The 230,686-nt window shown below is 38.6% G+C and carries 215 protein-coding genes (1 of these 215 cut by a window edge); 119 read left to right on the forward strand and 96 right to left on the reverse strand.

Annotated elements, in window-relative coordinates:
- Nucleotides 1–518: integrase core domain-containing protein (locus BLR27_RS00005; protein WP_143007671.1), on the forward strand; the 518-nt coding region annotated here is incomplete at its 5' end.
- A 751-nt stretch (nucleotides 519–1,269) separates the two neighbouring features.
- Here the strand turns inward: BLR27_RS00005 and BLR27_RS00015 are convergent.
- Entirely contained in the window at nucleotides 1,270–1,467 is a 198-nt protein-coding gene (locus BLR27_RS00015) for a hypothetical protein (RefSeq protein WP_090697216.1), read from the reverse strand.
- Nucleotides 1,468–1,874: 407 nt separating this feature from the next.
- Here BLR27_RS00015 and BLR27_RS00020 point away from each other — a divergent pair, with 407 nt between their 5' ends.
- Nucleotides 1,875–2,441, forward strand: a complete 567-nt coding sequence (locus BLR27_RS00020) for a Crp/Fnr family transcriptional regulator (RefSeq protein WP_090697221.1) — start codon at nucleotides 1,875–1,877, stop codon at nucleotides 2,439–2,441.
- Nucleotides 2,442–2,506: 65 nt separating this feature from the next.
- Nucleotides 2,507–3,394 carry an alpha/beta fold hydrolase gene (locus tag BLR27_RS00025; protein WP_090697224.1) on the forward strand — a complete coding sequence of 296 codons (888 nt, stop codon included), beginning with the start codon at nucleotides 2,507–2,509 and terminating at the stop codon, nucleotides 3,392–3,394.
- An 89-nt stretch (nucleotides 3,395–3,483) separates the two neighbouring features.
- Here the strand turns inward: BLR27_RS00025 and BLR27_RS00030 are convergent, their stop codons facing one another.
- The 3 genes from BLR27_RS00030 to BLR27_RS00040 all read right to left on the reverse strand — a co-directional run bounded on the left by BLR27_RS00030 (nucleotide 3,484) and on the right by BLR27_RS00040 (nucleotide 5,981).
- Nucleotides 3,484–3,735, reverse strand: a complete 252-nt coding sequence (locus BLR27_RS00030; RefSeq protein WP_090697228.1) for an FUSC family protein — start codon at nucleotides 3,733–3,735, stop codon at nucleotides 3,484–3,486.
- Nucleotides 3,736–3,840: 105 nt separating this feature from the next.
- A complete protein-coding gene (locus BLR27_RS00035; protein WP_090697231.1) occupies nucleotides 3,841–4,413 on the reverse strand; it encodes a dihydrofolate reductase family protein in 573 nt (190 codons plus the stop codon).
- Nucleotides 4,414–4,685: 272 nt separating this feature from the next.
- Entirely contained in the window at nucleotides 4,686–5,981 is a 1,296-nt protein-coding gene (locus BLR27_RS00040) for an MFS transporter (protein WP_317040395.1), read from the reverse strand.
- Nucleotides 5,982–6,505: 524 nt separating this feature from the next.
- On the opposite strand from BLR27_RS00040, the gene BLR27_RS00045 reads away from it, so the two are divergent.
- Nucleotides 6,506–8,335 carry a DNA topoisomerase gene (locus tag BLR27_RS00045; RefSeq protein ID WP_090697240.1) on the forward strand — a complete coding sequence of 610 codons (1,830 nt, stop codon included), beginning with the start codon at nucleotides 6,506–6,508 and terminating at the stop codon, nucleotides 8,333–8,335.
- A gap of 376 nt (nucleotides 8,336–8,711) precedes the next feature.
- Here the strand turns inward: BLR27_RS00045 and BLR27_RS00050 are convergent, their stop codons facing one another.
- Nucleotides 8,712–11,063 (reverse strand): DUF4838 domain-containing protein, encoded by a 2,352-nt coding sequence (locus BLR27_RS00050; RefSeq protein WP_090697244.1) that lies wholly within the window; start codon nucleotides 11,061–11,063, stop codon nucleotides 8,712–8,714.
- Between the two features lie 121 nt (nucleotides 11,064–11,184).
- On the reverse strand, nucleotides 11,185–11,442 hold the full coding sequence (locus BLR27_RS00055; RefSeq protein ID WP_221406282.1) for a hypothetical protein: 258 nt from the start codon (nucleotides 11,440–11,442) through the stop codon (nucleotides 11,185–11,187).
- A 324-nt stretch (nucleotides 11,443–11,766) separates the two neighbouring features.
- Here BLR27_RS00055 and BLR27_RS00060 point away from each other — a divergent pair, with 324 nt between their 5' ends.
- Nucleotides 11,767–12,249, forward strand: a complete 483-nt coding sequence (locus tag BLR27_RS00060) for a GyrI-like domain-containing protein (RefSeq protein ID WP_090697248.1) — start codon at nucleotides 11,767–11,769, stop codon at nucleotides 12,247–12,249.
- Between the two features lie 232 nt (nucleotides 12,250–12,481).
- Here the strand turns inward: BLR27_RS00060 and BLR27_RS00065 are convergent, their stop codons facing one another.
- A complete protein-coding gene (locus tag BLR27_RS00065) occupies nucleotides 12,482–13,018 on the reverse strand; it encodes a hypothetical protein (RefSeq protein ID WP_143007672.1) in 537 nt (178 codons plus the stop codon).
- A 254-nt stretch (nucleotides 13,019–13,272) separates the two neighbouring features.
- On the opposite strand from BLR27_RS00065, the gene BLR27_RS00070 reads away from it, so the two are divergent.
- Together BLR27_RS00070 and BLR27_RS00075 are read left to right on the forward strand one after the other, a co-directional pair.
- On the forward strand, nucleotides 13,273–13,464 hold the full coding sequence (locus tag BLR27_RS00070) for a DUF5808 domain-containing protein (RefSeq protein ID WP_090697255.1): 192 nt from the start codon (nucleotides 13,273–13,275) through the stop codon (nucleotides 13,462–13,464).
- A gap of 24 nt (nucleotides 13,465–13,488) precedes the next feature.
- The gene (locus BLR27_RS00075) at nucleotides 13,489–14,736 is read left to right on the forward strand and encodes a sialidase family protein (protein WP_090697260.1); all 1,248 of its coding nucleotides are present in this window, start codon (nucleotides 13,489–13,491) and stop codon (nucleotides 14,734–14,736) included.
- 14 nt (nucleotides 14,737–14,750) lie between these two features.
- On the opposite strand, the gene BLR27_RS18445 is transcribed toward BLR27_RS00075, so the two are convergent.
- Together BLR27_RS18445 and BLR27_RS00080 are read right to left on the reverse strand one after the other, a co-directional pair.
- A complete protein-coding gene (locus BLR27_RS18445; RefSeq protein WP_176767564.1) occupies nucleotides 14,751–14,924 on the reverse strand; it encodes a hypothetical protein in 174 nt (57 codons plus the stop codon).
- Between the two features lie 21 nt (nucleotides 14,925–14,945).
- A complete protein-coding gene (locus BLR27_RS00080; RefSeq protein ID WP_090697264.1) occupies nucleotides 14,946–16,277 on the reverse strand; it encodes an erythromycin esterase family protein in 1,332 nt (443 codons plus the stop codon).
- Nucleotides 16,278–16,582: 305 nt separating this feature from the next.
- Here BLR27_RS00080 and BLR27_RS00085 point away from each other — a divergent pair, with 305 nt between their 5' ends.
- Complete coding sequence (locus BLR27_RS00085) at nucleotides 16,583–17,233, forward strand: dienelactone hydrolase family protein (protein ID WP_176767565.1); 651 nt, start codon at nucleotides 16,583–16,585, stop codon at nucleotides 17,231–17,233.
- A 24-nt stretch (nucleotides 17,234–17,257) separates the two neighbouring features.
- Nucleotides 17,258–17,893: a phosphoribosyltransferase gene (locus BLR27_RS00090; protein WP_221406283.1), complete on the forward strand. Its 636-nt coding sequence runs from the start codon at nucleotides 17,258–17,260 to the stop codon at nucleotides 17,891–17,893.
- A 53-nt stretch (nucleotides 17,894–17,946) separates the two neighbouring features.
- Here the strand turns inward: BLR27_RS00090 and BLR27_RS00095 are convergent, their stop codons facing one another.
- The 5 genes from BLR27_RS00095 to BLR27_RS00115 form a co-directional block, all read right to left on the reverse strand.
- A complete protein-coding gene (locus BLR27_RS00095) occupies nucleotides 17,947–18,864 on the reverse strand; it encodes a hydroxypyruvate isomerase family protein (protein ID WP_090697272.1) in 918 nt (305 codons plus the stop codon).
- Nucleotides 18,865–18,899: 35 nt separating this feature from the next.
- A complete protein-coding gene (locus tag BLR27_RS00100) occupies nucleotides 18,900–20,225 on the reverse strand; it encodes a Gfo/Idh/MocA family oxidoreductase (RefSeq protein WP_090697276.1) in 1,326 nt (441 codons plus the stop codon).
- 17 nt (nucleotides 20,226–20,242) lie between these two features.
- The gene (locus BLR27_RS00105; protein ID WP_090697281.1) at nucleotides 20,243–21,229 is read right to left on the reverse strand and encodes a formylglycine-generating enzyme family protein; all 987 of its coding nucleotides are present in this window, start codon (nucleotides 21,227–21,229) and stop codon (nucleotides 20,243–20,245) included.
- A gap of 204 nt (nucleotides 21,230–21,433) precedes the next feature.
- The gene (locus BLR27_RS00110; protein WP_090697285.1) at nucleotides 21,434–22,645 is read right to left on the reverse strand and encodes a PQQ-dependent sugar dehydrogenase; all 1,212 of its coding nucleotides are present in this window, start codon (nucleotides 22,643–22,645) and stop codon (nucleotides 21,434–21,436) included.
- A gap of 67 nt (nucleotides 22,646–22,712) precedes the next feature.
- Nucleotides 22,713–23,759, reverse strand: a complete 1,047-nt coding sequence (locus BLR27_RS00115) for an NAD(P)-dependent alcohol dehydrogenase (protein ID WP_090697289.1) — start codon at nucleotides 23,757–23,759, stop codon at nucleotides 22,713–22,715.
- 239 nt (nucleotides 23,760–23,998) lie between these two features.
- Here BLR27_RS00115 and BLR27_RS00120 point away from each other — a divergent pair, with 239 nt between their 5' ends.
- Nucleotides 23,999–24,952 carry an amidohydrolase family protein gene (locus BLR27_RS00120; RefSeq protein ID WP_090697293.1) on the forward strand — a complete coding sequence of 318 codons (954 nt, stop codon included), beginning with the start codon at nucleotides 23,999–24,001 and terminating at the stop codon, nucleotides 24,950–24,952.
- A gap of 3 nt (nucleotides 24,953–24,955) precedes the next feature.
- Here the strand turns inward: BLR27_RS00120 and BLR27_RS00125 are convergent, their stop codons facing one another.
- From BLR27_RS00125 to BLR27_RS00140, 4 genes are all read right to left on the reverse strand, one after another.
- On the reverse strand, nucleotides 24,956–25,681 hold the full coding sequence (locus BLR27_RS00125) for an SGNH/GDSL hydrolase family protein (protein ID WP_090697297.1): 726 nt from the start codon (nucleotides 25,679–25,681) through the stop codon (nucleotides 24,956–24,958).
- Nucleotides 25,682–25,797: 116 nt separating this feature from the next.
- Nucleotides 25,798–26,940: a hypothetical protein gene (locus BLR27_RS00130; RefSeq protein WP_090697301.1), complete on the reverse strand. Its 1,143-nt coding sequence runs from the start codon at nucleotides 26,938–26,940 to the stop codon at nucleotides 25,798–25,800.
- A gap of 11 nt (nucleotides 26,941–26,951) precedes the next feature.
- Nucleotides 26,952–29,981 (reverse strand): heparinase II/III domain-containing protein, encoded by a 3,030-nt coding sequence (locus BLR27_RS00135; RefSeq protein WP_090697306.1) that lies wholly within the window; start codon nucleotides 29,979–29,981, stop codon nucleotides 26,952–26,954.
- Nucleotides 29,982–30,019: 38 nt separating this feature from the next.
- Nucleotides 30,020–31,987, reverse strand: coding sequence for a hypothetical protein (locus BLR27_RS00140; protein WP_090697311.1), 1,968 nt, complete (start codon nucleotides 31,985–31,987; stop codon nucleotides 30,020–30,022).
- A gap of 228 nt (nucleotides 31,988–32,215) precedes the next feature.
- On the opposite strand from BLR27_RS00140, the gene BLR27_RS00145 reads away from it, so the two are divergent.
- The 3 genes from BLR27_RS00145 (at nucleotide 32,216) to BLR27_RS00155 (ending at nucleotide 38,222) form a co-directional block, all read left to right on the forward strand.
- The gene (locus BLR27_RS00145) at nucleotides 32,216–33,238 is read left to right on the forward strand and encodes a putative metal-binding motif-containing protein (protein ID WP_090697315.1); all 1,023 of its coding nucleotides are present in this window, start codon (nucleotides 32,216–32,218) and stop codon (nucleotides 33,236–33,238) included.
- Nucleotides 33,239–33,399: 161 nt separating this feature from the next.
- Nucleotides 33,400–34,521, forward strand: coding sequence for a lactonase family protein (locus BLR27_RS00150; protein ID WP_090697318.1), 1,122 nt, complete (start codon nucleotides 33,400–33,402; stop codon nucleotides 34,519–34,521).
- A 152-nt stretch (nucleotides 34,522–34,673) separates the two neighbouring features.
- A complete protein-coding gene (locus BLR27_RS00155; protein ID WP_090697323.1) occupies nucleotides 34,674–38,222 on the forward strand; it encodes a PKD domain-containing protein in 3,549 nt (1,182 codons plus the stop codon).
- Nucleotides 38,223–38,500: 278 nt separating this feature from the next.
- Here the strand turns inward: BLR27_RS00155 and BLR27_RS00160 are convergent, their stop codons facing one another.
- The 3 genes from BLR27_RS00160 to BLR27_RS00170 all read right to left on the reverse strand — a co-directional run bounded on the left by BLR27_RS00160 (nucleotide 38,501) and on the right by BLR27_RS00170 (nucleotide 41,015).
- Entirely contained in the window at nucleotides 38,501–38,908 is a 408-nt protein-coding gene (locus BLR27_RS00160) for a c-type cytochrome (RefSeq protein ID WP_090697327.1), read from the reverse strand.
- 237 nt (nucleotides 38,909–39,145) lie between these two features.
- Nucleotides 39,146–40,363 (reverse strand): hypothetical protein, encoded by a 1,218-nt coding sequence (locus tag BLR27_RS00165; RefSeq protein ID WP_090697331.1) that lies wholly within the window; start codon nucleotides 40,361–40,363, stop codon nucleotides 39,146–39,148.
- A gap of 31 nt (nucleotides 40,364–40,394) precedes the next feature.
- Nucleotides 40,395–41,015 (reverse strand): Crp/Fnr family transcriptional regulator, encoded by a 621-nt coding sequence (locus tag BLR27_RS00170; RefSeq protein ID WP_090697334.1) that lies wholly within the window; start codon nucleotides 41,013–41,015, stop codon nucleotides 40,395–40,397.
- A 174-nt stretch (nucleotides 41,016–41,189) separates the two neighbouring features.
- On the opposite strand from BLR27_RS00170, the gene BLR27_RS00175 reads away from it, so the two are divergent.
- The 8 genes from BLR27_RS00175 to BLR27_RS00210 all read left to right on the forward strand — a co-directional run bounded on the left by BLR27_RS00175 (nucleotide 41,190) and on the right by BLR27_RS00210 (nucleotide 48,502).
- The gene (locus tag BLR27_RS00175; protein ID WP_090698286.1) at nucleotides 41,190–41,678 is read left to right on the forward strand and encodes a c-type cytochrome; all 489 of its coding nucleotides are present in this window, start codon (nucleotides 41,190–41,192) and stop codon (nucleotides 41,676–41,678) included.
- Nucleotides 41,679–41,808: 130 nt separating this feature from the next.
- Nucleotides 41,809–43,812: a Sec-dependent nitrous-oxide reductase gene (gene nosZ, locus BLR27_RS00180; protein ID WP_090697338.1), complete on the forward strand. Its 2,004-nt coding sequence runs from the start codon at nucleotides 41,809–41,811 to the stop codon at nucleotides 43,810–43,812.
- 73 nt (nucleotides 43,813–43,885) lie between these two features.
- Complete coding sequence (locus tag BLR27_RS00185) at nucleotides 43,886–44,908, forward strand: nitrous oxide reductase accessory protein NosL (protein WP_090697342.1); 1,023 nt, start codon at nucleotides 43,886–43,888, stop codon at nucleotides 44,906–44,908.
- Nucleotides 44,905–46,134 carry a nitrous oxide reductase family maturation protein NosD gene (locus BLR27_RS00190; protein WP_090697347.1) on the forward strand — a complete coding sequence of 410 codons (1,230 nt, stop codon included), beginning with the start codon at nucleotides 44,905–44,907 and terminating at the stop codon, nucleotides 46,132–46,134. The genes BLR27_RS00185 and BLR27_RS00190 overlap by 4 nt, the downstream gene beginning before the upstream one ends.
- A 52-nt stretch (nucleotides 46,135–46,186) precedes the next feature.
- The gene (locus tag BLR27_RS00195) at nucleotides 46,187–46,897 is read left to right on the forward strand and encodes an ABC transporter ATP-binding protein (RefSeq protein ID WP_090697351.1); all 711 of its coding nucleotides are present in this window, start codon (nucleotides 46,187–46,189) and stop codon (nucleotides 46,895–46,897) included.
- The gene (locus BLR27_RS00200) at nucleotides 46,890–47,657 is read left to right on the forward strand and encodes an ABC transporter permease subunit (protein ID WP_090697355.1); all 768 of its coding nucleotides are present in this window, start codon (nucleotides 46,890–46,892) and stop codon (nucleotides 47,655–47,657) included. The genes BLR27_RS00195 and BLR27_RS00200 overlap by 8 nt, the downstream gene beginning before the upstream one ends.
- A gap of 1 nt (nucleotide 47,658) precedes the next feature.
- Nucleotides 47,659–48,096 (forward strand): hemerythrin domain-containing protein, encoded by a 438-nt coding sequence (locus BLR27_RS00205; protein ID WP_090697359.1) that lies wholly within the window; start codon nucleotides 47,659–47,661, stop codon nucleotides 48,094–48,096.
- A gap of 4 nt (nucleotides 48,097–48,100) precedes the next feature.
- Nucleotides 48,101–48,502 carry a group III truncated hemoglobin gene (locus BLR27_RS00210; protein ID WP_090697362.1) on the forward strand — a complete coding sequence of 134 codons (402 nt, stop codon included), beginning with the start codon at nucleotides 48,101–48,103 and terminating at the stop codon, nucleotides 48,500–48,502.
- A gap of 115 nt (nucleotides 48,503–48,617) precedes the next feature.
- Here the strand turns inward: BLR27_RS00210 and BLR27_RS00215 are convergent, their stop codons facing one another.
- From BLR27_RS00215 to BLR27_RS00230, 4 genes are all read right to left on the reverse strand, one after another.
- Entirely contained in the window at nucleotides 48,618–49,181 is a 564-nt protein-coding gene (locus tag BLR27_RS00215; RefSeq protein WP_090697365.1) for a fasciclin domain-containing protein, read from the reverse strand.
- 201 nt (nucleotides 49,182–49,382) lie between these two features.
- Nucleotides 49,383–51,170 (reverse strand): hypothetical protein, encoded by a 1,788-nt coding sequence (locus BLR27_RS00220; protein WP_090697369.1) that lies wholly within the window; start codon nucleotides 51,168–51,170, stop codon nucleotides 49,383–49,385.
- A gap of 100 nt (nucleotides 51,171–51,270) precedes the next feature.
- Entirely contained in the window at nucleotides 51,271–52,530 is a 1,260-nt protein-coding gene (locus BLR27_RS00225; RefSeq protein WP_090697373.1) for a prephenate dehydrogenase, read from the reverse strand.
- 35 nt (nucleotides 52,531–52,565) lie between these two features.
- Nucleotides 52,566–53,330: a DeoR/GlpR family DNA-binding transcription regulator gene (locus BLR27_RS00230; RefSeq protein ID WP_090697377.1), complete on the reverse strand. Its 765-nt coding sequence runs from the start codon at nucleotides 53,328–53,330 to the stop codon at nucleotides 52,566–52,568.
- 154 nt (nucleotides 53,331–53,484) lie between these two features.
- Between BLR27_RS00230 and BLR27_RS00235 the strand changes: the two genes are divergently transcribed.
- From BLR27_RS00235 to BLR27_RS00245, 3 genes are read left to right on the forward strand one after another with little or no spacing between them, the layout of a single operon-like run.
- Complete coding sequence (locus BLR27_RS00235) at nucleotides 53,485–55,083, forward strand: glycerol-3-phosphate dehydrogenase/oxidase (RefSeq protein WP_090697382.1); 1,599 nt, start codon at nucleotides 53,485–53,487, stop codon at nucleotides 55,081–55,083.
- Nucleotides 55,084–55,092: 9 nt separating this feature from the next.
- A complete protein-coding gene (glpK, locus tag BLR27_RS00240) occupies nucleotides 55,093–56,580 on the forward strand; it encodes a glycerol kinase GlpK (protein ID WP_090697386.1) in 1,488 nt (495 codons plus the stop codon).
- Nucleotides 56,581–56,599: 19 nt separating this feature from the next.
- Entirely contained in the window at nucleotides 56,600–57,331 is a 732-nt protein-coding gene (locus BLR27_RS00245) for an MIP/aquaporin family protein (RefSeq protein ID WP_090697390.1), read from the forward strand.
- A 255-nt stretch (nucleotides 57,332–57,586) separates the two neighbouring features.
- Here BLR27_RS00245 and BLR27_RS00250 read toward each other — a convergent pair whose 3' ends face one another.
- Entirely contained in the window at nucleotides 57,587–59,023 is a 1,437-nt protein-coding gene (locus tag BLR27_RS00250; protein WP_090697393.1) for a SusD/RagB family nutrient-binding outer membrane lipoprotein, read from the reverse strand.
- A 49-nt stretch (nucleotides 59,024–59,072) separates the two neighbouring features.
- Nucleotides 59,073–62,366 (reverse strand): SusC/RagA family TonB-linked outer membrane protein, encoded by a 3,294-nt coding sequence (locus tag BLR27_RS00255; RefSeq protein WP_245704374.1) that lies wholly within the window; start codon nucleotides 62,364–62,366, stop codon nucleotides 59,073–59,075.
- Nucleotides 62,367–62,725: 359 nt separating this feature from the next.
- Here BLR27_RS00255 and BLR27_RS00260 point away from each other — a divergent pair, with 359 nt between their 5' ends.
- From BLR27_RS00260 to BLR27_RS00280, 5 genes are all read left to right on the forward strand, one after another.
- Entirely contained in the window at nucleotides 62,726–63,913 is a 1,188-nt protein-coding gene (locus BLR27_RS00260; protein WP_090697397.1) for a PAS domain-containing sensor histidine kinase, read from the forward strand.
- Between the two features lie 6 nt (nucleotides 63,914–63,919).
- Nucleotides 63,920–64,978 (forward strand): response regulator, encoded by a 1,059-nt coding sequence (locus BLR27_RS00265; RefSeq protein WP_090697400.1) that lies wholly within the window; start codon nucleotides 63,920–63,922, stop codon nucleotides 64,976–64,978.
- Between the two features lie 59 nt (nucleotides 64,979–65,037).
- Complete coding sequence (locus BLR27_RS00270; RefSeq protein ID WP_245704375.1) at nucleotides 65,038–66,075, forward strand: 2-hydroxyacid dehydrogenase; 1,038 nt, start codon at nucleotides 65,038–65,040, stop codon at nucleotides 66,073–66,075.
- 22 nt (nucleotides 66,076–66,097) lie between these two features.
- Nucleotides 66,098–67,462 (forward strand): oxygen-independent coproporphyrinogen III oxidase, encoded by a 1,365-nt coding sequence (hemN, locus tag BLR27_RS00275; protein ID WP_090697407.1) that lies wholly within the window; start codon nucleotides 66,098–66,100, stop codon nucleotides 67,460–67,462.
- A gap of 221 nt (nucleotides 67,463–67,683) precedes the next feature.
- Entirely contained in the window at nucleotides 67,684–67,971 is a 288-nt protein-coding gene (locus tag BLR27_RS00280) for a GIY-YIG nuclease family protein (protein ID WP_090697411.1), read from the forward strand.
- A gap of 67 nt (nucleotides 67,972–68,038) precedes the next feature.
- Here BLR27_RS00280 and BLR27_RS00285 read toward each other — a convergent pair whose 3' ends face one another.
- The 3 genes from BLR27_RS00285 to ccoG are packed head-to-tail and all read right to left on the reverse strand — an operon-like array spanning nucleotide 68,039 to nucleotide 70,651.
- Nucleotides 68,039–68,791, reverse strand: a complete 753-nt coding sequence (locus BLR27_RS00285) for a sulfite exporter TauE/SafE family protein (RefSeq protein ID WP_090697416.1) — start codon at nucleotides 68,789–68,791, stop codon at nucleotides 68,039–68,041.
- A 43-nt stretch (nucleotides 68,792–68,834) separates the two neighbouring features.
- Entirely contained in the window at nucleotides 68,835–69,263 is a 429-nt protein-coding gene (locus tag BLR27_RS00290; protein ID WP_090697420.1) for a FixH family protein, read from the reverse strand.
- Complete coding sequence (gene ccoG / locus BLR27_RS00295; protein WP_090697424.1) at nucleotides 69,263–70,651, reverse strand: cytochrome c oxidase accessory protein CcoG; 1,389 nt, start codon at nucleotides 70,649–70,651, stop codon at nucleotides 69,263–69,265. The genes BLR27_RS00290 and ccoG overlap by 1 nt, the downstream gene beginning before the upstream one ends.
- A 271-nt stretch (nucleotides 70,652–70,922) precedes the next feature.
- On the opposite strand from ccoG, the gene BLR27_RS00300 reads away from it, so the two are divergent.
- From BLR27_RS00300 to BLR27_RS00320, 5 genes are all read left to right on the forward strand, one after another.
- A complete protein-coding gene (locus tag BLR27_RS00300; RefSeq protein ID WP_090697425.1) occupies nucleotides 70,923–71,924 on the forward strand; it encodes a PEP/pyruvate-binding domain-containing protein in 1,002 nt (333 codons plus the stop codon).
- Between the two features lie 3 nt (nucleotides 71,925–71,927).
- Nucleotides 71,928–72,656 (forward strand): LOG family protein, encoded by a 729-nt coding sequence (locus BLR27_RS00305; RefSeq protein ID WP_090697428.1) that lies wholly within the window; start codon nucleotides 71,928–71,930, stop codon nucleotides 72,654–72,656.
- A gap of 76 nt (nucleotides 72,657–72,732) precedes the next feature.
- A complete protein-coding gene (locus tag BLR27_RS00310) occupies nucleotides 72,733–73,365 on the forward strand; it encodes a YceI family protein (RefSeq protein ID WP_090697431.1) in 633 nt (210 codons plus the stop codon).
- Nucleotides 73,366–73,415: 50 nt separating this feature from the next.
- Nucleotides 73,416–75,071 carry a L,D-transpeptidase family protein gene (locus tag BLR27_RS00315; protein ID WP_090697436.1) on the forward strand — a complete coding sequence of 552 codons (1,656 nt, stop codon included), beginning with the start codon at nucleotides 73,416–73,418 and terminating at the stop codon, nucleotides 75,069–75,071.
- Nucleotides 75,072–75,145: 74 nt separating this feature from the next.
- Nucleotides 75,146–75,925: a hypothetical protein gene (locus tag BLR27_RS00320; RefSeq protein ID WP_090697440.1), complete on the forward strand. Its 780-nt coding sequence runs from the start codon at nucleotides 75,146–75,148 to the stop codon at nucleotides 75,923–75,925.
- Between the two features lie 63 nt (nucleotides 75,926–75,988).
- Here the strand turns inward: BLR27_RS00320 and BLR27_RS00325 are convergent, their stop codons facing one another.
- The 5 genes from BLR27_RS00325 to BLR27_RS00345 all read right to left on the reverse strand — a co-directional run bounded on the left by BLR27_RS00325 (nucleotide 75,989) and on the right by BLR27_RS00345 (nucleotide 84,441).
- Nucleotides 75,989–76,870: a cbb3-type cytochrome c oxidase N-terminal domain-containing protein gene (locus BLR27_RS00325; protein ID WP_090697445.1), complete on the reverse strand. Its 882-nt coding sequence runs from the start codon at nucleotides 76,868–76,870 to the stop codon at nucleotides 75,989–75,991.
- Nucleotides 76,871–77,075: 205 nt separating this feature from the next.
- Nucleotides 77,076–79,211, reverse strand: a complete 2,136-nt coding sequence (gene ccoN / locus BLR27_RS00330) for a cytochrome-c oxidase, cbb3-type subunit I (RefSeq protein WP_090697449.1) — start codon at nucleotides 79,209–79,211, stop codon at nucleotides 77,076–77,078.
- An 86-nt stretch (nucleotides 79,212–79,297) separates the two neighbouring features.
- Nucleotides 79,298–79,459, reverse strand: coding sequence for a cbb3-type cytochrome oxidase assembly protein CcoS (ccoS, locus tag BLR27_RS00335; RefSeq protein WP_090697453.1), 162 nt, complete (start codon nucleotides 79,457–79,459; stop codon nucleotides 79,298–79,300).
- Entirely contained in the window at nucleotides 79,456–81,855 is a 2,400-nt protein-coding gene (locus BLR27_RS00340; RefSeq protein WP_090697457.1) for a heavy metal translocating P-type ATPase, read from the reverse strand. Before BLR27_RS00340 ends, ccoS begins: the two co-directional genes overlap by 4 nt.
- Nucleotides 81,856–81,942: 87 nt before the next feature.
- The gene (locus tag BLR27_RS00345) at nucleotides 81,943–84,441 is read right to left on the reverse strand and encodes a cation-translocating P-type ATPase (RefSeq protein WP_090697461.1); all 2,499 of its coding nucleotides are present in this window, start codon (nucleotides 84,439–84,441) and stop codon (nucleotides 81,943–81,945) included.
- Between the two features lie 241 nt (nucleotides 84,442–84,682).
- On the opposite strand from BLR27_RS00345, the gene BLR27_RS00350 reads away from it, so the two are divergent.
- Together BLR27_RS00350 and BLR27_RS00355 are read left to right on the forward strand one after the other, a co-directional pair.
- Nucleotides 84,683–85,516: a universal stress protein gene (locus BLR27_RS00350; protein WP_090697464.1), complete on the forward strand. Its 834-nt coding sequence runs from the start codon at nucleotides 84,683–84,685 to the stop codon at nucleotides 85,514–85,516.
- A 138-nt stretch (nucleotides 85,517–85,654) separates the two neighbouring features.
- Nucleotides 85,655–87,754, forward strand: coding sequence for an outer membrane protein assembly factor BamB family protein (locus BLR27_RS00355; protein ID WP_090697467.1), 2,100 nt, complete (start codon nucleotides 85,655–85,657; stop codon nucleotides 87,752–87,754).
- A gap of 73 nt (nucleotides 87,755–87,827) precedes the next feature.
- Here BLR27_RS00355 and BLR27_RS00360 read toward each other — a convergent pair whose 3' ends face one another.
- Nucleotides 87,828–88,559, reverse strand: a complete 732-nt coding sequence (locus BLR27_RS00360) for a YoaK family protein (protein WP_090697471.1) — start codon at nucleotides 88,557–88,559, stop codon at nucleotides 87,828–87,830.
- Nucleotides 88,560–89,014: 455 nt separating this feature from the next.
- On the opposite strand from BLR27_RS00360, the gene BLR27_RS00365 reads away from it, so the two are divergent.
- The 13 genes from BLR27_RS00365 (at nucleotide 89,015) to BLR27_RS00430 (ending at nucleotide 102,650) form a co-directional block, all read left to right on the forward strand.
- On the forward strand, nucleotides 89,015–89,407 hold the full coding sequence (locus tag BLR27_RS00365) for a GreA/GreB family elongation factor (protein ID WP_090697474.1): 393 nt from the start codon (nucleotides 89,015–89,017) through the stop codon (nucleotides 89,405–89,407).
- Nucleotides 89,408–89,531: 124 nt separating this feature from the next.
- Nucleotides 89,532–90,824, forward strand: a complete 1,293-nt coding sequence (locus tag BLR27_RS00370) for an MgtC/SapB family protein (RefSeq protein ID WP_090697478.1) — start codon at nucleotides 89,532–89,534, stop codon at nucleotides 90,822–90,824.
- A gap of 412 nt (nucleotides 90,825–91,236) precedes the next feature.
- Nucleotides 91,237–91,812 carry a YbhB/YbcL family Raf kinase inhibitor-like protein gene (locus tag BLR27_RS00375; RefSeq protein WP_090697481.1) on the forward strand — a complete coding sequence of 192 codons (576 nt, stop codon included), beginning with the start codon at nucleotides 91,237–91,239 and terminating at the stop codon, nucleotides 91,810–91,812.
- A gap of 31 nt (nucleotides 91,813–91,843) precedes the next feature.
- On the forward strand, nucleotides 91,844–92,758 hold the full coding sequence (ygiD, locus tag BLR27_RS00380) for a 4,5-DOPA-extradiol-dioxygenase (protein WP_317040399.1): 915 nt from the start codon (nucleotides 91,844–91,846) through the stop codon (nucleotides 92,756–92,758).
- Between the two features lie 405 nt (nucleotides 92,759–93,163).
- On the forward strand, nucleotides 93,164–94,420 hold the full coding sequence (gene fucP, locus BLR27_RS00385; RefSeq protein WP_090697485.1) for an L-fucose:H+ symporter permease: 1,257 nt from the start codon (nucleotides 93,164–93,166) through the stop codon (nucleotides 94,418–94,420).
- Nucleotides 94,413–94,742: an L-rhamnose mutarotase gene (locus BLR27_RS00390; protein WP_090697489.1), complete on the forward strand. Its 330-nt coding sequence runs from the start codon at nucleotides 94,413–94,415 to the stop codon at nucleotides 94,740–94,742. The genes fucP and BLR27_RS00390 overlap by 8 nt, the downstream gene beginning before the upstream one ends.
- Nucleotides 94,743–94,748: 6 nt before the next feature.
- The gene (locus tag BLR27_RS00395; protein ID WP_090697493.1) at nucleotides 94,749–96,425 is read left to right on the forward strand and encodes a UxaA family hydrolase; all 1,677 of its coding nucleotides are present in this window, start codon (nucleotides 94,749–94,751) and stop codon (nucleotides 96,423–96,425) included.
- 24 nt (nucleotides 96,426–96,449) lie between these two features.
- The gene (locus BLR27_RS00400; RefSeq protein WP_090697497.1) at nucleotides 96,450–97,214 is read left to right on the forward strand and encodes an SDR family NAD(P)-dependent oxidoreductase; all 765 of its coding nucleotides are present in this window, start codon (nucleotides 96,450–96,452) and stop codon (nucleotides 97,212–97,214) included.
- Between the two features lie 74 nt (nucleotides 97,215–97,288).
- Nucleotides 97,289–98,146: a fumarylacetoacetate hydrolase family protein gene (locus tag BLR27_RS00405; RefSeq protein WP_090697501.1), complete on the forward strand. Its 858-nt coding sequence runs from the start codon at nucleotides 97,289–97,291 to the stop codon at nucleotides 98,144–98,146.
- Nucleotides 98,133–98,975 carry an amidohydrolase family protein gene (locus BLR27_RS00410; RefSeq protein WP_090697505.1) on the forward strand — a complete coding sequence of 281 codons (843 nt, stop codon included), beginning with the start codon at nucleotides 98,133–98,135 and terminating at the stop codon, nucleotides 98,973–98,975. The genes BLR27_RS00405 and BLR27_RS00410 overlap by 14 nt, the downstream gene beginning before the upstream one ends.
- A gap of 64 nt (nucleotides 98,976–99,039) precedes the next feature.
- Complete coding sequence (locus BLR27_RS00415) at nucleotides 99,040–99,822, forward strand: L-fucose dehydrogenase (protein ID WP_090697509.1); 783 nt, start codon at nucleotides 99,040–99,042, stop codon at nucleotides 99,820–99,822.
- Between the two features lie 372 nt (nucleotides 99,823–100,194).
- Entirely contained in the window at nucleotides 100,195–100,899 is a 705-nt protein-coding gene (locus BLR27_RS00425; protein ID WP_090697518.1) for an SGNH/GDSL hydrolase family protein, read from the forward strand.
- 839 nt (nucleotides 100,900–101,738) lie between these two features.
- Nucleotides 101,739–102,650 (forward strand): exonuclease domain-containing protein, encoded by a 912-nt coding sequence (locus BLR27_RS00430; RefSeq protein WP_090697523.1) that lies wholly within the window; start codon nucleotides 101,739–101,741, stop codon nucleotides 102,648–102,650.
- 466 nt (nucleotides 102,651–103,116) lie between these two features.
- Here BLR27_RS00430 and BLR27_RS00435 read toward each other — a convergent pair whose 3' ends face one another.
- Nucleotides 103,117–104,154: an FAD:protein FMN transferase gene (locus BLR27_RS00435; protein ID WP_090697527.1), complete on the reverse strand. Its 1,038-nt coding sequence runs from the start codon at nucleotides 104,152–104,154 to the stop codon at nucleotides 103,117–103,119.
- Between the two features lies 1 nt (nucleotide 104,155).
- On the reverse strand, nucleotides 104,156–105,505 hold the full coding sequence (locus BLR27_RS00440) for a putative oxidoreductase C-terminal domain-containing protein (RefSeq protein WP_090697531.1): 1,350 nt from the start codon (nucleotides 105,503–105,505) through the stop codon (nucleotides 104,156–104,158).
- A 333-nt stretch (nucleotides 105,506–105,838) separates the two neighbouring features.
- On the opposite strand from BLR27_RS00440, the gene BLR27_RS00445 reads away from it, so the two are divergent.
- Complete coding sequence (locus BLR27_RS00445) at nucleotides 105,839–106,981, forward strand: glycoside hydrolase family 18 protein (RefSeq protein ID WP_090697535.1); 1,143 nt, start codon at nucleotides 105,839–105,841, stop codon at nucleotides 106,979–106,981.
- 505 nt (nucleotides 106,982–107,486) lie between these two features.
- On the opposite strand, the gene BLR27_RS00450 is transcribed toward BLR27_RS00445, so the two are convergent.
- Nucleotides 107,487–108,419 (reverse strand): serine hydrolase, encoded by a 933-nt coding sequence (locus tag BLR27_RS00450; protein ID WP_090697539.1) that lies wholly within the window; start codon nucleotides 108,417–108,419, stop codon nucleotides 107,487–107,489.
- 85 nt (nucleotides 108,420–108,504) lie between these two features.
- On the opposite strand from BLR27_RS00450, the gene BLR27_RS00455 reads away from it, so the two are divergent.
- Nucleotides 108,505–109,989, forward strand: coding sequence for a M14 family zinc carboxypeptidase (locus tag BLR27_RS00455; protein WP_090697543.1), 1,485 nt, complete (start codon nucleotides 108,505–108,507; stop codon nucleotides 109,987–109,989).
- An 81-nt stretch (nucleotides 109,990–110,070) separates the two neighbouring features.
- Here BLR27_RS00455 and BLR27_RS00460 read toward each other — a convergent pair whose 3' ends face one another.
- The 3 genes from BLR27_RS00460 to BLR27_RS00470 form a co-directional block, all read right to left on the reverse strand.
- Nucleotides 110,071–111,060, reverse strand: coding sequence for a glycosyl hydrolase family 18 protein (locus tag BLR27_RS00460; RefSeq protein ID WP_090697547.1), 990 nt, complete (start codon nucleotides 111,058–111,060; stop codon nucleotides 110,071–110,073).
- A 105-nt stretch (nucleotides 111,061–111,165) separates the two neighbouring features.
- On the reverse strand, nucleotides 111,166–112,167 hold the full coding sequence (locus BLR27_RS00465; RefSeq protein WP_090697551.1) for an N-acetylmuramoyl-L-alanine amidase family protein: 1,002 nt from the start codon (nucleotides 112,165–112,167) through the stop codon (nucleotides 111,166–111,168).
- Nucleotides 112,168–112,199: 32 nt separating this feature from the next.
- Nucleotides 112,200–113,495, reverse strand: coding sequence for a D-alanyl-D-alanine carboxypeptidase (locus BLR27_RS00470; RefSeq protein WP_245704378.1), 1,296 nt, complete (start codon nucleotides 113,493–113,495; stop codon nucleotides 112,200–112,202).
- A gap of 259 nt (nucleotides 113,496–113,754) precedes the next feature.
- Here BLR27_RS00470 and BLR27_RS00475 point away from each other — a divergent pair, with 259 nt between their 5' ends.
- Together BLR27_RS00475 and BLR27_RS00480 are read left to right on the forward strand one after the other, a co-directional pair.
- The gene (locus BLR27_RS00475; RefSeq protein ID WP_090697559.1) at nucleotides 113,755–114,885 is read left to right on the forward strand and encodes a DmpA family aminopeptidase; all 1,131 of its coding nucleotides are present in this window, start codon (nucleotides 113,755–113,757) and stop codon (nucleotides 114,883–114,885) included.
- Between the two features lies 1 nt (nucleotide 114,886).
- Nucleotides 114,887–115,714 (forward strand): aminotransferase class IV, encoded by an 828-nt coding sequence (locus tag BLR27_RS00480; protein ID WP_090697564.1) that lies wholly within the window; start codon nucleotides 114,887–114,889, stop codon nucleotides 115,712–115,714.
- Nucleotides 115,715–115,791: 77 nt separating this feature from the next.
- On the opposite strand, the gene BLR27_RS00485 is transcribed toward BLR27_RS00480, so the two are convergent.
- The gene (locus tag BLR27_RS00485; protein ID WP_090697568.1) at nucleotides 115,792–116,241 is read right to left on the reverse strand and encodes a YhcH/YjgK/YiaL family protein; all 450 of its coding nucleotides are present in this window, start codon (nucleotides 116,239–116,241) and stop codon (nucleotides 115,792–115,794) included.
- A 69-nt stretch (nucleotides 116,242–116,310) separates the two neighbouring features.
- Nucleotides 116,311–117,336 carry a sugar kinase gene (locus BLR27_RS00490; protein ID WP_090697572.1) on the reverse strand — a complete coding sequence of 342 codons (1,026 nt, stop codon included), beginning with the start codon at nucleotides 117,334–117,336 and terminating at the stop codon, nucleotides 116,311–116,313.
- 225 nt (nucleotides 117,337–117,561) lie between these two features.
- Between BLR27_RS00490 and BLR27_RS00495 the strand changes: the two genes are divergently transcribed.
- The 3 genes from BLR27_RS00495 (at nucleotide 117,562) to BLR27_RS00505 (ending at nucleotide 122,336) form a co-directional block, all read left to right on the forward strand.
- Entirely contained in the window at nucleotides 117,562–118,224 is a 663-nt protein-coding gene (locus tag BLR27_RS00495) for a bifunctional 4-hydroxy-2-oxoglutarate aldolase/2-dehydro-3-deoxy-phosphogluconate aldolase (protein WP_090697575.1), read from the forward strand.
- Between the two features lie 242 nt (nucleotides 118,225–118,466).
- A complete protein-coding gene (locus BLR27_RS00500; protein ID WP_143007673.1) occupies nucleotides 118,467–121,193 on the forward strand; it encodes a PKD domain-containing protein in 2,727 nt (908 codons plus the stop codon).
- 126 nt (nucleotides 121,194–121,319) lie between these two features.
- Nucleotides 121,320–122,336, forward strand: a complete 1,017-nt coding sequence (locus BLR27_RS00505) for a PorP/SprF family type IX secretion system membrane protein (RefSeq protein ID WP_090697582.1) — start codon at nucleotides 121,320–121,322, stop codon at nucleotides 122,334–122,336.
- A gap of 266 nt (nucleotides 122,337–122,602) precedes the next feature.
- On the opposite strand, the gene rpoN is transcribed toward BLR27_RS00505, so the two are convergent.
- A complete protein-coding gene (gene rpoN / locus BLR27_RS00510; RefSeq protein WP_090697587.1) occupies nucleotides 122,603–124,072 on the reverse strand; it encodes an RNA polymerase factor sigma-54 in 1,470 nt (489 codons plus the stop codon).
- Between the two features lie 147 nt (nucleotides 124,073–124,219).
- Between rpoN and mscL the strand changes: the two genes are divergently transcribed.
- Nucleotides 124,220–124,633 carry a large-conductance mechanosensitive channel protein MscL gene (mscL, locus tag BLR27_RS00515; RefSeq protein ID WP_090697592.1) on the forward strand — a complete coding sequence of 138 codons (414 nt, stop codon included), beginning with the start codon at nucleotides 124,220–124,222 and terminating at the stop codon, nucleotides 124,631–124,633.
- Here mscL and BLR27_RS00520 read toward each other — a convergent pair whose 3' ends face one another.
- Entirely contained in the window at nucleotides 124,634–125,506 is an 873-nt protein-coding gene (locus BLR27_RS00520) for a ChaN family lipoprotein (RefSeq protein WP_090697596.1), read from the reverse strand.
- Between the two features lie 127 nt (nucleotides 125,507–125,633).
- On the opposite strand from BLR27_RS00520, the gene rpmH reads away from it, so the two are divergent.
- The 4 genes from rpmH to tsaB all read left to right on the forward strand — a co-directional run bounded on the left by rpmH (nucleotide 125,634) and on the right by tsaB (nucleotide 127,227).
- Nucleotides 125,634–125,792, forward strand: coding sequence for a 50S ribosomal protein L34 (gene rpmH / locus BLR27_RS00525; RefSeq protein ID WP_079701901.1), 159 nt, complete (start codon nucleotides 125,634–125,636; stop codon nucleotides 125,790–125,792).
- Between the two features lie 78 nt (nucleotides 125,793–125,870).
- Nucleotides 125,871–126,263: a ribonuclease P protein component gene (locus BLR27_RS00530; RefSeq protein ID WP_090697600.1), complete on the forward strand. Its 393-nt coding sequence runs from the start codon at nucleotides 125,871–125,873 to the stop codon at nucleotides 126,261–126,263.
- Nucleotides 126,257–126,493 carry a membrane protein insertion efficiency factor YidD gene (gene yidD / locus BLR27_RS00535; RefSeq protein ID WP_090697603.1) on the forward strand — a complete coding sequence of 79 codons (237 nt, stop codon included), beginning with the start codon at nucleotides 126,257–126,259 and terminating at the stop codon, nucleotides 126,491–126,493. Before BLR27_RS00530 ends, yidD begins: the two co-directional genes overlap by 7 nt.
- Nucleotides 126,494–126,531: 38 nt before the next feature.
- Nucleotides 126,532–127,227: a tRNA (adenosine(37)-N6)-threonylcarbamoyltransferase complex dimerization subunit type 1 TsaB gene (tsaB, locus tag BLR27_RS00540; protein WP_090697608.1), complete on the forward strand. Its 696-nt coding sequence runs from the start codon at nucleotides 126,532–126,534 to the stop codon at nucleotides 127,225–127,227.
- Here tsaB and BLR27_RS00545 read toward each other — a convergent pair.
- Together BLR27_RS00545 and BLR27_RS00550 are read right to left on the reverse strand one after the other, a co-directional pair.
- Nucleotides 127,224–128,663 (reverse strand): DUF5723 family protein, encoded by a 1,440-nt coding sequence (locus tag BLR27_RS00545; RefSeq protein WP_090697612.1) that lies wholly within the window; start codon nucleotides 128,661–128,663, stop codon nucleotides 127,224–127,226. The genes tsaB and BLR27_RS00545 overlap by 4 nt on opposite strands.
- A 7-nt stretch (nucleotides 128,664–128,670) precedes the next feature.
- Nucleotides 128,671–130,287, reverse strand: a complete 1,617-nt coding sequence (locus BLR27_RS00550; protein ID WP_090697616.1) for a hypothetical protein — start codon at nucleotides 130,285–130,287, stop codon at nucleotides 128,671–128,673.
- 89 nt (nucleotides 130,288–130,376) lie between these two features.
- On the opposite strand from BLR27_RS00550, the gene BLR27_RS00555 reads away from it, so the two are divergent.
- From BLR27_RS00555 to BLR27_RS00565, 3 genes are all read left to right on the forward strand, one after another.
- On the forward strand, nucleotides 130,377–130,763 hold the full coding sequence (locus BLR27_RS00555) for a DUF423 domain-containing protein (protein WP_090697620.1): 387 nt from the start codon (nucleotides 130,377–130,379) through the stop codon (nucleotides 130,761–130,763).
- Nucleotides 130,763–133,246 (forward strand): replication restart helicase PriA, encoded by a 2,484-nt coding sequence (priA, locus tag BLR27_RS00560; RefSeq protein ID WP_090697624.1) that lies wholly within the window; start codon nucleotides 130,763–130,765, stop codon nucleotides 133,244–133,246. Before BLR27_RS00555 ends, priA begins: the two co-directional genes overlap by 1 nt.
- Nucleotides 133,247–133,317: 71 nt before the next feature.
- Complete coding sequence (locus BLR27_RS00565) at nucleotides 133,318–133,974, forward strand: protein-L-isoaspartate(D-aspartate) O-methyltransferase (protein WP_090697628.1); 657 nt, start codon at nucleotides 133,318–133,320, stop codon at nucleotides 133,972–133,974.
- A gap of 97 nt (nucleotides 133,975–134,071) precedes the next feature.
- Here BLR27_RS00565 and smpB read toward each other — a convergent pair whose 3' ends face one another.
- Entirely contained in the window at nucleotides 134,072–134,521 is a 450-nt protein-coding gene (gene smpB / locus BLR27_RS00570; protein ID WP_090698302.1) for an SsrA-binding protein SmpB, read from the reverse strand.
- Nucleotides 134,522–134,649: 128 nt separating this feature from the next.
- Here smpB and BLR27_RS00575 point away from each other — a divergent pair, with 128 nt between their 5' ends.
- Together BLR27_RS00575 and BLR27_RS00580 are read left to right on the forward strand one after the other, a co-directional pair.
- Nucleotides 134,650–136,929: a TonB-dependent receptor gene (locus BLR27_RS00575; RefSeq protein WP_090697633.1), complete on the forward strand. Its 2,280-nt coding sequence runs from the start codon at nucleotides 134,650–134,652 to the stop codon at nucleotides 136,927–136,929.
- A 16-nt stretch (nucleotides 136,930–136,945) separates the two neighbouring features.
- Nucleotides 136,946–137,392 carry a thioredoxin family protein gene (locus BLR27_RS00580; protein WP_176767566.1) on the forward strand — a complete coding sequence of 149 codons (447 nt, stop codon included), beginning with the start codon at nucleotides 136,946–136,948 and terminating at the stop codon, nucleotides 137,390–137,392.
- 2 nt (nucleotides 137,393–137,394) lie between these two features.
- Here the strand turns inward: BLR27_RS00580 and BLR27_RS00585 are convergent, their stop codons facing one another.
- Nucleotides 137,395–139,269 (reverse strand): Nramp family divalent metal transporter, encoded by a 1,875-nt coding sequence (locus tag BLR27_RS00585; protein ID WP_090697641.1) that lies wholly within the window; start codon nucleotides 139,267–139,269, stop codon nucleotides 137,395–137,397.
- Nucleotides 139,266–139,931: a metal-dependent transcriptional regulator gene (locus BLR27_RS00590; protein WP_090697645.1), complete on the reverse strand. Its 666-nt coding sequence runs from the start codon at nucleotides 139,929–139,931 to the stop codon at nucleotides 139,266–139,268. The genes BLR27_RS00585 and BLR27_RS00590 overlap by 4 nt, the downstream gene beginning before the upstream one ends.
- A 130-nt stretch (nucleotides 139,932–140,061) precedes the next feature.
- Between BLR27_RS00590 and BLR27_RS00595 the strand changes: the two genes are divergently transcribed.
- Entirely contained in the window at nucleotides 140,062–140,532 is a 471-nt protein-coding gene (locus tag BLR27_RS00595; protein ID WP_090698305.1) for an Lrp/AsnC family transcriptional regulator, read from the forward strand.
- A gap of 63 nt (nucleotides 140,533–140,595) precedes the next feature.
- On the opposite strand, the gene ung is transcribed toward BLR27_RS00595, so the two are convergent.
- Nucleotides 140,596–141,273: a uracil-DNA glycosylase gene (gene ung / locus BLR27_RS00600; RefSeq protein WP_090697648.1), complete on the reverse strand. Its 678-nt coding sequence runs from the start codon at nucleotides 141,271–141,273 to the stop codon at nucleotides 140,596–140,598.
- A gap of 74 nt (nucleotides 141,274–141,347) precedes the next feature.
- On the opposite strand from ung, the gene BLR27_RS00605 reads away from it, so the two are divergent.
- Nucleotides 141,348–141,896, forward strand: a complete 549-nt coding sequence (locus BLR27_RS00605) for a hypothetical protein (RefSeq protein ID WP_090697651.1) — start codon at nucleotides 141,348–141,350, stop codon at nucleotides 141,894–141,896.
- A 4-nt stretch (nucleotides 141,897–141,900) separates the two neighbouring features.
- Here BLR27_RS00605 and BLR27_RS00610 read toward each other — a convergent pair whose 3' ends face one another.
- The 6 genes from BLR27_RS00610 to BLR27_RS00635 form a co-directional block, all read right to left on the reverse strand.
- Complete coding sequence (locus BLR27_RS00610; protein ID WP_090697655.1) at nucleotides 141,901–142,116, reverse strand: hypothetical protein; 216 nt, start codon at nucleotides 142,114–142,116, stop codon at nucleotides 141,901–141,903.
- An 82-nt stretch (nucleotides 142,117–142,198) separates the two neighbouring features.
- Nucleotides 142,199–143,920 (reverse strand): lysine--tRNA ligase, encoded by a 1,722-nt coding sequence (gene lysS, locus BLR27_RS00615; RefSeq protein WP_090697658.1) that lies wholly within the window; start codon nucleotides 143,918–143,920, stop codon nucleotides 142,199–142,201.
- A 140-nt stretch (nucleotides 143,921–144,060) separates the two neighbouring features.
- On the reverse strand, nucleotides 144,061–145,974 hold the full coding sequence (locus BLR27_RS00620; RefSeq protein WP_090697661.1) for an AMP-dependent synthetase/ligase: 1,914 nt from the start codon (nucleotides 145,972–145,974) through the stop codon (nucleotides 144,061–144,063).
- A 132-nt stretch (nucleotides 145,975–146,106) separates the two neighbouring features.
- Nucleotides 146,107–146,433, reverse strand: coding sequence for a HesB/IscA family protein (locus BLR27_RS00625; protein ID WP_090697665.1), 327 nt, complete (start codon nucleotides 146,431–146,433; stop codon nucleotides 146,107–146,109).
- Nucleotides 146,434–146,481: 48 nt separating this feature from the next.
- On the reverse strand, nucleotides 146,482–146,895 hold the full coding sequence (gene iscU / locus BLR27_RS00630; protein ID WP_090697668.1) for a Fe-S cluster assembly scaffold IscU: 414 nt from the start codon (nucleotides 146,893–146,895) through the stop codon (nucleotides 146,482–146,484).
- A 144-nt stretch (nucleotides 146,896–147,039) separates the two neighbouring features.
- Nucleotides 147,040–148,251: an IscS subfamily cysteine desulfurase gene (locus tag BLR27_RS00635; protein ID WP_090697674.1), complete on the reverse strand. Its 1,212-nt coding sequence runs from the start codon at nucleotides 148,249–148,251 to the stop codon at nucleotides 147,040–147,042.
- A 124-nt stretch (nucleotides 148,252–148,375) separates the two neighbouring features.
- On the opposite strand from BLR27_RS00635, the gene mce reads away from it, so the two are divergent.
- From mce to BLR27_RS00665, 6 genes are all read left to right on the forward strand, one after another.
- Nucleotides 148,376–148,795, forward strand: a complete 420-nt coding sequence (mce, locus tag BLR27_RS00640; protein WP_090697678.1) for a methylmalonyl-CoA epimerase — start codon at nucleotides 148,376–148,378, stop codon at nucleotides 148,793–148,795.
- 129 nt (nucleotides 148,796–148,924) lie between these two features.
- The gene (locus BLR27_RS00645) at nucleotides 148,925–149,173 is read left to right on the forward strand and encodes a type B 50S ribosomal protein L31 (protein WP_090697682.1); all 249 of its coding nucleotides are present in this window, start codon (nucleotides 148,925–148,927) and stop codon (nucleotides 149,171–149,173) included.
- A 65-nt stretch (nucleotides 149,174–149,238) separates the two neighbouring features.
- Nucleotides 149,239–150,423: a GlmU family protein gene (locus BLR27_RS00650; RefSeq protein WP_090697689.1), complete on the forward strand. Its 1,185-nt coding sequence runs from the start codon at nucleotides 149,239–149,241 to the stop codon at nucleotides 150,421–150,423.
- 22 nt (nucleotides 150,424–150,445) lie between these two features.
- The gene (gene tpiA / locus BLR27_RS00655; RefSeq protein WP_090698309.1) at nucleotides 150,446–151,210 is read left to right on the forward strand and encodes a triose-phosphate isomerase; all 765 of its coding nucleotides are present in this window, start codon (nucleotides 150,446–150,448) and stop codon (nucleotides 151,208–151,210) included.
- Nucleotides 151,211–151,212: 2 nt separating this feature from the next.
- Nucleotides 151,213–152,055, forward strand: coding sequence for a 50S ribosomal protein L11 methyltransferase (prmA, locus tag BLR27_RS00660; RefSeq protein ID WP_090697692.1), 843 nt, complete (start codon nucleotides 151,213–151,215; stop codon nucleotides 152,053–152,055).
- 416 nt (nucleotides 152,056–152,471) lie between these two features.
- Nucleotides 152,472–152,807, forward strand: coding sequence for a helix-turn-helix domain-containing protein (locus BLR27_RS00665; RefSeq protein WP_090697696.1), 336 nt, complete (start codon nucleotides 152,472–152,474; stop codon nucleotides 152,805–152,807).
- Between the two features lie 36 nt (nucleotides 152,808–152,843).
- On the opposite strand, the gene BLR27_RS00670 is transcribed toward BLR27_RS00665, so the two are convergent.
- The 3 genes from BLR27_RS00670 to scpB all read right to left on the reverse strand — a co-directional run bounded on the left by BLR27_RS00670 (nucleotide 152,844) and on the right by scpB (nucleotide 154,911).
- Nucleotides 152,844–153,962 (reverse strand): N-acetyltransferase, encoded by a 1,119-nt coding sequence (locus BLR27_RS00670; protein ID WP_090697700.1) that lies wholly within the window; start codon nucleotides 153,960–153,962, stop codon nucleotides 152,844–152,846.
- A 74-nt stretch (nucleotides 153,963–154,036) separates the two neighbouring features.
- Nucleotides 154,037–154,237 (reverse strand): hypothetical protein, encoded by a 201-nt coding sequence (locus BLR27_RS00675; protein WP_090697706.1) that lies wholly within the window; start codon nucleotides 154,235–154,237, stop codon nucleotides 154,037–154,039.
- A 107-nt stretch (nucleotides 154,238–154,344) separates the two neighbouring features.
- A complete protein-coding gene (gene scpB, locus BLR27_RS00680; protein ID WP_090697710.1) occupies nucleotides 154,345–154,911 on the reverse strand; it encodes an SMC-Scp complex subunit ScpB in 567 nt (188 codons plus the stop codon).
- A gap of 150 nt (nucleotides 154,912–155,061) precedes the next feature.
- Here scpB and BLR27_RS00685 point away from each other — a divergent pair, with 150 nt between their 5' ends.
- Both BLR27_RS00685 and BLR27_RS00690 read left to right on the forward strand, forming a co-directional pair.
- Nucleotides 155,062–155,748 (forward strand): ferritin-like domain-containing protein, encoded by a 687-nt coding sequence (locus BLR27_RS00685; RefSeq protein WP_090697715.1) that lies wholly within the window; start codon nucleotides 155,062–155,064, stop codon nucleotides 155,746–155,748.
- Between the two features lie 11 nt (nucleotides 155,749–155,759).
- Nucleotides 155,760–156,596: a ferritin-like domain-containing protein gene (locus BLR27_RS00690; protein ID WP_090697718.1), complete on the forward strand. Its 837-nt coding sequence runs from the start codon at nucleotides 155,760–155,762 to the stop codon at nucleotides 156,594–156,596.
- A gap of 82 nt (nucleotides 156,597–156,678) precedes the next feature.
- On the opposite strand, the gene BLR27_RS00695 is transcribed toward BLR27_RS00690, so the two are convergent.
- From BLR27_RS00695 to mqnC, 3 genes are all read right to left on the reverse strand, one after another.
- Nucleotides 156,679–158,262 (reverse strand): tetratricopeptide repeat-containing sensor histidine kinase, encoded by a 1,584-nt coding sequence (locus BLR27_RS00695; protein WP_176767567.1) that lies wholly within the window; start codon nucleotides 158,260–158,262, stop codon nucleotides 156,679–156,681.
- A gap of 557 nt (nucleotides 158,263–158,819) precedes the next feature.
- Nucleotides 158,820–159,602: a LytR/AlgR family response regulator transcription factor gene (locus BLR27_RS00700; RefSeq protein WP_090697727.1), complete on the reverse strand. Its 783-nt coding sequence runs from the start codon at nucleotides 159,600–159,602 to the stop codon at nucleotides 158,820–158,822.
- Between the two features lie 88 nt (nucleotides 159,603–159,690).
- On the reverse strand, nucleotides 159,691–160,815 hold the full coding sequence (mqnC, locus tag BLR27_RS00705; RefSeq protein ID WP_090697731.1) for a cyclic dehypoxanthinyl futalosine synthase: 1,125 nt from the start codon (nucleotides 160,813–160,815) through the stop codon (nucleotides 159,691–159,693).
- A gap of 495 nt (nucleotides 160,816–161,310) precedes the next feature.
- Between mqnC and BLR27_RS00710 the strand changes: the two genes are divergently transcribed.
- The 9 genes from BLR27_RS00710 to BLR27_RS00750 all read left to right on the forward strand — a co-directional run bounded on the left by BLR27_RS00710 (nucleotide 161,311) and on the right by BLR27_RS00750 (nucleotide 170,634).
- Nucleotides 161,311–161,562: a hypothetical protein gene (locus BLR27_RS00710; RefSeq protein WP_090697734.1), complete on the forward strand. Its 252-nt coding sequence runs from the start codon at nucleotides 161,311–161,313 to the stop codon at nucleotides 161,560–161,562.
- 345 nt (nucleotides 161,563–161,907) lie between these two features.
- Nucleotides 161,908–162,114, forward strand: coding sequence for a GDCCVxC domain-containing (seleno)protein (locus tag BLR27_RS18855; protein WP_090697738.1), 207 nt, complete (start codon nucleotides 161,908–161,910; stop codon nucleotides 162,112–162,114).
- Nucleotides 162,115–162,381: 267 nt separating this feature from the next.
- Entirely contained in the window at nucleotides 162,382–163,617 is a 1,236-nt protein-coding gene (locus tag BLR27_RS00720; protein WP_090697742.1) for a M16 family metallopeptidase, read from the forward strand.
- A 1-nt stretch (nucleotide 163,618) separates the two neighbouring features.
- The gene (locus tag BLR27_RS00725) at nucleotides 163,619–164,893 is read left to right on the forward strand and encodes a M16 family metallopeptidase (RefSeq protein WP_090697746.1); all 1,275 of its coding nucleotides are present in this window, start codon (nucleotides 163,619–163,621) and stop codon (nucleotides 164,891–164,893) included.
- A gap of 139 nt (nucleotides 164,894–165,032) precedes the next feature.
- Nucleotides 165,033–166,502 carry an IMP dehydrogenase gene (guaB, locus tag BLR27_RS00730; protein ID WP_090697750.1) on the forward strand — a complete coding sequence of 490 codons (1,470 nt, stop codon included), beginning with the start codon at nucleotides 165,033–165,035 and terminating at the stop codon, nucleotides 166,500–166,502.
- A gap of 158 nt (nucleotides 166,503–166,660) precedes the next feature.
- Entirely contained in the window at nucleotides 166,661–167,245 is a 585-nt protein-coding gene (locus BLR27_RS00735) for an LOG family protein (protein WP_090697754.1), read from the forward strand.
- Between the two features lie 203 nt (nucleotides 167,246–167,448).
- A complete protein-coding gene (locus BLR27_RS00740; protein WP_090697759.1) occupies nucleotides 167,449–168,309 on the forward strand; it encodes a sigma-70 family RNA polymerase sigma factor in 861 nt (286 codons plus the stop codon).
- 77 nt (nucleotides 168,310–168,386) lie between these two features.
- Nucleotides 168,387–169,832: a glyceraldehyde-3-phosphate dehydrogenase gene (locus BLR27_RS00745; RefSeq protein ID WP_090697763.1), complete on the forward strand. Its 1,446-nt coding sequence runs from the start codon at nucleotides 168,387–168,389 to the stop codon at nucleotides 169,830–169,832.
- A gap of 13 nt (nucleotides 169,833–169,845) precedes the next feature.
- The gene (locus BLR27_RS00750; RefSeq protein WP_090697766.1) at nucleotides 169,846–170,634 is read left to right on the forward strand and encodes a PhzF family phenazine biosynthesis protein; all 789 of its coding nucleotides are present in this window, start codon (nucleotides 169,846–169,848) and stop codon (nucleotides 170,632–170,634) included.
- Nucleotides 170,635–170,705: 71 nt separating this feature from the next.
- Here BLR27_RS00750 and BLR27_RS00755 read toward each other — a convergent pair whose 3' ends face one another.
- Nucleotides 170,706–171,413 carry an LOG family protein gene (locus BLR27_RS00755; protein ID WP_090697770.1) on the reverse strand — a complete coding sequence of 236 codons (708 nt, stop codon included), beginning with the start codon at nucleotides 171,411–171,413 and terminating at the stop codon, nucleotides 170,706–170,708.
- A 16-nt stretch (nucleotides 171,414–171,429) separates the two neighbouring features.
- Nucleotides 171,430–172,938, reverse strand: a complete 1,509-nt coding sequence (locus BLR27_RS00760; protein ID WP_090697774.1) for a sodium:solute symporter — start codon at nucleotides 172,936–172,938, stop codon at nucleotides 171,430–171,432.
- Between the two features lie 157 nt (nucleotides 172,939–173,095).
- Here BLR27_RS00760 and recR point away from each other — a divergent pair, with 157 nt between their 5' ends.
- The 4 genes from recR (at nucleotide 173,096) to BLR27_RS00780 (ending at nucleotide 175,816) form a co-directional block, all read left to right on the forward strand.
- Nucleotides 173,096–173,713 (forward strand): recombination mediator RecR, encoded by a 618-nt coding sequence (gene recR, locus BLR27_RS00765; RefSeq protein WP_090697778.1) that lies wholly within the window; start codon nucleotides 173,096–173,098, stop codon nucleotides 173,711–173,713.
- A 51-nt stretch (nucleotides 173,714–173,764) separates the two neighbouring features.
- Complete coding sequence (locus BLR27_RS00770; RefSeq protein ID WP_090697782.1) at nucleotides 173,765–174,580, forward strand: SDR family oxidoreductase; 816 nt, start codon at nucleotides 173,765–173,767, stop codon at nucleotides 174,578–174,580.
- A 17-nt stretch (nucleotides 174,581–174,597) separates the two neighbouring features.
- Entirely contained in the window at nucleotides 174,598–175,419 is an 822-nt protein-coding gene (locus tag BLR27_RS00775) for an alpha/beta hydrolase (RefSeq protein ID WP_245704380.1), read from the forward strand.
- A gap of 97 nt (nucleotides 175,420–175,516) precedes the next feature.
- Nucleotides 175,517–175,816: a DUF3817 domain-containing protein gene (locus BLR27_RS00780; protein WP_090697791.1), complete on the forward strand. Its 300-nt coding sequence runs from the start codon at nucleotides 175,517–175,519 to the stop codon at nucleotides 175,814–175,816.
- A 47-nt stretch (nucleotides 175,817–175,863) separates the two neighbouring features.
- Here BLR27_RS00780 and BLR27_RS00785 read toward each other — a convergent pair whose 3' ends face one another.
- Entirely contained in the window at nucleotides 175,864–177,108 is a 1,245-nt protein-coding gene (locus BLR27_RS00785; protein WP_176767568.1) for a carboxypeptidase-like regulatory domain-containing protein, read from the reverse strand.
- A gap of 588 nt (nucleotides 177,109–177,696) precedes the next feature.
- On the opposite strand from BLR27_RS00785, the gene BLR27_RS00790 reads away from it, so the two are divergent.
- Together BLR27_RS00790 and BLR27_RS00795 are read left to right on the forward strand one after the other, a co-directional pair.
- The gene (locus BLR27_RS00790; protein ID WP_090697797.1) at nucleotides 177,697–178,740 is read left to right on the forward strand and encodes a COX15/CtaA family protein; all 1,044 of its coding nucleotides are present in this window, start codon (nucleotides 177,697–177,699) and stop codon (nucleotides 178,738–178,740) included.
- Between the two features lie 316 nt (nucleotides 178,741–179,056).
- Nucleotides 179,057–179,473 carry a c-type cytochrome gene (locus BLR27_RS00795; RefSeq protein WP_090697800.1) on the forward strand — a complete coding sequence of 139 codons (417 nt, stop codon included), beginning with the start codon at nucleotides 179,057–179,059 and terminating at the stop codon, nucleotides 179,471–179,473.
- Nucleotides 179,474–179,767: 294 nt separating this feature from the next.
- Here the strand turns inward: BLR27_RS00795 and BLR27_RS00800 are convergent, their stop codons facing one another.
- Complete coding sequence (locus tag BLR27_RS00800; protein WP_090697804.1) at nucleotides 179,768–180,655, reverse strand: YitT family protein; 888 nt, start codon at nucleotides 180,653–180,655, stop codon at nucleotides 179,768–179,770.
- A gap of 277 nt (nucleotides 180,656–180,932) precedes the next feature.
- On the opposite strand from BLR27_RS00800, the gene trpD reads away from it, so the two are divergent.
- From trpD to trpA, 4 genes are read left to right on the forward strand one after another with little or no spacing between them, the layout of a single operon-like run.
- A complete protein-coding gene (gene trpD, locus BLR27_RS00805) occupies nucleotides 180,933–181,919 on the forward strand; it encodes an anthranilate phosphoribosyltransferase (protein WP_090697807.1) in 987 nt (328 codons plus the stop codon).
- Nucleotides 181,916–182,560 (forward strand): phosphoribosylanthranilate isomerase, encoded by a 645-nt coding sequence (locus tag BLR27_RS00810; protein ID WP_090697811.1) that lies wholly within the window; start codon nucleotides 181,916–181,918, stop codon nucleotides 182,558–182,560. Before trpD ends, BLR27_RS00810 begins: the two co-directional genes overlap by 4 nt.
- A gap of 30 nt (nucleotides 182,561–182,590) precedes the next feature.
- Nucleotides 182,591–183,799 carry a tryptophan synthase subunit beta gene (gene trpB / locus BLR27_RS00815; protein ID WP_090697815.1) on the forward strand — a complete coding sequence of 403 codons (1,209 nt, stop codon included), beginning with the start codon at nucleotides 182,591–182,593 and terminating at the stop codon, nucleotides 183,797–183,799.
- 44 nt (nucleotides 183,800–183,843) lie between these two features.
- A complete protein-coding gene (trpA, locus tag BLR27_RS00820; protein WP_090697819.1) occupies nucleotides 183,844–184,614 on the forward strand; it encodes a tryptophan synthase subunit alpha in 771 nt (256 codons plus the stop codon).
- A gap of 2 nt (nucleotides 184,615–184,616) precedes the next feature.
- Here trpA and nhaA read toward each other — a convergent pair whose 3' ends face one another.
- From nhaA to BLR27_RS00850, 6 genes are all read right to left on the reverse strand, one after another.
- Nucleotides 184,617–185,810 (reverse strand): Na+/H+ antiporter NhaA, encoded by a 1,194-nt coding sequence (gene nhaA / locus BLR27_RS00825; protein WP_090697822.1) that lies wholly within the window; start codon nucleotides 185,808–185,810, stop codon nucleotides 184,617–184,619.
- Between the two features lie 118 nt (nucleotides 185,811–185,928).
- Entirely contained in the window at nucleotides 185,929–186,549 is a 621-nt protein-coding gene (locus tag BLR27_RS00830) for an L-threonylcarbamoyladenylate synthase (protein WP_090697826.1), read from the reverse strand.
- A 105-nt stretch (nucleotides 186,550–186,654) separates the two neighbouring features.
- The gene (gene asnS, locus BLR27_RS00835) at nucleotides 186,655–188,103 is read right to left on the reverse strand and encodes an asparagine--tRNA ligase (RefSeq protein WP_090697829.1); all 1,449 of its coding nucleotides are present in this window, start codon (nucleotides 188,101–188,103) and stop codon (nucleotides 186,655–186,657) included.
- Between the two features lie 76 nt (nucleotides 188,104–188,179).
- The gene (locus BLR27_RS00840) at nucleotides 188,180–188,605 is read right to left on the reverse strand and encodes a c-type cytochrome (protein WP_090697832.1); all 426 of its coding nucleotides are present in this window, start codon (nucleotides 188,603–188,605) and stop codon (nucleotides 188,180–188,182) included.
- Entirely contained in the window at nucleotides 188,595–189,245 is a 651-nt protein-coding gene (locus BLR27_RS00845; protein WP_090697837.1) for an SCO family protein, read from the reverse strand. Before BLR27_RS00845 ends, BLR27_RS00840 begins: the two co-directional genes overlap by 11 nt.
- A gap of 106 nt (nucleotides 189,246–189,351) precedes the next feature.
- Nucleotides 189,352–191,088 (reverse strand): phospho-sugar mutase, encoded by a 1,737-nt coding sequence (locus BLR27_RS00850; protein WP_090697841.1) that lies wholly within the window; start codon nucleotides 191,086–191,088, stop codon nucleotides 189,352–189,354.
- Nucleotides 191,089–191,254: 166 nt separating this feature from the next.
- Between BLR27_RS00850 and BLR27_RS00855 the strand changes: the two genes are divergently transcribed.
- The 3 genes from BLR27_RS00855 to BLR27_RS00865 all read left to right on the forward strand — a co-directional run bounded on the left by BLR27_RS00855 (nucleotide 191,255) and on the right by BLR27_RS00865 (nucleotide 195,007).
- On the forward strand, nucleotides 191,255–192,568 hold the full coding sequence (locus BLR27_RS00855) for an aspartate kinase (RefSeq protein ID WP_090697844.1): 1,314 nt from the start codon (nucleotides 191,255–191,257) through the stop codon (nucleotides 192,566–192,568).
- Nucleotides 192,569–192,603: 35 nt separating this feature from the next.
- A complete protein-coding gene (lysA, locus tag BLR27_RS00860) occupies nucleotides 192,604–193,752 on the forward strand; it encodes a diaminopimelate decarboxylase (protein ID WP_090697848.1) in 1,149 nt (382 codons plus the stop codon).
- A gap of 115 nt (nucleotides 193,753–193,867) precedes the next feature.
- On the forward strand, nucleotides 193,868–195,007 hold the full coding sequence (locus BLR27_RS00865; protein ID WP_176767569.1) for a sialidase family protein: 1,140 nt from the start codon (nucleotides 193,868–193,870) through the stop codon (nucleotides 195,005–195,007).
- Between the two features lie 4 nt (nucleotides 195,008–195,011).
- Here the strand turns inward: BLR27_RS00865 and BLR27_RS00870 are convergent, their stop codons facing one another.
- Entirely contained in the window at nucleotides 195,012–195,230 is a 219-nt protein-coding gene (locus BLR27_RS00870; RefSeq protein WP_090697855.1) for a hypothetical protein, read from the reverse strand.
- 67 nt (nucleotides 195,231–195,297) lie between these two features.
- The gene (locus BLR27_RS00875) at nucleotides 195,298–196,518 is read right to left on the reverse strand and encodes an acyl-CoA dehydrogenase family protein (RefSeq protein WP_090697859.1); all 1,221 of its coding nucleotides are present in this window, start codon (nucleotides 196,516–196,518) and stop codon (nucleotides 195,298–195,300) included.
- A 190-nt stretch (nucleotides 196,519–196,708) separates the two neighbouring features.
- Here BLR27_RS00875 and BLR27_RS00880 point away from each other — a divergent pair, with 190 nt between their 5' ends.
- Nucleotides 196,709–197,056, forward strand: coding sequence for a hypothetical protein (locus tag BLR27_RS00880; RefSeq protein WP_090697863.1), 348 nt, complete (start codon nucleotides 196,709–196,711; stop codon nucleotides 197,054–197,056).
- A gap of 110 nt (nucleotides 197,057–197,166) precedes the next feature.
- Here BLR27_RS00880 and BLR27_RS00885 read toward each other — a convergent pair whose 3' ends face one another.
- On the reverse strand, nucleotides 197,167–197,586 hold the full coding sequence (locus tag BLR27_RS00885; protein ID WP_090697867.1) for a hypothetical protein: 420 nt from the start codon (nucleotides 197,584–197,586) through the stop codon (nucleotides 197,167–197,169).
- Between the two features lie 185 nt (nucleotides 197,587–197,771).
- Between BLR27_RS00885 and BLR27_RS00890 the strand changes: the two genes are divergently transcribed.
- A complete protein-coding gene (locus BLR27_RS00890; RefSeq protein WP_090697871.1) occupies nucleotides 197,772–197,957 on the forward strand; it encodes a DUF551 domain-containing protein in 186 nt (61 codons plus the stop codon).
- Between the two features lie 293 nt (nucleotides 197,958–198,250).
- Here the strand turns inward: BLR27_RS00890 and BLR27_RS00895 are convergent, their stop codons facing one another.
- The 3 genes from BLR27_RS00895 to BLR27_RS00905 all read right to left on the reverse strand — a co-directional run bounded on the left by BLR27_RS00895 (nucleotide 198,251) and on the right by BLR27_RS00905 (nucleotide 201,419).
- On the reverse strand, nucleotides 198,251–198,460 hold the full coding sequence (locus BLR27_RS00895; protein WP_090697876.1) for a hypothetical protein: 210 nt from the start codon (nucleotides 198,458–198,460) through the stop codon (nucleotides 198,251–198,253).
- Between the two features lie 528 nt (nucleotides 198,461–198,988).
- A complete protein-coding gene (locus BLR27_RS00900; RefSeq protein ID WP_090698324.1) occupies nucleotides 198,989–200,440 on the reverse strand; it encodes a M48 family metalloprotease in 1,452 nt (483 codons plus the stop codon).
- 223 nt (nucleotides 200,441–200,663) lie between these two features.
- Nucleotides 200,664–201,419: a 3-keto-disaccharide hydrolase gene (locus BLR27_RS00905; RefSeq protein ID WP_090697880.1), complete on the reverse strand. Its 756-nt coding sequence runs from the start codon at nucleotides 201,417–201,419 to the stop codon at nucleotides 200,664–200,666.
- Nucleotides 201,420–201,555: 136 nt separating this feature from the next.
- Here BLR27_RS00905 and folB point away from each other — a divergent pair, with 136 nt between their 5' ends.
- Both folB and BLR27_RS00915 read left to right on the forward strand, forming a co-directional pair.
- On the forward strand, nucleotides 201,556–201,921 hold the full coding sequence (gene folB / locus BLR27_RS00910) for a dihydroneopterin aldolase (protein WP_090697884.1): 366 nt from the start codon (nucleotides 201,556–201,558) through the stop codon (nucleotides 201,919–201,921).
- A 1-nt stretch (nucleotide 201,922) separates the two neighbouring features.
- Nucleotides 201,923–203,320: an FAD-binding oxidoreductase gene (locus BLR27_RS00915; RefSeq protein WP_090697889.1), complete on the forward strand. Its 1,398-nt coding sequence runs from the start codon at nucleotides 201,923–201,925 to the stop codon at nucleotides 203,318–203,320.
- A 27-nt stretch (nucleotides 203,321–203,347) separates the two neighbouring features.
- On the opposite strand, the gene BLR27_RS00920 is transcribed toward BLR27_RS00915, so the two are convergent.
- Complete coding sequence (locus tag BLR27_RS00920; protein WP_090697893.1) at nucleotides 203,348–203,761, reverse strand: acyl-CoA thioesterase; 414 nt, start codon at nucleotides 203,759–203,761, stop codon at nucleotides 203,348–203,350.
- Between the two features lie 135 nt (nucleotides 203,762–203,896).
- On the opposite strand from BLR27_RS00920, the gene BLR27_RS00925 reads away from it, so the two are divergent.
- A complete protein-coding gene (locus BLR27_RS00925; RefSeq protein WP_090697897.1) occupies nucleotides 203,897–204,346 on the forward strand; it encodes an Hsp20/alpha crystallin family protein in 450 nt (149 codons plus the stop codon).
- A gap of 100 nt (nucleotides 204,347–204,446) precedes the next feature.
- Nucleotides 204,447–205,757, forward strand: a complete 1,311-nt coding sequence (locus tag BLR27_RS00930) for a nicotinamide mononucleotide adenylyltransferase (protein ID WP_090697901.1) — start codon at nucleotides 204,447–204,449, stop codon at nucleotides 205,755–205,757.
- A gap of 81 nt (nucleotides 205,758–205,838) precedes the next feature.
- Here the strand turns inward: BLR27_RS00930 and BLR27_RS00935 are convergent, their stop codons facing one another.
- Complete coding sequence (locus BLR27_RS00935; RefSeq protein WP_090697904.1) at nucleotides 205,839–206,330, reverse strand: YajQ family cyclic di-GMP-binding protein; 492 nt, start codon at nucleotides 206,328–206,330, stop codon at nucleotides 205,839–205,841.
- 80 nt (nucleotides 206,331–206,410) lie between these two features.
- On the opposite strand from BLR27_RS00935, the gene BLR27_RS00940 reads away from it, so the two are divergent.
- The 3 genes from BLR27_RS00940 (at nucleotide 206,411) to BLR27_RS00950 (ending at nucleotide 210,050) form a co-directional block, all read left to right on the forward strand.
- Nucleotides 206,411–206,995: a hypothetical protein gene (locus BLR27_RS00940; protein WP_090697908.1), complete on the forward strand. Its 585-nt coding sequence runs from the start codon at nucleotides 206,411–206,413 to the stop codon at nucleotides 206,993–206,995.
- Between the two features lie 114 nt (nucleotides 206,996–207,109).
- On the forward strand, nucleotides 207,110–209,164 hold the full coding sequence (gene ppk1, locus BLR27_RS00945) for a polyphosphate kinase 1 (RefSeq protein WP_090697914.1): 2,055 nt from the start codon (nucleotides 207,110–207,112) through the stop codon (nucleotides 209,162–209,164).
- A gap of 4 nt (nucleotides 209,165–209,168) precedes the next feature.
- Complete coding sequence (locus BLR27_RS00950) at nucleotides 209,169–210,050, forward strand: Ppx/GppA phosphatase family protein (RefSeq protein WP_090697918.1); 882 nt, start codon at nucleotides 209,169–209,171, stop codon at nucleotides 210,048–210,050.
- Between the two features lie 12 nt (nucleotides 210,051–210,062).
- Here BLR27_RS00950 and BLR27_RS00955 read toward each other — a convergent pair whose 3' ends face one another.
- Both BLR27_RS00955 and BLR27_RS00960 read right to left on the reverse strand, forming a co-directional pair.
- Nucleotides 210,063–210,692, reverse strand: a complete 630-nt coding sequence (locus tag BLR27_RS00955; protein WP_090697923.1) for a phosphatase PAP2-related protein — start codon at nucleotides 210,690–210,692, stop codon at nucleotides 210,063–210,065.
- A 148-nt stretch (nucleotides 210,693–210,840) separates the two neighbouring features.
- Entirely contained in the window at nucleotides 210,841–212,121 is a 1,281-nt protein-coding gene (locus BLR27_RS00960; protein WP_090697926.1) for a murein hydrolase activator EnvC family protein, read from the reverse strand.
- A gap of 144 nt (nucleotides 212,122–212,265) precedes the next feature.
- Between BLR27_RS00960 and BLR27_RS00965 the strand changes: the two genes are divergently transcribed.
- The 4 genes from BLR27_RS00965 (at nucleotide 212,266) to BLR27_RS00980 (ending at nucleotide 215,608) form a co-directional block, all read left to right on the forward strand.
- Complete coding sequence (locus BLR27_RS00965) at nucleotides 212,266–213,456, forward strand: MFS transporter (protein ID WP_090698335.1); 1,191 nt, start codon at nucleotides 212,266–212,268, stop codon at nucleotides 213,454–213,456.
- On the forward strand, nucleotides 213,446–213,655 hold the full coding sequence (locus BLR27_RS00970) for a DUF3820 family protein (protein WP_090697930.1): 210 nt from the start codon (nucleotides 213,446–213,448) through the stop codon (nucleotides 213,653–213,655). The genes BLR27_RS00965 and BLR27_RS00970 overlap by 11 nt, the downstream gene beginning before the upstream one ends.
- Before the next feature lie 93 nt (nucleotides 213,656–213,748).
- Nucleotides 213,749–215,149 (forward strand): exonuclease domain-containing protein, encoded by a 1,401-nt coding sequence (locus BLR27_RS00975; RefSeq protein WP_090697933.1) that lies wholly within the window; start codon nucleotides 213,749–213,751, stop codon nucleotides 215,147–215,149.
- A 150-nt stretch (nucleotides 215,150–215,299) separates the two neighbouring features.
- On the forward strand, nucleotides 215,300–215,608 hold the full coding sequence (locus BLR27_RS00980) for a hypothetical protein (protein ID WP_090698343.1): 309 nt from the start codon (nucleotides 215,300–215,302) through the stop codon (nucleotides 215,606–215,608).
- 74 nt (nucleotides 215,609–215,682) lie between these two features.
- Here the strand turns inward: BLR27_RS00980 and ppnP are convergent, their stop codons facing one another.
- Nucleotides 215,683–215,964, reverse strand: coding sequence for a pyrimidine/purine nucleoside phosphorylase (gene ppnP / locus BLR27_RS00985; RefSeq protein ID WP_090697937.1), 282 nt, complete (start codon nucleotides 215,962–215,964; stop codon nucleotides 215,683–215,685).
- 309 nt (nucleotides 215,965–216,273) lie between these two features.
- Between ppnP and BLR27_RS00990 the strand changes: the two genes are divergently transcribed.
- Nucleotides 216,274–217,302, forward strand: a complete 1,029-nt coding sequence (locus BLR27_RS00990) for a glycosyltransferase family protein (protein WP_090697940.1) — start codon at nucleotides 216,274–216,276, stop codon at nucleotides 217,300–217,302.
- Between the two features lie 45 nt (nucleotides 217,303–217,347).
- Here the strand turns inward: BLR27_RS00990 and BLR27_RS00995 are convergent, their stop codons facing one another.
- From BLR27_RS00995 to trpS, 8 genes are all read right to left on the reverse strand, one after another.
- Nucleotides 217,348–217,716 (reverse strand): VOC family protein, encoded by a 369-nt coding sequence (locus BLR27_RS00995; protein ID WP_090697944.1) that lies wholly within the window; start codon nucleotides 217,714–217,716, stop codon nucleotides 217,348–217,350.
- A 59-nt stretch (nucleotides 217,717–217,775) separates the two neighbouring features.
- Nucleotides 217,776–218,648, reverse strand: coding sequence for a cysteine synthase CysM (cysM, locus tag BLR27_RS01000; protein ID WP_090697948.1), 873 nt, complete (start codon nucleotides 218,646–218,648; stop codon nucleotides 217,776–217,778).
- 2 nt (nucleotides 218,649–218,650) lie between these two features.
- Complete coding sequence (gene epsC / locus BLR27_RS01005; protein WP_090697952.1) at nucleotides 218,651–219,466, reverse strand: serine O-acetyltransferase EpsC; 816 nt, start codon at nucleotides 219,464–219,466, stop codon at nucleotides 218,651–218,653.
- A gap of 144 nt (nucleotides 219,467–219,610) precedes the next feature.
- Nucleotides 219,611–220,180 carry a pentapeptide repeat-containing protein gene (locus BLR27_RS01010; RefSeq protein WP_090697955.1) on the reverse strand — a complete coding sequence of 190 codons (570 nt, stop codon included), beginning with the start codon at nucleotides 220,178–220,180 and terminating at the stop codon, nucleotides 219,611–219,613.
- A 32-nt stretch (nucleotides 220,181–220,212) separates the two neighbouring features.
- A complete protein-coding gene (locus BLR27_RS01015) occupies nucleotides 220,213–221,304 on the reverse strand; it encodes a serine hydrolase domain-containing protein (protein WP_090697960.1) in 1,092 nt (363 codons plus the stop codon).
- 76 nt (nucleotides 221,305–221,380) lie between these two features.
- Complete coding sequence (kdsB, locus tag BLR27_RS01020; protein ID WP_090697964.1) at nucleotides 221,381–222,121, reverse strand: 3-deoxy-manno-octulosonate cytidylyltransferase; 741 nt, start codon at nucleotides 222,119–222,121, stop codon at nucleotides 221,381–221,383.
- 25 nt (nucleotides 222,122–222,146) lie between these two features.
- On the reverse strand, nucleotides 222,147–222,761 hold the full coding sequence (locus BLR27_RS01025) for a deoxynucleoside kinase (RefSeq protein ID WP_090697967.1): 615 nt from the start codon (nucleotides 222,759–222,761) through the stop codon (nucleotides 222,147–222,149).
- Between the two features lie 76 nt (nucleotides 222,762–222,837).
- Complete coding sequence (gene trpS, locus BLR27_RS01030; RefSeq protein WP_090697972.1) at nucleotides 222,838–223,833, reverse strand: tryptophan--tRNA ligase; 996 nt, start codon at nucleotides 223,831–223,833, stop codon at nucleotides 222,838–222,840.
- A gap of 100 nt (nucleotides 223,834–223,933) precedes the next feature.
- Between trpS and BLR27_RS01035 the strand changes: the two genes are divergently transcribed.
- From BLR27_RS01035 to BLR27_RS18380, 6 genes are all read left to right on the forward strand, one after another.
- Complete coding sequence (locus BLR27_RS01035; protein WP_090697975.1) at nucleotides 223,934–224,677, forward strand: lysophospholipid acyltransferase family protein; 744 nt, start codon at nucleotides 223,934–223,936, stop codon at nucleotides 224,675–224,677.
- A 47-nt stretch (nucleotides 224,678–224,724) separates the two neighbouring features.
- Entirely contained in the window at nucleotides 224,725–225,018 is a 294-nt protein-coding gene (gene gatC, locus BLR27_RS01040) for an Asp-tRNA(Asn)/Glu-tRNA(Gln) amidotransferase subunit GatC (RefSeq protein WP_090697978.1), read from the forward strand.
- A 53-nt stretch (nucleotides 225,019–225,071) separates the two neighbouring features.
- The gene (locus tag BLR27_RS01045) at nucleotides 225,072–225,833 is read left to right on the forward strand and encodes an ABC transporter ATP-binding protein (protein WP_090697983.1); all 762 of its coding nucleotides are present in this window, start codon (nucleotides 225,072–225,074) and stop codon (nucleotides 225,831–225,833) included.
- Nucleotides 225,834–226,046: 213 nt separating this feature from the next.
- The gene (locus tag BLR27_RS01050) at nucleotides 226,047–226,595 is read left to right on the forward strand and encodes a cob(I)yrinic acid a,c-diamide adenosyltransferase (protein WP_090697986.1); all 549 of its coding nucleotides are present in this window, start codon (nucleotides 226,047–226,049) and stop codon (nucleotides 226,593–226,595) included.
- 83 nt (nucleotides 226,596–226,678) lie between these two features.
- Entirely contained in the window at nucleotides 226,679–226,900 is a 222-nt protein-coding gene (locus BLR27_RS01055; protein WP_002996718.1) for a DUF2795 domain-containing protein, read from the forward strand.
- 145 nt (nucleotides 226,901–227,045) lie between these two features.
- Nucleotides 227,046–227,201 carry a lmo0937 family membrane protein gene (locus tag BLR27_RS18380; RefSeq protein ID WP_143007674.1) on the forward strand — a complete coding sequence of 52 codons (156 nt, stop codon included), beginning with the start codon at nucleotides 227,046–227,048 and terminating at the stop codon, nucleotides 227,199–227,201.
- Between the two features lie 41 nt (nucleotides 227,202–227,242).
- Here BLR27_RS18380 and BLR27_RS01060 read toward each other — a convergent pair whose 3' ends face one another.
- Together BLR27_RS01060 and queA are read right to left on the reverse strand one after the other, a co-directional pair.
- Nucleotides 227,243–227,914 (reverse strand): 2-C-methyl-D-erythritol 4-phosphate cytidylyltransferase, encoded by a 672-nt coding sequence (locus BLR27_RS01060; protein ID WP_090697990.1) that lies wholly within the window; start codon nucleotides 227,912–227,914, stop codon nucleotides 227,243–227,245.
- Nucleotides 227,915–227,986: 72 nt separating this feature from the next.
- Nucleotides 227,987–229,036: a tRNA preQ1(34) S-adenosylmethionine ribosyltransferase-isomerase QueA gene (gene queA, locus BLR27_RS01065; RefSeq protein ID WP_090697993.1), complete on the reverse strand. Its 1,050-nt coding sequence runs from the start codon at nucleotides 229,034–229,036 to the stop codon at nucleotides 227,987–227,989.
- Nucleotides 229,037–229,191: 155 nt separating this feature from the next.
- On the opposite strand from queA, the gene BLR27_RS01070 reads away from it, so the two are divergent.
- Nucleotides 229,192–230,439, forward strand: a complete 1,248-nt coding sequence (locus BLR27_RS01070) for an ABC transporter permease (RefSeq protein WP_090697996.1) — start codon at nucleotides 229,192–229,194, stop codon at nucleotides 230,437–230,439.
- Nucleotides 230,440–230,584: 145 nt separating this feature from the next.
- Here the strand turns inward: BLR27_RS01070 and BLR27_RS01075 are convergent, their stop codons facing one another.
- Nucleotides 230,585–230,686, reverse strand: the 3' portion of a protein-coding gene (locus BLR27_RS01075) for a bifunctional heptose 7-phosphate kinase/heptose 1-phosphate adenyltransferase (protein ID WP_090698000.1). It continues 873 nt past the right edge of the window; 102 of the gene's 975 nt are visible here — the last part of the coding sequence; its start codon lies off the right edge, out of view; its stop codon occupies nucleotides 230,585–230,587.

Below are 230,686 nucleotides of genomic sequence, written 5' to 3' on the forward strand. Positions count from 1 at the left end.
GTTTAATTACAGATGCCTATTCACATAAAATAGTGGGATATCATTTAGCCCAGACCCTGGAAAGTGTGGAAACTATAAAAGCTTTACATATGGCAATGAATCAACTGCCAAATCAATTACAGGCAACACTTATCCATCATTCAGATAGAGGTGTGCAATACTGCAGTGAAAACTACATAAAACAATTACAGAACAGAGGTATTAAAATCAGCATGACTGAAAATGGAGATCCATTGGAAAATGCTATTGCTGAACGGATCAACGGCATACTCAAGTCTGAATATCTCAAACATTATCAGACTAAAACAATTCAAGAGGCTACCGAGCTACTTGACTTAGCAGTAAAACTATACAATCAAGATAGACCGCACTTCAGTATTGGATTACTTACACCAGAAAAAGTTCATTCAGAAGAACTTCTTGTGGAAAAATTATGGAAAAACTATTATAACAAAAATGCTAAAATTGTAAACCCAATTCAGGACAACAAAAAACCTGTAAACATATTTCAGGATTAAATCAAAACCTGTAAACTTTTTTTAGGACGATACAGATCAATTAAAACTGAAATCATCCCGCTCCTGCCGCGGGAGAGGGCACTTACTTTTCCCTTCAGCTGGAAAAGTAAGCAAAAGAGCCGCGGCTTCCCGGTATTTCTTGTAAATCCACGCTTTATCCTATCGGTGTAATCCAAGCCGTGTTTATGGTTTGAAATATATGAATGGATCTGCAACACTTCTCCGGATTACTTGAAGGCAGTTATTTATGATCGTTAATGCAAGGATAAAGCGCGCCTTTACTGCCAAATCCCAGGAGGCCGATCTCTGCATTCAGCAATACCGGTAATTTATGAACGGTTGTTACCCATCGCAAGTCCCAGCTACCATTCATATTAGATAAACGGTTCCGAAGGACGATTCTCCCGGTGTAAAACCGGGACAAGGTGCCAGCAAAATCAAAAAACAGATGCAGTTTCTTTCAAATAGTACTTTCGAGCATTTGATTTTGGGATCATACCCGGATGGCTTTCATATTTTGGTATCCCCCAAAAGCAGTCCAGCACTTGCGGGATTTTTTTGATGTGTGGTGGTCTTGTAGCAAAGGGCACCTAGGGATTGAGGTCCCGATTGCCATCGGGATTGGGTACTTTTGGCCTTCAAACCTGAGCCGCCCTTTAGCGGCGAAAGCATGAACACCTTTAAAAAACAATAAAAAAAATAAAAAATCCGCTACTTGTAGGTAGCGGATCTTCTATAAATAAAGTTCTGATTAGTGTTTTACTGAATCAGTTTTAGCTTCAGCAGTAGAGTCAACAGTATCGATTTGTGCTTCTAAAGAATCAGTAGTCATTTCTGCTACAGAATCAATAGTGTCAGTAGTAGCTTCTTCAGTTTTGTTTGAGTTACAAGCAGCAACTGATAAAGTGATAGCTAAAGCTAAGAAACCGAATTTGAATAAGTTTTTCATGTTTAATTATTTAAGTATATACGGTGTTAATACTCGAATTTTAAAAAAGTAACCCATTTTTTAAAAAAAATAATTAATTATTAATTGCATTTATATTAAATTATTTTGTCAGTTACCTGATAATCAATGCCACATAAAAATTAAAAGCAGCTGAAAGATATTTGATAGATATCATTTATTTTTAATTATGGGAGTCTGGAGACTCCTCCTTTTAGAAATCACTGGAACGCTGCGCTCTACAGTTGGGGATGTCTGGAGAGTGCTCAATATTTCGTTTTCTGTCTTTCGTTTAGCATCTCTGCTTTTTGCGGGACAAAGGTAATTTGACATTACAGAGATTAGAAGCTCAATGCTGTTTGGTTTTACAAACAAAATCCACAGGATCATTCAATTTGTTATCTTCACCTATGGATTATCATGATTTTTTAAACAAATTCCATCAAATCTCTAAAAGGGATTATGAATTAATTGCAGATAGTTTAACCAATTGCCATGCAAAACGAAACGAACTGATTGTAGCTGAAGGGGATATTACCAGGGATCTGTATTTTGTTTATGAAGGAACACAGATCTCTTGTTATAATCATGATGGAACAGAGCGTGTGATGTCATTTCACTACCCGCAATCCTTAATGGGTCTTCCGGATAGTTTTTATAATCAGCAACCCACTCAATATTATATCCGTGCGCTTACTGACAGCAGCTATGGGGCTATTTCATTTCGGCGCCTGGAGGAATTATTTGATGAGTCGCAGGCTATTGAAAGGCTATTCCGTAAAATGACAGAGGCTAAATTCTGCGGACTGGTAACCAGGCACAGAGAATTTCATACCTGTACAATTGAAGAACGCGTTAAAAATTTCGTAGCACGGAGCCCTCATATTTTGCACATGGTTCCGCATAAGTACATCGCCAGTTACCTGAATATTGATGCCACCAATTTCAGCAAGATTTATAACTCCATCCGGATTTAATTGTTGGTTTATACCAATAAATAACTTCAGTTAAGTCGGGAAATTTGCAGGCACACAGATTTTTTATGCAAACCTACAGCACATGCTATTTTAAGGATCCGGTACCTGATCATCAATTTATTAAACAATGGGTATCTAAACTCGAAGAGCTCAACAACAGGCAATATGAAAGGAACAATGTTCCAAATCACCTGGGCAATACTGTCGTTTGGAGCCTCAATAGTGATCGTACAACACTCCCTTTCCTTTTTATCTTTCCCGGCTTCAGAACCAGCAGCCTGTTTTGGGACCTCGATAATGGTTTACAGCTGATTGAAGACCGTTACAGGATCTATCTGGTAGAAACCAATGGACAGCCGACGCTAAGCGATGGAAATACCCCGGATATAAAAACTTTGGATTATGGGCATTGGGCGGCTGAGGTTATCACACATTTTACCCCGGATAGGGTAAATGTTGCAGGCTCATCTTTCGGCGGATTGGTTTGCCTGAAGCTTGCTATTGCCGCCCCCGATAAGGTAGACCAAATATTCCTGCTTAATCCAGGCTGTTTTCAAGCATTTTCATTGTCGCTGAAAAATCTGTTTTACAATCTGTTACCCATTGTGCAACCTTCCGTAAAAAATGTTAAACGTTTTCTGGATAAAGCGGTATTCTATCCGCCTGCGCATTATTTACCTGAGGAGAGAATGCAAATGATCATAGATTATGAGGTTTTTGCACTTACCCGTCATGTGGATAAGGCTCAAAAACCTTATGCAATGAAAAAGGAAGAACTACAAAGGGTTGAAGCAGCTGTTCACCTGATTGTGGGTGAAAGGGATTTATTATTTCCCTACTTGCTGACTATAAAAGCAGCTGAACAGGGTTTGAAGAATTTGAAACGTGTGAATGTTCTGCCTGATACTGGCCATGGGATTGAAACTTTGAGGGAAGCACTTTTGAAGATATAAGCTTAAAGCTTAAAGTTTATAACTGGGCAACTACCAACATTAAAGAAGGAGTAAATTTTATTAATTCATATTCAATTTTGGATACTTGTTTATTTTAAATTTCGCTCTTTTAAAAGATTTGCTAATTCCTGATTATTATAGTTCGACTTATTAATCAATTTATATGCAAGAAACAAAGGGATTAGTGTCAAAAATCCTATACTGTTTTTCACAACACTGTAAAATACAATCCCTACAAGAAATCCAATTAATACAGCATTAGTTATGGAAGTTGATTTCATTTTTTTTACTTCCTGTAACAATTCTTCGTCTGTTAATTCAGAGAGGTTTCTTTGTGTCATTTTCTTTGTTTGAGATATTATTTAGTCGGTATAGTCTTTTCATAAAGCTTTCTGCTTTCCACTTTACGCTTTCAGCTTTAGCTTTCTGCTTTCAGCTTTCCACTTTCAGCTTTCCGCTTTTTCGTAGTGAAGTGCAATTACTCCACAAGAAAATGTTTTCGTTTCTATAAGATTCAGCTTAGTTGTTTCGGTTATACCTTTAAATAAGGGAATGCCCTGTCCAAGTAAAACTGGATTGACAAATAACCAAAACTCGTCGATTAGACCTAGACTTAGTAATGAATGTGAAGCACTCGGACTTCCAAAAATCAATATATTTTTCCCCTCTTGTTTTTTTATTTTATTTATGTTGTCTGCAAGTTGATCGCTAATAACTGTGGTGTTTTCAAGCCCTTTTTCACTAATTGTCCGTGATAAAACAACTTTTGAAACTTTTTTGTACCAGGCCGAATGTTCTTTGTCGTGTTTTGATGCGTTTGGCTGTTCAGCAGCAGTTGGCCAATAGCTCTGCATCATTTCATAAGTTACTCGTCCATAAAGTGCAGTATCGGCTTTGTCGGTTATAGTGGCAACAAAGTCAAAAATCTCATCGTCTAATTTTGCCCAGTTCAATTCTCCCTTTGGTCCTGCTACAAAACCGTCAAGTGAAGTATGCATAAAAAAAATTAAACTTCTCATTTTGTTATTTTTTTATTGTTTGTACTATTTTTCCGCTCGTTTTATTGTCGGTCGTTTAAGGATTGTAATTCGTCTTAGGGTTACTGCTAATTTATATATACTATTGATAAAAAACCACAAGCCCCCAAATCCAGTGGTATTGTGGCATATTTATTATCTTTTATTAAATATCCTCATTATCAGCAAAATAAACCTTTAAGCCTTCTGCTTTCAGCTTTCTGCTTTGAGCTTTCCGCTTTCTCCTTTAACCTTTCTGCTTTAGGCTTTTAGCTTTAATCTCCCTCCTCCCTCATCATCTTCCTCGACCCCAGCAAAGCCAGCAGCGTTAGTCCCGCAGCGATGGTCAGATAATAGCCCACATAGGCAAGTCCGTAATTCTGCGCCAGGGTGGTGGCTAAATAGGGGGTGAGGGATGCGCCCAAAATCCCGGCAAGGGTAAAGGCCAGTGAAGCGCCGGTATAACGTACGGGTGCCGGAAAGATGCCTGCCAGCGCGGTACCTATTGGTCCGTAGCTAAGACCCATCAGGAACATGCCCAGCGACAGGAATACTCCTGTAAGGAACGTATTGCCGGCTATAAATATGAAGGCGAAGAAAAGTCCGAATAACATGATCCCGATAGTGGCTGCAACAAGCATTCTATTGCGTCCGTATTTATCTGCCAGCAGGGCAGATAGGGGGATTCCCAATCCAAAGAAAAGCATAGAGATCATTTGCAGGATCAGGAAATCGCTTTTAGTGTAATTGAGTGTTGTTGTACCCCAGCTCAAGGTAAATACGGTCATTAAATAAAACAGCAGGAAGGTGGTGATCGTAGCCAGCGTACCAAGGGTAATGGCTTTAGTATGTTTTGTAAACACATCCTTTACCGGCATTTTTGATTGCTGCTTATTGTCGACGATCTTCATGAAATCAGGCGTTTCGGTAATTTTTAATCGCACATACAGTCCCACAAATACGAGCAGGGCACTGGCTATGAAAGGTATCCGCCAGCCGTAGTTGATAAAGTCGCTTTCACTCATGGTTCTGCTCAGTATAAAAAATGAGCCTGTAGATAAAAGGAAGCCTATAGGCGCGCCTAATTGCGGAAACATACCATACCAGGCTTTTTTGTGAGGTGGGGCATTTTCTGTTGCCAGTAATACCGCCCCTCCCCATTCGCCGCCCAGGCCTAATCCCTGTCCGAAACGAAATACGGCCAGCAATATCGGCGCAGCAATGCCAATAGAGGCATAGCCCGGCAAGAGTCCGATGGCGACAGTTGATGGCCCCATCGTCATAAGTGCTGCAACAAGCGTTGCCTTACGTCCCTTACGGTCACCGAAATGCCCGAATAGCGCAGCACCCAATGGTCGTGCAAAAAAGGCCAGTGCAAAAGTAGCGAGCGACTCGAGTGTAGCCATAGCCGGATCTGAAGCCGAGAAAAATAATTTGGGAAATACCAGCACCGCGGCAGTGGCATAAATGTAAAAATCAAAAAACTCAATGGTGGTGCCGATGAGGCTCGCTGCTAGTATACGGCGCACCGGATTTACGGGGATAGCTTGTTGGGTCATAGACCCAAACATAGGAAATTTGAGTTTATTTTTATCTGCACTCTACATGCGACAGGGTAATATTTTTTTTGGGTTAATTCAGGTTTTTTAAATCAGTTCAGGCAGGATTACCAACTTAGACTGTATAATCAGTTTAGGAATTATTAACCAATCTGTATAGCTATTTCAGGACGAGACAAACACCATACCTTCAAGGTACCAAGTTCGTACCATGTTCGTACCTTCTTTGTACAATAGTGCTCTCCAGTAGCCTTAAATGGGGTGTTCTACGAACAAGGTACGAAGGAGGTACAAACAAAACCTAATATTGGTCTATTTTAACAGGTTAAAGCAACCAAACAGATCATTCTGGTCAGAATTTTGCCGGGCTTTGATTTTTCTAATGTATGAGCCTTTACTCCACACCTTATAAATAACAAACCACTTATCACTTACAACTTATCACTTACAACTTAAAACCCCACCTTCTTCTTTTTCAACAAACTTGCTGTCAGCTGCCTTATTTTCCTACTTTCGTCAAGTCCAAATTCAAAACCATGAAAGTGATCATTGCCGAAAAGCCGTCTGTTGCCAGGGAAATAGCCAAAGTATTTGGGGCTACAACCAAAAAAGACGGTTATATGGAAGGCAAAGGTTTTACGTTTACCTGGGCTTTCGGTCATTTGCTGCAGCTGGCTCCGCCACAGGAATATGGCTTTTATGGCTGGAATGTGCATAATTTACCCATGCTGCCGGCGAAGTTTAAGCTATCAATACGTAAGGTTAAGACGAAGGATGGTCTGGTAGAAGACCCCGGTGTCAGGAAACAGCTCAACATCATTCAGGCTTTATTTGATGAGGCAACTGATATCATTGTTGCAACGGATGCCGGAAGGGAAGGGGAACTGATCTTTCGGTATATATATTATTATCTGAAATGTAAAAAGCCTTTCAAACGGCTATGGATATCATCTCAAACGGATGAAGCTATCAAAGAAGGCTTCCGGAACCTGAAACCAGGTTCTGACTATGATACTCTATTCAATTCTGCTCATTGCCGCTCGCAATCCGACTGGCTGGTGGGGATGAATGCCACGCAGGCACTGAGTATATCTTCCGGCACAAGATCTGTTCTCTCACTTGGTAGGGTACAAACGCCCACTCTGGCCATGATCTGCTCCCGTTACCTCGAGAATAAGAGTTTTGTGCCTCAGCTTTTTTATCAGGTCAGTATTCAGGTAGATAAGGAGGGACAAGTTTTTCGTGCGGTTTCAACCGAGAATTTTAAGTCAAAGGAAGAGGCTCAGGTTTTAATAGATCAGGTAGAGGATGTGGCTTCGGGTTTTCCGCTTGGAGGGCATATACTTGCTGTTGAAGCCAAACCACGAAAGGAACCGCCTCCATTATTGCATGATCTGAGCAGTCTGCAGCAGGAGGCTAATAAAAAAAATGGCTTTACCGCTGATCAGACCCTAAACCTGCTTCAAAATCTGTATGAAAGTAAGCTGGTCACCTATCCGCGTACAGGCAGCAGGTATATCGGGGACGATGTTTTTGCCGGAATACCTGCATTGCTGGAAAAGTTTAAAGATCATGAAACTTTTGGGAAGCAGGCATTATTTCTTACAGGTGTCAAGTTGAATAAGCGAAGTGTGAATGTCAAAAAAGTGACCGATCACCATGCTGTTTTGCCTACCGGAGAAAAACCTTACAATCTTTCGGCAGATAAGCAAGCCATTTTTGACCTGGTTTTGGGCCGTACACTGGAGGCTTTTCATCAGGAATGTATCAAGGAGATCACTAAAATTACGGTTCAATCAGGCGCTAAATATATCGCCAGTGGAACCGTGATCAGTTCTGCAGGTTGGCGGGCTGTGTTCAACGAGCCTGATGAGGAGAAAAAGGATGAAGATAATGCTTCGTTACCAAAAGTAAAGGAAGGGGAGAATCTGCCGGTAGTTGATAAAGCCTTACTTGAAAAACAAACCAAACCCAAACCACTGTATAATGAGGCCAGCTTATTAAAGGCCCTCGAAACAGCGGGTAAGGAGATCGATGATGAAGAGTTGCGTTATGCAATGAAAGACAGCGGGCTGGGGACTCCTGCTACCCGTGCGGCCATCATTGAAACTCTTCTGAAGAGGGATTATATTTTGCGCGAGAAAAAGAATCTGGTCCCAACCCAGACAGGCCTCGCGGTTTATGAGGTGGTAAAAGATCATAAGATAGCTCAGGCAGAACTTACCGGAAACTGGGAAAAGCGACTTGAAGAGATCCGTTCAGGGGCTTCTGTAACAGATTTTCAGGAAGAGATCAAAACTTATACACGCAGCATTACCCAGGAATTACTAAAAGCAGGAGCAGGCTTAAAGCTTAAACCTGTTTAGGTGGTTAAGTAAATTCCTAGCCACCCAGTGTCCACCGCTTGCGGGGGAATTAAAGGGGGTGGTTCTTTTCTAATAGCACATGCTGCGCAAGCGCTGATATTTCTTTCTTTTGAAGGCCAAAAGAAACAAAAGCCTAATTTTTCTCACTCTTAATGAGTCCTTTGGACAAGGCAGCCGGCGCAAACCTACCGCACACAAAAAGCAAAACACGGGCTGCGTTTTACTGAAGGGTAAAACAATGCCCCTCCCTTACGCGCAAATGGCCAATTTTTGCTTTTTGTTTTACAGCTGCTGGGGGAAAAGGCATGACGCCTAAAATCGTGCTTCAATTGAAGGAAGGATTAAAAGAAAAGGTATTTGATCATCCCAACCCCAATTATTTCACCACGATCTGATCACAATAAATAGAAATATCCTGTCCTGATCGGATATGCCATGATGGGGTTTTCAATAAGCTTTCCGCATGGACTTTGATGTAGCGGGCTTTGGTTCCGGGATTCATAGTCGCTTGAAATGGTAGGATTGAAATTTTGATGATCCCCGGGTTTTCAAGCGGGTTCGGATTGTTAGGGTTATTGATTAATACAGGTTCACTGTAATTATTTCCATCCTCAGATATTGAATAGCTGACATGTTTAGGCAAGGCAAATAAATGCCAGTCGGGCTGTGCCTGAGGGTTAAGGAAATCCATATTTACCGAACTTACAGGCATTACTGCACCCAGATCGAGAATAAAATCCATGTGCTGTCCGGTGTAATAAACCCAGTTTTGATCAGCCTCCTGCCATGACTCGTAGGAAGCAAAAATACCGTCTGTAAGGCTCTCTAAACCTTTCGATTTAGGATTCGGACTGGTGATTGGAATGATCTTTTTACGGAATGATTTAACCTTGATCATACCTTCCATATTGCTGAAGATGCGGTTGTAGGATGCCCGGTAATGCTCCGGAGTTCCGGCCCGTTCCCGTACCAGTTTTACCTTATTCAGTTTACATCCATCAGCAAAACGGTTAACCAGCGCTTTCATCTCAGGTTTAGGAAGTATATAGGCATTGCTTCCCTTACGGAACATGCTTCTGGCTGTATCGATCTCCGTGCGGCCGATCTGAATCTCTGCATACATGATTGGCAGTCGCGCTGTTCTTACACGCTGGACTAATTTAGGGTCAGCGCTCACAGCCTTTTCTGCTTTATCGAAGAGCTGCTTATACTGCTGCATCATTTCTGCAGATAAATAGGAGTTTTTTGCGTGGATAGGATCCCCAAAAATGCTTAGCACCATGCCGCTTTTTACCAGAGATTCCTGCATACTTTCGATGTACTGACTGATAAATGGAGCTGCAGCACCAAAATAACCGGTAAGGAATTCATTGATAATGGCTTTGTCATCTGCATCGGGATTCCACATGAGTTTGCAGATCAGGTAGGATCGAAGCAAGGCCATTTCAGCCGCCGCTTCATCATTTGCCTGCATGAATAAGCCTTTAACCTGATTATCTGTATAAAATTTGATGTTCGGCTTTAAGGTATACAGATTTGGGAAAGGGGAGATATAATTTGTGAACTGAATATTATAATCCCAGATAAGGATGTCCTTTGACAGTGCTCCCCAGTCTCTCAGATCATTGGAAAATGCAGGATCGGTTACGAACACAGGTGCTTGCCTTGTACTTTCAATGTTGCAGAGCATAATATTTACATTAGACTCAATTTCAATGTTTTTAGGTGCTTTCCGGGTGTACCAGTAGGCAAGGGTAGAAATGATCTTATCCGGAAATTCTTTGGCAACCTTATTCACAAAGTAAATAATGGATCCACTGGGAACCTTACCGTATTTTTCATTTAATGCTGCACAGCCATCACATTGACAATATCTATCGTTATCATCCTGGCTAACAGACCAATAGGTGGGAGTCGGTTTTTCCTGAATCTTATTTTTCAGGCTTTCAACCAATACTTTTAAAACTTCCGGATTCGACAGACATAGCTGGGTTCCCGGTTGTCTTTTTCCATCGATCAGTGAATAATATTCAGGATGGGTTTTAGCATATACCTGTTGCGGGACAAGCGTGTTAAAAGTATGAACAAATAATCCCCAGTCATCCCTGGAAGAAAGCTTATGCCAGTCTGAATATTCCTGATCAGCCATTTGGCTGTAGGAAGTTGTTCTGTATTTTACCAGAGGTTCGTAGGTTTTTGTTCCCTGACCAGGATCGAACGTTTTAGTTTTCGGACCTGCAGCATCTTCAGTAGAATATTTCCTGAATCCTAAACCTTCCAGTAGATCGTAAACACCAAAAAGTAATCCCTTTTTTGAACCGCCTGCAATGATGAAATTATCACCTACAGTTTTATGAATAAAACCGGCTTCCGGGAGCTGATTGAAATTGATCTGATTTGTTTTGGCATATTCCGTTTCACCCAGGTAAATTCCGTTAATAACCGTTGTCTTACCCTCTTCTGCAATTGGAATAGTCTTTACAGATAATTTGGATAGATATTTCTGGAGCTGCTGGGCTGCCTGTTTTTCTATGGAACTGACCAGAGTTGGGATAATGATCTGATAGTCTATAATATTTCCGGCAGCTAAGCCTGAGCTTAACAAGCTATCTCTTAGCTTTGAACTAACCAAACCGGGCAGAAAAGTTAATCCTGCTGCTATAATGCTGGTGTTTTTTAAAAAATTAAGTCTTGAGATATCCCTGTTTTTCCCTTTGTTATTTTTCATTTTGAAAATATTTCCTGTTGATTAAATCAAAACAAGGTAAAAAAATATAGGATCAAAAATGAAAAAATAGCAATGGAAATAGTCCGCACAATCGGGTTTTTCAAATCTTTATTTAAAGGATCTAGTGTAATAGTCCGCTTGCCCTTAATATTCCCACAATTCCCACCAGAATCCAGAATAGATTTAATACAGTATATGCTTTGTCTTTTTTAAGGATGGCGCACCAGGATAACAAGATTGCATCTAGGGTATTAAATATCCAGACAAAAAGAAACGGACTTTCAGGGCCAAGCCAGCTTACCAGTGTGAAACTTACGATCCGCATGATCACACCGATCATTTCGAAGGTTTTTATGTATTTTATTATGAAATCATTCATGGTACAATAATGGCAAGTATTTGCCGGAATTTGAATCTAAATTTTAAAAAATCCCCCTGGCCAAAGGATAGCTGTATATGACTGATGGGCTATTGTTGATCATTATCAAGGACAAGCATAATTCTTGTCATATAGTATTTAATGAGCCTTCTTTAATTTTGCTGTATCAAACAGGAAAAGACCGTTTCAGTTTTTTAATAAGAAACTATTTTTGATTAAACACAAAAGAATATTTTGTGTTGATTTCATTTTGCCATTTGTTGTTATCGGCATTGGACACGGTTCATCCGCAAAATCAATGATAAACCCATAAAAATTAAAGTCATGTTACAGGATACAATAAAGAAAACCAATGTGGTACTGGAGAAGGTCCTCCTGGAACCATTTAATGTTTTATTGATTAGAGAAACCACAGGGTTATCCGCATTAAGTATGATATTCGAAGCTGATTATGGAGAAATCTTTAGTTTTATTAAGAAAAATGACCTGAAAGCAGGCAGGGTCATGGCTTTTTACCTTGATTATGAAGACCCTGTGACTTTGGAAGCAGGAGTGGAGGTGGATAGGATTCCCGGGTATTTGAACGGCAGAATTGAATCTAAATTTGTTGCCGGGGGTGAAGCGGTACTTGCACATTATACTGGCCCGTATGAAGAAATGGAAACGCCCTACAATGAAATTAAAAAGTGGTTAAAAGAGAATAATAGAGAAGCCCGCGAATTACCTTTTGAGGTCTATTTAAATGACCCTTCTCAGGTTAAGGATAAACATGAGCTTAAAACTGATATATATCAGTTTCTTAAATAGCTTGAACGGCATTCAATATGCCTTAAAAATATTAACCTTAAATTGAAAGCAAATGTCCCGGAACCTGTCCTTCAGCAGGTGAGGGAAATCGCTAAACGAGGTGTATTTGTACTTTAAAAGTTGCGATTTTGAAAAAGCACACTCGGCACGCGTGCGCAAGAACTTGCTAGTAATTGTCTGTATATCATTTATTTAAATCAATACATATTGACATTGCGAACGCACCAGCGTATCATAATTTTTCTATTGCTGTTATTTTTATTTTGAATTCAGGATTGTCGAATACATTTTTGGAAAATTTATAATCGCTGTAGTTGTCTATATCAATAAAGCCTTTCTTTTCAATGAAGATTCCGCTGATCTTTACCTGATCTCCAGCTTTGATTCCTTCAATTATTGCCTTATCGGACTGATCCATTAGAGAGCTTAACACGATCGATTTTTGCGCCGATCTATTTGCCTGATCCAAAGTTATACCAAAGTTAACTTCCACGGTTGCCTGCTTATCAATGATCTCCAGAACTTTAGCCTGCCAGAAATTGAACTTCAAATGCAAGCTGTCTTTTACATAAATTTTGGTTGATGATATACCATTATCAAGAAGAACACTTCGCAGATCCTTGTTTTGTTCGGATGTATTCACTGTATCTCTGAGTGCTTTTATATATTTTACAAAGCTAAGCTGCTCGTTTGGTCCCGGGTCATCACCTCCCTTTTGCCCACAGGAAGTTAGAATGAATAACATACATGTAATAATGATTATTTTCATGTTCTGGTATTGAAATTTGTTTATAAAACTTAAATCTAAGTTACATATTTTCTATATCTCATTGCCTTCGCAAGCTTGCGGTTCCTGTCTTGAAAAACAATGAGGTGTCTGAAAATGTCTTTATTGCCTTTTGAAATAGGGGTCATTGATGCTAAGTGCAATTTTTCTTTAGTGATTTTCTCTTCAGATCGAGTCCGATCTAACTCCGGCAAGAAATGACCGATCGGATAATTTATAAATTACTATATTGATTTATGAATGAGTTCGATAAGAATAACAATGATCTATGGAAATGGGGGGTGTTTTATATCAACCCAAATGATCCATCCATCTGGGTTGACAAGCGTTATGGCCTGGGCTGGACTTTGAATTTTGCACATGCAATATCCTATTTTTATGTGGCCTTAATTTTAGTCATTCCTATTATATTCATCGTTTATTTATAAAATTTATCTGCTAATTCACAAGAGATGAAAATTTTCAATATATTGATAATCAATAGTTTGCTGATTTGTTTGTTTTTATTTAACTCAATTGTAAACAGTCTGGCTTCAACCCCGGCAGGATATGGAAATCAATTCAATTTTGTCGTTGCCAAATGGACTCCTTTTCAGTTATTAGTTGATAGCATCCCCGGTATCAGCAAAGAAAAAGACATCCTCATCTATAAAAATCCTGATTTCTATGTTGCATTTCCTTCGATCATTAAGCGACCGAATGGGGAGTTTCTGCTTGCATTCAGATCTGCACCCGACCGGAAAATATTTGGCGAAAAGTCAAGCAGTCACGTAGATCCGAACAGTTATCTGGTGTCTTTACGTTCGAAAGATGGTGAAAACTGGACCAAGGAGCCGGATTTGCTTTATGCACATCCTTTTGGTGGTTCACAAGATCCTTGTCTGCTGCAGTTGCGCAATGGAACCATATTGTGTGCCAGTTATGGCTGGGCTTTTCTCCGTCCTGAAGGTATGAAAAATCTTAAAACCCCTCATTTTATTGCCGGAGAGGCTGTTTTTCTTGGTGGTTATCTGGTACGATCAAGGGATGGGGGCAGGAAATGGGAAGGCCCGCATTATCCATTGCATATTGAGCCTGAAATTAACATCAATCCTATGGGAAAGCCTGTCCCTGCCTATAATCGGGGAGCGCTTGTTGAGGGTAAAAGCGGACGGATTTTCTGGGCGGCAGCAGCAAGCGATGCTCCGGGAAAGACCTCTGTACACTTGATCAGCTCAGATGATAAGGGACTGACCTGGAATTATTCCAGTCCGGTTGCAGTTGACGAGAAGATCTCTTTTAATGAGACTTCCGTTTATGAAACACCCAAAGGCGACCTGGTAGCATTTTTAAGAACTGCAGGTTTTGGTGATCAGGCATGTATAGCCCGTTCAACAGATGGAGGAAAAACTTTTTCTAAGTGGGAGAGTATGGGCTTTAAAGGACATCCTATGAATGCACTTCGACTGCCGGATAATCGTGTTTTGATCACCTATGGTTACAGACATAAGCCTTATGGCATACGTGCAAGGATACTGAATGCAGAGTGTACCGATTTTGCCACTGCTCCGGAAGTGATACTTCGGGAAGATGGCGGGAATGGCGATATCGGCTATACCTGGCCGGTACAATTGGATAAGAAAAGGGTATTGGTTGTTTATTATTTTAATACCGATAATGGTACCAGATCAATTGAAGGTACTATATTGAATATCAAATAGATAGTTGGGATTTATCATGGCCCTTCACCGGGTACAGGTGCTGCATCTTCTGGTGATTCAAACGGATCTTCAAATGGGATGATCTCCGGATTCGTTTCCGCAGGGTTTAATTCCTCAGGACTTTTTGTTTTATCAATTTCTTCGAATGCTAAATTCTGCAGTTTGCCTTTTTTGACCGGTACATTCATAGGTGTATGATTTTAAGCTCCTTAAACCCCAAAAGGATAGGTTTCCGGCGTCTTTTGTCCGTCGGGTTGAACATGCAGCGGATGCAATGCCTTTGTTTTATTTAAATAAATGAAAGCATCATAGCGACGGGATAATAATGTTGGGACATAATTTCCTCTCGATTCATGTGCCGGATGGTAGACCACTCCAATTGCTCGGTGTCCTCTGGGTGTTTTCATATAGGCTTCATTTTCGTCTATATCATTCATTATCAATAATTTATTATCATGTCCTGATAAATGGAAGAGCTGCTCCCAGCTACCTTTTTGAGCAGCAGGTACAGGCATTGTTTGCATAGGTGCTCCCCAATAATCGCCGGCAATTACGGTTCCATCATTGGATCCAAATCCAACCAATACCACATTTTCTTTTCCTTTATGCAATCTTCCCAACTGACCGATATTGTACATGCCGTCTGAAGCCATGTTGGTAGCTCTCGCATCGCCGATATGAGTATTATGTGCCCAAACAATAGCTTTTGCCTTCGGGCCATGTAAGGCCAGCAGCCTGTTCAGCGTACCAGCCATATGCCTGTCCCTTATATTCCAGCTTTCCGGTCCCCCTTTTACCATGGCACGGTAGTATTTTTCTGCATGTACTGCCACGAATGCATTTTGTTCTGCACTGAAAACATTTTCATGATCCATGTTATACACAGGTAATTTATTTTGTATTTCTCTCAGCATACCAATCACTTCATCCTGGCATAATTCAGGAACCAGCCTTCCTGCCCAACCATAAGAACGGCCTTCATCCTTCCGGTATGGTTCAAAGCATTGAAAAGCTTTTTCAGCGATCTTCAATGCGGCAGGGTCTTTTTGTTTGAGATAGCCCATGATACTTTCCATGCTTTCCCATAAACTATATACATCCAGACCATAGAATCCCACTTTTTGATTGGACGCTAAGCCTTTATTATGCTGAAACATCCATTCTGCCAATGCAGATATTTCCCAGTTGGCCCACATCCAGGTAGGCCAGCGATTAAACTTCTGCAAGACATCAAAAGCACTTGTGTCTTCGGGCTCATAACCTTTGATAAACCTGTTCAGTCTGTAACAATCGGGCCAGTCGCCTTCCACAGCAATAAAATTAAAGCCCATTTCTTCGATCAGTTTTTTTGAGATCAGGGCCCGCCAGGTATAGTATTCATGTGTGCCATGGCTGGCCTCGCCAAGCATGACTATTTGAGCATCACCTATGCGGTTATAAAGTGGCTTCAGGTCGGCAGGGTTATTCAATGAATAGGATGACAGCCGGATAGCATCAACAAGATCGCTTTCCTGTAATGTTTTGCTTGAATGAACATTCATATTGCCTGGTACATTTTAAAGAGATGTGTTAAAACATTGATGCTTTTTGCCTGTTTATTTCCTTGTTTGAAGTAAAGATTTATATGGCAGAAAAGTATTGATCATTATCAGAACCTTCACTGATGAAAATCAATAGCGCAGTGTCAATGACTGATTAGATTTGAACCTGCCGGGATTTGATTTATGCCAGAAATCGGCTGGATTGTTTTTCTGGTTCAGCTCGGAATTGCATTTAAAAAGGCTTTGTTGATCCCTTCAAATGGGCTTGTAATTAATTTGAATGTTTAATTAGAAATTATTGTTTTATGGAAATGCGGTATAATAATGAGGTAAGTATACCAGTTGGCGAAATAAGGCTTAAAGGTGTATTATGTATTCCTGAAGAATGTATGGGGATTGTTATTTTCTCACACGGGAGCGGAAGCAGTAGGTTAAGTAAACGGAATCAATATGTTGCAGGTTATCTTCAGAAAAATGGCTTTGGAACTTTACTTTTTGATCTTCTAACCCCGGAAGAGGATCTGTATTATATCAACCGATTTGAAATTGAAATGCTGCATGAAAGGTTAGTTGCCGCAACAAAATGGCTGCAAAAACATCCTTCAGCGAGAGATCTGAGTATTGGTTATTTTGGAGCCAGTACCGGTGCAGCATCGGCCTTAAAGGCTGCAGCTAAACTGCCTGATATTTTTGCAGTAGTAAGCAGAGGCGGAAGGCCAGATCTGGCTATGGAAGATCTGCAGGAAATAAAAGTAGCATGCCTGTTTATTGTAGGAAGCCTTGACAGTGAGGTACTTAGTCTTAACCAGAAAGCGTATGAGAAGCTTAATTGTGAAAAGCGGATTGAAATAGTTGATGGTGCCAGCCATTTGTTTGAAGAGGAGGGAAAACTGGAGCAGGTAGCGGAGCTCGCTTCATCCTGGTTCAAAAGCCATATACCTGCTGTTATGGTTTGATATGCAATGAATTAACAATTGAATATGATGTTTAAGGATAGAACAGAGGCTGGTATTTTGCTTGCAGCCCAGCTCAGCAAATACAAATCGGATCCGGGAGTAGTGCTTGCCGTTCCAAAGGGGGGAGTTCCGCTTGCTTATGTTGTGGCAAAGGAACTAGGATTCCCAATGGAAATAGTCCTGACAAAAAAGATCGGACACCCTTCAAATAAGGAATATGCGATCGGCGCTGCCAGCCTGCACGATTACTTTGTAATTCCACATCATGATGTTTCGAATGAATATATTGAAGAAGAATTGAAGCTGGTCAGGGGCAAGCTTCAGCATATGCATGATAAATTTATGGGTGAACGCGAGCCTGAAAACCTGGATGGAAAGACGGTGATTGTGATTGATGATGGAATGGCGACAGGCAACACCCTGTTAAGCACCGTAAGTTTAATTAAAAAGAGTAAGCCTGCTAAAATAATCATTGCAGTTCCGGTAGCATCCCAAAGTGCGGTAAAAACTGTTGCAAAGGAGGTTGATGAAGTTATTGTACTGATGACCCCTCCTGATTTTTCCGGAGTTGGCGCTTATTATGAAAATTTCAATGATGTCAGCGAAACAGAAGTGCTTCTTTATATTGAGAAATTACGCGAACTTAAAATGCTTTCTTGAATTTTATCAGGAGCTATCTGTAGAATAGCTCCTGATAAAATCATTTATTGATCTTATTTAAAACTATCTACGTCTCTGTAGGCTTTTATTAAGGCAAGCTCCCCGCTTTTTCCAGGAATGGAATTGCCATGCTCCATACCCAAAACACCTTTGTAGCCTTTGCTATCAATGTATTTAAACAAATTTCGGTAATTGATCTCGCCGGTGGTAGGTTCTTTTCTGCCCGGGTTATCTCCAATTTGTATGTAGGCTATTTCATCCCAGCATTTTTCCATGGTTGGGATCAGATTACCCTCATTTTTCTGCATATGATAAATATCATAGAGGATCTTACAGGAAGGACTGTTTACACCTTTACATATCAAATGAGTTTGATCAGTATTACGCAGGAAAAGGTTAGGGGTATCACTCAATGGCTCAAGCACCATGATCAGTCGATGCGGTTCGAGAATTTCTGCTCCGCGTCTTAATGCTTCAATTACATTTCCGGTTTGAATACCTATCGGCAGATTCCGTTCAAAATCTCCGGGAACCACAGTGACCCATTTTGCATTGACGCGTTTTGCTGCTTCAACCGCCTGACGGCAGCCATTTAAGAAAATATCAATGTATTCCTGTTTACCTGCTGCCAGTGTATTGGCTCCATTGCCTCCCTTGTCGACTACAAATACACCCATGGTCATACCCAGGCTTGCCAGGGTCTTACCAATTTCCTCCTGTAAAGCGATCGGCCGTTTCACCAGGCCATTATCTTCAATACTTCTGAAACCCTGATCATGCATGAACTTGATCTGATCAATGAAATTATCTCCGGCATGAGCTGCGAACATCCCGGCATGCGGGGCGTAGTCTAAATTAAACGTTTTTTCAGCCCTGCCTGATCCGCTCCTGCCGGATGCCAGTACCGAACTTCCCCCAGTGAGGGAAAGCCCAAACAAGGCAGAGCTTTTTATGAATTCACTTCGTTTCATGGTCGTTTTTCTTATGAATGAATAGCTGCAGAGGATTAAATAATCTTGGTTACACCCGGAATTGCAAATGGGTAATTTCCGTTCGCATCAGGTAATACTTTTGGCATAGCATCCCATGCTAAACGCTCCGGCATCAGGCTGATCGGCGAGTTCAGAGCATCTTCCCATTTGATAATATCGCCTGAATATGTTGCATAACGGCCCATAATTGCGGTCATGGTGCTTTTTGCAGCATTTTCTGCATCAGCGAACTTATACTGGTTGGCAGTAACTGCCGCAAATAATTCATCATGCTCAGTCTGATACGGGTTTGCATCATTTTTTCCTTCATAATCTACCAGCACCTTGCCTTTGTGATCCCAGATCTTTCCCTTGTTGTTGGAGTCAAAATAGACCTTTCCTTTGGTCCCCTGGAAAGATTCATCCACTCTGTTTGCTCCACCGGTAAAGTGTCGGCACTGACTTGATATGATTGTTCCGTCGTCGTAAACGAATTCAACGGAATGGTTATCATAGATCTCACCGTACTCTTTTCCATTGCGAAGGAAACGTCCGCCTGCACCGTAAGCTGAAACCGGATATTTATTTTTTGCCCAATTGGCAACATCGATATTATGGACATGCTGCTCTACGATATGATCACCACAAAGCCAGTTAAAATAGTACCAGTTTCTCATTTGATGTTCCATTTCAGTTTGATTAGGCTGGCGTGGATTTACCCAAACACCGCCGCTATTCCAGTAAACCTGACCGGAGATCACATCGCCGATTTCTCCCTGATGTACACGGTCCATTAATTCCCGGTAGTTTTTTTGATAATGGCGTTGCAGACCTACAACCACGTTTAATTTCTTGCGTTTAGCTTCCTCGGCTGTTGCAAGCACACTCCGGATGCCTGGTGAATCAGTTGCAACTGGTTTTTCCATGAAGATCTGCTTATTCTGTTTTACGGCTTCAGCAAAATGCTCGGGTCTGAATCCCGGAGGAGTGGCCAGTAAAACAACGTCAGCTTCAGCTATGGCGTGCTTATATCCTTCGAAACCAACGAATTTTTTATCATCAGGAACGCTAACTTTTTCAGCGCCATATTTTGCAATTAAGGCTTTATAGCATTTGTCGAGCTTGTCGGGAAATGCATCAGCCATGGCTACCAGTTTTAAATTATACTTAGTGCTCAGAGCCTGAAAGGCAGCGCCGGTTCCGCGGCCTCCACAACCTACCAGTGCAATTTTAATGGTGTCTGATCCGGCTGCATAGGCACCGGCAAGAGGCAGACTTCCAAGTAAAGCGCCACCTGTAAGGATAGCCGAGGTTTTTAAAAAATCCCTCCTGTCGTTAGTTCCAGAAATTTCGTTCTTCATTTTATGAATAATTTGAATTAATAATCAGCTATAGGTTCACGATTGTAGTATGCATCGATTTCTTCTTTGGTAGGGGGTACAAGAGGCCGTACAAGCCGAATGCCTACAAATGTACCTCCTGTTAACCACCAGTTGCTTTTTGGTATCTGGGGATCTATTTTCTTCCATTCCGGATCTGATCCTCTGCGGCTTGCAGAACGAAGATCATTGGCTGAATCTTCATAAGATCCGCCACGCACAGAATGCGGGTATAATGTTTCTGCCGGGACAAGCGGATCCAGGGCAGTGGTATTTTTAAATTTGCTGTAGGTATCTGCCTTGTACTGGTCAATGGTCCATTCTGTTGCATTACCATGCATATCAAAAAGTCCCCATGCATTTGGCTTTTTACTGCCTACAGGATGTGTTTTTTTATCGCTATTGTCATTGTACCAGGCATATTCATCCAGCTTTGATCCTGCAGGGAAGGAGTAAGGGCCTTTAGTTTGAGCACGGCAGGCATATTCCCATTCCGCTTCTGTTGGTAGCCTGTAAAATATGCCTGTTCTGGTATAAAGCCATTTGCAGAATTGAACAGCAGAGTAATGTGTCATCCCAATGGCTGGAAAGCCTTCCTTGCCCATACCCCAGGTCATATCCACATAGGGCCTTGTCGGCCGGGTTAGGGCATCAACCTCTTGGGTTAAGGGTATTGTACTGCGACGAACTTCCTGGTTTTTATATACGAAGGGTTCAAAAAGATCCCATGTAACTTCATGTTTACCGATCCAAAAAGGACTTATTTTGACCGGATGCTGAGGGCCTTCATCAGGGCGCCGGCCAGATTCATTTTCAGGGCTGCCCATCATAAATTCGCCAGCAGGAATAGCTACCATATCAAATTTCAGGTCAGTCCCGCTCAGATCCTGAGTATAAGGACTAAAATTTTTAACCTGTGAAAATAGTACAAGCGGAAAAATAAGGAAAGTAAATAGACTTGATAATTTGGGAAGGTATGATCTCATTCTGCTGGTCCGAATCAGCGTTTAGCTTTTTCGTTATTTGTTTATTAAACTAATATCTAATTAAAGAATTAAATATCATCAATTTTGCCAAGAAATTTGATAGCTAAACCCTGGATGCGGGCATAAAAAAACAGGGACCGATATAAAACCGATCCCTGTTCGTGAAAATGATTGTTTTAGCTAAATAAAATAGCTCTTGTTTCTTTATTTTCCAAGTCTGTATAATCTTCCTTCATCGGTAATGGCATAGAGTGCACCATCCTTACCTTCAATCACTGATCTGAAACGTTGTTTTTCATCGGCGAGAAGTCTTTCTTCGCCAACAACTTTATTGTTCTTAATGACCAGTCTGAGTACATGCATTCCACTCAGGCTTCCAATGAAAAGGTTATTCTTCCATTCAGGAATGGTATTACTGCTATAGAAAGACATTCCGCTTGGAGAGATTGATGGATCCCAGTAGTAAACTGGCTGCTCCATACCTTCTTTTTGCTGAATTCCCTCACCAACTTTTACGCCGCTGTATTCAATACCATACGTGATTGTTGGCCATCCGTAGTTTTTGCCCGGTTTGATCAGGTTTAACTCATCACCACCTCTGGGACCAAATTCAGCGGTCCAGATATCACCTGTTACCGGATGAAATGCCAGGTTTTGAACGTTCCGGTGACCATAAGTATAGATCTCAGGTCTTGCCTCAGAATTATTCAGAAATGGATTGCCCGGTGCTGGTTTACCATCTTTAGTGATACGGATTACTTTTCCATTCGCTGATGTCAGAAACTGAGCCTGAGGTCTGGTTTCCAGGGAAGAACGTTCTCCGGTTGTTATCAGTAAATTACCGGTTTTATCAACCAGGATTCTTCCTCCATAATGACCGGTGCTTGGGTGTGCCGGATTTGCGCGGTAAATCACAGTGGCATTTTCGATCCTTTTTTCATCCGCAGAAAGGGTTCCTTTGGCAATAGCCGTCAGATTCCCTGCAGCTGATTTTTCAGAAAATGACCAGTAAACCATCCTGTTTTTTGTAAAATCAGGATCAATTGTAAGTCCCAGTAAGCCTCCCTGGCCAGTTGGATTAACTTCCGGCAGACCGGTGATCGGTTCACTTACAGTTCCTGAAGTAGTAACAATTTTCATGACTCCAGCTTTTTCAGTGATCAAAAGCCTTCCATCTGGTAAAACTGTCATTCCCCATGGTCTTTTAAGTCCGTTTACAAGAATTTTTGTTTGAATTGCTGTTTTGGTTTTTACACCGGCAATTCTTGTCTGTCCTGTGAAGGCAGGTTTGTAAGCGCTATTGGGAGCAAGTTTTTCTACCGGATCTTTGCTGCTATCCTGTGAGTAGGCTCCATTGCTGTAAGCGGTGAAGATTACCGCTATGGCACTTATTAAAACTGGCAATTTTTTAGTCATGATAGATGTTTTGGAATTTAATTCTAAAATTAATTAATGGATTATTTGTGTTTAAATATAAATCATTTCAATTTAATGATTTCATATCGATTACAAAACGATAATGTACATCTCCGGCAAGAGTTCTTTCATAAGCTTCATTGATCTGATCCATATTAATTAGTTCAATATCTGAACTGATGTTATGTTCTGCACAATAGTCGAGCATTTCCTGTGTTTCTTTAATACCTCCAACCAAGGAGCCAACAAGACTTCTGCGGCCACCGATAAGCTGAAATGCTGAAACCTCTGAAGGGCTTGGCGGAGCACCTAACAGCACCATAACACCATTCGTTCTCAAGAGAGCAAGATATTGATTGTAATCATGTTCTGCTGAAACGGTGTCAATTATAAAATCAAAACTTCCGGCCATATTTTTCATATTTTCAGGATCAGAAGTTATCTTGAAATGGCTTGCACCTAATCTTTCTGCATCTTTTTCTTTGCCTTTTGATCGGCTAAGAACCGTTACTTCAGCGCCCATAGATGAAGCGATCTTAACAGCCATGTGGCCTAATCCGCCTAAGCCCAATACCGCCAATTTATCTCCCTTTTTAACATTCCAGTGTTTCAAAGGAGAGTAGGTGGTGATGCCTGCACATAAAAGAGGCGCAACATTTGCCAATGGTAATTTGTCGGAAACATTTAACACAAAATGCTGTGTCACAACTATATGGCTCGAGTATCCGCCATAGGTGATAGTTTTGCGATCCTGTGAGTAAGAGTTATACGTTTGAGTATGTCCATTTTCGCAATATTGTTCCTGATCATCCTTGCAGTTACTGCAATGTCTGCAAGAGTCAACGAAACAACCAACTCCAACGGTATCACCTATTTTAAAGCGGCTGACAGAATCACCCACACGGGTTACTTTACCAACGATCTCATGTCCCGGAACAACAGGGTAAACAGTTCCACGCCATTCATTCCTCGCTGTATGTATATCTGAGTGGCATACCCCGCTAAACAGGATCTCGATCTCTACATCATCTGAACCTGGTTCGCGACGATCGATCTGCCATGGTTCCAGGGGTTTTTTCGCACTAAGGGCGGCGTATGCTTTAACTGCTTTCATCTTTGCTTGATAGGTTATATTTTATTCCCAAATTTAATTAAGTTTTCAAAGGAATAGGGCATACCTTTTTACGTTTATGATAATTTCCTGTAAGATTGATACTTACTCTATTAATTTAACTGTGAAGGCTGGAAATTGTTTGCGATTTCATTGATAGCTTTTCAATAATTCGAAAGTCTATAGCAATCATTATAGGATTATTTATTTATCATTTGTAAATTGTGTACGTAAACGATACTATGAAAACTAATAAGCCAATTTCACGCCGTTATTTTATTGCAGGTACAGGAATTTTTCTGGCCGGATATGCATTAAATCTCAAGGGATCAGTAGTAAATGCTGATGAGCCGATCATTGACATTCATCAGCATACAGATTATGCAGGGAGGAGTCAGGATAAAATGCTTGCACATCAGCGGATGATGGGTGTGACCACAACTATACTTTTACCTGCCGGAAGGTCATTGAACTATGGTTCGACTCATTACGGACTAAGTAATGGTTTGCAGGTGAAGGCTGGAGGCAATGAGATCTGTTATCAGTATGCCCGTGATCATGCACCTGAAATGCTTTTTGGAGCTTGCGAGGTTCCTGATTTTCCCGGTGCAATTCCGGAGATTGAAAAGTATCTGAAACTGGGTGCCAAGATGATCGGGGAATTAAAATTCAATGTAGATTGTGATTCAGCAGAGATGCAGAAGATCTACCAGCTTGCACAGGAATATGATGTGCCCGTACTGATGCACTGGCAGTATAATATGTATAACCGTGGTTTTGAGCGCTTTCATAAGATGCTTGAAAAGTACCCGAAAGTCAATTTCTTAGGTCATTCACAAACATTCTGGGCTAATATTGATAAGGATCATCCGGATCAGAATGTTTTGTACCCCAGGGGGAAAGTGAATCCCGGAGGCTTAACCGATCGTTTGATGAGTGATTATCCTAATATGTTTGGGGATATCTCGGGAGGGTCAGGATTAAGTTCACTGACAAGAGATGAAGATCATGCCCGTGCCTTTTTAACTAAGCATCAGGATAAATTGCTTTACGGAAGTGATTGTGATGATGCAGCAGGTCACGGTCCTGCCTGCCAGGGTGCCGGAACCATTGCCGCCATTAAAAAGCTTTCAGCAAGTAAGGAAATTGAACGTAAGATCTTGTATTTTAATGCAAAGAAGATGTTCCGCCTATAAAACTCAGCGGCTCTTCTTCTTAATTATTTTTATGATCTTTTCAGCAATCAGTTTATGACCTGTATCCATTGGATGCGTACCATCCGGCAGTAAACCTTCCATTCCCTCCGGGCTCTTTTTAGCAAAGTGATGAAATAGTTTCCAGGAATTGATCAGTTCTACATTTTCAGATCTGGCGAGTTTGATCACGGCATCTTTGTAAAGCTTTAAACGTTCATGACGAAATTGATCAAGTTTTGAACTAAGCGGATTAGGGGTTAGCAGGATGATCTTTCCATCGATCTTTTTGATCTCCGTTATGAAATATGTCAGATTTGCAATGTATTTTTCAATTGGAATACGTGATGCGGTTCCAATCCCATTATCCTGATAGGCATCATTTAATCCGAAGTTCATGGTTACCCAATCCGGATGATGCTGTAGCACAGCTTTTTCAAACCGGTCCATACCATGTTCGATCTTAGAATCTTTGTAATCTTTTCCATATCCGGTATGACTGCCGCCAATTCCTGAGTTGATCACCTTATTTGTAATTCCTGCCTCGGTGAGCCCTTCATGAATTCGAACGGCATATACTTTTTCAATTCCTTTCCGGGGAGCAGTTGTAGAGTTACCGAAAGTAACAATGGTCAGTTCTTTTTTCGACTGAGCGAAAGAAAATGTACTTAATAGAACGATTAACAGTGCTGTTAAGACACTAAACAGGGAACGTATATTTATAATTTTCATATGCTGTACTTTGTGAAAAATGAATTTAGTAAATATTTGATCATCCGGCTGTCAAAGGAATGAAAAAGCTCTTCCTGTTAGGCGGAAGAGCTTTCTTTTTAATTGTAATATGCAAATCAGGAGACCTTTCCGTCGGCATAGAGATTATTTGTTGTGTATGTTTTTTCTTCAGCTCTGACTGCTGCTGCAGCATCTTTATGAGTTGGCATCCAGTTATGATGCACATCACATTTGTCCTGCGGAACTCCGCGGATCACAACGGCCCTTTGTGGCCCCAAAAAGGTATTGTTGTACATTTCCATGGTGGTTCCGGCAATATTGGTATTGTCTTTACGATCACGGCCGCCGTGCATATCAAAGTTATGGCTTAAGGAGATTCCCAATTCCACATTATGCCGGGCAATATACCCACAACCCGGTCTGCCGGTACCGGCTAATGAATGCCTGTTTTCATTGAACTGATTGAATTCAATAATTGAACTTGCCTGATCATGGCTTACTCCGTATCCAAGACCATTGTACTGGCATCTGTGGATCAGGTTATGATGTATGTGATGCCCTGTGCCGGCCTGCAGACTGATGCCAGCTCCTGAGAATGCGGTAATGATACAATTATCTACTTCAAGATCAGGGAATTTACAAAGGATTCCTTTGGAGGTAGGGAATTTATAATAATAAGTATGACCTGGTCCGCCCGGTCCGAATGAACGTTTATGATGGTCTAAATATCGTTTTGGATTCGGACCTTCTAAGCGGATCCCGCTTATCCTGACATTGGCTCCATTGATCAGGATCATGCCGGGAGTATCTATTCCGTCACTTGTGATCTGGGCGCCTTCTGATCCGTTATGTCCTCTATCGCTTGCCAGGGTAACTCCTTCCGGAATCTTCAGCATGATCTTATCGATGTAGATAAAGGTTGTCATGTCTATAAGCTTATCCCCGGGGATGAACACTACCTGCCCGGCTTTAGCTTTTGCCAATGCATCTATGAGTGATTCCAGACTATCCACGGTGTAATCACCTGAAGTAATTATATTTTTATATCCTTTACCGCCGCCGATAGGTCCGGTTTCATCAGCTTTAGCACCATAAATGGCATTGCCAACCTTTTTCCAGGTAGGTTTTTCCTTTTTGCCGGAATCAAATTCTGAGTTAATTTCAGATCCTAAAACCGGAGTTCCAATGCTTAATGCGGCAAGGGAGCTTAGTGATGCTGCCGCTACAAATTGCCTTCTGTTAAAATTTTTTGTCGACATGTCTTTATGTTTTATTTTTTAGATGACCATTCGGTATGTGATGGAATAGAGAAAGAATCACCTTCCTCAAATTCATAGATATAGTTGGCGTACGGATCTTTTGAATTTTGCACAGCAGGATTCTTCAACCCGATGGCAAAAGTTATCGGACCACATTCGATTCTGCTGTATTTTCCCTCACGTTTGATGCTTTTGATAGTATAGGTTGCATCTCTTTCTCCTTTATTGGAAATAATTAGCTGTTCCCCGTTCAGACTTCCATTTTCAGGAAGGATCTGATCGACAAGTACCCATCCGCTGCCTGAAGGATTCTTATTCATCTTAACAATTTTGCCTTTGATCTGTCCATCTGATTTCAGATTCATATTTCCATGGCTCAGTGAACTCCCATTAATGATCAAAGATTTTACTGCCTGGCCATTCTGCTTTCTCAGGTAGCCTATATTTCCAGACATGCTGATGTTATTTGGCAGCTTCATTAATTTTTCAGATTCCGGGTTGTACAAAACATAATCAATACTTCCATTGGTATGTTCAATTTCAAGTGCTATCTGCGACTCATCTCCATTATCAATACGTTTGACAGATTTAATAAATGGTTTTTCTTTGTAAGGTTCAAAGACAGAAACGAAAGTGCTGTTGAGGTTTTCGCCTTTGCGGTGCATCAGCACATAACCCAGTTTTTTAGGATTGCCCGGTTTATTTTGTGGAGGGTCTCCGTCAGCTATGGCAATGTCATTCGATTGTGTAAGGGAATGCATCCTAAGATGTATATTTTCATTTGCTTTTAATCCCCTGTAACCCGTTTCAACTTTCCAATCCAGCATGATTTGTGCAGGTGGATTTAAGTCCCTTTTGACATTATAAAAGAACGAATAACCTTGAGGAAATCCATTTGCTGCAATACCTTTTTCTATATTCTCACCGGCATAGGTTCCTGTTTTTTGTTCGGTCAACCGAAGTCCTGAATTGCTGATCTCTCCCGGCGGCCCATGGAAACTATATAAATGGTCTTGTCCTCCGGAAACTTTAAATATGTCGATTGCATAAGCATTACTGTCTGCACCTGCATCGATCAGAAACATGGTTCTTTTGTACTCTTTGAGGTCAGGGTAAGCCTTTTTGCCGTCAATTTCAAATACCCCGAATCCCTTTACTTGCTTAAATAGTTTGGTATGCCCTCCCCAGACTTCTTTTTGAGGCTTTTCATTTACAAATACCAGATTGTGGGAAACAGTACTGCCGGTCCAATCTCTGTTGCTTGGGATATTAGTGGCAAATTCAGGATATCCATGATCCGGTGCGAGCCACTTACCAAAAGCAAGAAGGTCAAAATTCATCAGATCAGGGTGTGCATGCATGATCGTTCGTCCATAATTATTTGCTATGGCTACTCCGCTGTTTCCACGGCCGTTTTCAAGTAATGCAAGTCCGAAGCCGCTCATCAGATACCCACCTTCAGCTCTTATTCCTGATCTTTCACCGATCTTTTGTATTTCTTTGCTGATCGCATCCGGGTCAGCAGAAAACAGGTCTCTGCCTAGCTTATCTGCCGAATTATTATTGGCATTATATGCAGCTTTTGCAAATTCAGGGTCTCTGGTAAAGACATATCCCTTTGCAATAAATTTAGGATCTGCATAGCCATTGCTGACAGTTCCTGTTGAACCACTATCGCCCATATTGGGAATGGCTAATCCTAAGGCTGCCATTCGGTAGGCGACAAGAAATGTGGTGTTAAACTGAGGGAATTCCTTAATGATATTATGTTTTGTATATGCCGAATAACCCTGTAAACGTTCAGCAACCTGGGTTACTAAGCGGCCCCACATCAGTGCATAACCGGGTGCACCTTCATTGGAGGTCCCATCCCTGTCGAAGGTTGTGATCATTAAACCCGGTATATTTCCCCCATCTGCTGCGAATACCCAATCGAGCCATAGATTAGTTTCCGGCTGTGAGTCCAGAGCCAGTGCGCAGGTTGCCATTGTCAGCTGCTGCATTCCCTGGTTTCCCCTGATCTGTTTTGATAAAATTGCCTTGTATGCAGTTCTCAGGAGTCCATCATCCACGTTTTTAATGAATAAGGCCCGGCTGCCTTTTTCTCCGATCCTGTATTCCTGACTTTGCTTTTTCAGGAAACTGTAAAGCTCTGAATTGTCAACAGTGCCGCTTAATATCTTGTCATATGAATCAGCAAATGCAGTGACAATACTTGTTTCCCAAATGGAACCATGGATCTTTCCCATGTAGATACCACCGTCAGAATGGTACCATCCCTTGTCACCATAAGGTTTCCAGTCCATTTCCGGATAAACATCTGCGATACGGTCTAAAAGTATCGCTGCTTTGCGGGCATATTTTTTATCGCCGCTATATAAGTAGGCATCAGCTAACATACTTAATCCGGAACTGATATAATCCCATTTTTTCCAGACATAATAGCCTATAAATCTATGCGAACGTCCGTTTTGGTCAATAAATCCAAAACCGTCATCTACACCATATTTATGCATCGGGTCTTTTGGGTCGGGGTGTGCTTCATTGAATAACAGGCTTTTATCACCTTTGGATGCATCAAATTGTCCGCGTTCATCAATTGCACTGGCGTAAAATTTGCCAAAATCATTGGTAGGGAACACACTTTTGCAAGAAGGGCAGGTGAGCTTCCATGGTTTATCTTCAAATTCAGGTTCATACGGATAATTGCCATATTTAAGTACATCCATCCCACATTTCAGGCATCCCAGTATTTTCGGACCTTTAGCAATACGGTCAAGGGTAACATCGATACAACGTGGAGTATTTTGTCCGGGAACCATTGCCCATAAGTCCTCATCGCTTTTGGAAACCCAAGGTTCAGCTTTTTTGATCGTACCCGCCCTTAATTCGCGTGCCCAGTCATATTTCTGGGTGTTGTTTTGAAGATTGTTGATTTTTTCACGGGTATAAAAACCTCCATACTGTCTTTGGGCAAAGGTTTTGAATGAAACCGCAGAGAAAAGCAGAATGGTTAGTGATACGTATAGTACTCGTTGCATAAATATTTGAATTTAATCAAGGGATTGTTTAAATAGGTTTATTTCAGTTTATAGCTCATGAGATGAGATCCGCTAACGAAGAAAATTCTTCCATCTGCATAGTCACCACCAGCTTTGATCGGGGCAGGGGCTGTTGCTATTAATTTCATTTCATAACTATTGGGTATGACTTGCACGATTGCTCCTTTGGCGAAGAGAATATATAATTCTCCTGCTGGTCCGTTAACAAAGATCCTCGGACTTTGCTCTGCGGTCGTAGGGCCGAATTCAGCAGCTATGTCCTTCGTATAGATAACTTGCCTGGATTTTGGGTCGAAAACGAAAAATGTTTTTTTGTCGGCAATGCCATAAACAAAACCTCCAGGCACCAAACGCATTTCACTGTATTCCTGGGCACCCGGGAACGCTGCATGCTGCCACTCAATTTTTTTACTGGCGATGTCCATGATATATAATAAGGCTTCTTTTGCTTTCTTTTCACCTCCTGTTCCCGGTGATGTGGTTGTCCCACCTAAAAGTTTACCATTTGCTAATGGTACCAGACTCATACTGCTTTGGTTGAGTATTACAGCGGTATCTGTTAAGAGAACTCTGGTTTTAGCTTCATTATCATAAAATAATAAGCCTCCACCGGTAGCACCATATTGCGGAGTACCTCCCATGATGATCGTTTTCTCATCAGAATGTGAAATGATACGGTAGGGGCGGATAATTGTGGGTGATACTGTAGTCAGATGGATTGGATTCGAAGTTTTATTATTAAGACTGGTAGCTATCCATGGTTTGTAAGGATCCCATTCGATCAGGTGGCCACCGGAATAAACTCCGAAATACACTTTATTGTTCTGATTGACCAGTGCATTGAACTGTCCCAAGGCTGCGCGGTTCACCCATCGGTCATTTTTAAGATCGTAATTGAAAAAGCGCATTGGGAATGCTGTTCCTCCAACAATGGTTCCATCAGGGGCAGTTCCAATGCCCATTACAATTGCTCCGTCACTGGTATAGTTGAAATTGACTTCCTTTAAAGCTTTAGTCTTTGGATTTTCGGTGATAAGAATCCTGTTGACAAGATCCAGGTCTTTTAAAATAGTGCCATCCGGAAAGTTCCTGTAAAACAGTCCCTGCGGTCCGCTGATATATTTTTTCGGCATTTGTGCCTTATGTATGCCTATTTTTTTTGCTTCACCTTTATATAATTCATACCACTCATTTTCGGTAGATTCTAAAGTTCTTCCATAGACCTTACCATTCATGTCCCTATATACGGATGCAGTACCAAGCTTTCGTTCATTTTGTGGCAGTATTCCTTTTGCTTTTCCATTTTGAGGGTTAAAAGCAAGGATCTGACTGGAGGCATTACCCAGACCGAAATAGATCCAGCCTGCATCATCTGCTGCAATGGAGCGCTGGTATTGTCTCCAGTTTTCACTGTGCACGTACCCGTAATCTTTCAATACTTTAGTTTTCGGGTCAAAAGAAACAATACCGCTGTTTGGATAAGTTACTGACCATATTTTACCCTCATCATCTTCCGTCATGGACATCGCCATTTGCGACATCGTTTCTCCTGTAAAAGTAAAGGCTCTTTTTACAGGGTCGAATTCAACAAAATGGTCTTTGAACAGGGTGTAAAATTTATTATCCTGAGATAGTATGGAAGCATAAGGGGTATCCTGTTTGGGATCAAAAGTTATTGGGAACTCCTCACTTTTTCCGCTTTCCGCATCGATCATCAATAAAGAATATCCACCGCGATGATCAAAAAGCCAGACGAGTACAACATTCCTGCCATCCCCATCAACTGTTGAGACCACACCACGGTGATTGCTTATCGGAGAGGCAACGCCATGATCAAAAAATCCATTGCCCAGATCTCTGGTAGAGGTTTTAACCGTAAATCCGCTTTTATCAGACAGTGGAATCACCTCTACTGATTTTTGGGAGTAAGCATTAAAAAATACAAGCGTAATTAATGCCAGGAAGAAAATGCTTTTTATTCTCATAGGTTGAATGTGTACGTACCCATAAATATAAAGTAATTTAATCCATATCAAAAAATGATAGTAATTATTTATCCATTTATCAATCTATGGATATTATGATCATTCTCGAATAAAAACTTGTTTTCCAAGAAAAATATTTTCTGATTACGACAATTATTTAAAACTATTTTTCTATAATTGAGCTCAAATACTGTAAAACAACCGGTATTGAAATCTAAAAAATCTATTATGAAGAAACTGCTTTATCTAAGTTTTTCCCTCCTGTTATTTTTCTCCGCATGCCAGAAGGCAGATACTGATCTCACCTTTGAAGCAAATAAAGAGATGAGTAAAGGGCCAGTAGGAAAAGTGACTATCTGCCACTCTGCAGGCGATGGCAAAGTGATTGTCATTCAAGTTAATCAAAATGCGCTCGCTGCTCATCTAGCCCATGGCGATGTAGTGCCCGACAGTGATGGCGATGGCTATACTGCAATCGGAGCCTGTACCGGCTCGGCTGATGATTGTAATGACAATGATGCAACAATAAACCCTGGAGCTGAAGAAATTTGTGGTGATGGAACTGATAATAACTGCAATGGAATTATTGATGAAAATTGCGGTCCGAATTTCAAAACATTCAATATTAGAAACGCTAACGGTTCAATATTTGCTCCTTGGGATGCGGATATTATTCTGAGTGAAAACGCTGCAGGCGACGGATTTACATTTGCAACTCCGAGAGGAGGGCAGAAAGTAGGTTATGGAACTGAGTTTTTTACCGGTTACAGAGTGAATACACTTGAATCTGTTAACTGGAACTGGCTTTCAGTACCTGCCGATAGAGGCATAATACCCTATCTGAACATCTGGGTTACCGATGGACAGGGTAATTTGGCAGTTCTTTCTTCTGAGAATAATTACAGGGGAACTGATTTTGGAACCAGAAGAGAGTGGAAGATCTTTGAATATGGTGCATCCCAAACTGATTTCAGCTGGCTGTTTGATGGTCGTCCTGCAAGCAGAGATGCTGCTCAATACCTGGTGCTTAACGGGCGAAGGATTACCCTGTCTGAAATTAGTGATCGTATCCTGATTAATGATCCAAGATGGTATCCTACAGCTTATGTTGGTTCTGGTGCCCCGCGTGGTGGTTATGGTATAAATTTGATATGGGGAGATACCCAGAAGAATTTTGTTGCTCCAAATGGTCTTCAAATCGGCGGGCTGACTGTAAAACTTGCCGGTGTCAATTATTCTGCCATAAATTAATTTTAATTAGTTCATACTCATCAATTTAACCGGCAAGGATTTTTTCTTGCCGGTTTTTCTTTTTATAGTAATTTCCTGATTAATCTATTTTCCTGTCAGATTAAGATCAGGAGGAATGATTTTTATCTTACTTTTATTTTTCAAAAATTTATAAATAGATAATGGAATTTAAAAAGATCATTAGTTTTTGTGCCTTATTATTAGTTGCACCAGCTTTATTTGCACAAAGTGAGAAGTACCATATGTTAGTTGGAACTTATACGTCTCCCGGAAAAAGTGAAGGGATCTATGTCTATGAGTTTGATAGTCAGAATGGTGAAATTAGCTATAAGTCGAAAGTAATCCTTGAAAGCCCCTCTTATTTTGCGGTTTCCCCTGACCGAAAATTTGTTTATTCGGTGACTGAAGGAAAGGAAAGCAAGATCAATGCACTGGCATTTGATCCCCAAAGCGGTGATCTCAAATTATTAAATAGCCAGCCTTCCGGAAGTAACGGTCCTACTCATATCTCTGTTGACGCCAAAAGAAAATATGTGTTTGCATCTAATTATGGTGGTGGCTCTATTACAGCTTTGCCTATTGATGCAAATGGTACTTTGGGACCAGATATTCAGGATATCAAGCATCAAGGTAGCAGCATTGCAAGGAAAAAGCCTTTTGTACATTCAGCTGTTGTTTCGCCTGATAATAAATATGTTTTAACAGCTGATTTGGGTACTGACAAAATCAACATATACCGGTTCAATGCAAAAAAAAGGCCTCTGGCTTTGTCTGCAGCAGCTCAGCCTTTTTTAACTCTTGATCCTGGTGCCGGTCCCCGACACAGTACTTTTCACCCTAACAAGAAATTTTTCTATGCAGTAACTGAAATTAATTCTAGAGTTTATGCCTTTAACTATAAAAAAGGTCATCTGACTCAAATTCAGTCTGTTTCTATGATACCTGAAGGATTTACCGGACCAGGCCATGGATCAGATATTCATATTTCTGCAGATGGCAAATTCCTTTATGCCAGTACAAGAAGTACTGTAAATGAAATTGGGATCTATTCCATTGATCAAAAAACAGGAATGCTAAGCCTGGTTGCAAAGCAGCCTTCTTTTGGCAAAAGCTCCCGTACATTTGAAATTGACCCAAGCGGAAATTGGCTGCTCTCAACAAGTCAGGTTACAAACGAGATCATTGTATTTAAACGAGATAAGGAAAGCGGCAAATTAACGCCAACAGGACAGAAACTACAAATTGATAAACCTTCTTTGGTGAAATTTGTCAAAATGGATTAGGAGAACTCCCCCCAAATATAACAGAGTTCTGAATAGGTCTTTAATTAGTTTGATATCTGAATTAATATTTGTCTAACATCATGATCAATTGTTTACGTAGTTTTAGAGATAGTTTTATTCAGATTCAAAGAACAATAAATTAAAAAATAATTTTGAAGCACCTTTCAGGGATATTAATAGTAATTCTTGGCCTGATTTTCGGCCTTACTTCTTTTGTATCCGCACAGACAGCATCCAATAAGGGGACTGACTTTTGGCTTGCATATGGAAATCATGTGGCAGGCTATACCGCTACAATAGGTCAGGACATGGTTGTTTACATTACCTCTGATGTGAGTACTTCAGGAGTAATGGAGGTAGGGGGAACAAGTATCCCTTTTCAGGTTACTGCGAACGCAATTACCAATGTAACAGTGCCTCAAACTGCTTATATTGGTAATATTGAAGGAAAAGTAAGTAATAAAGGTATCCACATAACATCCCTATTACCAATTGTTGTTTATGCTCATATTTATGATCAGGCAGTTTCCGGAGCAACTTTAGTCTTACCAACCAATACTTTGGGCAAAGACTATTATTCACTAAATTATCAGCAAATATCTAATAGCCCCAATTCACATTCCTTCTTTTTTGTTGTTGCTACAGAAGACAATACAGAAATAATCATTACACCTTCTGTTGATACTAAAGGAGGTTTAAAAGCCGGAATAGCTTCTGCCCCTATAAGATTAGATAAAGGAGAGATCTATCAGGTATTTGGAATACAGACATCAGCTATTGGTTCTACCACACAAGGAACTGACCTCACTGGTACCAGAATTCAATCGGTTTCAACTACCTCAGAACCCTGCAAGAAAATTGCCGTGTTTTCAGGAAGCGGTAAAATTGCAATTGGTTGTTTAAATGCTGCCGGACTTGCCGGTTCGGCAGATAACTTATTCCAGCAGGCATATCCTACGGCGAGTTGGGGGAAAACATTTATTACTGTGCCTTCAAAGGATAGAAATTATGATGTCTATCGTATTTTTAAAAGTGATCCGAATGCTGTTGTGAAGCTAAACGGAACTATTATTCCTTCCACAAGTTTTGTAAATAATTTTTATCACGAGTTTTCAGGTCAGACTGTTAATAATATTGAGTCTGATAAAGCTATTCAGGTTGTACTTTATGCAGTAACTCAGGGTAAATCAATTAACTGTACGAATGTAGCAGGTGATCTTGGGGATCCCGAAATGATCTATTTGAATTCATTGGAGCAGACTCTTTCGCAGATCACTATGTATTCTACTCAGCTTCATATGATCGTTAAGCATTTTATCAATGTTGTGATTCCTCAGACCGGGGTTTCTAGTTTTACAATTGATGGTGTTTCGCAGGCTTCTTTTTTCCAGCCAGTTACAGGTAAACCAGAATATGCATACGCACAAATACCTGTCTCAGCGGGAACACATAATTTGCAGGCAAATGCTGGCTTTAATGCTATTGCATACGGATTTGGGAATGCAGAATCTTATGGTTATGCCGCAGGTGCCAACGTCAAAGGGCTTGGTGTTGAAATCAGGAAGGTAACTAATAATAAGCAGGTTAGTAGTGTTTGTGTTAAAGAAGAGTTGAATTTAAGTGTGAAATTTAATTCCACAGTGAGCAGAATAGTATGGGATTTAGGAGACGGCTCTACTCCTTTAGAATTTCTGAACCCGGTTCCGGTCGATGCAAACCCAGTTGATGGATTATATGAGTATAAATTTCCCAATAAGGTTATCTATGCTGAGCTAAAAGACTATAAAGTAATTGTAACTGCAAATAAAACATCATCAGATGGTTGTGGAAGTATAGAGATAACGGAATTGCAATTTTCTGCAGTTAATCCTCCAAGCTCTGTGATTACCGCTGTTGGGCAGACTTGTGTCAATGCCTCAATAACTTTCACTGATGCCAGCCTTGGAAATGGTAAAAATATAACGAAATGGCTTTGGGATTTTGGGGATGGAGGAGTCTCTACAGACCAGAATCCGGTACATTCATATGCTGCGAGCGGCGATTATATAGTTAAGCTGATGGTTGAGGGTGAAACCGGATGTCAATCAGATGTAATTACCCAAACTATTCATGTTATTGCCTTGCCGCTTGTAAACTTCAATACAAGTCTGCCTGCCTGCGAAAGTAAAGATGTTACGTTCACAGATATATCTTCAACTGCAGAAGGTGTGATAGTCAAATGGATATGGGATTTTGGTGATGGTAGTACGATAGAAGAAAAGGATGCAGCAACACCCTTTACTCATAAATATTTGGCAGTTGGCACTTATAAGGTTATACTAAAAGTTGTGACAGATAAAGGCTGTGAGAGTGTAGCATTTGAAAAAAATGTACTGATCAATCCAATGCCGATCGTGAAATTTGGAGTGCCTGAAATTTGTATAGCAGACTCCTTTGCACAATTTACCGATTCATCAAGTATAGCAGATGGTACAGATCTAACATATTTATGGGACTTTGGTAATCCATCTTCCGGGGTCTTAAATAGCTCAACACTGAAGAACCCAACTCACCGTTATACAGTTGCCGGTGATTATTTGATAACACTTACTGTTACATCAAAATCTGGTTGTATAACCAGACTGGTGAAATCATTTAAGGTAAGTGGAGCAATTCCAACAGCAAAATTTATTGTTTTAAATCCGAATGACCTTTGCAGTAACCGTGAAGTAGTTTTTCGTAATACCTCATTTGTTGATTTTGGGAATATTGGTAAAATAGAATGGTATTTCGATTACGGAGGAGATCTGAGTTTTAAGTTGGTGGATGAGAATCCGGTGCCGGATAAGGAATACAGAATTTTGTATCCAATGTTTAGCTCTCCGGCAAGCAAGCCATTTACAGTCAGAATGGTAGCTTATTCAGGGGGTGTATGTTCAGATGAAGAAATTCAAACGATCATTCTTAAAGCAGTGCCTGAAGTTGTTTTTACCGCTATTCCAGATGTGTGTCAGGAAGTTCTTCCATTCAAACTTACCCAGGCAACGGAAAAGAATTCTCAAGCTGGAATAGGTATTTATTCAGGAAATGGGGTTTCAGCAAGTGGAATATTTAACCCTGCTCAGGCAGGCCTGGGCAAACATACCATTAAGTATGTGTTTACCGCAAGTAATGGTTGTGCAGATTCACTTTCCAGGGATATCCTGGTGATGCCAACCCCAACCTTATTCGCCGGACGGGATACTATTATTCTGGAAGGCGGTGAGGTTAAACTAAATGCAATTGCTTCAGGAAGTAATCTGACCTATAAATGGGCTCCTTCTTTAGGCTTAAGCAGAGATGATATTCCTGATCCTGTGGCAAGTCCTTCAGATGATATAACCTATACATTAACTGTTACATCTGATCAGGGCTGTATTTCTGTCGATGCCATATTTGTAAAAGTGTTGAAAGCACCTGAAGTGCCGAATGCATTTACCCCTAACGGAGATGGGATAAATGACAACTGGAATATAAAATATCTTGAAAGTTATGTAAATGCATCTGTACAGGTGTTTAGCCGGTATGGATCCATTGTATATTATAGTGTAAAGGGTTACGCCCAGCCATGGAAAGGGCAAATGAACGGAACCGATCTTCCAATCGGAACTTATTATTATATCATTGATCCCAAAACAAAAGGGCGTAAAATTATTTCCGGAGCGGTAACGATTTTGAGATAGAAATAAATTCTGCCCTTAGGTTTACAGCTAAATGGAAAAAGCTTCTTTAACAGATGTGATGTTATTAGGAATATGACTAAGGTCAATTAATGAATTGTAGGATTTTTTTTCAGAGTTTATTGGGATATTCAGAGCTATGAATAAATAAACGCTGAACCTTATATTGGAATTGTCGTGTAATTTGGTAGGGAAACCCGGGATGTAATTTTTTCATCCCTCTATTGTTAAACAGAAAAAATAAAGCACTGCCTGATTAATTTGCAGTGCTTTATCCTTTTTTATTTTTTCAGTGTTTTAATATAGTTGACGATTGCCCAACGATCATCTTCATCTGCAATTTTCTTTTTAAAGGCAGGCATGTCGTCACGGCCTATTGTTGTTTTAAAAAACAAAGAGCCATCTGTTTGGGTTTGTACTATTGGTAATGTGAAATCTCCAGGTTCTGTATCTAGCTGTGCAGCCTTGCTTCCATCGCCTAATCCCTTAGCTCCATGGCATGATTTACAATGGGTATTCCATAATGATTTACCCGTAGCCAAAGTTTGTGCATCAGATTTTACAGGATTCTTTTTGTTTTTAGAAACATCTGGTACTGGCCAGGGTTTTTTAGGGTCATTTGTTTTAAAGGTAAAACTGCTCCCAATCAACACACACATTAAAACTGATAAAATTATTTTCGCATTCATCTTTATAATTATTTAAACTTAATTCAAACTATTCAATGCTTCCACATTTAATTTTTAAGAAAATCAGGTAGAAACTCTTTTATCTGCTGATTAAAAGGTTTCAAAACCGATCAACGATATATTGTAGTACTTATGATTTAGAGGTGGTATGTAGATAAGACAATCGGCATGAGAATTTGTTTGCCTTCTTAAGAAATAATATAATTCAGTTTTCTTTGAATATGATTCTTCTGATTGTTATTCAGTCGTTTTTTTACGGCTTATGATCATGACTAATGTACCTGATAAAAGAATCATAGCAGCCCCAAGAAGCATTTCATTGATGTAGGGTATTGCTTTATAGCTCAGTGCAGCAACTCCTTGTATCATCAATAATAATTCGTTTATAATAATTCCTGAAACAAATATAATGGTCCCGCTAATTAATAATTTGTTTACTTTAATTAATTTAAAAGAAATAATATATCCAATTATGAAAATACTGGTTACCCCTAACAATACAAGATGCAGGTAGCCAATAATGATGGGTCTGAATCCATAGGATAACTGACTGAGAGCAGGATGAATTGAGCCGGATTGAAGTAATAGCTTAATGGTAAAGGCAATGGCCGATAGAATCAGAAGTGTCTTGCCTTGCGGACTGAGTTGTTTACTGATCTGTATTTTATTTTTAAATAAAATATTCAACATGATAGCCCAGGCAATAAGTTGTGCAATAACAGCTGCGATCAGTAAAAAGTATATACTTCCAGAGAATGGAATCCATAGAATGGATAAAAAGTAGGCAGGAATGCAGGCAAAACAGAATAGGAAGAATACGTAGTATAGCTTTTTTCGTTCATGAATTAGAAAATCCAACTTGTCTGATAAAAGCCCCATGCCGGCAAATAAGAACCATCCATTATACTGAAAATGCAAAAAGAAATAGATCGAAGCCAGGTACCAGTTTTGATCAGATATTTTGTTGGCCATTAAATAGGAAAGGCTGAATGCCCCTAATGACGAAACTATACCGAATGCCAAAGCAGCTTTAAACCATAAAATGCTGGAGGCTTTTTTCTTTATCTGGTTAAGGTCTTTCCAGAAGTAAATTGTAAAAGCAACTGATACAAGTATTGAAAGGGTTGAAAAACTGATTGAAAATAAACCATAGCCCTGAATGATAAAACTGATTAGCATTCCATAGGAGCAGACCAGATTTGCATAAAGCAGCAAACGGTATTTTTCTAAAACATGTTCTCCGATTTTTAAACTGAGGTAATAGACCAGCAATACCATCAGACTTTGGGTGATCCAGCCTGAAAATGCAAAGTGGGAATGACTGTGCAGAATATATTTCTGATTGGACAGAGGTAGGTAATAGGCGATCTTATATCTCAGAATGAAACCCAGAAAAGCGACAAGAAATAGATTCAGAAACGAAATGCTAAGCCATTTTGATAAAAAAGTGTTCATTCTTTTTTTTTCAAAAATAGCTTTGGATGTGTTAGGTCATTATGATTTCAGTCATATCCTTGCAAAAGACTTTACCTCTTGAAATTATTATATCACCTTTTTCATGCATTTGACGCATGGTTCGGATGACTGTCTCGACCCTAAGCCCTGTCATATCCGCAATCTGCTGTCTGGTCAATTTTAACTGATCACATTCAGAGCAATAATTTTTACTTTCTGCCTTCAGGTTTTTAATAAGATTAATGATTCTTGTCTCCGGACAATTTGAACCAAAGGACTTAATTACAGAATATTTAAATCTTAATCTTTTTGTAAGTAAGCGGGTAAATTGAAATAGAAGCTTATTGTTTTCCTTTAATAAATCCAGAAATACCGGTTTGTATAGCCTGATTAGTATTGAATCTGTATTCGCTATGGCTGATGCTGCATAAGGCCCGTCATCAAAAAGAGGAAATTCTCCAAAGGATTCACCTGCTTCTGCAATATAGTGGATACATTCTCTGCCAGCCTCATCTATATTCAGCCATCTGACAGTACCGCTAACTAATTGATAATAATAAGTGCATTGCTGCCCCTCAGTGAAGATTGTTTCATTGACGCCAACCTTTTTATAGGTTGCACCCCAAGCTAATAATAAGTTTATATCAATCATATCTTGAGATGTAATAAAATGATAAACAAAAATAAGTTGGGTATGTTTTCTAAAGAGTGACCATGCTTATCTAAATATATGACTTTTATCATTTATGATTGAACGCATAAAAAGATTTTCAGGTCTTGCCTAAACTTGCATAACAAATTTATTCTAATATCTAAAACCGGTTATATGAAAAAACTTCTTGCACTAAGTATGGTTTCATTCCTGATAATTGCAATTGCTTCCTGCGGAGGAGGTAACAATTCAGAGGAAACCACTGATGAATCTACTGAAACTGCCGCAGCTGAAACAGAAAGCGGAAATCCATCCTATGATCCCCATAGAGGTGAGGGCAAATTTACCAATGTTGAACTGGGAGCCACAGTTGATCCTGCCAAAGCAGAATTAGGAGAGAAGGTTGCTCAGGTCAAATGTACCAGTTGTCATAAAACTACTGATGAGAAACTTGTGGGACCAGGTTGGGCAGGAGTAACTCAGCGTCGTAAGCCTGAATGGATCATGAATTTCATTACCAATACTGATGTGATGATCGACAAGGATCCGGAGGTACAGGCACAGCTTGAACTTTGTCTGGTTCGTATGCCAAATCAAAATCTTTCTGATGAAGACGCTAGAAATCTGCTTGAATTTATGCGTAAAAATGACGGTGTGAAATAGGAGAATACTTCGGCGAAGCTGAGATAAAATCCAATTACGAAATGTCTGAAAAATATTAATTTTTAATGTTAAGGGGGCTTTTATGCCATTTTTTTAAAACTAAACTAATACTTACCATATAAATAAACTAATGAAGATAAACTCAAAATATGCACAGGGAATGGCTGCCCTTGCATTATTAGTAAGCATGAATGCTTGTAAGCCAAAGGATGCCGGCTCTGTAGTAAGTGGAGATGCGGCCTCAAAGGTATATGTTGCACCAGGGAAGTATGATGAATATTACAACTTCGTTTCAGGAGGATTTAGTGGTCAGCTTTCAGTTTATGGCCTTCCCAGTGGAAGGTTGCTTCGTGTGATTCCTGTTTTTTCGGTTGATCCGGAAAAGGGCTGGGGTTACTCCGAAGAAACCAAACCAATGTTGAACACCTCTCATGGTAATGTTCCATGGGATGATCTTCACCACGTTTCCATGTCACAGACCAATGGCGAAATTGATGGCCGCTGGGTATTTGCCAATGGAAATAATACGCCTCGTGTTGCACGGATTGACCTTGGAACATTCAGAACCGCAGAGATACTGGAACTTCCAAACAGTGGTGGTAATCACTCATCACCATTCATCACTGAAAACTCTGAATATATAGTTGCAGGAACAAGGTTTAGTATCCCGCCTGATGATAAAAATGGAGATGTTCCTATCAATACCTACAAAGAAAATTTTAAAGGAACGATCAGCTTTGTTAGTGTTGATAAAGACAATGGCAATATGGATGTTGCCTTCCAGCTTCAAGGCCCCGGAGTAAACTTCGATCTAAGTCATGCTGGAAAAGGTAAATCTAATGGATGGTTTTTCTTCAGTACCTACAATACCGAGCAAGCGAATACATTACTTGAAGTAAACGCTTCTAAACGTGATAAAGACTTTATCATGGCTGTTAACTGGAAGTTGGCCGAAAAGCTGATCAAAGAAGGCAAAGGTCGCAAGCAAAAAACTAAATATGCAAGCAATCGTTTTGATGAAAGTACTCATACTGCAACTTCAACTATTAAAACTGAAGTTACTGTCCTTGATATGAAAGATCATCCAGGATTGGTTTACATGATACCATGTCCTAAGTCTCCGCATGGTTGTGATGTTGATCCAACAGGTGAATACATCGTTGGTAGTGGTAAATTAGCTGCTTTGATCCCTGTATTTAGTTTTGATAAAATCCAAAAAGCTATTGCTGATAAAGCATTTGACGGTGAGTACGATGGTATTCCGGTTATCAAGTACGAAGCAGCATTATATGGAGAAGTTAAAAAACCAGGTTTAGGCCCATTGCATACTGAATTTGACGATAAAGGGAATGCTTATACTTCTATGTTCGTATCAAGTGAGGTTGTAAAATGGAATGTTAAGGACCTTAAAGTATTAGACAGAGTTCCTACTTATTATTCTGTTGGCCACCTGATGATCCCTGGTGGAGATTCTAAAAAACCAACCGGAAAATACCTTGTTGCTTATAATAAAATCACTAAAGACCGTTATTTACCAACCGGACCGGAGTTATCTCAAAGCGCCCAGCTGTATGATATTAGTGGTGATAAAATGCAGTTACTTTTAGATTTTCCAACTATCGGAGAACCTCATTATGCTCAGGGAGTTGCTGCAAGTGTGATCAAAGACAGATCAGTTAAATTCTTTAAGATCGAAGAAAATAAACATCCTTACGTAGCGAAGGGAGAGAAAGAGTCGAAAGTATTCCGTGAGGGAAATAAAGTACATGTGAACCTGACAATGATGCGCTCACATTTAACTCCTGATAATATTGAAGGAATAAAAGTTGGAGATGAAGTTTATTTCCATACTACAAACCTCGAGCAGGATTGGGATGTTCCACACGGATTTGCTATTAAAGGAGCCTTAAACTCCGAGCTGCTGGTTATGCCTGGTGAAACTACTACTTTGAAGTGGGTTCCATTAAAAGCCGGTATGTACCCAATGTATTGTACCGACTTCTGTAGTGCACTGCACCAGGAAATGTCTGGTTACGTCAGGGTATCACCTGCAGGCAGCAATGTGCCAATAAGTTTCAGTACAGGAACGAATATGCCTAAATCTGACGCTGCAGTACCAGGTACTAAGAAATAAAACTCACCTACAGAAGAGAGATATGAGATCTGCTTTCAGCGTTCTTATATCTCTCTTTCTTTAACAATTTATTATGAACAATAATAAAATTGCCAATTCCAGCAGAATAGCTCTTCTTATCGCTGGATTATCGTTGGTAGCGGTATTGTTTACTCCTATCTGGAGAATTGAACTGACCGCACCGCAGTATCCGGAAGGTTTGACACTATTGATCCACGCTAATAAGTTGTCTGGAAGTGTTGACATAATTAACGGATTGAATCATTATATCGGAATGAAGACCCTTCATGCAGACGATTTTGTAGAATTTAAAGTGCTGCCCGGAATTATTTTATTTTTTGCCGCTCTTTTTATTCTTTCGGCCATTCTTGCAGGTAGAAAGCTAATGTATACCCTATTTGGCTTGTTCATAACATTTGGAGTATTAGCCATGGTTGATTTTTGGAGGTGGGAATATGACTATGGGCATAATCTTGATCCAAATGCAGCAATCATTGTTCCGGGTATGGCCTATCAGCCGCCATTGATCGGTTTCAAGCAATTATTGAATTTTGGAGCATATTCTATACCTGATACGGGTGGCTGGATATTTATAGGTGCCGGACTGATATTATTAGTTTGTGTTGTTTTAGAATGGAAGAAAGCTAAAGCTGGTTTGCAAAAGAAAACCGCTCTAAATCTGATGGTCATTATGCTATCGGCAGCACTGCTTAGTTCATGCAGTACAGAACCCGTTCCGATCCGCATTGGAAAAGATAATTGCGATTTCTGTAAAATGACGATCAGTGATAAAAGATTTGGCGCAGAAATAGTAACTAAAAAAAGTAAGATCTATAAGTTTGATGATCAGCATTGTATAGTCCAGTTTTTAAAAGAGGGTAAAGTTGCCTCTGAGGATATTGCCGGAGTATATTTTGTTGATTTCTCTAGTCCGGATAAACTGATTGATGCCAAAAAAGCATACTTCCTCCAAAGTCCGGATTTTAAAAGTCCGATGAATGGAAATATAGCCGCTTTTAGTCATGAAGATAGTTTGGCAAAGGCTTTGCCTAAATTTTATGGCAATGCCATATCCTGGGAGGACATGCAGAAGTGAGATATTTCTTCTTTATATTTTTCTGTATTTTTTATACTGATGCTTCTGCTGAAAATATTTATGCAGGAGCAAAGCGTATACATAAAAATATACGTTCAGCCATCAAGGCAGCAGCTAATGGAGATACTGTATTTGTTGATGCCGGATTTTATAAAGAAAAGAATTTATCTGTAGACAAGAGCATTGTACTGAAGGGTATAGGCTACCCTGTTCTGGATGGTGAAAGGAGGTATGAGATTATTTCTGTCAAAGCTAATGATGTTGTTGTTGACGGATTTAGGCTGATTCACAGCGGTATTTCAAGTCTGGAAGATCTGAGTGGAATAAAGGTTTATGATAGTCAGAATGTGGTGATAAGGAATAATATCCTTGAAGATACTTTTTTTGGGATTTATATCCAGAATGGTCTGAATTGCACCATTGAAAATAATACCCTGAAAGCTATCAGCATAGAGGAGCAGCAAAGCGGTAATGGTATACATTGCTGGAAAGGGGATAGTTTAAGAGTTATTGGTAATAAAATTTCAGGACATCGGGATGGAATATACTTTGAATTCGTAAAAAACTCCGTGATCTGGAGGAATATATCCAAAAATAATCTCCGCTATGGATTGCACTTTATGTTTTCCAATGATGATATGTATGTGAACAATGTTTTTAGAAATAACGGTTCAGGGGTATCAGTGATGTATTCCAATAGAATAAAGATGTTCAGTAATTACTTTGAAGAAAATTGGGGAGATGCGGCGCATGGTATTCTGCTCAAAGAAATATCAGATGGATATATGGAGGGTAATTATTTCACTAAAAATACCAGTGCCATTTATATGGAGGGTGCCAACCGGATCCACATGAAAAGAAATGTATTTGAAAACAACGGATGGGCCTTAAAGATTCAGGCCAGCTGCATGGATGTTGTTCTGGAGTATAACAATTTCATAGGAAATACATTTGATGTTGGGACAAATGGCTCACTTGTACTGAATAGGTTTACAAATAACTATTGGGATAAATACGAGGGTTATGATCTCAACAAAGATAAGATTGGAGATATTCCATACAGACCGGTAAGTATGTACTCAATGATCGTTGAGAAATATCCTCCCGCAATGATTTTATTCAGGAGTTTTATAACCACTCTGCTTGATAAAACAGAAAAAATATTGCCAAGTCTTACTCCCGAAAATCTTAAAGACAGTGCACCAATGATGAATAAAGCATTTTAGAAAGGGCTCTTGCCTGATTCAGGAATGCTGTGATGATACTTAGCAAAGAAATATGATTACTTTAAAAAATATAAGTAAACAGTTTGGAAAATTAAAAGTTCTCGACAATGTATCCACATCCTGTGATAAATCAGAATGTATTGCATTGATTGGTCCGAATGGCAGTGGTAAAACCACACTGATCAAATCTATTTTGGGTATGGTCATTCCTGATAGCGGGACTATCACATTCAATGGGAAAGATATTTCTAATAATTATCAGTACAGAGATGAAATAGGATATATGCCTCAGATTGGGCGATACCCTGATAATATGACCATCGGGCAGGTATTGGGAATGATGAAAGATATACGTGGTAAATCAGGGGAACTGGACGAAGATCTTATCAAAGCTTTTTCGGTAAATAACCTCTTGAATAAGAGAATGAGAACCTTGTCAGGAGGAACCATTCAAAAAGTAAGTGCAGCCCTTGCATTTCTATTTAAACCTTCTGTACTGATCCTCGATGAGCCAACTGCTGGTCTTGATCCGGTTGCTTCAGAATTATTCAAGGAAAAAATTATTGCTGAAAAGGATAAGGGTAAACTTGTTCTCATTACTTCACATATTTTGAGTGACCTCGATGATCTGGTAACAAGGATAATTTATATGCAGGATGGGAAGCTTGTTTTCCATAAAAGTATTGAAGAATTGCGGAAGGATACAGGGGAAGAAAGACTCGTAAAATCAATCGCACAAGTTATGGTCAGCAACTATGAATAAGATAATAAAATACGTCATTACAGATATCCTGAGGAATAAGATCGTGGTGATCTATACAGTTTTTCTGCTTGCAGCATCATTCAGCGTGTTTAGTCTGGAAGATAATAGCAGTAAGGGACGGCTAAGCCTTTTGAATATTATCCTGATCGTGGTGCCGCTTGTGAGCATTATTTTTTCCACGATCTACATGTATAATTCTGTTGAATTTATTGAACTGCTGGTGAGTCAGCCACTTAAACGAAGGTCGATCTGGCTCAGTTTGTTTGCGGGCCTTGCATCCTCTCTTTCCATAGCTTTTTTTATTGGTGCAGGTATTCCGGTTCTTATCTATCAGGCAAATATGATAGGCTTTACCATGATCCTGACCGGGATAATTCTAAGTGTTATTTTTGCTGCCATTGCTTTTCTCGCTACAGTGAAAATGCGGGATAAAGCGAAAGGAATAGGAGCAGCTATTATGCTGTGGTTATATTTTTCATTGTTATTCGATGGATTGGTATTATTCCTTTTGTTTCAGTTTGCAGACTATCCCATGGAAAAACCGATGATCGGATTAAGTGCTTTAAATCCTATTGACCTAAGCCGGATCCTGATCTTGCTTCAGCTTGATGTATCAGCAATGATGGGATATACTGGAGCAGTTTTTAAAGACTTCTTTGGAACCTCCACTGGGCTTGTGTTTTCTTTTTTTGTATTGTTATCGTGGATCGTAATACCAGTATGGTATTCTACCAGAAAATTTAATACTAAAGACCTCTGATATGAAAAGACACCCTGCTTTGATTCCTGTTTCGAGAGAGCATCATGACTCATTGATACTTGCCAGATTACTTCAAAAGGATGCTCCTCCATACAAAGGTCTTCCTGTTGAAATTGATGGAAAGGCTGCGTATGCGCTGGAATTTTATAAAAATAAATTGATTGCACACTTTATTGCTGAAGAGAAAATTTTACCCCTGGTAAAAGGATTGAATTCTGAGATAGATGTTTTGATTACGGAAATTTTGGAGGAACACGATCGTTTTCATATCAGTTTTAATTCAATAAATACTCAGGATAACCTGGCGGACCATCTGGACAAACTTGGTAAAGATCTGGAATTACATGTCCGCAAGGAAGAGAGGCAACTATTTCCTTTAATTCAGGAGAACTGCAGTGAACAAGTATTGAATACCATTGAAATGATATTATCTGATTAGCTAATTGAAAAAGGATATAGAAAACCGGGCGGATATTGAACTATTGGTTAATACTTTCTATAGAAAAGTAATAGCCGATAAAAAGCTGGGCTATATTTTTAATGATGTGGCGCTTGTGAACTGGTCAACGCATTTTATGGTCATGTACAATTTCTGGGAAAATGTAATTCTATTCACCGGTTCTTATGAAGGAAACCCGGTAAATCTTCACAAACACCTTCATCATATTCAACCTCTGGATAAAACTCATTTCAATCGTTGGAATAAGTTGTTTGTAGACACGGTTAATGAATTATTTGAAGGAGCAAAAGCAGATCTTGCCAAAGAACGTGCTTTAAGTATTTCAGGAATAATCAGAGAGAAAGTTCTGGAGTACCGAAATGGATTAAAGAATTCAAAAAAATAAAAATTAATTAAAGGCTTTAATAGAAAAGAGGATCCCCAAATGGGGATCCTCTTTTCTATAGGTAGATATTTGTTTTTCGTAGATTTTTGTTTTTAAAAGGTTGTGGGTTTGATTATTAATTAGCAGCAGGGGGCAGAAGAACACCATCAATAATATGGATAATTCCATTTGATGCCGGCACAGATGCAACAATAATTGCTGATTCATTGATCATCACCTTACCGTCTGATATACTTATTTTAATGTCATTTCCGTTTACCTGACCAATAATCTGACCATCAGTAAAACTCTCAGCTTTAAATACACCAAGTGAAACATGGTATTGCAGTATATTAGCAAGGTCATCTTTGCTTTCCGGTTTTAATAAATTATCGACTGTTCCAGCAGGCAATTTATCAAAAGCAGCATTGGTTGGAGCAAATACCGTAAAAGGACCAGCATTACTCAATGCATCTACCAGTTCAGCAGCTTGTATTGCTGTTACCAATGTACTATGGTCTTTGCTTCCAATAGCAACCTGAACAACATTTTTTTGTGACAGGTCATCCTGAACTCCTGATTGTCCGGTTGCAACAGCTTCTGTGCCCGTTTCTGTTTCGGCAGCCTGTTTTGTACTGTTTTCACAGCTCATCAACATTGTAATACAGATCATTGATGTAGCTAAAAAGATCTTTCTCATAATTTTTAATTTAGTTTTATTATCATACAAATTATCTATTAAATTCTTTTTAATGTATGATTTGAATCATATAATGAGAGTTTTTTTCGAATTATTATAAAATATTTTTTGGCAATAAATAGTTATAAATCAGGATTATACGATTTTTTAGACATGAAAAAGCCGGATATCAAACCCGGCTTTTCATGTTGCTTATTTCTGCTATACTTCCTGCTTCACAGCGGGATTTAAATGCTGTAATTGCTCTTCAATTTCCTGAAGTTCATTCATCATTTTCTTTCTGTAAACTTCTGTCTGGTCTGTGATCTTTGGAACTAATTGTTTGTAATAATCGATCCCAACCTGCAGCTGCTCTTTAAATTTTGATATGTATTTCGCTTTTTTATCACTCATTTCCTGTAAATGCTTGCTTATATCTTTTTTTAGGTATTCCACATACAGATTCAGTTCATTTACGAATAAATTTGGACGTTCTGTATCATTCAGAAGGTTTAATTTCCCATAAATATGACTAACCATTTCATCAAGTGAGAATTTTCCGCTGAAATAGGCAATATTCGGACCCGGACATATTGCTACAGCTCTGCTTTCCTTCGGTTTTAAAATGCCATTCTTTAAGTAGGCAGGTGCTGCAAGTCCTTCGCAAAGGCATATTTTTTCAGTGATCTCATTAAATTTTGTCTGAAAATCCTCTGGCTGTAAACCTTCTGCTTCCAGCTGTTTGATCTTGAGATTTTGATATTCTCTTGAGGCTGTACAGATCGGCAGTTCAGTAAACTCCGTATTTGTGGATAGGAATTTTTTTACACATGGGCTGCCGGGCCTTCCTTTAGCAATTCGTTCAAGTCTTTGTTTTTCTGAAGTACTTTTTCTGAAATTATTAAATGGAATTCCTAGCGGTGAAGAATTGCTGATATAAAAGTCATCCTTACTAGCAGTTGAAAGTAGTTCTAATGTTTCCTCATCTACGTTTGTTGCTTCCGGTACAAGTAAGAAGGGGCTACCCCAGCCGGTAGCATCCAGCTGATAATGTTCCATCAGGAAATTATTTTCATTTGCAGTTCCAATACCTCCCTGAACACTTATTTTCATTAGTGGTGCCTGACTTAGCTGTATCCCTTTTTCAAGTATTGCCTTGCTGTACATTTCATGGAGCTCGCTGATCATTTCCTGCTTTTTAAGCTTAAACTCTTCCAGGATCGGACCCAAAAGGTAGCCTTCTGTGGCAAATGCATGACCACCGCAATTAAGTCCCGATTCAATTCTGAATTCAGATACCCAAAGACCTTTCTTTGCAAGAAATTTAGCCTGTATAAGTGCCGAGCGGAAATCGCTGACCTTTAAAATGATGCTTTTTTTAAACTGACCCGACAGATCAGGAAGGAAATCTGCAAAGTTTTCCAGGTAGCTGTAAAGGCGTGGATTCATTCCTGCCGATAATACTACAGCTGAGTTTATATTACTTTCAGCAAATCCTTTCAGCGCTGTAAGTGAGTCTGAAAGCTGCTCACCATTGGTATCCGGATTCATCCGGTCAACCTTGGCCATTATATTAACCTGAATTTCGCCTTTTTGCATTTCATTGCGTAATTCCTGCTGTAATGCTGAAACCACAATACTGTCCTGTCTGAAGAGCATCTCCTTATATTTACTTTTCAGTGGGGATGTATCAGGTAATAATTCAAAATATCTGGTGACGTCAGTCCCTTCATTAAAAGCTTGTTTCCTGAGATCTTCAAATTGCTCATCCACTATCTTTTTTATGAGATTGAGGTAGGCAGTGATCCGTTTGCTTCTAAAATCGATCTCTTTAGGATCAATAGGTACAAAGGTCTCATTACGTTTTTCAGTGTATAGCTTACGCATACGTTCAATTAACATATCATCTACAATAGAGACAACTGAACTGATACCATAACGGGCAACTTTTACCGGGGTATCTACTGAGTAGGCTAGCCCAAGAACAGGAATATGAAATGTATGACTCATGAAAAATTAAAACTTAGGTTAAAATCACGAGTGCAAATAAGGGTATTTCAGAGCTCTTAAAATATGACAGAAGTCACTTATAGAGAATATGACAGAAGAATTATTCGATTTCAAGCTTTCTGATCATTTCTGCACTCTGTGCTCTGCCATGTTCTAGCCTGCCTGCAAAAAATGTTTTTACTTGTTCAAAATGCTGTTTATATCCTTCCATGTCGCCATATCCGATAATTGATGACCATTCGCGTACCGCTGAGTGGAATTCCAAATCATCTCCACGAATCGTTTTGTCGAATAATGCAGTTTCAATCGATTCTTCAAGAAGATCTTCATTTTTGAAGAGATATTCAGCAATTCCTAATCTCAGTCGGAATGGGGGAGTCTGGCAGATCAGATTGTCATAGGGGTTAATTCCAAGATGATACCAGGCATCTACCATGCTTAGAAGGCTCAGATGTGAATTTGGTTTACGGTTCTCAGATCCTACTGAAAGTGAGAATTCCTGCATTACTTTTTCATCAAGCATTAATGGTTTATGGTTTTGCCCGAAAATAAAATCTCTTGCCTTGTAAAGGCGCTTTCTGAAAGTATCAGCTTCTTCTTTGATCATCAGCTTGAAAAGCTCAGATTCAGATTCAGCATAGCGTTTGATCTGGTGCCTGGCATAGGGGTTCAGAATGGCTAATCCGCCATAAATATGTGCCTTATAGCTGAAAATTCTAAGTGTGATCAGGATCTTTACATTATCGATGCCTCCTAGATAAGATGCATTCTCCCATGGGAAGAAACCGGCTTCTTTCCATGCTGTGCCCATGCTTTCAAATCCCATATGTGTTACTGCCTGTGTGTCAGCAACAATTTTATCATGTTCGTGGTAATCAGGTATTTCATTTAATATCGAACCAAGTGATGAAAGTATGTCTGTCATTCGCTGATAGGCTTCCTTTGTTGTTCGGTGAGGGATCACGATCATCTTTTGTCCTTTGGGATCGAAGCCCGGACCATGAAGTGAATGGCAGGTAATAATATGTGAATCCTTAGGAAGGTATTTTTCAAATGCCTCAATTTCCGGATGCTTTACAGAGGTTTGTCCCGCAACTATTGCACCGTATTTGGTATGCGGACCATATTGGCTCAGAACTTCTGCGATTCGTTCAGCTTCAACAGAATAAAATATCACATCAGAAATGCGGGAAACTTCTTTGCCGTCTTCCAGAATTTCAATACCGAAGGGGCCAAGCTCTGCTTCTAATGTCTCTCTGCGATGTGGCAGATCACAACCATATACCCTATAACCTGCCTTCACGAAAGATTTAGCATAGATACAGCCCATGTCGCCAAGGCCGATAATTCCTATATTCATTATAAATAATTTTATTCCTGGAATGATATTATCAATTAAACGATTGTTACGGTTACTCCCAGGCTTTGAAGCTGTTTAACCACATGCTCTGAAATCCCACTATCTGTAATAATATGATCGATCTCATCAATATTACAAATTTTTCCAAAACCTCTCTTTCCAAATTTTGTAGAATCGGTTAGAACAATTGTTTTCTGAGATACACTGATCATTTGTCTGTTGAGGTGTGCCTCCATCATATTAGTTGTAGTTAATCCAAATTCAAGATCAATTCCATCAACACCGAGGAAGAGTTTACTGCAAAAGAAATCCTTTAGAATCGATTCAGAATATGGCCCCATGACGGAAGAGGAACTTTTCCGTAGCATTCCACCTAGTTGCATAACCTCGGTATAAGGGTGATGAGATAATTCCAGCGCAACATTTAATGCAGAGGTGATCACTGTAAGTGGCAGATTTAAAGGAATACTTTTTGCAAATGCTAATACTGAAGTACCGGATGCGATTATGATAGAATCATTTTCATTAACAAGTGCAGCTGCAGCCTGTCCAATACTTAATTTTTCATTAGATTGTAACTGCTCTTTTTCATTAACCGAACGATCCACAGTATATGGATTGGTTAAGGTTGCCCCTCCATGGATTTTGAAAAGTAAATTTTTGTCTTCTAAAAGTTTTAAATCCTTTCGAATTGTTACAGATGAAACCTTCAATTCACTGCATAGATCTACCACATTAATGTATTGCTCTTTTTGCAGCTTTTTAATAATATACTGATGTCTCTCGGCTAAACTGCTCATTTAATGGGTGTTTTAAGGTATATGCAAAATAGTGAAAATATCTTAAAAATTAGTCAGATTAACAGATCGATTCAGGTTGAATATTTTTTAATTATGATAGAAAGGTTTCAATATGATTACTTATAATTGCGTATTATTTCGTATTATTACTTTTATGCAATATTGTAAACAAGATCGCAGTGTTTTAGAGTCAGAATCTGAATGGGATTTCATAATAATAGGGGGTGGAGCTACAGGCCTGGGAACAGCACTCGATTCAGCCTCACGTGGATTTAAAACTCTTTTGCTGGAGCAGTCAGATTTCGCCAAAGGAACATCAAGCAGAAGTACCAAGCTGGTACATGGAGGTGTCAGATATTTGGCACAGGGTGACATTTCTCTGGTTTATCAGGCTTTAAAGGAAAGGGGGCGTTTGCAGGTCAATGCCGCACATCTTGTTTCTAAGGAGGAGTTTATAATTCCATGTTACGACTGGTTCTCTGTAGCTAAATACCTTACCGGTTTGAAGATGTATGACTGGCTTGCCGGCCGATATAGTTTTGGGAGGTCCAGATTTTTGTCGCGTAAAGAGGTTCAGAAAAAATTACCGGGGCTGGCTGACGAATCTCTCGTAGGAGCCATAAGTTATTACGATGGTAAATTTGATGATGCCCGTCTTGCAGTCAATATTGCTCAAACTTGTATTGAAAAGGGCGGCAGCGTATTGAACTATGTGAAGGTTACGGGCCTTCTTAAAAATGAACAAGGTAAGGTCACCGGTGTAAAGGCAATGGATATCCTAAACAATACTACTTACCTGCTGCGGGCCAAAGCTATTATTAACGCTACAGGAGTTTTTGTGGATGATATTCTATTGATGAATACCCCTGATGCAGAAAAACTGGTCAGACCAAGTCAGGGTGTTCATTTGGTGATCGACAGTTCATTTCTTGACAGTGATTCTGCATTAATGATCCCGAAAACATCTGATAATCGGGTGCTCTTTGCTGTGCCCTGGCATTCTAAATTGCTTGTTGGAACAACTGATACTCCAATTGAAACTCATAGTCTTGAGCCCAGAGCGCTTAAAGAAGAAGTAGATTTCATTCTTGATACAGCATCAAAGTATTTTAAAAAGAAAGTAGATAAAAGAGATGTGTTAAGTGTTTTTGCAGGATTGCGTCCATTGGCAGCACCGGAAAAGAACGATACTAATACTACAAGAGAGATTTCGAGAGATCATAAATTAATGGTTTCAAAATCCGGCTTAATAACCATTACAGGGGGGAAATGGACAACTTATAGAAAAATGTCTGAAGAGACTGTTGATACTGCCATTCAAACGAGTAATTTAGAAAATAAAACATGTGTAACTAAAGATTTAAAAATTCATTCCTCTACAACTCTTCATTCATCAAGCCATCTTTCTATATACGGAACCGATATGCCTCTTATTGAAAAACTGGCACTGAAGATTCCGGCAGGGGGAGATAAGTTGCATCCATCTTATCCAAATATAAAGGCTGAGGTTATATGGGCTGTGCGTAATGAAATGGCCTATACTGTGGAAGATGTGCTGGCCAGAAGAATGAGAATGTTATTCATTGATGCAAAGGCTGCTATTGAAATGTGTCGTACAGTTGCCGAACTTATGGCTCAGGAAATGCATAGGAGTCAATTGTGGGTTGAGGAACAAATACTTGAATTTACACAAACTGCAAGTGAATACTTATTAGAGCCCCTGGAAAAGGAGCAAGAAACAATACTTATATAATCAGACAAAATGGGAAATTATATTTTATCTCTAGACCAGGGTACTACCAGCTCCAGAGCTATTGTATTTAACCGTGAAGGCAGTATTGTTGCTGTTTCACAAAAAGAATTCGAGCAGATCTATCCTAAACCAGGATGGGTTGAACATAATCCACTGGAAATCTGGGCTACTCAGGTATCTGTTGCAACTGAAGCCATTGCCAAGGCAGGACTTAATTCTATTGATATCCATGCAATAGGTATAACCAATCAGAGGGAAACAACTGTAGTTTGGGATAAGGAAACCGGGCTTCCGGTTTATAATGCGATTGTATGGCAGGATCGCCGTACCTCTGATTATTGTGATTCTATCAGAAAGGAACATGGGGAAATGATCCGTCAGAAGACCGGTCTGATCATTGATTCTTATTTTTCTGCAACAAAGGTCCGTTGGATCCTTGAAAATGTTCCGGGCGCCCGTCAAAAGGCAATGGAAGGAAAACTGCTTTTCGGAACGGTAGATAGCTGGTTGATATGGAAGCTTTCCGGAGGAACTACCCATGTTACTGATGTAAGTAATGCATCTCGTACCATGCTGTTTGATATCAATACCCTTGAATGGGATAAAACTTTACTTGAGATATTTGATATTCCGGTTAGTATGCTTCCTGAGGTTAGATCCTCCAGTGAGGTTTTCTGTCATACTGCAGGTAATATCCTGGCGACTAAAATTCCGATTGCAGGAATTGCGGGAGATCAGCAGGCGGCTCTTTTCGGACAGATGTGTACGAAAGTTGGGATGGTGAAAAATACCTATGGTACCGGATGCTTTATGCTGATGAACATTGGTAAGAAACCAGCCATGTCAGCAAATAATCTGCTTACAACCATTGCATGGAAGATTAATGGAGAAGTAACCTATGCCTTAGAGGGAGGGATCTTTATTGGTGGTGCCGTAGTACAATGGTTAAGAGATGAACTGGGCCTGATAAAATCTTCAGCTGAAGTTGAAGAGCTGGCAGCAAAGGTGAAAGACAATGGTGGAGTTTACGTAGTTCCTGCATTTGCAGGTCTTGGTGCTCCTCATTGGGATCAGCATGCCAGAGGAACCATTACAGGAATAACCCGTGGAACAAATTCCGGACATTTCGCGAGGGCAGCGCTGGAAAGTATTGCCTATCAAACAATGGATGTATTAAAATCAATGGAAGCTGATGCAGGAACTCCGATAAGTGAGCTGAGGGTAGATGGCGGTGCAACTGCAAATAATATTTTAATGCAGTTTCAGGCAGATATTATGAAATGCAAAGTGATTCGTCCACAGGTAACTGAGGTTACTGCTTTGGGTGCTGCTTATCTCGCCGGTTTAGCAACTGGTTTTTGGAGAGACGTAGAAGAGATCTCTGCACAGTGGAAAGTTGAAAGGAATTTTGAGCCTGCAGAACTTGAAAATTATGATGAATTGGTAAATGGATGGGAGCGTGCAATTAAGGCAGCAAAAGCTAATGTAAGTTTATAAAAAATTAATATCTTCAGGCATGACACCATTTTTAGCAGAATTCATAGGAACAGCACTCCTGATCTTATTAGGCAACGGAGTAGTTGCAAACGTGGTTCTAACAGGAACAAAGGGCAATGGAGGTGGCTGGATAGTGATCACCACAGCATGGGCACTGGCAGTATTTGTCGGTGTGGTCGTCTCAGCTCCATATAGTGGGGCACACCTGAACCCGGCTGTGACCATTGCCCTGGCTATCTCGGGTAAATTTGAATGGGCTCAGGTTCCTGCCTATATGCTGGCACAAATGCTTGGAGCAATGCTTGGAGCTTTTTTCGTTTGGCTTAAATATAAAGATCATTTTACCGCAACAGAAGACAAAGGCCTGAAGCTGGCGGCATTTTGTACCGGACCTGCAATAAGAAATACTTTTTCAAATCTTACCAGTGAGATCATCGGATCATTTGTATTGCTTTTTGTGATCTTCTATTTTACAAATGCAGAAATTGTGGATACTAAAACACCCGTTGGTTTGGGCTCATTAGGTGCAATACCCGTAATGTTCCTGGTTTGGGCGATCGGACTATCACTTGGTGGAACTACAGGATATGCCATTAACCCGGTACGTGATCTGGGACCCAGATTAATGCATTTTATTCTCCCGGTTGCCGGCAAAGGATCTTGTGACTGGTCTTATTCCTGGATTCCTGTGATAGGCCCAATGATTGGCGCAAGCCTTGCAGCTTTGTTATATCTTGCAATAAGTGGCTAATCTGTTAAATCCTGTAGGAATGAGTAGTATGACTATTTGTACTGACAGGCTTTGACAAACTTCTGCTCTTATATCTGTCATTTCTCTAATGTTCTAAACCCTTCTTATCTAAGGGCAAAGCTCTTATGCTTAGTGTCAGTCATTCGACTAATAGTCTTAAACTGGAATAAATGTTTTGCATTTAATAAAGTATATTGAAACGATAAAGGATACCTTTTGGGGTATCCTTTATCGTTTATATCATTATATCATCAATTATTTTTCCCACCAAACTTTAGTGTTGATATCATCTCCACCCATGCTTGCCACAGCTTTTGTGTAATTTGCATTATTGTTTGTTACTACTGTTGTAGGGTACCGGAACCTTACCGGCATTATTTTATTGTTCAGAAGTCCAGCACCCTTAGGTAATATAGGGAAACCGGTTCTGCGATACTCAAACCATTGCTGATAATCATTAAAGAACAATGCATAATATTTTTGAAGCATAATTCTTTCTAATGTTCCATCGTAGGCAGCCTTGGCATTTGTAAAATAGTTTGCAGGTAATACTGCTCCCCATTGTTCAATAGAAGCTTTTACGCCATTCTGATAGAAGGTCGCTGCAGATCCAGTGATCTTTCCTTTTTGAGCAAGTTCAGCTTTGATTAGCTCAACTTCAGCATAGGTCATGATCACGGAGGTCATAGGAGCTGTAGCAAGTATCACGTTAAAATTGGATGGCAGATAATTAAACTGAGACTCAGGGCCATCATATCCACTCGGTATACCTTTATAACCGATAGTTGTTTTTCCGTCTGCTGTTCTTGCAAGTGAATTCCATTTTGCAAGACGCGGATCAACAAAATCATTCAGATTATCAATGAAGAAACCACCTGTTGCTCTGAATGTTGTAAAATCAATAGCGCGTCCCCATGGTGACATATTTGGTACTACTCCGGTTATCTTTAATATAGCAGCCTCTGTATTATTTGTAAATACAGGGTGAATTGTAGGATTATTAACAATTTCAGCCATTTTTCCGAAAGCATCGATCTCAGTTCTTTTTGAAACACGAAGAAGAAGACGCAAACGAAGAGAATTGGTAAATTTTTTCCAGTAGCTGATATTGTTACTGTAAAGGATGTCAGTACCGTAAATCATAGGTTTAGCGGTATTATAGAGTGTATTTGCCTTTTCAAGATCGGCAATCAGCGTGGTATAAATTAGCTGCTGCGTATCAAAAACAGGTGTATAGATTCCCTGATCACCTTGTACAGCCTCTTTCATTGGAACATCGCCGAAAGAATCACTTAATAAAGAATATAACCAGGCATTCAATGTCAGAGAGATTGCCTCATAATTAGGATCCTGAGCCGCTACTGCTGCAGCACGCATTTCCTTCACATTATTTATCCAGCGGTAATAGGTATTCCATGTTGAGTTACCGGCTGATTCTGTTACATCATATCTGTGAACTCCACCTGCAACACTTGGAAATGGTAATGCAACCTGCATGATATCAAACGTGAATGCGTCAGCGCGGAGAGTATTGAAACTACTTACCTCATATAAAATCGGGTTTAGTAATGTTCCAGGACTTATTTTCTCAATCTTGTTTGGATCGGTGTTGATTTCCTGAAAGTCTTTGGTACATGCAAAGCTTAATGAAGCCAGCAGTAGTACAGTAAATATATTTTTAAAACGATTCATCTTTTTTTAGTTAGCAGTTTTTTATCCTGCGGTATAACAAATTCTATTCTTAAAACTTCACAGTTAAATTCATTCCAAAGGTGCGTGTTGATGGCATTTGTCCCATTTCAACTCCAGGGAGAATAGTTGAGCCATTTAAAGCTGCAGTCTCCGGATCGAACATAGGGAAATCTGAAATGATCGCCAGGTCTCTGCCATAAAGTGCAAGAGATGCCTGATTCAACTTTAGCTTTTTGATAAACTTAGCCGGAATACCGTACTCAAGTCTAACTTCACGTAATTTGATAAATGAAGCATCAAAACTGTTTGATTCAACATTGGCACGTCTATAGTAATCGCCATAGAATGCTGCCGGTGCAACCTGCTTGGTATTGGCAGTATAAAGACCTCCTGCACCTGCAACAACACCTTCACCTACAATAAATCCTTCTTCACGTCCTTTTAAGGTGCTGCTTAACTTACCTTGCTCTGCCATTTTATGATGTGTCTGAGAATAGATCATTCCTCCATATTGACCATCAAATAAGAAACTGAATCTGTAGTTTTTATATTGGAACTCATTACTCAATCCACCTCTCCAGTCAGCATAGGCTTTTCCAATATACTGGATCTGTCCCGGGCGGGCCGGAAGTCCGGTTGTATTGTAAACAATCTGACCGTCTGGTGCTCTTACAAATCCAAAACCATAAATATCTCCTGTCGTACCGCCAACACGTGCCTGAATGGTAGCATTACCTCCATAACCAATATCCTGCTTGTCTGTAAGTCCCTCAGCCAGTTCAAGTACTTCATTGTCATTTTTTGACCAGTTTACAGTGCTTGTCCAGCTGAAGTTTTTAGTTTTTACAGGTTTTCCTCCTACCAAAAGTTCAATACCCTTATTACGAACAACTCCTGCATTTAGTACTGCTCTTGAATATCCGGTTGTAGGATCGAGAGGCACATCAAGGATCTGGTTTTTTGTGGTATTGCTGTAGAAAGTAAGGTCCATCGTAAAGCGTGATTTGAATAGGTTATATTCTAAACCTGCCTCATAACTTGTAGTTATCTCTGGTTTGAAAGTTGCATTATGTAAGGTAGTTGGTACAGATGCTGATGCTGGAAAATCACTTATACCATAGTATTTGCTTGTTTTATAAGGGTCAGTATCATTACCTACCTGAGCTGCCGACAAACGAAGTTTTGCATAGGTAACCGCTGTTGGAAGCTGGAATAATTCATTTAAAATAAAACTAGAGCTAACAGAAGGGTAGAAGAATGAATTGTTCTGAATTGGAAGTGTACTGGACCAGTCATTACGTCCGGTTACATCCAAAAATATTCTGTCTTTCCATGAGAATGAGGCAAAACCATAAATACTTTGAACTTTCTTATTTAAATAGTTCGTATTCATAAGCGGATTGCTTTGTCCGTTGCTTAGCTTATAAACCGCTGGGATAATAAGACCCTCTACAGTGCCATTTACGCCTGTATAGCGTCTGTTAAGAGCATTGGCTCCTCCTGAAAAACTTGCTTCAAAATCTTTATTCAGCCTTGTTTTATAGGTTAATAATACATCCGTATTGATTTCAAAATTGAAAATATTTTGTTGTCTCAAATATCCTTTTTGAAAATTAGCAGTACTGAATGGTCTGCGCTGATCACGGTCTTCATTAAGCATATCAAAACCGGAGCGAACCATCAGACTCAATTTTTTCGTAAAATCATACGTAGCAGACATGTTTGCTACAGTCTTGTAATTATTTACCGCATTGGTCATTTCATAAGCAATCAGAAAAGGATTGTCGATGAAGCTGCTAAATGGATGTATCTGATCAATTTGTTCTAATCCTGGTTTCCAGATTGGTCTGTACCAATCAAGATCAACATTAGGATTTTGGAAGATCATGAAATAAGAAAGTGATTGATTGTTATATCCTGTAGCAGGAAGATTATCACTGGTCTTATTTGTGAAATTTACTTTAGAGTTAATTCTAAGTTTTGGAGATAGCTTGAAATTTAAACTCAATGCAGCTGTTAATCTTTCATAACCTGTATTAGGCATTATCCATTCGTTTTTTGAATGAGTGATCGATGCTCTTGCAGATGCATTTTCGCTACCGCCGTCAAAGGAAACACTATTAGTTAATGTAGAACCTGTACGAAAGAAATCTGACCTGTTATTGGTATAAGGCACCCATGGCAGACGGGTTGCAGATTGTCCGCCTGTAACAGGATCGTACTGAAAGTATGATTGTCCATTAAATCTGGGACCATAGGCGCTACTTGTTCCGGAGGTGCTTGCACCATCTGCAGATGCTCCATATGAATAATATAACTGGCTGTTTGGTCTGATCGTTGTTCCGGTTCCCTGACCATATTCATATTGCATGTCTGGCCATCTCAGGATGTCATTGTAGCTATAGTTGGAATTTAAACTGACTCCAATTCCTTTATTTTTTTTCACGCCAGATTTGGTTGTGATAATTAAGGCTCCATTCGCTGCACGGCTTCCGTAAAGGGCTGCGGCACTTGCCCCTTTAAGTACTGTAACACTTTCGATATCATCCGGGTTGATGTCAGAAATTCCATTTCCGAAATCTACCGGAACATCATTCCCTGAACCTGCGCCATAAGCATTCCCAACACCTGAAGACGTTAATCCGCCTCCAACTGGTACACCATCCAGCACGATCAATGCTCCGTTATTATCGGAATTCATAGATGTTTCTCCCCTCAAAATGATCTTTGAAGAGTTTACTGGTCCTGAACCAGGTGTAACAATGTTTAAACCGGCAACTTTTCCTGATAATGCACCTACCCAGTTGTTGGATCTTGCATCATTTAGCGCATTCTCCTTTAATGTTTGTGTTGCAAAACCCAGTGCTTTTTGCTCTCTTTTAATACCAAGAGCAGTAACCACTACTTCATTTAAAGCACTGGTTGATTGTTCTAATTGGATATTGATATTACTCTCACCTGCATTATAGATCTTTGAAAAAGTAGTATATCCAATCATTGAAAAACTTACGGATGTGCCTTTTGGGATATTAAGAGTAAAACTTCCATCCATTCCCGTCACTCCCAAAGACCTTCTGCCTGCATCTGTAATGCTTATTCCTGCCAGGCCTTCACCGTCTTTACTATCAACTACTACGCCTTTCAATACAATGTTGTTTTGCTGTGCAAAGGCTGGTTTAACATCAAATATGTTAAGAATAAATAATAACAGCATTAGCTTTACTGCTACAAGTTTTAGATCGTTTATCCCCCTTTTAGGGTTTAAATGCACGAAAAAATTCCTGAGAACTAGTGCAGGGGTTTGCCAAAACTTACCGAAATGATCAGTAAAAATTTTCTTCATAATTAAATGTTTAAGGTTGGTTCAGAGGTTTTAATTTATTTCGTTTTATTTCAAATAAGACATTATGATCTGTTTTATTCTTTTTTAATATTACGAATGGTAATTAATTTATAATAAAACGAAACTATAAACAAATATTCAGAATATAAAAAAAACTTTTAATTATAATGTTCTCTTAACTTATTGCTAATAAATGCGCTTTTTAAGAACTATAACTTAATAATTTAATAATGTTAATGTTTCAAAAAAGAAATATTAGGAAGTTTTGAGATTTCAGCGTTAAATGTTTTGATAAATTCCTTATCTTTTGGCAAAGCATAATTGACTGATTTTTATTATCAAAAGAGTATTTTTGCCTCATGACTGAAAAGAGCGCTTTATTGTTTGCAATTATAGAAAACGCAATTGATGGTATCATTACCATAGATGAGCGTGGATTAATTGAGTCAATAAATCCAGCTGCCTGTGCCCTGTTTGGATATTCGATCGAGGAAGTAATTGGAAGGAATGTTTCAATGCTTATGCCCAGACCGGATAAAGATCAGCATGACGAATATATAGCACGTTATCAGAGAACTGGAAGCCCTCATATTATAGGTACAGGCCGCGATGTGAATGGACAAAAAAAAGATGGCACCTTGTTTCCTTTCCGTTTGGGGGTGAATGAAGTAAAGTATTCCGGAAGAACCATTTATGCAGGATTTATACATGATCTTTCAAGAGAAAAGGAAGCAGAAGCAAAGATCCTTCATTATGCGTCTCAACTTGAAAAACTTGTTGAAGAGCGTACCGTATCACTACAAAAATCGGTAACTGAACTGCAGGCTGCAAAAGAGACTGTCAGCAAATCTCTCGAAAAAGAAAAGGAGCTCAATCAGCTTAAAAGCAGGTTTGTATCCATGGCTTCTCATGAATTTCGCACACCACTCAGTTCCATCACTTTATCTGCCTCACTGATAGAAAGGTATAAACTTCAATCAGACGATACAAATGTTAGCAAACATGTCAGTAAGATCAAAAATTCGGTGGGTAACCTGACTACGATTCTGGATGACTTCCTTTCATTGGAGCGTCTGGAGGCCGGAAAAATCGAAACTAATTTTACTAAATTCGATGTTGTTAAACTTTCTGAAGAGATCACAGAAGAAATGCAGTTAATGGCCAAAAAGGATCAGAATATTATTTACCAGCATACAGGCTTGCATAGTACGGTTTTGCTTGATCAGAATTTGCTTCGTAATTGTATCGTTAATCTAATATCCAACGCCATAAAATATTCTGGTGAAAATACATTCATTGAATTTAATACTGAGCTGACCAGTACTGAATGTATAGTAACAGTTAGAGACAATGGTATAGGTATTCCAGAAACTGACCATAAACATCTTTTTGAGCCATTTTTCAGAGCAAATAATACCGGGAATATTCCTGGTACCGGATTAGGACTGAATATAATTTTAAGATATGTTAACCTGATGGGTGGTAAAGTAAACTTTAGCAGCCTGGTTAATCAGAAAACTGTTTTTACACTAAATTTCCCACAGTAAATTTCTATGAAGAAGAAAATTCTAATCATTGAGGATAACGAAGACATCAGAGAAAGTTCAATGGAAATTCTGGAACTTGCAGGTTATGATGTATTGCAAGCTGAGAATGGAAAAATAGGGGTAGAACTGGCCCAGCAGAATCTCCCGGATATGATCCTTTGTGATATTATGATGCCAGAGCTTGATGGTTATGGGGTTTTATATCTTCTTTCGAAAAATAAAAACACTGAAAATATTCCATTTATATTTCTTACAGCCAAGGCTGAGCGATCAGATATGAGAAAAGGCATGGAAATGGGAGCTGATGATTATTTAACGAAGCCATTTGATGATATGGAATTGCTTAATACCATAGAATCACGATTTCATAAAAAGCAAAAACTCGAAGCTTTCTATAGCCAGTCATTCGAAAGCCTTAAACTTCTTGCTAACCAGAATCAAGGTCTGGACGAGCTGAAAAAAATAGTATCTGACCGTAAAGTGAAACAAGTCAGAAAGAAGCAGATAGTTTATTATGAGGGAGATACGATATCAGGTATATATTTAATTCTAAGCGGAAGGGTAAAGGCTATCAAGTTAAATGAAGATGGCAGGGAGCTTGTTACAGGAATGTATGGACCTGAAGAATATCTCGGAATTCAGGCAATGTTATCAGGTGATCATTATAATGAAACGGTCGAAGCAATTGAAGATACAACTATTTGCCTCCTTCCCAGAGATATTGTCAATCAGTTACTCGATAATTATACAGATATAGGTCAGAAGTTTATTAAAGTATTGTCAAGTAACCTTATTGAAAAGGAAGAACAATTATTGCAGCTTGCTTATCATTCTGTAAGGAAACGTATGGCTGAGATCCTGATCCGTTTGGCTAAAAATCATAATGAATCTGAACAAGTAACGCAGATCCGGATTTCAAGGGAAGACCTGGCATCAATGGCAGGAATGGCAACTGAGACAGTAAGCCGTACTTTGAGTGACTTTAAGGATGAAGGAATTATCGAAAAGAAGGGAAGTGTGATCCAAATTCTTGATCAATCAAAACTCCTGAAGATGAAAAACTGATAAAGATCATTTTTCTACATGACTTCACTCATTAGAAATAGCCATCCCAAAACCTAATTTTGGAGAATAGCTATGAAATAATGAAAGTTGTTGCTTACAGTATAAAAGAATTTGAAAAGGAATTTTTGGCTCGTGCTAATAAAAAGCAACATGATATTACCTTAATTTCTAATCCGCTTAGTCTTGAAACTGCTATGTATGCGGAAGGAAAAGAAGCAGTAATTGTTTTTACAAATGATGATGTTTCTGAAGCCGTTATTAATAAACTGGCAGACCTTGGAATAAAATATATTGCTACCCGCTCTCTGGAAACAGACCATATAGATAGGAAAGCTGCTGGTTTAAGGAAAATAAAACTGGCAAATGTTCCATCTTTTTCACCTCAGTCAATTGCTGAATATGCTGTTATGCTCGCCTTATCGCTGAGTCGAAAAATTGTTCCGACAGTAAATAGCAGCAGGGAATTTGATTTCAGAATTGATCAGCATATAGGCTTTAGTTTTTTCGGAAAAACAGTAGGAATTATTGGACTAGGGCATGTGGGACAGGCTACAGCAGCCATTTATAAGGGTTTGGGCTGTAAGGTGATCAGCTATGATATAAAATACCCCGAATTTCTGAATGATATAGAAACAAGAGATCTTGATCAACTCCTTAATGAATCAGATATCATTTCCCTGCATGTTCCATTAAAATCCGATACAAGGCACCTCATCAATAATCAAAGCCTCAGTAAAATGAAGGATGGTGTTATGCTGATCAATACTTGCAGTGGTGAATTGATAAAGACAAGTGAATTGCTCAAGGCACTTAAAAGTAGAAAAATTGCCTATCTGGGTTTAGATGGGTATGAATTTGAAAAAAGCCTGTTTTTCACTGATCACAGAAAAGACGAAAATAAAGATGCTATTCTGGAGGAGTTGATATCCTATCCCAATGTAATAATTTCTCCACACCAGGCCTTTTTAACCAAGGAAGCCTTACAGGAAATAGCAAATCTAACCATAAAGAATCTGGATAATTGGCATGCAGGTAAATGTTCAGGAAAGGCCTGTGTCTGCTATGATGGCTGTAAAAAAGCCTTGACCAACCTCTGATTCTGTCTTTAATAATTTAATTATGACCACACAGCAACTCATTAATAAATATCATGTGGCAGCCCCACGTTATACCAGTTATCCTACTGTTCCTTATTGGGATACAGCAGCTCCGGATCTTAATAAATGGAAAGAATCTGTTGAATTTTCATTTAAACAGAGTAATGCTGACAATGGTATAAGTTTATATGTTCATTTGCCATTTTGTGAAAGTCTGTGTACTTATTGTGGTTGTAATACCAGAATTACAAAGAATCACCAGGTTGAAGATCCTTATATTCATGCAGTTTTAAAAGAATGGAAACTTTACCGTGAGATTTTAGGCGAGAAACCGCTGATCAGAGAAATTCATCTGGGTGGGGGTACACCGACCTTTTTTGCTGCTGAAAATCTGTATTTATTGATCAATGGAATTATGAATGGCTCAGATCTGCATCCTGATGCCGAGTTTAGCTTTGAAGCTCATCCTAATAATACAACCGAAGCACACCTCAGGACATTATATGATCTTGGTTTTCGCCGATTAAGTCTTGGTATCCAGGATTTTGATCCAAAGGTTCAGAAGATCATCAATCGTATGCAAAGCTTTGAACAAGTTGAGAAAGTTACCGCTCAGGCGAGAGAAATCGGATACACTTCAATAAATTTTGATCTTATCTACGGCCTCCCGCTTCAAACGTATGAAGGTCTGGGAGATACCGTCCTGCAGGTAGAAAAGCTGATGCCCGATCGGATTGCTTTTTACAGTTATGCTCATGTGCCCTGGATAAAACCCGGACAGAGAAGTTTTACTGAGGATGATCTGCCATCTGTTACTGAAAAGCAAAGATTGTATGAATTGGGTCGTCAGATGTTTATCTCAATGGGTTATGAGGAGATTGGCATGGACCACTTCGCATTAAGTACTGATAGTCTGTATAAGGCAGAACGTTCAGGGAAACTGCACCGCAATTTTATGGGATATACTCACCAGTACACCCAGCTAATGATTGGCCTGGGAGTTTCATCAATCAGTGATAGCTGGTTCGCATTTGCCCAGAATGTCAAAAAAGTAGAAGATTATTACGATCTGATTAACAAAGGTCAGCTTCCTGTGTTTAAAGGACACCATTTAACAGAGGAAGATCTGCTTATAAGAAAGCATATTTTAAATCTGATGTGTAAAGGAAAAACAGAGTGGGATAATTCTTTGCCACTTAACCAGGCACTTTCAGCCGGACTTGAAAGAGCAAAATTGCTTGAAGAGGATGGTTTAGTAGAAATAGGTGAAAATAGCCTTACAGTAACTAATCAAGGTAAGCGATTCCTTAGAAATATTTGTATGGCTCTTGACGCTCGCCTTTGGGCTGAACAGCCTGAAGCGCAATTGTTTAGTATGGCGGGTTAGGGCCAAGCCGGATCAAGTCCGGCCTGACAATGGATCAAGTCCGGCTTGACAACGGATCAAGTCCGGCCTGACGATATTGGTATATCGAGTGATATTAAACTTTAGTCATTCCGGACCCGATCCGGAAATTAAGCACAATTTGGTCATTCCGGACTTGATCCGGAACGGAACCACTAACTAACTTTTTTCACCTTTCTTTTCCAAAACGCATATTTTCAGTTATGCGTCAATACTTTGTATATATTTTAAGTACTCCGGATAATACGATCGTTTATATTGGTGTTACCAATGACCTGATAAGAAGAGTCAGGGAGCATAAGGAAAAACTGAACAAGTGCTTTACTTCTCAATTCAATTGTAATAAACTTGTTTGGTTTGAAGTGTTTAGAGATATCCGTGTTGCCATTCGAAGGGAAAAACAATTGAAGAACTGGCATAGAAGCTGGAAAAATGATCTGATTGAAAAAGAAAACCCGGAATGGATGGAGTTAACCCCTAATGCCCAGTGAGGGGATCAAGTCCGGCCTGACAACGGATCAAGTCCAGCCTGACATAGTAGCTCTTAAGCAAATTTTGTCATTCCGGCCCCGAGCCGGAAATTAAACAAATTTTGTCATTCCGGACTTGATCCGGAAGGAGCCGGAAACAAACCTCAACTCCATCATTAACTTTTTGAGGACTTAAATAAGGGATATCCAGGGTTAGTCCTCTTAAAACGAACCATACACCTAATCCCAGCATAACAAACGGAATTGCCTTATTTATGCGCCTGCGAAAGACAGGGCCAGCGAGTCCGGTACTGACCATCGCCGCCAGCATTAGCGGAAGTGTACCTAGTCCGAAAAAAAACATGTATTGAGCGGAGTCCATGACACTTCCTGTATTTAATGCTCCTGCCATCGCCAGATAGACAAATCCACAGGGTAAAAAACCATTAAGAATGCCGGTTATTAGATGACCCGCTTTATTCTTCATGGCATAGGATAATAGTTTATTAAAAGGCTGTACTATTTTCGATACCCACTTTCCATTGCCATAAGAAATTTTTAAGATTCGCGAAGTTGCTGCGAGAATAATGAAAACACCTGTTAAAATACTGACTGCTTGCTGTACTCCGGCTAACCATAACTGCTGACCTATTAATCCGATAAGTAAACCCAGAAGGGTATATGTCAGTGTCCGCCCCAGATTGTATACCAGTTTATCAAAAATGATGAGCCATCGCTTTTCATGAAAACTTGGAACTGCAAATGCCAGCGGACCACACATCCCAACGCAGTGGATACTGCCGAATAAACCGGTAAAGAATGCGAGTTCGTTATAATTCATTTTACTATATGATTTTATGATCTCATTGAACTGGAGTTGTCAATTAATCAATAGTGATGTTTTTTTCGAACATGTATTCTTTTCCTTCACTTTTCCATTCAATAATAAGCTTCCAGTGCCCATTAGCTATATCTGTCAATGGTAATACAATTTCATTGGCTGTCCCTGAGTTCAGGCTAACTGTACGGTCATTCTTATTATCTGAAGGATGAAGAAATCGAACACTTCCAGTCGCAGGTTTTTTGAAAATGATTCTTAGGCTATCTCCAATGCTGATTTCAGGTTCAGCCTGATCTTTCTGCATCTGACTCTTGCGGGCATAATCCTTATCATATTCTATGCCTTTTTGATAATAGTCCTGGTCTACCAGATCATCTGAATCACTTCTGATCATCAATACTGCAAGAGTAATAATGAATGCCATAAATAAACCCATTCCTATTACCAGTTTTGTTCCCCAGTTCATCTTCATTAATTTGGTGGTGCTATAAAATTTGTTTTTATCTCGTCTATCTTCTTACCATTTGAAAATATCTCAAGTTCTATCTCCGATTTATATTTCTCAATATCTTTCTGAGGTCTGATTACAAAGAAAGTCACTTTTATAACACTTCCCTTTTTTATCTGGCTCTCTTTGCGGATAAACTGAATTTTTATATCATCGTCTTCTGCTTTCAACTCAAAATTAACATTATCAGAAGTTTTATTAACTAATTCTGCATTGTAAAGATTGCTGACAGTTCCATTATCTCTTAATTGATATAATGTACCACCGGCACGTAATACTGTAGTTTCAATATCACTTCTGCTAATCAGAAGATAGCTTAAAACTGTTACCAAAATAAGAAGTACCACAGAGTACGCATATACTTTCTTGCTCAATTTGAATGCCGTTTTCGATTTGATCTGATCTTCCGACATAAAGCCGATAAGCCTGGTAGGACGATGAACCTTTTCCATCACCATATCGCAAGCATCTATACAGGCAGTGCAATTGATACATTCAAGCTGAGTGCCATTTCGAATATCTATTCCGGTAGGACAAACATGAACGCAAAGTTTACAATCTATACAATCTCCAAGATGCTGATCTGTGTTTTTTAATATTTTACCTCTGGGCTCTCCCCGTTCATAATCATATGCTACAATTATGCTCTGATTGTCAAGAAGTACTCCCTGAAGTCTGCCGTACGGACAAATAACTGTACAAACAAGCTCTCTGATATATGAAAATACTATATAGAACACAAAAGTGAATATCCAGATCGATATAAATCCTGAAGTATGTTCTCCGACAGGGTCGGTCATTATTTTAATCAGTTCGTCTGAACCAATTATATATGCCAGAAAAATATTGGAGATAAAGAATGAGATCAGGATGAATATAAAATGTTTGGCTCCTTTCTTCAGAACTTTTTCCCAGCTTAAAGGTGCTGCATTAAGTTTTTGCTGATGAATATAGTCCCCTTCGATCCAGTTTTCTACTTTTCTGAAAACCATCTCCATAAATATGGTTTGCGGACATGCCCAGCCACACCAAACCCTACCGAAAATGGCAGTAAACATAACAATAAAGACCGTGAATGTTAAAATTGCCAGTACGAAGAGGTAAAAATCCTGTGGCCAAAAAATAACTCCGAAAAACACGAATTTCCTTTCAATTACATTGAGAAGGATCAGTTGTTCTCCATTTATTTTTATGAATGGTCCGCCGAAAAGGAGTAAAAGAAGAAAATAGCTAACCTTATCACGGTATTGGTACAATTTTCCCTTAATGATTTGTGGATACATCCATTTTCTTTTATTCTCGGTATCATTAATAGAAGGAAGATGATCCCTGAAATTCGGTGCTTCAGCCATATTACTTTACAATCCTTTTAGAATTTTGAAAAACCTGCTTTTTCAGGCTTGAAATGACATATTTTAAAATTTTTACTGTAATTTTAATGTGATGTAAAAGTTGACATTTAAATGCTTTTATAGTATGATGTATATCATTTTAATTGATAACAGGTATCATTAATATCATAGGATATTCATTGCACTTTCGTATAGGAGGAATACCGTTTTTTAAATTTAGATAGATCCAATCAAAGAAGCCTGATACATAAGCAAAGATAATTTTAAGATTATGAAGGATTATGTTTTAAGACTAAAAAATATCTCAGTTTCTGACACTTCAGAAGTAGGAGCTAAAAATGCCTTTTTAGGCGAGATATTTACCCAGCCTGTACTTCACGAGATCAGAGTACCAGACGGTTTTGCGGTTACGGCAAGTGCATATCAGAGATTTATTGAATATAATAAGCTTGATGGTGTTCATGACAAATTGCTTACATCTTTAGATAGAGAAAACTTATCAGATGTTGCTAAAACAGGGCAGAAGGCCAGGGCTCTGATCCTTGGTGCAAGGATGCCGGGAGATATTGATGATACTATAACTGCAGCCTACCATGAACTATGTGCAGGTTCTGCAGTTGAGGTGGCTGTTCGAAGCAGTGCAATAAGTTCGAATCAAATTAATTCAGACATTAAAGATGTACATGATTCTTTTCTTAATGTCAAAGGAGAAAGAGAATTAGTTGAAACGGTTAAAAAATGTTTTGCATCTCTATATTCAGAGAAGGCTATAATTGAAAATACATCCAATTTGAATAAGTCTATAGCTGTTTGTGTACAGAAAATGGTCAGATCTGATGGGTCATGTTCTGGGGTAGCTTATACATCTGACCCTGAAAGTGGGTTTGCCGATGTAATTCATATTTCCGGAGTTTGGGGACTTGGAGGGAAAAAACTTAATGAAGGTGTAATTCCCGATGAATTTATTATTTATAAACCAACTATATCTGAGGGACTGAAGTCAATTATTCAGAAAAAGCTGGGAAGTAAAAACCGGATGATGATCTATCAGGAAGATTCAGATATTCATGTGGTGAATACACCGGACGATATACGTGATCAATTTGTTTTAATTGAAGAGGAACTACTTTCAATTGCTAACTGGGGAATAACACTGGAAAATTATTATGGCAGTCCTGTCAGTATGGAATGGGCAAAAGATGGTGAGTCGGAGGATCTTTATTTGCTTCAGGCGAAGCCTGAAAACTTTAAGAAATTTAAAAAATCACTATAAACTATGACAAAATCTGAAATAAAGTTCCTAAGCGGACCGCAATCACGTTATAAGGATTTCCATTTTACAATAAATATTTTAGTACAATTTATCAGAGGTTTCAGGGCTCTGCATTTTATAGGCCCCTGTATTACTATTTTCGGCTCAGCACGATTTAAAGAAGATCATGAATATTATAAATTGACAAGGAAGGCTGCCGGAGAGTTTGCCAAACTTGGTTTTACCATTTTGACAGGAGGAGGTCCCGGAATTATGGAAGCTGCAAACCGTGGAGCCAAAGATGTAGGCGGACGTTCGGTTGGTTGTAATATTCAACTTCCAAAAGAACAGGCGCCTAATCCATATCTTGATAAATGGGTGGAAATAAAATATTTCTTTGTAAGAAAGGTACTTCTGGTAAAATATTCTTTCGCTTTTGTAGTCATGCCCGGGGGATTTGGAACGCTGGATGAATATTTTGAAGCAATAACTCTGATCCAGACAAATAAGATCGGTGATTTTCCGGTAATTATTTTTTGTAAAGACTTTCATCAAAAATTAATTGAACATACTCACATAATGAAAGAACAAGGAACTATATCCGAAGCCGATTTGAGCCTTTTTCTGGTAACAGATTCTATTGAAGAGGCGGTTGCATTGATCAAGGAAGAGAGTATAAAACGTCATGGACTAAAGATTGAAGATAGGATCAAACCTTTTGGCTGGCTCTTTGAATCCAGATTAAAATTTTAGTTCGCATTTTGTAAAAGGTTTTGATAAGGTGTTTTGGCTACTTTTTAGCATTTATTAATATTTTAAATTCCATGGAATGAAAATAATACTCAATTCAATTGCATTCAAATTAAGGTATATCACTTTGAGTATGTTTCTTATATTGTCCGCTGGACTTGTTTTCGGACAGCAGCAACTCTACACGTATCATTCGGGAGTAATAGAGGTAAGTGGTTTTACCAATAATTATAATTGGAAAATGAAGACCGATAGTGTGGATTGCAGGGCTCAGTTGACCATGATCAACAGGCAGTTAAAAGCGATTAACTCTTTGAGTTTTACAGTGCCTGTTAAGAAGCTAAGCAGTCCTAATACTTACATGGATCGAATTGCTCATAGAACCCTTAAATCCTATCCCTTTGATAAAATATATTTCCATTATGTAAAATCCGAAATTTCTCCATGGGATGATAAGGATCAGTATTTAATCAAGGCAAGCGGCAATCTAACAGTGGCAGGAGTAACTCATTCAATAAAGATGGATCTTATCGCTACTGTTATTAATGATGGTACAATTACTTTTGCAGGTACTCATAAACTTAAGCTTAGTACGTATCAGGTTACACCTAAAAAGTCATTAATGGGAACTTTAAAGACAAGTGATGACGTTACGGTGAACTTTGTTGTTGGCGTCAAACCCCTCATGTTATCAGCAACCTCGAAGAGATAATGATCAGGAAGGAATGATCGGATTGAATAAATTTTTAATACAAAATCAAAATGAATTTCAGGTTTTCTGCTTTTATTATTGTTTCATTTTTTATGATTTTATTGCCATTTCAGGGATGTGGCCAGAAGAAGCAGGATGCTGGCAAAGTATCGGCAGATTCTTTAATTGACAGAGATCAGAACGTGTGGAACAGAAGTATCCCCGGAAGTTTCAGTTCGCAGACAAAATCAAGGTTCGATAGCCTTGAGATCAGAGATTTTATAAGGCAATATCCTAAGTTCAGTAAGTTTGAAGAAAGTATCATGACATTTTACTCTCACCGAAATATGGCTTTTGCCTGGTTTGATGCTGAGGGTTTGATCGAACATGCAGATAATTTAACCGACAGGATAAGAAATCTGAAGAGTGAAGGAGTTAATAAAGAACTTCCTTACTTTCAATCACTTGATTCTTTAATATACAGCAGTGACTCTGATCAGTTTTCTCATTTTCAAAAAATTAAGCTCGAACTGATACTAACTGCCCAGTATTTTGCTTTCGCGGAATCAGTTTGGGGAGGTATTGATGCTAAGTTTTTGAAAGAGATTGACTGGAATCTTCCTCGAAAAAAGGTTTCATTCGAAGAATATTTAGACAGTATATTAGAGAGTCCGCCGGGGAATTTTAAGGAAGTAAAAGCTCCTGTTAACAGGCAGCATGATTTGCTAAAGAATTTTCTGAATCAATACAGAGTTCAGGCAGCAAAAGGTCATTGGTTGGAGATTAAGGCTGGAAGTAAATCATTCGAATTAGGGGATAGCTCCGAAGTGATCAAACAGGTAAAGTTGCGTTTGTTTGAGTTAGGTGATCTCAAGGATTCCAAAACCGATCAGATCTTTGATCTGGATCTTCAAAATGCCGTAAAACAGTTCCAGACCAGACATGGCCTAAAAGATGACGGAGTTATTGGAAAAGGGACTATTTCGGAGTTAAATGTTCCTTATGAGCAGAGGATTAAGCAATTGCTGGTTAATATGGAACGTAGCCGCTGGATCCCGGTAAGTGTAAGTACTGATTATTTGGTAGTGAATATTCCTGAATTCAGGCTGCATGTCTACAGTGCTGATCAATTAGTATGGAGTTGCAATGTGGTTGTTGGTAAGGCCATTCATAAGACCGTGATCTTTAGTGGGGATTTGAAATATATTGCTTTTAGTCCCTACTGGAATGTGCCTCAAAGTATAGTAAAGAATGAGCTGTTAAAAGATATGCGAAGAGATAAAAATTATTTGCAAAAACATAATATGGAGATTACAGGTTACCGGGATGGATTGCCTGAAATAAGACAAAAACCTGGTCCTTCAAACTCATTAGGACTGGTTAAATTTCTCTTCCCGAATAGTTATAATATTTATCTTCATGATACTCCTTCCAAGTCTTTATTCAACGAGTCTGCCAGAGCTTTCAGTCATGGATGTATCCGAATCAGTGAGCCTTTCAAGCTTGCGCAATTCTTGCTGAGGAATGATCCGTCCTGGGATGACACTTCAATTAATGCCGCAATGAATGCAGGTGTCGAAAGGATAATTAGTCTGAAAGAGAAAACACCAGTATTTATCGTGTATTTTACTGCTTTTGTTGATAAGGATGGCCTGATCAATTTCCGTAAGGATATCTATGATCGGGATGAAAGGCTGGCGGATATGATAATGAACTTTCAACCCTGACGTAGGTTAGGTTTTATCTTTGATTATAATTGATTTATTTTATTTTTAGATTTATTAAATACTAAAAATAAATAATGTCAAAAAGTTTTCATTACAGAATACGAAAAATCCATCGCTATCTCGGTCTTTTATTGGGAATACAGTTTATATTCTGGACAGTTGGAGGGATCTATTTCAGCTGGAGTAATATGGATGAAATACATGGCGACCTGAACAGGAACCCTTCTCCCTTAATATACGCTGGTTCCGGTTTTATTTCTCCTTCAGTGGCCTTGGGAAAAATGAAAAGTAGCGGTCATTATGTGGATTCAATTCATGACATCAAACTCATTCAATTATCCGGGAAGCCCTATTATCAGTTTTTGATCAATGATCATTCGGTTTCAACTCATGCTAATCATACCAGTAAGCCGAAATACAAAGTTCAATTGGCCAACGCCATAACAGGGGAGCTTCGTGGCCCCTTAGTAGAATCTGAGGCAATTTCAATAGCTAAAGATGGCTTCAAAGGCAGTTCAGCGATTAGAGAGGTTAAACTTCTTACTGAAACTTCATCCCACCATGAATATCGTTCAGGACCATTGCCGGCATATGCTGTTAGTTTTGAGCATCCTGGTAATGCAACGGTTTTTGTTTCAACAGAGCTGGGTACGATTCAAAAGATCAGGATTGAGAAGTGGCGTATTTTTGATTTTCTATGGATGATGCATACAATGGATTACCAGGGACGGGATAATTTCGGAAATATATTACTGAGAGGCTTTTCTATTTTTGGCCTGTTTACCATTTTTTCAGGATTTATTTTATTCTATGTAAGTTCCGGGAAGCGTAAAAATAGAATACGGCAAAAATAAAGTTCTAATAAAAAAACCCGGCTTCATTTTCATGCGCCGGGTTTCTATGGAATTAATGGTCGTTTACATTTTAGTTCCTTGTGCTTCTTTAGGATTAGCAGGTTTTGTTCCTTTTAATGACAGGATAAAATTCGATACATCCGAAGTTTGTTTTGCTGTCAGAGTTTTTTCCCAGGCGATCATACCCTTTTCAGGTACACCATATTTAATGGTCTTAAAAATGTTATTGACCGTTCCACCGTGAATCCAGAATTCATCAGTTAAATTTGGACCTACAGTTCCTCCACCATCTGGTGCATGACAGGCTACGCAATTTTGCATATACACTGCTTTGCCAGCTGCCAGTACTCCAGCATCACTGTCTGCTTTTACACTGTTCTCATCGATCAGGTTTCCTGCTTTAGCTAAGAATGCGCTCTTTGATACCTCGGCCTCTTTCATTTCAATGGCGTATTCTTCAGTTTGTAATGGACTCCACTCAAATACATGATAATTGAGCAGATAAACAATGGCAAACAAAATTGAGCCATAGAACATTGCGTTGAACCATACCGGAGTAGGGTTGTCAAGTTCAGTAATGCCATCAAAATCATGTTCAAGCATCATGTCCTTTTCTTCCGAAATTGGTCTAAGTCCAAGCAGTTTATTCCATGTACTTTGTTTAGTACTTTGTTCTGATTTCTCTGCAGCTTCCCATTCTCCGTATTCCAGCATTCTAGCCGGTTCTGCGGCAGGTAAAAGAACTGGTGATTTGATCTCATCGGCCATTACCCGCACTGTTTTAAGTAAAACCAGTGCAACGATCAGTAAAAGGAGGGCTACAAGAAATAAGACAATGAGTATTTCTGAATATATATTGCCTGCAGTTCCACCTGTTGGAGCTTCAGCAGCCCAAATAGAATTGCTTGCAAAAAGTAGTGTGAATATAAAAATCAAACGTTTCATAATTCTATGCTTTATCGTCAGTTAATGGAAGCTCACTCATATAGCTTACGTGTTTTTTATTCATGGTGAACAGCAGTGCCGTTACTATTAGGAAAAACACTAAAAATATTCCAAGTGAAGTTATCAGGTAGACATCTGCGCCTGTGGATTTATCTATAAATTGTCTGAACATGTCCTTTATTATTAAATAATTGTTTTCTGTTTGTTAGTTTGAAGGTTGCATACTTACATTGCCAACTTTGATATCAGTACCCAGGCGCTGCAGATAGGCAATAATCGCAATGATCTCTTTATCACTGCTAACTTTTATGTTATCCTTAGCCAGATTAGCTGTGATCTCTTCGGCCTGTTTTTGAAGGTCAGCATTTGCTTTCTGTTCATATAAAGGAGCATATGGTACACCCAGAGTCCTCATGGCGTTGATCTTTGCTACAGTTGTAGTGGTGTCCAGTGTTTGCTCGCCCAACCAGTCGTACGGAGGCATGATACTTCCGGGAGACATTGTAGTTGGATCCATCAGGTGATTGTATTGCCATGCATTGGAATACTTTCCGCCCTCGCGATGAAGATCCGGTCCGGTACGTTTTGATCCCCACAAAAATGGATGGTCATAAACAAATTCTCCGGCTTTACTGTACTCGCCATACCGTTCAGTCTCTGAGCGGAATGGTCTAACCATTTGAGAGTGACAATTCACACAACCTTCACGGATATAAAGGTCGCGGCCCTGTAATTCAAGTGGAGAATATGGTTTTACACTTGCTATAGTTGGGATGTTTGATGAAATCATAAATGTTGGCATCATTTCCACCATTCCTCCGATCAGAATTACAATCAGTGAAAGAACAAGGAAGTACATTGGTTTACGTTCCAAAGCACGATGCCAGGTTTTTTCAGATGAACTTGGAGCAAAGGCTGGTTCTAATGCCATAGCTTCTGCCGGCTCATCTGCAAGCAGTGCACCACTTTTGGCAGTCTTGATCAGGTTATAGGTCATTACAATTACACCAGTCAGGTATAATGTTCCACCAATTGCCCTGAAAATATGCATTGGTAAAAGTTGAAGGGTTGTTTCCAGGAAGTTTGGATATTTTAACATTCCTTCAGGAGTAAACTCTTTCCACATTAAGCCTTGTAAAAATCCTGACAGATACATCGGGATTGCATAGAAAAGAATTCCAAGGGTGCCGATCCAAAAGTGGAAGGCAACAAGTTTCTTGGAGAAGATCTCTGTGCGGTAAATTCTAGGTATCAACCAGTACAAAATTGCGAAGGTCAGGAAACCATTCCATCCAAGTGCTCCAACGTGAACGTGAGCTACTATCCAGTCAGTAAAGTGAGCAATTGCATTCACTTGTTTTAAGGATAAAAGCGGTCCTTCGAAAGTAGACATGCCATAAGCTGTGATACCAACAACCATGAATTTCAGAATGGTGTCTTCACGAACTTTATCCCAAGCTCCCCTTAAGGTTAATAATCCATTGATCATACCTCCCCAACTTGGTGCAATCAGCATGATTGAGAAGGCTACACCTAATGATTGAGCCCAATCCGGTAAGGAAGAATATAATAAGTGGTGTGGTCCTGCCCAGATATAGATGAATATCAATGACCAGAAGTGCAGAATACTTAGTTTGTAAGAATATACGGGGCGTTGTGCCATTTTAGGAAGGAAGTAATACATCATTCCCAGATAAGGAGTGGTCAGGAAGAATGCTACCGCATTGTGTCCGTACCACCATTGTACAAGAGCATCCTGTACACCGGCATATATATAATAACTCTTAAATGCTGAAATTGGTAATTGGAATGAATTAACAATATGCAATACAGCAACGGTAACGAAGGTTGCAATGTAGAACCATATGGCTACATACATATGTCGCTCACGGCGCTTAATGATCGTACCGAACATGTTGATTCCGAATACCACCCAGATCAGAGTGATCGCAATATCGATCGGCCATTCTAATTCTGCATATTCATGCGATGTAGTTAATCCCAATGGTAAGGTCAGAGCCGCAGAAACAATGATAAGCTGCCAACCCCAGAAGTGAATACTACTGAGCATATCGCTGAACATTCGGGCCTTTAAAAGCCGCTGCAGCGAGTAATAAACACCCATGAATATTCCATTTCCTACGAATGCGAAGATTACTGCATTGGTGTGTAAGGGACGGATACGGCCAAAAGTAGTGTACTGGTTTCCCAGGTTCATCTCTGGTTTAAAGAGTTGCATGGCAACCAACAGGCCTACAAGCATTCCGACAAGGCCCCATATTACGGTGGCAATTGCGAAATTCCTTACAATTTTGTTGTCATAGTTGAATTTTTCAAGCATACTGTGCGATTTTTATTTGTGGTGTAAAGCTAATTGTATGGTGTGACAATGATGTGACATAACTTATGAAAAAAAATTGATTCTCGTCACTTTTTATTTTCATTTGGTATCTCATCATCGAATAATATTCTAACTGAGGGTGTATACGTATCATCGTTCTGCCCATTTTTCATAGCCCAGAAAAATGCCAGCAGAAATATGAGTGCTAAAAACACACTGCAACCGATCAGAAAGTATAAGATATTCATGTCAATTTGTTTTTACGTGCAAACATATGAGTTGCGATACTGGTAAATGAAATAATGGTAACGGTACTCAATGGCATTAAAATAGCAGCATAAAGTGGTGATAATAAGCCTTGTACTGCAAAGAATAATCCCACTGCATTATATATTGTTGAAATACCAAAGCTTATATGGATGACCTTTACGGCATCTTTAGCCTGCTGAATAAAGTTAGGTAGCTTTACAAAACCTGCTCCGTCAAGTATAGCATCACAACCTGGCGAGAAGTTATTGATATTATCGGTAACAGCTATACCCAGATCACTTTGTTTGAGTGCTCCGGCATCATTTAATCCATCTCCAAGCATCATTACTTTATTGTTTTTTTGCTGGAGTGCACTGATGTAGTTTAGTTTGTCCTGGGGACTTTGTTTAAAATGCATTTGATCTTCCCAGGGGAATGATGGAAGCAGAAAATCACGCTCAGAATCCTGATCTCCTGATAATAAATGCATGTTCAGTTTGCTTCCTAATTGAGTAAAGAGTTCTTTTAAACCCGGACGCCAGCGTTGTCTGAAGCTGAAATACCCTGCATAATGCTCTCCAATCTGAATATAAACTGTACCTGTGTCTTTTTTCTCTGTTTTTATATTAATAAATGATGCGCTGCCGATTCGTACCATTTTATTATTCACCAAACCTTCGATGCCCTTTCCGGGGATCTCCTGATATGAACTGACTGTAAAGTATTCATTGATCTTCATCCACTTGACCAGTTCCCGGCTTAGCGGATGTCCTGAATTTCTGGCCAGTGAACTGATCATACATTGTTCTTCATGGCTAAGATCGCCTTCAAAGCTGATGCGAAAACCTTCCGGAGCAGTAATGGTTCCGGTTTTATCGAAAACCAGGGTATTGATCCTTGCTATCTGCTCAACAACAGCTGTATTTTTCAGATAGAATTTATTCTTATCAAAAATGCTAAGAACCGCCGATAAGGTAAAAGGTGAGCTGAGCGCCAAAGCGCATGGGCAGGCAATTATCAGGACTGCAGTGAACGATTGCCATGCTTTGGCACTATCTTCAAACATCCAGAAAGCCGCCGATCCAAAAGCTACGAGTAAGAGCGCAACACTGAAATATCTGCTGATTGTATCACTGAAGGTATCAATTTTCTTTTTCTTCCCTTCGAATGCCTCATTATTCCAGAGGCTGGTTAAATAACTTTGTGAAACGGGTTTGATCACTTCAAGTTCAATGGCTTCATTGATCTGACGACCACCGGCATAAACCATTTCGCCCAATACTTTTTGTACGGGTGCAGATTCGCCAGTTACAAAACTAAAATCAATAACTGCATCTCCCTTCATCAGTATGGTATCGGCAGGTATGATCTCATTATTACGGATCAGGATCCGGTCTCCAACCTTTAGCTCATCCATCGGGATCGGTTTCTCTATTCCTTCACTGATCAATGTCACAGCCACAGGGAAGTATGAGCGATAATCCCGCTCAAAAGATAGGTGATGATAGGTACGCTGCTGCACCCATTTGCCGATAAGCAGAAAGAAAACAAGTCCGCAAAGAGTATCCACAAACCCGGCACCTGTGCCGCTAAGTATCTCATAGATCGAGCGGATGAACATCACCGCAATTCCAAGTGCAAGGGGGAAATCGAGATTCAGAACCTTGTTCCTCAGATTTTTCCATGCGGAAATAAAATAGTCGCGACCACTATAAAATACTACAGGAATAGCGAAAACAAGGTTGAGCCAGCCAAAAAATGTTTTAAACTGATGCTCAAAGGCTGCCATTCCGAAATATTCGGGAAAGCTTAAGAGCATCACATTTCCGAAACAGAAACCGGCCACCGCAATTTTTTTAATGATATCTCTGTCGGATACCTTATTCTGCTCCTTCACCACATCCTGTAAACTGATCACCGGTTCATAACCGATAGCACCCAGCATACCGATAAGTTCACGCAAAGAGAATTCCTTGTGTTTGAACGTGATCACTACCTGTTTTTTCAGAAAATCGATACGAGAGTTGACAATTGACGGGTTGATCTTATACAGATGCTCGAGTAACCATAAGCATGAACTGCAATGAATCGCCGGAATATACAGCGTAATGATGCTTACATTTTCATCTGAGAAGTCGAGTAAGGACGCAGCGATCTTTGGTTCATCTAAATAATCGTAATGGGCCGCCTTACTATCCTGCGTTTTGCCCGGATTAGTATTATATGAGTAATAATTACAGAGTTGATTTTCAGAAAGAATAGTGTAAACACTCTGACAGCCAATGCAACAGAAATCTTTTTCATCATAATGATAATGTTCATCAAGGCAGTCATTACCACAGTGAAAGCATTGGGTTAATGTTTCAGTTTGGTCCTGAGTATTCAAATTATCCATGCTTCCAAAAATCAGTTCTATTTGGTTCTGTCGAAATGACTCTGATTATTAAAACTTGTGATCTCAATCACATAATCAGAAATTATTTTAAACACTTTGTATTCGTCTTTTGATAAATTTAAATATTTCTACCCACATTACACCTGTAAATGCTGCGAACAGGCAATAGGAAAGTTCAGTTAATGGAAGTGGTACAAACTCAAAAATATTCCGGATAGGACTGTAATAGATTGAAAGCAATAAAATAAGCAGAGAAACGCCTAATATCAGAGGAATTAGTGGGTTTTTGTACCGGATGGTTGTGAATACAGAATAGTAAAATGATCTGTTGGTAAGCGTCAGGAAAATATTGCTGAAAATCAGAGTGCTGTAAATGATCGTGCGAACTTCAGCTATACTGTATTCATTTGCCATATAGTAATAGCCCATCCCCAGGCAGGAAGCAGTAATGATGATTCCCTGGATGATGCTGATCGACAACTCATTAAAGGCGAAAAATGTGCTGCTCAGTTTCCTTGGAGGCTTGTTCATAGAATTGGCTTCTATTGGCTCATTTTCAAAAATGATGGAACAGGTTGGCCCCATAATTAATTCCAGAAAGATCACATGTACAGGCGAGAAAATATTGGTGTACTTCCAGAAAAGGAGCAGGGGTATGGTAACGATCAGGATGATAGGTATGTGAATTGAAATGATATACTGAATAGCTTTTTTCAGGTTTTCATATATTCTTCTGCCTATGGCGATGGCCTCAACCATATGTGAAAGATCATCATCGATCAGTATGAGTGAGGCAGCCTGCCTTGCTACCTCCGAGCCTCTTTTTCCCATGGCTATACCGATATGGGATGATTTTAATGCCAGACTATCATTTACTCCATCCCCTGTCATTGCTACCACATGGCCCTTTTGTTTCAATATGTTGATGATCCTGAGCTTTGCCTCCGGGAACATACGGGTATAGATATTTACTTCGTCTGCCAGGCGGAGAAGTTCTTTATCGCTCATTTCTATTAGTTCTTTTCCATCCAGAGTCTTTTCTGCTGCTTTAAAACCGCATTGTTTGGCGATGGCTGAGGTTGTTAGGGCATTGTCGCCGGTTATGATTTTTACCGCAATTCCTGCATTATAGAATTGGTCAAATACCTTAGCGATATTTTCCTTCGGAGGGTCATAAAATGCGAGCAATCCAAGAAAGGTAAAGGAAAAGTCCTGTTGTTTTTCCGGAAATGAATTTCCTTTTAAACTAGTTTTGCCAACTCCAAGTACTCTGAATCCCTGAGAAGCTAAATCTTTAATTTTCGAATTAATCAACTTCTTTTCAGATACATCAAGATCCGAAACATTCATGATAGCTTCCGGCGCTCCTTTTGTTGCAAGGTGACGTTCGCCATCCTTATTCTCAAAGATATGAGTCATCATTGGCGGCTGCCCATCGAGCGGATATTCATGGATCATTTTGAAATCGGCCCTTGCATCCCGAAGCGTCAGTTTTTTATAAAGATCATGCAGGGCTATTTCCATCGGGTCGAAAGGAACGGGTTCGCTAGCCCACATCCCATATTCGGTAACCTCATTCAAAGTTTTCTGCTCTTTAATTTGTTTTGCATTAAAGATCTCTTTTGTCTGGTGATTGTAAATGGAAGCCAGTTCCATTTTATTTTCTGTAATGGTTCCTGTTTTATCAATGCAGATCACTGTGGCAGCACCCAGCGTTTCAACTGTATTAAGACCTTTGACAAGGATCCCTGTTTTTGATAGCTTCCATGCTCCAAGAGCCATGAATGTGGTGAATGCAACAGGGATCTCTTCCGGCAGGATAGACATAGCCAATGTCAGGGCCATCAATAAGCTGTCAAGAAATTTTTGAGTCTGGAAATAGTAGAAGCCAAGGACGAGTAAAAAACATACCATCCCAATGATGGTCATTGACTTAACAAAACTAAGGATCTGCTTATATAGCGGAGGTTTTTCAGTTTTAATTTCTTTTGCAAGCTTAGCCAGTTGGGCCGCTCTGCTGTCTGCGCCTGTTGCAGTTACCTCATAAACAGCCAGACCAGAAACAGCCAGAGTTCCCTGAAAAACGATATTATTATCCTTCGCTGTACTTTTACTTACTGAAAAAGACTCACCGGTAAGTACAGATTCATTTACAGCAAAATCATTGCAATGTACAATCAGTCCGTCGGCTGCCACAACTGAACCCTCCTCAGATATCAGGAAATCGCCCGGAACAATTTCTTCAGAGAATATTTCAAGCACCTCTCCATCGCGTATCACTTTGGTTTTTGAAGCGGTTAATACCTCAAGCAATGAAAGGGCTTTGCGGGTGCGAAACGTTTGGAAAAAAGAAATGGTCGAGACCAATATAACTGCAGAAAGCAGAAAAATGGCTTCAGAAAATTCCCCAAGCAGAAGATAAACAACTGCCGAAGCGATCAAAAGAATAAAAATCGGTTCAAAGACCGTTTCCTTTAGTATAATAATGAACTCACTTTGCTGCTTACCGGGAAGAACAAGATCCTTTTGTCGCTTTTTTGCTTCGGCACTGCTTAAGCCTGTGAATGGAAAAGGGTTTTTTGACACAAATGAATGATTTGAATATGGGATTTATTAAAGTGTTAATTTAATAAATTTCATCTTATCAGATTCATTTGATCGTTATTATTGACGAAGATCATATTACCGGGAAATCAAAATCGTAACTTAGTAAAAGAGTTAAATTATTACGGATAGATTATAAAAATAATTTAAAATTTTCTTTCTGATTATGTATTTATCATTATAGTTAATGTATTATTAATATTTATTAAGACAACTATTTCTTATGACAAAGATCCTCGTTACTACTGATTTTTCTGCAAACTCAAAGGCAGGTATTCGTTTTGCAATTCAGTTATCTTTACAACGTCCATGTGAATTGACATTTTTTCATTCATATCATGTTGTAAAACCTTCTAATATGAATGAAACTAAATTCACTAGCTTCCAGAATACTGAGGCAGTTAGTCTCAAGAAGAAATTAGAGGCCTTTGTTAATGCTATTTATAAGCAATTAGATATTGATCCTGCAAATGTTCATTATGTAGTCAGCAGTTCTTTTATTACGGATAGTAATATTATGAAATATGCAACTGACCATAATTTTGAGTTTATATGTATAAGCAGAAGAGGTAGCGGAAAGGTGAATAAGATCTTTGGGACTAATACTTCAAATCTGATTCTTCACTCAAAAGTGCCGGTAATTGCGGTTCCTAATACCTATCGGATCTCAAAGATCAAATCAGTGCTTTATGCTTCTGATCTGGCAAATCTCGAAAATGAGATAGGTATCGTAGTAGATTTTGCGAAACCACTTAATGCAGAAATTGAGCTTCTGCACCTTAATTATCCTTCAGACGTTTCTAATAATGTTAAAGTCGTAGAGGAGGCAATTTTGAAGTTTCCAAAAGCTGATATTAAATATCATCTGGAGAATATAAATCTGATCTATAACCTGGTCACAAATATTCAAACTGTGATAAAAAAAGCTAAGCCTTCTGTTTTGGTCATGTTTACTGATCAGGATCTGAATTTTTTCGAAAAACTTTTTCTTTCAAGCAGTACCGCAGAGTATTCATTGAATGCTTCCGTTCCTTTGCTTGTCTTTAAGAAGAACTAATAAACTATTTAGAAGGGTATTTTTCCCCTACATAGGTTTTGCCCTGATTCCATTTAATAAGAACTCATCAAATTTGTTTTGGATGCCTGATCATGAAATCTTTTTTATAATTTAAAACCATAAAAGCATTCAGGCCTTATGAAAAAGCCCCTCATTAGTTTTGTCGTTCTTTTGGGCATGAGCCTGATATTTCTAAGTTTTAAGGGATATTTTGCCGGGGATCAGGACTGGCCTGAATATCTGGGTGGAGCCGACAGGAATCATTATTCAAGCCTTACACAAATAAATACCGGGAATGTTACAGCTCTGGAGCCTGTATGGGAATATCATACCGGGGATTCAGGGCAGGTTCAATGTAATCCGATCATTGTTGGAGGCCGGATGTTTGCCATAACAGCTTCCAACCATCTGTTTGCTCTTGACGCTGCCAGTGGCAGAGAACTTTGGCGTTTTGCTCCGGAAAAGAAAGGTCCCTCAAACGTGAACAGGGGGATTGCCTATTGGGAAAAGGGTAAAGACAAGCGAATTCTCTTTGCTCACCTTACCTGGCTTTATGCCATAAACCCATCTACAGGCAAGCCGATACCTTCATTTGGTGAAGGGGGTAGGGTTAGTCTGAAAAGCGGATTAGGCGAAGATGCCGCTTCTGAATTTGTTTCATCAACTACGCCCGGAACCATTTATGGTGATCTTATTGTAATGCCTATGCGTTTAGGTGAGGGAACTGGTTCTGCTCCGGGATATATTCAGGCATTCAATATCCGAACCGGCAAAATAGCCTGGGTGTTTAAAACCATTCCGCTTCCGGGTGAAAGGGGATATGAGACATGGCCAGCTGATGCCTATAAAAATCCTGCTATTGGTGCGGCCAACAATTGGGCAGGAATGGCGGTTGATCGTAAACGGGGTATCATTTATATTCCTACAGGATCAGCTTCTTTTGACTTTTACGGCGGGAACCGGAAGGGAGAAAATTTATACGCCAATTCCCTCCTTGCCTTAAATGCAAAGACAGGCGAGTATATCTGGCATTTTCAAACGGTACATCATGATATCTGGGATCGTGACCTTCCGGCTCCTCCAAATCTGATCACCATTAAAAAGGATGGTAAAAGCATAGATGCGGTTGCTCAGGTAACCAAGTCAGGTCATGTTTTTGTATTTGACCGCGTGAATGGAACACCTTTGTTTCCGATCGATGAATTACCATTCCCGCAATCAACTCTTCCCGGCGAGGAGGCCTGGCCTACCCAGCCTGTTCCGCGCTTACCAAAACCATTTGCAAGACAAACGATAACAGAAAATGATATTACCCGTTTTTCTGCTAAAAGAGATTCTTTGCTGACCATTTACAGGAATGCTAATAAAGGAGCATTTCATCCCCTCGACTTTAAACAAACCATTATCTTTCCCGGTCCCGATGGTGCTGCAGAGTGGGGCGGAGCTGCAGTTGACAAAGATGGGATTATGTATGTTAATTCAAATGAAATGGCCTGGCTCTTCAGCCTCAGTAAAAAAAGCATCCCGTCCGCTGTTGCAAGCACAGGCAAGTCATTATACCTGAATAATTGCCAGTCATGTCATAAATCTGATTTTTCCGGAAATCCACAGAGCGGTTACCCCGCATTAGTGGGAATAAGAGAACGTCTTGGTCGCACAGTAACCAGCAATCTGATTAAAAGTGGAAAGGGTATGATGCCGGGATTCAGCCAGATCTCTGATCAGGAAAGGCAGGCCATCATATCCTATATATTTGGTGAAGAAAAAGATGAAATACTTCCTGTAGCAAAAGATGAGTATCCTGACGTTCCTTATCAGTTTAACGGGTATAATAAATTTCTGGATGAAAAGGGCTATCCGGCAATTACACCGCCATGGGGAACTCTAACCGCTATCAATCTGAATACCGGTCAGCATCTTTGGCAGATTCCTCTGGGAGAGCTCAAAGAATTAAGTAAAAAGGGTATTCCGGTTACCGGAACAGAAAATTATGGTGGTCCTCTGGTTACCGCCGGGGGACTTTTATTCATTGCCGCAACCAAGGATAATACCTTCCGTGCAATTGATAAAAAAACCGGAAAAATACTTTGGGAACACCCCTTACCTGCATCCGGTTTTGCCACACCTTCAACCTATCAATTGAATGGTAAACAATATATTGTTATAGCCTGTGGAGGAACCAAACTGGGAATGTCAAAAGGAGATAGTTATGTTGCCTTTGCGCTGGGGAATTTATAATTGGATTTTGTGCTGAATATCGACTCTTAATCTAAACCTGCAACATATTTACATCTCTCAAATGATAGCTAATTCAGGAACGAAGCAGCTTTCTTTTCAGGTAATAAAAACGGTATCGGATATTGTCATAGATCAAGGCAACGATCAGAAATCCGGAAGCAATAAGTAATGACTTGATGCCGAATGAATTATAGGAAAATCCTCCCAGAATACATCCTGAAAAGAAAAATATGATGATGATCATCCTCAATTTGATACTTCGGTAAAGCTTTTTAAGGTCTTCTGCCTGTCGGTAAAAAAATAATTGAGACAGCTCAATTCCTAAATCGGTAAATAAACCCGTCAGGTGAGTTGTTCTGACTATTGAATTTGACACATTGGTAACCAGTGCATTTTGTAGACCCATAGCAAATAATAACAAAAAGGCTATAAATTCGTGATTCAAACCTGCATCAAGCCAATGAAAACCCCAGATCCCAACAAAGCCAAGAATTATGATCTCCAAACCCATTGGCACCGTATGGGCTATTAATGGATTTTTTTTTGAACCAAGTTCGATCAGAAGACTAGAAATGAACGCTCCGGATAAAAATGCCAGAATATAGAATAAAAAGGCTGTGGCATTCAGGTACCGGTTATTGACTATTTCCTCTGCAAAAAATGCAAAGTGACCGGTAACATTTGTAGTTAGTGTTTGTATTGAAAGCACACCGATGATATTAACTATACCAGCAGTCAATGAAAGTATAGCAGCTAAACGGCGATTATGAATGAAGGTTCTCCCTTTGCCTTTATGGCGGAACATATCTGTTTTTTCCTAAAATTACGATATTTTGATGGTTTACGTATAGGAAATGCCCTTCAAATCATTTTTTCATTTAAGTTTTAAGCTTTATCTTTGTATAAATAACCCATTCCCGCAAATGAGTCTGTTTAGATCTGATTATTTTCATAGTATTAAATGCCTTGCTATAAGTATGCAGCTTGCATTTCTATGCTCCAATAACAGATGCCGGATTGATTCATCCATTGGGTATTCTTTCCAGTCAAATAGTAAGGACTTTATTAATTAAGCCCCTCCTTTAAATAACAGGTTGGGGCCTTCCGGTCGAACATTTTCTATTTCTTTCTATTTAATCTCAATTATTCAGATCTCCTGCATTAGTTAAGCTTGTGAATTTCAGCGCAAGTTCATTTCTAAAAAGGGATCAGTTTGGTTTGTCAGATTAACTCATTCATCAATAAATTATTCAAAAAATCATGAAAATCGCACAATTAATCTTGTCAAAAACAGATTTTGAACTGTTAAAAAGCCATCTTAAACTAAGTACCAACCTCTCTGAGTTTAATAAGAAGAAACTAATTCTTGAACTAAAAACAGCCCGGGTGCTGAACTCTGCAGAAATGCCTGATGATGTAGTTTCCGAAAATTCAAAGGTGCAGATCAAGGATGTAGCAAGTGGACAAACATTCGATTTTATATTGGTAGCGCATCAGAAAGCAGATCCAAAAATGAATAAGATCTCAGTCCTTGCACCAATTGGTATTGCTTTGCTCGGTTATCGCCCCGGCATTGAGGTCGATTGGGAGATGCCGAATGGGCTTAGGACTTTCAGAATAGTATCAGTAGAAAGAATGCCGGTAAATCATTGAGTTAATGGTGATCAGTTTCATCTCATCTCATGTTAATTGCCTGATGTCTGAGGTGAATGCGCTATTTCAACTACATATTGGCTAAAATTCTATCTTTAACTATTATTTGAATCTATAAATACAAATGGAGATAGGAACTTCACAGTTTTCTGATTTTAACTTAGACCACCTCATCGGACTGGCAACCAGCATTGGTATTGGCTTTCTGATTGGGATGGAGCGGCAGTTTTCAAAAGAAGCTGTAGAACATCAGGAGCAGTTTGCAGGTATCCGCACGTTTACCATGGTGTCTATGTTCGGATTTATATCAGCGCTGCTATCTACATTGATGGGCGAATGGGTATTCGGATTAACACTGGTCTGCGTTTTTGCATTTGTAATTGTGTCCTATTTGCATTTATCAAAAACCCCGGGAAATAAGGGGGCAACTTCTGAGTTTGCCCTCATAATCACGTTCACATTGGGGGCGATGGTTTTCATGAAGCTCATACTCTTTGCCTTGATTATCATGGTGGTTATGTTAATGCTTCTTGCATTCAAACCAACGCTGCACCTTTTCGTGGAGAAATTAAAACGTCAGGAATTATTGGCGATCATTCTTTTTGTGGTGATGTCAGCATTGGTGATCCCATTTCTTCCGAATGATAATTTCGGTCCCTATGACCTTTGGAATCTGAAAGAGATCTGGCAAATGGTTGTTCTGGTTTCCGGAACAAGTTTGGTTGGCTATATGATCGCAAAATTTATGGGGCAAAAGGGAACAATGCTTGCAGGGATTGTCGGAGGACTGGTTTCCAGTACTTCCGTGGCACTTGCCTTCTCCCGAAAAAGTATGGAGACCAAGTCAATAGCTGCTTCTTTTTTTTATGCGATTGGTGTGATCAGCGCTTGTACCATCATGTTTCCACGGATTCTTTTTGAGGTTTATGTGGTCAATGCTGAACTAGCCAAACAACTATGGATTCCGGTTCTATTGATCTCCGCTGCCGGTTTTGGTTCAGCTGCCCTGATCTACAGATTCAAAAAGGGAAAACCCGGATCAAATGGTATAATTTTAAAGAACCCATTGGACTTTTCTACCGCTATCAAATTCGCATTCCTGTATGCTGCTGTGCAATGGCTGGTAAAATATAGCAGTGTGCATTTTGGGGATAGCGGTACCTATATTGCAGGAGCTATTTCGGGAATTACCGATGTAGATGCGATCACCTTATCAATGGCGAAGATTTCCAAAGCCGGTGGTGATGCAAACCTGGCCATAAATACCATCTTAATCGCTGCTTTGTCCAATACCCTGGTGAAATTTATGATCATATCTGCTTTGGGAAGTATTGAACTACGCAAAACCGCATTTTTTGGATTTCTTGCCATGTTCCTAACTGGCTTAGCCTATTTTTTGATCAGTTCTGTTTTTTAGCTGATATTCTCAAGTGAGCTTTTCTACGCATAAATATTTTTAAGTCTATCTTGATTTGATTATTATTAATTTGACTATAATTTTTTTACTGCCTTTAATAATAAAGCAATGGTCTAACCTAATCACAAAGGACTGATAATAAGCTTTGGCCTCAGCACTAAACCTCCGTTAACTTTTTTTCCTCCGCCCAAGGCGGATGGTGCGGAATGCACTAACCTAGCCCTAGCTTTAACTTTAAAAGCATCAGGTGCAGCGGCGGCATTTTGTTTCTTTTCTGCTGCAGGAAAAGAAAAAAGAAAATATTGAGAATTATGAATGTAGTAAGTGAAGCTTATTATTTAATTTCCCCGGACACTATTGATTTACCACTCATATTTATTAATTTGCTTACCATAAAATCAATCTAATTACCATGAAAAAAATTGTTCTGACACTCGTATTTCTCAGCGGTTTTGTGTTCCTCGCATTAGCACAAATCCCTCCAATGACACTCTCCACAACAGCATTTGCTGATGGAACCATTATACCCATAAAATTTAGTCAGGCAGCACCCGGTGCCGCTCCCGGAGAAGGAACTTCTCCGGCCTTAACCTGGACCAATGCACCTGAAGGAACCAAGAGCTTTTTACTTCATATGCATGATCTGGATTTTGTGCGTAATAAAACGACAGATGATCAGGTACACTGGTTGGTATGGAATATCCCGGCAAATGCTACAGGCCTTCCTGAGGGACTCTCAAGAGGACCCAGATTGCCTGATGGAAGCTACCAGATCAGCGTAACCGGACCGGTTTACCGTGGTCCCGGTGCTGCTGCAAATGGTCCCCTGCATCATTATATGTTTGAGATCTTAGCCCTGGATATCACATTGGATTTTCCGGCAGTTAATAATGATCCCTTTGAAACAAGAGCCAAAGTAATGCAGACTATTCAGGGGCATATCCTTGGGAAAGCAGTTTATGGCGGTTTGTTCAAAAGACCTCAGTAAACACCCTGCTTTACAATCTTGATGCAGATCAATGCTTTTTTTTATCCTGCATCATTTTTATCCGCTTTCTGGGGAGGTACCTTTGTGTAAACTAAATACAGAGGAGGATATCATGACAGGGTTAAGCGGATTTAAACAATTCTCACAGGAATTAAAGGATGATGGTTACCTGATGCCCGTACTTTTTGTGGGCCATGGCTCACCCATGAATGGTATTGAGGACAATGAATTCTCGCGTCGCTGGTCACAGATCGCAAAGGAAATTCCTGAACCTAAGGCCGTGATCGTGGTCTCTGCCCATTGGCTTAGTAATGGGACAAAGATCACTGCCATGGATTTTCCGAAAACGATCCATGATTTTGGCGGTTTCCCACAGGCATTGTTTGATGTTAAATACCCCGCACCGGGAAGTCAGATGGTGGCAAATGAAACAGCATCCCTCTTACATTCTGTTCATGCAGAGCTCGATCATGACTGGGGATTAGACCATGGAGCATGGACCGTCGTAAGGCACATGTATCCAAAAGCGAATATTCCGGTCCTGCAATTAAGTATCGATTATAATAAAGGCCCGCAATTTCATTATGACCTGGCCAAAGAACTCTATTCTCTTCGTAAAAAGGGCGTTTTAATTTTGGGAAGCGGTAATATGGTCCATAATTTAAGAATGGTGGCATGGGACCGTCTCAGTGAGCCTGAATACGGCTTCGACTGGGCACATGAATTAAACCTTAAGTTTAAGAAACTGATTGAAAACGGCGACCATCAGGCCCTGATCAATTACCATCAGATCAGTCCTGATATTGCCTTAGCCATACCAACCGCAGAGCACTATTTGCCCCTGATCTACAGCCTGGGACTTCAGTCAAAAAATGAAGAGATCTCATTCTTTAATGATAAGGCTGTAGGAGGTTCATTGACGATGACCTCGGTGAAGTTTGGATAAAGGCATTATAATTTAATTAGGAAAGTACCACCCCCTTTTATTCCCCAGCGGTGGATACTGGGTGGCTAAGAAAATTTTGTTATAAACTAACATCTCAGCATTAAACTGCAATTTCCTTATCCGTCATGCTGTCCACCGCTGGGTAGAGGGGTGGTTTTTGACATTTAAATAATCCCAAACTGACTCATGGATCAAAATAGGAATAGCCGTGCAATTTCATATAGAAATCTGTAAGAATTACTCCTTAAATCAGATATCTTTGCTCATTAAAATCTCTTTTAAATAAAACATTCTGAATTAGTATTATTGTAAGGTAATCCTCAAACCATTTTAGTTTTTTTCTGCTTTTAAGGATTAAAACAGGAGGGGGAGGACTTTATAAGAAATTTGCTATTTCAGGATCATATGGCCAAAAATAAGTACTTTTTCCCTTTCATCATGGTCACCTCCCTATTTTTTATGTGGGGATTCGTGCATAACCTTGATCCTATTCTGATCCCTCACCTAAAAAGGTCATTCAGTTTAAATAATCTGCAATCTTCACTGGTTGATTCTTCTGTATTTATTGCCTACCTGCTGATGGCTATCCCGGCAGGTATTCTGGTGAAGAATTATGGATATAAATCAGGAATTATTACGGGTTTATTATTATTTGCTTTGGGCTCATTTTTGTTTATTCCGGCTGCTGATACCGGGCAATATCTATTCTTTTTAGGTGCTTTGTTCATCATTGCCTGTGGGTTGACCATTTTGGAAACCGTAGCGAATCCCTATGTTTCACTTTTGGGAGATCCGGCAACTGCAACCAGGCGATTAAACTTTGCTCAGTCCTTCAACGGACTAGCAGCTACCATGGCGCCTATCATTGGAGCCAGAATTATTCTGACAGAAGGTTCTACGGATGAAGAGCTGAGTGCAATGACAGAAAGTGCCAGACAACTTTCTCTTGCAGCGGAAGCATCCAGTGTGAAAACTCCCTACCTTATCCTTGGCAGCCTGATCCTGGCCATAGCTATCATTTTCTATATTATTCGTCTGCCTGAAATTGAGCAGAATGAAGAAGAAGGAGAAAGTAAGAATGTGTTTCATGCCTTACGCCACAAGCATCTCAGCTGGGCTGTAGCAGCCCAGTTTTTTTATGTAGGAGCTCAGGTCTGTATCTTCAGTTTCTTTATTTTGTACGCTGTGGAGGTTGCTCAGATCGATAAAGTTGTTGCCGCAGATTATTTAGGATGGGGATGCGGATTAGCCTTCATGATAGGCAGGTTTATCGGTGTATTTTTCATGAGATTCATTCAATCTGAACGCCTGCTGGCAATTTATTCGGTTTTATGCATACTTTTATGTCTCCCGGCTATCTTTATGCAGGGACACATAGCCATTTATTCGGTTATTGGGATCGCATTTTTTATGTCGATCATGTTCCCAACCATCTTTTCACTGGGTATTAAAGGCCTTGGAAAGGATACTGAATATGGCAGCAGTTTAATTGTGATGGCCATAGTTGGCGGAGCTGTTTTGCCATTAATTTTCGGATACATTGCTGATCTGACCGGTAGTCTGCAATTTGGCCATATTGTTAGTTTGATTTGCTTTGTTGTGATCCTTGCATTTGCATTAAAAGGCCATAAAATAGTGAAAAACGAAATTTTCAATGGATAGATATTGCTTAACCTTAGACCTTAAGGATGATCCTGCACTGATCGCAGAATACGAGACCCTGCATCAGGAAGTTTGGTCAGAGATCATTGAGAGTATCCGTAGCTCAGGAATAGAAAATATGCAGATCTATCGTTTTTCAAACAGGCTTTTTATGATCATGGAGGTCAATGAAGAATTTAGTTTTGATAAAAAAGGAGCAGCTGATGCCGGAAATGCAAAGGTTCAGGAATGGGAAGAACTGATGTGGAAATATCAGCAGGCCATTCCCGGAGTAAAAGCGGGTGAAAAGTGGGTATTGATGAATAAAATATTTGAATTATAAATTACAATGAATAAGAATTTCGAAGAGGGGAAAAAGCATCGGTTTTTACAGATCCACCCCCTGGACAATGTGTTGGTTGCTTTGCAGGATCTAAGCAAGGGAGATGAAATTGCATTTTCTGGTCAAACCTTTCAGCTTAGTACAGATGTAGCCTCAAAGCATAAATTCGCTCTGGTACCATTTAATGAAGAGGATAAGATCTTCATGTATGGAGTTTTGGTTGGCCGGGCCAGCAAGCCAATTGCACTGGGCGAAGCAATTACAACTCAGAATATGTACCATGCCTCCAGTGATTTTGTGCTGGGCGATAGGAAATTAGACTGGCAAAAGCCGGATGTGTCGGAGTTTGCTGGTAAAACCTTCAATGGATTTCACCGTGCCGATGGTTCCGTTGGTACCTCAAATTATTGGCTGGTCATTCCCCTTGTATTTTGTGAAAACCGAAATGTGAATGTGCTGAAAGAAGCACTGGATGAAAAACTGGGCTATAAAAAGGCTAAAAGTTATGAAAATGAGGTAGAAAGCCTTATTTCCTTATATAAAACCGGCAAATCAACGGAAGAAATCCTGAATGCAGACCTGAAGTCAACCCCTGAAGGAGCAGATAAGACCAGGTTATTCCCTAATATTGACGGAATTAAATTTCTTACACATGATATGGGATGCGGGGGTACCAAGCAGGATTCAGATACCTTATGTGGTCTGATCGCCGGTTATATAACCCATCCAAATGTGGCTGGTGCGACTATCTTAAGTCTGGGATGCCAGCATTCACAGATCAGTACATTGCAAAATGAGATCAGCAAGCGGGATAGTTCATTCAGCAAACCACTCGCAATTCTGGAGCAGCAGGATCTGGGGACTGAAACAAACCTGATGCAGGAGGCACTGAAACGCACTTTTGTCGGACTAGTAGAGGCAAATAAGACAGTACGGCAGCCTGCACCGCTTTCAAAACTATGTATCGGACTCGAATGTGGTGGTTCAGATGGTTTTTCCGGGATCTCGGCCAATCCGGCACTGGGTTATCTCTCGGATATCATAGTTTCATTGGGTGGTTCTGTTGTTTTATCTGAATTTCCTGAATTATGCGGGGTTGAGCAGGAGCTTAGCGATCGTTGTGTGGATGTTGATACCGCCAACCGGTTTATGCATTTAATGCGAACCTATAATGCAAGGGCTGAAGCCGATGGCTCAGGTTTCTATGCGAACCCATCACCAGGGAATATACGTGACGGATTGATCACGGATGCGATGAAATCTGCCGGAGCTGCTAAAAAAGGTGGTTCTTCTCCGGTAACCGCTGTTCTTGATTATCCTGAGAAAGTAACAAAAATGGGATTGAACCTGCTTTGCACTCCGGGTAGTGATGTGGAAAGTACTACAGCAGAAGTGGCTTCAGGAACCAATATTGTTCTGTTTACAACGGGCTTAGGTACTCCAACAGGAAATCCGGTTGCTCCCGTTATCAAGCTGAGTACCAACACAAAAACATTTTTAAAAATGCCTGATATTATCGATATTAACTGCGGAACGATCATCGATGGTTCAGAAACGATAAAAGAGAACGCGCATCGCATTCTCGATTTTGTGATAAGTGTGGCCAATGGTGAAGTTCAGCCCAAAGCTGTTCAACTGGGTCAGGATGATTTTATCCCATGGAAACGTGGAGTATCACTTTAATAACAGACTTTAATTGATAGATATATGTTTAGTTTAAAAGGAAAAACCGCCGTAATTACTGGTGGTGGAAGTGGTATCGGAAGAGGTATCGCGAAGGTGTTTGCAGCTCAGGGAGCCGATGTTAAAATTGTAGAGCTTAACCAGGATGCTGGTCTCGCAGTTTGCAAAGAGATCATCGAAGCAGGAGGCTCAGCATCCGTTCATGGATGTGATGTGTCAAAGCAGGCAGATGTTGTTTCATTGTTCAACAGTATCGCTAAGATCGATATTCTGGTTAATAATGCAGGTATAGCTCATGTGGGCAGAGCCGATACAACATCAGAAGCAGATATGGATAGAATTTACAATGTCAATGTAAAGGGTGCATATAACTGTCTTTTTGCTGCTATTCCTTTGATGAAGAAAAATGGCGGAGGTGTCATCCTGAACCTCGCATCCATTGTCGCGATCGTAGGTGTTGCTGATCGTTTTGCTTATTCTATGAGTAAAGGTGCCATTTACGCAATGACCCTTTCTGTAGCGAAGGATTACCTGGCGGACAATATTCGTTGTAACAGCATATCTCCTGCACGTGTTCATACGCCTTTTGTGGATGGATTTATTGCCAAGAACTATCCGGGTCAGGAAAAGGAAATGTTTGAGAAACTTTCTAAAACCCAGCCGGTGGGCAGAATGGCAACTCCTGAAGATATTGCTGCAATTGCCTTGTATCTATGTGCTGATGAGTCCAGCTTTGTAACCGGAAACGATTATCCGATCGACGGAGGATTCATCAAGCTGAATAGTTAATAGCTGTACTATGCAAATTAAGGGGTATTTGATCCCATTTAAACGATTGTCAAACTATAAAATATAAAAATACAATGAAATTAATCAGGTGGGGAAATCCCGGACAGGAAAAAACAGGAGTGATCATCAATGAGGTAAAATACGATACTTCAGCTTTTGGTGAGGACTATAATGAAGCTTTTTTTGAAAATGACGGTCTAAATCGTCTTGCATCATTTTTAAAAGCAAATGAAGGTAAACTTCAGCCTGTCGGCGATAGCGAGCGTCTGGGTTCACCGGTTGCACGCCCCTCAAAAATTCTGTGTATCGGCTTGAACTATGCCAAGCATGCTGCAGAAGCGAAAATGGCAATACCGGCAGAACCAATTCTGTTCATGAAATCGACCACTTCTTTATCGGGACCTTTCGATCCGATCATCATTCCTAAGGATTCTGTAAAATCGGATTGGGAGGTTGAACTGGCATTTGTGATCGGTAAAAAGGCAAGTTATGTATCTGAAGAAGATGCTCTGGATTATGTTGCCGGGTACGTACTTCATAATGATGTTTCTGAGCGAGAATGGCAATTGGAGCGTGGCGGAACCTGGGATAAAGGAAAAGGCTGTGATACTTTTGCTCCGCTTGGTCCCTTTTTGGCTACCAGTGATGAAATAGCTGACCCTCATAAATTGAGATTATGGCTTAAGCTAAACGGTAAAATTTTACAGGACAGTAATACAGACGATCTGATCTTCAATGTTCCTTTCCTGATCTCCTATGTTAGTAAATTCATGACCTTATTACCCGGAGATGTCGTGTCGACAGGGACTCCTGCAGGTGTAGGAATGGGCTTTAACCCTTCAATTTTCCTGAAATCAGGAGATGTTGTTGAGTTGGGTATCGATGGTTTGGGAGTTTCCAGACAGGAAGTAAAAGCCTATGGAGAAAGTTGATGCACATCAGCACTTTTGGAAATTTGATCCTGTAAAGGATAGTTGGATCACAGAGGAAATGGAAGTCATCAGGCATGACTTTCTTCCTCATGATCTGAAACCATTGCTTGATGCCAATGGGATAAATTCCTGCATCGCCGTTCAGGCTGATCAGTCAGAAAAAGAAACAGATTTCCTGCTCAGCCTTGCTGCTGAAAATGACTTTATCAAAGGGGTTGTTGGCTGGACCGACCTATGCGCTGAAAATATTCATGAGCGTCTGGACTATTATTCCCAATTCCCTTTACTCAAAGGCTTCCGGCATATTCTGCAAGCAGAACCGGTAGAATTTTTTCTCAAACCTGAATTTCAGAGGGGATTAGCTGCCCTGAAATTTTACGGATTTACCTACGATATATTGGTCTACCCGCACCAATTACCCGTCACCCTGAACTTGATCCATGGTGTCATCCCGGACTTGATCCGGGAACAGCCATTTGCTATTGACCACCTAGCCAAACCAGACATTAAAAACGGCGCTTTTAACGGTTGGGAAGCTAATATTAAAGAACTGGCAGCCCATGAGAATGTTTATTGTAAACTTTCCGGAATGGTAACCGAAGCTGATCTCAACAATTGGAAAAAAGAAGATATTTATCCCTTTATGGATAAGGTATTGCAGTATTTTGGTCCCGAACGCCTTATGTTCGGCTCAGACTGGCCCGTTTGTCAGCTTGCAGCAGATTATTCGATGGTTTGCGGACTGGTAAAGGAATATCTCAATAAACTTTCGGTCAGAGAACAGGAAATGATCTGGGGCAGAAACGCGGCTTTATTTTACAATTTGTAATAAAAATTCCCAGGGTTTTAATCTGGTCATATTTCTTGACAGATAATTATTGTAGCTTTAATTTATGGATCTACATCTAACAGATAAGGTAATTATTGTTACTGGCGGTGCCAAGGGCATTGGAGCAGGAATCGTTAAAGTTCTGGCTGCAGAAGGGGCAATTCCTGTAGTCGTGGGAAGAAATGAAGCAGATAATCTAAAAGTGATCGCCGAAATTGAAGCTCATGGTGGTCGCGGTTTTCAGATAGTTGCAGAACTTACACAGCCCACAGAATGTGAAAAGGTGGTCAGGATCACCCTTAAAAAGTGGGGCAAAATAGATGCCTTAGTGAATAATGCCGGTGTGAATGATAGTGTGGGACTTGAAAATGGTAATTATCAGCGATTTGTAGATAGTCTCCATAAAAATGTGATCCATTATTATCTGATGGCACATCATGCCTTACCCGCGCTAAAAGCTTCAAAAGGATCGATCGTAAATATCGGATCTAAAGTGTCTGAGACAGGGCAGGGTGGAACCTCAGCCTATGCAGCATCAAATGGTGCCCGCAATGCCTTAACCCGTGAATGGGCGGTTGAATTATTGAATGACGGCATCCGGGTTAATTCGGTGATTGTAGCTGAATGTTTTACTCCTTTATATGAAACCTGGCTGCAAACACTTCCTAACCCAAAAGAAACCCTGCAGCAGATCATCAAAAAGATCCCATTGGGAAAAAGAATGACAACCGCCAAAGAAATTGCTGATACCGTTGCCTTCCTGATCTCCGAAAGATCATCACATACCACCGGCCAGCTGATCCATGTGGATGGGGGATATGTGCATTTGGATAGAGCGATTGGTTGAAAGCCGAAAGCAGAAAGCCAAAAGGGAAAGGCTGAAAGCAGAAAGCCAAAAGCGAAAGGCTGAAAGTTGAAAGCTGAAAGCCAAAAGCAGAAAGCGAAAGGCAGAAAGTGAAATTAGCTTAGTTGTTTGATGTTTTTTACTCGTCATGGAGGCTTTATTCTGTCATTGCGATGGAGTCTTTTTGCTTTGTCATTGCGATGGAGGCACGACAGAAGCAATCTCATACTATCAAAGTTTACCCTCCAAATGAAAAGATTACTGAATATTGAACAAATCAGGCTTGGGTTTTCAGTTTAGGTACTTTAGCCAGACAACAGACAACAGACAACAGACAACAGACAACAGATAACGGACAACAGATAACAGACACTAATGAAAAACCTCCTCCTCCTCCTCTTCACAATTTCCCTGCTATCTTTCCAATCCAATACCCCTGCAGATCCCGCCACATACCTCAATGATCTGAAAAAAGAATTGAAGATCGAATGGCCAAAGAACAGAACCATTAATTTAGTCTTTCATGGGCATTCGGTCCCCGCCGGATATTTCAAAACACCGGTGGTTAATACGCTGGAGGCTTATCCTTACCAGGCTTTGAGAGAACTGAAAGCGGAATACCCATTCGCTGTGGTCAACATTATCAATACGTCCATTGGCGGTGAAAATTCAGTGAGCGGCGCTAAACGCTTTGAATCTGAGGTATTGATCCACCGACCGGATGTGCTTTTTATTGATTATGCCTTGAATGATCGGTCTGTCGGACTAGACAAAGCCCGTGAAGCATGGGAAATGATGATCCAAATGGCCCTGAAAAAAGGTATTAAAGTCATTCTCCTGACCCCATCTCCGGATCAGCGCGTGAATATCCTCGAACCCAATAACGAGCTGGAACAACATAGCAGACAAATCAAGGCTTTATCTGAAAAATATGGCCTCGGACTGGTCGATAGCTATGATCTGTTCCGCCAAAAAGTAGTTTCTGGTGAAAGCATTGTTAACTACATGTCTCAGGTCAATCATCCAAATGAAAAAGGGCATGCATTGATTGCAGGAGGTTTGATGCGGTATTTCAAATAAGGTATAATGTAGTATATCTCGTCATTTCGAAGGAGGAACGACGAGAAATCTGTTGAGTGGAAAGATAATTCCGATTGAAAATATTTCCCTTAGTGATGAGATTTCTCCACGCATCAACGTATGTTTAACTGTAATTATTTGCATCGCGCGTTCGAAATGACGTAAATCACCCGTCATTTCGTTGGAGGCACGACGAGAAATCTGTTGAGTGGAAAGATAATTCCGATTGGAAACATTTCCCTTAGTGATGAGATTTCTCTACGCATCAACGTATGTTTAACTGTAATTATTGGCATTGTGCGTTCGAAATGACGTAAATCACCCGTCCTTTCGAAGGAGGCACGACGAGAAATCTGTTGAGTGGAAAGATAATTCCGATTGAAAACATTTCCCTTAGTGATGAGATTTCTCCACGCATCAACGTATGTTTAACTGTAATTATTGGCATTGTGCGTTCGAAATGACGTAAATTACCCGTCATTTCGAAGGAGGCACGACGAGAAATCTGTTGAAGAGAAAGAAAATTTTGATTGAAAATATTTCCTCAAGTGGTAAAACCACCCCCTCGCACCTCCTCCCCATAAAACCCTCAAAACATAAATCTTCTTCTAATTGTACCCTGTTGTTTATAAAAACAAGGTTTTGGGAAATATCTTTCCTGTTAATTAAATGATTTTCGATAGATTACAGGTTAGTAAAGCCAGTTAAAAATTTATTAAAAGATTATGAATTGCCGCAAGCCATCAAGATTTGTAAGGATTGTGGTGGTTTTGTCACCCTTATATACAAGTTAGCGGTCAGCTTAAAAGACGACCGTGCAAACATAAACGACAGACAAAATGGACTTTATAACATTAGACTTTGAAACAGCGACTTCACAACGGGACAGCCCTTGCGAAATTGGTTTGACGTTTGTTAGTGGCGGACAAATTGTAGATACCAAATCTTGGTTAATCAAACCAATGTATGACGAGTTTGACTATTTCAACATTTTAATTCACGGCATCAGACCCGAACACGTTGCAGACAAACCAGAATTTAACGAACTATGGACAGAAATTAAACCACTAGTAGAAAACAAGTTTCTAATTGCCCACAACGCAGGTTTTGACATTGGTGTTTTACGCAGGACACTTGAAGCATACAAACTTCCATTTCCGACATTGAACTATTCTTGCAGTTACATTTTTTCTAAAATAATTTGGCAAGGACTTCCAGCTTACGACCTAAAAACACTTTGTAAAGTAAACAACATTGACCTTAAACATCACAGAGCTGGACCAGACAGCAAAGCGACTGCAGAACTAACTTTAATAGCGTTTGAACTTGCAGGTGTTTCTTCACTTGACGACTTTCCTGAAAAACTAAAAACATCAGTTGGACAACTTTATGACGGTGGTTACAGACCCTCTGAAACAAAACGAATTTATAAAGCCAAAGACCTAACAAAAATTGTTGGCGACCCAACAAAACATATTCCCGACAGTATTTTTTACGGCAGGACAGCTGTGTTTACAGGAGCATTATCTTCAATGGTTAGAGCGGAAGCACAACAAACAATTGCTGACATTGGCGGTGTAATTGGCAACGGTGTAACAAAGGACACGGACTTTTTAGTAGTTGGACAACAAGACTATCGTGTAGTTGGAGATGACGGAATGAGCAGTAAACAAGAGAAGGCGGTTAAACTAATTGAGAAAGGTTCGACACTTGAAATTTTATCAGAGGACGACTTTTTGAAAAATCTATAATGACATTGGAAGACAGAAAAGAAAGCCGAACTGTTAATAAGGGGTTTGCGATAGTGGGGGTTCCGTGCTTCTCAGACACATTTGTGCAAGGTGGAAGTTCAGTTCTCCAAGTGAAGTTTAGTGCTAAAACTCCCCGCCATCGCAAACCCCCGAAACCGTTGTAAGCTCCCCCAAAAACAGTACAATTTTTCACATCTTTCCATACTGCTTATATCCATTAATTTTGAGCTTTTTTTTGAACGGTCTCCAGACGAACACTAAACGAACACTAAACGAACCTAAGACGAACCTTTTTTCGTCCTGAAATTGCTAAAATACCCTTATGTTTTGTCCTGAAGATTTAGACAATGGGGGCGATAAAATCAGGGTGATTTTTTCCAGGTATTAATACCCGTATTGATCATATGAAACACAGTTTTTTACTTGAATTCTTATCAGACCAATAAGGGAAAATTTAAGACTATCCTCACCTAAAAAACCCAACACTCGCTGTATCCCTCACCACTCCATCTCCATCCCTGTAAATAAAATAAGCATCTAATTCCTTATGCTTTTTAAGGAAGGCAAATGCTCTTTCAATACCCATTCCGATCAGCACATTATCATAACCATCAGCACTCATGGCATTGTGGCTCCGTACGGTTACGCTGATCATCTCATTGTCGATCGGGCGGCCAGTTTTAGGATCCATGAGGTGGGATAGTTTCTTTGATCCATTCTGGATGAATTTCCTGTAATTGCCTGAAGTCGTTATTGCTCCTCCACGCAGCTCAATGACTTTCTGGATAACAGGCTCATCATTACCCTTTTCTGCAGGCTGTTCGATCCCGATTCGCATGACCTGATTTCCAGGTTGTTTACGTCCTTTGACGCGGATCTCGCCGCCAATCTCGATGAGGTAATTTTTAATGGCCTTGCTTTCTAAATAGGAGGCGATCACATCCACACTATAACCCTGGGCAATGCCATTCACATCAATTTTCAGGCATGGCTGCGTTTTAACAAGTATTTTGCCTTCTATGCGGAGCTTGTCGGAACCGGAACAGGAGAGTGCCCTGGCAATTTCGTCATCAGTCGGGTTATTGCTGTGTTTCTTCGCCCCAAAACCCCATGCCTCGACAATAGGAAGAATGCTGATGTCAAATACCCCATTGCTTTCTTTCCATATTTTGAGGGAACGCTGAACTACCTTGAAAAGATGTTCATCCATGAGTATCCCATTCTCTGAATTATTGAATTGATTAATCAGGGAATAGGGTTTGTAAATAGAAAGAGAGCTGTCCAGTTCACTAAAAATTTGATCGATGGAATTAGAACTTATGACCGCTCGTTCAGCATAATAAGTGATCTGATAACTGGTCCCCTGAGCAAAGCCTTCAATTTTGTAGGCTGATGATTTTGAGTTTTTTATGGTCGAACAGGAGCCTATGATCGTAAATGTAAAAAAGATGGAAAGGATCCGGGTAAACCGAATGAATGAAATTTTGCCCCAGTTATTAAACATGCTAGTCCCTTTTAATATTCCTGATCGCTCCGGTAGTGGTATAATATTTCGCGATTAAATTAGGAACTTCCCAGGCAGGCATTTTATTATCCAGGATGTACGAAATCGCAATCTCAGCTGAATTGGTAGCTTTATATGTTCCCGGTTTTACAATATATTCATTCCCCTTTTTGATCAGGTCGAAACCCGGGTATTTCTGCTGAAACTTCAGTTTTACCTGATCGATCGTTTTGCTGAAATCTTCTGAGCCGATACCTGCAGCAGCTTTGATGTACAAGGTCGCTTTATGTTGTTCCTCAGCACCTTGTCGTAGCTCCAGATCAGCTTTAGTCCCTCTCATAAGTGCATAATGAGTATCACCGGAACCAACCGGTTCTCTGTATTTCCAAAGCACAGATACTCGGGAATGAATTCCTTTGATCGTATAATTGATCTCACCATTTGCATAGACCGACAAAATACTGTCCTTCAGGTATTTCTTCAGATAATCCGGATAACCTACCCGGGTAATCAGTTTAAATTCTGAAGGTGTAAGGTCCGTTGTCCATTCCTTTGAACTCAGTATTTTAATATCTTTTTTGGCGTTCAGGATCTGATCCGGGAAGGCTGCCCATTGCGTCATGTCAACCAGGTGCGTGCTTACGTCAGTAATTCCATGTCCCTGCTGTTCGATATCGAAGAACCATGCCGGTCGCCTGGCTGGTTCTGTCCCGGAGAACTTTAGAAAATGATGAAGGTTTGCCTGAATCAGGGATGGATCATCAATACTTCCTTTTTTCAGGGTGCCAAATAGTTCTTTTGTCGCGGCCAGTTCTCTTTGCAGGATATTGCTGATATCATAGCGAAGGTCCATTGGGTCGAAGAGCAGCACATTCTTTTTTGCAGCCAGATCGAACGATTCTTTCAGCTTCTCGAAATCCTCCGGTGTAACTGCCAATGGTTTATCGGCAAGAACATGTAAACCTGCTTCAATAGAACGGCGAATATAGTTTGCTTTTTTACTGTTGTTTCCCGAAATGATCACTGCATTACCCTTTTTCTCGGCAAGCATTTTTTCCAGGTAATCAGTTCCTGTATAAAGAACGATCTTCCATTTAGTGGGGTTGGTTGAACGGCTGTTACTCCTGTTGATGCTGTTCAGATAGGTCTCAACATCCGGCCCCGCCGGTGCATAAACATGAACCTCAGGATCAAGGCCATCGTACATTCTTCCCTGCATATAGGTCGCGTGCCCATGCCCCGGATCAAGGATGATGAGTTTGATTGGTGCTTTTTGCGCCAGTGCTATTATCGTGCTGCTTGTTAAAATCAGCAGTGTGAGTGTTATTTTAATTAATTTATTTAATCTCATATTAAAATATTTTCTTTCAGTATTATTTATCCTTTGCTATATCGATTGCTTGTTCAAATCTTGTCTTAAACCTAATCGACCTTAGGAAAATCTTAGTGCTAAGACCTTGTTCCTGTCTTCTCAAATATAAGAGAAATGATGATTTTTGTTGCCTGTCTTATTTAATTCGGCAACAAAACAAAATTTCTTGCCGATACCTCTAATAAGAGCACACGCGTGTGCTAGCAGACTAATCTAAACGCATTATTTACACTAATAATGTCATTTAATCGCCTGCTTTTCATAACTTAAACCAATCATTTTTTATACCTTAACTCATTCAAACCATCAAACATGAAATTAAGCCCTTCATTCTCCCGAATCATTCTAACCACATTCTTAACCGCAAGCATATTCATAAATTCAAACGCACAGGAAAAGAAGAAATTCATTGTCAACGGTTATGTTGGGGGTTATCGGGGACAAGTAAATGTTGCTGAGATCGATGCCAAAAAACTTAGCCATATCAACTATGCTTTCGTGAATGTGAAGGATAGTGCCGCATTTTTAACCAATTTAAAAACCGACTCGACCAACTTTCGTAAGCTGAATGAGCTGAAGAAGATCAATCCTGATCTTAAGATCATGATCTCCATTGGCGGATGGTCATGGAGTGAAAATTTTTCGGATGCGGTGCTTACCCCAAGTTCAAGAAAGCTGTTTGCAAAGAGCAGTGTCGATATTATCAGGCAATATGATCTGGATGGGGTAGATATCGACTGGGAATATCCAGCCATGAGAGGGGAGGAGGGTAATATCTATCGCCCCGAAGACAAACAGAATTTCACTTTGATGTTTAAGGATATTCGTGCTGAGCTGGATAAATTGGAAGCTGAAAAGGGCAGAAAATACCTTCTGACAGCAGCAGTTGGCGGTTCCAAATCATTTGTGAATAATACGGAGATGGCCGAGGTAGCAAAGATCCTTGATTATATCCTGATCATGACCTATGACTATGGAGGAAAAACCGTAAATCATCACACCAATCTTTATCCATCACGGGGTATGGAAACCGGAAGTTCGGCACATAAGTCTGTAATGGATTTCATGGAAGCCGGTGTGCCTGCAAGCAAACTGGGACTGGGAGCTGCATTCTATGGGAAGAGCAGGGAAGCTGAAAGCAATACAAATAATGGTTTAAATCAGCCACAGATCAGCGGATCGAAAGCTGTCGCGGGTCAGGGTGGTGGATATGGCAAAATGAAGAACGAGTTTATCAATAAAAACGGGTACAAACGTCATTGGGACAGACATGCTAAAGCGCCTTATCTCTTTAACTCCGAAACCAAGGTGTTTATCACCTATGATGATGAGCGTTCAATAAAAAAGAAAGCCCAATACATCAAAAAACATAAACTAGCCGGCATCTTTTTCTGGGAATATTTCAATGATCCGGAAGAGAATTTATTGAATGCGATTGATAAAACGCTTAATTGAATCTTTCAAAAGTACCAGTAGCTAATGGGCTGAGGTATGAGGTATGTTGACAGTTATCGGTTGTCTGTTATCAGAACAAAGGCTGCCAATTTTGAATTAGTACTTTATCATCCTGGTTCATTTATCTGAGGTATGAGGTATGAGGTCAGAAGAAATACTGCTGATTTCAAATTAGCACTTCCTCGTCTTGATTCTTGGCTCCTGGTTCCTGGCTCACCTGGTCTGGATTCTGTTGTCAGTTGTCTGTTGTCAGAACAAAGGCTGCCAATTTTGAATTAGTACTTCATCATCCTGGTTCATTTATCTGAGGTATGAGGTCTGAGGTCAGAAGAAATACTGCTGATTTCAAATTAGCACTTCCTCGTCTTGATTCTTGGCTCCTGGTTCTTGGCTCACCTGGTCTGGATTCTGTTGTCAGTTATCTGTTGTATGTTGTCAGAAAAAAGGCTGTTAATTTTAAATTAGTACTTCATTATCCTACTTCCTACCTCATGCTTCCTGCCTCCTACATCATCCCAAACGAAGACCTCACCATCCGGGTCCTGCTTCTGGTTTGTGCATCAAAATAATTAAAGATCATCCGGGATACCTTAGCCATCGACTTAACTGCTGCCTGATCATCCGTGAGTTCTTTGGATAGAAAAACCAATACATACTTCCTGCCATCCGGAAGGAAAACAATCCCTGCATCGTGATTTACACCGGTTATCCAACCTGTTTTATGGGCCACCTTTACATCTTTCGGCAGCTTCGCCGGAATCTTATCATTAAATTTCTGATCAAGCAGGATATTGATCATCGCATCTGAGGACTCCTGGTTAACAATTTTCCCATCCGCCATTTCCGAAAAGATCAGCATCTGATCATAAGCCGTGGTTGTATTATTAAGTCCTTTGCGAAAGGCCTTGGTATCTTCCACACCGCGCAGCACCTGAATATCATTGGCTCCCATTTCACGCATGGTATTATTGGCATTCTTCGCCCCAACCAGGTCGATGATCAGATTGGTAGCCAGATTACTGCTTTTTATGATCATGAGATAAAGGAGATCATAGATCTTAACCTGAGTGCCGGTTTTGGTATATAATTCTGAATCACTATCGTCTTTTTGGTCGAGAGAAAAGGGACTTCCATCAACAATGCTTTTAAATTCATTTTTGATGGTCAGAGGGTCTTCTATTGAGAATTTTCCTGCTGCTGCCTGTTTATAAGCTTCGATCAGCACCGGGGTTTTCATAGTGCTGGCTGCATGGAAATGAATCTTTTCATTGATCAGAATTTCTTCTCCGGTAGATAGATTCTTAAAGGCCATCGCAAATATGCCTTTGTTTTTGGCAAACTCTGCATTGATCTTTTTCTTCAGACCTTCAGGATCCCTGGATGTATGAAATCCTGATGGTATCATGGACAGCATAATTGAAATGAGTAATGTAAACATCTTAATACTTCTGAATAATAACAGAGCCTTTGCGAATATAGGAATAGTATAATTTGTATTTTTAGCTGTTTAACATTTCAAATTTATGAGTTCGAAACATATATTTTTTACAGGTTTACTTTTCATTATTGTACAAATTGCTGTCGCACAGGACTCTGTAAAAGTTAAAAAAGAGGTGGATAGGGTATGGGATAATTATGAATTGTACCATGAAGCCAGTATTAAAAACCGCTTTATTAAACACAGTGATGTCATTCAGTTGATTCAGAAAAATATCAATTCCGGATTGTTTAGTTCTGAGGAGATCGGCAGATCAATTAAAGGCCGCAGTATCAATCATCTGACTTATGGCAGGGGCAGGACAAAAGTTTTACTCTGGTCGCAGATGCATGGAGATGAGTCTACAGCAACTATGGCTTTGTTCGATTTGTTTAATTTCATGTCCGGAAATGATGAGTTTGATCCTCTGCGAAGGATAATCAGGGATAACCTTGAACTGCATTTCGTGCCGATGCTCAATCCTGATGGTGCTCAGGAATGGAAGAGAAGAAATGATCTGGAAATTGATATTAACCGCGATGCCCGTTTACTTGTCACTCCCGAGGGAAGAGCATTAATGGAAATTGCCAAAAAGATTCAACCTGAAATTGCTTTCAATCTGCATGATCAGAGTACTCTTTATGCAGCCGGACGTACCGATAAATCTGCAACGATCTCATTTCTTGCTCCGGCTTATAATTATCCGAAAGATATGAATGAGAGCAGGAAAAGAGCTACCCAGCTAATTCTGACTATGAACGATGCCCTGCAGACCAAAGTCCCTGGAAATATTGCCAAATATGATGATGCTTTTGATCCGCGCTGTTTTGGAGATACATTTCAGGCAATGGGATTCTCAACGATCCTGATAGAATCCGGTGGTTTTAAGGGTGATCCTGAGAAGCAATACATCAGAAAGCTGAATTTCTATGCACTTCTGACTGCCCTGGAGTCAATCGCTAAAAAGTCTTATGCAAGTCAGAGTCTTGCAAAATATGATTCCATTCCTGAAAACAGCAGGTCATTGTATGACCTTGTTGTGAGGAATGTGAGCATTAACAAGGAAGGAATTTCTTTCAGGACCAATCTGGGGATCAACCTTTCACAGATCAAAGGACCAAATTATGCTAGTATGTCATACAACGGCCGTATTGAGGAGCTTGGAGATATGGAACTTAACTATGGTCATAATGAAATTGAGGCTTCCCAATTAAGCCTGGTTCCCGGTAAAGTAAAACTTTTGCTGAAAAGCGAATGGGATAAATTAACCCAGGAAGAAGAGTTTCAATTGGTAAAAGAAGGGTATCTGTACGTAAAATGGACTGATACAAAATCACCCACCGGGCCTATGAGCGCCAGACTTTTAAACCTGACAAACGCTGAAACCGGTGCCATCAAAGCAGCCGGAATTGGCCAGCAGGCTCAATTTATCCTTGCGAAAGAAGGTAAACCTGAGTTTGCTGTCATTAATGGATTTGTGCTTGATCTGAATACAGAAATGAAGCAGGTGCCGAATGTATTTGGCTACTAATCCCGGCTCAAGGCCGGGATGACCAAATCCTGGTCTTGAGCTACTATTGTCATAGCGGCGTAAAGCCATGATGACTAAAACCTAGTCCTGAGCCAATTTAGTCATCCCGGCCTTGAGCCGGGAAATCAATTTCAGCAAAGACAGTTCACCTTCGGCATCTCCTAAAATTTGCCAGATCATAATTCCGGAGGCATTTTCTTTTGCAAGGAGTGTTTTCTTGCTGATCGTCGCTTCACCGTTGTAATACATGATCTTTCCATCGGGCATTACAACCTGGTCAGATTTTTCTGCACCCGGAAAAGTTTTTACAATTTGTCCGTAATTCATGCTTGAAGCTTTGGATGTTAATTCAGGTCCAAAACCATATCCATAAAACCCCACGCCAAGTACTATTTTTTCTTTGGGGATGTTCCGGGTTGTTCTAAAGTAATCCAGGTCAGCAACTGCATGCTCATAAGTTGAATGAGGTCCCGGATTGCCTGGTTTCCATGGGCCTGTATGATCGTAGCTCATGAGAGTCATAAAATCATATTGAGCCAGAGCCTTATCGCTCAGCTGATCTTTATAGAAGATAGCAATGGCCGAAGTGATCAGCTTTTTATGAGGTTTCAATACTCTGGCAAGTCCGACTACAAAGTTTTCATAATTCTCATCAATATCACTGCCTTCAATATCAACATCGATACCATCGAAATTATATTTCAGGCTTATCAGAAGCAGATCATTGATAAACCTTGCCCTGTTCTCGTCCTTTAAAAGCTTATGATAATACTCATGTTTACCACCCCCGGCAATAGAAGGCAGCACCTTAACATTGTGATCATGGGCAGCTTTAATAAAAGGTGCCAATGCCGAAAGATCCTGATTGAAATTGCCAAGTGTATCTGGATTCAGAAAGGACAGGTTGATATGGGTAAGCTTGTCAAAAGGGACGGTTTTTAGATCTGCAGTCATTGCCGCTTTTAAGGAATAATAGCCCACAACCCTGAAATCAGATCCCTTTTTATTTTGTCCCTGAACCTGAATATTCAGGATAAGAAGAAAAGAAAATACACTTAAAATTTTAGTCATACTTATTTGAATTAAACTAATTTTCCCTGCGTTAAGGTAATTTTGTACTAGCGACTGCCCTGAGCGACTATCATCCCTGCCCTGAGGCCTGGAAAGCAAATTTCGTCATCCCGGCCCTGAGCCGGGAAAAAACTCACTCACCCTCTTCTCTTCCTGCACCGCCTCATCCGGTTTGCCAAGTTTATGCAATAACTCTGCTCGGTATTTATGGCATTTTGCAGCAACATAGGAGTCAGGGAAAGATCTTGCTGATTGTGTGAATAGATCATAGGCCTTTTGAAGGGTTTCCTTATCCTTACTTTTCATCAGTCCTTTTGCTTCGGTATAGTCCTGATACCAGCGTTTTGCAAGCGGGCTCATACGTTCTGCTTCCTGAAGTGTGGCAAATTGCGGAGGGAAGTCGGATGCTATTTTTGGGCGTATTGGAGGAATTGTACCCTTGAAAAACTTCTCAATAGCCAATGCAAAAGCCAATGCTTCGTTATAATTATGTTCCTTTTCTTTTAATCGTGCTTCTTCCTGAGGATTTGTGAAGAATGAAGCCTCCACCAATACACCCGGAATTCCGTATGTTCCACGCAGTACTGAAGATCCGGCTCCTGAAAAGATGGTGAAGTCAGAAACTACACTTGCCGGAGTTTTTGATTTATACATGTATTTAGCAAGATTTTTAGCCAATTGTTTGCCAAAGCTTACTCCCGCCTTGTTTGATGAGGATAATCCATGAAAATAAATGATCGGAAAATTTACTGATGGGTCTGCCGTTGCATTATGGTGTATTGAAACGAAGAAATCAGCTTTGTTATCAATGGCCATTTTTGAGCGGTCGGCCAGAGGAAATGTAACGTCTGCACTTCGGGTCATTAAAACTTTTGCACCCTTTTTTTCCAGTATTTCCTTAAGTAATAATCCTACTCTGAGGTCGATCCATTCTTCACGTTCTCCTGTCGGACCCTGACGGTAGCTGTCTGTTGCAGCAGAACCACCATGACCGGGGTCAATTACAATGACTCTCCCATTTACCGGCGAGATTTTTTGCGCAAAAGCAATGTTAAAGGATAAAAATAGGGTCAGAGCTAATGAAAGAAAGAGTTTAGGGCTTTGCATGTTTTTGATAGATGAGATTGAATTATTTGTATTTAGTATTTATTGTGAAAATCAGTAATTATTCTGACCATTTCATTGCGAATATCAGCAGTCGGGATCAGGAAGTTATTATTCATAAATGAATACATGTACTTTTTTCCTTTTCGTGTGATGAAATAACCTCCCTGTAAATGGACATTAGATAAAGTACCTGTCTTGGCCCACACAAATGGAACACCATTGTCTGTTTTGTAGGCTGTACGAATGGTGCCGCTAACTCCACCTGCCGGAAACAGGTTCAGAAGTCGCTCTTCACTTCCAACCTTTTCTTTTATTTTGATGAGGGTCTTTATTATAGAACGGGGACTGAATAAATTATTTCTTGATAATCCCGAACCATCTCTCCATTGAAATTTGTCAGGAAGATCATTTAAGAAATTTCTTGAACTGTAGGCAATTGCCGAATCAACACTTAGTTTTCCAGGCAGTAAGGAGGAACAAACATATAAAATTTGCTCTGCCAGATAATTGTCGCTGGGTAACATCATTCTTCTATAAAGTGTATCTGATGGGACACTGTACATTGTTTTTGCATTCTCCGGCAATCTCATATTGATGATATTAACCGTCTTTTTAAGCGTGTCGGCAAGAACTGAACTGGTGAGCTGAGCTCCCGGAACGAGATACAGAGTTTGCCTGAAATTTGCCGGTACCGGCATATCAGGATAGGTAAATGTATTGGTTTTATCATCTCTCCGCACGGTAAATGATCTTGGATGATAAGAAGTGTCAATTTTAAGAGATTCCTTTAAAAAAGCAGGACTTAACTGCAATTTTCCTTCTTTGTCTGAATAGGCCTTTGCCGTGTTTTCTATTACAGGCATTGAAACCATTGCGATCTGATAGATTGCAGATCCTGCAAAGTCTGTACTGCTGTTACTATGGGAATAGAATAATTTTTTGTCTGTATTTTTGAGAAAGTCATAGATCTTCCTTGATTTAAGATCCGGATGAAGGAAAGATGGGTCTCCGGTACCCCAGAATATTAAGGAATCACCTTTGGTAATATATCGTAGTCCCGGAATGGAATCTCCCAGCATGTTTAAAGCAGTATAAAGCGTAAAAAGCTTAGTGTTTGAAGCAGGAATAGCAGGTTTATTGGCATCCAGTTCATAGATTGGCTTATTTGTTACATTATCATAAAGAGCGAAGCCGGTATAGTGATTATTTACTATCTCTGAATTTTTAAAGACTTTCGCAACCTTCCTCTTCGTTAATTTTTGCGCAAAAGCAGGGCTGCAGAAGAGGATGATCATGAACAGACAAACTAGTCCGGTCAGCTTTTTCATAATTGGTTTTGAGAATTCAGATATCATTGGCTTTTTTGCTATTTTTTTGGAAAATCCTGAGTCATTTGGTGTTATCTGTCAGATATATTTCAGGATTAATTTCATGCAAGATAACTTTCTGGGCTTAATTATGAAAGTAACAAAAACGAAGACCGGCACATAAATTATCGATAAATTTTGAAAGACTAACAGATCTCTCCTGATCCTGATAAACAGATATTCTAATCTATCCTGCAGATTTTTGCTTAATATTGTATGTATGCAAAAACTGGTTTTTGTACTGCTATTTTGCAGTATTTCAAATTTTTTACTGGCACAGGATTCTAAACGTGCACGGGATATAGGATTACAAATCGGTGTCCTGCAGGCAGGTAAATTCAATGCAATTACAGATGTGGCGGGAGTTAAAGTCGGACATACGACACTCGTTTCAGGAGAAAATATACGCACTGGAGTAACAGCAATTATTCCGCATGCTGGCAATTTATTTCAGTTTAAAGTGCCTGCAGCAGTATTTGTCGGGAATGGATTTGGAAAACTAAGCGGCAGCACTCAAATAGCCGAATTGGGTACCCTTGAAAGTCCTGTTATTCTGACAAACACCCTGAATGTCGCAGAAGGTATTCAGGGTATTGTAGAATATACTCTTTCACAACAAGGGAATGAAAAGGTTCAATCAGTGAATGCAGTGGTGGGTGAAACCAACGACGGCAATTTAAATGATATACGCGGTCGCCATGTCACAAAGCAAAATGTGCTCAGTGCTATTCAGTCGGCAAAGAGCGGACCCATTGAGGAAGGATCTGTCGGAGCAGGAACAGGGACGGTTTGTTTTGGTTATAAAGGCGGGATTGGCACATCTTCACGTAAATTACCTCAAAGTCTTGGCGGATATACTGTGGGTGTAATTGTTCAGACTAATTTTGGCGGAGTATTGCAGATTGATGGTGTCCCGGTAGGTGAGGAGCTTGGAAAATTTTCATTCAGCGATAAGCTTCTTAATAATGTTGATGGTTCCTGCATGATCATAGTGGCAACAGATGCACCGCTTGATGCAAGAAACCTTGAACGTCTGGCTAAACGGGCATTCATGGGTATGGGGAAAACAGGGGGAATTGCATCAAATGGAAGCGGTGATTATGTGATCGCTTTTTCAACAGCAGAATCTCTTCGTGTTCCTCATCAGCCTGTTCAGCCTGTAATTGAAGCCGGATATCTGCATAATGATTTTACATCTCAACTTTTTATGGCTGCCATCGAGGCGACTGAAGAGGCGGTGATCAATTCTTTATTTGCAGCAAAAACAATGACCGGTAGCAATGGCAGAAAGATCGAGGCCCTTCCTCTTGAAAAAGTAATTCCAATTCTTAAAAAATATAAGCGACTATAAAATGAGCAAACTATATGTTTGGGTCAATGATTCCTTAATCTCTGCGGATGAAGCCCAGTTGAATATTACAGACCTTGCTGTTCAAAGAGGATACGGGATCTTTGATTTTTTTAAAACAATAGATGGTAAACCGGTATTCCTTGAAGATCATCTCGACCGTTTCTTTCGATCTGCAGTGCTGATGAGGCTTCATATCAGTCAAACCCGCGATGAAATAAGAGGCAAGATCATACAGCTAATTGAAAAGAACAATATAAGTGATTCAGGTGTGAAGACCATACTGACAGGTGGTTTTTCTCCGGATGGATTCAATATTGCAGAGCCTAATCTGGTCATTACCCAACAGGGTTTTCAGATTCCAAGAACAATGTCTGAACATGGGGTCAGCGTGATCACTCATGAATATCAGCGTCAGTTCTCCAATGCCAAAACTCTGGATTATCTTCAGGCCATCTGGCTGCAGCCAGTTCTGAAAGAGAAAAAAGCAGACGATGTTTTGTATAATAGCAATGGCTTAATTCGGGAATGCCCAAGGGCAAATTTTTTTATCGTTACAAAGGATGATCAGGTGCTTACGCCAGAATCTGATATGCTCAAAGGGGTAAGCAGGAAGCAGGTATTAGAAATTTCTGCAGGCATGTACGATACAGAAGCAAGGGATGTAACTATGGAAGAACTCAGAAATGCTAAAGAGGCCTTTATTACCAGTACAACCAAAAATATATTGCCGGTAGTTCAGGTAGACGGAAGAGTTTTTGGGGATGGAAAGCCTGGAAAAGTGACCAGGGCACTGGCTGAAAAATACAACCGAATGATTTATGGATCCTGATAAAATCAGGGGCAAATAAAAAGGGATACTCCTGATCTAAATCGGGGTATCCCTTTTTTATTGAAATAATTTCCTGATCAGATCTTTACTTTGACAATTAATTTCTTGATCACATGGTCTCCGATCATTGGAGCATGAACATCTTCAGGGAAGAATATGGCAAATTGATTATCAGATAATTCAAAAAACATATCAGGGGCATCATTATAAAATAATACATCCTTTTCTGTATTATATTCTCCCTTAGGAGAGTTGCATGATTGACGAGGTTTCCAACCCATTTGTTCCTTTCCGCTGATGCAAAGCTGGATATCAATATTTTGGTTGTGACATTCAAATTTTGCTACGGATTCTTCTTGCTTCATTCCCTCTTTTTCAGCAACAATGATCTTTAAACCATCGCTAAGGTCTGTTTTTCCAATCTCAGCATTTTTCAGATCGAGTGATTTAATGTACTCGAATGCCTGAGCAAAAAGCGGATGAATGCTGGTATATCTTCCTGCATTCTCTAAACTATCTATGATCATATTGTTTATTTAATAAGGGTAATAAAAAAAATCCGCCTGAACTCAGGCGGATTATAAATCTTGCTGTTCTTACCTTTGAACGCGTCCTGAACCATCTCCACCTACCAGGTCTTTAACCTCAGCTAATGTGGCATGATTTAAGTCGCCTGGAATTGTATGTTTAATGGCAGATGCGGCAACACCAAACTCAGCAGCATCACTCATTTTCATGTCTGTAACCAAACCGTAAATGAATCCGCTTGCAAATGAGTCACCACTTCCTACACGGTCAACAATTCTAACTTCATATGACTTGGTATGATAAAATTCGGTTCCATCATAAACTAATGCAGACCAACCATTATCAGAAGCACTATGACTTTCTCTTAAAGTTGAAGCAATATATTTGAAGCCAAATTTTGCTTTCATCTGCTGGAATACATCTTTGTAGCCATCAAGATTAAGTTCTCCTTTAGTTACATCAGTACCTTTACTTGTAAAACCAAGAGTGGTATCTGCATCTTCTTCATTACCAATACAAACATCCACATACTGGCAAAGTCTGGTCATAACCTCTCTTGCTTTTTCCTTGCTCCATAATTTTTTACGGTAGTTAAGGTCAATACTGGTTGTAATTCCTTTTGCTTTCGCAGCTTTCAGAGCTGCTTCCGTTAATGCAGCTGCTTTATCACTCAATGCAGGAGTAATTCCTGTTGTGTGGAACCAGTCTGCTCCATCAAAAATCTTATCAAAATCAAATTCAGATGCATCAACATCTGATATGGAAGCATCGGCACGGTCATATACAACCTGAGAAGCTCTCATCGATGCACCAGTTTCCAGAAAGTAGATTCCTAATCTGTTTCCGCCTCTTGCAACATACTGAGTGTCAACACCATATCGGCGTAAATGATTGATTGCTGATTGTCCTAGAGGATTGTTTGGAACTTTGGAAACGAAGGTTCCATTTAGTCCGTAGTTACATAATGCAGCTGCAACGTTTGCCTCACCGCCACCATAGGTAACATCAAAACTATCACTTTGTACAAATCTCTTGAAATCAGGAGTGGATAACCTCATCATTATCTCTCCAAGTGTTACGACTTTTTTAGCCATGGTTTATTTTGTAATTTATTTGAAAGAAGGTTGTTAAAAATCCCAAATTAGGATAAACAAAAATACATTAATGACCGATAATTAAAAGCTTTATCCCTGTTTAATCCATTTTTTAATGTAAAATGTTACGTAACCAGATAAATACCTTGAATTTCGATTAGAATGTCTTAGTTATTCATTAAATATCTAAATTAGTGGCTCAGTTTTAATCTAATATATATAACAATGAGTAAAAAAGCCGAACTTCTGAAATTAATACCTGAGCAGGGTATATTGCCATTATACTTCAATAAAGATGAAGAAACCAGTGTTGAGTTGTTGAGATCACTATATTCAGCTGGTATCCGTGCGGTGGAGTACACTAATCGTGGAGAAGCAGCATTGAATAATTTTAAGGCAATGCGCAAAGTTGTGGACTCGGAGTTAGAAGGCATGTACCTCGGAATTGGTACCATCAAAGATGGAAAAATGGCGCAGACATTCATTGATGCTGGCGCTGACTATATTATTTGCCCCGGACTTGTAGAAAGTGTTGCTGAGGTTGCTGATAAACATGACCTGTTATGGGTGCCTGGATGTATGACGCCAAGCGAAATAATTAAGGCTGAGACATTAGGTGCAAAGATGGTTAAATTGTTTCCTGGAAATATCTTAGGGCCGGGTTTTATGTCTGCTATAAAGGAATTGTTCCCAAATCTGTTATTTATGCCAACAGGTGGTGTGGAGCTGGATAAAGCTAATATTGAAGGCTGGTTTAAATCAGGTGTATGTGCGGTTGGAATGGGTAGTAAACTGGTGAGTAAAGATGTAATGGAAAATAAGAAGTATGCTGAACTTATCGGTTCAACAAAAGAAGCTTTAGAGATCATTAAATCTCTGAGAAATTAGGAGTAATTTCAAAATCAATTAAATGCCTGAGGAATATTTCTTCAGGCATTTTTTATTTTAAGACCATTCTGTTCAGAACATCTTTCCACTTATCCTGTTTAGTTTGAAGATTTTTGTCATAATTATGGGTGATCAGTTCTTATTTAAGTCTATTTGTTAATTTTATAACAGCATTTAATGGTCAGTACGTATCTAAACATATTGCTCAGATAATTTTGCTGTTTACTCAACATATTATAGAAATGCTTAAGCGGATTTTTTTTTCTTTTATTCTGATCCTGTTCCTTGGAATATTCGGTATTCAGCAGGGAAAAGCTCAGAGTGTATCGAATGAAGGAACCGAGTTTTGGGCAGTATTTCCTTCGCATGTTGCGGCAAACCTGAATGGGTTTCGGCCATTGGCAAATTACTCAATATTTATAACCGGTAAACAAGCTTCATCAGGAGTTGTAACAGTTGGTACATTTCAGACCAGTTTTATTTTGCCACAGGCAAATTCTGTCATCGAGGTTCAAATACCCAGAGGGCAGGCTTATATTGATGAGTTAGAATCCGGTAGGGTGCTGTCTAACCGGGCAATAAGAATCCAGGTTGATGCCGGTAAACCCAAGGTGGTAGTATATGGTCATATTTTTGCCGGAGCTCGTTCCGCTGCTTCACTGATCCTCCCTAAAGAAGCATTGGGGCAGCAGTATTTTAGTATGAACTATTTGAGCGGTAATACATTGGATGGTGGTCGAAATCATATTGTCCTGGTTGCCAGCGAACCGGATACCAAAATATTTTTAAGACGAAATGGGGTAGACCTGGTGCCTGGTGGTATACTGCTCCAAAATATTGGGGATGCTTATGAATACCTTTCAAATACGGATCTAACTGGTACAAGTGTGTTTGTTGATCCTCAAACATCAGGCTGTAAGCAGTTTGCCATGTTTTCAGGAACTACGAATTCTGCTATTACTATCCCTAGTGGATGTATTGGACCTGTTTCTTCCGATCCACTTTATCAACAGAATTATCCTGTTGAAAGCTGGGGCACTTCTTATGGTTTTATACCTTTTAGTATGCGTAACAGGTCAGGCTTGCCAACCAGAACAAATGGTAATTATGTTCGTATTCTGGCAAAAGAGGATAATACGCAGGTATTATACAATGGAAATCAACTTGCAACCCTCAATGCAGGGCAGTTTTATCAAACTCCTTTGCCTGTTAATCAGCCGGCATACATCACAGCTAATAAGGCCATTGCAGTAGCTCAATATTCGCTTACTCAATCCTGTGCAGGTGGTGGTTTTGGAGATCCCGATATGGTAATTCTGAATCCTATAGAATATAATATTAAAAACATAACCGTGTATTCTTCCAATAAAGAGAATATCAGTGAAAACTATGTCAATATACTTATAAAGACCTCTGCGGCTGCCTCCTTCAGAATAAATGGTCGTGCACCTACCGGAACATTTACGGCTTTGCCAGCCTTTCCGGGTCTTTCATACATGCAGCTGAATTTGAATCAATATCCCACCCAGATCTTTAATTTATCGGCCTCTGAAGGTTTTAATGCGATAGCTTATGGTTTTGGGGATGTAGAATCTTATGCCTATTCAGCAGGTACAAATCTTGCTTCCAGCCAGTCTGTTAAAGCGATCAATAAAATTACACTTGAAGAGATTACCAATGCATGCACAAACCAGGATCTGGATTTTGTTCTGACATTAACATCTCCTGCTTCAAGTTTAACCTGGCAGTTAGATGTAAATGACCCTCCAATACTTCAAAATAATCCTACTGCTACTCCCGTCACACGCAATGGTATTGTTTATTACGAATACATATTCCCCAGAAATGCGGGATATAAGCAGGCGGGAGAGAAGATAGTTAAGGTAACTGCAACCTATGCTTCGGCAGCAGGTTGTACCCTTGATGAACAGGTCATTGATTATACATTTGATGTTTTTGATCCTCCGGAGGCTTTATTCACAAACTCTGTTAACCTCTGCGCAAATAATGAAATTGTCTTTACAGATCAGAGTAAGGATAATGGTAATGCAATTACTTCATGGTTATGGGATTTCGGCGACGGCCAAACAGCAACAGATCAAAATCCAAAACATATTTATACAAATCCAGGTTTATATACTGTGATTTTAAAGGTGCAGAATGTAACAAGTTGTACTGCAATTGAATTTAAGAAGGATTTGCTGATCCGGGCAATACCTGTTGCTGATTTTTCCATGAGCCTGCCGGGTTGTAACAATTCCGGAATCACCTTTACTGATCTTTCTATTCCTTTAGAAGGCAGAATTGTAAAATGGAACTGGGATCTGGGGGATGGAACTATCGCTGAATATGCTAATGGAGCACCCTTTTTACACCAGTATACCGCAGGGGGAAGCTATACGGTCAGTTTGAAAGTGACGAATGAATTTGGCTGTGATCATACAATAAATCGTCAATTGAATATTACTACTCCTTTTCTAGATGCTGGCGCGGATACCATTATTTTGAGGGGAGGGGGAGTGAAGTTCAATGTCAGGGCAACTGGTACTAATTTAAAGTATAAATGGAGCCCTTCCATCGGACTTGATCGGGATGATGTTCAAAACCCGGTTGCATCCCCTGCCGAAGATACCAGATATACAGTGATCATTACTTCTGATGAAGGTTGTGTTCTGCAAGATGATATTTTGGTGCAGGTACTTGAAAAACCTCTTATTCCAAACACTTTTACGCCAAATGGTGATGGAGTGAATGATGTTTGGAAAATAGAATACCTGGATAGTTATCCCAATGTAACGGTAAATATTTATAACCGTTACGGTGTTAGGGTATATGCTTCTATTGGTTATATTGAGGCATGGAATGGGATATTTAATGGGCAGACAGTCCCGGTTGGGACCTATTATTATGTGATTGATCCCAAAATTGCGTTGCCTGTTTTTAAAGGTTGGGTTACGGTTATTCGATAGTAGTGGATTGATATTGAAAAGTGTTTATTGAAACATTATTTACTATATTATACCCGAAATTGGATATTGAAACCGCCCTTGGTTAATATAAATTGGATGAGTGATGAACTCAAAACATAAAGGAGGATGAAGAAAGCGGTATTTTTGTTTGTGTTTATTTGTTTTGGACATTCTGTTATAGCACAACAGAGGCCACAGTACACACAGTATATTTTAAATAATTTTATCCTAAATCCTGCAATCTCCGGCATTGAGAATTACATTGATGTGAAGGCAGGTTATCGAAGCCAATGGCAGGGTTTGAGCGGAGCGCCTGAGACTTCCTATATTTCAATTCATGCGCCGATCGGTAATAAGTTCCGGTACGGTACGTCCACATCAGTTCCCGAAGGAGGAGGCTCAAATCCCAATAACCGTAGCTATCTGCAAAATTATATGGCATCCGAACCTCATCATGGTATTGGATTTACAGCTGTTTCAGATAAGGCAGGGCCAATTTCAAGAACAGATGTAAATTTGAATTACGCCTATCATCTTGGGATTACTGAGCAGATCAACGTTTCAGTTGGTGTTGCTGCAGGTGTTTCAAAGATCTTTCTGGATCGTTCGCAGCTCATTCTGGAAAATCCTGCAGACCAGGCTATCGGTACAGGAAATTTTAACCAGTTTAAACCTGATTTGAGTGCTGGAATCTGGCTTTACGGACCAAGGTATTTTGCCGGAGTGTCAGCTCAGCAGCTTTTAAAAAGCCCGATTGGATTCAGTGATGACCCGGAAACATATAATCAGGGCAGAAAAGTTCCTCATTTCTTCGCAACTTTAGGCTATAAAGTCTATCTGGGAGATGATTTTGCAGCTATACCTTCTGCATTATTAAAGGTCGTATCTCCGGTGCCAGTATCAGTTGACGTAAACCTTAAGCTTGCATATAAAGATCGTTTCTGGGTAGGTGGCAGCTATCGTAAAGATGATGCATTTGCCGGAATGGCTGGTTTTAATGTCGGTTCATTTATGAATATAGGCTATTCATATGATGTGACCACTTCCGGCTTGAACACAGTAAGCAATGGATCGCATGAAATTGTACTCGGTATTTTCTTAAATAACAGATACAAAGTGACCTGTCCGCAGAAAAGCTGGTAAATTTTCTGAGGTCAGTTGTCTGTTGTCTAGTGTAGGAGGTATGATGTAGGACGTCTGAGAAAAAACTGCTGATTTGAAATTATTGCTTTAAAATCAAATATAATTTGAGGTACATATCGGATTGAACTTTCTCATACCTCTTACTTCATACCAATCGAGCCAGGAACACAGAACCAGGATAATTAAGGGCTAATTTATAATTGACAGCCATTATTCTGATAACTGACAACAGACCTCAGACCTCAGACATCAGACATCAGACCTCCCTAAAGCTCTTTCCTTAAACGGGCAACTGGTATGTTCATTGCTTCCCGGTATTTGGCAACAGTTCTTCTGGCAATATTATAGCCCTGTTCTTTGAGAATTTCAGTTAGTTTTTCATCCGCAAGCGGCCGTCTTTTGTCTTCCTTTCCAATACATTCTTCGAGTATCTTCTTAACCTCTTTATTGGAAACTTCCTCACCACTTTCCATTTGTATAGCTTCTGAGAAAAAAGATTTTAATAAAAAGGTTCCGAATTCTGTCTGTACATATTTGGAATTAGCTACCCTTGAAACAGTTGAAATATCCATTCCAATGCGATCAGCAATGTCTTTAAGGATCATCGGTTTCAGATTCTTATCATCACCGGTCAGGAAATATTCATACTGATAATGCATTATTGCATTCATCGTTTTTAGCAAAGTTTGCTGGCGCTGCTTTATAGCATCAATGAACCATTTTGCTGAATCAAGTTTTTGCTTTACAAATTGTACGGCTTCTTTAAGTTTTTTATCCTTTTGGGCAGTTTTATCGTAATGTTCAAACATGTCCTGATATGAACGGCTGACGCGCAGTTCAGGAGCATTTTTTGAGTTTAATGTCAGGAATAATATGCCGTCATTGTTGCTGATATGAAAATCAGGGATAATTTGGAGCTGCTTCGTGGTTACAGCATTCGAATCTCCGGGTTTCGGATTTAGTTTAAGAATTTCATTAACAACTTCTTTTAGCTCCTCTGAATCCATGTTCAGGGAACGTTCAAGCTTATCGTAATGTTTTTTAGTGAACTCCTCCAGGAAATCCTCAACTACTCTTATCGCTTTTCTTACAAAAGGAGTTTGTTCCCTTTTTCTAAGTTGAATTAATAAACATTCCTGCAGATCTCTGGCGCCAACACCGGCCGGATCAAATGATTGGATTACTTTAAGCATTTCCAGAACTTCCTCTTCCTCAGCAAATACGTTCTGCGAAAAGGCCAGATCATCGATTAATGAAGTTATTGGGCGTCTCAGGTAACCGTCATCATCAAGACTGCCAATTATTTGCTGTCCAATTCTGAAATCTTTATCGGATAATGGTACCAGGTCCAGCTGCGCCTGAAGGCTTTCAAAAAATGAACTTTGTACGGCTATTGGGATCTCTTTGCGTTCTTCATCATCATCTCCATTCTGCTCATATTTGGAACCGAAGTCATTGATGTTGTCGTCCTGCAAATAGTCATCTACATTGAACTCATCTGAACTTTCCTGGCTATCTTCTGAGTTGAAATTATCGTCAGGGTCCCGGTCAGGATAATCTTCAACCGGCTCATTCATGTTTGCAAGACTAAGGTCTTCAAGTGCAGGATTATCTTCCAGCTCTTCTTTAATTCTTGTATCAAGCGATACAGTTGGAACCTGCAACAGCTTAATAAATTGAATTTGTTGGGGAGAAAGTTTTTGAAGAAGCTTTTGCTGAAGATTTTGTCTTAACATAATTTGATTTGTCACGTAAAATTACACAAATATTGGTGTATGATGCATTCTTAATGTAAATTATGTATCAGGTTTTAAAGAAAAATGGTTTTGTTTATTTAAAGATTAAGCTTATTTTAGATTGTAAACTATTATATAAAGAATTATATGGCCATCATTAAAGAATTTAAAGAATTTATTTCCAAGGGTAATGTTGTTGACTTAGCAGTCGGTGTGATCATTGGAGCTGCATTCGGAAAGATAATTACTTCATTGGTTGATGATATTCTTATGCCGCCTTTGGGATTTATTATGGGTGGAGTTGACTTTTCTGAAAAGAAAATAGTCCTTATTTCAGCTGATGCTGTCAGTAAAGTGGAGGAGGTGGCTATACGTTATGGAAATTTCATTAATGCTGTAATCCAGTTCCTGATCGTAGCTTTTTGTATTTTTGCTGTCATTAAGACCATTAATTCACTTAAGCGTAAAGAAGAGGCAGCCCCTGCAGCACCGGCAGCACCGGGACCTGAGGAAGCTCTTTTAACTGAGATCAGGGATCTGTTGAAGCAGCAGAATAAATAATTAAAAAGTCCTTTTCAAATCAGGGTTGGTGATTATAACAAAATCTCCGAGATGAGAGAATTTGCTCCAGTCGGGCTCATTAAATGACTTGTCCGAGAAACTTGAAATGTTTGATAGCTTTAATCCCGCATTGTATTTTAATAATTTAGCCATAGTACCAAGCTTCTCGTCGCTATGGAAACGGCCCAGGATATGAAAGACTTTGTCCCCTTTGTTTTTCTTCAGGTACTGGAAAATGGAATGGGCCATTCCGCTATCCCAAAGGTTTTGTGACTGATATATCTCCATTCCCGGTACTGTATGGCCACCCATAGTTTTTAGAAAATTTTTATAATAGGCACCTGTTGCAGTATCAATTGGCAGAGGTGGCAGCCATTTTTTTGCTGATCTGTCAAGCGGGTTCAAGGCTGATAATCCCTTACGTGTAACCAGATTTACATAGCGGTTCGGTGGATTTGCGGCAATAACAGCAAGTTCCTTTTCCCGTGCATATTCTATCATCGGTTTATAATCGTTATAATTATTCCAGGCCCTGGCTTCTTTAATGAAATTCTTTTCACGAATCAGGTTTTGCAGATATTCATTCATAACCTGCTGGATATCTTTTTCAAACATCTCCATGGAAAGGGTCTGTTTTTTGCCGTTTAACTGATGAAGCTTTTGAAGCACATCTGATTCAAGCTGATGGCCTGTTGGATCATTATGCTCCTCACCGAAAAATACTACGTCTGCAAGCACAAGACTTTTGATCATGTCCTCCAAAGAGCATATGCTTTTGGATTGAGTATTATAAATTTTATAATTTTCGGTTTTAAGCTGCGCAAAGGCTATATTTGAAAGCAATAAAAGCAAAAACAGGGATTTTAATTTCATAAATCTGATTGTGAGAAATTCGTTTTTCAAGAAAGATAAGGATATTTTTAATCATCTGTTTGAATTGTGAAAAATCAAGCTTATATTTGCACTCCTGTTTTTTAGAGTAATATTAGATTAAAAAGTCATGAAAAGAACATTCCAGCCTTCTCAAAGAAAAAGAAGAAATAAGCACGGATTTAGAGAACGTATGAGCAGTGCAAACGGAAGAAGAGTATTAGCTTCTAGAAGAGCTAAGGGTAGAAAGAGACTATCTGTATCTGACGAACGTCGCCATAAAGCATAATTTTGATTGTATTTTCGTAGCCTTTTACGATTTTGCAGATCAATATCTGCTTGTCAATCAGGCTAAATAACAATCAAAATGAACAGTTTTACAAAGGAAGAACGGTTATGTAATATTAAGCTTATAGAAAAGCTTTATCATAACGGTTCTTCTTTTTTAGTTTATCCCTTCCGTATCATCTGGATCTCTGCTGAAGTTGATTCAGATATTCCTGTTCAGGTACTTATTAGTGTGCCTAAAAAAAGGTTCAAACGTGCTGTGGATCGAAATTTGCTCAAACGCAGAATTCGCGAAATTTACAGGCTTCATAAATCAGAAGATCTTTTTCCTTTCCTTAATGAGCGCTCAGAAAAAATAATACTCGGTATTAATTACATCGGGAATGAAATTGCTGAATATGCCTCAATGGAAAAGAAATTTAATAATGCATTGCTGCGTTTAAAAAAGAACATATCTGAGCAATCATGTTGAGTAAGTTTATAAAAAAGATATTTTCCACGTTCTTCTTATTTCTGATATGGATCTATCAGTATTTAATTTCACCCATTCTTGGAAAATCATGCCGTTTTACTCCAACCTGTTCTCATTACGGGGTTGAAGCGATTAAGAAACATGGTCCGTTTAAGGGAGGCTGGCTAACTTTAAAACGTATTGGCCGCTGCCATCCATGGGGTGGACATGGGCATGATCCTGTACCATGATCTTTTTAATCTGTATATAATTTCTCTCCTTTGTATCTATGAATGATCAATTGATTTTGCTTCTTGAAACTGCAACAACTACTTGTTCTGTAGCCTTGGCTGAGAACGGAAACATCATAGCAGTAAAGGAGGTTAATGAGCGTAATATACATGCCAGCCATATCACCCTCTTTATTGATGAAGTGATGTCAAAGTCTGAAAAGGAGTATTCGGATCTTCGGGCTATTGCAATTAGTAAAGGGCCCGGGTCATATACTGGCTTGAGAATTGGTGTTTCTACCGCTAAGGGCTTATGCTATGCCCTTGATATACCCTTAATTGGTATCGATACCATAGCAGCAATGGCATCTGGTTTAACGGAAGCTTTTGATATCCCTGATTCAGGATTACTCATTCCAATGGTCGATGCCCGTAGGATGGAAGTCTATACTGGCATATACCGAAAGGATCTGAGTGTTGTTGAGTCAGTCAGTGCAAAGATTGTCGATATAGATTCATTTATTGAATTCAGAGAGCAGGAGCTCTTTCTTTTTGGTGACGGCGCTGATAAGTTCAAAGTGCTTTTTGCAGATCAACCTAACATTAATTTCATTGATTTTTCCACATCTGCATCTCATTTAAACTTTTTAACCTCGAAAAAATTTCGTGATTCTGAATTTGAAAACCTGGCTTATTTCGAACCATTTTATTTAAAGGACTTTCTTTTCACTACATCAAAAAAAGGAACTCTCTAATCTTTTTTTCCTATTAGTCGTCTAATAAATCCACTACCTGGATCTTTCATAAAGCCGGGTATCTGCGTTGCATTTGCCTGATGTTCCAATACTCTGCCAAATTTTAAAGCAAACCCCATATAAAATGATGCACCGGTATATCCATCCGAATAGGTAGTTTCATTCTTGTAGAAGGTCTTTAATATTTCAAATGACTTAACAAAATGATCACTTCCCATATAGAATTCAACATTCGGTGTTTTAATCATGAATTGTCCGCCTAGCTGCAAAAAACCATTGGTATTATAATCTGCCATTCCGGTGAATACATAATTTTTATAATGGTAGTTATTAACCAAAGCAATATCTCCACCTTTATAATATATGCTTTTTGATAGGATCAAATTGGGACGGTAATTCCCGAAATCTTTATTGATCAGGATCTCTGCCTTGCCATTTATTGCACTTATATAAGATTTGTTTATTGAAATTGAACTTATTCTATTATCCAGACTGTCTGCAAGTCTGTTATCTGCACTTTGATTTGATGCATTTTCAATGAATATCTTTCCGGTATCAAAGTTATACTCATAAGAATCCTTACTCCATTTGATAAATCCAACATCCTTCAAATTACCGAGGATAAACCAGCCATCCCGTAATTTATAACTGGCACCTGCAGTTATTGATAATCCAGGGTTTTTGAAATTTGGATTAACCATTTTCCTCTGGAAATCATCAAACTTAAAACTCGATCGCAAGGTGCCCCTAACTGAAACATCGATAATGTCTGCTGATTCATCAATATTTATCTCAGACTGCCGAACCTTCATGGTAGTATAACTTATGCCACTGAGCAGGCTAAATTTTGCACCAATTGCCAGGCGCTTTGTATAATTCTGCCGGTAGGTGAAACTAAATTGGTGGTAAGATTGATTATAACCATTTACATTGAAAAGATCCTGTAAAGTGCTTGAGTTGAATATCTTGTAATCGTCGAAGACAGCAAATACTTCATTGGTTACTTCAGCCCTTCCATCATTACGGATCTGCCATGACAAACCCATTTCCTTGTACTTCTTTACCGACTTTAACATACGCAGCATCGCCACATAATTATTTGAATTCAATGTGAGGGTATTTCGCTTATTTTCCCCTATTGTAATATCCCGGCCATTAAATACTCCATCATAGATCAGTGTTTTGAATGCGGGTTGTGCAGGTCCTGAAAAAGAGCTGTTTATACTGATCGTTGGTATAAAAAAATTAAATGCAAAACGGCGGCTGGTATCTACCTGATAAGCTCTTTGAGATGGGTTCTCAAAGCTGTCATAAAGAGTGCGGCTGTTATAAAGGGAAAATTGCTGAGCATAAGCGCTGCTGAATGTAACCAATAAAATGATCGTCCATAGTGATGTTTTAAATAAATTGATGCTGTTTCTCTGAATTCTGATCATTCTTTAATTATTTTCTCTTTATACTATCTACGGATAATACTGGTTCCGGCGTTGGTGCAAGGTTTTTATATCCTGTGTAAAAATTTGTGAAAAAATGATCTTTATTGCTCGCCAGTTGATATGAAAGCGCATAAAGATCCTTTAATCCATGATTGTTTAACCCGAAGTTCTTTGCATAGTTGGGTTTCAATAGGTTTTTCAGAAGGCTTGCCGAATTGTTCAAGTGTAATATGAACGAAATATTGCTTTGGTCGCCAACAAGCTGATCGAATTGTATGAATGCTTCTGTTCTAAGAAGGAACCTTTCTGAATTATAGTCTTTAAGATAACGCTGCAATGTACCTGGTGAATTAGATAGTATGAGCAAATTATCGGTGATCATGTAAAAGGGTTTCGGATATTTTTTCAAAGGGTCACCCCAATAATAGTAAAAAAGGTTACTGTAATTTATTTTTTTGATCGGTTCAGAATAGGATGAACTTAAGGGGTCAAGAAAAAATTGCATCTGTGTGCCATTTGTCACCTTAATTATAACCAGATTTTCAAAAGTAGAAAGCTGCATGGCGGATAGTTCATTGCCCCACAATTTCTTAATATCGCGATCAGGATTCACACCTGTCTCGGTAGTGATCAGCTCAATTTGCTTATTAAGTGTGTCAAGTTCCTTTCTTGCCTTAAATAAACTGCTCAGCTCATTATGAAATGTCCAATACTTTGATAAACCATAGACCACTGAGTTTGATGTATTGTAAGGTAGGATCCGTTTAATAGTGTTTTTTACTGGGGCCTGGCTCAAGAATAGTTTTAAATAGGTATTGTTTATTTCTGAAATATTCGTTAGCCCGTTAAACATCAGAGCATCACTTTTATAATTCATCGTTAAGCTTGAATAGCCAGGGAAAACCTTGAATATTTCAAAGTTACCGCTAAGATCTTTCCTGAAAAATGGCCTTAACAGCCCTTGTTTTTTGTAATTTATGAATAGGTTGGCCAGCGCATTTTCGTCTTTCCTGATTCCTTCGTTTATTATTTTAATAAATTCCGGGTCGATCTTTTCTGACTTCTTATCCAAACTCCGGAAAAGAATGTCTTTATTAAAACTGCCTCTGGCAATTCCTTTATCCACAGCAAGGTAAAAGTCCCGATTAAGTGTTTTATTCTTTATCAGAAATATATTTTGTCCTGTTTCCTGGGATTTAGCGATCTGATTGGAGGTGTCCTTTACTAAAATACTCCTTATTTCCTCTTCATTTAGTGTCTCTTTTAATTGCATTGACCATAGAAAATGGACACTGTCGGATTTTGATGGATGAAATGATAAAAAGACCTTCTGTCCTGATGTTAATGGGTTAAGTGCTGTATTGCTTAAAATAAAATCTGTTAACCAATGGATCTCCTCCTTTTTTTGAGCTCCGGCAATTGTGTCGAATATCGTGTAGTCTTTAAAGATATCGTAAAGACTTTGGTCGTTTTCATGTTGAAAAATTATTGATGCATCAGATGGTATTTCAGAAAGAATCCGGTTATTACTGCGACTTTTGACATTAAGATTTGAAAAGTATAAGTATGCTACGGATACTACAGCAAGTAATAAGGCTGCTGTGATCCCAATTATTGTTTTCATTAAAAATTACTTTAAACAAATTTATATTTTTATGTCTTCAAAGGAGAATTGCAAACATGTTTGTTAAATTAGCATTCTAATCTAACAATATGAACAAACGCATAATTATTATCGCTTCAGTGTTTGGAATGCTAGCTGTTATTTTAGGAGCCTTTGGGGCTCACGCATTAAAAAGCCGACTTAGTGCAGCTGATCTGGAGGTATGGAAAACTGCTGTGGACTACCAGTTCTATCATACTTTTGCCCTGCTTTTCCTTTCTACTTTTTCACGTTTCAATAGTCGTGAGATCAAGTTGGCTTCCTGGTTTTTTAGTCTGGGGATAATCTTCTTTTCCGGATCCTTATATTTAATATCAGCGAAGGAAATTCTGAATATCAGTCAGGTATCTATTATTGGACCAGTTACTCCCTTAGGTGGATTGTTTTTTATTCTGGGCTGGATAAGTCTGCTTGTTGCTACCATAAAGAATAAATAATGCTTGAGTTCAATGAAACTGAGGGCATTGTACGGAAGACAATTTTCATCGAGGTAATTCTTCCACTCGCTATTTCCAAAACCTATACTTATCGGGTACCATTGGAAATGACCGCGGATATTGCTATTGGAAAACGTGTGGTTGTTCAATTTGGACGAAGCAGGATCTATACCGCAATAATTTGTCTGATTTCTGAAACTCCGCCTGCATTGTATGAGGCCAAGTATATCATTGATGTTCTTGATGCAGAGCCTATTGTCAATGAATTTCAGCTTAAATTGTGGCAATGGATGTCTGATTATTACATCTGCCATTTGGGCGAAGTTATGCAGGCAGCATTGCCTTCAGCCTTAAAACTTGCCAGTGAAACCAGGATTGTGCTGAACAGTTCTGAGGATATCGATAAAACTTTACTGTCCGACAAAGAATTTCTAATCGTTGATGCACTCGAACTGCATCCTGAACTCAGTGTGAGTGATATCAGTAAACTCCTTGGGCAAAAGACAGTCTTTCCTCTCCTGAGAGGATTGTTCGAAAAGAACGTCATTATTATATCTGAAGAAATAACAGAGAAATTCAAGCCCCGTAAAAAGGCTTTTATTGTTCTGAATCCCCAATATAATGAGACGGAAAACAGAAAGGCACTATTTGAAGTGCTTGAACGTGCGCCCAAACAACTGGAGGTCTTACTGGCTTATTTTAAACTTGAAAAACAACAGACTGAAATCGCAAAGTCTGATCTGATTGAAGTGTCCGGAAGTTCTGCTGCTATACTTAAAGCATTATTAGACAAGGAGATCTTTATTCAGGAAGATAAGGTCATCAGTCGCTTAAGTTTCGGGGAACTTGAAGAGTTGCATGATTTTCAATTAAATGATGCTCAGGTAATTGCCCTTCAGGAAACTCAGGAACAGCTTGATGAGAAGGGTGTTGTTTTGCTTTATGGTGAAACATCTTCCGGGAAGACACAGATCTATATCCGGCTTATTGAGCAGATGCTGCTTCAGGAAAAGCAAACCCTCTATCTTTTGCCTGAGATAGCACTTACCACACAGGTTATTGAGCGCTTAAAGGAGCACTTTGGCGGACAGATAGGTGTTTATCATTCGAAATTCAATGATAATGAAAGAGCTGAGGTATGGCAAAAAGTGTTGAAGGGTGAATATAAAATGGTCTTGGGTGCCCGTTCGTCGATTTTTCTTCCATTCATGAATCTGGGCCTGGTAATCGTTGATGAAGAACACGAATCTTCTTATAAACAATATGATCCTGCACCCCGATATCATGCAAGAGACACCGCAATTTATCTGGCGCATTTACATAAGGCTCAGATAGTTTTGGGATCAGCCACGCCAAGTCTGGAGAGTTTTTACAATGCTAAGATTAAAAAATATGGCCTGGTGACTTTAAAAGGCCGTTTTGGAGGGGTGAAATCTCCACTTATTGAAGTAGTTAGTATTGCTGAGGAAACTAAACGCAAAACGATGCAATCGCATTTTACCTCTGTTTTATTGAATGAGATAAAAGCTGCATTGTCACGTAAAGAGCAGGTGATCTTGTTTCAGAACAGACGTGGTTATACACCTGTTTTACTCTGTACTACCTGTGGGTACACCCCAAAATGTGTTAACTGTGATGTCAGCTTAACATTTCATAAAAGCAGTGCAAAGCTTCATTGCCATTATTGCGGATACAAACAGGATATTGTAAGTGCCTGCCCCGCCTGCGGTTCAACGCGAATTGAACAGAAGGGATTTGGTACTGAAAAAATTGAGGATGAATTACAGCGAATCTTTGAAGATGCAAGAATTGCCAGGATGGATCTTGATTCTACGCGGACAAGGAACAGTTTTCAGGTTCTCCTGAATGATTTTGAGGAAGGGAAGATCGATATTCTGGTGGGTACTCAAATGGTTGCCAAAGGGCTTGATTTCGGAAATGTTACTACTATTGGGATTATTAGTGCTGACAGTATGCTTAACTATCCTGATTTCCGTGCGTTTGAGCGAAGCTATCAAATGCTGGCACAGGTTTCAGGCCGTGCAGGAAGACGTGCAAAGCAAGGAAAGGTTATTATTCAGGCTTATGATACCACCCATCGGATAATCAGTCAGGTGATCAGGAATGATTACGAGGAAATGTTCGATACTGAAATACTGGAGCGCAGGAATTTTCATTATCCCCCGCTTTACCGCCTGATTCAGATCGATGTTAAACATAAAGATCTTTCTAAACTGGTAATTATTGCTTCGTCTTTAGCGAAGATCCTGAGATCTCAGTTTGGCGACCGGGTACTTGGCCCCGAAGCCCCAATGATCAGCAGGATTAGAAATTATTATATCCAGACCATACTTCTCAAAGTAGAGAGGGAAGGAGTATCTGTTCAAAAGATCAAAGAAGTTCTGCAACAGATCCTTATTAATTTCGATGGCTTACCAGCAAATAAGGGTGTATATATGCATATTGATGTAGATCCCTATTAAAAATATTTCCCCTGATTTTATATTCATATTATTTTCTGAAAATGCCTGCATAAGACTATTTTTGAAATTGAATGGCACATAAATTAGTTGATAGTTACCGGGAGAAGGGAGCGAGGAAAAAGTTGGTTGAATTACTCAGGGATCGGGGTATTGCAGATGAAAATGTTTTGAAGGCCATTGGGAAAGTACCCCGTCATTATTTTTTTGACGAAACATTCTGGAAGCAGGCATATAAGGATATCGCATTTCCCATTGGGGATGGGCAAACCATTTCGCAGCCATATACAGTTGCCTACCAAACAGAACTCTTACACATCAAAACCGGAGATAAAGTACTAGAAATCGGAACAGGTTCAGGTTATCAGACCTGTATCCTTGTTGAACTTGGAGCTAAGGTTTATACGATCGAAAGACAGGAAAATCTTTATAACCGGACCAAACAGGTATTACCGCATATGGGATATCTGGCCGAATTCTTTTATGGTGACGGTTCTAAGGGAATAGCCAAACATGCTCCTTACGATAAGATCATTGTGACCGCCGGTGCACCTCTGGTTCCCGAAATTTTGCTAAAACAGCTGAAAATTGGAGGTATTCTGGTAATTCCCGTTGGAGATGAAAAATCTCAGAAAATGATCACAGTTCTTAGGGTAGCTGAAAATGATTTTGAGCGTTTTGTACTGGATACATTTCGTTTTGTGCCGCTGGTGGGAGAGAAAGCGTGGTAGTATACTGTTATCAGTTATCTGTTAACACCCGATAGCTATCGGGTTATCAGATTGGGTACGGTAGCCAGACAACAGACAACAGACAACACCCAATAAGCTACCTCTTCATCGCCCTGCTCATTTCCAGTTTTGCATCCCGGTCTTTGAGGGTTTCACGTTTATCATAAATTTTCTTGCCCTGTGCCAGTCCAATTTCCAGCTTGGCAAATCCTCTTTCTGAAGTGAATATCTTTAATGGTATTATGGTGAAGCCCTTTTCTTCAATATTAGTCCTTAGTTTGGCTAATTCCTTTTTATTCAAAAGCAGAATCCTGTCGCGCTTGGCCTCATGATTATAAAATGAGCCATGAGAATATTCCGCGATCTGCATATTCCTTACATATAACTGTCCGTCGATAAAAGTGCAGAATGCATCATTAATATCGGCTTTACCTTCACGTATTGATTTAATCTCAGTCCCCAGAAGTTTAATGCCGGCTGTATACGTATCGAGTATATGATACTCAAAATATGCTCTTTTGTTTTTTATACTAATTCCGCTTCCCATATCTCTGCAAATATCCGAAAGAAAATCCATAACCGGAATTTTCAAATTTTGAGTGTAATAAAATTATTTTTTTAGATTAATCTAAAATTGTATTTTTGTTAATCTAATATTGATATAAATTATAATATATGCGCTTATTGCTTTCGATTTTTGTCCTGATTGGATGCCTGAATACTGTCCTGGCACAGACTTCAGTCATTCAGGGTACAGTTAAATCAGGCACAAAGCCCATTGTGTTTGCCAGCATTGCAGTTTTAAATAGCAGGTTTGGAACATCAAGTGATTCAGAAGGCAGATATCGTATTGAAAAACTGCCTCCCGGAAAATATACCCTGATGGTTTCGGCAATGGGCTATGGCCCTGTTAGTAAGGATGTTACTGTTATTGACAATCAGGTTCTTGAGCTTGATCTGGTACTTTCAGAAGCTTCTTCAACTATAAGTGAAGTTGTAGTTAGTGGAACCATGAAAGAAGTGAGCCGTCTGGCCAGCCCGGTACCTGTAGAGGTATATAGTCCTGCATTTTTTCGAAAAAATCCGACCCCTTCAATATTTGATGCCTTGCAAAATGTAAATGGTGTTCGCCCCCAGTTGAATTGTAATGTCTGTAATACCGGTGATATTCATATTAATGGACTTGAAGGCCCATATACCATGATACTTATTGATGGAATGCCTATTGTAAGCGGATTATCATCTGTATATGGATTATCAGGCATCCCCAATGCATTGATCGAGCGGGTTGAGATAGTAAAAGGACCTGCTTCATCACTGTATGGTTCAGAAGCGGTTGGCGGACTGATCAATATTATTACAAAAAAGCCTGAAAATGCCCCGGCTCTTACTGCGGATGTTTTTAGTACTTCCTGGGGAGAATTGAATACTGATCTCGGTATTAAACTCAAAGCAGGGAAATACGCAGATATTCTGACAGGGATCAACTATTTTAATTATAGTAACAGAATTGATAATAATGATGATAATTTCACGGATATAGCTTTACAGGATCGTATTTCGGTCTTTCAGAAATGGTCATTCAAAAGGAAAGAGAACAGGTTGTTAAGTCTGGCAGGAAGATATAATTATGAGGATCGCTGGGGAGGAGATAAAAACTGGGACAGATCTTTCCGTGGTGGTACAGAACGATATGCTGAAAGTATTTATACTAACAGATGGGAGCTTTTAGGAACTTATCAATTACCATTGAAAGAACCTGTTATGTTAGCCTTTTCGCTCAATGATCATGCTCAAAATTCAGTCTACGGGAACACCTTATATAATGCAAGGCAAAAGATTGCTTTCGGGCAGCTTAGCTGGGACAAAAAGATAAATGGACATGATCTGTTGCTTGGTACAGCCTTGCGATACACATTCTATAATGATAATACACCTGCCACTGCATCCTTAAATAATATTGACCAGCCAGATAAAGTATGGCTTCCGGGGATCTTCATTCAGGATGAAATATCCTTATCCCTAAAGCATAAAGTACTTTTGGGAATTCGTTACGACTATAATTCGGTTCACCGGCATATTTTGACACCCAGAATAGCCTACAAATGGAACATCAATGATAACAATGTGCTGCGGGTAAATGCGGGCACAGGTTTTCGTGTAGTTAGCTTGTTTACAGAAGAACACGCAGCCATAACAGGTTCCAGGGAAGTTGTAGTTAATCAAAAACTTGAGCCAGAGCGAAGTTATAATGCTAATCTGAATTTTAACAAAAAGATCTATTTCGAGAATGGCAGTTTTATGAGCATCGATGCATCTGCCTGGTACACCTATTTTAATAATCAGATCATTCCTGATTACCTTACGAATCCTGATCAGATCATTTACAGCAATTTAAATGGATATGCAGTATCAAGGGGTCTCAGTGCTAATTTGGATGTGGATTTAAATAATGGGATAAAGATTTTGGCAGGTGCATCCTTGCTGGATGTTTTTTCAAAACAAAACAACATATTGGTCCGCCCATTACTTACAGAGAAATGGATGGGTACCTGGGGCGTTTCTTATAAATTGACCAGCTCACATGTAACTATTGATTATACTGGAAATATCTATGGTCCTATGCGTTTGCCCCGTTTAGGCGATTCTGATCCAAGGAGTGAATATTCACCTGTTTGGAGTCTTCAAAATATACAATTGACCTATGGAGGCTTTAAAAAATTGGAGATATATGGAGGAGTGAAAAATCTGCTGAACTGGAAACCCGGTAAGAATGAACCTTTTTTAATTGCGAACAGCAGAGACCCTTTCGATAAGAATGTACATAGAGATGCTTCGGGGGGAGTGATTTCAAGTCCGGAAAATCCTTATGCATTAAGTTTTGACCCGGGTTATGTTTATGCACCGAATCAGGGGATTCGGGCATTTTTAGGATTAAGATATACACTCAGATAATATGCTCAGGATTTTAATGATATGGTCAATCACCCTGTTTTTGCCTTGCATTTTAATTGCACAGGTTAAGCCAATAACTTTTGAGGAATTGGAAAATGCAGAACCCAGGCCTGTTCTGGTCATGATCACAACCAAATGGTGCAAGTATTGTCATGCAATGAAGAATAATGTATTGAAGAATAAGGAAGTTTCAGAGCTGATAACCAATAAATATCATGTGCTATTTCTTGATGCTGAGGAAAGGAAAGATATCAGGTTTAAAGGCCAGGTATTTAAATACAAGCCGTCCGGATCCAACACAGGAATTAATGAGCTGGCTGTTGAACTGGGAATGATCAGGGGGCAGATCTCCTATCCCTCTATAAGTATTCTGGATGAAAAGAAGAATATCATCTACCAGAAGGATGGTTACTTCAAAGCCAAAGAGCTTTTGTTTCTTCTTAAAAGTATAGCAGAAAGATAAAATTATTTAGTGATCAGAACAGGGATTTGCACATTGTGACGAACCTTTTCCACTGTTGTACCAAAGATCAGATCACTGATGCCGGAATGTCCATGAGCACCCATAACAAGCAGATCAAGTCCTCTTTCTTTTACAATTTCTGAAATTGCTTTTGCAGGGGCTCCGTATCCGATCGCAATATTGATCTTATAACCCAGTTCTTCCAGATTTAATTTATACTTCTGAAGATTGTCAGTATCACTCTGTGTTTCATGATCCAGCACTTTTTCACCATGGAATCTGGCACCTGCTGTTTCAACAATATGTATCAGATGATATTCAGCATTTTTACCACCCTGTAGAAGTGCATGTCGCAAGGTATTCCGGTCATATTTAGAGAAATCAACCGAAACTCCAACCTTATGATACATTATTGGTTGAATTTCTCCGATCTTTAATGCCTCACCATGAGGTACATTGGAAGATTGAAGCTCAGATTTCTTGAAAAATGGCATGATGAATACATAAACAAGTAATGCAAAAATCATAACTATCACAGGGATTACCAGCAGGTAGATCCACCAAACATTGACGGTCGTATCTTTTATCCAACCTCCGATCTCTTCAATGACCAACTGAACGTTTAAACTAACAATGATCAATGCGGTAAGCCAGGCTAGGATTTTTACCCAGGTCTTTATCGCATATTCTTTCATTTTTGATTTATCAGAGTTGAAATGAATCAGTGGAATTACAGCGAATCCTAATTGTAAACTCAATACTACCTGGCTTAAGACCAATAGTCCGCCAAGTGCATCTTCTCCAAAATGCAGGATAGTATAAAATGCAGGAATTATGGCCATCAGCCTTGTTAAGAGGCGCCTGATCCAGGGTTGTATCCGTAGTTTTAGATGACCTTCCATAACGATCTGACCCGCTAAAGTTCCCGTTATCGTAGAGCTCTGTCCCGAAGCTATCAGTGCAATGGCAAACATGGTTGGTGCAACTGATCCAAATATATGGTCAAGTAACTTATAAGCATCCTGTATCTCAGCTACTTCAAATAAACCGTTTTTATAGAATGCAGTGGCAGCCAGTATCAGTATGGCGGCATTTACAAAAAATGCAAGGTTCAGGGCAACAGTAGTATCGATAAAATTATATTTTAATGATTCCCTGATACCTTTTGGAGTTCTTTCGATCTTTCTGGTTTGAACTAAAGAGGAATGCAGATATAAATTATGTGGCATAACTGTAGCACCAATGATTCCTATAGCAATATATAGTGCATTTCCCGACAAAATGGATGGTTTAAACCCTGAGATCACTTCTCCAAATACCGGTTCAACGATGAACATTTCGGTTAGAAAGGAGATCCCAACAATAAATACCATGGAAACAATGAATACTTCCATCATTCTCATTCCCTTATTCATCAGGAAAAGAAGCAGGAAGGTGTCGAGTATGGTTATTGAAATTCCCCATATCAATGGCAGGCCGAATAAAAGGTTCAGGCCAATTGCCATACCAATGATCTCTGCAAGGTCACAGGCAACGATCGCAATTTGTGCCAGAACGTATAAGGGGTAATTGATATAAGTAGGATAGGTATTTCGTGAAGCCTGCGCCAGATCTAGTCCGCGCACTATTCCAAGCCGGGCACTAAGTGATTGCAGTAATAGTGCCATCAGGTTGGACATGAGTAATACCCAGATCAATTTATAACCGAATTGACTACCGCCAGCGATATCTGTTGCCCAGTTTCCCGGATCCATATAGCCAACGCTGACAAGATATGCAGGACCAATGAATGCAAAGAGTTTCCTCCAGCCGGTTTTGTCAGTTGTACTTACTGAACTATGAACTTCACTTAATGAATCATCATTTCTGTTACTCATAACATTACTAAAATATTCTTTGCCACTTCACGGCTGATTGTTCGATCCGAAGTTTCATTTACTGTTAGAATGATGGATCCGTCAAACTCAATTAACTCGGAGATCATTATTTTGGTTCCGAGAGTTAGTCCCATTTTTTCAAGTAACTTCAGGAAAACTGACGAATGCTCGCTCACACCTGATATCATTCCGCTTTGTTCCTGCAGCATATCGGAGATCCTGACCAGTTTTTTCTGATGAATGGTTCCTGAACGATCTGGAATAGGATCACCATGAGGATCTGCTGCCGGGTTTCCAAGAAAATCGTCAAGACGGTTGATCAATGATTCAGAATTGATATGCTCAAGTTCTTCAGCAATATCATGAACTTCATCCCATTTAAAGCCTAACTTCTCTACCAAAAAAACCTCCCATAATCGGTGTTTCCTGACAATGTTTACAGCTGCCTTTTTTCCTGTTTCTGTTAAAGTAACACCTTGGTATTTAATGTAATTGATCAGTTTTTTGTCTGCAAGCTTCTTTAACATGTCAGTTACAGATGCTGCTTTAGTATTGGTCATTTCAGCGATCTGGTTGGTGCTCACTACTGAACTGTTGCCAGTACTTAAATGATAAATAGCTTTCAGGTAATTTTCTTCTGTGAACGAGTGTATAGTTGACATAATTAAACAAATCTAATTATTAATTTAGACTAATCTAAAAAATAAATCAAAAAATATCTGCTAATTTTATGAAGGAATTTTAAAATAAAATTTGGCTGCTTCTTATAAAACTTTTAATTTTGGGATACTTATGGCAATAGAACTGGATAAAATCGATCTCAGAATTTTAAAGATTCTGCAGGAAAATGGAAGGATAACGAATCTTCAACTTTCACATGAAGTAGGCTTATCTCCGGCTCCAACCCTTGAGCGCGTTAGAAAACTGGAACAGGCTCATTATATCAAGAGCTATCATGCTCTTGTAGATGAGGAACTGCTTGGATTAGGCATAAAAACTTTCATACAGATCCAGCTTGACTTTCATAAGAATAATACGATACAGGTATTTCTTGAAGAAATTGATGCGATCAAAGAAATTACTGAATGCCATCATGTTACAGGGCAATGTGATTTTCTTTTGAAGGCCTATGTTAAAGACATAAAATCCTATGAACGTTTGATCATGGATAAGATCAGTAAGATATCAGTTGTTAAAACCTTCCAGACTATGATGATCATGTCTACAAATAAGAAAGAACCTGCAGTGCCACTTGAATATTAGGCAATTTGAATTTTCCTTTTGTTCCTATGTTATGAGTATGTCAGCATATTAACCTCACTCAAATTACGAGATCTGCCAGTTAATGGCCTTTTGACCATTTTGATTCAATATTTTATTCGTTTTAATGAAGTGATTGCATCCGAAGAAGCCATTATATGCTGAAAAGGGTGAGGGATGAGCCGCTGTCAGAACAACGTGTTTTTCATTATTAATAAGCTTCGATTTAGCTTGCGCGAATTTCCCCCAAAGCAGAAAAATTATTCCTGATCGTTTTTCTGATATTAATTGAATAACCCTATCAGTAAATATTTCCCATCCCCGGTTTTGGTGTGACCCCGGATCGGATGCTTCAACAGTTAGTGTAGCATTTAACAATAAAACTCCCTGGTCTGCCCATTGGCTAAGGTCCCCATGATTGGGATATTGAAAATCTTTAAACTCTGATTGAAGTTCTTTAAAAATATTCTTAAGTGATGGCGGTAATGAAACACCTTTTTGAACTGAAAATGCCAATCCATGTGCCTGATTTGCACCATGGTAAGGATCCTGTCCGAGAATAACCACTTTGACCTTTTCAAAAGGAGTATGGTTGAATGCATTGAATATTAAGCTTTTAGCTGGGAATATGGTATGTCCTTCTTGCAGACGGTGCTGAAGAAATGAGCGTAGGTTTATCATATAGTCTTTTTCAAATTCCTCTTCCAGGACTTCTTTCCAGCTGGTTTCAATTTGAAGGGGCATATTTTCTTAGATAGATATTGGTTAAACGATCAAATAAACGGATATTTGCAACAAATTTAAAAGATAACAAGATAATGCCTAATTACATCAGATTGATACTTGCAGCTATAATATTGGGTGCAGCAATAACTTTAATGATTTTCGGATTTTGGGGATGGGGAATACTTTCAGTTTTCATAGCTATTCTTATCACTGTAACTTTCTTTTATAACGAATATATGCTCATTGCACAGTATTATCTGCGTAAGGATAATATGGATCAGGCAGGAGTTTGGTTGAGCCGTATAAAAAATTATGAAACTCAGCTATTCAGCGGACAACACGGTTATTACAATTTGCTGATCGGTTTGATAGAATCACGTAAGGCTCCCCTTCAGTCTGAAAAGTATTTTAAGAGAGCTATCAGTTTAGGTATGACCATGGATCATAATATTGCATTGGCCAAATTAAGCCTTGCTGGAATTGCAATGGCAAAAAGAAATAAGAGGGAAGCTACTTTATATCTGCAGGAGGCAAAAAAAGCCGATAAGAATAAATTATTGGCTGATCAGATAAAAATGATGAAGGAGCAGATGGGGCAGATGGATCGTACAGTACAGCAGCGCAATTACCGCCAATTTTAAGCTGTTATTTGTCTCTGAGGCTATCGAAACGGCTTGAGGATTCGTAATTCAATTGAGCGAATTTAAGATCATCCAGGTCATAAGGAGAGTTAATGGCAGAAAAATACTGCTCTTCCTTTATTCTCCTCAACAGATTTTTAATAAAGGTAAGGTCAAAATCATCTTTACTTAGTTTGATCAGATATTCCTGATCTGATATTTCAATACTTGAATTTTTCATTGTGTTTAATTATTTAGTACAAAAATAATAAAGGCCGTTTACTTAAAAGTAAAACGGCCTTTATGCTTTTGTTATGCTTTTGTTAACTAAACCATTCCAAAACAGCTTCTTTGGAGGGCATTGTAATTTCAAGTTTCATTTTTTTACGCATTCCGCCAAGGTCGTTAAAGACTTTGTTAGGGTTTCCTGCTTTTAGCTCTTCCACAGTTTTAAATCCCATTTTATTCAATACAGGAACCCATTCTGCCGGAATACCTAAAGCTATGAAATCTTCTGCGGAAGGCTGTTTGGCCTTCTTTTCAGGTCTCATTTGAGGGAAGAACAATACTTCCTGTATTGTGCTCTGATCGGTCATCAGCATCACTAAACGGTCGATTCCAATTCCCAGTCCTGATGTTGGCGGCATGCCATATTCCAATGCTCTCAAAAAATCTTCATCCATGGCCATTGCCTCTTCATCCCCTCTGCCAGCAAGCAATAGCTGCTCTTCAAGGCGCTCACGCTGATCAATAGGATCATTTAGCTCTGTATATGCGTTGGCGATCTCCTTGCCCATTACAAATAGTTCAAAACGCTCAACAAGTCCTTCCTGACTACGGTGCTTTTTAGCGAGCGGGGTCATTTCTATCGGATAGTCGGTAATGTAGGTTGGTTGAATAAGAAACTCTTCAACCTTTTCACTGAATATTTCATCAATAAGTTTTCCTCTTCCCATTGTAGCATCTATCTCAATATTCAGTTCCTTGCATGTTGCTCGCAAAGTTTCTTCATTCATTGATGAGACATCTATTCCTGTAAACTTTTTAATAGAGTCGTACATGGATAGTTTTTCGTACGGACCGGCAAATTCGATCATTTGTTCACCAACTTTTACGGTTGATTGTCCATGAATGGCAAGAGCTACTTTTTCCAAACATTCTTCAACCATTGCCATCATCCAGATATAGTCTTTATAAGCTACATAGATCTCCATGGAGGTGAATTCAGGATTATGAGTCCGGTCCATACCTTCATTCCTGAACATTTTTCCAAACTCATATACTCCATCAAAGCCTGCAACAATTAATCGCTTAAGGTATAATTCATTGGCAATGCGCAAATATAGCGGCATATCCAGGGCATTATGATGTGTATTGAAAGGCCTTGCTGCCGCTCCGCCATGGATTGGCTGCAGGATAGGTGTTTCTACTTCCATCCATCCCTGGTCATCGAAATACGATCTCATAGTGTTGATCACTTTAGATCGTTTCATGAAGATTTGTTTGAACTCAGGATTAACGGTCAGATCAACATAACGTTGTCTGTAGCGCATTTCAGGATCTGTAAATCCATCGTAAATATTGCCTTCATCATCCCGTTTTACAACCGGAAGTGGCTTTAATGACTTCGAAAGGATCTTCATTTCACTTACGTGAATAGAAATTTCTCCGGTCTTGGTAGTAAAAACGTATCCGCTGACACCAACAAAGTCGCCGATGTCTAAAAGTTTCTTAAATACAGTGTTATAAAGAGTTTTATCTTCTCCGGGACAGATCTCATCACGGTTAATATAGGCCTGAATTCTGCCTGTAGAGTCCTGAAGTTCAGCAAATGAGGCACTTCCCATGATGCGTCGGCTCATTATCCTGCCTGCGAAATGGATATTCTTATAAGAGGTCTTATCCCGCTCGTAATTGTTTAGTATATCCTGTGCGTTAACATTGACTTCAAAGGCTTCAGGTGGATAGGGATCAATTCCCAGTTTACGTAATTCACCTAAGGCCTCACGGCGCATAATCTCCAGTTCAGATAATCCGATGCTCATTTATTTAAAATTTCTGCAAAAATAGGGTTTTCAGTGGAAATATGCTAAAGGAAGGTTTGAGTCTTGCAGGACAAAATTTAAAGAACCATGAATAAGAACCATGAATTGTAAATAAAGCAATCTATTATCCTTATTCCTGATTAATCGGCCTCCGTCTCCTGTAAATACATATCACTTATATCCTCAGAATATTTATTCTCGATCACCTTTCTTTTCGCCTTCATAGTAGGAGTGATCTCACCTTCTTCTATACTAAATGGGTTTCGTTTCACCAGAAATGATTTTAAGCGTTCAAACTTAGCCAGCTCACTTGAATATTTACGAATGTCGGCATTTAACCAATCCAGTATTTTTTGATCCCTGATGAATGAATCCTGCTCCTGGAAAAACTCTTCATTTAAATTGAACGTTTCCTGAAGCACTTCTTTTGAAGGAATTACAATGGCAGTTACATATTCCCGTTTATCTCCGATCAGGAATATCTGCTCGATTTTAGGACTTTTTAAGTAAGTATTTTCAACGGGTGTCGGATAAATATTTTTACCATAGGCATTCACAAGCATGTTCTTGATCCTGTCTGTGATCTGAAGGTTACCTTTATAATAACGTCCAACATCACCTGTATGGAACCAGCCCTCTTTATCAATTACTTCAGCAGTTTCCAGAGGTTTATTCCAATATCCTTTCATCACACAATGCCCTCTCACAATTATTTCGCCTTCAGCACATTCAAAATTTTCATCAAAGCTCTCATGGGTCTGAATAGTGATAATATTTTTGCTTTCTACATCCTGGATAGCAACTTCGATACCAGGTATGATGCGGCCAACCGTTCCATAAACCTGGCGGTGATATTCAGTTACCGACATAACAGGGGAGGTTTCTGTCAATCCGAATCCTTCCAGGACCTTTATTCCCAGATTGCCAAAAAACTCTCCAACATTTTTAGGTAAGGCAGCACCACCAGAAAGCATGAATTTTAAACGGCCGCCTGTTTTCTCCTTGATCTTACTGAAAACCAGTTTTTCTGCGATGGATTTCTTGATGCCTAAAATTAAGCTCGCTTGTTTTCCTGCTTCATGAACTTCCCTGAACTCTTTTCCAGTTTCAATTGCCCATAAAAATATTTTCGCTTTAATTCCTCCGGCTGAGGTGCCGTTTTTCATCGCCTTATCGTGGATACGCTCAAGCAGACGTGGTACACAGCTCATAACTGTAGGCTTAACTTCTGCCATGTTTTTTGCAAGAAGCTCAAGACTTTGCGCAAAAGCTATTTTACTTCCTACAGCACAGCAAACATGATAAGTGGCTGTACGCTCAAATACATGAGATAGAGGAAGAAATGACAGGAATAGATCGTCTTTATTAATTACCGGTATCTGTTCCAGGCAAACTTTAACATTTTGCACGAAATTGGAATGCGTTAACATAACTCCTTTTGGTGTTCCGGTTGTTCCAGAGGTATAAATGAGGGATGTTAGATCGCTGGGAAGAATGGCTTCTCTCGCAATTTCTATATTCTTTTTGTATCGGTCTATAGTTTTTTTACCTTCTTCAATTAAGTTTTTCAAACTGATCACTCCTGCATTTAGTTCAGTATCAGGAAGATATTTTTGGTAATCATCGAAGACAGGGATTATCCGTTGAAGATTAGGGCAATTATTGGCAACCTTAAGTATTTTTCTGAACAGGAAGGGACTGCCTGCAAGTAAGGTCCTGGCACCGGAATCGTTCAGAATATATTCAATTTCAGATTCTGAAAGGGTAGGGTATATGGAAACATTAACACCTCCAATCTGTTGCAAGCCTTGATCATAATAAACCCAGTCGACTGAATTTTCAATGATCAGAGCCAGGCGGTCTCCCTTAGTGATCCCCATCTCAAGAAAATAACTTGAAATAGCATCTGCTGTATCTAATACATGCTTATAGCTGATCTCTACCCAGTTTTCTTTTACCTTATGAAGTAAAAAGCTTGTATTTTCATCGTGAACGTACCCGACTACATTCCTGAGTAAATCCGGAATTGTTGTAGACTCTGTAATTGAATTCATTTTGAGCGTGTATGAAAATTTATAATCAACAAGTATAACAGAATACCTGTAAAAAAGCAAAAGGCTCTATTACGAGCCTTTTACTATTATTTTTCTTCCGTAAAATAGTTTTACAGTTTGATTATCAATATATTATACGGAGAAACTTTCTCCACATCCGCAGGTTCGGGATGCATTTGGATTTATGAAATTGAAGCCTTTGCCGTTCAAACCGTCTGAAAAGTCAAGTTCTGTACCAGCGAGGTATAGAAATGATTTCATATCGAGAGCAAGGCGAATACCCTGATCTTCAAAAAACTGATCGCCGGGTTTCTCTTCATTGTCGAAGTCCATTTTGTAAGATAAGCCAGAACAACCACCACCCTGAACAGAAACACGCAGAAAATAACTCTTGTCGAGTTCGTTTTCAAACATTAGTTGTTCAACCTTACTTTTCGCTTTATCTGTAACTGTTACCATTTTTATTTAATACTTATAACCCAGAGCTGTTTTCTGTCTGGATATTTCTTAGTGGTGAGATTTAGCCACTTCTAACGCTTCCAAACCATTTTTTACACGGTAATCATTGATCGCTGCCTTGATAGCATCTTCAGCTAATACTGAACAATGGATTTTAACAGGAGGAAGTGCCAGTTCTTCAACAATATCCATGTTGTCGATCTTCATTGCATCATCAATAGATTTGCCTTTAAGCCATTCGGTTGCAAGAGAAGAAGACGCGATTGCCGATCCGCATCCAAATGTCTTGAATTTCGCATCAGTGATCATATGATTTTCATCAACTTCAATTTGTAAGCGCATAACGTCGCCGCATTCCGGAGCACCAACTAAGCCGGTTCCAACCTTAGTACTGCTTTTGTCAAGAGTTCCAACATTGCGGGGATGAGTATAATGATCGATTACTTTTTCTGAGTATGCCATAGTTTCTATTATTTAGTACCGGTTACCCGGGTATATGATTAATGTGTTGTCTGTTATCTGTTATGAGTTGTCCGTTATCTGTTATGAGTTTTTGTTAACTTATTACTTAAAACTTATTACTTAAAACTTATTACTTAGTACTCCTTAGTGTTCTGCCCACTCAATTTTATCCAGGTCAATTCCTTCTTTGAACATTTCCCAAAGTGGTGAAAGGTCGCGAAGGTGATTAACTGCTTTTTTAGTTTGTTCAATTGCGAAGTCAACTTCTTCATCTGTTGTAAAGCGACCCAAACCAAAACGTATGGAAGAATGTGCAAGGTCATCAGAAAGTCCTAGGCTCTTCAATACATAAGATGGCTCTAATGAAGCAGATGTACAGGCCGATCCTGATGATACTGCCAGATCTTTCATGGCCATCATTAATCCCTCACCTTCAACATATTTGAATGAGATGTTGGCAACATGCGGTAAACGATGATCTGTGTTACCGTTTACATAACTTTCTTCAAGTACAGTAAGTTCTGCTTGTAATTTATCACGTAATTTCGAAAGGCGTTTTGCTTCTTCATCCATTTCCAGGCGACAAAGCTCAGCTGCTTTTCCAAGTCCTACAATTCCCGGTACATTTAATGTTCCGGAACGCATTCCTCTTTCGTGACCGCCACCGTCCATTTGAGCAGTAACCTTAACTCTTGGGTTTTTACGTCGTACGTATAATGCTCCAACACCTTTAGGACCGTACATCTTGTGGCCGGTGAAGGCCATCAGGTCAATGCCATCAGCATTTACATCAACTGGTATCTTACCAACTGCCTGAGTAGCATCGGTCATGAACAAAGCACCATGCTTGTGGGTAATGGCTGCGATCTCTCTAATTGGCTGAATAACACCAATCTCATTATTGCCGTACATGATCGCAACAAGAATGGTTTTTTCTGTCATTGCAGCTTCCAGTTCTGCAAGATCTATCAGTCCGTCAGATTTAACTCCAAGGTAAGTAACCTCTCCTCCCAGTTTTTCGACATGTTTGCAGGCATCTAAAACTGCTTTGTGTTCAGTAACACAGGTGATAATATGATTTCCTTTGTCTTTATACATCTCAAATACACCCTTGATAGCAAGATTATCTGATTCAGTTGCTCCTGAAGTGAAAATTATTTCCTTTTCATTTGCTCCGATCAGTTTTGCAACCTGCTCACGTGCATAGTCAACCCCTTCTTCTGCAGCCCATCCAAAAGCATGATTCCTGCTTGCAGCGTTTCCGAATTTTGCATTGAAGTACGGTAACATAGCATCAAGAACCCGTGGATCCATTGGAGTTGTAGCATTATTATCTAAGTATATAGGCAAATCCATTTTTAATATTTTATTGTCTTGTTTAATTTGATACAAAGATATGAAATTAATTTTTCAGTAATTATCAATTATGTCTATGCAGGTATAGATAAAATGGTCATTTTTATGCCATATTAATATAGTCATGGACAAGATAGAGCACATTGGAATTGCAGTAAAAAGCTTGAAAGATGCCGCACCATTGTATGAACGGCTGCTGGGTTATAAAAGTTATAAAAAGGAAGAAATAGCCTCCGAAAATGTGGTTACGGAGTTCTTTAAGGTTGGTGAAAGCAAAATTGAATTGCTTGAAGCCAGCTCCGCTGAAAGTGCCATAAATGGGTTTATTGAGAAGCGCGGAGAAGGTATACATCACATCGCCTTTGCTGTTGATGATATTGTGAAGGAAATGGCCAGACTCAAAAGTGAAGGGTTTCAACTTCTAAGCGATAATCCCAAAAGAGGAGCTGATAATAAATTGGTGTGTTTTGTGCATCCCAAATCATCGCATGGAGTGTTGATAGAACTTTGTCAGGAAATAAAACAATCGGAATTTTTGCCATAAATATTGATCCAGGTATGTGAGAAAAGGTTTTCGACAAGCATGAAAAACAGGTAAATAAGATAATTTCAAAATTTACTTTTTAATAATTGTATTTTTTTCTATATTTGCACCTCTTAAAAAGTATTGAAGATGAAAGCTGAATTGCATCCCAAAAATTATAGATTAGTTGTGTTCAAGGACATGTCTAACGAATATTCTTTCTTAACTAAGTCATGTATTGATACTAAAGAAAGTATTAAATGGGAAGATGGTAATGAATATCCACTAATAAAATTAGAGATATCACACACCTCACACCCATTCTACACAGGTAAAATGAAATTGGTTGATACTGCTGGACGTATTGATAAATTCCGTACCCGTTACGAGAAAAAATAATTTTATTGTAAATAATAAATAAAGGTCCCGGCTCATAAGGTCGGGACTTTTTTTATTTTTGTTTTATGGGTATAATTCTTTTTGACGATCAGTTTCGTAATAATTTATTGCCTTTGTCTTATACAAGGCCTATTTCTGAATTCAGGGTAGGTATTTTGACCATTGCAGATAAATGGAAGCGATATCTGAATGCAGAGATCTCCTACCTGACTGAAGACTACCTTCAGGAAAAATACCCGCTTTTAATAGATGCTGAAAATCTCCTGATCAATTCTGCTATATGTCCAGATGAAGAACTTTTGGGGGCAATTGTTGGAATTAAAGAAGGCGAGGCCCTTTTTGCTGATCAACTTTTACTTGCTGTTAAGTTAAATGAGGCGGCAGTAAAAGGATTTAATATTAATAGCCTCTCTTCTTACAGAAGAGTCGAATATGTCAATCCTATTGTCAGAATCGCATTTCCGGAAAATATTTTTTCATTGAATGATACTGAGATCAGAAAAGATTTCGAACTACTGACCAAAGGTCGTACTTCTGCCAGCCTGAGCAACACGAATATTATTTTAGGTGACCAGGTTTTTGTTGAAGAAGGGGTTGACGCAGAATGTTCAACATTTAATTCCAGATCGGGCCCGATATATCTAGGAAAAGGATCGATTGTTATGGAAGGCTGTCATATTCGGGGTTCATTTGCTTTATGTGAAGGTGCAATATTAAAAATGGGTGCCAAGATTTACGGAATGACTACAATTGGTCCCCACTCAAAAGCAGGGGGCGAGATCAATAATTCAGTCATATTTGCTAATTCAGCTAAAGGACATGAGGGTTATCTTGGAAATTCAGTATTAGGGGAATGGTGTAATATAGGGGCTGACAGCAATAATTCGAATATGAAGAATAATTATGCCGAAGTAAGATTATGGGATTATTCAAATGAAAGTTTCAGAAGAACCGGACTTCAGTTTTGCGGCTTAGTTATGGCTGACCATGCTAAATGCGCTATCAATACCATGTTCAACACAGGAACTGTTGTAGGGGTAAGTGCAAACCTGTTCGGATCAGGTTTCCCAAGAAATTTTGTTCCTGATTTCTCCTGGGGTGGAAACCAGGGCTTTGAGGTATACTCTTTAAAGAAAATGTTTGAAACTGCAATAAAGGTATTTGCACGTAGAAATACTGAGTTTAATGAGGTGGAACAGAAAATTTTAACCCATGTTTTTGAGCTTACAGAAAAATACAGAAGATTTTAATTTCAATCGATATAAATATAGAATGAGAAAAAATATTGTTGCCGGTAACTGGAAAATGAATATGGACCTTGAAAAAGGGATCCAGCTTTTTAATGAAATACAGCAACTCCTTAAAGAGGAGGTTAGCGGAGATCAGGAGGTAATTATTTGCCCCCCATATATTCATTTAAGCAGCTTAGCTAAAGCTTTAGATGCAGATGTTAAATTGTCAATAGGTGCTCAGAATTGCCATCATGCCGATAGCGGTGCTTATACAGGTGAGGTGTCAGCTTCAATTATTGCTTCAACTGGTGCAGATTATGTAATAATCGGACATTCAGAGCGCAGATTGTATTTTTCTGAGTCGAATTCTTTATTGGCACAGAAACTTGATGCTGTATTGAAAAATGGCTTGATACCGATTTTTTGTATAGGTGAAACGCTGGAGCAGAGAAATGGAGGAACCTATTTTGACGTAATAAAAGAACAAATTTCTGAAGCATCTTTCCATCTTCAGGGCAACGATTACAGTAAAATGGTACTAGCCTATGAGCCTGTTTGGGCTATAGGAACAGGATTGACTGCTAGTCCTGAGCAAGCTCAGGAAATTCATTCCTTTATCCGGAACTTACTGGCCAATAAATATGGTCAGGATCTGGCTGATAATTTGACTATTTTATATGGAGGGAGCTGTAATCCTAAAAATGCTTCGGAGCTTTTTGCACAGCCGGATATTGATGGCGGATTGATTGGAGGTGCTTCATTAAAAGCCCGTGATTTTGTGGATATTATCAAAGCACTCAGTTAAGCATGGTTTATAGCGAAGTTATATTTAACCTTTCCACCATAGAGGAGTTCCATAAAGATTTATTGATCAATGCTTTATCTGAAATAGGCTTCGATACTTTTGAAGATATTGAAAATGGTTTTAAAGCTTATATTCCTTCTGAAGAACTCAATGCAGATGAGGTAGAATTGTTAAAGGAAGTATTTGGAGATATGTTCACATTCACATTTACCTCTAAAAGTATCCCTCATCAAAACTGGAATGAGATATGGGAAAGCAATTTCGAGCCGCTTCAGGTTGGTAATCGCTGTTATATTCGTGCAACTTTTCATGAACCTCATCCAGAGTACGAATATGAGATTGTGATCGATCCAAAGATGGCCTTTGGAACCGGCCATCATCAAACTACCGCCCTGATGATGGAATTTATGCTTGATGAAAATTTCGCAGGACAAAAAGTTCTGGATATGGGCTGCGGTACAGGTATTTTGGCAATATTAGCTTCAAAAATGGGCGCAGCAGAGATTTTAGCTATTGATTATGATGAGATTTGCTTTGAAAGTACAATTGAAAACTCAGAGCTGAATGGAATAAATAATATCGAGGCTTTATGTGGATCTAAAGAAGTGATTCCTGATCAAAAATTTGATACCATCCTTGCTAACATTAACCGTAATATTTTGTTAGACCAATTGGACCGTTATTCGGAGGTCGCAAAACCTGGTTCGGCACTTTTTCTGAGTGGCTTCTATGAAGAACCTGATCTGTCAATAATTAAGCAAAAATGCGATTCTGTAGGATTTAGTTACATAGATCATAAAGAGCTCAATAATTGGGTCTCTGCCAAGTTTAAGTTTCTTGTTTAAATAAACTTTATTAGTTTATTGGAAAAATAATTTAAATTTGCAATGTAATTAGTTCTGAAATATTTTGCACTTCCAAAGAAAATTCTTATTTCTAAGTTTTTTCAACTTTTTAGATACCCTTTTTTAAATTCTGCGAAATATTATGGTGTTTATTTGAGTTTGACAGGAAATTAAATTAATGCATAGGGAAAAATTTTATATTGTTTGTTGAGAACTTTCATAATAAAATTTCGTTTAATAATTATTTAGGTATACAATTGAATAATTTTAATACAATAGAAAAACAAAGGAGGGAAATGAGTGTTAATAAATTTTAAAGAAAATAAATTACCATGTATATATATCAGTTAAATAGTTTTAATATTTATTAAGCTATATTAAAACAAACATCTATTCTACCAAGAAAAACAAAACCCATGAAAACATTAGGAAAAAAGATTCGCCTGCTAAGGCATCAGAAAAGTTGGAGTCAGGAAGACGTAGCCAAGCAGCTAGAAATTTCCATCCCGGCATTTTCAAAAATTGAAACTGGAATTACTGATATTAATTTATCCAGGTTAGAGCAAATATCAAAATTATTTGAAATGACAGTAGTTCAGTTACTTACTTTTAATGATAAGGAAGGTCAGGAGAGCTATAATACGGAAGTTGATAGCCTAACGCTGAAACTTCATGAACGTGAAATGGAACTTATTGATCTTCAAAAGAAAATCATTGAGTTGTATGAGGAGCTTCGTGCTTTTAGGAAATAATAAAGAAAGGGCCTGCAACAGAAGGCCCTTTCTTTATTAGAATAATTTTCTTAATGTGGCATGTTTCTTTCCAAGCGTGGCACCTGTTGCTTCATGAATAGAAAGCATTTTATCGTTGAAATCTCCTACCCATGATAATTCCAGTTCTTCATATTGATTCATTGGAATAACATATTCTTTAAGTTTTATGAACAAGGCAGATTCTAAGCCGAGTTTTTGAAAAGGTTTCTTAGTACCCATAACTACTGCACGCATTCTGTTTACTCCCTTCCATCTGTAGTATAGAAATTTTAATTTCTCGATCAGGCCAAGTTTTCCATTAAAGCTTTTGATCATTTGGTTTGCATCAGGAATGATAACTATCACTGATGCCGGTTCTTCATTAATGTAAGCAAACCAGATCAGCTTTTCATCCATCACTGTTTTCATTTTATTGAAACTTTCAAGAATACCCTGTGTTTCCAAAGGCACAAAGTTTTCAAAGTTCTGCCAGGCATCATTATAGATCTCTGCAAAGTCTTTGGCGAATTGTTCCAGTTTGCCAACTTCCAGATGCCTGAAGGTATAGCCTGGTTTATTGGCAACCCATTGAGCGATTTTTGTAAAACGTTCCGGAAATGGCTTTTTTACCTCAAGGTGATTTGTGATCTGTTCATATAGTACGGTGAACCCATAATCTTCAAATAGCTTTTTATAATAGGAGTGGTGATAGTTCATACCATACGATGGGGTAGTGAACCCCTCGATCAATAGTCCCCAGAAGCTGTCATTCTCTCCAAAGTTGATTGGTCCGTCCATTGCTTTCATTCCTCTTTCTGAAAGCCAGTTTTTTGCCGTATCAAATAATAATGTTGCCGCTTCTTTGTTGTCAATGGATTCAAAAAAACCTATACCTCCGGTTGCTTGCTTTGGCTGGTAGGCTTTGTTTTCATTGATAAATGCAGCGATACGGCCGATCAGTTTTCCGTCATTTGATTTTAATACCCATCTGGTACAGGTTCCATGAGTATGGAAATTGTTCTTTTTAGGGTCGAAAATAGCTTCAATATCTTTATCGAGGGGACAAACCCAGTACTTATCATTCCTATATAGTTCACGTGCAACATCTAAGAATTCAACAGCCGTGCTGGTATTATCAACTTCTTTTAAAATCATTGGGTATACGGGGATTAAATAAAAAAAGCATTCAGAAAACTGAATGCCTGAATATTAGATTAGGGCATATTTCATCAAAAATCGTCTTCGTCATCATCAAAATTGTCGAAATCCTGAATGTCATCATCAAGTTGGATGTCAAAGTCATCTTCATCATCAAGGATTGGACGATTTGATTCCTTAGGATCGGTCAAATGGTTTTGCTCCTTCACCGGGCCTGTACCAGCTTTTTTGCCTGGCCCTTCGCTTTTAGTTATTTTTTTTGGCGACTTCATCTGTAGAAAATTACACTTTTTTTTTGTGATATAATGTGAATATAAAATTAATAAGATTTTAAATTTTCAGCTCTTCTTTTTTGTTTTTTATTTCAGGTACAGATCTTTTATTCGGTCTGTTCTCCAATAGTATTATTTTCAGCGATCAGTTCATTGATCTGTGGCAGATCATTTGTTGAGTTAATCCCAAAATAATCCATAAATAGACCACTGGTAGTGTATAGGAGTGGTTTTCCAACTGAATCCGCTTTGCCACTAATACTGATTAATTCCTTTTCCAAAAGCTTTTGAACAGTGTAATCACAATTGACCCCTCTTATCTGCTCAATTTCAAGTTTTGTGATCGGTTGTTTATAGGCAACGATAGCTAGGGTTTCCAATGCCGCCTGACTTAATTTTTTCCTGGATCGTTGTATTTGCAATTGATTGATCACCGGATAGTATTCTTTTTTGGTCAGGAACTGATAACCTCCATTCAGATGAACAAGCTCAATAGCAAGGTCCATCTCCAGATATTTCAAACGGATCTGCTCTATGTTTTTACGAATACTTTCAATTTTGATTGTTTCTTCCATAAGTTCAGACAAAACCTGTGAGATCTCCTCCTCAGTAATGCTTTTATCTGAAGCGAATATCAGTGCCTCAATTAAATTTAATGGCTTCTCAAAACTCATAAACAAACATACTGACAATGCATTTTAAACGAAAACAATGTTGAATAAATATTGATAATTATTGGGATTCATTAATTGAGAAAAATTTATAAATCCATCCATAGGTTTAAGTCGTAGTTCTAAGCAATCAACGTAAAACATAAAAGAGATATGGAAAACTTAAGAACACAAAAAGATCACTCTGCAAGGCTTGATCGTCGCTCATTCCTGCAATTTGCCGGGGCAGGAGCCGCTGGAATTGCCTTGCTGGCAGCAGGATGTAAAAAAGATGAATCGATGATGATGGATTCTACAGGTGTAAACCTTGGAAGTGGTGATGTGGGTATATTGAACTATGCTTATGCACTTGAACAGCTTGAAGCAGCATTTTATACCAGGGTAGCTTCATCGTTCTATACAGGTATTACCGAGGCAGAAAGACTGTTGCTTTCTGATATCAGGGATCATGAAATTGCTCATCGTGAGTTTTTTAAGAATGCACTGGGTTCCAATGCTATACCCGGACTGGAGGTTGATTTTTCAATGATCAATTTCAGCAGCCGCGAAAGTGTTCTGGGAACCGCCAAAGCTTTTGAAGACCTGGGCGTTTCTGCCTACAATGGAGCAGGGGTTTTAATCAAGGATGCAGCCTACCTGACCCTTGCCGGTAAGATCGTTTCTGTAGAAGCCCGCCATGCAGCATTGATCCGCGATCTGATCAGCAATGGAAGCTTTGCCAATTCTGAAGTGATTGATAATAACGGGCTTGATAAATCCCGTCTTCCGCTGGAAGTGCTAGGTATTGCCGCACCTTTCATCAAAACTAAAATCAACGCAAACGATCTACCTAAATCTTAATCGAAACAGCTATGAATATCCTGAACATATTAGAAGAAATAGAAAAAACTGATGCCGAAGTATATGAGCGCATCAGTCCGAGAAGAAAAGCCATGGCCGAGTTTTACGGCTTTGGAAAGAAAGTTGCCCTTGCATCTTTACCCCTTGCCCTCGGTACCATGTTTAAAAAAGCCTATGCCCAAACGGCAAGTGCAGATGTAGAAGCCGTATTGCAGTTTGCTTTGACACTGGAATACCTGGAGGCCGAATTTTATACCAGAGGGGTAGCCGCTGCAGGACTAATACCTGCTGGTGCTCCGCTTGGAGCAATTACTACGATCCGGGATCATGAAAACCAGCATGTGGCCTTTCTTAAAACAGCATTAATGTCATTAGGTAAAACGCCGGTCAGCAAGCCGACCTTTGATTTTTCGGCGGGAAAAGGCTCCAATTCAGGACCATTTGCCAATGTTTTTACCAATTATGATACTTTCCTAGCCGTAGCTCAAACCTTTGAAGATACCGGCGTAAGAGCCTATAAAGGGCAGGCCCCGGCATTAATTGGAAGTGGGGGAGTACTTACTGCTGCGCTGAATATTCACTCTGTAGAAGCCCGCCACGCGGCACATATCCGGCAAATGCGCAAGGCACGTGGTGCGAATGTGAAACCCTGGATCACCGGAATGGATACAGGCATTGGTGCGATAGTACAGAAATCGTATGAAGGCGAAGAACTCGAAACCCAGGCCGGAATAAAAATTACCGGTATAAATGGACAGGCAATCTCTGTGAATGCAGCTACCGAAGCATTCGATGAGCCATTAACTAAGGCCCAGATCCTAGCTATCGTTGATCCTTTTATAGTTTAGTAGATTTGAAAAAAGGCAGAATTAATTCTTTGTTTTTAGTTTAGGTTTAGTTAAAAGGGAGCAGAGGTGCTCCCTTTTTTTGTTAAACAGGAATTGTGATAATTACTTCAGTTCCTGATTCGCCGGTCTGAACCTTATTAATACTGATCTTCTTGATATTTAGTTTATTAAGCAAGCTAACCCTTTCCTCAATTAATTCTAATCCACGGCTAATATGTCCGGATGTTTTATTTTTTATTGAATTTGATATCCCGATTCCGTTATCTGTTATTCTGATCCGGAGTTCATCATTCTGGCAAGTAAAATCTATGTCAATTAATCCTCCTGTTTCTTTTGGCATAATGCCATGCCATATCGCATTTTCTATGAATGGCTGGATTAACATCGGTGGTAAAATAATTTCCTCGCCATCAATATTATTTGAAACTGTGATGTTGTATTTCATTTTTTCTGAGAACCTGATTTTTTCAAGAGATAGATACAGAGATAAATATTCCATCTCTTCCATGAGTGTAATGGAGCTCTTAAGGCATATCTCAAGATGTTTTCGCATCAAATTCGCGAAAATGCTAAGGATTTTATTTGCCTCTTGCGAATCATCCTGACTAATAAAATACTGAATAGTATTTAATACATTGAAGATGAAATGGGGGTTTACCATTGCCTGAAGAGTTTTTTGCTCCAGCATTGTGACCCTGTTTTCAATCTCGATATCCTTCCTTTTTCTTTTCTTTTGTAGCAGAGCATAAGTGCTAATTCCTATTAAAGCAGTAAATAGGATTAAGGAAAAAATGATTGTAAGGGTCCACCAGTACAATGTTTCTCTATACTTTTGCTGTGCTATGATCAGCTCATTCTCCTGAATTTGCTGTTGCTGGATATAATAACTTGAAGTCTTGTCTATATTGTCAGTTTGATTTTTAGAGAGAAGCAGACTGTCATACTTATGAACCTGGATTAAATATTGTAAAGCTTTTTTATAGTTTTTTTGTTTGTTTTCAAGTAGATATGCAGCATGAATTAAATCATGTTCAAAGTTCTTATTTTTAACAATTTTTGAATACTTCAATCCTTCTTTTATATTTATTTTCGCTTCACTATATTCATTTAGCTCATAATTAATTTTAGAAAGTGTAGTATAGCAGCCTATAAGTGTTGTGAATAATTTTTTCTTTTCTGATCCTTCGATAGCTTTATTTATCCTAAATTCTGCTTCTTTATATTCTTTTATTTGATAATATACAATTCCTGTATTGAGAAGATTTATTATAATATTAACAGTGTCTTTTCTTGCAATAAATATCTTATTGCTACTATTGTAGTAAAAAAGAGCTTGTCTGAATTTTGAATTCAGGCGCAATATTGATGCAATGTTAAAAAACAAACCTGCTTTTAATTCCTCGTCATCGAAATTTTTGGTGATTTTGAGCGATTTTTTATAGTATTCAAGAGCCTTATTATAGTTAATAAATCTATATAGATTTCCTATATTATTATAAACCCTTGCTTGTTGCTTTAAGTCTTTATTGATCTTGAAGTACTTGACTGCTTCAAGATAATTTTTAACTGCCTGGTTTTTGTCGTTCAAATAAGAGTGTCCAATTCCTTTTACTCTGTATGCTTCGCCAATTCCTGAAATATAGTTTGCTTTTATTGCTAATTTCAAGCTGCTATCGGCCAGAATAATGGTTTTTGTAGGGTCTGAAAGGCGAAGATCAAAGGCAGATTTGTTCAGTTTGTTAATTTTAATACTGTCGCCTAAACTGGTTTCTATTAAAGATTTTCTGAAAATGTCTTCCCATGGCATGTTTAATGATCTCTCAGGTCTTAATGAATAGAATGCAATAAAACTTGCAGCCAATAATAATGTTACAGAATATGCAGCAATGAAGACTTTGTTTTTCAAATCCGAGAGTTTTGAATCAGATTCAAAGAATAATTCAGATGAAATTGAATAATCCTTTGAACTGATTTGAAAATGTAAATATAATTTTCTGTTAAAGCAATAAAGGCGGTGAAACGCCCCAAACGTTTCAACCGCCTTTTCATAACTAATGTAAAATTACCTATAGGTAATTGGTTACATCTTTAAAAGATAGAATCTTCTTGTTATATTAAGATCAATATTACTTCATTGTGTCAGGAATTCACTTTAACTTGAGTAAGTGGTATGTTTTATTTAGTTAACGGTATTCAAAACATAAAAATCGTGTAATAAAAGCCCTAACGCCTAAAATAGTTCCTTACGGTTTCCAAAAATTCAGAAGATCTTCTTCTGGAAACCACATGCTCTGAATTGTCTGATAATTTTACTGTCAGGCCATTTTTATTGGTATAATCACTTAGGTGTTTTAAATTAATAATGGTTGATTTATGTATCCTGCTGAAACCCGAATTCTCCAGTATTTCTTCATATTCTTTAAGATGCCTTGACACAATGATACTTTCCTTGTTTTCAAGGTGAAAGATAGAATAATTACTGTCCGCTAAAACATAAACGATTTGATTGACATTCAGTATCTGAAATCCATTTGAATTCGGAAGGTTGATCTTATTGATCTTTTTGATATCGCTTAGGTTTTCTTCAAGGCTGTTGAGTTGTGCTTTTTTACTTTCAGCATTCGAATTGTCATTTCCATTCTGGCTTTTCAAATTAATTACCTTCACAACTGCATACTTCAACTCTTCAATATCGATGGGTTTTAATATATAATCAACTGCACTTGCTTTCAACGCTTTTAATGCATATTGGTCAAAGGCTGTAGTGAAAATTACATAGGAGTTTGCTTCCTGCAGGTCTGGCAATAAATTAAATCCATCTTCATGTGGCATTGCAATATCAAGGAAAACCAAATCAATATCACCTGATTTTAGCATTTTTCTAGCTTCTGCAACAGACTGTGCTATACCTTTAATTTTGACTTCCGGGCAATACCCATCTATGAGGAAATACAAGGATTTACGTGAATATTCTTCATCATCAACTATAATAGCATTTATTGACATATTATCATGATTACGTACACTAACTAAAGTATCTGTAATTAAAACAAAAAATCAATAAAAATGAGTAAACGGTATGTTTTTTTGAGTATTAGTATTCAATCACCTGCTGTTCAGTCATTTTAGGCAAATCTCTGAACTCATATTGCTGTGTTCTTAGCTGTGGTTCGAAGCCTGCTTCTCTGATAGAATCCTGAATTCCCTGTGAGGTAAACCGGTGGGGAGCTCCCGCTGCTGATACCACATTCTCTTCGATCATGATCGAACCAAAATCGTTGGCTCCGGCATGCAGACAGATCTGTCCGACCTGCTTTCCAACCGTTAACCAGGATGCCTGAATATTTTTCACATTAGGCAGCATGATACGGCTTAATGCAATCATTCGGATATATTCATCGGCAGTCACCTGATTAGTAATTCCCCTTATTTTCTTTAGCAGGGTACCGTCATCTTGAAAAGGCCATGGAATAAAGGCGATAAATCCTTTGGAATCGGCCGGTTTTTCTGCCTGTACTTCGCGCAGCCAAACCAAATGCTCAAAACGTTCTTCCAGTGTTTCTACATGTCCGAACATCATGGTTGCTGAGGTGGTCAATCCTAGCTGATGTGCAGCACGCATTACATCCAGCCATTCCTGTCCGCCACATTTGCCTTTTGAGATCAATCTCCTGACCCGGTCATTCAATATTTCTGCACCTGCACCAGGTAATGAATCAAGTCCTGCTGCCATTAAAGCCTTTAATACCTCGGTATGACTGATTCCTTCCAGTTTGGCGATGTGGGCAATTTCCGGCGGACCTAAAGAGTGTAATTTAAGGGTTGGATATAGGTCTTTAAGTTGTTTGAAAAGATCAACATAGAATTGCAGACCCAGGTCCGGATGGTGTCCTCCCTGTAACAATAGCTGATCTCCCCCGAAACGAAAGGTTTCTTCGATCTTGATCTTATAAGTTTCAATATCAGTGATATAGCTTTCATCATGGCCTGGCCTTCTGAAGAAATTGCAGAATTTACAATTAGCAATACACACATTGGTCGTATTTACATTCCGGTCAATGATCCAGGTTACTTTATTGTGAGGAACTTGTTTTTTGCGCAGCTCATTAGCGGTGTACATCAGTTCGGATGTTGCGGCATGTTTGAACAGGAATAATCCTTCTTCGGCAGATAGAAATTCAAAATTAAGTGCCCTGGTAAGCAGATCGGAGGTTTGCATGCGCAAAGATAAGAGAATTAGCAACCCGATAGTTATCGGGTGAGGGAATTTGACAATTGGTAAATGATTCCTTGTTTACTATCATTCTGATCTTAACAGAGAGGGAACTTATTGCCTCCTGCGAGAACTATAAACGCAAAAATTGCCCGCTCCGGCTATCTGCATTCAGCTTCTTTCTTCAACGCTTATTACCTGCTCCGGGAAGAGTTCTTACCTGCTTCTATATAACCATTAATTAAACATTGTCCTTGCCATGTTTCACAGGAATTCCGGGCTTGCCTTTGGGTGATTTGAAGGCAGCTTTCAGGCTCTTTTTTAGCCTTTTTTTTGAACCTGAATTTTAATCCTGAAAATAAGACGGAGCAGCATTAGCAGATTTTTTCCACAAGCGATTAAATTCTGTACTCATCTGTTAATAAGTCTTTTAAAACCTTGATAAATTTTTTTCCCTTGGGCAAGAAGAATAATTATATTTACTGACCTAACCAATGAAAAATGACTTACAAAGAGCAGTATCTGTATCTCAAGCAGAAAACAGCTGATTCCTATAACCTGTGGATTAAAGCTCAAAATCAACTGGCAAGCGATGAAGATGGCTTTTTAAATGAGCAATTATGGGATAATCTTGAAGAAAGTGCTTCAGACCTTCAAAAGGCTCAGAATGAGTTTAATAAGTTTTGCAGCATCATCCGCAAAGGAAAATACAGTGCCCATGATATTTTGGGAGAACAGCAGGCTTGCGCTTAATTTGTTACCTGTTGTCACCCGATAGCTATCGGGTTGTCTGTGATATAGTACTAATTATAAAATGACCTGGCAATAGTCTTTATTCTGCAGTGTAATAACATTAAGTTTTCAATGAACCGAGGTTTAGTCTTGATTCTTGGTTCTTGAATCTGTTGTCTGTTGTCAATAGAGTTCTGGATCTTTGCCTATTTTGCATGTAAGTAGATCATTAATTAGAGTAATAGGGTCTATTCCGGGTAATTTTATTGGTAAACGAGTCTGAAGATTCTTAACTATTGAATAATTAGTAGAGCGCTAAACTGTACTGACAGTCGTATTTAGTGACAGGCCTAAAGGAAAATCAAAATGGAAGCCATATTAGAATCGACAATCACTTGCCCCAACTGCGGACATAAAAAAGAAGAAATAATGCCGACAGATTCTTGCCAATATTTTTATGAATGTGAAAAATGCAAGAACGTTTTAAAACCACAGCAAGGCGACTGTTGTGTTTATTGCAGTTACGGAAGTGTAAAATGTCCGCCAATTCAACAAGACAAAAAGTGTTGCTAACGAAAGTCAAGTGTTCAATAGCTCATTTCATTGGCAACAGATCTCTCTTCGCGGAAAAATCATCATAACATATAAAATAATTTTCGATCGACGGGATTGACGCAGGATTAAAGATCAATTCGCTCGTTGAGACAAGGCCCGATGGAAAGCAGGATTCCAATTTCCTCACCCGATAACTATCGGGTTGCTAATTCGCTCATTCCCTAATTCATTTTTCCCTGTAAATTTCGCTAATTTTACCTCTCAATTTTCAATCCGATCCGATCTATGGTTTCTTTCGAACGCTTTACACTTGCAAACGGTCTTAAAGTTCTGGTGCATGAAGACCCAACAACTCCAATGGCAGTTGTAAATATTCTGTATGATGTTGGTGCCCGCGATGAGCATCCGGATCAAACCGGTTTTGCCCATTTATTTGAGCATCTCATGTTTGGAGGATCTGTGAATATCCCTTCATACGATGAGCCTTTGCAGCGTGTGGGAGGTGAGAACAATGCTTTCACAAGCAATGATATTACCAATTATTACATTACTCTCCCTTCAGTTAACCTTGAAACTGCTTTCTGGCTGGAAAGCGACAGGATGCTGAACCTTGCTTTTTCTGAAAAAAGTCTTGAAGTTCAACGGAATGTGGTATGCGAAGAGTTTAAACAACGATACCTTAACCAACCTTATGGTGATGTCTGGCTTAAATTAAGGCCGATGGCCTATAAACAGCATCCTTATCAATGGGCAACCATTGGCAAATCGCTTGATCATATAGAAAATGCAAATATTAATGATGTGAAGGCCTTTTTTACCCGTCACTATAATCCTTCAAATGCCATTATGGTTGTTGGTGGTGACGTGAAACTTGATGAAGTTAAACGGCTATCGGAAAAATGGTTCGGAAATATTCCTGCAGGTGAGAAATTACCCCGATTGTTACCCATAGAAGACGATCAGGCAGAAGAACGCAAAGAGACAGTTCAAGCGAATGTGCCCTTAGATGCTATATACAAGGTGTTTCATATGCCAGCACGTACCGAAGCCGGATATTATGCGGCTGATCTGGTTTCAGATATTCTTTCGAGAGGAAATTCATCAAGATTGTTTCGTAATTTATTGAAAGACAAGAAGTTATTTAGCGATATTAATGCTTACCTCACAGGTAGTCTGGATGCCGGATTATTTGTTGTTGAAGGAAAACCACTGCCGGGAGTTTCCATGGAGCTTGCCGAGGCTGCGATATGGGAAGAGTTGGATAGAATTAGCACAGAATTAGTGCCTGATGCCGAACTGACCAAGGTTAAAAATAAAATGGAATCGACCATGGTCTTTTCTGAAATGAGCCTGCTTGATAAGGCGATGAACCTCGCTTATTTCGAGTTGCTTGGAGATGCTAACGAACTTAATTCGGAAACTCAAAAGTACCTGGACGTAAGTTCTGAAGAGATCCGTTCTCAGGCGAAACATATATTCCGTAAGGAAAATTCATCTACTTTATACTATTTAGCTAATTAATATGATAGACAGAGCACTTGCACCGGCATTCGGTGAAGTTGAGAATATAGAGCTGATCAGGGCTAAACCTCTTGTACTTGCTAATGGCTTGAAAATATTCAGTATTGAAGGAGGTGAGCAGGATCTTGTTCGCATAGAATTTATTTTCTCCAATATTGATTACGATCCTGCAAAACCATTGCAGACATTCGCTACGAATACTATGTTGAATGATGGGACTTCAGAGCTTAGTTCGACCGAGATAGCTGATAAGATTGATTATTATGGAGCATTTCTTCAGACTGAATATGCCAATGACCATTCAACAGTAACCTTGTTCACTTTGAATAAGCATTTGGCAAATACTTTACCCATTGTAAAGGCTATTGTTTCAGATTCGATCTTTCCACAAGTTGAACTCGATACCCTGATCCGCAATCAAAAGCAAAAGCTGAGTGTCAGTCTGGAAAAAAATGACTTCCTGAGCCGTAAAACATTCAGTCATGTTTTGTTTGGAGATACTCTTTACGGCTATGATATTTCAGCAGCCGATTATGATAATTTGAGCAGGGATCAGTTAACGACTTATTTTAAGTCGGCCTACCAGCCTAAGAATTGTACCGTTATCGTTTCAGGAAAGGTCAAAGAAGATACCATTACGCTTATTGACAAGTATTTTGGAAAAGATTGGGAAAATTCATTCGATGTAAAAGAGAATGAATTCCATTTTGAAATGGGTTCAGGCGGAGAGCACTATCTTGAAAAGGCAGATGCATTGCAATCTGCTATTCGTATCGGACAAGTGTCAATTAACCGTACCCATGCTGATTTTCCAGGGCTACAGGTTGTTAATACAATATTGGGAGGATATTTTGGTTCCAGATTAATGGCAAATATCCGCGAGGATAAGGGATTTACCTATGGAATTGGTTCGGCATTGGTTTCTTTGAAAAATGCAGGATACTTCTTTATAGCATCTGAGGTTGGTGCAGATGTATGTACTGCTGCTCTAACAGAAATTGAAAAAGAGATCACAATTTTAAAAGAACAGCCTGTAACTGAAGGCGAATTGGCCCTGGTAAGGAACTATATGCTTGGATCGATGTTAGGAAGTCTGGAAAATGCATTGTCACATGCAGATAAATTTAAAAATATTTATTTTTCAGGACTGGACTACGACTATTATAAGAATTACATTAATACCGTAAGAAATATTGGCCCTGCAGAAGTCCAGGCCCTTGCTAATAAATATTTAAATTTTAATTCTTTTGAAAAAGTGATCGTAGGGAAGAAATAAGGTATGGGATATCTGATTCGAGGGTCCGGTTCATGACATTCGAATCAGATATTCTGCTTTCTTATTCAAACCCTAATTCGCATTTTCAATATTTATTTCTATATTTGCCCGGCAAGTAATAACCCCTCAATTATTTGCTATGCACCTAGATCCAGAAAAATTCGTCGCAGAAGGTCTTACCTATGACGATGTACTATTAATCCCGGCTTATTCAGAAGTTTTACCGCGTGATGTTGATACCAGCACCTATTTTACCCGCAAGATAAAATTGAATGTTCCTATTGTTTCGGCAGCTATGGACACCGTTACTGAATCAGGACTCGCAATTGCAATTGCTCAGGCAGGTGGTATAGGTATGCTTCATAAAAATATGAGCATAGCCCAGCAGGCAGATGAGGTTCGTAAAGTAAAGCGTTCAGAAAGCGGAATTATTCAGGATCCGGTAACTCTGGATGTAAATGCCCTGGTTTCAGATGCATTTCTGATCATGAAAGATTATAAGATCGGTGGAATCCCGGTTATTTCAGCAGACCGGAAGCTCGTAGGGATTATTACTAATCGTGATCTTCGATTTCAAAAAGATATGAAACGTCCTGTAAAGGATGTTATGACAAGTGAAAATCTGATCACAGCACCTGAAGGAACAACCTTGAAACAGGCAGAAGAAATTCTTCAGGATTATAAAATCGAGAAACTTCCGGTGGTAGATAAAGACGGTTACTTAACCGGACTGATCACATTCAAGGATATTCAGAAATTCAAAAATTTCCCGAATGCTTGTAAAGATGAGCATGGACGGTTGAGGGTAGGTGCAGCAGTTGGGGTTACTCCTGATACCATCGAGCGTGTTGATGCTTTGGTCAAAGCTGGAGTCGATGTAATTACTATTGACACTGCTCACGGACATTCCCGCGGAGTGATTCAAAAATTAAAAGATGTAAAAGCCAAATACCCTGATCTTCAGGTGGTAGTTGGGAATATTGCAACCGGTGAAGCGGCAATTGCCCTGGCTGATGCGGGTGCAGATGCTGTTAAGGTTGGGATCGGTCCCGGTTCTATTTGTACTACCAGAATCATTGCAGGAGTAGGTGTTCCGCAATTATACGCTGTTTATGAGTGTGCAAAAGCATTGAAGGGTCGGGGAGTACCTGTTATTGCTGATGGAGGTATCAAGCAAACCGGGGATATTGCAAAAGCAATTGCTGCAGGTGCAAGTACGATCATGGCCGGATCATTATTTGCCGGAGTAGAAGAATCACCTGGCGAGACCATTATTTACGAGAGCAGGAAGTTTAAATCATACCGCGGTATGGGTTCTATAGAAGCTATGGAGCAAGGATCGAAAGATCGTTATTTTCAGGATGTGGAAGATGATATTAAAAAACTTGTACCGGAAGGTATTGTTGGACGTGTGCCCTTCAAAGGTTCTCTGGCAGAAGTGATGTACCAGCTTATTGGCGGATTAAGAGCCAGTATGGGATATTGCGGCGCGGCAACAATTGATGATCTTCAAAATGCAAGGTTCGTTAAAATAACTGCTGCCGGAATGCGTGAAAGCCACCCTCATGATATTACGATCACTAAAGAAGCACCTAATTATAGCAGGTAGAAGTTATAAGTTATAGGTTTTAAGTTATACGTTTTAAGTTATAAGCTATAGGTTATACGTTTTAAGTTATACGTTTTAAGTTTTAGGTTATAAGTTCTGGTATTTTATATTCTATACTAAATACTAATTACTCTGTACTAACTACTAAATACTATCCGATGAAATCAATTTCCGTCTTCTGTGGTGCAAACTTTAATGGAGATCCTGTGTTACTTAAAGCAGTAGAAGAACTGGCAGATGTTTTTGCGGAAAAAGATATCACATTGGTGTTTGGCGGAGGCAGGGTAGGAGTAATGGGTCTTATAGCTGATGCGGTTTTGACTCGTGGCGGAAGAGCCATAGGAGTAATTCCTCAGTTTTTGATGGATAAAGAGGTTGGTCATACGGGACTAACAGAGCTGATCATTACCGAGAATATGCATCAGAGGAAGCAGAAGATGGCAGATATTTCTGATGGTATAATAACCATGCCCGGAGGATTTGGAACCATGGAGGAGTTTTTTGAGGTACTGACATGGTTGCAGCTTGGCCTTCATAATAATCCAATCGGATTATTAAACGTGGATGGTTTTTACGATCCATTATTGATGCAGATGGATATGATGGTTGATAAAAAGTTTCTCAAGTCAATTAACCGGGAATTAGTTTTATCGCATGATAATCCGGGAAGCCTTATTACGTTAATGGAGAAGTTCAATTCTAAACCGGATGATGTCTGGTTCAGAGACAGAAATCTGACATAGCTATTTTCTTTTAAAATGTAGATATACTTAATTACACTTTATTATCCCTGAAATGTGATATATGGAATGGTTTTTGTGCTATTAAAAATAGCAATAATTAGTGCTAAATCCTTAAAAATCAGCTAAATTTTGATAAAAAAAATCGCTAACATGGTGGATTTTATTTAGATTTGCAGACTTTTATATAGAGTATTTATTCATAAATGAGACAACTCAAAATAACCCAATCGATTACCAATCGTGAATCTCAGTCATTAGACAAGTATTTGCATGAAATTGGTAAGGTAGATTTAATTACAGCCGAAGAAGAAGTAATTCTTGCACAAAAAATTAGAGAGGGCGATCAGGCAGCTCTGGAGCGTTTGACAAAAACCAACTTACGTTTTGTGGTTTCAGTGGCTAAACAATATCAAAATCAAGGCCTTACTTTAGGTGATTTGATAAATGAAGGAAATCTGGGTCTGATCAAAGCTGCTAAACGTTTTGATGAAACTAAAGGTTTTAAATTTATTTCATATGCTGTTTGGTGGATTCGTCAGTCAATTTTACAGGCTATTGCAGAACAATCCAGAATTGTTCGTTTACCATTGAACCAGGTTGGTTCACTTAGTAAAATAAGTAAAGCTTTTTCAAGACTGGAGCAGGAATTTGAACGTGAACCATCTCCTGAAGAATTAGCAGACAACCTTGAGACTACAGTTGAAAAGATTTCTGATACCTTGAGTAACTCTGGTCGCCATGTTTCTATGGATGCACCATTTGTTCAGGGAGAAGAAAATACATTGCTTGATGTTCTTGAGAACAGTGATCCTAATACAGACAGTAACCTGATCAATGAATCATTATCTGAAGAGATTAAACGTTCATTGTCTACACTAACTGAAAGGGAACGTGAAATCATTGTGTTATTCTTCGGACTAAGTACCAATCATCCGCTTTCTCTCGAAGAGATCGGTGAGAAATTTAACCTGACCCGTGAGCGTGTTCGTCAGATCAAAGACAAAGCATTGCAGCGTTTACGCCATACATCAAGAAGTAAGATCTTGAAATCTTACCTGGGGTAACCGAAATATAATTTTGAATGAGAAAGATTGGGTCATGGCCCGATCTTTTTATTTTTTAGACATTTTATTTTTTAGATATGTTAGAAAAATACGAGAACGAGTTTAGCAGCTGGATTGATAAGGAGAAAAAAGCTATTGAGCTTATTAATGTTGTTGGTAAACTCTGGTTTGATCGCTCCATTGAACTTGTCCTTTTCAGAAAACCCCTTTTTGATATCGGTAGCAGTGAAGTTCTTGCCCATCATCAATATGCAAGGCAGCTGATCAATAAAAACATTTCTATCTATGAAACCCTGGCAATTGCACAGGCAATAGCAAAGTCAAACCTTGCCCCGTCTCGTATTGATATTGGCCGTTTAGCTACTGAATGGCTGGATGCCGATGGTGATTTTTCGGATATAGAAAATTTCATTATTAAAAAACTTGCTCACCACATCGGTAAGGATAAGATTAAAATGCAAGCCAGAGATGTTGTTCTCTATGGTTTTGGCCGCATTGGACGAATTGCAGCAAGGGAATTGGTAATGCAGGCTGGAAAGGGAGAGCAATTGCGTCTGAGAGCTATTATAACACGCACCAATAGTGATGAAGACCTGACTAAACGTGCTGACCTTCTAAGGAATGATTCCGTTCATGGACCTTTTCTGGGTACAATAACAGAAGATTTTGACAACAGAGCATTGGTCATCAATGGTCAGCTTATTTATATGATCGCTGCAAGTGATCCTTCTGATATTGATTATACTGCTTTTGGAATCAATAATGCGTTATTAATTGATAATACCGGTGTCTTTCGTAGTCGTGAAGAGTTGAGTAAGCATTTGTTGTCCAAGGGTATCGAAAGAGTGCTACTAACTGCCCCAGGAAAAGGTGACGTTCCGAATATTGTTTTTGGGATCAATCACCAGGAGTTTGACTCTTCTGAAACTATTTTTTCTGCTGCCTCTTGTACCACAAATGCTATTGTTCCGGTTTTGAAAATTGTTCAGGATATTTTTGGTATAGAAAAGGGACATATTGAAACTGTCCATAGTTATACTAATGATCAGAATTTGCTGGATAATTACCATAAGAAATACCGTCGCGGCCGTTCAGCAGCATTAAATATGGTCATTACCGAGACAGGTGCTGACAAGGCTGTGTCAAAGGTATTTCCTGCTTTGGAAGGCAAATTAACAGGTAATGCAGTTCGGGTTCCTACACCTGATGTATCTCTTGCTATCCTGAATTTGACTCTGAATACAGAAATTACCAAAGCAAAAATTGAAGAGGTATTAAAAGATGCTTCTCTTTTTGGTGATCTGGTAGAACAGATTGAGTATTCTATTTCAAATGAGTTGGTTTCTAGTGATGTGATAGGGAATAGCCATGCTTCAATTATTGACGGACCCGCTACAATTATCTCAAAAGACGGGAAATCAGTTGTATTGTATGTCTGGTATGATAACGAATATGGGTATACCCGTCAGGTGGTGCGTCTGGCCAAATCTTTGGCAGGGGTAATTCGTCTTACTTATTATTAATAATTTAAAGATCATGCTAACTATCCCAATATTTCAGGTTGATGCTTTTACCGATAAATTATTTGGTGGAAACCCCGCTGCAATTTGCCCCTTGAAGGAATGGTTGCCTGCACCTGAAATGCAAAAGATTGCTGCTGAAAATAATCTTGCTGAAACAGCCTTTTTTATTCATCAGGGCCACGATTTCGAATTACGATGGTTTACACCAGAATCGGAAATAGATCTGTGCGGTCATGCCACTTTAGCGACTGCCCATATTTTGTTTACTCAATTAAATTATACCTCTGATAAGATACATTTTCATACATTAAAGGCAGGAACGCTGACAGTAAGTAAGGAAAATGATCTTTATACACTAGATTTTCCTGCACGTCTTCCTTTGGTCTGTGATGTACCTGCAGGGTTGGTTGAAGCCCTTGATGGTCCCAAACCAGTTGAAATACTTCGTTCCAGGGATTATTTTATTGTTTATGAAACTGAAGAAGATGTAAGGTCACTCAAGCCCGATTTCAACATACTGAAGCAATTTGACTCACTAGGATTTGTGGTTACTGCTCCCGGAACTAACAGTGATTTTGTTTCCCGATTTTTTGCACCGGCTGTTGGAATAAATGAAGACCCGGTTACAGGATCGGCGCATTGTAACCTTATCCCTTATTGGGCTGCCCGCCTAGGTAAAGAGAAACTTCATGCTTACCAGGTTTCCGACCGTTGTGGTGAATTATGGTGCGAGAGTAAAGGTGACCGAGTTTTAATGTCAGGCAAGGCTGTAACCTACCTGAAGGGTGAAATATTTATATAGTTGATGGGATATCAGTTCTATGAATAATATTTGTTTATTCCTGTAAACCAATATTTATACAACACCTATTCTTAAAAATTCGGTTTCAAAACATACTTTTCATAGAATCTGAAGATATGCTCTGTAGCTTCCTCTGCGGTATCAACCAGACGATATAGATTAAGGTCATCTTCTTTGATATTATTTTCTACATTGAGCATTGTGTTCTTTACCCAGTCCATCAATCCTGACCAGTAATCTTTCCCAACAAGTACGATCGGGAATCGTGCAACCTTTCCGGTTTGTATCAATGTTAATGCTTCAAACATCTCATCCATTGTTCCAAATCCTCCAGGCAATACAATGAAACCCTGTGAATATTTCATGAACATCACTTTTCTGACAAAAAAATAATCAAATTCCAGAATTTTGTCGCGGTCGATATATTTATTATGAAACTGTTCAAATGGAAGGTCAATATTTAATCCTACAGATTTACCTCCTGCCTCAAATGCTCCTTTGTTTGCCGCCTCCATAATACCGGGACCACCTCCTGAAATGACACCGTATCCTCGTTCAGTCAAAATGCGGGCACAATCTTCTGCAATCTTATAATACTTATTTTCCTGGGATGTTCTGGCAGATCCGAAAATAGAAACACATGGACCTATTTTAGCTAGTTTTTCAAAACCATCCACAAATTCAGCCATGATCTTGAATATTTGCCAGGAGTCTGTAACCTTTATTTCCTGCCAATTTTTATTCTCAAATGCATTTCTTAGCTTATCATCCATACTCATGCGCTCATATATTGAATTAAAATTGAGTGTTACTTGTTTTTGGTTTGCTGATGATCAATAAGCCTATGAAGGTAATTAAACCATTTACAACGATCAGTTCATTATCGAAGACATAACCACCCATTAACATTTTTGAATTTGCATTCAGGAAGAAGCAAATAGCTGGAGATAATATACATATAAATGGAACCAGTTTGTCTTTTACACCTCTGCTCTTTAAAAACAGACCAAATCCATAGAGTCCTAGTAATGGTCCATAGGTATAAGATGCAACGGTGAAAATTGCACTGACAACAGCCGCATTGTTCACAATATTGAATAGAATTACAACGAGGAACATGAGCAAGGAAAAACCAATATGAACCATATGTCTGTTTCTTATTGCTGAAGCCGAATTTAAATCCGCTTTTTTCGAAAAGCCAAGAAAGTCGACACAAAATGAAGTCGTTAAGGCAGTTAATGCTGAATCTGTGGTTGCAAAAGTCGCTGCTGTCAAACCTAACATAAATACTATTGCCGGTATTGCCGACAAATGATTAAATGCTATTTCCGGAAATAAAAAGTCGGTACGTGGTTTACCTGTTATGCTGTCTAAAGGAATTGAAATTCCATATTTGCTGGCGTAAACATAAAGTAAGGCTCCAACACTTAAAAAGAAAATGTTGATTATCACAAATACTGCGGTGAAGGTGAACATGTTTTTTTGTGCCTCACCAATGTTCTTGCAACTCAGATTTTTCTGCATCATATCCTGGTCCAGACCAGTCATAGCGATTGTAACAAAAATTCCTCCCAGTAATTGCTTACTTACATGGAACTTACTGGTAATGAAATCTTCATAGAAGAAAACTTTTGAATAACCACTGTTCTTGATCGTTTCAAAGGCCTGAAAAATATTAAGATCCAGGCTATCACAAATAAAGAATATTGTAAGTATAACTGACGATACAAGAAATACAGTTTGAAGGGTATCTGTAATGATGATCGTTTTCAATCCACCCTTAAAAGTATAAGACCAGATCAATCCAAGGGAAATCAAAACTGTGGCCCAGAAGGGTATTCCATATGAGTCAAAAATGAATCGCTGCAGTACGATCACAACTAAATAAAGTCTGAATGAAGATCCAATCGTTCTGCTTAAAAGAAAGATACTTGCCGCAGTTTTATAGCTATATGTTCCAAGACGCTCTTCAATATAGGTATAGATAGAAGTCAGGTTCATCCGGTAATACAATGGCAGTAATACGGTAGCAATCAGGATAAAGCCAATTGCATTTCCCAGGACGAACTGAAAATATTTGAATTCATTTCCTGCCGGATTTCCTACTTCTCCGGGAACTGAGATGAAAGTAACTCCGGATAATGCAGTCCCGATCATACCAAAAGCTACCAGATACCATTTGGAGTTTTTGTTTGCAGTAAAAAAGGTAGAGTTATCTGATGATTTTTTTGAAGTGAAATATGATATTCCTAATAGTATCATAAAATATCCTATTAAGAAACTAAGTAAAATTCCTGGAGCCATAAAGTTATTTTTGGTGATAAGGGGCTAAATTAACAATTAAGTTCTTAATTTATTTAAATCATTTATTGTTCTTGTGCAATTTGTACAGAAGATTATTCTGTCAATTTATACCACAACAAGGTGTATAAAGATTAAGTTTTAAATTTAAATTTGTAGAATGAATTTTTCTTCTAAACTTTTGGAAAACGCTGTCAATGAATTTTCTGCTTTACCTGGAATTGGTCAGAAAACAGCTTTGCGCTTAGTTTTGCATCTGCTTAATCAGCCGAATGCCGAGGTTGAAAAATTCAGTAATGCTCTCACAGTTTTAAAAAGAGATATTCGTTTCTGTGAAGTTTGCTTTAATATTTCTGATCATCCGGTATGTCAGATCTGCAATTCAATAAAACGCGATAAATCGCTTGTTTGTGTGGTAGAAGATACTCGTGATGTGATGGCTATTGAAAATACTGGTACTTATCAGGGTGTTTATCATGTATTGGGAGGCTTAATTTCTCCTATGGATGGTGTTGGACCATCGGATCTTACTATTGATAGGCTCGTAGAGCGGGTAAGTATGGGTGGGATAAAAGAAGTAATACTTGCTATAAGCGCCACTATGGAGGGGGATACAACCATCTTTTATCTGTACAAAAAGCTTAAAGATTCCGGAATTCAAATCAGTACCATTGCCCGGGGAATTGCCTTTGGTGGTGAATTGGAATATGTAGATGAAATTACTCTTGGCAGATCAATTGCCACGCGTATTCCTTATGAGAATTCCCTGGCCAGATGATCAGGCCATTAACCATAGTGTATATTTTCATTTAAATTATAATCCTATACAATGGATCTCAAAAATAAAACAGTGATAATAACCGGCGCATCTTCCGGAATTGGAAAGTCTTGTGCAGAGCAATTTGCAAAAAAAGGTGCTAATCTGGTTCTGGGTGCACGTCAGTATGTAACACTTTGCGAAATTGCTCAGGATCTTGAACAACGCTATGGTATAAAAGCGATTGCTGTTCAGTGTGATGTTTCAAAAGAATCAGACTGTATTGATCTGATCAATCATGCTAACAGTACTTTTAAAAGAATAGATGTGCTCGTGAATAATGCAGGTATTTCTATGAGGGCATTGTTTAATGACCTTGACCTGCTTGTTTTGCGTAATTTAATGGATGTCAATTTTTGGGGAGCGGTTTATTGTACCAAGTATGCATTGCCTGAGTTACTTAAACATAAGGGTTCTGTGGTTGGTGTTTCCTCAATAGCGGGTTACCGCGGACTTCCAGGAAGAACCGGTTACTCGGCCTCAAAATTTGCCCTGAATGGTTTTTTGGAATCATTGCGTGTTGAAAATTTAAAAACCGGTTTACATGTGATGATCGCATCTCCTGGATTTACTGCATCAAACATCCGAAATGTTGCACTTGCAAAAGATGGTACATCGCAGGGTGAAACAAGTATGGATGAAGCTAAAATGATGAGCTCAGATGAAGTTGCCACGATCATAGTCAGAGGAATTGAGCAGCGTAAGCGCTCACTGATCATGACTGCACAAGGTAAACTCACGGTCTTTCTTAATAAAGTATTGCCCGCCTGGTTAGATGGTCTCGTTTATAATCATTTTACAAAAGAAAAGGATCCCCTTATTAAATGAAGCTATATCTGTTTTTTATGCTTTTTTTGCTTTCTGAAATTTCAGCTGCATTTGCCGGTATTGGTATAAGACGTGATATCTCCTACAGAGGGCAGTCGCAGAACGTTAGAAACTTTTTGGATGTGTATTATCCGAAAAACACAGAAACCACTAAAGATGTTCTGGTTTTTATTCATGGTGGATCCTGGAATAGCGGAAAGAAAGATACTTATTGGTGGCTGGGAAAAAATATGGCCCGTAAAAATGTCATCTCGGTGATCATCAATTATAGTTTAAGTCCCAAATCACAGTACGAACAAATGGCTTATGATTGTTCGGAAGCTTTAAAGTGGGTAAAAGATAGTATTGCGACCTATGGCGGAAGTCCCGATAGGATCTTTGTAATGGGGCATTCAGCTGGAGGGCATCTGGCCGCATTGATCAATAATGATCCCAGATTTTTTAAACGGGCAGGGATTTCAAATCCAATACGCGCAGTGATCCTGAATGATGGATTCGGACTTGATATGTTCGAATATCTGAATGCAGCTGAAAAGAATGAACAGACCGAGAGTTTTTTAAATACTTTTTCAAAGGATGAAGAATTATGGAAGATAGGTTCCCCTATGTTTTATCTTGAAAATGTACAAAACCCCTTTCTGATCTTTGTTGGAGAACATACTTATCCAGCTATTAAGCTTCAGTCTGATCGCCTATACAAGGACCTCTTAAAAGCTAATAAACCAACAGAAATCAATATTGTAAAACACAAAAAGCATGTTGGCATGATCTCTCAGATGATCTTTCGGAATAATCAAATGTATGATCTGATCTTAACCTTTATGAATAAGTATCACTGATTCTGCTTACTTGAAATTAATTGAAGGATTTACTTTCAGCTGATTTTACTTTTCCGGATTTTCAATATTTTTGACGCGATAATAATTCAAAATAACCATGTTTAAAACTCCACTTGACCGATTTCGTTTTATCGCATTTGTTGAAGGCTGTTCATTTCTCCTGATCGGATTCACTATGATACTTAAATACCGGTATGATATGCCCGGACCAAATTATGTGGTTGGAATGGTTCATGGCGTGCTTTTTATACTTTATATAGTATTGCTTCTGCAGGTTACTTTTTTATATAAATGGTCATTCTGGAAGCTTACAATGGGTTTTGTTGCTTCTTTAATACCTTTTGGTACATTTTATGCTGATAAGAAATTGTTTTCAAAACAAGATCCCCGTATATAATTAGCTCTTCAATTGAAGAGCTGAAAAGCTCTTAATGTAATCTAAAACTACATCTTTCTTTGAATTTTCTTTATGGCCGTTTCAATGGATTTTTCTGGTTCAATAATATTGTATTCTCCCCAGAATTCAGGATCGGCAAAATTTGATACTTTATCGATCATGATCACGTTTTGCCTGAGTTTCTCGGTTGTTTTTTTGGCATCATTAAATCCCTTTTTCCAATCGGTTACAGCAAGCTCTATGGTTGATTCATAGGTTGAATTGAAAAGTTTTTTATCCCAGTTTACTCTGAAAATAATATCGCCGCGGGAATATCCAAAGAGCCATTTACCATTGCTTTCACGATAGTTAATTTGATAGGATGCCACTGTTGGGTATACTTCTGCACCAATCGGTTTCTTTTGAGTAACCATATTGCTTACTGCTTTTCTGTTTTCAACATTCAGGTTAAAGGTGGCACTGATCACTGCCAGACTCTCGGTATCAATGTATAATTTCCCATAATAAAGTGGGTCTATAATCTGCGGACGTTGTTTAAATGAAAGAACATAAACTTTTCTGTCATCTATCTGTGTGTTGTTTTCCAGGCTAAATGTGTAATTAGCTAAGGGATCATCGGTAAAAATAATATCAGGATATTTCATGATGTCCAGAAAAATGGTTGTATATGGTCCGCCCTGTAGTTTAAAGGTCAGGGTGTCAAGTTTTGTATAATCCGTATTTTTTCTCCCCTTGAATAATTGGATAAAATCATCTGTATTGCTGATATAAGGTTGTTTTTCAATTTCTACAACAGATTCGGAAAGTGACAAATATGTTTTACGCTTTTTGATGGTCTCCCGGTAAAATCCGGTCATCAGGTTTTGATCTTTACTGTAATTCTGCTCTCTTTTTTGTAAAACTTGTTTAAAAAGTAATTCTGCATCATTTGTTGATACTATTACCTCGCCCAGAGCAATATTATATGGATCGAGTGTGATTAAGTTATTATCAGGCTTTAATTCTTTCAGACTTACGACTTTGTTTTTATAGCCTATATAGCTGAGCATCAATTGACCAGCCAGTTTGTTATTTGGAACTTTAATAGAGAATTCACCTTCACTATTGGTTACAGTAGAAATATTGGTCCCCATTAGTGATAATGTTGCAAAACTTAGCTCCTTTTTGTTCCTGCTATCGGCAACCTTACCTTTATATTGGGTAAAAGTGATCGAATCGGCCAAATTTGCTTTCTTGCTGGATGCAATCAGGTTTACTGTGTTTGATCCAATAAATAACAGTAATAAAGACATTGTCCTTATTGCTTTTAAGACTGAGTAGGTCTGCGTTTTCATACTAAGGAATTAAAGTATTTTTTTAATTCATTGGTGTTTGCCCTCTGAATATAATTGGTATTACAAATTTACTCAGGTTTCCCGGTATTTATTTCAATGAATTTACCCTGTAATTCCTGTTTTTTGAATTTTTGATTCAAATGAATCCGAATTTACATGGAAGTTACATTTTAATACTGTTATTTTTAAAAATAATTTATTGTAAATTATTGATTTTTAATAAGTTATGTCAATGCATAGCAGATTAATGTATTCTGTCTTAGAAGCTGAAAGAATTTTATTTGACAATTTACTGACTCTGAATATTGAAAATGTTACATAAATGACTGATAATCTGACCAGTAAAAGTAAGGTAGTCGGATTTTAAACTTTTTTTCAAGTGTTTTTCGTAAAAAATAATCTCCTTAACCTCGCGATTGCTTTAGATAGATTTCAGCATTTCTCCCTCAATTTTGACATTCACTTGTTTAAATTCTCATGGCAATAAGTTTTTAATACAGATATTTGAATACATTATTTCAGTCCTTTTATTCTAAAACATTAACAATGAGTTTGCCTAAAAATAATCGTCATGTGGTCATTTGGTTGTATGTTGGTTTGATCATGATCATGATCCAGGTTATTATTGGAGGTATAACACGCTTAACAGGATCTGGATTGTCTATTACAGAATGGAAGCCAATAATAGGGGCTTTCCCTCCTATGAATGAACAAGCATGGCAGGAGGCTTTTGATAAGTATAAAGAGATAGCTCAGTTCAAACATCTCAACAGCCATTTCTCTTTAAGTGATTTCAAGTTTATTTTTTTCTGGGAATGGCTTCATCGTGATTGGGCGAGGCTCATGGGACTTGTATTCATTTTTCCTTTCATTTACTTTTTGATAAGCAAAAAGATCCAAAGGAACATGGTCAACCCAATGATCATTTTATTTTTGTTGGGTGGTTTGCAGGGAGCAATAGGCTGGATTATGGTACAAAGCGGACTTAATGATGAAAATTTATACGTCAGCCATATACGACTGGCAATTCACTTTATTTCAGCACTGATATTGTTATGTTATGTATTCTGGTTCGCATTAAAGCTTAGCATTACAGAAAATCAAGTTCTGCATGTACCAGTAATTAAGAATATCAATATATGGCTATTGGTCCTGCTTACTTTTCAGTTAATATATGGCGCATTTATGGCAGGTTTACGTGCTGCCTTTGCTGCAATTACCTGGCCTGATATCAATGGGATGTTATGGCCTTCCGGAATGTTTACCCAGGGAAGCTTTATGGAAGATATCACACATAACTTGATCACCGTGCAATTTATTCATAGGGGATTAGCCTATATTATCTGTATTCCTGTTATTATTTGGTTCTTCAAAACTAAAAATTTAGCTCAGAGCACTTTATTATACAAGGTCAGGTATCTGCCAGTATTATTATTATTCCTTCAAATACTTTTAGGTGTGCTGACAGTATTAAATACTACCGGTGAAATCCCTTTGATATATGCGATTCTGCATCAATTTGTTGGAATGTTATTCCTGCTTTCATTTGTGTATACTTTGTTTTTGAGCAGGGGCATTCTCAGAGAATAAATGTTTATTGCTATTTTAAACTCAGTCTGTCTAAAAAGTCTGTAAATATTTAATAAAAACTCTGTTGTATAAGATATTGCATGTTTTTAAGAATGCTTAATTTTAAATATAAAGCCTGGCTTTTAGACGAACTAACGTTAGCTAACATTTTGCTCATCTTAACATTTTCACTGATATTGAAATATCTATTGCTGATTCTTTGAATTAACCTTGAAAAGAAATTAAATAAGAACATAGATTTGTTTTAATGTAAAATCGAGGAGAGCACGAAAAGCAAAAAATACAATAATTTAAATCTATTGAGAATAGCGCTAATATGTTTAGAAAGAAAAACATGCTTTTTTTCGGTTGTTTATTATTTGCAACATTCTATCTTCTTTCTTGTAACAATAAACCTGAACAAAAGAATTCAAGGAAAACGATTGATTATATCAGACAAATACCAGGTATAAACGATAGCATACCTGACGAAGTTGCCGAAAAAGGTAAAGTATTGATCGCATATTCAGATTGTTATACTTGTCATAAAATTAACCAAAGATCGGTGGGTCCGGCTTTTAATGATATAGCAAAAAGATATCCTGTAAATAAAGTTTATATTGAGATGCTTGCTCGAAAAGTGATCATGGGAGGAAGCAGAAGTTGGGGCTATCCAGTAATGGACCCTCATCCCAAACTATCATTTGAAGAGGCAAAAACGATGGTTGCCTACATCTTGTCGATGAAAAAGTAATTCACCGATCGATGTGATACAATTATTAAGTCTGCCATCTGAAGCGCCTAAACATCACCGGAAGCTGCACCGTTTTTGTATTATCAGAAATACTAATTTTGAAGAACTTAGAAAAGGTAACGACATATAATTGCATTGCCGCAAGTGTAGGCATGACGTCGTTATTTCGTCACTAGTGCACTTTCGACTTCAGTTTTCGGCTTGACTATTTTTTAAATTTAAGCTAGCATATTGAAAATTCTAATCTGCAGTTTAAAGGAAGAAAAAATTTGTTTTTATTAGTATGATGGGGTATTAATGCAGTGGCCTTGGTTTGATAATACCCCCTTTTGTTTCACTAATGGTGTTCATTACGATGAATGCTTTATGATCAATTAGTTCAACCTCTTCTTTTAACTTGGATACTTCCAAACGGGTTACTACTGTAAAGATGATATCGATATCTTTATTTTTAAACTGAGAATGTTCCAGTCCTCTTTCACCTTTATATATAGTTACACCGCGACCTAGTTTTTTGGTTATTGCTTCTCTTATTTTAGCACTCTTGGAAGAAATGATAGTTACCCCGGTATACTCTTCAATTCCTTGGATGATGAAATCAACTGTTTTGGATGCAGATAAATAGGTTAATATAGAGTAAAGTGCAGTTTCAATGTTAAGGATAAAGGCAGCAACAATAAAGATAACTACATTGATCAGCAAAATAATATCTCCCATACTCAGAATGCTGGTTCTGTTAATATAAACAGCCAGAATTTCAGTGCCATCTATCACGCATCCACCTCTTATTGCCAATCCGATTCCTGCTCCGAGAAAAAAGCCACCAAAAATTGATATTAGTAATTTGTCGTCGGTGATCACGGGGAAATCTATGAAATAGATCACTGATGCAAGCGCCAGAATTGCCAGTGTGGTTTTTATAGCAAAACTCTTACTGATCTGCCTGGCACCCATAAATATGAAAGGGGTATTAAAAACGATGATCCAGATTGAAACTGGTATACCAGTCAGCTGATAGGTTAGAAGTGAAATCCCGGTAATACCGCCATCAATAAAATGATTGGGTAAAAGAAAACTTTTTAGTCCGAATGATGCCAGAAAAACACCTAAAATTATAAGTGCGGCTTTTCCTAAATATATTTTTAATTTAAATATTCTTCTTGATTTTCTGGTTGCCCTCATATTTTTAAAATTACAAAAAAGGTTTGCAGCTAATGAAAAGTTTATTCATATTTGCTTAAACAATGATAATAAAGCAAATATATACGATCTGGTGGTGGCAAATGTTCAAACATTCGGCAATCAGTTAGGTATGTGTTTTTCAGTATAAAGAAAATAATACTAAGGGTTGCTCAGAGAGCAACCCTTTTTTGTTAAAAACATATTTGTCGTGAAAAGAAGCTTTTAAAATCTATCAGTTTAAAATATCCGGCTTTGCTGCCTGAAATATAAAATATCTATGAAAAAAATATTAAATCACCTATTTGAACAAAAGACCTTTGGGAGGGATGAATCGAAGGAGATTTTGACCAATATCACGCTTGGAAAATATAATGCATCACAAATGGCGGCATTCATGGCCGCATACTGTATGCGAAATATTACTGTTGAAGAACTCGAAGGTTTCAGAGACGGAATGCTTGAACTATGCCTGAAGGCAGATCTGCATGAATATGAATTGATAGATCTGTGTGGAACTGGTGGTGATGGTAAAGATACTTTTAATATTTCTACTCTTGCCTCATTTGTGGTTGCTGGTGCCGGATATAAGGTTTCCAAGCATGGGAATTATGGTGTTTCTTCAGGCTGTGGTTCATCCAATGTGATGGAATATCTTGGCTATACTTTTACAAATGATTCTGATCATTTGAAGAAATCTTTAGATGAAGCAGGAATTTGCTTTTTACATGCTCCATTATTTCATGCGGCAATGAAAACTGTTGCACCTATCAGAAGAGAGTTGGGTGTAAAAACTTTTTTCAATATGTTGGGTCCTCTTGTGAATCCGGCCAGGCCTAAATATCAGATGGTTGGAGTATTTAGCCTTGAGCTGGCTCGATTATATGCCTATCTATATCAAAAATCAGACACAAAGTATACGATTGTTCATGCGCTTGAAGGGTATGATGAGATTTCGCTGACCTGTGATTTTAAAACTTTTTCAGCTTCCGGCGAGCATATTCATTCAATAGCTCAGTTAGGATTTGAGAAAATTGACCCTGCTAAAATTGGTGGTGGTAGTACTGTTAAGGAATCGGCAGATATTTTTAAAGCAGTTCTGGAAGGGGAGGGGACTACTGAACAAAACAATGTTGTGGTTTGTAATGCAGCTGTAGCAATTCGCACGATAAAACCTGAGCAATCTTTTGCCGACTGTTTTTATGAAGCAGAAGAATCACTGCAGAGTAAGAAGGCGCTGAATAGTTTTAAGAAAATGCTTTCATGAAAATAAAGGTTTGCGGGATGAGAGATCCGGATAATATTGTTGATCTGGCTCAGTTGAAGCCTGATTACATGGGATTGATCTTTTATCCTCAATCTAAGCGATTTGCTGGAAATCCGGATAAAAGTGTATTAAGTTCACTGCCTGATTCCATCAAGTTAACCGGAGTTTTTGTTAATGAAAAAATTGAAGAAATAATACAAAAGGTAGATGAATATGACTTGAATGCCGTTCAGCTGCATGGTTCTGAATCGGATTTATTTTGTAAGCAGTTGAGAGATATGCTAAATCTCAGAATGCCGATTAAAAAAATTGAAATAATAAAGGCATTTGGAATTTTTCCCGGCTTTGATTTTAATGAACTAAAACCATTTAATGACGTGGTAGATTACTTTTTGTTTGACACAAAAACTGCAGCACATGGGGGATCCGGTATCATGTTCGACTGGAAAATACTTGATCAGTATAAGGGGCAAAAACCGTACTTTCTAAGTGGCGGTTTAAGTCCCGAAAATATTCCTGAGATCAGTAATTTAGGGCTTGAATATTTATATGGCATAGATCTGAATAGTAAATTTGAATTGGAACCGGGATTAAAAGATATAAATAGTCTTAAATCCGCATTTGAATTAGTGAGAATTTAAAATTATCCTGAAAAGGAAAAAAAATAAAATATGAACAGAGATTTTATAATAAGTTCGGTTAAATGGGGCGTGAACCCAAAGGGATATTATGGCGATTTTGGGGGAGCATATATTCCTGAAATGTTATATCCGAATGTAGAGCAACTCCGTCAGCAATATCTGGATATAATTTATGAGCAGGGATTTCAGGAAGAGTTTCATATGTTGTTGAAGGATTATGTGGGCAGGCCATCGCCTTTATTTCATGCGGAACGTTTATCTGCTAAATATGGAACGACAATTTATCTCAAAAGAGAGGATCTGAATCATACCGGAGCTCATAAGATCAATAATACTGTTGGACAGATATTGCTCGCCGAGCGATTAGGAAAGAAGCGGATCATCGCCGAGACAGGAGCGGGTCAGCATGGCGTTGCTACAGCAACAGTTTGTGCTCTTAAAGGTCTTGAATGTATCATTTATATGGGAGAGGTCGATATTGAAAGGCAGGCACCAAACGTAGCCAGGATGAAAATGATGGGGGCGAAAGTTGTCCCTGCGGTCTCAGGTAGTAAAACCCTGAAGGATGCAACCAATGAAGCGATGAGAGACTGGATCAATAATCCAATTGATACTCATTATATCATTGGTTCTGTTGTTGGTCCGCACCCCTATCCTGATATGGTTGCCCGGTTTCAATCCGTAATTTCTGAGGAGACCAAGAAACAGCTACTTGAGAAGACAGGTTCGGAAAATCCGGATATTGTGATGGCATGTGTTGGTGGTGGAAGTAATGCTATGGGTATGTTTTATCATTTTCTGGATGACCAGGATGTCAGATTAATCGCAGTGGAAGCTGCAGGTTTGGGTGTCTATAGTGGTGAATCTGCCGCTACAACAATATTGGGCAAAGAAGGTGTACTACATGGAAGCCGCTCCATTCTGATGCAGAATGATGACGGTCAGGTTATTGAGCCTTACTCAATCTCTGCAGGACTTGATTATCCTGGTATTGGCCCTCAGCATGCTCATTTATTTAAACAAAATCGTGCTGAATATGTAAGTATTACAGATGATGAAGCAATGCAGGCGGGTAGGTTATGTTCTGAATTAGAAGGGATAATTCCTGCTATTGAAACCGCACATGCACTTGCATACCTTGAGAAAATGATATTTACTGGTAAGGAATCTGTTGTTATCTGCCTTTCAGGTCGTGGCGACAAAGATCTGGACACCTATATGAACTATTTTAATTTATAATACTGAATGATTTTGATCATCAGATATTCAATACCTGCAATAATATGAACAGACTTAACGAATTATTCCAAAATAAGAAAGAACCTCTTTTATCCATTTATTTTACAGCAGGGTATCCTGATCTAAACAGTACACTGGATATTGCAGAAGCCATTGAAAAGGCAGGTGCAGATTTTATGGAGATTGGTTTTCCATATTCTGATCCCCTGGCAGATGGGCCGGTTATTCAAAATAGTTCCCAAAAGGCACTTCAGAACGGGATGAATCTAAAAATTCTATTTGAGCAATTAAAAGAACTTCGTAAGCGTGTTTCCATCCCCGTATTATTAATGGGATATGTTAACCCGGTGTTGCAGTATGGCGTTAAGAACTTTTGTGATTCCTGTGCGGCAGTAGGAGTGGATGGGGTGATTGTTCCTGATCTTCCTATGGTAGAGTATGAAGAATTGTATAAGGATAACTTTATTAGTAATAATATCAGTAATATCTTTCTTGTCACTCCTCAGACTTCAGAAGAACGTATCCGGAAAATTGATGACTTAAGTAATGGTTTTATTTACCTTCTATCTTCCTCTTCAACAACAGGAAAGAATTTAACAGTTTCAAATGAAGCGGATGCATATTTCTCAAGGATTCGGGAAATGAATCTTAAGAATCCGACGATGATAGGTTTCGGGATTTCAGATCAGAAAAGTTTCAATAAGGCTGCTGAATATACCCGTGGGGCAATTGTTGGCAGTGCTTTTGTGAAATTTTTGGATACGGAAAATGCTTTGCAGCGAATTCCTGAATTCATTAAATCGATCCGTCCCTGAGGTTAAGCTGTTTTAGCCGATACCTTTGATTTTTTACTATTGAGAGCGTTCAGAAATACATATCCTGATACTCCGGCCAGAACAGAAGAAACAAGAATTGCAAATTTTGCTTCAATCTTATATTCAGGATTACTGAATGAAAGCAAGGCAATAAATATTGACATGGTAAAGCCTATTCCTGCAAGCAATCCGAGACCGAAAATATGTTTCCAATTCGCTTTGTTAGGTAATTTTGCTACGCCTAACTTCACAGAAAGCCATGAGAAAAGCGTTACACCTATTGGCTTTCCCAGTGCTAAGCCGAAAATTATTCCCAGTCCAAGCGGACTGCTAAGGCCATCGATCATTTTATTTTCAAAGCGAATATTGGTATTGGCCAGAGCAAAAATAGGCATGATCAAAAAGTTCACAGGCCGTACTATTAAATGCTCTAATTTTTCAAGAGGAGAGACGTCTTTTACCGGATTTGTAGGAATTGTTAAGGCTAGCACCACCCCTGCAATAGTAGCATGAATGCCTGAATGGTGTACAAAATACCAAAGAAATATACCCGGAATAATATAATAAAAAAGCTTTTTTACACCAAGTCTATTCATAGCGATCAACAAAATCAATATACCTGCTGAATATAATAGCTGCATCCAATGCAGTTCATTGGTGTAAAAAATAGCGATGACAAGTATTGCGCCTAAATCATCAGCAATGGCTAGCGCCGCAAGGAATATTTTTAATGATGAAGGTACACGTTTCCCCAAAAGCGATATCACTCCAAGTGCAAAAGCTATATCAGTAGCCATTGGAATTCCCCATCCCTGTATTGTTGGAGAATTTGAATTGATCAATGCATAAATGGCGGCAGGGAACATCATTCCGCCTATGGCCGCAAAAATTGGCATGGCAGCCTTTTGAGGACTTGACAATTCACCTTCAATTATCTCACGTTTTATTTCGAGTCCAACAAGAAGGAAGAAAATAGCCATCAGGCCATCATTGATCCAAAGTGATACAGAATATTCCAGTTGTATATTTGTACTGCTGTATCCAAGTTTTGTAGCTAATAAACTCTCAAATGCTTCTCCTAAATTTGAATTTGCTATAGTCAGGGAAATAATAACGCAAAAAATCAATATGATTCCACCTATTTGTTCGGACCTGAAAAAATCTTTGAAAGGTTTTAAGTTTATTGCTTGAGCCATAGCGACCAAAATACTAAAATAATTCAGGGCTTTATTTTATAAAAAGCAATAAATAATACTTGATAGGGCATTTTTGGTGGTTCAATAAGCTGAAAATATAGGATTTCTAATAACTGATTTACAGGAATAGATCCAGTTTGCCTTTTCCCTGTCTTATAATTTCAAATTCACCTTCACTACAATCTACGATCGTAGAGGGCTCATTATCGCCATAGCCGCCATCAATTACCAGATCTACAATATCTTCATACTTTTCATGGATCAATTCAGGATCAGTAGAATATTCGATAATTTCATCATCGTCATGGATAGATGTAGAAATTATAGGATTACCAAGCATTTCAACAATTGCACGTGCAATGTTATTATCCGGAACGCGTATCCCTACTGTTTTTTTATTTGAGCTTAAAAGCTTTGGAACATTCTTACTTGCATTGAAAATAAATGTAAAAGGTCCGGGAAGTGCTTTTTTTAGAATCCGGTATGTTTCATTGTCTATAGGCTTTGTATAATCTGAAATATGCCTGAGATCGTAGCAAACGAATGAGAAATTAGCTTTTTCAGGTTTAATACCCCTGATTCTGCAGATGCGTTCTATTGCTTTTGGATTTGTAATATCACATCCCAAGCCATAAACCGTGTCAGTAGGGTAGATAATTACTCCGCCTTTTTTTAGGACATCAACTACCTGCTGAATTAATTTTTCATTCGGGTTTTCAGGATAGATCTTAATGAGCATATATAAAATTACTAAAATAAAATCTATCAGCCGTACAGACGAAGGAATACCCGAATGGCATTAATGATAAGAACAGTAAAAAACCTTTAATGTTAGATCGAAATCTTAAAATTCAGCATTTTTTGGAGTCCGCGGGAATGGAATTACATCTCTGATATTTGTCATTCCAGTTACGAAAAGTACCAAACGCTCAAAACCCAGGCCGAATCCAGCATGGGGAGCTGAGCCAAATCGGCGTGTATCCAGATACCATGACATGTCTTCAGCAGGAATGTGCATTTCCTCCATTCTTTTTTCAAGCTTTTCCAGACGCTCTTCACGCTGTGAACCACCTACGATCTCACCAATTCCCGGGAACAGTATATCCATTGCTCTGACTGTTGTTCTTCCTTCTGTATCTGGCTCATTCATACGCATATAGAAGGATTTGATATCAGCGGGGTAGTCAGTTAATATTACCGGCTTCTTGAAATGTTTTTCTACCAGGTAACGCTCATGCTCAGATTGAAGATCAGAACCCCAGCCTTCGATCAGATATTTGAATTGTTTCTTTTGATTTGGTTTGGAGTTTTTAAGGATACTGACTGCCTCAGTATAGGTGATTCTTTCAAAATTATTTTCCAAACAGAAATTAAGTTTTGTCAGAAGGTCGAATTCAGAGCGCTCTGTCTGTGGTTTTTGTTTGTCTTCTTCCAGGAGCCTGTTCTTAAGAAACTCAAGTTCGTCTCCGCAATTGTCTATGGCATAACGAATCAAATATTTAAGCAGTTCCTCTGCCAGATCCATATTATCATTCAGGTCATAAAAAGCCATTTCAGGCTCAATCATCCAGAATTCAGCTAGATGGCGTGTAGTATTTGAGTTTTCAGCCCTGAATGTTGGTCCAAAGGTATAAATATCTCCAAAAGCCATGGCGGCAAGCTCACCTTCAAGTTGCCCGGAAACAGTTAGGTTTGTGGCTTTACCAAAAAAATCTTCTTTATAATTTACTGTTCCATCTTCATTGCGTGGGATATGATCTGGATCAAATGTTGAAACCCTGAACATTTCTCCTGCTCCTTCAGCATCAGAGGCTGTAATAATTGGTGTATGCATATAAACAAAGCCCTTATCATTAAAGAACTTGTGTACAGCGTATGCTAATGCATGCCTTATTTTGAAAACTGCGTTGAAAGTGTTCGTGCGAAAACGTAAATGTGCAATTTCACGCAAAAATTCGAGACTATGTTTTTTAGGTTGTAATGGAAATTTCTCTGCATCACTATCACCTAATATTTCAAGGGAATTTACTTTGATCTCAATACGTTGTCCTTTTCCTAATGATTCTACTATTTCTCCATTGATAGAGATTGCAGCACCGGTTGTAATCCTTTTTAGCAGGCTTTCATCGAATGAATTAAGATCTACAACTGCCTGAATGTTGTTAATAGTTGAACCATCATTCAGAGCAATAAACTGATTATTTCTGAATGTTCTTACCCATCCCATTACGGAAACCTGTTTTCCGAAATCGCTGGAAACTAATAGATCTTTAATTCGTGTACGCTTAGCCATCTTTTTTGTATGAATTGCAAAAATACAAATCGTTCTGTTAACCACAAGCTTAAGCCTGCATCTTCACAGAAGATCTTTAATTACATTTTTCGAGGTCTTTTTTGGCAGTTTCAGAATCATAGAAGCCCTGTTTATTGCCGAATGAATTGGTAATGTAAACCACCACTTGTGCAATATCTATGTCTGCCAGAGTTTCATTACCCGGCATTATTCCCTCATAGGATATATTATTTATTTTAACTGTTCCAGTTTGCCCATTTCTGATAATACACGCTAAACTATTTTTATTCAATTTGAGATAGGTACTGTCAGTCAGCGGCGGATACAAAGTGCCTAAACCCTTCCCGTCTGAGCCATGGCAGTTCTGGCAATTCTTTTCGTAAATGCCTTTCCCATTTACATAATAACGTTTAAAGTTTATACTCGTTTCATTTTGGCATGATTGAATAATGCTTGTGAAGCCAATAGCTAATAAGATAAAATAAATGAGTTTATTTCGCATCGCCAAACTCTTCCTTCAGCAATTGCTCCATGTCATTCATTAACTGCTTAACCTGATCTTCCTTGGTACCATCATATGCCCCTCTGAGTTGCTTCTTAGTATCTACAAGAATGAACCAGCCCTGATGAACAAGACCTTGTGGGTCAGTACTGTCTTCAAAAGCAGAAACCAGATAGCTTTTTGCAGCAATACCAAAGATCGAATCACGGCTACCATGAACAAACTCCCATTGATTACCTTCTATACCAAGTTTTGTAGCATAGGTTTTTAATCTTGATGGAAGGTCATATTTTATATCTATCGAGTGAGAGAGGAATTTAACTTTTGGGTTATCCTTGAATTTATTATACACGTTTAACATGTTACGGTGCATAATAGGACAAATGGTATTACAGGAAGTAAAGAAGAAATCAGTCACATAAATTTTGTTGTCAAAATCTTTATCAGTAACAGCAATGCTGTCCTGGTTTAAATAACTGAAAGGTGGAACTGTTTGATATATAGTATCAATAACCTGTTTACCGTCTATAGTTTTCTCCACAGGTTCACGCTCACCTAAAATAGGAAGTTTCTTATCGGATGTATCAGAGCACGACTGAAAAATAAACGTTGCAAGTGCAAAAAAAAGAACTTTTCTCATTCTGCAAATATACTCCGATTTTTTTGAGAGATAATTCAAAAAGCTGAAATTTTCAGCCTTTTGAATTGGTTTTAAAACAGAAATGTTTCGGTAGATAATTAAAATCTCAGACTGCCAGATCTTTCATTATGCTATCTATCTTTTCCTCGAGAAGTTTGTCCTTCGCAGAAAACTCGTTTTTATCAGGAAGAGCAGTTTTTACACTGCAATAAAATTTGATTTTAGGTTCGGTACCTGATGGCCTTGCGGAAATAATGCAACCATCAGCTGTGATGAACTGTAAAACATCTGATTTTGGATAATCCAGGGTTTTTTCAGATCCTGTTATCAGGTCAGTTTCTTTTCCGAGTTCATAATCCTTCAACTTCACTACCTTTGACCCGCCCAATGAAGATGGTGTGTTCGTTCTGAAGCGTTCCATCAGCGCTTTAATTTCTTCAGCACCGGTCTTGCCTTTTTTGGTAATAGAAACCAATTTTTCTTTGTAAAAACCATATTGCTGATACATGTCAAGCATAGCCTGATATAAGCTGCTGCCCTGATCCTTGTAAAAGGCAGTCATTTCAGCTATAAAAGCACAGGAAATCACCGCATCCTTATCTCTTACAAGTTCACCAACCAGATATCCATAGCTTTCTTCCCCTCCTGCAATGAACGTTTTTTTGCCTTGAAGTTCTGTTATGATAGCTCCAATCCATTTAAATCCGGTCAGAGTTTCATAAAAGCTTACATTCTTTGACAATGCAATATCTTCGATCAGCTTTGTGGTTACAATAGTCGATACCACATATTCATTGCCTGTTAGTTTACCTTTTTGCTCCCAGGCGGTAAGTAAATAATTGATCAGCAAACTTCCGGTTTGATTACCATTCAGTAAAATAAATTCACCTTCATTATTTTTAACAGCTATGCCAACACGATCAGCATCCGGGTCAGTGGCTAAAACAAGATCAGCATCAATTTCCCTTGCTCTTGCCAGGGCTAAGGTAAGAGCCTCTTTTTCCTCAGGATTGGGATAAATAACCGTTGGGAAATTTCCATCAGGAGTGGATTGTTCTTCAACAATATGCACATTGGTAAATCCAAAACGCTTTAATGCAGCAGGAACCAGGGTAATACCGGTACCATGAATAGGAGAGTAGACGATCTTCAAATCTTTTTGTCTTTGAATAGCTTCCTGAGAAACAGAAAGTTCAGTGATCTTTTGCAGATACAACTCGTCTAAACTTTCATCGATCAGCTCAATGTTTTCTTCCACACGGTTAAACTTTACCGCATCAACACTGCTGATGGCGGAAACTTCGTCCATAACCATCTGGTCATCAGGCGATTTGAATTGTCCGCCATCCCATCCATAAGCTTTGTAGCCATTGTATTCTTTGGGATTATGAGAAGCGGTGATCATGACTCCACTTTTGCATCCCAATTGCCTGATGGCGAATGAAAGTTCAGGAGTTGGTCTTAATTCTTTGAAAAAATATACATGTATTCCATTTGCAGAGAATACCTCAGCAGTGATCCGGGCGAAATAATCAGACTTATTTCTGCTATCATGAGCAATTGCCACACTGATTTTTTCTCCGGGATATTTTTTAAGAAGGAAGTTACATAGTCCCTGTGTTGCTGAGCCAATTGTATATTTATTGATCCTGTTGGTGCCCGGGCCCATGGTTCCTCGTAGTCCGCCTGTTCCAAACTCTAGATCTCTGTAGAATGAATCTGTGAGTTCTGTAAATGATCCGGAATCCAGTAGTGAATTAATTTCTTTTTTTGTTTCAATATCATAGCTTCCCTGAAGCCAGAGATTGATTTTATTTAATACTGAAGTTTCCAGCTCTTGCATAAATATTGGTTATTTTATTGTGTTCAAAATCGACCAGGAACGATCATTGGTTAACCCGCCAAATTAAATTTTGTTTGGCATGAAAAATAGAATGCTTTTTTCTATTTTTAACAACTCATTGCACAAGTATAAATATCATTTGTTGCAATTTAAAATTCAAGATTAAATGAAGGTACTAAAGTTCGGAGGAACATCGGTAGGAAGTCCCGATCGCATCAAAAAATTATTAGACATTATTAACCCAAAAGACAGGCAGATCGTTGTGCTTTCTGCTGTTTCGGGTACTACTAACAGCCTTTTGGAAATTTCGCAGGCATATCTTGCAGGAGATAAACAGAAAGCTTCTGAACTTATCAAACTACTTAATGGTAAGTATGAAATTTTTATAAAAGAACTTTTTACATCTGAAGAAGGGTATGAGCATGGTAAGGATCTGATGGATTATCATTTCAATTTGCTAGCATCTTTTGCCAATGAGCATTTCACCTCCATTGAAGAAAAGGTCATTCTTGCTCAGGGTGAACTTATTTCAACTACCCTTTATCATATCTATCTCAATGAGATTGGAGTAAAATCAGTACTCTTGCCTGCTCTTGATTTCATGAGGATCGATGAGGATAATGAGCCGGTAATTCCTTTTATTACTGAACATTTGCAGCCACTTCTCGATAAATATCCTGAGAATACATTATTTATAACTCAGGGTTATATATGCCGTAATTCGTTTGGTGAGATTGATAATTTACGTCGCGGGGGAAGTGATTATACTGCTTCTCTGATCGGTGCAGCAATTGGCGCTGAAGAGGTTCAGATCTGGACAGATATTGACGGTATGCATAATAATGATCCTAGAATTGTAAAGGGAACGAAGCCAATTGCAATTTTATCATTTGATGAAGCGGCAGAGCTTGCCTATTTTGGTGCAAAGATACTTCACCCGCAGAGTGTCTTTCCTGCCCAAAAATATAAGGTTCCTGTTCGTTTGCTTAATACCATGGAGCCACAGGCGCCCGGAACTTTAATCACAAATGAGAGTGAACGCGGAAAGATCAAATCCATTGCCGCGAAAGATGGCATCACTGCAATTAAAATTCAATCGAGTAGAATGCTTCTGGCTTACGGATTCCTAAGAAGAGTATTTGAAGTATTCGAGCGTTATAAGACTCCGATAGACATGATCACAACTTCGGAAGTAGCTGTATCAGTCACGATTGATGATACCCAACACCTGGAGGAAATCATGAAGGAGCTTACTGCTTTTGGAACAGTTGAGGTTGACTATAACCAAACGATCGTTTGTGTTGTTGGTGATTTCGGTGCAGAAAAACATGGTTTTGCAGCACGCGTATTGGAGGCAATTAAGCATATTCCTCTCCGTATGATCTCTTATGGTGGTAGTAATTATAATATTTCCATACTGATCAACGATACCGATAAAGTTGAAGTACTGAGGTCTTTACATAACCGTTTATTTGAATAGGATACTGATCCGCTATTGTGGATATAAATATATATATGTTAAGTAAGGATACAATTGCACGATTTGGAAATTTAGAAACTCCATTTTACTATTATGACCTGGGACTGTTAGATCAGACTTTGGAAACTTGCAGATCAGCTGCTGAAAAATTTGGTTTTCATGTACACTATGCATTAAAGGCTAATTTCAATGAGCAGGTTTTACAAGCAGTAAGGAAGACAGGTTTTGGCGCTGATTGTGTTAGTGGAAATGAAGTGAAAAAGGCCATTGAGCTTGGTTTTGATCCAGGGAAGGTCGTTTTTGCTGGTGTAGGTAAATCTGATAAAGAAATTATTGAGGCATTAAATAGTGATATTTATTGTTTTAATGTAGAGTCGGTGCAGGAACTTGGAATTATCAATGGCCTTGCAGCAGAACGTGGAAAAACTGCCAGGGTTGCTATTCGTATCAACCCCAATGTGGATGCACATACTCATCAATATATTACTACCGGTCTTGAAGAAAATAAGTTCGGTGTTAACCAATGGGAACTTAATTCCTGCATTAAAGAACTGAAAGCCTGTCCAAACCTGAAACTTATTGGGATACATTTCCATATTGGCTCCCAGATCACCAATCTGGAGGTTTTTAAAAGTTTGTGTGTAAAAGTTAATGAGCTTAATTCCTGGTTTGAAGATCATGGTTATCAACTTCAGATTCTAAATGTTGGAGGAGGCCTTGGAGTTGACTATCATGCGCCGGATGAAAACTCTATAAATGATTTCGAGAGCTACTTTTCTATTTTTGATCAGTTTTTAGAACGTCGGAACGATCAGGAAGTTCATTTTGAATTAGGTAGAGCTTTGGTCGCACAGTGTGGAAGCCTGATCAGTCGGATACTTTACGTGAAAAACGGCCTGAAAAAGAATTTTTTAATTTTGGATGCCGGTATGACCGAATTGATGCGCCCTGCACTTTATCAGGCATATCATAAGATTGAAAACATAAGTTCACTATCTGATGTTCAGGTTAAATATGATGTGGTTGGTCCTATTTGTGAAAGCACAGACTGTTTTGGTAAAGAGGTTGAACTTCCGGAATCCATTCGGGGCGATCTGATGGCTATTAGAACCGCCGGTGCTTATGGAGAAGTGATGTCTTCAGGATATAACCTAAGAGAACGCGTAAAATCAGTTTACTCATAATTAAGTTTTCCTGATCATTTTATTTATTGTTGTTTCTTGAAATTTTAATATACTGAGAGATTTTTTCATGTTCTCTTTGTATAATATCAATATTATATACTGGAATCAAAATACTATGAATCGATTTTTGAATCAGGTCTCCATAGTTCATAAGCTGGCTTTTCTGCTTGTTCTTGTTTTAACTTCCATTACATCTGAAATAAGGGCACAATCAGAAACCCCGGGTAATGAATTAGTTCATGTGATTGATCCCGGTCCTGATAATCCAAGGAATAGCGAGGGTGCTTTTATTGAATTAAGGGGTGGACGTATTTTATACGTTTATAGTCGTTTTTCTGGCGCTAAGGGCAGTGATCATGCACCTGCTCAGCTGGTTGGAAGATATTCTGTTGATGGAGGCCTGACCTGGACAAAAGATGATCAGGTTATCGTTGAAAAGGAGGGTGAGATGAATGTAATGTCAGTTTCTTTATTACGACTCCAAAACAATACAATAGCACTATTTTATGCCCGAAAGAATTCCTTGGATGATTGTATGCCTCAGATGCGGATCTCTAAGGATGAAGGCAGATCATGGTCGGAGCCTTCAGGTGTTATACCGGAAAGTAAGAAGGGATACTTTGTGGTCAATAACGATCGGGTGATCCAGCTAAAGAGCGGCAGGATTTTAATACCTGTTTCCCTTCACAAAACATCTGCTACCGCCTGGAGCAACAAAGGAAATTTACAATGTTATTTTTCTGATGATCAGGGGTTCACTTGGAAGGCTGGAAATATAGTTCCTGGTCCTGACAGTATTATCACTCAGGAGCCCGGATTGGTTGAGTTGAAAAAAGGTAAAGTGATGATGTTCATAAGGGCTAGTGGTGGTGAGCAATACAAGAGCTATTCAACGGATAATGGTTTAACCTGGAGTTTTGCTGTGCCATCCGGGATTAGCTCACCAATTTCACCTGCATCCATCAAAAAGATTCCTAAAACAAGAGATCTCTTAATGGTTTGGAACAATAATGGAGCTACGGGCCCCGGTTATTTCAAGAGCCAGAGAAGCCCGCTAACTATAGCTGTCTCCCATAACTATGGTAAGACATGGAAGAGTGTAAAGAATATAGAAGATGACCCGAATGGTATGTTTTGCTATACAGCAATTCATTTCATTGGTGACCAAGTGCTACTGGGTTATGGCGTAGGCCAGGGTTTGTCAAGCTCCTATATCAGGCGCTTAAGTCTTGATTGGATCTATCAAAAACAATAAGTTTTTACTTGCTTTTTTTTGATACAGCTACAATTACAATTCCACTGACTAAAATAAATCCACCCAGATAAGCTGGCCATTCAATGGTTTTTTCTCTATCTGCACTTACCTGAATTGGACCAGCATCGATAATTTTTTCTTCCTTTGTATAGGAAAAGCTAGTCCAGATAATCATAGCTATTCCAACTACAATAAGAATTATACCAAGGCTTCGGTTCATCATGTTAAGTGTATTTTAGTAATCAACAAACAAAATGCTTTATTGTTTCTGTATTCGATAAAATAGAGCCTTATTCAAATGCATTCAAGCCGGTTATATCCATACCTGTTATCAGTAAATGAATGTCATGTGTACCCTCATAGGTAACAACTGATTCAAGGTTCATCATGTGCCTCATCACCGGATATTCACCTGTAATACCCATTCCGCCAAGGATCTGTCTTGCTTCACGTGCAATATTAATTGCCGTTTCTACACTATTTCTTTTGGCCATAGATATCTGTGCAGGACTTGCCCTGTTTTCATTCCTCAATACACCTAAACGCCATACCAGAAGCTGCCCTTTTGTTATTTCTGTGATCATTTCAGCAAGTTTCTTTTGCTGAAGCTGGAAACCTCCGATCGGACGACCGAACTGAATACGTTCTTTAGAATAACGGAGAGCTGTGTCATAACAATCCATTGCTGCACCTAAGGCACCCCATGCTATTCCGTAACGAGCTTGATTTAAACATCCCAGTGGTCCTTTAAGACCTTTAACATTTGGCAATACGTTCTTTTTCGGCACTTTTACGTTATCGAAAACCAGTTCTCCACTTGCCGAAGCTCTTAAACTCCACTTACCATGTATTTCCGGAGCGCTGAAACCCTCCATTCCTTTTTCAACTATTAACCCGCGAATAATTCCTTCTTCATCCTTAGCCCAAACGATCGCAATATCTGCAAAAGGTGAATTTGAAATCCACATTTTTGCTCCGTTGAGCAGGAAATAATCACCCATATCCTTAATATTTGTGATCATACTGCCTGGATCAGAACCATGATCAGGCTCAGTCAGTCCAAAACAACCCATGTATTCACCTGAAGCTAGTTTTGGGAGATAATGCATTTTTTGTTCTTCAGAACCGTAGGCATAGATAGGATACATGACAAGGGAACCCTGTACGGATGCTGCAGACCGGATTCCTGAATCGCCCCGCTCAATTTCCTGCATGATCAATCCATAAGAAATATAATCCAGTCCTGCTCCGCCATAATTTGTCGGAATTGTAGGCCCGAAGGCACCAATTTCTGCAAGTCCTGGAATCAAATGTTTTGGAAACTGAGCCTTTTGAGCAAAGTCCTCAATTATTGGGCTCACTTCTTTCTTTACCCAGCTGCGAACACTATCCCGAATTAATTTATGCTCTTCACTTAATAAATCATCTATCTGATAATAATCAGGGGCTTCATATAGATCTTTTTTCGCTGACCTGTGAATATCGTTGGGTTCTGAAGTTTGCTTGGACATTGGTTAGTTTTTTTCAAAATTACTAAAATAGGTTTGTAAATCTGCTTGAATGAGATTGAATCAGGCACTAATATTTTTACCGACTGTTTTACTGCATTTACCGAAATGTTGCTCCTTTCTGCCAGAATCCTATAGGCAGATCTTTAATACCGAAGTACATTTGATCAACAAATAAATAAAACAAATAATTATGAAAACGATATACACACTAGCAACAACATTATTACTGGCTTTTTCACTGAGCGCATCCGCAAACGATCATTCAAATGATAAGCCTAAATCTTTGGTTGCTGTTTCTCCATTTGTTTGGGGAAGCCCTGATGAATCTGCTCCTGAAGAGATCAAACTATTGAAAGCCAAATTTGCATTGGTACCAAGGGCTCCTTTTGTTTGGGGAGATGCTAATGAGTCTTCACCAGAAGTGTTGGGAAATAGTGTTTTCAATAAATTGGAGGTGCCTGTTGCTCCTTTTGTTTGGGGAAATGCAGATGAACAAGCTCCGGAATTGGAGGAAACTATTGAAGCTGAACTGCTTTAAGATTAACCTGGAATTTTTGGTTCAATCTTTGAAATTTTGGAAAAAGAGGAGAATGTAAAGTGGATATTCCCCTCTTTATTTAAATTCAGTTAAAAAATCCGGGTATACTTTCAGGCTGTTTTCGTTGAAGTTCGACACAATAACCAACCAGTAAATGCTCCGCCTGTGCATCCAAGAATTGCCATGCAGAGGGCATCTACCAGACTTAAGGGTAAACTATATAAATTGTATTGGCCATAGGATACAATGTTCATCCCCAGACTGAAAAGAAAGAAAAGTATAGCACCGTGTAAAGCGCCGCGACCTCCTGAGCTGAGTCCGCCTAAATTAAATACATAAGCCAATAGAATTCCCCAAATTATATTTCCTGCTGCAATTGCCCAGATTTCCATTGGATCTTTTGTAAATCCCGGAAAGGAGCTCATATTACTAACGAAATATTCCATCATTAATACTCCATAGATCAGGAAACCTGTTAAGAAGACAACTATGCCTCCAGCAATGCCGATAATTAAAGTTTTTGTGTTCATGAATTTTGTTTTAATTAAGGTTTTATGAAGGAAATTACCTTATAAGTTTGAAATACACAAATAGTTTTGAATTATTATTTTTTATAATAGCTTGATTTATAGGTTAATTATAAAAAATAGCAAGATTTTTCTTAACAATATTAATCTGATAAACCATTTTAACAATAGTTTAATATCTTTATAATATGATTTGGAAATTGGTTAAAAATGAGTTGCCTGAACAGGCAAAAGATGTATTATTATTTGATGGTGGTCAAATTTACTTTGGTTTTTATAGTGAGATCTACAATAAATTTGTTGTTGCCGATGATAAGGTATCTCTGGAAGATTTTACTCACTGGATGACCTTGCCTGAATTTCCATCGAAATAAGTTTTGTCAAAAACAGTCGCGGGTATCAATAATACTTTAACCTCACTTTTTTAAGGATTGTAATATTCTTTTCATGAATTGAATATCAATTTTGAACATGAAAGAATTAATACATTCCTTAAAATAGATTTTGTCTGAAGTATTGATTTATTATCAATAATGGCAGATTGGCCTGAGGTTACCAGGGAATTTAATTTGAATTCTGGTAACACTTGAATCATGTAAAATATAAATACAGTAATCTGAATCTTGAATTAATGATTGAGGATGTATTTAATTTTGTGTTGAAATAATTATCTTTCAAATGGTTTGTTGGATTGTTTTAGATCCGGAGGTGTGGAAGAAAGTTCACCATTCTCATTTACATAAGCCATCATATCCTCCAGTTTTCCACCTGTTGAATTTTGCTGACGTTCCTGTTTACGATGTTCTTTTTCCTCTTTCTTTTTAGCTCTGTTTTTTTCGAGTTGCTTCTTCATGAAGGTAGCCTGTGATTTAGCCATATATTGTAGTTTTAAGTAAAAAATTACTATCCGGTTATATTTTCGCTGCGAGGAGGGTAATTAAATTCGATTCGGAGAATTGATTGGGTTACTGGATTTATTGTATATGATTACAGTTGTGTCCGGTATCCAGAACTAGCGAATTGATCTGCAGGTGTGAATAAGGAATAGCTTGTGCTTCAACTGCAAATTTACGAATTTTAGAGGGAAAGGACAAGTAAATGCCTTATTAACTTTTCGGTAATATTGAAAATGTAAGAATTTGAGTCTGAATTCTTGTTTTCAGTTTATTGACATAGAACTAAAAAAAGTGCTTCCCTGCCCGAGTAAACTTTTAAACCATATTTTACCACCCTGCATTTCTGTAAATTCTTTGCATAAATTTAGTCTTAAACCGATGTCTTTTTCATTTTTTGTACCATAGGAAGATTCCTTCTGGATATTGAATACTTAATGGTGTTTTTATATATAAAAATGGCTCAGAATTGTTAAACTCTGAGCCATTAATCAATAATTATTATTAAAATTTCAATTAGCGATGATCTTAATCAATGATCCCTTTTGCACATTGTCTTTAAGTTGCATCCCATTCAGGATTGATAATTCTTCCAAACGGTTTTCAGGAACTTTATAATAAGTCAAAGCCTGCCTCAGAGTTCCTGATTGACTAACTGTTTTAATGCGGATTCTTTCAGGTTGTTTATTCAATTTTGAAGCATCCTTCAGTTCTTTGAAATTTTTCATAGTCTGAGAGAAATAGCTGGAATAGGTATTGAAATCATTGACAGAGCTTGCACCTAGCAGAAGGTAGATCATATTGTTGTATTGAATAAGATAGGTCATGGTTCTAACTGTTGAAGCCTGGTTTTCCTGTTGAGGCTTAACGTCTGCAACCATGCTGATCGCATTTAATCCATTAACATTTACCTGACTGGATTCCAAAACCTTTAAATTATTATCAGCTACTACTTTTTCTGCTGCCGCTTGTAGGTTATTGCCACTTGCAAGTGTCATCATCATAAGTGCCTTGCCATCTTTTGGGGCCATCTGAACTCGTTGCGGAGTGTTTTGATAATTCCATCCCTGAGGTACAGGGAATTGAAATTTTAATTCAGGATGGTAAAAAACATTGTTTTCGAGATAACCTTGCTTTGGATCCTCACCATATATTAATCCTTCAATCTTTCTCAAATAGCTTTCGCGATTGATGCTTGGATTTGTAAGGTTTAACTTCTTTTTCCATTCTGCTGACAAATTCATAACAGCATTGTTTCTTGAACCCGGATTTGGGTGGGTCGACAAGAAGTCAGGTAATTCTGCTCCTTCGGTTCCAGAGCTTTTTCTTTCAAGTGTATTAAAGAATCCAGCCATTTCTTTAGCATCATATCCAATTTTAGATGAATATTCTACGCCAAGGTCATCAGACTGACGCTCAGCATCACGGCCAAACTTTAGAAATAGTAAGCCTAAGCCCTGAGAAAGTGGTTCTGCAAATTCGGCTACTTGAGGAACTAAGATCATGCTTCCAATTAAACCTACCTGTCCTAATACTGATTTCGTTTGTTGTGAAACGGAGTGTCTTGCAGTGATGTGTCCTATTTCGTGACCTAAAACACCTGCAAATTCGGCCTCATTATTGAAATGGGCCATAATTCCTCTTGTGAAATATACATAACCTCCGGGTACTGCGAAGGCATTAAGTACTTCAGAATCAACTATTTTAAATTCGTAATTCAGATTTGGTCGATGCGAGATAGCCGCCATAGCTTTCCCTTTTTGTGTGATGAAATCCTGAAGAACTTTATTTTCATAAAGGCCATATTGAGCAACGATTTGGGGATCAGCCTCTTTTCCCATGGCAATTTCTTGCTCTTCAGACATTAAAACGATCTGTTTTTTTCCCGTAACGGGATTAACTGCACATGCATTCATTAAGAATAATGATGTGCTCAGGCAGCAGAATAAAATAATGCTTTTCATATTCATTTTTTGAATACAGATATTCAATATTCAAGCCAAAATTGAAATAACTTAACCAGTTATTTTACAATGAAACTATTAATTGAGTCATAGCACTCTTTTTTAATAGGGTGCTTTTCAGAAATTTGAGATTAAAGAACAAGTCTGAACTGGTACAATTATTTAATTGCCTGCCATGCCAGATGAATAAATAAACTTATAATTGAACTAAGATACTGTTGTATTAAAGTTCTCTAATCCAGATATTACGAAAACTTATTGGTTCACTTGGGTCACCATGGTCCTGTAATTTAATTGGCAATGGTCCATGTTTTTTATAAAATGGAGCTCCAATATAAACCGTTTCTCCTTTTAGCTCCACATTGTTCTGAATGAGAATTCCGTTATGCATTACTGTAACTCTCGCTGCAGTTTTCAAGCTGCCATTATCATTAAAAACGGGCGCGGTCCATACGATATCGTATGATTGCCATTCACCTGGTTTTTTAGACGCGTTTACCAGAGGGATAGCTTGTTTATAAATACTTCCAGCCTGACCATTGCTGTAAGTTGAATTATTGTAAGAATCTAGTAACTGCAATTCATATCCGTTATCTCCAGCTCCGGTTGAAGCCAGAAAGAGTCCGCTATTTCCCCGTGCCTGCCCACTTCCAGTAATATTTGCAGGTATCAACCATTCAATATGTAGCTGGTAATTGGAAAAGGATTGTTTTGTTTCGATGTTGCCGGTTCCCTTATTTACTGTGAAAATATTATCCTTAACAGTCCATTTTGCTGCTGATTTGTCCTTGACAGATAACCATTGGTCGAGATTTCCACCATTGAACAGAATAATTGCATCTGCGGGAGTACTTTGCATACTCACCATTTTAGGTACAGGCGACCATGCTTCTGTGTCTTTTGGGTTCCCGCTTTGCTGGGCACTAACAGTATTTATTGCAAAAAATAAAATTGCATTGATCAAAAAGATACGTTTCATAGCTTAAAATTTTCCAGGAATATATGAATATGATAAATTGGACATGAAGATAATATTTTCTAGTCTAATTCTTATTTTATTTATTCAGATGACACAATCATCATAGATGTGCCTTAAATAATATATTTTTGTTTTTATGGGGACAATCAGTCAAAAAGTTAGTTTAGAGGGTGTTCGCTTTTTTTCATTCCATGGATTTTATCCGGAAGAGCAGGTTTTGGGTGCTGAGTTTATTCTGGATATTGATACCATGCTGGAGGTATTTGATGATGGAGCCGATGAATTAACTAATACAGTCAATTATGTTCGGTTGTTTCAGATTGCATCAGAAGAAATGAAGATCCCAAGAAAATTAATTGAAACAGTAGCGCATGGAATACTTGAACGAATAAGACATGAGTTTTTAGCTGTTCAATACATTCGTGTTTCCATCCGCAAAATGCATCCCCCAATGGGTGCTGAAGTAAGAAATTCAGCTATTGAATTGATATTTAAAAGATAATATGCAGTTCAATCCTGTCACCGGCGATGTTTTAACCAAGATCATAGAAATTGTAGGGTCTGAGAACGTCTTTACTGAGATAGAACATACCGAACAATACGCCCATGATGAAACAGAAGATCTTGTATTTTATCCTGAGGCAGTAGCCAGGCCGAATACCTCTGGTCAGATATCAGATCTGATGAGATTATGTAACACGTATAAAATACCTGTTACGCCAAGAGGCGGAGGAACCGGATTAAGCGGAGGTGCCTTGCCCGTTAAAGGTGGATTGGTTATTTCAATGGAAAAGTTCAATTCCATTATCGATATCGACGAACGTAATTTGCAGGCAACGGTAGAGCCGGGAGTTATCACTGAGGTTTTTATGAATGCTGTCGCAGAAAAAGGACTTCTTTACCCCGTTGATCCTTCCAGTAAGGGCTCTTGTTTTATAGGAGGAAATGTAGCACATGGAAGCGGTGGTCCAAGAGTAGTGAAGTATGGAACGATCAGAGAATATGTTTTAAATCTTGAACTTGTTTTGCCGGATGGAGAAATTATCTGGACTGGAGCTAATACACTAAAAAATGCCTCGGGATATAATCTGACACAGTTAATGATAGGTTCAGAAGGTACGCTGGGCATCATAACTAAAATAGTTTTAAAGCTGATACCTGGCCCTTCTCAAAGTCTGTTAATGCTTGCTTCTTTTCCAGGTAATGAACAGGCGTGTGCAGCGGTTTCGGCAATCTTTCGAACAGGTGTAATTCCTTCTACTCTTGAGTTTATGGAAAGGCGCGCTGTTGAATGGGTAATTGAATATGATCATTTTCAGTTCGATCTCAAGGATGATGCTATGGCTTTCCTGATGATCGAGGTTGATGGGAATGATCTGGAAGTTCTATTTGCTGAATGTGAAAAAATAAATGCCGTTTTGGAAGAAAATTCCTGTTCCGATGTATTATTAGCAGAGACATCAGCTCAAAAAGAGTCCATTTGGCGAATGAGGAGAACAATGCCCCTTTCTGTGAAATCAAATTCAATATATAAGGAAGAGGATACCGTTGTCCCCCGTTCTGAATTGCCTAAGCTTATTCATGGAATTAAAGATATAGGTAATCGATTTGGATTCGAGTCTATTTGTTACGGGCATGCCGGTGATGGAAATCTGCATGTAAATATTATCAAGGGAGCGATGTCTGACTTTGACTGGAATACAAAATTAAAGCAGGGCATCAGAGAAATATTTGAACTTACCGTGGCTCTTGGAGGCACTATTTCAGGTGAGCATGGGATAGGTTCTGTACAGAGAGAATACATGGACATTAAGTTCTCCAGAGCTCATCTGGACATAATGCGTGGTATAAAATCAGTTTTTGATCCGAATGGAATATTGAACCCTGATAAGATATTCTGATAATAATTTAGATTCTCTTTGTGTTTTTCACTTTCCCTCCATTTTTAGGCGCTGACTGGCCGGAATTGGCAGAGATCTATTAGTTTTATAATCAAAAGTAACGCAAAGGGTCTGCCCGGTAGTGCAGATCTCTTCCTTTCCATCAACTATTTTCACTATAATATAGTCAAGATCAAAACTGCTTGTTCCAATTCTGGATGTCCTTACATAGGTATATATTTCGTCCGTTAAGATTATAGGTTTTAAATAATCTACGATCGATCGTCTGATTATTATACCCACCGAGTCCCAGTCCCATTCTATCACCTCTTCCCAATAAGATGATCGGGCGATCTCAAAATAGGTGAGATAAATGGCATTGTTTACATGTCCAAATGCATCGATATCTGCAAACCGTATTGGGATTAATGTTTTGTACTGAAACCCATCGACTTTATTCATATGACTAATTGTCGTTAATTTTTAATTTAATATGCCAAATTGGCTTTTTTAGATTGATTTTTGTTGTGGATTTTGCACTGGTATTGGGATTGATAATATGGATTTAAAACCATTTTAAAAAAAGGAGGATAAAATATGACACTCGTAAAATTTGCAAAAGGAAACACAAATAAAGGATTTAATTCTGCTTACAATGATGTATTCGAATCGTTTTTTAATGCCGATCAATTACTTTCAAAAAGCGCTGTCAATCGTATTCCTGCTGTAAATATAGCAGAAAATGAGAATGAATTTCAAATTGAAATTGCTGCACCCGGTTTGAATAAGGAGGATTTTAAAATAAATCTGGAAAAGGATCAATTAAGTGTTTCTGCAGGTAAACAGGAGGAGAATCAAGAAGTGATCGGGAATAAAAAATATAACAGACGGGAATACAATTATTCAGTATTTTCCAGGAACTTCACTTTGCCTGATACCGCTGACTCAAATAAGATACATGCTGAATACAAGAATGGAATTTTATTCATACATATCTCCAAAAAAGAAGAGTTAAAAATCCAATCCAGAGAGATCTCTATTGGATAAGCACGGTTAATTATAAATCAAAATTAAGGCAACCACTGATCTGGTTGCCTTTTCTGTTTCTAAATTACAGCATAAAGCACAAAAATTGTAATTTTACACCATGCCGAGAGAAATTTTAGAGAATAAGAGGAAAGCCCTTAAGATAAATTTGGATGATGCGATATATGGAACATTTGCTGAGATAGGAGCGGGGCAGGAGGTTGCCAGAAATTTTTTTACTGCCGGCGCAGCTTCAGGTACCATTGCCAAGACCATGTCGGCCTATGATATGGTCTTCAGTAATTCTATATACGGGACTGAGGAATCTGGCAGGTATGTGTCAGAGTCCAGGCTCGATAAAATGATCCAGCATGAATTTGAGCTTTTATCTGAGCGCTTAAACGGGCCAAAATATTCAGGTAAAACTTTCTTTGCATTTGCTGATACGGTAACAACTCTTAATTTCAATAAAACAAATGACCCGCATGGCTGGCTTGGTATACGGTTTCAGCTGACGCCGGGTGGTGAGCCAAATGACATTGTTTTTCATGTCAGGTTATTGGATAGCGATTCTAGTTTACAGCAAAATGTGCTGGGGATATTGGGTGTGAACCTTGTTTATGCTGCGTATTATTATCATGATAATATTCAATACATGATCGAATCGCTGGTTGATAATTTAACTATTGGTTCAGTTGAAATCGATCTTATCAGTTTGAGCGGACCACAATTTAAAAATGCTAACGACAGGCTTGTTAATCTGTATCTGATCGCAAAAGGATTTTCAGGAGCAGCTATTTTTGACAAGGATGGACAAGCTCGTCAATCAAAAGATGTGCTTTATAAAAAGGATGTTATGATCTTGCGTACGAAGTTCGGACAAAGGTCAACACCCAATTTTGATCTCTTCAATAGAGCAGTTGAACAATTTAAGCGTACTCAGAAGGTTAACGATAAAAACATCATCGTGATGATCGAGGTTCTTATGACCAATTTTCTTGATGATAAATCTGAACTTGGAAATGTTGAGCTTGAAAATTTTGCAAAACGGGCAGAAGAACTATGTGCGACAGGTAATTATGTAATTGTATCGGATTTTACTCGTAATCACAAGCTTGCTCAGTTTCTTTCAAGGTGTAACCCTAAAAGTGTTGGTATTTCAACAAATATTGCCAACCTTAAGAATATTTTCAATTCTAAAAATTACAGCGAAAATTATACGGATGAACTTTTAGCCTATATCAGCGACTTGTTCAGTAAAAATGTGAAGCTTTACGCCTATCCTTACCTTGATAAGAAGAATAATCAGATCATTACCACCCGAAATATGCCGGTTTCTACCGAAGCCAAACATTTGTTTGAATTCCTGATCCAGAATGGTTATATCCTGGATATTGATGAATATGATACCAAATTTGTAAAAACGGTATAAGGGGAAGTGAATGTTGATGGTAAAAATTAATTTTTATTGGTGATCACTTATTTCTGAAAAATATTGATTTCCAATATTCTATTAATTCCTCATATTAATATACTGAAGTGGTTGCCCGAAATCTTCGCTTCGGCAAAGAGAAATAACTGCCTGCAGATCGTCAATTTTTTTGCCCTGAACCCTTAATTGGTCATCCATGATCGAAGCCTGAACTTTTATACCACTGTCTTTTATCTTTTTGACGATTTTTTTTGCTACTTCTTTATCAATTCCTTCTTTGATCTTAATTTCTTTCCGAAGCATATTTCCGGAGGCATATTCTTCCTTTCCAAGGTCCATGCTTCCAGGATCAAGGCTATGTTTTACCATGCGCGAAATGATTGCATCCTGAATAGCCTTTAAGCGCATATCATTTTCAGTTACGATCGTAATTTCATTGGATTTTTTATCGAGTTCAATTGTGCTTTTGGAATCGTTGAAGTCATAACGATTAAGGATCTCTTTTTTTGCTGTATTTATTGCGTTGTCGAGGGTCTGTCCGTCAATCTTACTTACTATATCAAATGTTGGCATAATTATTATTCTATTGGTAAAACAAAGATTAGTTAATATATTTAAATAATTGCAAAAATACAAGCATTAACAGAAAGATCATGAAAGCAAATAAAACAAAAACATCCGTAAAAGCTGATAAAAAAACAGCTAAACAGGTCGTTAAAAAGGAGTTGGAAACTTCTATTACCAATAAATTTTTAGAAGCATTAAAAAGTTTGGGTCATGATGCTGATAAGTTTTCAAAAGACATCAAAAAGACGAGTAAAGATCTTGCTAAAAAACTTGCAAAAAAATATAATGAAGTAAAAGTTGCAGTTGAAGAGAAGCTGGATAGTACACCCAAATCCATTAAAATTAAAAAGATTAAAAGACCAATAACCATTTCAACCAAGTCTTCCGTATCTTCTGTTAAAAAAGCTGCTCCGGTTAAATCTAAGGCGGTAAAAAAGAATGCTCCTGAAGTAGTAAAGCCTTCAGCAACTAAGAGTTCTGTTGCGGTAGTAAAGAAAACCACTAAGGCTCCTGTTAATTCTAAAGTGGCTGCAACTAAATCCACTGCAGTTAAAACAACTGCGGTTACTGCAAAAAAGACAAGTACTGCAAAGCCTGCCATAAGCAAGGTTCAGGCAACTGTTTCTGTAGCAACTGATGTAACTAAAACTGAAGACATTACTTCAAAGTAATAAGTTCATTAACATCTGGCAACAGACTTAACGAGAACTTAATATTTAATTAATATTTATTTTTGATTTTTACAGTCCCGTTCTCCAGGAAACGGGACTGTTTATTTTTACTAAATGCCTAAAAATATTCCGCTTATAAATCGAGAGGTTAGCTGGTTATCGTTTAACGACCGGGTATTGCAGGAAGCGGCCGATAAATCTGTTCCTCTGGTTGAACGCATTCGCTTTCTGGCTATTTTTTCTTCAAATCTTGATGAATTTTATCGTGTCAGAGTTGCTACTCTTAACAGACTTTCAAGTTTAAATACTAAGTCAAAGGAATTGTTGGGTTTTAACCCCCGTAAAATATTAAATGAGATTAAGAATATTGTCGTCCGTCAGGAACGCAAATTTAATCATCAGTATAAGGATGTTATTCTCAAAGAACTTGAGCAGCAAAAAATATTTATAATAAACGAAAAGCAATTAAATGTTTCGCGTGGTTTATATGTCAAGAAATATTTCAGAGAGAAGGTGCTTTCAACACTGGTCCCTGTGATGATAGATAAAAATGAACCATTTCCTGAACTTAAGGATCGCGCCATTTATTTTTTTGTTAGGCTCGTTCAGAATAAGAATATAGAGAAATCGAGATTAGCATTGATCGAAATTCCTACCGATGGATCAAACCGGTTCTTAGTGCTTCCGGAAACTAATAATTTAAAGTTTATTACATTGATCGATGATATCATCAGATATTGTCTGGATGATATATTCTTTATTTTTAATTACGATCAGATAGAATCTTATTCTATACAGCTCACCCGGGATGCAGAGCTCGACCTTGATAAGCATGTTAGTGATAAGTTCATTGAAGCATTAACCAAAAGCCTGAATAAAAGGGGCAAGGGAAGACCAATGCGTTTATTATATGATAAGGAAATGCCTTTGGATATGCTTAAATATTTGGTTGATAAACTCGATTTAAGCACAGACGGACTTATTCCGGGAAACCGATATCATAATTTTAAGGATTTTATAAGTTTCCCCAATGTAGGCGGTCAGGATCTTGAGTATCCCAAAATGCCTGCACTTCCTGTTCAGGATCTCTCCAGTATGAGCAGTATATTTGCGCAGATCGCTAAGAGGGATTATCTTATTAATTTACCGTACCAATCGTTTGATTATATCATCCACTTTTTAAGGGAAGCTGCCATTGATCCTAAGGTTAAAGAGATCAGTATTACTTTATACCGCTTAGCAGAAAACTCTAGGGTAATACATGCATTGATCAATGCTGCAAAAAATGGGAAGAAGGTATATTGCTTATTGGAACTTAAAGCAAGATTCGATGAGCAGGCTAATATTTACTGGACGAAAAGGCTAGAAGAGGAAGGAGTGAGTGTCAATTACGGAATACTTGACTATAAGGTTCATTCAAAAATCTGTCTTGTGAGAAGGCATGAAAGGGGGAAGGATGTTTACTATGCAAACCTTGCTACCGGTAATTTTAATGAAAAGACAGCTGGATTATATTGTGACCATAGTCTTTTTACTGCTAAACCACAGATTACAGATGAACTGGTAAAATTATTTGAAGGATTACAAACACAGACCTTTTATAAGGGGTATAAGTATCTGATAGTTTCTCCGCTTGAGAGCAGGCAAAAGTTAAACAATCTGATCGATCATGAAATCGAAAATTCCAGGGCGGGGAAGATAGCTTATATTACATTAAAGATGAACAGTTTAACCGATGAAGAGGTAATCACTAAACTTTATGAGGCTAATAATGCAGGGGTTAAGATTAAACTGATCATTCGGGGTATGTGCAGCCTTGTTCCCGGTGTAGCGGGATTCAGTGATAAAATAGAAGTATTCAGTATTATTGACCGGTTTCTTGAACATGCGAGAGTTTGGATTTTCGCAAATTCAGGAACAGAAAAAGTGTATCTTACCTCTGCAGATTTAATGGCCCGTAATCTGGATCATCGTGTTGAGGTGGGTTTCCCTATTCTTGATCAGGAAGTAAAGTCAGAGATCCTTAAAATTATTGATATTCAATTAAAGGATAATTCAAAGGCCAGAGAAATTAATCAGCTAAATAATAATCGTTATCGCAAAACTGGAACTAAGGTTGCAAGCAGGGCCCAGACAGATATCTATGCCTATTTAAAATATAAGAAATAATACATTGAGATACGCCGCAATAGATATAGGATCGAATGCTGTCAGACTGTTAATAGCTGATATAAAGCAAAATGGTAAAACTTTTTCATTCAAAAAGAATACACTTATCCGTGTGCCCTTACGATTAGGGGATGATGCATTTCTCGATCAGGAAATTTCAGCCAAAAAGATCGAGGAGCTGTTAAAGACTATGGTCGCTTTTCGAAATTTGATCGATGTTTATAAGGTTAGCGATTACATGGCTTGTGCCACTTCGGCTATGCGGGAAGCAGTAAATGGTTCTTCAATAGTTTCTCTGATAAAGTCAGAAGCAGGGATCGATTTAGAGATCGTTGAAGGTCAAAGGGAAGCCAATATCATTTATGCCAGTCATATTGAGGAGAGTTTGGATCGCAAAAAGAACTACTTATACATTGATGTTGGTGGAGGAAGTACAGAACTTTCAGTTTTCAGTAAGGGAGAAATGATTGCCTCACGTTCATTTAACCTTGGTGGGATCAGGATCCTGGATAATCAGGATAAGGATGAAACATGGGCAGAAATGAAGGAATGGGTTAAGCATCAGGCTCAGGCAAATAAAAATCTTTCAGGTATTGGTACTGGAGGGAATATTAACAGGTTATTTAAAATGGCCGACCAAAAGGATGGAACAGCAGTTACTTTTTTGAAACTAAAGTCATTATATGATTACCTTAATTCGTTTTCATTAAAAGACAGGATCAATGTATTGGGGCTTAATCAGGATAGGGCAGACGTAATTATTCCTGCTTCTGAAATTTATCTGAGTGTTATGAAATGGGGTGGTGTAAAGCAAATATTTGTCCCCAGGGTTGGCCTTGTTGATGGAATAATTCAGCTTTTAATAGATAAAAACTTCCCCGAATAGGTAAATGCGGTTTTAAGAAGCAACGATCTTTTTTGAACCTACCCAGATAAAATAAGTGATAACAGGTGCCATAACTACATCCATAGTGTAATGAACGTGCTGCAGAAGCACAGCTATTCCTATTATTATCGTAGCTAATAAAGCCAGAATTTTATCTGTTCTTTTCTTTAGGCATAAGAACATCAGGAACATTGCGGCTGTATGGCCAGAGAAAAACAGGTCTTTAGTTATGAATTTAGGCCCATAGAAATGATTGCTAATTGGATCATGAATGGGAATTAAATCAGCTGGAGCGTTTAGAGGGATAAGGCCAATAGACACGAACCGTGAAAGATTAATTAGGATAAAGCCCCAGAGAAAGGTCAGAAATATATTAGGATCCTGCTTAAATCTGCTGAAAGTTAATAAGGTCATAGACCAGATTACAATGAAAATAAATAAGGATAGGTCATAAGAAGGAAGCCATGCCAGCAAATAATCATTGAAACTGATGCCATTTCTCTGTTCTATTGCCTGATAAAAAAATGGCAGTGATAATAAAATAAAAGAGATTAGGATTAATCCGGTTATACATTTTTTTCTGTAATCAGAAGATTGCCAGTTACTTTTCCATACTCCGACAGCAGCTCTTTGTTCAGACATCTATTATTTTTTTTAAAGCGAGCAAAGGTACAAGTTTAAATTTTTATCAGGAAAATAAATAGTGTAGTTCATGAAATTTAATTAGGATTTGATTGCTAAGAGCGTCTTGTTTCTGATTTTTATTATATAATCAGTAAGTCTATTCTCGCTATAAAATCCAACCGGAAGGATTGACCGGAGTGCCACCTTTCCAAATTTGAAATTGCATTTCTGTCAGACCTTCAGATTGATCTGTTGCAACTGAACCGATAGATTGTCTGGCCTGAACTTCCTGGCCAGCAGCAACACTAACATTTCTAAGCTTCGAATAGATTGAAAAATATTCGCCATGCCTGATGATCACAGTATAGGAGTTTACAAGGAAAATTACCTTGCTCACTTTTCCGCTATAAACTGCAGATACAGTTGCACCCGGTTCAGTTTTTATATTTATCCCGGGGTTGAAAATAGTTACATTATTGTATTTATGCTGGCCAAATCCCTGAGTTATTATTCCTTGTGCAGGTTTTTGTAAACGTCCTCTGCTTCCCATAAATGAAGAAGATAGTTTTGCATCTGCCGGACTTGATGCTAATATTGAGGAACCTTTTGCTTCAATTATTGTTTTCTTCTCCTTTGCAGTTGTCTCTGGAGCCTTTACTTTCGAGATTTTTGCTTTTTCAGCTGCTGCCAGTCGTGCTCGTTCAGCAGCTTTTCGCTGTTCTGCTAAAATTTCCTTCCGGATTGCCGCCTGAATAGCATTATTTAAGGCGGAGGCTTCTTTTTGTTTTTTAGCTAATTGTTGTTGAAGGTTCTTTTGCTGCTTGGTTAAAGTTGTTAGTATTTTGGATTGCTGTATTTTATCTTTACCTAATGTTTGTTTCTCTGAGATCTGATCCATTAATAAGGTGCTTTTTTCCTTTTTATTATGGTCCAGAATTGAAATCTCTTTCTTTAAGGTAACCTGAGTGCTCTGAATATTACTGGCTTGTTTTTTTCTAAATTGTCCTGATTGCTGAATGTATTTTAACCGCATATAGGCTTGATTAAAATCATTGGCGGCAAAAAGGAACATTAACTTATTATAGGCTCCCTGATTTTTGAAAGCAAAAACGACCATTTTTGCATACTCAGACTTAAGTTTTTCTAAATTTGACTGGAGGGATCTAACTTCAGTAGTATTACTGATAATTTTGCTGTCTAGCATTTTTATCTCAGAATTTATTGTGTGAATCTTCTCCTCCCTTAACCTGATCTGGGTGTTTAATAAATTGATTTGATTTAGAGACAGTTTTTTGCTTTTGTCAATTTTGCTTCTGCTTTTCTTCAGCTGTTCAATTTCTTTATTGATCATATCCTTACGCTTTTTCAGAGCTGAACTGCTTTGTGAAAAAGCAGAAGTAACAGTGATCATTAAAGCTAAAAAGATGATGAATTTAAGCAGACGCATATATGTTTATTTTGCGTGGCAAAACTATTAACAATAGATGAAATACTGCCAATATTTCTAATATTAATGTTTAATGCCTTTGCCTGCCTGATTTCAAAAATTTTGGTTGAAATTCTTATTACTTTTGCCGGGCACACGCGATTTATGCCTTCTCCAAAACACCCGATCTATAACCTGCAATTTGCTCTGCTCTGTTTGAGCTCATTCTTATTTTCAGCAAGTTTTAATATGCTTGTCCCGGAATTGCCCGCATATCTCAGCAGTATGGGAGGGGCTGAATACAAAGGTTATATCATAGGTCTTTTTACTATCACTGCCGGAATTGCCAGGCCCTTTAGCGGGAAGCTCACCGACAAGATCGGCCGTGTTCCTGTAATGGCAGTAGGGTCATTGGTTTGTGTTATATGCGGCTTGTTATATCCGCTCCTGACAACAGTTGCTGGTTTTTTATGGCTAAGATTGTTTCATGGCTTTTCTACAGGGTTTAAACCTACAGCGACAGCAGCTTATGTTGCAGACATAGTACCATCGAATAGGTGGGGTGAAGCAATGGGAATTCATGGACTTTGTTTTAGCACCGGTTTAGCAATTGGACCAGCAATTGGAAGTGAATTAACTGAAAGATTTTCTATTAATGCTATGTTTTATTGCTCATCCCTTATTGCCTTGCTTTCTATCATAATCCTCATGAATATGAAGGAGACACTGAAAAAGAAGGAACGTTTTAACTTTTCTATGCTCAAGATGCATCGTAAAGAACTGATCGAATTAAGGGTATTACCAGGCGCTTTTGTGACTTTTCTTTCTTACCTCAGTTATGGGGCAATTCTTACTGTAATATCTGATTGGGGTAGTCATCTGGGTGTTGCAAATAAAGGCCTCTTTTTTATGGTTTTTACCATTTCATCCTTGCTGATTCGCTTTTTGTCTGGTAAAATGTCTGACCGGATTGGTAGGGTCAGGATTATAAAATTATCCTTATTTCTATTGGTCATAGCAATGATCATGATCGCAAGATCAGATTCAGCTCTATACCTTATGTTATCTTCAGCAGTTTATGGGGTTGCAACCGGCATGTTATCTCCTGCAATAACTGCATGGATAGTTGATCTTAGTCATCCTGAATACAGGGGTAAGGCTATCGCAACAATGTACATTGCTTTAGAAGCTGGAATTGGTTTGGGTGCTTTTGTTGCGGGGGCACTATTCATTTCTGATGTCACAATGATACCCCTTACCTTTTATGTGATAGGGGCACTTACTCTGATTGCTTTCCTTTATCTTCAGTTCATATACAAACCTACCGCATTTAAAGAAAAGGCACATGAATCCTGAGATACTGAATGAATTAGTAAGTATTAGTATGCCATACGGCAAATACAAGGGAAGACTTATCTGTGATCTGCCGGAATTTTATCTTGTTTGGTACGAATCCAATGGATTTCCACAAGGTAAGATCGGGATATTGCTGGCAACAATGTATGAAATAAAACTTAACGGATTAGAATATCTGTTGAAGCCATTAAGAAAATAAAATACCCTGAATTCTTGTTTTATTAATTTCAGGCCCTTAATTACTAACAATATTAGCATATTCTATCTATATTTGACTATATAATTACAAAGAATGTACGCGATAGTCGATATTGAAACAACAGGGGGCCATGCCAGTGCAAATGGGATCACTGAGATCGCAATATTAATTCATAATGGGAAGGAAGTAATTGAACAGTTTCGAAGTCTTATCAATCCCGGAATTCCAATACCTATTTATATTCAATCACTTACTGGTATAAATAATGAAATGGTGAGTGTCGCACCCAGGTTTAATGAGGTTGCCAGACAGATTTATGACCTGTTGTACGATAAGATCTTTGTTGCACATAATGTCAATTTTGATTTTTCATTTCTGCATTATCATCTTGCTGCGGCAGGATTTCATTTGCAATCGAAGAAGCTTTGTACCGTTCGTCTGAGTCGTAAGATTATTCCCGGGCTTGCTTCTTATAGCCTTGGACGCCTTTGTACTGAAGTGGGAATAGAGATCTCAGAGAGGCACAGGGCGATGGGAGATGCGGAAGCTACTTCAAAGCTTTTTTCAATGCTGCTTGAAAAGGATATCGATGGCCATATCAATAAAACATTGAATCCCCGATCAAAGGAGCAATCTTTACCTCCACATTTGCCAAAAGAGGATATGGATAAGCTACCACCTGTTTCAGGTATTTACTATTTCCACAATAATAAATCGAAAGTGATTTATGTTGGTAAAGCCAGAAATATTAAAAAAAGGGTTACGAGTCATTTTGCAAATAATAAACCAGGAAAGCAGAAACAGGAATTTTTAAGGGATATACATCATATTAGTTTTCAGGAATGTGGTACCGAATTAATGGCTTTTATTCTGGAAGCTATTGAGATCAAGCGATTATGGCCTGCATATAACCGTTCACTTAAACGATTTGAACATGCCTATGGCTTATATTCATTTGATGATCAGAATGGATATTTGCGTCTGGCCGTTGATAAAAGGAATAAGTTTTCAAAACCAATTTACACTTTTAACAGGATCCTTGATGGTCATGTTCTGATAAAAAGTCTGATCGCTGACTTTAATCTTTGTCCTAAACTTTGCTTTGTTCAGCGCAATAATGAACCCTGCATATCGATCAATGAACAAATATGTAAGAAAGCATGTGAACAGCTGGAAAGTCCTGAAAGTTATAACGAACGGGTACAAAATGCTCTTTCTAATTTAAGATCTGCCTTACCTGGGTTTATGGTAATTGATGATGGCCGTAACCTGGATGAAAGAAGTTGCATATTAATGGAGGAAGGTCAGTTTTATGGTATGGGATATATACCGGCAGATATCATAGATAAAGATACCTCTGATCTAAAAAAACATTTAACCCAATATCCTTCCAATGATTATATAAAAAACCTTATATTTAATTATTCACTTCGATTTCCCCTTAAGATCAGGTCAAAAAGTACATCAATAAGTACAGAAATTCCTGATGTGTAGACAAAACAAGTCGGTATTTAGCCTGATACTTACTGTTTAAGGAATTTAACTCAGTGGAACAATAATTGTTTAAGGTAAGTAGCGATGATTTACCATTCAACCATTTCTAAAATTTATTCTAAAATTTATTTAAACCTTAATTTAATCACAATGAAAAAGAAAATTTACTTGTTAGCTACTGCGTTAATGTTCGTTCTTGCAATGCCATCTGCTATGGCTAAAGATGAAAATGCTAAACCAGCAATGACTGAACGTCAAATTGCGCGTGTTGAAGAGATCACAAGCAGAATTGAAGTGATCAAAAGTATGGATAGATCTGAACTTAGCCGTCAGGAGCGTAAGGATCTTCGTAATGAATTACTTGAAATGAAAAAGGAATTAAAAGCTTCAAATGGTGGTGTTTACCTTTCTGTTGGTGCCATTATCATTATCCTTTTAATATTGATCCTGATATTATAGGATTTTTCAATCAGAAAAAAAACTGCCTTTTTAAAGGCAGTTTTTTTTTGATTAATTACCAGCCAACCTATGCCTTATTTGTATTTGCATAAATAAGATGTCTGTATTCCTGTTCGCACGCTAAACGATTGGTTGGCAGGAACTTCAAAACTCTGACCAGTGGTAAATGTTTCCCATTTGTCTGATCCTGGTAGAAAAGCCTCAAGTTCACCCTCCAGGATATGCATAGTTTCATGCATGGATGTTCCAAATTTATATTCTCCTTTTTCAATAACACCAATTGTTGATTTTCCTTCCTTTGAGTCATACCCAAGAGATTTAACCGCACCATCAAAATATTCGCTTATTATTATCATTTTCTCCTGATTTTTTTAACAAATTTAAAAAAAATATTATTCCTGGTTGTTTCAGACAAGCTTTTTTCAATATTTAAATTCATTTAATCGGTCAAATAAGAAATACGATTTTTTGATTATTTTCAGTAAAAGGAACACAATTTAGAATAGATGATTCAATTTTCATTGAAAGCATATTTTCTGTTTGTCAGAGTTATTTTTCTAATTGGCCTGGGTTTTGTTTTAAACAATATGTTATAGCTGAATTATCCATTTTTCTAATCTGGTCTCGTGGATTTTTAGCAATTTAGTACCATATTATTTTTTTTAATGAATATACTTTATGCCATTCAAGGCACAGGAAACGGACATTTAAGCAGGGCTATGGATATTATTCCATGCCTTCAGCAGCATGGTAATGTCGATATTCTGGTAAGTGGTACTCAGGGAGACCTTAGTTTACCATTTCCTCTAAAGTATAAATTACGCGGACTGAGTTTTATTTTCGGGAAGGCCGGAGGTGTTGATCTTTGGAAAACCTGTGTAAAATCAAACATCCGAAAGTTTGTTCTTGAGATCAAGTCATTACCTGTTGGGAACTATGATCTGGTCATAAATGATTTTGAACCGGTATCAGCCTGGGCATGTTACATGAAAAATATACCCTGCATTGGCTTGAGTCATCAGGCTACGGTGCTGGCAGAAGAGGCACCTAAGGCTGAACATAATGATATGATTGGAAAGCTGATCCTTAAAAATTATGCACCCAATACAGCCCAGTATGGCTTTCATTTTCAGGCCTATGAGAATAATATTTTCACTCCGGTAATCAGAAGGCAAGTTAGAGATCAGATTATCGAGAACAAAGGGCATTATACAGTCTACCTTCCTGCTTATGATGATAAAAGGTTAATTGCTAAGCTTAGTCAGTTTAAAAATGTTTCCTGGGATGTGTTTTCAAAGCACAACAGGAAACAATTCAGTAGTAAGAATGTAACAGTTCAGCCCATACATAATGAAAAATTTATCAGGAGCATGGCACAGTCTGAAGGTGTACTTTGCGGTGCTGGTTTTGAAACACCTGCCGAAGCTTTGTTTATGAAAAAGAAGCTTTTGGTTATTCCAATGAAAAATCAATATGAGCAGCAATTAAATGCAGCTGCATTAAAGGAAATGGGCATTCCTGTTATTAAAAACTTAAATGACAGATATGATATGGTGATCAATAATTGGATAAATTCTACCAGGACAGTTGAAGTAAATTATCCTGATATGACCCGTGAAATTATAGATGAGATCATTGAAAAGCATGGTTATTTGACTCAGATAGTAGATATCAGGAACTTCGGAAATAGTTAGTTGTAATCATTTCCTTCCCAAAGAATCTATGAATGAAAATTCATATTATTCACTAAGCATCACATAGGCACCTGCAGGATCCTGAATAAGGCAGTAAAATCCTTCACCCATTTTCCTCTTTTCGCCGAGAACTTTACCTCCCATTTTTTTGCAAATTTCAAGACTTTTATCCAGGCTTTCAACCACGATATACATGAGCCATTGTGCCGGCAGATCTATATTTGCACCTTTTGCATGGCAGATTCCGGCTATTACCTCATTGTCCTCCGGACTTTTCATTATGAAATCTTCGTATTCACCCATACTCAAGCCTTCTTTTTGCCAGCCTGTTAATTCCTGATAAAATGAACTTATACCTTCTGCATCTTCTACCGTAAGGTCGTGCCATAAGATCCTGCCTGATTTTTTCACCATTATTCTGTTTTTGGATTTTATTTCAATTTAGGAAGAAAAGATTGAATATTATCAGAAGATTACCCGAAAAGATTACTGCTAAGGTATCTGTCGCCACGGTCACAAGCAATAAAAACGATCATACCTTCTTCCAGTTCAGAAGCAAGTCTGATTGCTGCAGAAGCAGCTCCACCGCTACTCATTCCGGCAAAAATACCTTCCATTTTCGCAAGTTTACGACTCATTTCTGTAGCTTCAATTTCAGAGATATCCATGATGCGGTCAACACGGCTAGGTTCAAATATTTTGGGCAGGTATGCTTCCGGCCAGCGACGAATTCCCGGGATAGATGAATCTTCTGTAGGCTGACATCCAACTATCTGAATAGTGGGGCTTTTTTCTTTCAGAAATCTGGAGCAGCCCATTATAGTACCGGTTGTGCCCATAGAGCTAACAAAATGTGTTATTTTTTGTTCAGTATCTCTCCATATTTCAGGGCCGGTAGTTTTATAATGTGCCCAATAATTGTCGGGGTTTGCAAACTGATTGAGTTGGTAGCTTTGACCACTTGCTGCTTTTTCTTCAGCATAGTCGCGGCATAGTTCAATTCCCTCCAGTAAAGTAACCTTTGCACCAAATGCTTCCATTGTCAATGTCCGTTCCCGGGTAGAATTTGATGGCATAACAAGCTCTATTTCAATGCCATATAGGCTTGCTATCATTGCCAATGCAATACCTGTATTGCCACTAGTAGCTTCTATCAGAGAGGTATTTTTATTTATATCTCCGCGTTCAAGAGCGCTTCTGATCATGTTAAGTGCCGCTCTGTCCTTTACACTACCTCCGGGATTATTCCCTTCAAGTTTAGCAAAGATCCTTACTTTCGGATTAGGGTTTAATCGTGTTATCTCTACCAGAGGTGTATTTCCTACAAGATCAATGATACCTGCCATTACTATTTACCTGATTTATTATCACTCGATATTTTCACTTCAGCTGTATTATAAACATATGATCCTGCAGGAATGCTTTTTGTGATCCAGACATTACCTCCAATAGTACTGTCATTCCCAATAATGGTCTCACCACCAAGGATTGTGGCACCAGAATAAACAACTACACGATCACCAATAGTTGGGTGACGTTTTGTGTCAGCCATACTTTTATGCACACTTAATGCCCCTAGTGTTACACCCTGGTACATTTTTACATTCTTTCCAATCTTACAGGTTTCACCAATAACTATTCCTGTACCATGATCGATATGAAAGTACTCATCGATCTGTGCTGCAGGATGTATGTCAATTCCAGTCTTTGAGTGGGCATATTCTGTGAAAATACGTGGCAACAGTGGAATACCTAATTTATATAATGAGTGTGCAAGACGGTAAAATGAGATTGCGTAGAATCCGGGATAAGCTCTTATTACTTCAAATTCGCTTTTAGCTGCCGGATCACCATCGAAAATTGCCTTGATGTCGGTATTTAGAAGCCTGTATATTTCAGGAACTTGTTCAAAAAAATCCCTTGCTAATTTGGCATTATCACAATGAATGCAAGCTTTTGTAGCCTCCATCATTTTGTAAAGTTCGATCTCTAGTTTATTAAATTCGTTTTTTAATTCCTCTAATGAACTTAAAGTGCGTTTGGATTGTTCAGGATAAAGTAATCTGATCAGTTCCAATGCCCACCTTGATATTTCCTTGTTTGATGGGACTGCATCAGCTTCTTGCTGCTTTTTAAAAATATGCCTGAAAAATTCCTCGTTCATCTTAATCTATACCAAAGACTCTATAAATATTTAACAATGCAAGTTTAACGAAAAGAATGTTTTTGCTTTGTAAAAACATTTTGATAAAAAGTTTTACCGGTATCATCGATTTAATACTATCGATTCCGGATTTTATTAAAAAATCTAGCTCTCAATCTCAATGTCGTATTTGTTTAAAAGCCCAATAATACCCTGTATTGAAAATTTAGCCTTTTTAATTCTGTTGATTTCCGGATCAATAGAATAATTGAAAGAAGTTCGGAAATCAACCTTTTCTATGATTGTATTATCAAATGTCGCATTGGTCAAGTCGCAATTGTCAAAAACAGAACCTGATAGGTCACATTCAGTAAAATCAACTTCTTTTAACTGAGAATTTTTGAAAACAGTCTTTTTGATTTTTGTCTTGTAAAATGAAGAATGGTTCAGTTGGCAATTTTCAAATGTAAATGAAAGCCCAAACTCATTGCAGTTTTCAAAATGGAGTCCTAACATTTTACATTCATTAAATTTTGTGTCCCTGAATGCAGTTTTTGTTAATATCGCTAAACTTAAATTAGAACCTATAAATTCGCAGTCACTAAATTTAATTCCGGATAGGTTTGTGCTTGAAAAGTCACACTGTTTGAATACACAATTTTCATATTCTCCTATTTCCAGGGCTTCTTCCTGAAATTTTTTCCTGTCGAATATTTTATCTTCTGTATAACTCATTTTTACTTTCTATCGGTTTCGTTAGAAAGCCATTATCGTGTCAATTGATGTAAACTAAACACCTCCGACGGGCTGTTGATCCCCTCAGTACTTAGTACTTCCAGAATTTTTTTAAATGGCTCAGAATTACCAGCAATATTTGAAAAATAAACAATGGAAGTTTTTTGCCCTGGAATATTTACTGAATAAGTACTGAAACCGCAGGTGCTTCCAGAATGGAATAGTGCTGGATTACCTTTGTCAAAATAGAACCATCCTGGCCCATAATAACTGCCGGTAACCTCTTTAATTGAAAAATTCAGTCGTTTTAATACCGATGGCAGGTCCAATAGAGTTCCCTTCCATAAAGAATGGGTCCACTTTTTATAGTCATCTAAAGAAGTGTAAACTCCACCATCACCTTTTATTGCACTGGTTGTACTTTGGTCATTTGCGTAAAGTTTCATGTTCTTGTCTCTGGCAAATCCAAGGGAGCGATTTGGAATAGCCGCAGTAGCTTCATATACCAGCGACCTTTTCATTTTTAGTGGTTTGAATATTCTTTCCTTCATATACTGAGGGAATGTCTGTCCCGAAACCCGCTCTACGATCAATGCCATCAGGGCATAAGCAGAATTGCTGTATCTGAATTCAGTTCCTGGAATAGAGTATGTTTTTTCCTGTGTCTTTAAAATATTCAGAACATCAATATCCAGCAATGGAGTGCTAATCGTGTTATCCATTACTTCTTCATAATCAATGATGCCGGAGGTATGGGTGATCAAATGACGGATCAGGACCTTGTTGCCGATATTTTGAGGTAGTTCAGGCAAATAGCGGGAAATAGGATCTTCGAATGAAAGCTTTTTATCTTGTTCCAGCAGAAGGACACACATGGCTGTAAATTGCTTGGAAACAGAAGCAAGTCGAAAATTTGTATTAGGTCCTATTGTCTTTTTATTTTCAGTATCTGCCATACCAAAGCCTTTATTATAAATGGTCTTACCGTTTGCTTCAACATAAAGTGCAAGTCCGGGTTCACCTTGCTGAATACTGCTGTTTATGACTGAATCAAGTCGTTTTTCAAGTTGAGCAAAGGCAGTATGAGATATCATTATGCTAAAAAAGAGGAGGATATATTTCATGTTTTATTTTAGTAAATCCAATTTTTAAAATATTTGATGAACGGTATTTTCAATGTGCTGGCACAAATCAGAAAAATCAGAATTTAAGGAGTGCCAATAATTTAATCAGATCCTCCGGTGTATCAATAGCCTGACTTTCTTTGTCTGTTATCTTGGTCTGAATGGAGTACCCATTCTCTATCCATCGCAACTGCTCCAGCCCCTCTGCTATTTCAAGACTTGAGACTGGTAACTTGTTGATTTTGGCAAGTGTTTGACTTCTAAACGCATAAATACCAATGTGTTTATAAAAAGTATGCTCATTTAACCAAATGTCACTTTTTTTGCCTCTGAGGAATGGTATTGTGCTTCGGCTAAAATAGATTGCCTCCTGTTTTTTATTGAGAATTACCTTTGGCGTATTTTCGTTGAATAGTTCCTCCTTTGTTTGGATTCTTTTAACCAGAGTTGCGATGTGAGTATTTATGTTGTCAAAACAGGAGCAAAGCAGATCGATCTGTAGTGGATCGATCATTGGCTCATCTCCCTGAATATTGATCAGGATATCAAATTCTGAATATTTTTCTGCAACTTCTCCGCAACGATCAGTGCCACTGGCATGTTTCGCTGAAGTCATTACTCCTTCAGCTCCGAAGGTTTTTAAATGATCCAAAATACGCTGATCGTCTGTTGCCACAATTACCTTGTCGAGTCGGGTAGATTTTTGGCATTGATCATAAACCCTTTGGATCATGCTTTTTCCGGCAATATCTATCAGGGGTTTACCAGGAAAGCGGCTGGATTCATAGCGGGCCGGGATAATTCCGAGTATCTTCATCGGCTTATGAAATTATCAGTATCGACTAAAATAATCCGTGGATCTCGCGTTCAATACTATTGATCACAAATCCAAGATCCTCAGGTTTATTGGCAAAGTCAAGTTTATCTTTATCAAGTACCAATAGCTTACCTTTTGTGTACGAGTCGATCCATTTCTTGTACTTATCATTCAGTTTGGAAAGGTAATCCAGACGAATTCCTGCCTCATATTCTCTGCCACGTCTCTGTATATTGTTAACCAGGGTAGGAACGGATGCTTTCAGGTAAATTAAAAGATCTGGCGGCTTAATAAAGGAAGTTATGTTCTCGAAAATTGCACGATAATTTTCGTAATCCCTGGTGGTCATTAAACCCATATCATGCAGGTTTTCTGCAAAAATATAAGCATCTTCATAGATAGTTCTGTCCTGGATGATATTTCGCTCGGTGTTCTGTAATTCCAGAATTTGCTGAAAACGGCTATTCAAAAAATAGATCTGCAAATTAAAGCTCCATCTTTTCATATCACTATAAAAATCTTCCAGATATGGGTTATTATCAACAGCCTCAAACTGTGCTTCATAACTCAGATGCTTTGCAAGCAACTCTGTCAGGGTAGTTTTACCTGCCCCGATATTTCCAACTATAGCAATATGCATGATGTTTCCGGTAATTGATTAGCGACAGGCGCTAAGCGTGTTTGAAAATACAAATTGTTTTGTTAATGATGGCAATTTAAAAACTTTTAAAGCCAATTATCTCCCTGACTTCTCTAATAGTTTTTGATGCGCTCTCGCGTGCTTTTATAGCACCAAAACGGGCAACCTGTCTTAGGTAGGTTTCATCTTTTGCTATTTCATTGATCTTCTCACGAATGGGAGCAGTTGCAATGATCATGTCTTCAGCAAGTTGCTTTTTAAAGTCGCCATATCTGATCCCACAGTTATTATATAGCTCGTCGAAATGTTCATACGTATCAGTTGATGATACGATTTTCATGAGATCGAAGAGATTTTGAATAGACTCAGCCTTTGGCTGATTTTCCTCTGTAGGACCACTGTCGCTCACCGCTCTCATTACCTTTTTTCTAATAATTTCAGGCTCGTCTGAAAGATAAACAGCATTGCCTTCACCTTCCGATTTGCCCATTTTTCCTTTGCCGTCAAGTCCGGGAACTTTAACCAGTTTTTCAGTGAAATTAAAGGCATATGGTTCAGGGAAATACTCTTTATTGTAGAGTCTGTTGAATCTGTTTCCAAAGGTTCTGGCCATTTCCAGATGCTGCTCCTGATCTTTGCCAACTGGCACTTTTGTTGCCTTATGTATCAGAATATCAGCAGCCATTAAAACTGGGTAGGTCAATAATCCTGCATTGACATTGTCGGGGTGAGCACGAACTTTATCCTTGAAAGAGGCACCCCTTTCAAGCTCGCCAAGGTAGGCATTCATGTTCAGGTATAGATAGAGTTCAGCTATTTCAGGAACATCTGATTGAACATAAATGGTTGCTTTTTCAGGGTCAATCCCAGCAGCCAGGTACTCAATCAATACTTGCCTTACATTGCCATGAAGATCTTGAGGAGTAGGGTGTGTGGTCAAAGAATGATAATCTGCAATAAAAAAATAGCAGTTGAATTCATTCTGCATCTGTACAAAGTTTTTTACAGCGCCATAGAAATTCCCTAAATGCAGTTTACCGGTACTGCGGATACCACTAACAACAGTTTCCATAAGCTGCGAAAGTAAGGATTTTTTCTGTAACCGAGGCTGAAAGGGTTAGGAATGCCTTCCATAGTTAAAAAGCTCCATAGATTTTTGTATTTTTGAATGAATGAAAAGACTTTTTAAAAGCGCACATTTATACTATTTTCAGGTTTGGCTTGCTCTTGTGTTTACAAGTCTTTATCCCATTATCTTTTACTTTTCAAGAAGTCCTGCGAAATTTCATGGAATGAATCGTGTGCGATGGATATTCAGTTATTTAAGTTCGCTTTTATCAGGTTTTATTTTTCGCTTCAGTTATGAGGAAAAGATCGACTGGTCGAAAAGATATATTATCTGTGCCAATCATACTTCGAACCTGGATATTACTGCCATTATACTTCTGGCAAAGCGTAATTATGTGTTTCTTGGTAAAGAAGAACTTCTGGATAATTTTATTACCGGCATTTATTTCCGCACAATTGATATTCCACTGAACAGAGATAGTAAAATTTCGGCGTTCAGAGCCTTTAAAAAAGCAGGGGAGAGTTTGAAAGATGGGAAAAATGTCGTGATCTTCCCTGAGGGAATGATCAGTGAAAATTATCCCCCGGTCTTGCAACCTTTTAAGAATGGTCCTTTTAAGCTTGCCATAGAACAAGGTGTACAAATTTTACCGGTAACTATTTGTAATAACTGGAATTTAATGTGGGATGATGGTAAGCAGTATGGAACTAGTCCGGGGATTTGCGATATTTGCGTACACGCCCCTATAGATACCGCCAATTTGTCTTCTGCAGATGCCGAAGATTTGAAAAGCCAGGTCTATGGAATTATATCTGGCCAGCTGAATGCTCACCAGAATAAACAGTAATTGTGATATTAGGGCAAATAATGGTTTTAAGAAAATAGAATTTATAAATGAAATTAAGTCCGGAAACGATCGATAAAATTGCCCATCTGGCAAGACTGGAAGTACAGGAAGATGAAAAACAGGGTCTTTTAGACGACATGAATAAAATTCTTACTTTCATGGATAAACTGAATGAAGTGGATACTAGTGGAGTTGAACCGCTGGTCTATATGAATGATGAGGTTAATGTTTTGCGGGAAGATGAAATAAAGCAGGAGATAAGCAGGGAAATTGCTTTGAAAAATGCACCTAAAGAGGACGGAAAGTTCTTTAGGGTTGCAAAAGTAATTAATAAGCCCTAATTTATTATATACTGTAACAAAGCATATATACCGATAGTCTAAAAAACAAAAACATGGCTCAAGATCCTCTTATCACTTTAACTGACATCGGTAGGAAATACGTAATCGGGGCGGAAACTATTCATGCCTTGAAATCTGTTTCCTTAACTATTAATAAGGGTGAATTCGTAGCCCTCATGGGCCCTTCCGGCTCTGGAAAATCAACTTTGATGAATATTCTGGGTTGTCTGGATACCCCAACAAAAGGAATTTACATATTAAATGGAAACCAGGTTAGTGAGATGACTGATAGTGAACTTGCAGAGATCAGAAATAAGGAAATAGGTTTTGTGTTCCAGACATTTAATTTACTTCCCCGCTCATCATCCCTTGAAAATGTAGCACTTCCATTGGTCTATGCCGGTATAGGACGAAGAGAACGTGATGACAGGGCTCAAAAAACTCTTGAAAGTGTTGGATTGGGAAACAGGGTTCACCATAAGCCAAATGAATTGTCCGGTGGACAGCGCCAGCGTGTTGCTGTGGCCAGGGCACTTGTTAATAATCCTTCTATCATACTTGCGGATGAGCCTACAGGAAATCTTGATACCAAGACATCTGTAGAGATCATGGGATTACTTGAGGAGATCCATTCTAAGGGTAATACAATTATACTTGTTACACATGAAGAAGACATTGCTCAGCATGCACACAGGATTGTTAGAATGCGTGACGGACTGATTGAAAATGACTATTTGAATGAGAATGTGAAGACTGTTTCTCCCAGGCTTGCTGACATGAAATCCAAGGATTCAGACTTCGAGAAAATTCAATAAGTTTCAATCGGGTAATTTCGGGCTAGTCAGGTTTGTCATTAAACAACCTGGAATTAATTTCTAATGATTGCTCATTGTCATTATGTTTTATGAATGTCAAAATAATGGTATTAACCGGTTGACATTCGTTACATTCTCCTGAATAATTCTTAATATCGCCCTTCCTTAAAAGCAAATCTTGCTGAAAACTGGATATAAAATGTTTAGAAAGAAATGAAAATTTATACCAAGACCGGAGATGGGGGACTGACCTCTCTCATTGGTGGAACCCGGGTGCCGAAGTATGATCTTAGGATTGAAAGTTATGGTACTGTTGATGAGCTTAATTCTTATATCGGTATGATACGCGATCACGATATTGATGCAGCTCAAAAGGACACTTTGAAGGAAATACAGGACAGATTGTTTACCATCGGGGCAGCATTAGCTTCAGATCCGGAGAAATCTAAAATGAAAATTCCTGATCTTCATCTGTCGGATATAACCTTCCTTGAAAATCAGATCGATGAAATGAATGCAGTGCTTCCAGAGTTGAAACATTTTATTTTACCGGGCGGAAGTCAGGTTGTTTCATTTTGCCATGTTTCCAGATGTGTTTGCAGAAGGGCAGAGCGTATTATAGTCCATCTTAAGGAAGAAAGTTTTGTTGATGAAAAGGTAATTGTTTACCTGAACAGGCTTAGTGACTATCTTTTTGTGCTGGCAAGAAAATTGTGCCATGATAGTAATGTGCCTGAAAATCAGTGGTTTCCACGTGTTTAATTTACCTGTTAAAAAATAATTGATATTGTTATTTAAATTATTATACTTTTGCAAAAAATAGTATAAATCAAATTCTAAGAAATATGTATTGGACATTAGAATTAGCGTCACACCTAGAAGACGCGCCGTGGCCGGCAACCAAAGATGAACTTATTGATTATGCAATACGTTCTGGTGCACCTGTGGAAGTTATAGAAAACCTGCAGGCTTTGGAGGACGATGGCGAACCATATGAAAATATAGAAGAGATTTGGCCGGATTATCCCACAAAGGATGATTTCTTCTTTAATGAAGACGAATATTAAAAATGATTATACCCTGCTTAAGCAGGGTTTTTTTTTGCCCTGAATTAATTTTGTTTCGATAGAATTTGAAGGACTGAACTTACGGTACAGTTTTAGTAATAACATCTTGAAATTCAATAAATAAACACTAATCAAAACTAAAATTATGGGTAATCTACTTTATTTGATCGCAGTTATTTTAATCATTGCCTGGATCTTTGGCTATTTTGTTACACCTATGGGTGGAGGTTTAATTCACATCCTGCTTGTGATCGCCGTTATCGCAATATTACTTCGTGTTATACGCGGAGGAAGCCTTTAATTTATTTAAATATCGTATTCACCCAAGTTGGGTGGATACGATTATTTTGTCTGGCTCAGATAGAATTCAGCAAGAAGGATGTCTTCAGGGAAAGTGATCTTGAGATTTTTCCTTTCACCTTCTATTAAATTGATTGAAATACCTGTGCGCTCAACAATAGAAGCATCATCAGTAAATTCATTTCTGTATTCCTGTTTGTATGCTTTATTAAGAAGCCCGAACTGGAAAGCTTGAGGTGTTTGCACAAGGTAAATTTCATCCCTGTTCAATGAAATGCTAGATTTTCCAATTTTTTGTCTGACAGAATCTTTAGATTGAATGGACGCTACTGCATTTCCTGTGATTTCAGCTTCCCTGAAAGATCGGCTGATCAGTTCGTTGCTGGCCAGAGGCCTTACTGCATCATGAATTGCAACGACCGCATTTCCTTTTATAGATCTGATTCCATTTTTGACTGAATGGAATCGTTGAAGTCCGCCTTTTACGAGTGTATGTGGAATTGAAAAATTATATTTTTCACAAAGCTGTTCCCAATAAGTGTGAAAATCTACATTTAAGACAACAATGATTTCAGGCTTTAGATCTGAATGGTAGAAGGCCTCAATAGTATGCATAAGAATAGGTTTACTATTCAGCAGCATAAATTGTTTTGGTATATCCGATTGCATTCTGCTTCCGGAGCCACCACCTACTATGATTGCGTAGTATTTCAAAACTGAAAAATCAGATATTTTAAGGCCCTGGTGGAGAAGGGGTTTAAAATTCCTAATTCCACCAGGAAAAAATTAGATGATTAGCATTGCATCTCCATAACTGTAAAAGCGATATTTTTCTTTTACAGCAACTTCATAAGCTTTCATTACATTTTCATAACCTCCAAACGCAGCTACCATCATCAATAATGTTGATTCAGGTGTATGGAAGTTTGTGATCATGCAATTTGCAATACTGAAGTCATATGGAGGAAAGATAAACTTACTTGTCCAGTCATTTGCAGCCTTCAATTCTTTTCCCGCAGAAACGGCAGATTCGATCGCTCTCATAGAAGTTGTACCTACGGCACATACTCTGCGTTTTTCCAGTATAGCTTTGTTTACAATATCGGCATCCTTTTGCTCGATTATAAACTGCTCAGAATCCATTTTATGCTTGGTAAGGTCTTCAACTTCAACAGCTCTGAATGTACCAAGGCCAACGTGAAGAGTAACTTCAGCAAAATCAACACCTTTTAATTCCAGGCGTTTCATCAACTCACGACTAAAATGCAAGCCGGCAGTAGGAGCCGCAACGGCACCTTCTTTCTTTGCGAAGATGGTTTGATATCTCTCTTTATCTTCAGCAGTTGCTTTACGTTTTATATATTTTGGCAGCGGTGTTTCACCAAGGATCTCAATATTTCTACGAAACTCATCATCTGTTCCATCAAAAAGGAAACGAATTGTTCTTCCACGGGAAGTAGTATTGTCTACTACCTCAGCAACCAGCAGATCATCATCTCCAAAGTAAAGCTTGTTGCCAACTCTGATCTTTCGTGCCGGATCAACTAAAACATCCCAAAGACGAAGTTCACGATTTAATTCACGAAGCAAAAATACTTCGATTGTTGCACCTGTTTTTTCTTTGTTTCCGTAAAGGCGTGCTGGAAAAACTTTGGTGTTATTTAAAATCATCACATCTTTCTCTTCAAAATACCCTAAAATATCTTTGAATATTTTATGTTCAATAGCTCCGGTTTTCTTATCCAACACCATTAAACGCGCTTCATCGCGATTTTCAACAGGGTTATGGGCTATTAAAGATTCAGGTAAATCAAATTTGAACTGAGATAATTTCATAATTATTTATAGTGGATTTCAGGGCGCAAATTTAACAAAATAAAACTACAATTGTTTATTCTAATGATAATAGAAATTTTAGAATGGTATATTTATATAACTTTTTCATACTATGACGTGTAACGTTTTCAATTAAATTTGGTCTAAACTCGTATATGATATTTCTCAAACTGTTAAAGGAGAGTTTTTTGTTTGCCTTTGAAGCACTTCGGCAAAATAAACTCAGAACTATATTATCATTGTTAGGGATAACGATCGGTATAATGACCATTGTGGGCGTTTTTTCGGCCGTGGATACACTTCGTAATAATATTCAAAGCAGTGTTGAAAAATTAGGTAGTAATACCATATACATTCAAAAGTGGCCATGGGTAGGTGGACCAGATTTTCCATGGTGGAAATATATCAGTCGGCCGCAACCATCTCTTCGCGACTATGGAAAGCTTACAGAACGTCTTCAAAGTGCTGAGGGGGTCTCATTTGAGGTTGGTATAGGAAATCGTACGATCAAGTATAAAAATAACAGCATTGAAGGTGCAGAGATAAAGGCAGCTTCCCATGATTATTACAAGGTTTGGAAATTTGATTTTCAAGCAGGACGTTATTTTACAGACAGTGAATCAAAAGGTGGGCGGCCAATCGCAATAATTGGTTTTTCAATTGCTGATGGCTTATTCCCCAATGAAGATCCAATTGGTAAAGTTATCACGGTTTTGGGAAGAAGAGTCACAATTATTGGTGTTTTCACTGAAGAAGGAGAGGATATGCTCGGAGTATCTGCCGATAAAACGGTATTGATACCCCTTAATTTTGCGAAAGGTGTTATTAAGGTCGAAGATGAACGATATGGTCCGCAAATAACCATAAAGGGAAGAGAAAATATATCAGTTACTGAACTTGAAAGTGAATTGAAGGGAACAATGAGATCAATTCATAGGCTTGGTCCTCAGGATGATGATGACTTTTCTCTTAACAAAACAACTGTACTTACTGCTCAACTGGATCAGTTGTTTGGTATTATTGATTTTGCCGGTGCATTTATAGGTGGTTTCTCCATTTTGGTTGGTGGATTTGGGATTGCCAATATTATGTTCGTGTCTGTAAAAGAACGAACAAATATCATCGGTATTCAAAAGTCATTGGGAGCTAAGAATTATTTTATTATGCTTCAATTTCTGATTGAATCGGTACTTCTATGCCTGATGGGTGGATTTATTGGCCTTCTTATCGTATTTGGATTGGCATATATTTCTAAGACATTCTTTGATCTGACAATTATAGTAGATATGGGGAAAGTTGTACTTACAATTGCCCTGTCTACAGCAATTGGTCTCATTTCAGGTTTTATTCCTGCCTTTAATGCTTCAAGGCTTGATCCTGTTGAGGCAATAAGAAGTAAGTAAGGGTCGACAATTTAATCGGACAATTATATAACAGGGGTTAAAGGCAGTATTTTGCTATGATATCTAATCAGGATTTGATGGAGCTTGTTTCAAAAATCGGTGGGTTGCTCTAACTAACAACTCGAAAAACACAAGGATCTAAGCTTTAAAGTGCTTTACTTTCTTTAAGTAATCGTGCTTTGTCAATTGGCACTACACCTACATGTTCGCAGACCAATCCACCGGCTAGATTTGCTATTTCAGCAGT

Origin of the sequence: Daejeonella rubra, assembly GCF_900103545.1 — a bacterium.
Taxonomy (GTDB): domain Bacteria; phylum Bacteroidota; class Bacteroidia; order Sphingobacteriales; family Sphingobacteriaceae; genus Daejeonella; species Daejeonella rubra.

What these genes read in the sequence shown, in the direction of transcription:
- prmA (WP_090697692.1), top strand. Translation starts at nt 151,213, where the DNA reads ATGGTTTATAGCGAAGTTATATTTAACCTTTCCACCATAGAGGAGTTC.
- BLR27_RS00690 (WP_090697718.1), top strand. Translation starts at nt 155,760, where the DNA reads ATGAATATCCTGAACATATTAGAAGAAATAGAAAAAACTGATGCCGAA.
- BLR27_RS00520 (WP_090697596.1), bottom strand. Translation starts at nt 125,506, where the DNA reads ATGAAATTAAAATCCCTGTTTTTGCTTTTATTGCTTTCAAATATAGCC.
- ccoN (WP_090697449.1), bottom strand. Translation starts at nt 79,211, where the DNA reads ATGCTTGAAAAATTCAACTATGACAACAAAATTGTAAGGAATTTCGCA.
- BLR27_RS00905 (WP_090697880.1), bottom strand. Translation starts at nt 201,419, where the DNA reads ATGAAACGTATCTTTTTGATCAATGCAATTTTATTTTTTGCAATAAAT.
- BLR27_RS00050 (WP_090697244.1), bottom strand. Translation starts at nt 11,063, where the DNA reads ATGAAAAATAACAAAGGGAAAAACAGGGATATCTCAAGACTTAATTTT.
- BLR27_RS00580 (WP_176767566.1), top strand. Translation starts at nt 136,946, where the DNA reads ATGATATGGTCAATCACCCTGTTTTTGCCTTGCATTTTAATTGCACAG.
- BLR27_RS00175 (WP_090698286.1), top strand. Translation starts at nt 41,190, where the DNA reads ATGAAAAAACTTCTTGCACTAAGTATGGTTTCATTCCTGATAATTGCA.
- mscL (WP_090697592.1), top strand. Translation starts at nt 124,220, where the DNA reads ATGGCCATCATTAAAGAATTTAAAGAATTTATTTCCAAGGGTAATGTT.
- BLR27_RS00865 (WP_176767569.1), top strand. Translation starts at nt 193,868, where the DNA reads ATGAATCGATTTTTGAATCAGGTCTCCATAGTTCATAAGCTGGCTTTT.
- BLR27_RS00555 (WP_090697620.1), top strand. Translation starts at nt 130,377, where the DNA reads ATGAACAAACGCATAATTATTATCGCTTCAGTGTTTGGAATGCTAGCT.
- BLR27_RS00075 (WP_090697260.1), top strand. Translation starts at nt 13,489, where the DNA reads ATGAAAATTTTCAATATATTGATAATCAATAGTTTGCTGATTTGTTTG.
- BLR27_RS00165 (WP_090697331.1), bottom strand. Translation starts at nt 40,363, where the DNA reads ATGAACACTTTTTTATCAAAATGGCTTAGCATTTCGTTTCTGAATCTA.
- BLR27_RS00250 (WP_090697393.1), bottom strand. Translation starts at nt 59,023, where the DNA reads ATGAATCGTTTTAAAAATATATTTACTGTACTACTGCTGGCTTCATTA.
- BLR27_RS00470 (WP_245704378.1), bottom strand. Translation starts at nt 113,495, where the DNA reads ATGAAAAAGCTGACCGGACTAGTTTGTCTGTTCATGATCATCCTCTTC.
- BLR27_RS01025 (WP_090697967.1), bottom strand. Translation starts at nt 222,761, where the DNA reads ATGCATATTGCTATAGTTGGAAATATCGGGGCAGGTAAAACTACCCTG.
- BLR27_RS01010 (WP_090697955.1), bottom strand. Translation starts at nt 220,180, where the DNA reads ATGAGTTATACAGAAGATAAAATATTCGACAGGAAAAAATTTCAGGAA.
- BLR27_RS00300 (WP_090697425.1), top strand. Translation starts at nt 70,923, where the DNA reads ATGAAGGATTATGTTTTAAGACTAAAAAATATCTCAGTTTCTGACACT.
- BLR27_RS18380 (WP_143007674.1), top strand. Translation starts at nt 227,046, where the DNA reads ATGGGTAATCTACTTTATTTGATCGCAGTTATTTTAATCATTGCCTGG.
- BLR27_RS00055 (WP_221406282.1), bottom strand. Translation starts at nt 11,442, where the DNA reads ATGAATGATTTCATAATAAAATACATAAAAACCTTCGAAATGATCGGT.
- BLR27_RS00285 (WP_090697416.1), bottom strand. Translation starts at nt 68,791, where the DNA reads ATGAATTATAACGAACTCGCATTCTTTACCGGTTTATTCGGCAGTATC.
- tpiA (WP_090698309.1), top strand. Translation starts at nt 150,446, where the DNA reads ATGAGAAAAAATATTGTTGCCGGTAACTGGAAAATGAATATGGACCTT.
- asnS (WP_090697829.1), bottom strand. Translation starts at nt 188,103, where the DNA reads ATGGCTAAGCGTACACGAATTAAAGATCTATTAGTTTCCAGCGATTTC.
- BLR27_RS00915 (WP_090697889.1), top strand. Translation starts at nt 201,923, where the DNA reads ATGCAGTTCAATCCTGTCACCGGCGATGTTTTAACCAAGATCATAGAA.
- BLR27_RS00125 (WP_090697297.1), bottom strand. Translation starts at nt 25,681, where the DNA reads ATGAAAATTATAAATATACGTTCCCTGTTTAGTGTCTTAACAGCACTG.
- lysA (WP_090697848.1), top strand. Translation starts at nt 192,604, where the DNA reads ATGTTAAGTAAGGATACAATTGCACGATTTGGAAATTTAGAAACTCCA.
- BLR27_RS00395 (WP_090697493.1), top strand. Translation starts at nt 94,749, where the DNA reads ATGAATAAGAATTTCGAAGAGGGGAAAAAGCATCGGTTTTTACAGATC.
- BLR27_RS00965 (WP_090698335.1), top strand. Translation starts at nt 212,266, where the DNA reads ATGCCTTCTCCAAAACACCCGATCTATAACCTGCAATTTGCTCTGCTC.
- mce (WP_090697678.1), top strand. Translation starts at nt 148,376, where the DNA reads ATGGACAAGATAGAGCACATTGGAATTGCAGTAAAAAGCTTGAAAGAT.
- BLR27_RS01045 (WP_090697983.1), top strand. Translation starts at nt 225,072, where the DNA reads ATGGCTCAAGATCCTCTTATCACTTTAACTGACATCGGTAGGAAATAC.
- BLR27_RS00445 (WP_090697535.1), top strand. Translation starts at nt 105,839, where the DNA reads ATGAAATTAAGCCCTTCATTCTCCCGAATCATTCTAACCACATTCTTA.
- scpB (WP_090697710.1), bottom strand. Translation starts at nt 154,911, where the DNA reads ATGAGTTTTGAGAAGCCATTAAATTTAATTGAGGCACTGATATTCGCT.
- BLR27_RS00090 (WP_221406283.1), top strand. Translation starts at nt 17,258, where the DNA reads ATGATGTTTAAGGATAGAACAGAGGCTGGTATTTTGCTTGCAGCCCAG.
- BLR27_RS00450 (WP_090697539.1), bottom strand. Translation starts at nt 108,419, where the DNA reads ATGTTTACATTACTCATTTCAATTATGCTGTCCATGATACCATCAGGA.
- ung (WP_090697648.1), bottom strand. Translation starts at nt 141,273, where the DNA reads ATGCCCCTTCAAATTGAAACCAGCTGGAAAGAAGTCCTGGAAGAGGAA.
- BLR27_RS00840 (WP_090697832.1), bottom strand. Translation starts at nt 188,605, where the DNA reads ATGCGAAATAAACTCATTTATTTTATCTTATTAGCTATTGGCTTCACA.
- BLR27_RS00490 (WP_090697572.1), bottom strand. Translation starts at nt 117,336, where the DNA reads ATGGCTAAAAAAGTCGTAACACTTGGAGAGATAATGATGAGGTTATCC.
- BLR27_RS00585 (WP_090697641.1), bottom strand. Translation starts at nt 139,269, where the DNA reads ATGAGTAACAGAAATGATGATTCATTAAGTGAAGTTCATAGTTCAGTA.
- BLR27_RS00545 (WP_090697612.1), bottom strand. Translation starts at nt 128,663, where the DNA reads ATGATCAGAATTCAGAGAAACAGCATCAATTTATTTAAAACATCACTA.
- BLR27_RS00035 (WP_090697231.1), bottom strand. Translation starts at nt 4,413, where the DNA reads ATGAGAAGTTTAATTTTTTTTATGCATACTTCACTTGACGGTTTTGTA.
- BLR27_RS00065 (WP_143007672.1), bottom strand. Translation starts at nt 13,018, where the DNA reads ATGAAAATAATCATTATTACATGTATGTTATTCATTCTAACTTCCTGT.
- BLR27_RS00595 (WP_090698305.1), top strand. Translation starts at nt 140,062, where the DNA reads ATGGCAATAGAACTGGATAAAATCGATCTCAGAATTTTAAAGATTCTG.
- BLR27_RS00755 (WP_090697770.1), bottom strand. Translation starts at nt 171,413, where the DNA reads ATGAGTATGGATGATAAGCTAAGAAATGCATTTGAGAATAAAAATTGG.
- trpS (WP_090697972.1), bottom strand. Translation starts at nt 223,833, where the DNA reads ATGGAAACTGTTGTTAGTGGTATCCGCAGTACCGGTAAACTGCATTTA.
- fucP (WP_090697485.1), top strand. Translation starts at nt 93,164, where the DNA reads ATGGCCAAAAATAAGTACTTTTTCCCTTTCATCATGGTCACCTCCCTA.
- BLR27_RS01055 (WP_002996718.1), top strand. Translation starts at nt 226,679, where the DNA reads ATGTATTGGACATTAGAATTAGCGTCACACCTAGAAGACGCGCCGTGG.
- BLR27_RS00620 (WP_090697661.1), bottom strand. Translation starts at nt 145,974, where the DNA reads ATGAATTCAATTACAGAGTCTACAACAATTCCGGATTTACTCAGGAAT.
- BLR27_RS00870 (WP_090697855.1), bottom strand. Translation starts at nt 195,230, where the DNA reads ATGATGAACCGAAGCCTTGGTATAATTCTTATTGTAGTTGGAATAGCT.
- BLR27_RS01035 (WP_090697975.1), top strand. Translation starts at nt 223,934, where the DNA reads ATGAAAAGACTTTTTAAAAGCGCACATTTATACTATTTTCAGGTTTGG.
- BLR27_RS00325 (WP_090697445.1), bottom strand. Translation starts at nt 76,870, where the DNA reads ATGAAACGTTTGATTTTTATATTCACACTACTTTTTGCAAGCAATTCT.
- tsaB (WP_090697608.1), top strand. Translation starts at nt 126,532, where the DNA reads ATGAATGATCAATTGATTTTGCTTCTTGAAACTGCAACAACTACTTGT.
- BLR27_RS00440 (WP_090697531.1), bottom strand. Translation starts at nt 105,505, where the DNA reads ATGAGATTAAATAAATTAATTAAAATAACACTCACACTGCTGATTTTA.
- BLR27_RS00710 (WP_090697734.1), top strand. Translation starts at nt 161,311, where the DNA reads ATGACTTACAAAGAGCAGTATCTGTATCTCAAGCAGAAAACAGCTGAT.
- BLR27_RS00850 (WP_090697841.1), bottom strand. Translation starts at nt 191,088, where the DNA reads ATGCAAGAGCTGGAAACTTCAGTATTAAATAAAATCAATCTCTGGCTT.
- rpoN (WP_090697587.1), bottom strand. Translation starts at nt 124,072, where the DNA reads ATGTTAAGACAAAATCTTCAGCAAAAGCTTCTTCAAAAACTTTCTCCC.
- trpA (WP_090697819.1), top strand. Translation starts at nt 183,844, where the DNA reads ATGAACAGACTTAACGAATTATTCCAAAATAAGAAAGAACCTCTTTTA.
- priA (WP_090697624.1), top strand. Translation starts at nt 130,763, where the DNA reads ATGCTTGAGTTCAATGAAACTGAGGGCATTGTACGGAAGACAATTTTC.
- BLR27_RS00215 (WP_090697365.1), bottom strand. Translation starts at nt 49,181, where the DNA reads ATGAGAAAGATCTTTTTAGCTACATCAATGATCTGTATTACAATGTTG.
- gatC (WP_090697978.1), top strand. Translation starts at nt 224,725, where the DNA reads ATGAAATTAAGTCCGGAAACGATCGATAAAATTGCCCATCTGGCAAGA.
- ccoG (WP_090697424.1), bottom strand. Translation starts at nt 70,651, where the DNA reads ATGGCTGAAGCACCGAATTTCAGGGATCATCTTCCTTCTATTAATGAT.
- BLR27_RS00675 (WP_090697706.1), bottom strand. Translation starts at nt 154,237, where the DNA reads ATGAAGTCGCCAAAAAAAATAACTAAAAGCGAAGGGCCAGGCAAAAAA.
- nosZ (WP_090697338.1), top strand. Translation starts at nt 41,809, where the DNA reads ATGAAGATAAACTCAAAATATGCACAGGGAATGGCTGCCCTTGCATTA.
- BLR27_RS00575 (WP_090697633.1), top strand. Translation starts at nt 134,650, where the DNA reads ATGCGCTTATTGCTTTCGATTTTTGTCCTGATTGGATGCCTGAATACT.
- BLR27_RS00775 (WP_245704380.1), top strand. Translation starts at nt 174,598, where the DNA reads ATGCTTTTTTTGCTTTCTGAAATTTCAGCTGCATTTGCCGGTATTGGT.
- BLR27_RS00080 (WP_090697264.1), bottom strand. Translation starts at nt 16,277, where the DNA reads ATGAATGTTCATTCAAGCAAAACATTACAGGAAAGCGATCTTGTTGAT.
- BLR27_RS00485 (WP_090697568.1), bottom strand. Translation starts at nt 116,241, where the DNA reads ATGATCATAGATAGTTTAGAGAATGCAGGAAGATATACCAGCATTCAT.
- BLR27_RS00365 (WP_090697474.1), top strand. Translation starts at nt 89,015, where the DNA reads ATGAAAATCGCACAATTAATCTTGTCAAAAACAGATTTTGAACTGTTA.
- BLR27_RS00800 (WP_090697804.1), bottom strand. Translation starts at nt 180,655, where the DNA reads ATGAGGGCAACCAGAAAATCAAGAAGAATATTTAAATTAAAAATATAT.
- BLR27_RS00925 (WP_090697897.1), top strand. Translation starts at nt 203,897, where the DNA reads ATGACACTCGTAAAATTTGCAAAAGGAAACACAAATAAAGGATTTAAT.
- BLR27_RS00830 (WP_090697826.1), bottom strand. Translation starts at nt 186,549, where the DNA reads ATGCTCATTAAGATCTATCCTGAAAACCCGAATGAAAAATTAATTCAG.
- mqnC (WP_090697731.1), bottom strand. Translation starts at nt 160,815, where the DNA reads ATGCAAACCTCCGATCTGCTTACCAGGGCACTTAATTTTGAATTTCTA.
- iscU (WP_090697668.1), bottom strand. Translation starts at nt 146,895, where the DNA reads ATGGCATACTCAGAAAAAGTAATCGATCATTATACTCATCCCCGCAAT.
- BLR27_RS00110 (WP_090697285.1), bottom strand. Translation starts at nt 22,645, where the DNA reads ATGACTAAAAAATTGCCAGTTTTAATAAGTGCCATAGCGGTAATCTTC.
- BLR27_RS00790 (WP_090697797.1), top strand. Translation starts at nt 177,697, where the DNA reads ATGAGTTTGCCTAAAAATAATCGTCATGTGGTCATTTGGTTGTATGTT.
- cysM (WP_090697948.1), bottom strand. Translation starts at nt 218,648, where the DNA reads ATGGCAGGTATCATTGATCTTGTAGGAAATACACCTCTGGTAGAGATA.
- BLR27_RS00160 (WP_090697327.1), bottom strand. Translation starts at nt 38,908, where the DNA reads ATGAATGCGAAAATAATTTTATCAGTTTTAATGTGTGTGTTGATTGGG.
- BLR27_RS00995 (WP_090697944.1), bottom strand. Translation starts at nt 217,716, where the DNA reads ATGGTGAAAAAATCAGGCAGGATCTTATGGCACGACCTTACGGTAGAA.
- BLR27_RS00200 (WP_090697355.1), top strand. Translation starts at nt 46,890, where the DNA reads ATGAATAAGATAATAAAATACGTCATTACAGATATCCTGAGGAATAAG.
- BLR27_RS01070 (WP_090697996.1), top strand. Translation starts at nt 229,192, where the DNA reads ATGATATTTCTCAAACTGTTAAAGGAGAGTTTTTTGTTTGCCTTTGAA.
- BLR27_RS00410 (WP_090697505.1), top strand. Translation starts at nt 98,133, where the DNA reads ATGGAGAAAGTTGATGCACATCAGCACTTTTGGAAATTTGATCCTGTA.
- BLR27_RS00100 (WP_090697276.1), bottom strand. Translation starts at nt 20,225, where the DNA reads ATGAAGAACGAAATTTCTGGAACTAACGACAGGAGGGATTTTTTAAAA.
- BLR27_RS00025 (WP_090697224.1), top strand. Translation starts at nt 2,507, where the DNA reads ATGCAAACCTACAGCACATGCTATTTTAAGGATCCGGTACCTGATCAT.
- BLR27_RS00340 (WP_090697457.1), bottom strand. Translation starts at nt 81,855, where the DNA reads ATGGATAATTTGAATACTCAGGACCAAACTGAAACATTAACCCAATGC.
- BLR27_RS00260 (WP_090697397.1), top strand. Translation starts at nt 62,726, where the DNA reads ATGACTGAAAAGAGCGCTTTATTGTTTGCAATTATAGAAAACGCAATT.
- BLR27_RS00375 (WP_090697481.1), top strand. Translation starts at nt 91,237, where the DNA reads ATGAAAAAAATTGTTCTGACACTCGTATTTCTCAGCGGTTTTGTGTTC.
- BLR27_RS00030 (WP_090697228.1), bottom strand. Translation starts at nt 3,735, where the DNA reads ATGACACAAAGAAACCTCTCTGAATTAACAGACGAAGAATTGTTACAG.
- BLR27_RS00370 (WP_090697478.1), top strand. Translation starts at nt 89,532, where the DNA reads ATGGAGATAGGAACTTCACAGTTTTCTGATTTTAACTTAGACCACCTC.
- BLR27_RS00895 (WP_090697876.1), bottom strand. Translation starts at nt 198,460, where the DNA reads ATGGCTAAATCACAGGCTACCTTCATGAAGAAGCAACTCGAAAAAAAC.
- epsC (WP_090697952.1), bottom strand. Translation starts at nt 219,466, where the DNA reads ATGAACGAGGAATTTTTCAGGCATATTTTTAAAAAGCAGCAAGAAGCT.
- BLR27_RS00185 (WP_090697342.1), top strand. Translation starts at nt 43,886, where the DNA reads ATGAACAATAATAAAATTGCCAATTCCAGCAGAATAGCTCTTCTTATC.
- BLR27_RS00740 (WP_090697759.1), top strand. Translation starts at nt 167,449, where the DNA reads ATGAGACAACTCAAAATAACCCAATCGATTACCAATCGTGAATCTCAG.
- BLR27_RS00350 (WP_090697464.1), top strand. Translation starts at nt 84,683, where the DNA reads ATGACAAAGATCCTCGTTACTACTGATTTTTCTGCAAACTCAAAGGCA.
- BLR27_RS00920 (WP_090697893.1), bottom strand. Translation starts at nt 203,761, where the DNA reads ATGAATAAAGTCGATGGGTTTCAGTACAAAACATTAATCCCAATACGG.
- ccoS (WP_090697453.1), bottom strand. Translation starts at nt 79,459, where the DNA reads ATGAATATCTTATACTTTCTGATCGGTTGCAGTGTGTTTTTAGCACTC.
- kdsB (WP_090697964.1), bottom strand. Translation starts at nt 222,121, where the DNA reads ATGAAGATACTCGGAATTATCCCGGCCCGCTATGAATCCAGCCGCTTT.
- BLR27_RS00645 (WP_090697682.1), top strand. Translation starts at nt 148,925, where the DNA reads ATGAAAGCTGAATTGCATCCCAAAAATTATAGATTAGTTGTGTTCAAG.
- BLR27_RS00670 (WP_090697700.1), bottom strand. Translation starts at nt 153,962, where the DNA reads ATGATTTTAAAAGAAGTTGATAATACCAGCACGGCTGTTGAATTCTTA.
- BLR27_RS00565 (WP_090697628.1), top strand. Translation starts at nt 133,318, where the DNA reads ATGGCACATAAATTAGTTGATAGTTACCGGGAGAAGGGAGCGAGGAAA.
- BLR27_RS00885 (WP_090697867.1), bottom strand. Translation starts at nt 197,586, where the DNA reads ATGAACACAAAAACTTTAATTATCGGCATTGCTGGAGGCATAGTTGTC.
- BLR27_RS00845 (WP_090697837.1), bottom strand. Translation starts at nt 189,245, where the DNA reads ATGAGAAAAGTTCTTTTTTTTGCACTTGCAACGTTTATTTTTCAGTCG.
- BLR27_RS00975 (WP_090697933.1), top strand. Translation starts at nt 213,749, where the DNA reads ATGTACGCGATAGTCGATATTGAAACAACAGGGGGCCATGCCAGTGCA.
- BLR27_RS00875 (WP_090697859.1), bottom strand. Translation starts at nt 196,518, where the DNA reads ATGTCCAAGCAAACTTCAGAACCCAACGATATTCACAGGTCAGCGAAA.
- rpmH (WP_079701901.1), top strand. Translation starts at nt 125,634, where the DNA reads ATGAAAAGAACATTCCAGCCTTCTCAAAGAAAAAGAAGAAATAAGCAC.
- BLR27_RS00700 (WP_090697727.1), bottom strand. Translation starts at nt 159,602, where the DNA reads ATGTCAATAAATGCTATTATAGTTGATGATGAAGAATATTCACGTAAA.
- BLR27_RS00430 (WP_090697523.1), top strand. Translation starts at nt 101,739, where the DNA reads ATGGACTTTATAACATTAGACTTTGAAACAGCGACTTCACAACGGGAC.
- BLR27_RS00085 (WP_176767565.1), top strand. Translation starts at nt 16,583, where the DNA reads ATGGAAATGCGGTATAATAATGAGGTAAGTATACCAGTTGGCGAAATA.
- BLR27_RS00115 (WP_090697289.1), bottom strand. Translation starts at nt 23,759, where the DNA reads ATGAAAGCAGTTAAAGCATACGCCGCCCTTAGTGCGAAAAAACCCCTG.
- yidD (WP_090697603.1), top strand. Translation starts at nt 126,257, where the DNA reads ATGTTGAGTAAGTTTATAAAAAAGATATTTTCCACGTTCTTCTTATTT.
- BLR27_RS00745 (WP_090697763.1), top strand. Translation starts at nt 168,387, where the DNA reads ATGTTAGAAAAATACGAGAACGAGTTTAGCAGCTGGATTGATAAGGAG.
- BLR27_RS00970 (WP_090697930.1), top strand. Translation starts at nt 213,446, where the DNA reads ATGAATCCTGAGATACTGAATGAATTAGTAAGTATTAGTATGCCATAC.
- BLR27_RS00170 (WP_090697334.1), bottom strand. Translation starts at nt 41,015, where the DNA reads ATGATTGATATAAACTTATTATTAGCTTGGGGTGCAACCTATAAAAAG.
- BLR27_RS00610 (WP_090697655.1), bottom strand. Translation starts at nt 142,116, where the DNA reads ATGAAAAATTCAAGTATTGAAATATCAGATCAGGAATATCTGATCAAA.
- guaB (WP_090697750.1), top strand. Translation starts at nt 165,033, where the DNA reads ATGCACCTAGATCCAGAAAAATTCGTCGCAGAAGGTCTTACCTATGAC.
- BLR27_RS00725 (WP_090697746.1), top strand. Translation starts at nt 163,619, where the DNA reads ATGATAGACAGAGCACTTGCACCGGCATTCGGTGAAGTTGAGAATATA.
- BLR27_RS18445 (WP_176767564.1), bottom strand. Translation starts at nt 14,924, where the DNA reads ATGAATGTACCGGTCAAAAAAGGCAAACTGCAGAATTTAGCATTCGAA.
- BLR27_RS00140 (WP_090697311.1), bottom strand. Translation starts at nt 31,987, where the DNA reads ATGAGAATAAAAAGCATTTTCTTCCTGGCATTAATTACGCTTGTATTT.
- BLR27_RS00120 (WP_090697293.1), top strand. Translation starts at nt 23,999, where the DNA reads ATGAAAACTAATAAGCCAATTTCACGCCGTTATTTTATTGCAGGTACA.
- BLR27_RS00150 (WP_090697318.1), top strand. Translation starts at nt 33,400, where the DNA reads ATGGAATTTAAAAAGATCATTAGTTTTTGTGCCTTATTATTAGTTGCA.
- ygiD (WP_317040399.1), top strand. Translation starts at nt 91,844, where the DNA reads ATGCTTTTTTTTATCCTGCATCATTTTTATCCGCTTTCTGGGGAGGTA.
- BLR27_RS18855 (WP_090697738.1), top strand. Translation starts at nt 161,908, where the DNA reads ATGGAAGCCATATTAGAATCGACAATCACTTGCCCCAACTGCGGACAT.
- BLR27_RS00400 (WP_090697497.1), top strand. Translation starts at nt 96,450, where the DNA reads ATGTTTAGTTTAAAAGGAAAAACCGCCGTAATTACTGGTGGTGGAAGT.
- BLR27_RS00070 (WP_090697255.1), top strand. Translation starts at nt 13,273, where the DNA reads ATGAATGAGTTCGATAAGAATAACAATGATCTATGGAAATGGGGGGTG.
- BLR27_RS00130 (WP_090697301.1), bottom strand. Translation starts at nt 26,940, where the DNA reads ATGTCGACAAAAAATTTTAACAGAAGGCAATTTGTAGCGGCAGCATCA.
- BLR27_RS00095 (WP_090697272.1), bottom strand. Translation starts at nt 18,864, where the DNA reads ATGAAACGAAGTGAATTCATAAAAAGCTCTGCCTTGTTTGGGCTTTCC.
- BLR27_RS00890 (WP_090697871.1), top strand. Translation starts at nt 197,772, where the DNA reads ATGATTTGGAAATTGGTTAAAAATGAGTTGCCTGAACAGGCAAAAGAT.
- smpB (WP_090698302.1), bottom strand. Translation starts at nt 134,521, where the DNA reads ATGGGAAGCGGAATTAGTATAAAAAACAAAAGAGCATATTTTGAGTAT.
- BLR27_RS00720 (WP_090697742.1), top strand. Translation starts at nt 162,382, where the DNA reads ATGGTTTCTTTCGAACGCTTTACACTTGCAAACGGTCTTAAAGTTCTG.
- BLR27_RS00605 (WP_090697651.1), top strand. Translation starts at nt 141,348, where the DNA reads ATGCCTAATTACATCAGATTGATACTTGCAGCTATAATATTGGGTGCA.
- BLR27_RS00060 (WP_090697248.1), top strand. Translation starts at nt 11,767, where the DNA reads ATGTTACAGGATACAATAAAGAAAACCAATGTGGTACTGGAGAAGGTC.
- trpB (WP_090697815.1), top strand. Translation starts at nt 182,591, where the DNA reads ATGAACAGAGATTTTATAATAAGTTCGGTTAAATGGGGCGTGAACCCA.
- BLR27_RS00650 (WP_090697689.1), top strand. Translation starts at nt 149,239, where the DNA reads ATGGGTATAATTCTTTTTGACGATCAGTTTCGTAATAATTTATTGCCT.
- nhaA (WP_090697822.1), bottom strand. Translation starts at nt 185,810, where the DNA reads ATGGCTCAAGCAATAAACTTAAAACCTTTCAAAGATTTTTTCAGGTCC.
- BLR27_RS00135 (WP_090697306.1), bottom strand. Translation starts at nt 29,981, where the DNA reads ATGCAACGAGTACTATACGTATCACTAACCATTCTGCTTTTCTCTGCG.
- glpK (WP_090697386.1), top strand. Translation starts at nt 55,093, where the DNA reads ATGGGAAATTATATTTTATCTCTAGACCAGGGTACTACCAGCTCCAGA.
- BLR27_RS00665 (WP_090697696.1), top strand. Translation starts at nt 152,472, where the DNA reads ATGAAAACATTAGGAAAAAAGATTCGCCTGCTAAGGCATCAGAAAAGT.
- BLR27_RS00205 (WP_090697359.1), top strand. Translation starts at nt 47,659, where the DNA reads ATGAAAAGACACCCTGCTTTGATTCCTGTTTCGAGAGAGCATCATGAC.
- BLR27_RS00355 (WP_090697467.1), top strand. Translation starts at nt 85,655, where the DNA reads ATGAAAAAGCCCCTCATTAGTTTTGTCGTTCTTTTGGGCATGAGCCTG.
- BLR27_RS00930 (WP_090697901.1), top strand. Translation starts at nt 204,447, where the DNA reads ATGCCGAGAGAAATTTTAGAGAATAAGAGGAAAGCCCTTAAGATAAAT.
- BLR27_RS00500 (WP_143007673.1), top strand. Translation starts at nt 118,467, where the DNA reads ATGCTTAAGCGGATTTTTTTTTCTTTTATTCTGATCCTGTTCCTTGGA.
- BLR27_RS00230 (WP_090697377.1), bottom strand. Translation starts at nt 53,330, where the DNA reads ATGAGCAGTTTAGCCGAGAGACATCAGTATATTATTAAAAAGCTGCAA.
- BLR27_RS00020 (WP_090697221.1), top strand. Translation starts at nt 1,875, where the DNA reads ATGGATTATCATGATTTTTTAAACAAATTCCATCAAATCTCTAAAAGG.
- BLR27_RS00265 (WP_090697400.1), top strand. Translation starts at nt 63,920, where the DNA reads ATGAAGAAGAAAATTCTAATCATTGAGGATAACGAAGACATCAGAGAA.
- BLR27_RS00425 (WP_090697518.1), top strand. Translation starts at nt 100,195, where the DNA reads ATGAAAAACCTCCTCCTCCTCCTCTTCACAATTTCCCTGCTATCTTTC.
- BLR27_RS00405 (WP_090697501.1), top strand. Translation starts at nt 97,289, where the DNA reads ATGAAATTAATCAGGTGGGGAAATCCCGGACAGGAAAAAACAGGAGTG.
- BLR27_RS00310 (WP_090697431.1), top strand. Translation starts at nt 72,733, where the DNA reads ATGAAAATAATACTCAATTCAATTGCATTCAAATTAAGGTATATCACT.
- BLR27_RS00625 (WP_090697665.1), bottom strand. Translation starts at nt 146,433, where the DNA reads ATGGTAACAGTTACAGATAAAGCGAAAAGTAAGGTTGAACAACTAATG.
- BLR27_RS00390 (WP_090697489.1), top strand. Translation starts at nt 94,413, where the DNA reads ATGGATAGATATTGCTTAACCTTAGACCTTAAGGATGATCCTGCACTG.
- queA (WP_090697993.1), bottom strand. Translation starts at nt 229,036, where the DNA reads ATGAAATTATCTCAGTTCAAATTTGATTTACCTGAATCTTTAATAGCC.
- BLR27_RS00635 (WP_090697674.1), bottom strand. Translation starts at nt 148,251, where the DNA reads ATGGATTTGCCTATATACTTAGATAATAATGCTACAACTCCAATGGAT.
- BLR27_RS00105 (WP_090697281.1), bottom strand. Translation starts at nt 21,229, where the DNA reads ATGAGATCATACCTTCCCAAATTATCAAGTCTATTTACTTTCCTTATT.
- BLR27_RS00940 (WP_090697908.1), top strand. Translation starts at nt 206,411, where the DNA reads ATGAAAGCAAATAAAACAAAAACATCCGTAAAAGCTGATAAAAAAACA.
- BLR27_RS00780 (WP_090697791.1), top strand. Translation starts at nt 175,517, where the DNA reads ATGTTTAAAACTCCACTTGACCGATTTCGTTTTATCGCATTTGTTGAA.
- BLR27_RS00955 (WP_090697923.1), bottom strand. Translation starts at nt 210,692, where the DNA reads ATGTCTGAACAAAGAGCTGCTGTCGGAGTATGGAAAAGTAACTGGCAA.
- BLR27_RS00980 (WP_090698343.1), top strand. Translation starts at nt 215,300, where the DNA reads ATGAAAAAGAAAATTTACTTGTTAGCTACTGCGTTAATGTTCGTTCTT.
- BLR27_RS00900 (WP_090698324.1), bottom strand. Translation starts at nt 200,440, where the DNA reads ATGAAAAGCATTATTTTATTCTGCTGCCTGAGCACATCATTATTCTTA.
- BLR27_RS00505 (WP_090697582.1), top strand. Translation starts at nt 121,320, where the DNA reads ATGAAGAAAGCGGTATTTTTGTTTGTGTTTATTTGTTTTGGACATTCT.
- BLR27_RS00015 (WP_090697216.1), bottom strand. Translation starts at nt 1,467, where the DNA reads ATGAAAAACTTATTCAAATTCGGTTTCTTAGCTTTAGCTATCACTTTA.
- BLR27_RS00495 (WP_090697575.1), top strand. Translation starts at nt 117,562, where the DNA reads ATGAGTAAAAAAGCCGAACTTCTGAAATTAATACCTGAGCAGGGTATA.
- BLR27_RS00040 (WP_317040395.1), bottom strand. Translation starts at nt 5,981, where the DNA reads ATGTTTGGGTCTATGACCCAACAAGCTATCCCCGTAAATCCGGTGCGC.
- BLR27_RS00480 (WP_090697564.1), top strand. Translation starts at nt 114,887, where the DNA reads ATGAGCAAACTATATGTTTGGGTCAATGATTCCTTAATCTCTGCGGAT.
- BLR27_RS00855 (WP_090697844.1), top strand. Translation starts at nt 191,255, where the DNA reads ATGAAGGTACTAAAGTTCGGAGGAACATCGGTAGGAAGTCCCGATCGC.
- BLR27_RS00785 (WP_176767568.1), bottom strand. Translation starts at nt 177,108, where the DNA reads ATGTCTTTATTACTGTTATTTATTGGATCAAACACAGTAAACCTGATT.
- BLR27_RS01050 (WP_090697986.1), top strand. Translation starts at nt 226,047, where the DNA reads ATGAAAATTTATACCAAGACCGGAGATGGGGGACTGACCTCTCTCATT.
- folB (WP_090697884.1), top strand. Translation starts at nt 201,556, where the DNA reads ATGGGGACAATCAGTCAAAAAGTTAGTTTAGAGGGTGTTCGCTTTTTT.
- BLR27_RS00465 (WP_090697551.1), bottom strand. Translation starts at nt 112,167, where the DNA reads ATGCAAAGCCCTAAACTCTTTCTTTCATTAGCTCTGACCCTATTTTTA.
- BLR27_RS00475 (WP_090697559.1), top strand. Translation starts at nt 113,755, where the DNA reads ATGCAAAAACTGGTTTTTGTACTGCTATTTTGCAGTATTTCAAATTTT.
- BLR27_RS00255 (WP_245704374.1), bottom strand. Translation starts at nt 62,366, where the DNA reads ATGAAGAAAATTTTTACTGATCATTTCGGTAAGTTTTGGCAAACCCCT.
- BLR27_RS00935 (WP_090697904.1), bottom strand. Translation starts at nt 206,330, where the DNA reads ATGCCAACATTTGATATAGTAAGTAAGATTGACGGACAGACCCTCGAC.
- BLR27_RS00455 (WP_090697543.1), top strand. Translation starts at nt 108,505, where the DNA reads ATGAGTTCGAAACATATATTTTTTACAGGTTTACTTTTCATTATTGTA.
- BLR27_RS00760 (WP_090697774.1), bottom strand. Translation starts at nt 172,938, where the DNA reads ATGGCTCCAGGAATTTTACTTAGTTTCTTAATAGGATATTTTATGATA.
- BLR27_RS00770 (WP_090697782.1), top strand. Translation starts at nt 173,765, where the DNA reads ATGGATCTCAAAAATAAAACAGTGATAATAACCGGCGCATCTTCCGGA.
- BLR27_RS00225 (WP_090697373.1), bottom strand. Translation starts at nt 52,530, where the DNA reads ATGAATATAGGAATTATCGGCCTTGGCGACATGGGCTGTATCTATGCT.
- BLR27_RS00415 (WP_090697509.1), top strand. Translation starts at nt 99,040, where the DNA reads ATGGATCTACATCTAACAGATAAGGTAATTATTGTTACTGGCGGTGCC.
- BLR27_RS00590 (WP_090697645.1), bottom strand. Translation starts at nt 139,931, where the DNA reads ATGTCAACTATACACTCGTTCACAGAAGAAAATTACCTGAAAGCTATT.
- BLR27_RS00145 (WP_090697315.1), top strand. Translation starts at nt 32,216, where the DNA reads ATGAAGAAACTGCTTTATCTAAGTTTTTCCCTCCTGTTATTTTTCTCC.
- lysS (WP_090697658.1), bottom strand. Translation starts at nt 143,920, where the DNA reads ATGAGCATCGGATTATCTGAACTGGAGATTATGCGCCGTGAGGCCTTA.
- BLR27_RS00750 (WP_090697766.1), top strand. Translation starts at nt 169,846, where the DNA reads ATGCTAACTATCCCAATATTTCAGGTTGATGCTTTTACCGATAAATTA.
- BLR27_RS00685 (WP_090697715.1), top strand. Translation starts at nt 155,062, where the DNA reads ATGGAAAACTTAAGAACACAAAAAGATCACTCTGCAAGGCTTGATCGT.
- BLR27_RS00315 (WP_090697436.1), top strand. Translation starts at nt 73,416, where the DNA reads ATGAATTTCAGGTTTTCTGCTTTTATTATTGTTTCATTTTTTATGATT.
- BLR27_RS00435 (WP_090697527.1), bottom strand. Translation starts at nt 104,154, where the DNA reads ATGTTTAATAACTGGGGCAAAATTTCATTCATTCGGTTTACCCGGATC.
- BLR27_RS00220 (WP_090697369.1), bottom strand. Translation starts at nt 51,170, where the DNA reads ATGAGTCATACATTTCATATTCCTGTTCTTGGGCTAGCCTACTCAGTA.
- ppk1 (WP_090697914.1), top strand. Translation starts at nt 207,110, where the DNA reads ATGCCTAAAAATATTCCGCTTATAAATCGAGAGGTTAGCTGGTTATCG.
- BLR27_RS00795 (WP_090697800.1), top strand. Translation starts at nt 179,057, where the DNA reads ATGTTTAGAAAGAAAAACATGCTTTTTTTCGGTTGTTTATTATTTGCA.
- ppnP (WP_090697937.1), bottom strand. Translation starts at nt 215,964, where the DNA reads ATGATAATAATAAGCGAATATTTTGATGGTGCGGTTAAATCTCTTGGG.
- recR (WP_090697778.1), top strand. Translation starts at nt 173,096, where the DNA reads ATGAATTTTTCTTCTAAACTTTTGGAAAACGCTGTCAATGAATTTTCT.
- trpD (WP_090697807.1), top strand. Translation starts at nt 180,933, where the DNA reads ATGAAAAAAATATTAAATCACCTATTTGAACAAAAGACCTTTGGGAGG.
- BLR27_RS00320 (WP_090697440.1), top strand. Translation starts at nt 75,146, where the DNA reads ATGTCAAAAAGTTTTCATTACAGAATACGAAAAATCCATCGCTATCTC.
- BLR27_RS00550 (WP_090697616.1), bottom strand. Translation starts at nt 130,287, where the DNA reads ATGAAAACAATAATTGGGATCACAGCAGCCTTATTACTTGCTGTAGTA.
- BLR27_RS00960 (WP_090697926.1), bottom strand. Translation starts at nt 212,121, where the DNA reads ATGCGTCTGCTTAAATTCATCATCTTTTTAGCTTTAATGATCACTGTT.
- BLR27_RS00360 (WP_090697471.1), bottom strand. Translation starts at nt 88,559, where the DNA reads ATGTTCCGCCATAAAGGCAAAGGGAGAACCTTCATTCATAATCGCCGT.
- BLR27_RS00045 (WP_090697240.1), top strand. Translation starts at nt 6,506, where the DNA reads ATGAAAGTGATCATTGCCGAAAAGCCGTCTGTTGCCAGGGAAATAGCC.
- BLR27_RS00290 (WP_090697420.1), bottom strand. Translation starts at nt 69,263, where the DNA reads ATGAAGATGAACTGGGGAACAAAACTGGTAATAGGAATGGGTTTATTT.
- BLR27_RS00245 (WP_090697390.1), top strand. Translation starts at nt 56,600, where the DNA reads ATGACACCATTTTTAGCAGAATTCATAGGAACAGCACTCCTGATCTTA.
- BLR27_RS00880 (WP_090697863.1), top strand. Translation starts at nt 196,709, where the DNA reads ATGAAAACGATATACACACTAGCAACAACATTATTACTGGCTTTTTCA.
- BLR27_RS00530 (WP_090697600.1), top strand. Translation starts at nt 125,871, where the DNA reads ATGAACAGTTTTACAAAGGAAGAACGGTTATGTAATATTAAGCTTATA.
- BLR27_RS00810 (WP_090697811.1), top strand. Translation starts at nt 181,916, where the DNA reads ATGAAAATAAAGGTTTGCGGGATGAGAGATCCGGATAATATTGTTGAT.
- BLR27_RS00235 (WP_090697382.1), top strand. Translation starts at nt 53,485, where the DNA reads ATGCAATATTGTAAACAAGATCGCAGTGTTTTAGAGTCAGAATCTGAA.
- hemN (WP_090697407.1), top strand. Translation starts at nt 66,098, where the DNA reads ATGACCACACAGCAACTCATTAATAAATATCATGTGGCAGCCCCACGT.
- BLR27_RS00280 (WP_090697411.1), top strand. Translation starts at nt 67,684, where the DNA reads ATGCGTCAATACTTTGTATATATTTTAAGTACTCCGGATAATACGATC.
- BLR27_RS00195 (WP_090697351.1), top strand. Translation starts at nt 46,187, where the DNA reads ATGATTACTTTAAAAAATATAAGTAAACAGTTTGGAAAATTAAAAGTT.
- BLR27_RS00460 (WP_090697547.1), bottom strand. Translation starts at nt 111,060, where the DNA reads ATGACTAAAATTTTAAGTGTATTTTCTTTTCTTCTTATCCTGAATATT.
- BLR27_RS01015 (WP_090697960.1), bottom strand. Translation starts at nt 221,304, where the DNA reads ATGAAATATATCCTCCTCTTTTTTAGCATAATGATATCTCATACTGCC.
- BLR27_RS00990 (WP_090697940.1), top strand. Translation starts at nt 216,274, where the DNA reads ATGAATATACTTTATGCCATTCAAGGCACAGGAAACGGACATTTAAGC.
- BLR27_RS00305 (WP_090697428.1), top strand. Translation starts at nt 71,928, where the DNA reads ATGACAAAATCTGAAATAAAGTTCCTAAGCGGACCGCAATCACGTTAT.
- BLR27_RS00735 (WP_090697754.1), top strand. Translation starts at nt 166,661, where the DNA reads ATGAAATCAATTTCCGTCTTCTGTGGTGCAAACTTTAATGGAGATCCT.